We start from the raw sequence: 168,079 nt of genomic DNA on the forward strand, positions 1-168,079 counted from the left end.
CGCGACAACTAGTTTGACAAACACCGAAACTCTAACGTGTTAAGTACCTTTCCAAAGCCCATCAATAATACTCTGCGACTGTCTGCAATTGCCGTAAACTTGTCGTTGCCTACATGATTGCTTTAACACTCAATTATATGATGCTCTTTTGCTTAGTATGATTGTTTTTTACTTGAGTGATACTTTTTCTACATCTAAAAATATCCACCGTAGTCTAATTCCGATGCACTAGTGCATAAATTGCGCATTAGCAGCATGTTTGCAACGACAATGTGCTTAGGTTGTTATAGTTGAGTGCAAAAAATATACTCGCAGCAAATGCAGTTGGTCGTAGTTTACGCGTTCACCTAGTACGTCAAATACGGGCTTTAGGCGCTCATGTCCGTGCTCCCTAAAGGCATCTAAGGCGAGTTGCAACTGAGCATTATCCAAATTAATTTCAGTTAATAGTCGCTCGCTATTGCTGAACGCTTTGCCATGCTGCACATATTTATATAAATGCCCATAGACAGTATTGAGTTTAACTTTGTGCTGTGTGGCAAGCTCTGCGACGGATTGACCGGCTTCAAATGCATTCACAATATCTTGCGTTTTTGCACTCAAATCCTTGTTTGAAGTCGCTGCATTTTTTATTAGCGTAGCTGCGTTTTCATTGCCCTGCTCTGTAAGACCTTTTGACTCGCAATACTGTTCGATGATCCCTAAGAAAATATCCGCGTATTTTTGTGCCTTACTTTGTCCTACACCATGGATTTTTAAAAAGCTCTCAACAGAATGTGGAAAATAAAACGCCATTTCTTGTAGTGAGCGATCTGAAAATATCGCATAGGGCGGCACCTTTGCATTATCGGCTAGACGCTTTCGTTCGGATCGCAGTAGTTCAAGTAGGCCTATTTCCCCGAGTAAGGTGGCTGAGTTTGCTCGCGGCGCTGACTCTGCTTTAGCCTCCTGTAGTCTTCCTAAAAAGGGCTTATGACCTCTGAGTATGTCTTGTGTGCTAGGAGTAAATTTAAGGCTGCCGAACTGCTCGTCTTGCCTTAAAAAACCTTTTTGAATGAGCTGCCGCGAGAGCGCCATCCATTGCTTTTTTGTATATTCTTTACCAATCCCATAGGTCGATAGTAAGTTATGCTGATTTTGCAGGATTTTTTCAGCGCTTGAGCCGCGTAAAACGTCCACAATATGACCCGCACCAAAGATTTGCCCAGTGCGATAGGTGCAGGACAAAAACTTTTGTGCTGGCACACTTAAGTCAGTTTGTTGCTGTGCTTCACTTAAACAGTTGTCACATTTGTGGCACTTGCCCTGCACATCTTGCTCGCCAAAGTATTGAAGTAGGCCAATACGTCTGCAGTCTTCTGTTTCAGCTAGCGCGAGCATCTGATTTAGGTGCATCGTCGCAAGCCGCTTTTCTTGTTCGTTGTGCATTTGATCAATAAAGAAACGGTTTTTACCAATATCACCATAGCCAAATAGCAATAGACAGTTTGCGTCTATGCCATCGCGGCCGGCGCGTCCAATTTGCTGATAGTAGCTTTCAATATTTTTAGGCAAATCGTAATGCAGCACATAGCGTACGTCGGGTTTATTGATCCCCATACCAAAGGCAATGGTAGCAACGATAATATTGACATCATCGCGCACAAATTTGTCTTGGTATTCGCTGCGTTTTTGATGGTTGAGACCGGCATGATAAGCCAGTGCAGAGTAACCATCTGCGGTAAGCTTCTGAGTCAGCTCATTTACCCCCGCGCGTGACTGACAGTAAATTATCCCCGATTGATTAGGATGCTTGTCGATAAACGCTGTGGTTTGACGATATGGGGAATCTTTTTCGCTTACCTCAATATACAAATTCGGACGGTCAAAACTTGAAATGAACTCGCTGTCATCCGCAATATTGAGTTGGCGCTTAATGTCCTCTCTCACCCGCGGCGTTGCGGTTGCGGTTAACGCCAAACATACAGCGTCGTCTAAGCGTTCGATTAAAACATTGAGCTGGCGATACTCTGGACGAAACTCATGCCCCCACTCTGAAATGCAATGGGCTTCATCAATGGCAATACAGGCCACCTTGCACTGGTCAAGCATATTTAGAATAGAAACTTGCAAGGCTGTTTCGGGAGCTAAAAAAAGCAGCTTTATCTTGCCGCTGGTAATGCGCGCAATATTCTCTTGGTACTCGTTTGGACTTAATGTACTGTTTAAAAAACAAGATGGTACGTTGAGTTCGTCAAGTTGCCTGACTTGGTCTTGCATTAATGAAATCAGGGGTGAAATAACCACGCTTAGGCCGTCAAATAATACTGCTGGAATTTGATAGCATAAGGACTTCCCGCCACCGGTGGGCATTATTGCTAGGGTATTTTCTGCCTTCAGAACATTGTTAATAATGGCAGATTGTGAGGCCCGAAATGAATCAAAACCAAATACGCGTTTGAGTACTTGATTGGCGCTTTGTTGTTTTTGTGCATTACTTTGTTTATGAAATGCTGTTTGCTCTGATGTCTGCACTGCTAGTGGCTCATCTCTATTATTTAGTCAATGGTAGTGTGTGGCAACAGTGATGTGGCTAACTTGTTATACCATACAATAATTACAGAGATAACTTATCGTTTTAAGCGCAGATTACAAGTGTTGGGCCTTAAAACCATGCGAAGGGATAGGCTTGTAAGCGGTTGGGGTTGATAAACATAGGGTTTAGCGGCACTAACTAACTACGCGATTGCGCCCGCTTTGTTTTGCAGAATATAATTTCTCATCCGAGAGCTTCATCCATTCTTTCCAGCCGTAGCCGTGCCCAAGCTCGGTGACGCCGACACTAATTGTGATTGGACGGTCTTCAATCAGTGGCAAATCTTCAACGACTGCGCGGATAGCTTCGGCAGTTCTTTCTCCCTCATAAGCTTCGGTGTTGGTCATGAGTATTAAAAACTCCTCTCCGCCTATGCGAAACAAGGTGTCTTTACTGCTAATATTGTCATGTAAGAACTTAGCCAGCTCAATTAAAACCATGTCGCCGACATCGTGACCGTAAGTATCATTAATCGATTTAAAATGATCGATGTCGATGACGCACAAAGTAGATTTTATGCCATGTAATTTAAAGTTTGCCATAGCATCTTTTAAGCTTTGTGAAAGCTGCACGCGATTATAGGCACCGGTAAGTGAGTCGGTAATAGACTGTTTTTTGAGCTGGGCTTGTGCTTTTGTGGTTTCTCTCGTCGAAATATAAATAAAGAAGCATACCGCAGTAAGAGTGGCCGAAAATCGTAGGAAAACATCTGGTTCTAACGAAAACCAAGCGGCTGAAATTACCGCCAGCAAAAATGCGACGTTTGCGTATTTGGCCGGCTGCAATGGAAGAATGAAATAAATTGAGAAAGCGCTTAGATAGGCCCAAAAAGAGCCTATTACTCCAAGTGTTAAGAGAGCATTGACGGATGCTAAACTGATGCTTGGAATGACGCCGAAAAGATTGAGAGCTAAAGAATATTTACCTCTCCACCCTAACCATGCGTTATATATAAACAAAGACGCGACGGACAGAGTTAAAACACCGCCAATCAAGCGTCCTTGAATGAAGTTGTTTATCCCAAATGGGATCAAAACGGTAAACGAAACAATAGACACGCCAAAAACAGACTTTATAAGAAAGTCTGATTGACTCGCACGCTGTACAGAATGTTTAGGCCAAAAGGGTGATTTGATAGCTCAGCCTCGCGTTTTTTGTCATACACCGTCGCTCATTTGCATCTTAGTGTTGAAACTATACTTATAGCTAATTATCGCCGAGTAAGTCTATTACATTAGCTTATTTTCTTATTAAAGCGCACTTATCAGTGAAGCAAATCGTCCGTCCAAAATTTACATGGATCTAGGAATGTCATATAAACCGTGTTTGCTTGAGTCTGCGCTGATAGAATATCCCTTAGCTAATTTGATGAGATAACGATGAACGATTTCAAGCAAGGTAATCTATCTGAGGATATAAGCGCGAACGCGACTGACGGCAGCGAAGGGCGGTATCGAATGTCATACCGTGATGTGGCTATGCATAAAGTAATGCTGCAGGATATCATTCGCACGGAAGCTTATGAGACGTCCATCGCTAATGTGGTTAAACCCGAGCAAACGGTGTTAGATTTTGGCTGCGGTACGGGTGTGCTCTCGATGTTTGCAGCGCGCGCTAAGGCCCGAAAGGTGATTGCTGTTGACCGTTCGCCTTTCATCAAAACAGCGCAACAAATTGCCTTGGCAAATGGTTTTGAGAATATTGATTTTTACCATGACGACCATGAATCGCTTCAGCTCGATGAGAAGGTTGACATTATCGTCTCGGAATGGATGGGACATTGTTTATTTTACGAGGCGATGCTCGAGCCGCTGTTGACTTTAAGAGACCGCTATTTGAAAGACGGTGGGTTTATGGTCCCCGCACAAGTATCGCTTCACGTAGGCCTAGTAAACGATGAAGACATACTAGAAGATTTATGCTTTTTACAAGAGCGGCCTTATGGACTTAATTTTTCTCCCATCGCAAAGGTACCTTTTCAGCAATCCGACTTAGTTGCATTAGAGCCAGATAGTATGCTTAGCAGCATCGCAGATTTTCCAGCGCTAGATATGCTGACGATTGCTAAAGCCAAAGAGCCAAGAGTGTTTACCACAACGCTAACCCCGAGTGAGAAAACGGACATATTTGCATTATGTGGGTGGTTTAGCGCTGAGCTTAGCCAAGGCGTAAGTTTTGGTACCGGACCTCACGATATTCCTACGCACTGGGATCAAATATTGTTTCCCTTGCCAGAGCCTTTTAGCGTCGATCCAAGTCGTGAATTGATCATCACTATTTCTCCGCAAACTGAGCAAGTCGGAAAAGAGCAGTTTTGGTGTTGGTCTATTTCAGACGGCATAAAAACCATAAGTGTGAATGAGCAGCAGCTCCAACAGCAATCGCTCACAGCGGTGCCAATAGGAAAGCTTTAAGTTTGGCTTGCTGCTAGCAGTGACTGTAGTTGCTGTGTGACACTCTCCACATCTATATCTGTTGAGGCTGCACAGGCAAGTTGCTGGGCTCGTTGGGCACGTTTTAAGGGTTTGCCACTCAATTCTGACACCACGGGTAACAGCGATTTCATTTCAACAAAGTCGCCACTGCAGTGCAGCACGACATCGGCTCCGGCGTCAAACGCTGCATGGCTGCGCTCTGCGATTGAGCCGGTCAACGCGTGCATATTAATATCATCTGTCATCAATAGACCGTCAAAGCCAATTTGTTTGCGAATGATCTCATTGATCACCTTTGGGCTAATGCTGCCAGGAAGTTCAGGATCAATATCTTGGTACACAATATGTGCACTCATAGCCATACTCAAGTGATTAAATTGCACAAAAGGTACAAAATCGACCTTCTTCAATATTGCTAAATCAGCCTCAACCTGCGGTAGTTGAAAGTGTGAGTCGGTGCGTCCACGGCCGTGTCCCGGAATATGCTTCATGACTGGCTCTACGGCTGCGTATTGCAATCCTTTGATTACCTCTGCACCGAGTGCGATAACTTGTTCTAATGAGTCCCCAAAGGCGCGCTCGTGAATGATGCCAGCCGCATCAACTTGAGGTATATCTAACATGGGAGCACAATTGACGTTTATACCAGCGCTTTTTAACTCATGCCCAATCAATACATTATTTAAATAGCAGGCCTGTAAAGCATCTTGTTTATTATGTTGGTAAAGCTTAGAAAATACCTGCGGGCTGGGTGGAACTCGCCAATGTGTTTGCGGCAATCGCGATACTCTGCCGCCTTCTTGATCTAGCAATACCATTAGTTCGTTTTGGCCGAAGGCGCCGCGAAAGTCGTCAAGCAATGCAGTAAGTTGGTCAGGTGATTGAATATTGCGCGCAAACAAAATCACTGCCCAAGGCTTTAGTTCAGAAAATAAAGCGATTTCGTCTGCGCTTAGACGCAGGCCGCTGCAGGATACGATAATGTTATTGGCGTGTGGCAATGTAGTCTCTCTTTAATGGGCGTAAACTTGATAGCTTAGTTTGGCAAACTGATTTTACCCATAGACACATTAGGCGCGTCTTTTGAGTTTTTAAAGGTATCGGATGTTCCGCAAATACATTCGTTGGCTAAAAGCGCAAAAAGAGCCGCTTCTTTTGCATCCGCACTTACTCCTAACTCCTGCATTGGTGCAAGCGTTGCTTGTGGCAGATGCGCTTGAATTCTGGATAACAAAAATGGATTATTTGCCCCACCACCACTAGCATATAAAGCCAATGCTTGGTGCAAAGGTGCAAGCTTTTTAATGACATCGCATAAAGTGATCGCTGAAAATTCAACCAATGTTGCAAGTAAATCAGGAAGGGGCAGGGCTTGCGTTTCGGTCATGCGCATTTGCGCTGATAACCATTCGATACTAAATGATTCTTGACCGGTAGTTTTGGGTGCGGGTAAATTTAAAAACGGATGATGCATTAGCGCGGTAAGCAAGCTCTCATGAACTTTTCCGCTTGCCGCAATATCTCCATTTGCATCATAATGCTGGCCGCTCAAATGATGCTGAACCATTGCATCTAAGTATGTATTGGCGGTGCCGGTGTCGGTGCTAATAATATCGCTAAAGCTTGCGTTTGGCGGAATCATGCTGACATTGGCGATACCGCCCAAATTAATGAGCACTCGATACTCATCTGGATCAGTAAACAACAGGTAGTCACCATATTTTACCATTGGTGCGCCTTCACCTCCGGCCGCCACATGTTTTTGTCGAAAGTCACTTAGGGTAATAATGCCTGTTAGCTGCGCAATATGATCGCCATCACCTATTTGTAAGGTAGCATTTGGTAGATGGCCTTTTTGTAGGTCGTCGAGCATATGTGAGGGGCGGTGATAAATAGTTTGGCCATGGCTAGCAACAATGTCGATATCTGAGGAGCTCAGATCCCAATTAGCTAAGACTTGGTTAATCATAGCGGCATGCTTGCGAGCAACCCAAGCGTTAGCAGAGCACACATCTTTTAGTTTGGCATTGGCATTCGCAAACAGTGGCTTTACGATAGACTGATAGTCTGATTCAAAGGGAAGCGTAACAAAATTTTCTATGCGCAGTTTAGTGTGTTTACCATGACCTTCAAGGCGACACAAAGCAATGTCTAAACCGTCTAATGAGGTACCGCTCATTACGCCAAGGATGGTTCTTTTGGGTTTATGCGCAATTTGGCTAAGCTGCAGTATATGTGAAAGCAAACGAACGAACCTTAACTGAACAATCTTATTTTAAGAGAATATCATACCTGAGCTTATTCACACTAGCTGTGAAAACACTCAGAATGGTTTGAATATAGGGGCTTTATATTTATACCCTAGTATCAATGCAGATGTGTCGCAAATGTCGTGTGCAAATCTGCAGTCTGCTACTATCCCTAGGGAGTATCAGCCAAGTAGTCGATATATATGAAATCATTTTCCAGTGGCGAAATCGCCAGTATTTGTGATGTAACACCTCGTACTGTTATCCGATGGATTGGTGCCGGTAGACTGAACGCATTTAAGCTACCCGGGCGCGGAAATAATCGGGTAAACGAAACCGATTTATTCGCATTTTTAACACAAAACAATATGCCTATCCCAGCAGATTTAGCACCAGTTGTTGAGAAAGCCTGTGTCATTGTGACAGAAGATGAATATTTGTCTAAGCACGTAAAGCGCATCGTAAGAGATGCTAACTTTGTGGTGTCGGCGTTTGAGAATGGCATAGAAGCAGGTTTTGAAATCGCCTTAAAAAAACCACTGTTAGTCGTTTTAGATGCAGACCTTGAATGCGCAAACCCATGTCATCTGCGCGACCACATTAAACGCTCAATGGATTATGCGCCTGAATTTATTATTTTTGCCTCAGATACCCAAGCCGCGAGGGTGGCAATGACCGATGCAAGCATGTCGGTCTTAGCAAAGCCTTTTTCACTAAATGAATTTGCACAGACTCTAGAGCACAAGATGCATTATCTTTCTTAAATAGAAGCTAAGCATAAAAAACATCTATTCTTAATGCTTAATCTAACAGAGACTTATATAGCTCGTTGGCTTTTTCATAGGCCTGCTGTTGTTCTAAAATGGCTGCAAGTAAAAGCAAATCTTGTTGATTACGCTCAAGCTCAATGGCTTTATTGATTGCTCGTTGTGCAAGGCTGTTGTCTTTACTGTTATACGCAAGGTGCGCTAATACCGAATACAAAACCGCGTTCTCTGGCTGCTGTTTAATCTTATGTTCAATAAAGCGGATGGCTTTAACGGGAGATGCGTGATCAAGCTGTTTGAAAAGTCCCCAGTACGCATCGTGCTCTTGCTTCTTAGCAAACTCCACTAAGATTTCTTCGGCGTCACTGGCTAAGCCTTGGTCGAGTAATAGTTGGACGTAGCACACTTGGTTAGCCACATCTTTGCGCGCTGAGCGAGAAAGATTCTGCCACTTTTCTTTTAAGGCGTTTGCACCATGCTTACTAACAATAGCTGCAAACTCACCATGGGTCGCTCGCTGCGCCCAACTTAAGTAGTCTTTTGCAATTACTCGTTTGTGTTCAGAGATGAGATTTTTTACTTCTGGCCAGCGGTTTAATTTTGCCAAGGCTTGAAGTTTTAGCTGAATCGCGATGGGGTGTTTTTTTTCTTTTTCGGGCAGCTCTGTCAATACCTCAAGTGCTTTACTTGCTTGATTGTCCATCAGTGCTAACTGAGCTTGTTTCAATATCGCACAACCAGTGGCGTCGGCATCTAGTTGGGCCTGAGCAAGCAGTCCATCTACATTTTTGCCTTGATGAATACGCGCATCGATATCTGCAGCAAGCATATAGTTGGTTCCTGAAAACTCGCCGCCAAAACTCTTTTGTAAAAGCGGCTGTGCAGCGGTAAAGTCACCAATTAAGTAGGCGTGCAGGCCGCGATGAAAAGCCCGATTTTGTTGACGCCGAGAATAAGAGCCAAACCAATTTCTAGAGCCGCTCATCATGCGGACCAGGCGCTTGACTAGCCAAACCAATATCAAAAATCCCATAAGTGAAAAAAAGATAATAATGGCTGCGCTGATAATTGAAAGCTCAATAACCGTCTCGGGTAAGGCGATAATCACCATACCTTCTTGGCCAATAAGCGTATGCCCAAATAACAGTGCAAAAAACAGAATTACCAGTAGTACAATCAGTTTTATCATAAGCTATCGTCCCGATTGTTGAACTGGCGCTCTACACGGCGTTCTAGCGCATCTTTAAGTGCCTCAATGGATGTTAAACGTTCTGGATAATCGCGTTCAAAATTGGTGGTTTGTAACTGCTGCAATGCATTCATAAACTGCGAAACGTTGTTATCTTCAATTTGATAATGTTCGATGATTAAGGCCATTGCCTGCTGCAAAGATGCGCTATACAGGGTGTATTGTTCGTTCAAGGCCGCAGTTTGAGCTTGTGTTAGTGCATGCTTGACTTGTTGCTCAATCAACCACTGCTGGCGTTCGGCTAAATAGGGTTCAAGGGGCTTATCAATGCGTTTAATACTGATAAAGTCACCAACAATGGAGCGCCAAGTACGCTTGAGGTTTTCTTGCCAATCCGACATTTCATTGGTTAACGGGCCAGCGCTGTCAATGTTTGTCTCAGGCAGCTTGAGGTTCTCTAGCGGCAAATTTGCTACCTGCGGCAACATACCCGATATCGCTAGGGCGATGGAGGTTGTTGATACTGGATTAACTTGTTGTAAGGTCTGGATATCGCGGGCAATGAGTGCTCTTATGGGCAGTAGCGATGGGTCGCCTAAGTCTTGTAAACGGGCGTCAGCTTCGTTCAATAAGGTTATAGAGGTGCGAATGTCTTGCTCCAAATAAAGCTTACGGCCTGCCATATTGACGAGGTAGCTCGCTTCAGCCAGCAGCCAGTCAGAAGGACGCCGGCCCGATATTTCGGCAATTTGTCGCTCAAGTGCTTTGTCGCTCTGACTATTTTCGAGCACTTGTGAAAGCAAGTTATCCATCGATTGTGATAGAGATTGATTTTTGGTGTTCAGTTCATTTGCAAGCGCCTCGACAGAGCGCTCTGTTTTCATCAATGATGATGTTAGATCGGACAAATCATTGCTACGCGCGGCTAAAAACGCTTGTTGGTCAAGCTCTATTTGCTGCTGAGTTTGGTGCTCTTGCATGTAGTACCAATATCCTGCACCACAAATTGTAATGACTAACAAAAAATTCAATATAGTAAAAAACCACAAGCCTTTTGAGGAGGGCTTTTTTTGTTCAGGCTCTTTGCTTTTTGAACTTGGCGTGGAATCGATGACTACGCCATCTTCAATATCCTCAGTTTTAGTGGATTTCGATACAGATTTTGATTCGTTAGCGTTTGTCATCCAAGACTCCCGATAGATATAATTGATTGGCGCATGAGACAAGGGACGCGGTTGATGCGCCGTCTGATAACACTAATTGTTGCGCGCCTTTTGCATGAACATAGTCATATATTCTTTGGCTTGCGACCATAAATATAATGGATTTTAGCCAGTCTAATGAAAAGTGCTCAAAAATTTGTTCAGCAATGTCGACACTTGTCACAATCATACACTTAATTGACTGACCATCAAATTCATTCATGCTCGTTGTTGAAAATGTTGCAGTGCGTTTGTAGGTTTCGTAGATATCTGTTTTTACGTTATTTTGCGCTAGATATGCCGCGATTGTATTGCGACCGTCTTGCCCCTTAATCAGCGCCACTGATTTTTGTGATAGTTTGGCAAAGGTTTGCGATGCAATTATGCCTTCGGAGTTTTGTGGCTCTGCAATCTCAATCTGGTTTGATAGCCCATCTGCACTGAGACAATCCCGCACAATATCTGCACTGCTCTGTCCTACGCAAATAAATTGCGTACGCTGATGAATCATGGCGTTTAAATTACGCTGTAAAAATGGTTCGGTGTAAGAACTCGTCACTACTACTACATCATATGATATTAATGGTACCGCAAGGCTTGGCTCGAGAGCTTGAACATCGATAGCCGGAAGCGCTTTGGCGGCAAAGCCCTGCGCAATAAGCGCGCGTGTTGTTTGTTCCGCCTTTGGCTGCGGCCGCGTTACCAAAAACATATAAACCTTAGTCGTGCAGTGCCGACAAAATCTCTGCGGCCCCTTTTGCGATTAATTGCTCTGCAACGACAATACCGATTTCCTCTGGGTTGCCAATGTCACCAGTGTGCTCAGCATATAAAATAGTGCTGCCGTCGGGCTTAGCCACAAGGCCTCTGAGCACAATGCTTTCTCCATTTAATTCGGCAAAACTGCCAATGGGAACCTGACAGCCGCCTTCAAGACGAGCATTCATTGCACGTTCTGCACGAACCCTCCAAGCGGTTTCTTGATCATTTAGAGCCTCTAGTAGCGCAATAAGTTCGGCGTCGTCGTTGCGACATTCTATACCAACTGCACCTTGACCTACTGCCGGAAGTGAAATTTCGGCAGAGATTTCTTCAGCAATTCGTTCTTGCATGCCTAAGCGAATAAGGCCTGCTGCCGCTAAAATAATCGCGTCGTATTGACCGGCATCTAGCTTGCCTAAACGGGTATTCACATTCCCGCGCAGATCTTTTATAACCAAATCAGGTCTGCGCGCTCGTATTTGTGATTGTCTGCGCAGACTTGAGGTTCCAACAATGGCACCGATAGGCAAATCGTCTAGCTTGGCATAGTGATTGGAGACAAAAGCATCATATGGGTTTTCGCGAGGGCAGATGGCGTGTAAGCCAAACTCTTCAGGAAAATGCACGGGTACATCTTTCATCGAATGCACGGCAAGGTCGGCCTCGTTATTTTGCATAGCCACTTCTAATTCTTTGATAAATAGACCTTTGCCGCCAATTTTGGCCAGTGGCGTATCTAAAATTCGGTCGCCTTGGGTCGACATGGGCACTAATACTACGGTGAGGTTTGGATGGTAGTATTCGAGCCTATCTTTAACGTAGTTTGCTTGCCACATAGCAAGGGAACTTTTGCGCGTGGCAATTTTTATCACGCGTGCACAATCGGCCATTATTTATCCATTCTTGTTGTTGGAGTTAACGATTAAATTATAAGCAAACGTGGAAAATCGATTAACTGAGATTCGCCGCTGCATTAATTCGCTGCACAGCATTCTTTTACAGTTGCTGTTGCAAAAACTTAGAGATATCTTTAATTTCTGGTAAGCATACGTTGTGCTGCATAATGTATTCTTTCCAATGCACATCATAGCCATTTTCTTTGAGCGTTTGATAGGCGCTGCGGCCTAAAAACAGCGGCACTACTTCGTCTTGTTGTCCATGACAAAATAAAATCGGCACACTGGCATTCGCTTCATGTTTCTCGGCGGCTAACGACTGCGGCTGACACATATAGGTTGATAGTGCCACAATGCCGGCCAAGCGTTGATTAAAACGAGTACCTAAGTGCAGCGCAATTACACCGCCTTGCGAAAAGCCCACTAAAAAGATTTTGTTTGCCGGAATGCCGCTGGCTATCTCCTCTTCAATCAAGGCTTGCACTAAATCTGAGGATTGGTGAACGCCCTCTACATCTGCGCGACTTTCCATATCCATTGATTTGATGTCATACCACGCGCGCATTTCCATACCGTTGTTGATGGTTACCGGGCGAATAGGTGCATGCGGGAAAATAAACTTTACGCCTGCGCTGTCAGGGAGTTGCAATTCTGGTGCAATGGGAGCAAAGCCATTGCCTGAATCGCCTAGGCCGTGCAGCCAAATGACGGTGGCTTTGTGTTCTCCGGTAGCCTCTTGGATCACGCCTTGTAATCTTGAATCGGTCATAATACTCTCTTATCCTGCGAAAAATTTAGTGTGATAGGCGAACTTTCCTGATGAGACATCGGCCCATCAATCCCCTAATCGTTGCGTTTAAATGCGTCATGCATGGCTCACATCATCAATCCTATATGTTACCATAGCCTTTGTTTTCAAGACTAACGGATAGCGTGAATAAATGCGTATGGGTAAACCTTTAGGAAACCTTTTTATAGTGGCTGCACCATCTGGTGCAGGGAAGTCGAGTTTGATTTCGGCCTTATTAAGCCACAGTGCAGAGCAAAAATTAAATAATCCTGCGCAGCTTTCAGTGTCGCACACCACCCGTGCGCCAAGAGAAGGCGAGGTAGACGGTGAGCACTATCACTTTGTTGATGTATCTGAATTTGAAGCTTTGATAAAACAAGATGCTTTTTACGAATACGCCAAGGTTTTTGATAATTACTACGGTACTTCTAAGGCAGCAATCAGCGACAAGCTAGATCAAGGCATTGATGTGTTTCTCGACATTGATTGGCAAGGTGCGCGGCAGATTAAGGCATTGAATCCAGAGGTTATCAGCATTTTTGTATTACCTCCCTCTATTGAAGCATTAAGAATGCGTCTTGATGGCAGGGGTAAGGATGCGCCTGCAGTGATTGCAAAACGTATGCAAGAAGCGGTATCTGAAATGTCTCACTATGATGAGTTTGACTATCTAGTCGTGAATGACGACTTTAATAAGGCTGTCGCCGATTTTGTCAGTATTGTAAATTCGCAGGCTTTGTCTTTACCTAAGCAAAATTTACGTCACAGTGACTTACTCGCCTCATTGACAAAAAAATAAAATGCGCTAAACGCTATGTTGTCGTTTATGCTTGGGTTTACTTGTGTTACCGCGGCATTGATTTATATCGTCGTTTTGCTAAACAATGCCATTTATGACCAAGCTCTACAGGACACAACCTACCTAATTTTGTATTCGGCTTGTACTTCGATTTATTTCTACTAGGCTATAGCACAATAATACAGTATACTTCGCGACCAAATTTTTTTAATCGCATTAATTTCCGGAGCAACCATGGCACGTGTAACAGTAGAAGACGCAGTAGACAAAATCGGCAATCGATTTGATTTAGTGTTAGTGGCCGCTCGTCGTGCTCGTCAAATTGCAACTGAAGGCAAAGAACCTTTTGTAGAAATGGGTAACGACAAGCCAACAGTTGTTGCTTTGCGTGAAATCGAGCAGGGTTTTGTGACTGCTGAGACAGTTCAAGCTACCGACATGCAAGACCAGCGTGAGCAAGAAGCCGCTGAATTTGCCTCTGTAGCGAGTATTTTAGCAAACAGCTAAGATGCTGCATTAAAAGGTTTAAGTCACTTTTAAAGAAATCTTTACTGCAAATTAGAAAAAAAATTAAAACGCCGATGAAAATCGGCGTTTTTGCGTTTGCATGTTGGCAAAATAACCGTATTCTTGATGCCCTTGTCCAAATTTATAAAAAGTTGAAGCGTGTATCTGTTTGAAGGGTTAAAAGCGAAAATCAGTACCTACTTGCCGCCGGAGCACGTCGACCTTGTGCAAGCCGCGTATGTACTGGCGCGCGATGCTCACGAGGGACAAACTCGTTCGAGTGGCGACCCCTATATCACGCATCCAGTTGCAGTTAGCGGCATTTTAGCCGACATGCGCCTGGACTACGAGTCGCTGATGGCTGCACTTTTACACGATGTAATAGAAGACACTGAATACTCGAAAGAAGACCTTGCACTGGCCTTTGGCGATACCGTTGCGGAGCTGGTAGAGGGGGTTAGTAAGCTCGATAAATTGAAGTTTGGCACCAAACAAGAGGCCCAAGCAGAGAATTTCCGTAAAATGCTTATGGCAATGGTGCAAGACATTCGCGTGATCCTGATTAAACTTGCAGATCGCACGCACAATATGCGCACTTTGGGCTCCTTACGTCCAGACAAGCGACGACGCATAGCAAAAGAAACCCTAGAAATTTACTCTCCGCTTGCTCATCGATTAGGTATCCACGATATAAAAAATGAGCTTGAAAACCTTGGGTTTCAAGCAATGTATCCGATGCGGCACCGTGCCCTTAAATCGGCAGTGACTCAGGCTCGCGGCAATCGAAAAGAAGTCATTGAGAAAACGCGACTAGAACTAGAAAACAAGCTCGTTGAATTCGATATCAAAGGCCGCGTGGTGGGTCGCGAAAAGCATCTTTATTCAATTTATTTGAAGATGAAAAATAAAGAACTCTCCTTTACCGAAGTCATGGATATTTATGGCTTTAGAGTTATCGTAGATAAAATTGATAATTGTTATCGAGTTTTGGGCGCGATCCACGGATTGTACAAACCGATTGAGAACCGCTTTAAAGATTATATTGCTATTCCTCGAACCAATGGCTATCAGTCTTTGCATACATCTTTAAAGGGCCCGCATGGTATCCCCGTTGAAGTGCAGATTCGAACCGAAGAGATGGACCACATGGCAGATAAAGGCGTCGCTGCGCATTGGTTATACAAAGAGACAGAAGATCGTGGCACCACCGCGCAGCTTAGAGCCAATCAATGGATGCAATCATTAGTAGAGCTGCAACAGAGTTCGTCAACCTCCGTCGAATTTATTGAAAGCGTTAAGTCTGACCTTTTTCCAGATGAAATATACGTATTTACACCTAAGGGCAAGATCATTGAGCTGCCAATGGGGGCAACCGCCGTTGATTTTGCTTATGCAGTCCATTCAGACGTCGGCAATACTTGTGTTGGCGCGAGGGTAGAGCATCGAAACTTTTCGCTGAACAAACCATTGGAAAATGGCCAAAGTGTTGAAATTATTACGTCGCCACGGGCAAAGCCCAATGCAAATTGGTTAAATTTTGTGGTCAGTGCCCGTGCTCGCTCTAATATTAGGCACTATTTAAAGCGTCAGCACGCACATGACGCTACCAATATGGGCAACAGATTGTTACGCCATGCTCTCGGTACTATTAAGCTGGATGAAATCCCGCAAGAAGATATCGATAGAGTAGTAGCAGAAACGAAATATCAGAATTTCGAAGATTTATTGTCAAATATCGGCATGGGCAATGAAATTAGTGCCATGATCGCTCGCAGATTGGTGGGAGAAAATACCGAGATCCCTGAGAAGAAAAGTAAAGTGGCGATAAAAGGCACGGAAGGTTTGATGGTTCACTTCTCGCGCTGTTGTCACCCTATTCCAGATGATGAAATTGTTGCCATACTGAGCCCTGGCCGAGGGGTGGTTATCCACCAAACCGGCTGTACGAATATTCGTAAACTCAGTCGCGAAGAGCCAAATCGGGTGTTACCGATGCTCTGGGATGATGATCCGCAGGGTGATTTCAAAGCATCATTGCGCGTTGAGCTTATTAATAAGCAAGGTACGCTCGCGGCCCTGACAGCGGCGATCGCCAGTTGCGATTCAAGCGTGATCAACTTGCAAACCGAGAATCGAGAGGACAATCATTATGTGATTGATATTGAGCTAACCACTCAAAACCGCTTGCACCTTGCTAATATAATGCGCAAAATCCGCGCCTTACCTGAATTACAAAACATATCCAGACACAGCCAATATAAGCAGAAATAGTGTGTCTGAAATAAGGAATTACTATGTCTAAGTCAGTTATTCAAACTAACGACGCTCCCGCCGCAATTGGCACCTATAGCCAGGCTGTTAAAGCCGGTCGGACGGTTTATTTATCTGGGCAAATCCCCCTAGTGCCAAGCACTATGGAGGTAGTATCTGAAGATTTTGAAGCGCAAGCTGTACAAGTGTTTGAAAACATCCAAGCGGTGGTCAAGGCCGCCGGTGGTAGCATGTCGAATTTGGTAAAGATAAACATTTTCTTAACTGACTTAGGTCAGTTTGCGAAGGTAAATGAAGTGATGGCGCGTTATTTTAAGCAGCCATATCCAGCGCGTGCAGCCGTGCAGGTAAGCGCTCTTCCCAAAGCCGTACAAATTGAAATTGATGGCGTCATGGTATTGCCAGAGTAAGTACTTACTTTCATTAAGAGTAAATATTTTATGCAGCAATGTATGACGGTAGAGCGATATAACACAATCCGTGAAGTGCTCGCAAAACGCCAGAGCGATTTAACTGTTCTTCTGGAGGAAGTACATAAGCCGCATAATGTCAGCGCGGTTTATCGCAGTGCTGATGCCGTTGGTGTGCATAAGATTCACGCTGTTTGGGCGCAAAACGCATCGCTGCGTAAAGGCACCGCGATGGGTAGCCAAATTTGGGTGCAGACGCACACTCACAATACCCTCAACAATGCTATTGAGCACCTTCACCAGCAAAATATGCAGGTATTGGTGACGCATTTAGATGAGCGAGCCGTAGATTTTCGCGATATCGATTATACAAAGCCAACCGCTATTATACTCGGGCAAGAAAAAACTGGCGCGACCGATGAAGCTGTCGCGCTAGCAGATCATTCGGTGATGGTACCGATGGTGGGGATGGTGCAGTCATTAAATGTTTCGGTTGCTGCGGCTTTGATCTTATACGAAGCGCAGAGACAAAGGCAGGCCGCTGGCATGTATGAAACATCTCAAATCTCGGAAGATGACGCCCAGCGTGTGCTATTTTCAGGGGGGTTTCCGGTGTTATACAGAGAATGTCTTCGTCGCAAACTAAGTTTTCCCCGTGTAGATGAAAATGGGTGTATAGATGCTCCAGATCAATGGTGGCAGGCCCTGCAGTTTTCTAAATCTTAAACATCACCGCCAAGCCTACTTATTTTTGTTTTATTTGAAAGTATTTAGTCCTCTTATAGGTCTAGTATGTCAAGACAGACTTTTCATAATAGGAATCAAATGAAAACCAAACTCGTAGGTATTTTTGCGGTGCTACTAACCCTCGTTTCACTGCACAGCGTCGCGCTTGATCGAAGCGTTATCGCTGAAAAAGCAGAAGACGTTACTCCTTTGTTAAATGGCAGTACCGTTCCAAATGTTATGGTTAAAACCGCCGATGGCTCACCGGTAAGTTTGCCTGCATTACTAATGCAAAAACCCAGCGTGATTGTATTTTACCGAGGTGGATGGTGCCCATACTGCTCGCGTCAGCTCGCTGAATTAAAAGACATCGAGCAAGAGTTAGTGGCAGAGGGTTATCAGATAATTGCAATTTCGCCTGAAACACCAGAAAAGCTACAGTCGCAAAAACTTCAGACAGAGTTTGCAGCACAGTTAATTTCAGATGCCGATTTACACGCGATTCGTAATTTTGGAATAGGTTTTTACGTGCCCAACGATACCCGTAATTTGTACAAAGAGCGCATGCAGATAGAACTGATTGCCGACAATACAGATCGCGCGGTACTGCCTGCACCAGCAATATTCATTACCGACACCAGCGGTACTGTCTTGTTCAGCTATGTAAATCCAGATTTCAAAACTCGCCCTTCGGCTGCGTTGGTATTAAGTGCGGCTAGATTGGTTAAATAGTAAGGCTCGTATAAAAGCGCGCTGTCTTAACTACTGAGACAGCGCCGCAACAATGATTGTTTTTTTATCCTTTAGCCATGCACCGCAGCAAAGCCAGGATCACCGTTAAAGTTATATAAGTTTTCAGTTTTTACAACATCAAAGCCGGCATCATGAAGTCGGGTTTGCAAGGCTAATACCTCATCAAAACCAAGGTGTAGCTCGGGTGACATGAAACGGCAGCGCCAGTGATCAACACAGTAAGTTTCGGGGAAGCCTTTTGGCCAGACTTTTACGCCGCGATTGGTTATTAATTGCAAGTTTAAGGCGTCGCTACCAAAAGTTTTGAGCTTTTCACCTAAGTCCATTGGTTCGCCATCTTGCCATTGCAAAAACACATCGATACCCACCAGCTCTTTTACACACGGCGCTTTATGTCCCACTTTGGGTAAAACGAGTGGTTTGCTGTTAGCGTATGAGGGTGCTTTTAGCTGTTTAGGTGATTGACCCAAGTGTTCAATAACTGCTTTTGCAAATTCCGTTGTGCCTAATAACGCCTGGCTTTGATCTTCTTTGTATACGTCAGCCGTGTGTAGGCCTTTTTCTAGCGTAACAAGCCATGCATGATGAATTTTTTCCGCCACTTCGCTTTGGCCTATGTGCACAAGCATTTGAATCGCGCCGTGTAGCAATGCAGACGGGTTGGCGACGTTCTGGCCGGCTAAGTCAGGCGCCGAACCATGAATGGCCTCAAACATCGCGCAATGGTCGCCAATATTTGCAGAGCCGGCCATGCCCACTGAGCCTGCAATTTGTGCCGCGACATCTGAAATAATGTCACCATAAAGGTTTGGCATAACAATTACGTCGAAGTCTTCGGGAGTATCGGCAACCCTGGCAGCACCAATATCCACAATCATGCTGTCGTGTTTGATGTCAGGGTATTCTTTTGCGATATCTCTGAATACTTGATGGAACAGCCCATCGGTAAGCTTCATGATGTTATCTTTGATAAAGCAGGTGACGCGCTTACGCTGCTGCTGCCTAGCATATTCAAAGGCGTAACGAACAATGCGCTCGCAGCCTGGGCGAGTGATAAGTTTAAGGCATTGATAGACTTCTTCGGTTTGCCTGTGCTCAATACCAGCATATAGGTCTTCTTCGTTTTCGCGAACAATTACCAAGTCCATAATGGGGTGCTTGGTTTTTACGAAGGGTGCATACGAAATACATGGGCGGATGTTTGCATACAAGCCTAGGGCTTTGCGCATGCTTACATTTAGACTTTTGTAACCGCCGCCTTGCGGAGTGGTAATGGGTGCTTTTAAAAATACCTGGGTGCGACGCAGTGATTCCCATGCGCTGTCTTCAATGCCATTGGTTTGACCGCTTAAATACACTTTTTCACCAATATCGATAGTTTCGGGGGCGATTTGCGCGCCAGCGGCTTCTAATATTTCTAAAGTAGCCTGCATAATTGATGGGCCGATGCCGTCACCATAAGCGATCGTAATGGGTGTTTTTACTGCTGTCATAATTACTCCGAAGTTTTATTTTTGTTATGTTATTCATACTGTTCGTTCAAGCTAAGGCGTGCCCAGATAATAAATCTTAGCGCCGCGTTAGCTTATTGTGGAGCACGATTGTAATGGTTTATATGATTTGTAATAATAGATTTATTAATGACTAAACATAGATATATATAGATACATGACATGGGCACGCCGATTTCACACACGACAAACCACCTTCCGCCAGTTAGAAATATTTATGATGGTGGCAGAATATCTTAGTGTAACCCTTGCCGCTAAGGCCCTGCACCTAGCCCAACCTACGGTGTCTACCCAGATTGCAAAGCTCGCCAATGCTCTTGGTGTCAGTCTGTTTGAGCAGGTAGGCAAGCAGATGTATTTAACCGATACTGGAAAAGACGTGCTAAAAGCGGTTCGCGAACTCTTTGAGGTTATGGATAATCTAGAGATGCAGTTAGCGCAGCGCCAAGGCTTATCGGTGGGGCAGTTGCGAATCAGCGTAGTGACCACCGCTAAATACCTTATTCCGTCTTTGTTAGGTGAGTTTTGCCAGCGTTACCCTGACATTGAGCCAGAATTTCAAATTGGTAATCGGGCAGAAATTATTCAGCGCCTTAAGCAAAATCTTGACGATTTATATGTATTTAGCAATCCGCCTAAGGAGCTAGATATCGAGGCTGAGTTTCTGACGGAGAACCCCCTAGTGGTAATTGCAAAGCAAGATCATCCCTTACGAAATGAAAAAATAATTACATGGGATATGCTAGAAAGTGAGCGCTTACTAATGCGAGAAAATGGCTCGGGCACACGCTACGCCATAGAGCGCTTTTTCAATCAAAACGGACTGCGCATGCAGCAGCCCGCCACCATTGCTAGTAACGAAGCAATTAAAGAGTCGGTGATGGCGGGTTTAGGAATTGCGATTGTCAGTCGTCATGCACTTAACCACATGGCGCCCGGAAACCTTATTTCTTTGCCGGTGGAAGGCTTTCCCATTCCTAATTCTTGGTATTGGGTGCTGCCAAAGGGAAAGCAGGTATCGACAGCAGCATCGGCATTTAAGGCACACGTGGCCAACAAATTAGCAGGCTTGTGAGCTCTAGGGTTTATTTGGACACTTATTCGCTTACTAGCACGACAGGTGTTCCCACATAGGTAATATAGAGATAGGTAATGCCTTCGAAGGCTTGGGTAGTCGTAGATATCTGCACACCTGTTATTGCATTGGCCTCAGCAGGCGCACTCGCAGCAAAATTATCAATGATGTCTTGGTATTCGGTACGCTTTTTTTCAAACAAGCCCACCACGATGCCGCGATCTGAGATCTCAATCGTTCCGGTAAATTGAATCATGCTAAAAACCTCAGCAATCACCATTCCCTCTGGTAAGGTGTTGTTGGTCAATATTAGTTTACTCATTTGTCTCTTCCTATTATTTTGATTTTGCGTGCAATCGGCACAAAGCTCGCACAAAAAATTCGTCTCTGCTTAGGTTATCGGACGCGCGGCCAGAAGCTTTTGTGATATTCAGTGCTTTTGAACAGGTGTACCTCAGGCAAATGTTTGCTAGTCTATTGCGCATCTATCCCTAATCAGCCTTGTATTGGATGCAGTCACTTACCGACACGCCGGTTACCACCCTAAAGGGCGTGGGGGCCAAAGTTGCTGAAAAGCTAGAAAAACTCGGATTAAAAACCCTGCAAGATGTGATTTTTCATTTGCCCCTACGCTATGAAGATCGGACTCGGCTTTATTCGATTGGCGAGCTGCATGGATACTTGCATGTGTCGGTGCAGGGGCAGGTCATGAGTGCCGATATTAAATACGGCCGCAAGCGTATGTTGATAGTCAAATTAAGTGATGGTAGCGGTACTATTAGTCTGCGATTTTTTCATTTTTCAGCCGCTCAGTTAAAGGGCTTTACTGAGGGCACTACCATTCGCGCGTTTGGTGAAGTTCGGGCAGGTACTGCAGGGTTGGAAATGGCTCATCCAGAATATAAAGTCATTGCAGATGGCAGCACATCGGGCATGGAAGATACCCTCACGCCGGTGTATCCGACAACAGAAGGGGTGCATCAGCTTACTTTGCGCAAACTTACTCAACAGGCACTTGAACAGTTGGCTAAAGGAGCTTTGCCTGATTATTTGCCAAACAACTTATATCCGAACCAACTCAGTTTAAAAGAGGCGCTATTTCTTGTGCACCGCCCGCCAGCTGATGTCGCCATAGATGAGCTCTCAGAAGGTCAGCATCCAGCGCAAAAGCGTTTGGTGGTTGAGGAGCTGCTGGCGCATCATTTGAGCATGCTAAAAGTGCGCAGTCAGGCCAAGGAAGACCCAGGGTTTTCGGTGCTGGCAGATGCCACCTTAAAACAGCGATTTTTGAGTACTTTGCCATTTTCACCCACCTCGGCACAATCTCGAGTGGTCAGTGAGATTGAAGAAAATTTGCAGTCTGGCTTACCAATGATGCGATTGGTGCAGGGCGATGTGGGTTCAGGTAAGACTCTAGTAGCCGCGCTGTCTGCACTTTCAGTGATTGCTGCAGGTTATCAAGTTGCCTTAATGGCTCCAACCGAGTTGCTAGCAGAGCAGCATGCTAAAAACTTTAAAGATTGGTTTACACCTTTAGGCATTAAAGTCGGCTGGTTGGCTGGAAAGCTAAAAGGCAAAGTGCGCAATGAAACATTAGAGTCGCTGCAAAACGGTGATATACAAATGCTGGTGGGTACGCACGCGATATTTCAAGACGCTGTCAACTATAAAAACCTTGCGCTGGTGATTGTTGATGAGCAGCACCGATTTGGGGTACATCAGCGTCTATCCCTGCGTAAAAAGGGCGAAATTCAGGGAAAATATCCACATCAGTTGATCATGACCGCGACGCCGATCCCAAGAACATTAGCCATGACCGCCTATGCTGATTTAGACACCAGTATCATCGACGAACTGCCGCCGGGCAGAACACCAGTGAAAACCGCCGTGCTGCCAGATACCCGCAGAGGCGAAATTGTCGACAGAGTGCGCCAATCAGCCCTTGAAGATAAGCGACAAATTTACTGGGTATGCACCCTCATTGAAGAATCTGAAATGTTGCAGTGTCAAGCGGCAGAAGATACCGCTGTGAGTCTAGCCACGGCATTACCCGAATTGAAAGTAGGACTTGTACACGGCCGTTTAAAAGCGCAAGAAAAGCAAGAGATCATGGATGCCTTTAAATCAGGTGCACTGGACTTATTAGTGGCAACCACGGTAATTGAAGTGGGAGTGGACGTGCCGAACGCCAGTCTAATGATTATTGAAAACCCAGAGCGTCTAGGATTAGCGCAGCTGCATCAATTGCGCGGACGAGTGGGCAGGGGGTCGATAGAGAGTCATTGTGTGCTGATGTATTCAAGCCCATTGTCAAAAACTGCCACCAAACGCTTGAGCGTGTTAAGAGAATCTAATGACGGTTTTTACATTGCTGAAAAAGATTTAGAAATTCGCGGCCCCGGCGAGCTTTTAGGGACCAAACAAACCGGTATCGCCGATTTAAAAATTGCAGATTTGGTGCGCGATGCGTATTTAGTATCAGACATAAAAACCATGGCAGAATATGTATGGCGCGAGCATCAGCAAAACGCTTTGCATTTGATTGGTCGATGGCTGCCTTATCGAGACGACTACAGCAATGCGTGAAGCCATTCGAATCAGGTACCGTTGAGTCGATAAGCTTTGTTCTTGCCCTAAACATTGTAGTGCCCAGTAAAGTAAGCAATAAAGTAACGAGTAAAGTAACCAGTGCAGTGAAAAACTGCTACGCTATACCCAACTGTTTTTACCCAAAGCGTATTTATGAAAGTCATTGTATTTAGCAGCCAAGATTACGATAAATCATTTTTACATGCCCATTGTCCACCAGATCTGCAGCTTGAATTTCATGAGGTAAAACTCAGTGAGCAAACTGCGGTGCTCGCTGACGGGGCTGACGTCATTTCAGTGTTTGTTAACGACCAAGTAAACAAAGCGGTTATCGACCAGTTGCTGACCATGAAAGTGTCACATATAGCGCTGCGCTGCGCGGGTTACAACAATGTTGATTTAGCGTATGCAAAATCTAAAGGCTTAGCGGTATCACGAGTACCGGCGTATGCGCCCCAAGCAGTTGCAGAACATACTGTGGCGCTAATGATGTCACTCAACCGTAAACTTCACAAAGCCTACAATCGCGTAAAAGAAGGTAATTTTGACTTAAATGGTTTGCTTGGTTTTAACATGTATCAAAAAACCGTAGGGGTAGTGGGTACCGGTAAAATAGGGCGAGCGGTCATTGACATTCTACTCGGCTTTGGCTGCAAAGTACTGTGTTACGATGTTTATCCTGCAAGCGACTTAGATCATCCAAACTGCCGTTATACCGACATGCAAAGTCTTGTTAGCGAATCTGATATTATTACTCTTCATTGCCCGTTAACGCCTGATACTCAGCATTTGATTGACGCAGAACGCATCGACAATATGAAAGATGGTGTGATGCTAATTAATACTTCTAGAGGTAAATTGATTGATACCAAAGCGGTGATAAACGGCATTAAGCGCAAAAAAATTGGCTATTTAGGGCTCGATGTATACGAAATGGAAGAAGATTTGTTTTTTAAAAACCGCTCATCAGAAATTATCGAAGACGACGTGTTTCAGCGTTTGCTGACCTTTCCGAATGTATTGATCACCGGGCACCAAGGATTTTTTACTGTAGAAGCGCTTACTGAAATTGCCCAAACTACCCTGAATAACATTGCGCTAGCGGCCAAGGGCGAGCATGATGATGTCACGTTTTTATAGGCATCTTAGCTGTATATGAGCCGTCCAATGACAACTGTCAAATCAACTTCTTCAGCACACACGCCTAGCGCGTTAAAAACGGTTATTTTAATTGAAGATACCGGCAGTGTGAGTGCCCACGAACGAGCGGCTGCGCTTGCGAAAAAAACCGGTTTTGAAGTGCATAAAATTAATCCGCAAAAAGCGGATAAACGTTTTGATAAAGCACAATGGCAATTAGTGTTTACCGAGGCTGGCTTAGCACTTCGCTTAAGCAGTGAGCCGAGTTGGTCAGATATTCGCGTGGATTTTGCATCTGCGGGGCTGCAGTATCGCAAGCAGCATGGTGGCGGGCGCAACGAAGCCATTGCAAAAGCCATCGGTATTAAAGGAAAACAGCAGCTCAGTGTTTTAGACTGCACCGCTGGCATGGGCACCGACAGTTTTGTGATGGCAAGCGTGGGTGCGCAAGTCACTATGCTCGAACGAAGCCCCGTTATCGCGGCATTATTGGAAGATGCGCTGCTAAGGCTTGAGGATGCGGGCGAAGCACTGCATAAAAGCTTGTCGTTTGTTCAGGCAGACGCAAGTGAATATTTGCAGCAGATATCTGTAAAAGAAGCGCCGAATCAGCTTGATGTTATTTATCTTGACCCCATGTTCCCTCATAAGAAGAAATCGGCTTTAGTAAAAAAGGAGATGCAGGCATTTCAAATGCTATTAGGGCCAGACCAAGACAGTGAGCAATTACTTACTGCCGCGATAAGCGCAAAACCTAAACGAATAGTAGTGAAGCGGCCTGCCAGCGCAGCAGAATTGGCAAATGCACAAACTATATTGCCGACCATGGCAATACGATCGAAAAAGCATAGGTTTGACGTATACATACTTAAATCTATATAAGCGCTCGGTAACGATATCGAGTCTGTTATTAACAAAGAAACACCTACAAAAAGGAATATTTATGATTGAAGTCGGCGCAAAATTACCTGATGCAACATTTAGCCAGCTTGAAAACGGCGAAATGAAAAACCCTAATACTGCCGCGTTGTTTGCGGGCAAAAAAGTTGTGATGTTTGCAGTACCCGGCGCATTCACGCCAACCTGTTCGCAAGCCCACTTACCTGGCTACGTTGCCTTAGCTGACAAAATTAAAGCAAAAGGCGTAGACGACATTATTTGTTTGTCGGTGAACGACGCTTTTGTAATGGATGCATGGGGTAAAGCCTCTAATGCAGAGCACATCAAAATGTTGGCAGATGGTAACGGCAGCTTCTCACAACTTGTGGGTCTTGACATGGATACCGACGCTTTTGGCGGCGTTCGCGCAATGCGCTACAGCATGATTGTTGACGATGGCGTGGTCACGGCATTACACGTAGAAAAGCCAGGTGCGTTTGAGGTAAGTGACGCCGAAACGGTATTAAAGGCATTATAGGTTAAGCTTTGTGTATTGAATCACAAGCTTTAGGGTGCGTGCTTTATAGTAGATTGGGCAAGCAAGCTTAAATACACAATAACTTTCATTGCAATGAAAGCCGCTAGTGTGTTGAGACTCAATAAGCTCAACATGTTAGCGGCTTTTTTAATAACAGGAGAACCTGATATGCCTGAAGGCCCAGAAATACGATTGGCAGCCGACAAAATCGCTAAGGTCATTGAAGGCAAAAAAATAGAGGCCATTGAAGTGGGCCTGCCGCATCTGTACCAGCCCGCAAAGATTCTCGCGGGCCAGCGCGTCGAAAAAGTCGAAACACGCGGCAAAGCAATGCTTATTCACTTTGACAACCAGCTGTCGGTTTACTCCCACAATCAGCTATATGGCGTCTGGAAAACCGCAAAACGCGGTAGCCTTCCTAAAACAAAGCGTTCTTTAAGACTCGCGCTTCATACAAAAGATCAGAGTGCTTTGCTTTATAGTGCGTCAGATATAGGGGTGTATGAGCGCGGCGAATTGAACGAGCATCCTTTTCTAAGAAAATTGGGGCCAGACATTTTACAGGCGGATTTAACGTGGCAAACCCTCAGGAAGCAATTGCTAGCTAAACGTTTTTGCAATCGGGGCTTAAGTGCACTTTACCTTGACCAGCAATTTATCGCGGGTATCGGTAACTATCTGCGCACCGAAATATTGTTTGCCGCCGGCATACACCCTGACTACAAACCCAAGCAACTTAGCCCCGAGCAGTTAAAAGCGCTTGCTAAACAAACTCTTGTTATTGGCCGGCGAGCATACGCCACAAGGGGCCATACTGTCCCAGAAAGCTTAGGCAAAAAGCTCTCAAAAACCAAAGGCAGTTACGAAAGCGTGCGCTTTATGGCCTTCAATCGAGAGCAACTGCCATGCAGAGTCTGCGTCACACCCATCATAAAAGCTCAGCGCAATGGACGCAGGATTTATTGGTGTGAACGGTGCCAGCCAATTATCTGAGTCAGCTATTCGCGATAAGCGCCTTCGCGCTTACGTAGCGAATGACAATACAAGTTTGGTTTAAAACTTAGTACTCACCCACACCCATAATTTCTCAGTGTCAGTATTAAATCCGTCTGACGAATAGTCAGCGTACTTAACCGCCACTTCATAATTTTCTGCAAATTTGGTGACGTACTGCAAGTTAATTTCAGTACCATAATCGTCTAGTACGTCGTTGCCATCGTCGGCTTGAAAATCATGATAAACTGCAAGCCACTTGCCGCCGAAAGCACTTCCTGTAAGCGTAACGCTAGTGTCTATTAGACCTAAAATAGGTGTACTCAAAAATTGGTCTGACCAGCCATTGAATTTATGCAGGGTCGCTAATGGCGTCGAAAACCCGTAGTTTCCATCGTCTGAACCTAATACTTCATAACCGACTTTTGCGGTAACCCCTGAGAACGTTGCGCCGAATTCTGTAAAGAGATAGTCCGCATCAAAATCTACTAAATCTGTTTTGGAAGATTGCTTTGCATACTCAATACCATAAATCAGCTTGATACCATCAAAGTCTTGAGATCCGTTAAAGCTAAGACCATAGGTATCAAGCGCATTGCTTGTCTCAATATCCGTTTCTAGCAGGTACGCGTAGCCTACTAGTTTGCCGAGTTCAGTTTGATACGAAGCATTAAGTAAGTGGTCTTTAGCGTCAATATCTGCATCTTCACCAAATATGCGATTGCGTTGGTCAAGGTAGCTGTACTGTACTTTTACATCTTTGTTTGGGGCGTATATAAAGGAGGCTGCGTCAAAGGTTTGTCTGTCTTGGCGCCAGCCTACGTGACCCACAAAACGATGAGTATCAAACGCAATCACTTGACGACCTATTTTCGCAGTAAACCCATCTTTTTTATACTGAACGAAGCCTTGATCGAGTTCAGTAAATTCTGGATCAGCGATCACCGAATATATGCCGGGATTAAACCCACTTGGCCCTACTGTATAATCACCTACGCCTAACGCAATCCGGTTGTCTTCCATTTCTACGGTAAATGACCATCCATCTAAATCGCCGGAGGTATACCCTAAACGTGTGCGGAAAGTCAGTGCGTTGGCATCTTCCAGAATATTATCTTGCGATACGCCCTCATAGCGAAGCCTGAAATCTGCAAAAACGCTGCCTGAACTTAGAGCATCATATACCGCATTGTTTTGCGCTTGTGCTGTAAAAGAGGTAGTGCATGTACTAGCAATAGCAAAAGCTAGACAGCTTACGGCTAAAAAATGGTGTGGTTTACGTTGCTTGTAAAAGGTCATGATTGTCTTCCTAAATATTGAATTTCTTGATTTTTGAATAATCGCGTCCGTATCTGCATATCAGTAGATACAGACATTCCTTAAAAAATATACGGGCTAAGCGTTATCTACCTGTGAGGCTAGAATTGGCCAAAGTAGTATTAACCGTTAGGCAGCATTCGACTTTGAAGACGACCCACTTTGCATCGGTGATGAATGTTTAGCGCTTTTTACGGGTTCAATTTTTTTTTGCTTTTCATACAAAAAGCGCAATACATCATGTCGATATCGGTTGTAAATCGGATTATCGGCAAGCGCAATTCGGTTTCTAGGCCGAGGTAAATCGATGTCCAATACCTCTCCGATAGTCGCTTGCGGGCCGTTTGTCATCATCACTATTCGGTCAGAAAGTAACACCGCTTCGTCGACGTCGTGGGTGATCATGATCACCGTGTTACCCAATGACGCATGGATCTCCATCACAGAGTCTTGCAGGTGCGCTCGGGTCAACGCATCAAGTGCGCCAAATGGTTCGTCCATCAGCAGCACTTTAGGCTCCATTGAAAGAGCTCTGGCAATGCCAACCCGTTGCTTCATTCCCCCTGAAATTTCAGACGGTAATTTGTCGGATGCATGCGTCATATGCACCAAATTCAGATTGTGTTGAACCCACTCTTTGATTGCTTGTTTACTGCGCCCTTTTCGAGTTTGCTTGACCGCAAGCTCCACATTTTTATATACCGATAACCACGGTAATAAAGAATGATTTTGGAATACGACTGCTCGCTCCGGACCCGGCTCATTCACTTCTTGGTTTTCTAGCAAAACGCCGCCTGTCGTGGCTTGATATAGTCCAGCAACGATATTCAGTACGGTTGATTTACCGCAGCCTGAATGCCCTATAAGAGATACAAATTCGCCTTTAGCAATGACCAAATTAACATCTTTTAGCGCCGTAAACGGGCCTTTCGGAGTGGGGAAATCAATGCCTATATGTGACAACTCTAGGTGTTTCTTCATGGTCTTTATCCTAATTTTCTGCACTTAACGTACATCTATCGTTTTATCCCAACTTACTGACTTTTGTATAATTAGCATCAATCGGTCTAAACCAAATCCGATAACGCCAATGGTTAGCACCGCTACCATAATGCGTGCTAATGACTCTGAACTACCGTTTTGAAACTCATCCCAGACAAACTTTCCAAGACCAGGGTTTTGCGCCAACATCTCAGCGGCAATAAGCACCATCCAGCCAATCCCTAAGCTAAGTCGAAGCCCTGTAAAAATCATTGGAATGCTCGACGGTAGAACGATTTTACTGATATGTTTGAAGGTGCTTAAGCGCAGCACTTTACTTACATTCAACAAATCGCTATCAATACTAGAGACGCCTACCGCAGTATTGATTAGCGTGGGCCACAAACAGCAAAGTGATACAGTGAGTGCTGATATTAAGAATGACTTCGCAAAGATTGGGTCGTCGCTCACATATACCGCACTCACGACCATGGTAACTAAAGGTAACCAAGCGAGCGGTGAAACCGGCTTAAACAATTGCACTAAAGGGTTAATTGCCGAATATGCAGAGCGACTGAGTCCGCACAATATGCCCAGTGGCACCGCGATCACCGCGGCAATCAAAAAGCCAATAGTCACCGTGTACAAGCTTGTCCATATCTGATCCACAAAAGTAGGGGCGCCTGTGTAATCACGAATTTTACCGACAAAATTTGGATCCGATGCTGAGCGAGCAGCATTTCTAAGTTCCTGCCTTTCGTAAAAAGCCTGAGCTTTGTCTTGCTGTGCGTGATGCTCTTGATATAACACGATACTCTGCTCCCATACCTGAGCAGGACCAGGAAACTTGCCTAAGGATGTATCAATGCGACTTGCCAGCGCCGACCAGAGTAACAAAAACAACGCCATTCCTAACAAAGGCAAAATAATATTGGCTGTATGTTGTGCCCGTGCGCCTTTGATAGCCTTAGTGAACAGTGCCAACACAACATTTTGTTTTGCAGTCTTGCCATGGATTGTTGAGCGTATCGACTGTGTCATGATTCATTCCTAGTATTTGTAGTACTACTAATTGAGCAGCACACATCAATGCGCTACGTTATGAGTTAGAGTATTTGCTCAGCTTTCAAACCAATCGCGAAGGATTTCAAATATGCATTGGGCTGTGTGCCGTCATACGTAATATTGTCGATAAACTCGGTCTGCGGCGGCTTAAAGCCGGTTTCAGTGGTAAAATCAGGAAACTGTGAAGACTGGGCTTTACCTTCATCAATGAGGGCCCGTGCTGCTTGAGCATAGATGTCTGGGCGATATACTTTTTTAGCGGTTTGAATGAACCAATCGTCGGTTTTAGGCTCAGCGATTTGTCCCCACCTGCGCATTTGCGTGAGGTACCAAATGGCATCACTGTAAAAAGGATAAGTGGCGTTGTAACGAAAGAACACGTTAAAATCGGGGACGCTCCTGACATCACCTTTTTCGTATTCAAAGGTGCCGGTCATAGAATTCGCAATAACCTCAACGTCGGCCCCCACATAATTGCTTTGCGCGAGTATTTTTACTGCCTCTGAGCGATTCGCGTTATTGTTTTCGTCAAGCCATATGGCCGCACGGATCATCGCTTTGACAACACGGATGTGGGTATTTGGGTTTTCATCGGCCCAAGCCTTGCTTACCCCAAAGACCTTTTCTGGGTTGTTTTTCCATATTTCATAGTCAGTAATAATCGGCACGCCAATGCCTTTAAATACCGCCTGTTGATTCCATGGCTCACCTACGCAATAGCCATAAATAGTGCCGGCTTCCATCGTCGCTGGCATTTGCGGTGGCGGAGTTACTGAGAGCTGCGCTTGAGCGTCAATTTGGCCTGATGTATCTCCTTTATGAGGCGCATAATAGCCAGGGTGAATGCCCCCTGCTGCAAGCCAGTAGCGCAGTTCATAATTGTGAGTTGATACTGGAAATACCATACCCATTTTGAAGGGTTTACCTTCTGCAATGTATTTGTCGACAACGGGTTTTAGATAGTCAGCTTTGATGGGCAATACCGCGCGACCGTTTTCTCTGGGTACAAAAGGCTGCATCTCCTCCCATATTTGATTAGACACGGTAATCGCATTGCCGTTTAAGTCCATACTGAAGGCGGTAATGATGTGAGCCTGAGTACCAAATCCAATGGTGGCTCCCAAGGGTTGACCTGCCAGCATGTGCGCGCCATCTAACTGGCCATCGATGACTCTATCGAGCAATACTTTCCAATTCGCTTGTGCTTCAAGGGTGACGTACAAACCTTCGTCTTCAAAATAACCTCTTTCATAGGCGATTGCCAAAGGCGCCATATCAGTGAGTTTAATAAAGCCAAATTTGAGCTCTTCCTTTTCTGCATAACCGACCTCTGCCTGAGCTGACATGCCGACAAGCATTGCGCAGCAAGCCGCGGTGCCTAATGATGCTTTTATTATCGAATGTAACACTGTTTGAATAGCGCGTGCGTTCATGTATTGCCCCTTTTTTTCCAAAAAAAAACCCACGCCAATACGATAATCAATCGTTTTGTGCGTGGGCTACTTTGCCAGTTTCATGCTTCAGTGCATGATAGATGTTTTAATTTTTAATATGTAACAAGACCTAAGCGGCGTTGATGCTGTTATGTTCAAGCATCTACCCAAGGTAGTACAGCGCTTAAACTCACTTTTCTAATTCAACAATGCATCTTCAGTGCCAATATTTATTTTCTATCAATATCAATATCTTAACTTTATTTTAACGTATTCTTTGTGGCGTCAATGTGTTCAAAAAGTGCAAAAACCAGAAACGATGCACCTTCAATGTGCGATTAATCAGAAACGTCAATAAGAGTATCGGGCTTTTTTTACCTTATTTGCTTGTTCGTAACTGAGTTCGCATGTCAACCGCGGCTGCAAAAATGTCATCTCTAAATGCAAGTTTTGCGACTTCCTCTATGTTTGCCCCGTTAAGGCTATCTTCGCTTTCATATGCTTGCATTTTCTCGAGGAGCCACAGTGCTTGTGAGCGTGTTGGCGTGTTGACCTGATAGTCATTTAGCGTGTTCACCGAAAACACGGATGAAAAACGGTTGTAATGCGGAATATGACGCGGCTTCTCGTCCGCTTTGGTTAAGCAACTGCCGATTAAAGAAGGTCCAATCACGTCAAGTGACTCATTAAGTACGTCTTCTCTTGCAAGATAACGTGCCGCTTCAAATCGATTGGGTATTTCTCGTAACCATTCACAGGCATCTAAGATTGCCGCGCATAAAGCATGTACCGCAACCTCGTTTTTATGATGAAAGTTTCTGGTAACGCCAAGTACTTTTTCAAGTTTGTCCTCCCAAATATCGAAAGACGTTACCACGGTTTGACCTTGCTCTGCCCTAACTGACTTTGCGTTATAGGGGCCGCCGACACAGAAACCGTCAATCGTGCCTGCCTCTAAACTCTCAGCCATCATCACTGGCGGAATAATGACCAAACGAATATCAGCTACTTCAATTCCTCCTTGCCTTAGCCAATCAAGGAGCTGGTAACGATGGCAACTATAATGGAACACACAGGCTAAGGTTATGGGAGGCTTGCCCAAGCGCTTTCGCTCATCAATTACTGCTTGCAGTGGCGCGGCACTTAACGGGAAGTGCAATGCTATTTGCCCCGACGCTTGTGTAATTTCAGACACGAGGGCATTTGATAAGGTCAGCGCATTGCCATTTTGACTTAAAATCATCGGTGTCAACAAGGGTTGCTGAGAGCCCGTCAAACCTAGTCGATTTGCCAGTGGCATAGGTGCTAAAAGTTGCGCGGCATCGAGCATACCGGCGTCGAGTCTATCTCGTAAGGTTGACCATGATGGTTGTGGCAATAGCTGCACGTCCAAACCATAACGTTCGAACATGCCCAATCGTTTCGCCATGAGTAATGGCGCTGAATCTGTTAATTGTACATAGCCTAACGTAAGGGGGCGAGATAGCGTAGATGAAGTCATATTAATGCCTAGGGTAGGTTTTTTAAAACGGTGAGTAAGGTGCGTGCAATTTGTTCTAGCTTCTGGCCTGAGTCCATGGCCATCTTTCGCATTGAAGTAAAGGCATCGTGTTCGCTTAAGCCTTGCTTTTGCATAAGCAAACGCTTGGCTTGATCTATTGTTTTGCGGGCCTCTAGCTCGAGCTGAGTGCTCTGCAATGCTGTTTTTACGGCTTGAAACTCTTCAAACCTAGCAACGGCGGCATCTAAAATAGAGCGCACCCTAACGGGATCAATATCACCGGTCACATAAGCACTAACTCCTGACTTTACCGAACGAATAATGGTGTCAGAATCTTGGGTTTCAGCAAACATAACGATGGGTTTAGGGTTGACACTAGAGAGCAAGTGTAAGCTATCGAGCACATCCCGATCGGGCGACTCAATGTCCATGACGATCATGTCTGGTTTGAGTTCATCTACTTGCTTAAGTAGTGATATACCAGAACTGACTAAATGAGCAATACGATAACGCGAGTCATCTAGTGCGGCTGAAATCGCTTCAGCGCGCTGCACGTTGTCATCAATTAATAAAATGTTGAGTAACACTAGAGTTGAAGACGAGGATTTATGTGGCATGGTACTCGAATCCTTCTTTGAAAAGATGCAGATACTTGTTCACTGACATCCACTGAGTGCAGTGAAACTTTATATTGCATCGCCGCCCGTGTTTAAACCGCAACATATCTGCCCTTTACAATCCCCTTGTCTAGGCGCATAACGATGCAAAGAATCAGCCAACTCACGTTTTGTTAAGATCTTGAGTGTTGTTAAGTAAACAGGCGTTGCTTGTTACGTGCATTCCACATAGCACTGGCAGCCTCACGGGAATGTGAAAATGAGTCTTTGTTGATTAACATGAGCATACTTGCAAGGGTACCCGTCACGGCTTCTTCACCATAAGTGTGCGAGATTGTTCCATTAAAGAGCCTTGGCAGGTCGTGAATATCCAAACTGGTATCTTTTATCGCCCACCGCATATTTGCGGGTGAGTTAACAATGCTAGTGCTTGCCGAGCGACTCAGATGAAAGTCGGTTGCGGTGGTTGGATTATACTCCGGCTCGCCGCCATCGCCTCTAAAACATAGCGTGTTGGCATCGGCTAACTGCTTAGTAACCATCATATGTTTGTAATCGACATGCCTATGGTGCACGCCTTGTAATGAGTAGGGTGCCGAACATGGATTGAGCAAGCGAGCCAGTGTATTGGCGCAACTGCGTAAGCCAAATACATCTCTAAGCTGGATGACGCGATATAGCTTTGGATGTAAATGTTTTAAATCAACATAACAAAAGTGCGTTTGGGTCAGTTGCGCTCTGGCTTGTATGGGGTTGTCACATAGCATTATGTTGAGTTGCTTTAGCACTTGCTTTGCATATAAGCGTTGCGAATGTGGCTCCGCAGTGCCATGCAGTAAAATATTCACGCCTTGTTGTGCCAAGGTTGCCAGAGCCAATAAAAACCAAGGAAGCTGACGCCGTTTGCCGGCATACGCTCCCACATCTAAATCGACAGAGAGGCCGTTAAATGGAGTGTGTAAAGTCTCACGGCAGGCTAGCGTAAATCCTGAGATTTCATCAATGCTTTCTTCTCGTACTCGCAAGAGCATTAAAAATGCTCCTTCTTGCTCTGGGAGTATCCTCTGTTCAAGCAATAGTAACATAGCGTGATAAGCTTCTTGCTGAGTTAAGTAACGTCCGCTTCGCTGGCCGCGGCCCACAATTTGAATATAGCGGGCAAATTCTTCGATGTCAGCTCGCTGTTTTTGAGTTTGCTGATCAGCATTCATAGGCGGACTTAAATCCTCGGTTTCAAACGCTAGCTTGTTCATATGCACACTCCGTTAATGCAGCAATACTCGCTCGTTTGCTTACCACATGACCGACAATAATTACGCTTGGTCCTTGCAGTTTTGCATCTAATGCTTGTTTGACTATGTTGGTCAAGGTTCCGCAAATTACGATCTGCTGTGCGGTAGTGGCATTGTCAACTAAGGCAATTGGCATGTGTTTGGATACACCGTGGGCGATCAATTGCTCACAAATCAGTTCAAGTCTGCCTAGCCCCATATAAAACACCAAGGTTTGATAGGTCACAGACATCGCCAGTTGTTGCCAGTGAGGCTGTTGCTTGGCTTGCTTCATCGTAGCGGTGACGAATCTTACTGATTGTGCGCAGTCTCTGTGCGTTAGTGGGATACCGCTGTATGCTGAGGCACCACTAGCGGCGGTAATGCCAGGAATAATGCTAAATGGAATATTGTTCAGCTCTAAGGCCTCGGTTTCTTCTGCTGTACGAGCAAAAATTGCGGGATCTCCGCCTTTTAAGCGCACCACGTATTTTCCTGCAAGCGCATATGCCACCATGCGCTCGCAAATATGCGCTTGCGCAACCGAATGATGGCCCGCTCGCTTACCTACAAATTCCACTGTTGCAGTATGGCCAATAAGTGCCAACACCTCTTTACTTACCAGCCAATCAAACAATACAACGTCAGCCTTAGCTAGGGTTTTGACGGCTTTTACTGTGAGTAAGTCTGGGTCGCCAGGGCCCGCACCAAGCAATACAACATGGCCTTTTGAACTAGAACGCTCTGAGGGAAATGCGTTTTTTGTTGTACCTGCAAATACATTAGGCGCGAGACCGGGTTTACCGGCATCACTGAGTAAGCGCCTGAAGGTATTTAAGACTGCACTTATGAAGCTGTGTAATGTCTGGTGTTTGTTTGCTAATAATAGGCCCATTGCTTAAATCTCCACGCGTATATCAATTTTGTTGAGGTTGTTGTCAAGCGCCTTATGCTGCGCAATTAGTTGGCTTAGTTCTGATTTGCAAGACCCACAGTTAGTGCCACATTTTAAACCCTCGCCAAGCCTAAAGACCGTTGTTGCACCTTGCTGTATTGCTTCGACAATGGTGTTTTCATGCACTTTAAAACAGCTACATACTTGCTTGCCCTGCGTAAAACGTGGTTCTGCTCGATGCTGTAACAACCGATTGCGCTGCTCTGGGTTTAGGCTAGCTTGATTAAATAGGTCGTTCAGCCAATCTGAATTTGGGGTCGCTAGCTGATGACTTGCGTGGCAAAAAAACTGCAATTTCCCTTCGTCTAAGGCCATACACTGTCGACTGTCAGACGCTGCTTGCTCGTATGCCAATAGCTCAAAATGGCTAGATAAATGCTGTGTAATATGGGCCGTCCAATGTTCCAATGTGGTAATGTGTTTAGTGAGCGATGGGGGTAAGTTCATCGCCGATGGCATCGTGTTTGTTGCAGTGTCTGTCTGGCTATCAGCACTCAACTGAGGATTTGCGGTGACTTGACTTGATGAGAAGATCGCAAGCCGATACATAAAAGCGTTTTCAAGCGCTGTAATCACGTAATAGTCGCCCAACTTTGCCAACGCACGGTGCTCCATTGCTTGGCGGGTATATAGCACCATCTGCATTAAAGGCTTAAGGGGTGATAATGCCACCGCAGCGTGTTTCAATTCAGGCTGCCCCGAGATAGGGTCAGCAGCAGAACTAAACAATGCCGCGATATTGACATGGGACGTATAGGTTTTGCTCCAATGAATAGGGCAAAACACTTCACCGCTTCGTTGCTTACTATCTATTTTGATAGGCAACACAATAGGCATGTGTCGCTCAGTGGTATTTTGCGCACTACTTAGGGAAACCAAATCGTTGTCAGCTAAAGCATATTTTTTGGCCTCAGCGGGGTGAACATATAAATAAGGCTGCTGAGTATGCTGATGCAGTTTTGCAGCTTTGCCAGTGCGGGTCATGGTGTGCCAATGATCGCGCATGCGTCCGGTGTTCAGAATCAGTGGGTATTGTGCTGTGGTAACTTGCTTTGGCGCCATCGGCGCTGTAACAATGAATTGTGCTTTACCCGACGGCGTAAAAAAACGCCCATCGGTAAACATTCTTGGTGTGCCCTTTGGCGCAGACTTGTTTATTGGCCATTGCACGGGTGCTAGCTTATCAAACTGGGTTTTGTTCATCTGCGCTAAGGCACTTAAATCTAAGTCCCGCCGCCCATCATTTTCAAACCCGGTAAGTGCAGCGTGCTCACAAAATATCTCGCCTGCATGTTGATAGCTGAAAGCCTCGCGATAGCCTAAACGTTTTGCGACTTCGCAAATCGCTTGCCAGTCGGGTAAGGATTCTCCCACGCTAGCAACCAGCGCGCGTTGCCGCGAAATACAACGCTCTGAATTCGTAACCGTGCCGTCTTTTTCTGACCAAGCACTCGCGGGAAGAACAATATTGGCAAAGCCAAGCGTATCGTTTTTATCAACCACGTCACTGACCACCACCGTTTCACATCGAATCAACGCCGCCTCTATGAGATTACGATTGGGCATACTCACCACTGGGTTGGTCCCTATAATCCATATAAACTTGATCTTACCTTGTGCCATAGCGTCAAACATATCGACCGCTTTTAGGCCTGTTTGGGTTGCTAAGTTGGGTGCTTTCCAGAAGCGACTCACAATGCTCCGATGCTCTGTATTATGAATATCCATATGAGCAGCAAGCATATTAGCAAGTCCCCCTACCTCTCGACCGCCCATAGCATTAGGCTGGCCGGTAATCGAAAACGGTCCACTACCCACTTTGCCTATTTTGCCGCTTGCTAGGTGACAGTTGATGATGCTATTGGCTTTATCTACGCCGCTAGTAGATTGATTAATGCCCATCGAATAAAAAGAAATAGTAGAGGGTGAATCAACAAACCACGAGTAGAAGGTTGTGAGTGCTTGTATGGCGATATCGCAGTGTTTGGCAACGGTTGCTAGATCAGCGTTTTGTGCCTCGAGTAAGGCCTGCTCAAAACCCTCGGTATACTGCTTGATGTAGTCTTGATTGAGCGCTTGATTGGCATGGATAAAATTCAGTAGTCCGTTGAATAGCCAAGTGTCACTGCCCGGGCGAATGGCCAAGTGTAAGTCACACTCAGTGGCTGTTGCGGTGCTGCGTGGGTCAATTAAGACCATTTTCATATTCGAATTTTGTTGTTTTGCCAATTGCATACGCTGATACAATACAGGGTGCGTCCATGCTGCATTTGACCCAATCAGTACGATCATATCGGTGTTAGATAAATCGTCATAACAACAAGGCACAGCGTCTGCACCAAAAGCACGCTTGTATGCTGCTACCGCAGACGACATGCACAAGCGCGAATTGGTATCAACGTTTGCACTACCAATAAAGCCTTTCATCAATTTGTTTGCAACGTAGTAATCTTCGGTGAGCAACTGCCCTGATAAATAAAACGCCACTGCGTCGGGGCCATGCTCATCAACTACGTGGCTAATCTTTTTGGCAACCGTGTCTAATGCGTCTGTCCATGATGCCCTGTTGCCCTCAATACTGGGATACAATAACCTTCCTTCTGGACTATTGGTCTCTAACAAATGAGAGCCCTTAACACACAACTTGCCATAGTTTGCTGGATGAGAAACTTGACCCGATAGTCCAATCAAGTGCTCGTTTATTAATGGCGAATCGTTGTCTTGTGCTTGACGACGAACTGTTTGCTTGCATACATCTACCCCGCAACCTACACCACAATAAGGACAGGTGGTATGTATTTGTGTATCAACAATTTGCATAATGGCGGGCTTGTCAACTGACATCAGCGAAGACTAAGAAGTGGTTTGTTCGTTAGCTGAAACCGATGTGACTGACATAGGCATAGGTAACATCGATATTTGTACGTTGGTGTTTACTAAGCGCACCGCAAAGATCCGTAAACTGTGTTCAGGAGCTTCGATGCACTGACCGGTGATTAATGAAAAGTGTTGTTTATATAAGGGTGAAGCAACCACAGGTTCGTCTCCAATAGAACCGATTATGCCTCTGCAGATGACATTGGCTTTACCGATGGGGTCAAAGTTACTGATCCCATACAGCGAGCAGGCCTGTTGTTCTTTGCTTGCTACCCAAAATATCGCGATTTGCAGCCCTTCAACTAGCGCACACACCCCAGAGTTGGGTATCAGATCTGACAAGGTACACACGTTCTGCCATTCAAATGTGTCTTCATTTCGCAAAGTGTTTTGCGTTAACGCGGGTGCTTGCATATTCATCTCCTATAGTGCCTCAACAATATCAATTCGTTCAGCTTTTTCTTGTTCGGTCGCTGGGCGCATTTGTCCGCGTTCCTCTACAAAGAGTTGCCGACTGTCGCCTGCATCGCTATTAACAAATTGCCGGAATCGTTTGCGCGAGTCCGGTGACTCAATTGCGGTTTTCCATTCACATTGATAGGTATTAATTACGGTTTGAATATGCGACTCCAATGCATCATTGATGCCTAAAGCGTCATTGATAATCACATCTTGGAGATACTCCAAACCGCCTTCAAGATTATCTAACCATACTGATGTGCGCTGGAGCCTATCTGCGGTTTTTACATAAAAAGCTAAAAAACGGTCTACGTAGGCAATCAGAGTGGGGTAGTCCAAGTCCGTTGCAAATAAGTCAGCATGTCGCGGCTTCATGCCACCATTGCCGCACACATAAAGATTCCATCCTTTTTCAGTGGCGATAATGCCCACATCTTTGCTTTGTGCTTCTGCGCATTCACGCGTGCAGCCTGATACGCCCATTTTTAACTTATGCGGTGAGCGTAAGCCTTTATAGCGATTCTCAATATCAATCGCTGCAGTTACAGAGTCTTGTACGCCGTAGCGGCACCAGGTGCTCCCTACGCAAGATTTAACCGTTCTTAATCCCTTGGCATAGGCATGTCCGGTTTCAAACCCTGCGTCAATTAATAGCCCCCAAATGTCAGGGAGGTCTTGAACGGTGGCACCAAACAAATCAATGCGTTGTCCGCCGGTGACTTTTGTATATAAGTTGTAGCGTTTGGCAACAGTGCCCAATACAATTAATTGCTCTGGTGTAATTTCACCAGCAGGCACACGCGGTACCACCGAATAGGTACCATCTTTTTGCATATTGGCCAAAAAGGTATCGTTGGTATCTTGCAGGCCAACATGCTGCTCCTTCAGGACAAAGTCATTGTACAGGGAGGCAAAAATTGAGGCGGCCGCAGGCTTGCATATGTCGCAACCTAAGCCTTTGCCATGAGTGTGCAATAAAGTTTCGAAATCTTCGATACGCTCAACTTGGGCAAGGTGAAACAACTGCTGCCTTGAATAGGCAAAGTGCTCACAAATATCTGACTTTACTTCCACGCCGCGCTTGCTCAGTTCCGCGTCTACCACATTCTTTAACAGCGCAGCACATCCGCCGCAACCGGTGCTTGCCTTGGTACATGTTTTGATATCGCCTAAACTATTGCTGCCGCTGTCTATCGCTTCAATAATGTCGCCCTTGCTGACATTGTGGCAAGAGCATATGGTAGCCGCAGTTGGCAAAGCATCGGCCCCTAGCTGCTTAGCCTCACCCGTGCTGGGTAAAATCAGGCTTTCTGGATATTCGGGCAAGTCGATGCCATTAAGGGCATACTGCAATAGCGTATCGTAATCTGAAGTATCGCCTACTAACACCGCACCAATGAGTTTGTTTTGACTCGGCTCAATCACTATTTTTTTGTATATGCCTTTAGGCTGATTTTCGTAGGTATATACCTGTGCGCCAGATGTTGCTGCATGCGCATCGCCTATAGACCCTACTTCGAGGCCCATTAACTTGAGTTTGGTGCTCATATCGGCACCCGTAAAACGCTCATTTGCACCAACAATATGTGACACGGTTGCTCTCGCCATTGCATAACCAGGCGCGACCAAGCCGAATATGCGGTTTTGCCACAGTGCACACTCACCAATGGCATAAATATTAGGATCTGATGTTAGGCAATGATCATCAATTACAATACCGCCTCGCTCACCAATTTGAAGATCAAACTCTCTTGCTAATGCGTCACTTGGGCGAATACCCGCAGAAAATAAAATCATATCGGTTTCAAGGTGCGAGCCATCGGCAAATACCATGCGATAGCGGCATTGTTGGCCTTGCTCAATTACTTGAGTAGCTTTTTGGCAATGTACCTGTACGCCCAATTTTGTGATTTTATCTTGTAAAATCGCGCCGCCAGCCGGGTCTAATTGAACCGCCATCAGCTGCGGCGCAAATTCTACGACATGGGTGTCTAAGCCTGCTTCTTTAAGAGCATTGGCTGCCTCTAAACCTAACAGACCGCCTCCAACCACTGTACCGATTTTGCTCACAGCGGCTGACGCTTTGATTGCGTGTAAATCTTCGATGGTGCGATACACCAAACAGTGTGCTTGGTGATTGCCTGGAATGGGTGGCACAAACGGAAAAGAGCCAGTGGCTAATATTAGTTTTTGATAGGCATACTGACGACCATCTTTGATAGTCACGGTTTGCTCGGCTTTGTTTATTTCAGTTACCCATGCATTCACCTCAACTTGAATGTTAAGGCTTTTGTAATGAGTCTCGCTAGTCAGCGCCAAGTCCTCAGCGGTCTTACCTTGAAAAAACTCCGACAGATGCACTCGGTCGTAGGCCAGTGATGACTCACCACACAGCACAAGGATGCTTAGCGCGCTGTTTTGATTACGCAATTGTTCAACAAAATGGTGTCCTACCATCCCATTACCAATCACTATAATGTCGTTTTGAATAATACCAGTGCTCATATTTGCCTCTTGAATCAGCTGTTTGCGTACTTTTTAGGCATAAAAAAACCCACATGTACCGAAGTGCATGTGGGCATCTTTGCCAGAGGTCTCAGAATTCGGCCGTGAATCCGTAACCTATATGTCATTGCGTATGACTTACTGACCTTCCCCTTGTTGAATTTCTGGGGCTGCTCAGTTTGCCTACAATTGCTGTTTGTAAATTTCGTGATATGAATACTACCATCCAATTTTGATGCCACTCTTACATAATCATTAAAAACAAGGATTTATCTTTCAGCCAAGTAAAATTTCTTCGCATTTTGCACCATCAGTGAGCATGTCTGCGCTGTCGATGGGCAATAAACACCGATAAACTTTTGGATTTTTACTAGGCAAATTTGCATTCGGTGCTTACCATAAATCGAAATTAGCTTATGAATAAGGCGGGCAATTGAGTGAGCGACTTTAATGCGTTAATATTAGCGGGTGGAAAATCATTAAGGATGGGCACCGAAAAACATGCGCTCATCTACAAAGGCGCAACTCTGCTTGAGCATACCCAGAAACTCATCGCGTCATTGTCCCCAAAAAACGTGTACATAAGCGGCAAAGACATTGATGGCGCTATCCCCGATGTATTCAAAAACAAAGGCCCCATCGCGGGGATACACGCGGTATCAAAACGCACACCCGATTCGCTATTAGTAGTACCAATAGATATGCCGCTCATTCAGCCACAAGATTTAATGAGATTGGTGCAAGCAGGATTCAGCCATGCGCGAAGTTGTGTTTTTGAGGGCACCCCCATACCGTGTTTTCTGCACACCGATAGTGATTTTGTGGCGATTGCAGAAAACATGGCAATGGCAAATCTTCGGGCAAGAGACCGGTCTTTATTCTCGCTAATGAGAAGGCTCGATGCCCTTCAACTACCAATAAGTGATGCAAATTTGGCTAATGTGAATACGCCTGAAGAATTTGATAATTTACCGAAAGAGTGATTTGCAGTACTTAAGGACTACTGCAAAAAAATTGAAGCGGTTTGTTGTTTAGAAGGCCATGTGGATTTTTTTATGTGAACATGAGCAGTTTTTATATCGATGCCAAACAGTAGTGGTATGGCTAAGTGAGTATTTCTACGCATTCACTTTTTTTTAGCATGGCAAGCTCTAGGCCTAAAATTTCTCGATAAACACAACATCTTGAACGCATTTGGATGGGTTTAAGCTTAGGGATGCATCTCTATGCGCGTTTTTTATCGACTTAAAGCTGACAGTTTCTACTGCTCATAATGAGCATCACTAATTTTTATAAAAGATAGTACTCAGTAAAGCATTTATACAACTGAGTGCCGCTGAGCACTGAGGCTGATGGAAAATGCAGCATAGCCACCATATCGCAAGGTGCGTAAATGTTTTTTACTGCGCCATCGTTATCAAGCTCATCAATGTCTAGTACGCGCGCCATAAGCTCGCCTTTTTTAGCTTGCTGACCTGGTTTTATACAGTATTCCACCATGCCGCCAAAGTCGGTGTATAAGGTGCGATAGTCTTTTAGCGCGACACCAATGCGCTCCATTTTCGCAGGCTTAAATTGACTATCGTCGAGCACACCATTGCAGGCTAAATACCCGAGAATGCTGTCGGCGTCTTTTTTGCCTTCTGCAAAATCGATGACCTCTTGGCTGCCCATTTCTAGGGTAAATGCCTCAGCCTCAAAATCGTAGTCTTTCGAAAACTTGGCTTTTAAAGCATCTTGCAAGGTCCACCACGGGCAAAAAGAGGCCTCATCTAAGGCCCCTGCAAATTTGTTGGGAATAAAAATACAGTGTGGAATGGAAAACTCATAAGCGGCCTTTTTTGCGTATTCTGGAATATAGGCGTGGCGAGTGGATACAGGGCCATTGTGCAGGTCGAGCACCATGTCAGCATCAATCGCAATTTGCTGCAGGGTGAGGTTAAGCTGTTGGGCAAGGCCTAAGCCCCATGGTTGCTTAAGCTTGTCATTGATGGCCTGCTTCCATTTTTGACGAAAACGCTGCTTGATATGGGAGGTACTTTCGTCGCTCGTAACGGTGTCGGCAAATGCCAGCACCGCTTCTTCGTCATAATAATACCCACGGTTCCAGTTTGTGCCGTTAACTGGGTCAAAACGACCAAGGGTGTATTCGCCGGCCTTGATATTGGTGCCCACAGGATTACAGTTGGGCACTAAAATAACCTTGCCGTGGATGCTGTGAGTTTTAAGTGCCTGCATAAGATGATAAATAACTACGTTACCTTGTATTTAATATGTAAAATTTAAATGAGATATTTATTGAATGCGATTAAATAGGTGGTTGCAGAGGTGAAAAGTATCTATATTAATTATAAAACTCTTACTCTTAAAGATACTTAAAATCTATAATATTAATTTGGGCCTTAGGACTATTTGCTGAATATTAAAACTAATCAGGATACTTAAAAACAGCCTTATCTATATAAATGCAAAGCCTATCCGAAGGGCTTTTGTCTAATAGATTCATCTTAAGAAATTAGATATGACCCAGTCGAAGCTACGGTTATTTAAGACTCTATTGCTAAGTCAGTTACAAAGTTAAATGGAGATACTGCACAAAGAATGTTGTTTTGCTTTGCGTTTATAACGATGTGTACGATTAAAAAGATTGAATAATTTTTGAACTTTCTTATACTAATGTGTAAAAAGCCAATATAAATTAGATAGTTAGTCTGGAACTCGGTAGCTATCAAGGAATTTAAAATAGAGATAAGGGAGCACAAATGTACTCAGTTGCCTTGGTTCAAAACCAGTCCGAAATGGCGCACTATGGCTACGCTGACGCGAGGCCGATGTTGAAGGATTTGGCGTACATTGTTGAATTGTATACCGCAGACAATATAGAAAATTTGCAGCTCGCATTCTCGCGGAATTCATTTGATGCAGTAATATTTGCCTCAAACGCCTTAAATGACAAAACCATACTTAATGAAGTTTCATCAGAGTCATTTAAGTATTCTTTTAATGCCTGGCTTTCCTCTGGCAGAGGTAAGGGCTGTTTAGTACTATTGCAGTTGAAGTTAGCCTCATCTGAAAATGCTAATTTATCTTTTTTACCTAATCAACTAAGTCAAGTGAACGCAAAAGTGAGGCCCGTAAATGAGGGGGCTGCCGAAGGTGAGTTTAATTTTATTGGAGATACAGAATCAAGCTTCATGGGTTACCCTCACTTTGTCTCTTCAGAGTCTCTTCAGCAGACATCTCTAAATTTTAAGAGTCTTCCAGGATTATATTGGCATTATTGGTCAGATGTAAATCCATCAGATTGGGAAGAGTTCATCACTGATGAAACATTTGGAGAGGAGAATCGCTCATTATTGCTTTCCTCTAGAAATTTACCAGCCGGAAGAGTAGTGCTTAGTGCTTTGCCGATTGATTGGCAAAAACAACGAAATCTATTTGAGAATATAATCACTTATGTTGTTGAAGGCGAGCACAAAACCGCATTTTTGATTGATCAAAATAATCATAATATTGCACTAGGTTATTTAATAGGGACATTGAAGTCTCAACGCTTTCCATATAGATGCTATTACGTAAACCAAGACCTGAGCGAGCTTTCTAGAAATTTGGAAAATGGTGTTCACGAAAGCTTGGTATTAGCTCCACACGTTAGCTTGGCACATCTAACAAGTGCTCTTTGTGAATTGGCAAAGTCATTAGTTCGAGATGGCGGGCTAAAATTGATAGTTATAGATGAGGATGATGATTTCAATAGAAGGTTTTCAATAGCGGGAAGAGAGAGAACAGCAAAGAGTTTACTGAGTGATGTAGAAGTATTGATTCAGTCAGAGATAAAGCATGGCTACATAGATGGAAGTTTTTGGAGTACAGCTGAAACGCTGCAAGTGTTGGAAGGTATTGAAGAATCTGCCTCATACTCGCTCTATGTAGATGAAATACTTAAACAAGCTGATTTACACGATAAAAATGGCTCTTATGATGAGGTGTTTGGGGCATCTTGCGCATTCACATGGCTAAGGGCTAATTACCTAGGACTGAATGATTCGAAAACAGAGGAGTCTATTAGTTGGATTAGAGAAAAAATAAGTGATTATGAAATAAGAGAGCAGGCTCAAGCTTACTTAATATTTTCGAAACTTGGAATATTAGAAACTGATGAAATGTCTAAATTGGAAATAGTTTTATCCAATCTTAACTCGGATTCCCTCAGTGAAATAGATTGTATTGTTTTTTTAAATTGCTGTTTTGTTACTTCCAGTTTTCAATCGGTTCAGACTTTGATAGGGCGATTGGAAGAAAAGCAATCAAGTAATACTGGTGCTTGGCTCGACTTAGCGACGACCTCTGACGCAGTTTCTGCCTTGGTAGGACTATCTTCTCAATTAAGAAAAAAAGAACCTAATCTTTACGCAAAGTTAAAAAGTCGTGTGGAGCAGATGATTTTTAACGGAATTATCTATATTCAAGACGCATTGGAGAGAGCTCCAAATTTATCTTCATCTTCCGACTATCCATGGGACGGGAAAGCTAGTACAGCAATAAAGTGTATTAACGCTTGGTTGCTTACAGAAGAGCTAATTGACTTTCCAGTTCAAGAGTTAGTTGATAGTCTCAGAAAAATTGAGAACAGGGCTGTGAAGATCTCTTCAAATAGAAGAGCTTTAAATGTACTCAAAGAACTAAAAGAAGAAAATGGCGCACTCAAAAAGCTGGAGATTTTGAAAGAAGTTGAAGCAAGTGAGTTAAGGAAAAAAGCATCTAAAAGCGGTTTTCTCTTAATGATTCTAGGTTTCTTGTTTTACTTTTTCTGTACCACTATATACGGAATTGTTAGCAGTCAAGGAAGTGATGCTCTGCTAAGTGTTATCGAAAAAGGGTTCGTAGATATTTGGGGAACCCATCTCACAGCTATTGCCGTTATTGCCGCTTTATTGGTGGTTCCTTGGAAGAACATAATAGGGAAAACCTATGAAAGCTGACTTAGAGCTTCACTCTACATCATATGTCGATCCATCTGTCAGAATTATAGGCTCGGGCTTTTTCAAATTGGGGAGATATTCCGTGATAGAACCCAATGTTTTTATTGATTTGGGGCAGAATGGAAGTATAACCATCGGTGACAGGGCAAAGGTAAAATATGGTGCAGTACTAAGAGCTTATGACGGAACTATTGAGATAAAGAACAGAGTCTCAATAGGCGAGTATTCATTGTGTGCTGGCCACGGAGGCTTGATTATTAAAGACAACGTAATTATTGCGGGACACTGTTACATTACTGCTTCTGGGCATATCTATGACTCGGAAATAGCTACGAGATTTCAAGGCGAAACATGTAAGGGTATAGAAATAGGAGAAAATTGTTGGGTCGGTGCTAATGCAACGATTTTAGATGGTGTAAAGCTTGGTAAAGGTTGCATTATCGGTGCTGGAGCAGTAGTGAACAAAGCTATCAGTGAACACACTATTAATGTGGGAATTCCGAGTAGGACTGTTAAATTTATAGGGGAAATAGAATGAAAGCGCTTGTTAACTGTGACGTGTTTACTGGTAGTGAGTTTCTAACAAATAACGCAGTGTTAATTTCTGATGGAAAGATAACTGGGCTTCCTGAGTTGGACAAGGTTCCTGACAATGCTGAGATTATTGATCTAGGTGGCAATACCATTGCTCCGGGTTTTATAGATGTTCAGGTAAATGGCGGGGGAGGATTGTTATTCAATGACTCTCCAACTGTTGAAACAATTCAAACTATAGTGCAAGCACATAGGAATTTTGGCACTACTAATTTACTACCTACGTTTATAACAGGTTCTTATGAAGGAATGTGTAATGCCCAGCGCTCTGTCAATGAGTGTATTGAAAATGGGCTCCACGAAATTTTGGGTATTCACTTTGAAGGCCCTTGTTTAGCCGAGGGCAAAGCGGGGGTTCACGACAAAAATTTTATAAGAAAAAGTCATGCTAGGGAGTTAGATCTTCTAGTCAGCAAGTCTAGTGGTAAGAAGCTATTTACTTTATCCCCTGATCAAATAAGTGGAGAAGAGGTCAGATATTTAGCGAGCAAAGGAGTGAAACTTTCATTGGGGCATACCAATGCGGGTTTTAGTGATTGTGAAGAGGCTGTAGAAAACGGTGTTACTGGTGTTACTCACCTCTACAATGCTATGTCACAATTACTGTCACGAGAGCCAGGAGTTGTCGGTGCTGCATTTGTAATAGAAAAGCTTAAAAGTGGAATAATCGTAGACGGATTTCATTGCGATTTTAATGCAGTGAAAATTGCGTGGAATGCTGTTAAAAAAGGGAATCTGTTCTTGGTAACTGATGCAATGCCTCCTGTAGGTGCTATGGATAGCTCGTTTATCCTCGGGCCTTATGAAATCTCCGTTCAGAATGGAAAATGCGTTACGTCAGATGGGGTGCTCGGTGGATCTGCTTTAGATATGGCAAGTGCTGTTAGAAATTGTATTCAAAAAGTTGGCATACCAAAATCAGAAGCGCTGAAGATGGCTTCGCTTTATCCTGCAACTTTCTTAGGTTTAGAGCAAGAATATGGTTCGATTCAAGTTGGTCGACAAGCAAATTTAGTTGTGATCAATAACCAAATAATTGTGAAAGGAACATTTGTCGCTGGAGACTATAGACAATCCACCAATTAATTTTTCATAATATTTTTAAGCTTGAATAAAGCGTTTTATGATTTGGTTTAATAGATTCCAACTTAAAATGATAACTATTATTATTCCATACGTTGTTGATTTTAAGCTTACCTCAAGTTTTCAAATACGACATTATCATGGACGCAAAGAGATGTAGGAAAAGAGTATCGCTCTGCGACAATCTGCGCCATTGCTGGAGTATAAGAAATATTAAAGCCATCGACTATACTTCATAACATTTTAATTTTGGCAAAATTTCCTCGTAATCGTTAGTTATCCGACTAACAAATAGGGATTAGTCATCCCTCATTGAATAATAAATGCTGTCCAAAGGGTTAATGCATTCGGGCTCAACCACAAATGTGAAGTAGATAGTTTTTTAAAAGTTCACAATTCAAAATAATTAGTAAAACACTTATAAAGTTGAGTACCACCAAAAACACTGGCTGAAGGAAAGTGAAGAATCGGTATCAAATCACAGGGTGCAACAACATCAAATGTAGCCTGTTCATTATCAAGCTCATCTATATTAAGAACTCTAGCTAAAACTTCGCCTTTTTCGATAATGGTGCCTGGTTTTGCAACATACTCGACCATGCCACCAAACTGGCTATACAGTACTTTGTAGTCTTTTAAATAAACGACACGCCTAACTATTTCCTTTGGTGAATACTGTGCTGCCACAAAACATTTTTTATAGGAAAGGTACGTTAAAATACTAACAGAATCTGCTACTCCCGCTTCAAATTCAATGACTTCTTGCGAACCCATTTCAACAGTAAATGCTTCTATGCCGAAGTCCCACTCTTTTTCTGGATACTTTTTTTCTAGTACTTCTTTTAATGACCACCACGGGCAAAACGTGGCTTCATCTAATGCACCAGAAAATACATTTGGAATTAAAATGACATTCGGGATGTTGAAGTGTTTAGCTGATTCTTTTGCGTATTCTGGTACATAGATATGTCGGGTTGATACAGGACCATTGTGCAGATCAAGAACAAAATCAGCTTCAAGGGCCATTTTTTGGAGCTTCAAGTTCAAGCACTCGGCAAGCCCTAAACCCCATGGGTTATTAAGTTTAGTCTCAATGGAGGCCTTCAACCTCCTGCGATATTCAGCTTTGATTTTAGTTATATCACTATCAGGGTTAATACTACTTGCATACTCTGCAATTAAATCTTTATCGTAGTGGTATCCACGATTCCAGTTTTGTCCATTAACAGGGTCGAACCGACCAAGTGTATATTCACCCGACTTAAGATTGCTACCGACAGGGTTACAGTTTGGCACAAGTGTAATTTCCCCTCGAAGTTCTGCCCCTTGCAAGTGCTTTAATAAATGGAATAGCACAATATTTCCCTGAACTTCAGCGCCGTGTATAGTGCTCTGGACATATACTTTAGGTCCAGGCAAGTTACTTTTGAACTTATATATGGGGACGTTTAAATCTCGCCCAGATGCATTTTGAGCCACCACTAAATACTTTTTCGAAAACTCAACATTAACTTTAGGCATATTTATAATTCTCACTTTCTAAATTTAGTTCACCGGCTAATGTTAAGCCATCGATTCTACCAGTAGTGTTAGCAGTTTGCGCACAAACCAAGTATTTCGTGCATAAAGGAGGCTTTGTGCGTTTTTTGAGAGGTTAGTCATTGTAACTGGGCAGAAAAATTAATTTACTTGAGTAGAGAGTTAGGCGCAATGTCTAAACGAAACTTCCGCTTTCAATTAACTAACTCACTCAATCCAAGCGCTAATGCTTCTTGATGAAATCGGCCAAAAATGTTGACTTCCTTTTCGTAAGAGCTTGGCAGAAAGTGACAGTCTACTTTTTTATTGTAGGTATCCAAGTTCAAAACTTCAGCAACCTTGGCAAAATCGTCTAAATCAATTTTTAGTTGCCGCTGAGTCAATTTGGCATCATGAGAAGGGTCTTTAGTTGCTTTTTTGTTAAAAGAAAGGTTATCCGTAGGGACTTTTTTAACCCCAACTTCACTAGTAGTTTTAATTTTTTCAAATTTAACGACATCAGATTCAAAAGGTATATCTTGGTTAACTCTGTAAGCATACTCTAGAAGCTTAGGTTCAGCAGGCATATACATAATAGCTTCTTGATTATGTGCATTTGTAACCCTTAGTATTCTTCCCAGAATTTGTCTAAAGTGCATTTCAGTTTTGATATTTGTTAGGTGACAACAAACCTGTAAGCGAGGAATGTTAGTACCTTCACTAATCATGCCTACAGAAATTATCCATTTGGTTTTTGCTTGTCGAAATTGCTGAATGATATTTGTTGGCTCATTTTCCCGATAAGTAACGACATCGCTTTGCTCATGAAACTGGTCTTTCATTAGAATCGAGATGCGCTTGGCATGCTCCACTGATGATGCGACAATTAAACCTGCAGCATTTGGATTTACTTTTCTTATATTGGATAGTTTTTTTCGTGCCGATGAAATCATATATTTCATAACTTCTTCGTTCTCTATAATTTCCTTATAAGAAACTGCTGACTCGGCTAATAAAGTTTTAAAACTATTGAATATCTGGGTATCATCATTGCCAATAACCGAAATATTGTCATTATCAACAGCAACTATCTGAGGAATGCGACAAACAGCATCCTTAATCGCCTCAGCAAGCCCGTAGACGTAATCACAGGCTATTCTATTGTTTTGTCCTACATAGTTAGACAGAACGATGGGAGCGGTATCTGAACGCCAAGGAGTACCGGTAAGCGCTAATGTAAACTTAGCTTCATTTTGAATGTTCAGTATTATTTGTTCTCCCCATGCATTTGCGTTGTCGATATTTGAGCCTGCACAATGATGAATCTCATCAAATATTACGAAAACCTGATATTTTTGAAATAACTGCCAAAAGTTGGCATCAAGGTGTGACAGCGCTTGATAAGTCAGTGATCTACCTTTAGCGCCTATTAACCCATCGAATCGTTCGTTTATTTTTAATTGCAGACTTTCTGTAAAATCTTGGGATACTATTGATGAGGGCGAAAAACAAACAATGATATCAATAAGATTATTTTTCAGTAAACGACTCGCCAGTTCCGATGCCATAAAGGTCTTTCCGGCCCCAGGTGTCGCCAAAGCTAAAAAATGATTTTGGCCTTTTACGTACTTCGCTAAGGCGGTATTTACACAGTTACTTTGCCATTGTCGTAATTTCATGTTTGTTCTATCACGTTATGCTTGTTTATTAGTCCTTCGATGGCCCTTATTTTTCCTAAAATCTTTGTGTTGTTGTCTCTTGCAGTATTGTATTGAGGTTGTAATTCATCAACTAGCTCAGGATGTTCTGAATAAAGCTCTTTGTAGGCCTCAGCTTCGCCCATGTTAAGTAATAGGTCAGTTCTGTAATGATTTAATTTACTGAAAAGGATAGCCTGTTTGTCATCTTGGTTACTGACTGTGGGAACTGATGAACCTATAAATGTCGTCTCAATAACATCAGCGTCGAACTTTTTTGTTTTAGTAAATCTAGTCATTTTTTTTGTTTTGGATATTACTTTTGTAAGCCACCCTTTGTTAACCAATTTCAAGAGTTCGGCATACATTTTTCGTCTAATTTGCGCTAGATCCTTACCTGATTCAACTTTTAGAGCAACATAACTATTTCTAACATCGTTTGTTGTGAAATTGTCAAAGTCAGCTGCCGATATAATTTGTGCTACTACAGGGTCTAATTTCAAAACAAATCCTAGTCATCATTAAATTAATTTATGGGTATTATAGGGCGTGGTGCCTTGGTGCTCAATATGAAAATCTAATCACTTTACTAAAGAGGCATATTTGGTGAGTGAATTAGTTACTGAGTTTGGTCAAATGTTACGGGCAAAACGGAAAGCTGCTGGCTATTCTCAAGAAAGCTTTGCTGCATATGTCGGTATTGAAAGGGGGAATTACGGGAAAATGGAGAGGGGGTGTGTAAATATTAAATTGGGGACGTTGTACAGGCTAGCCAATGCGTTAGATTGTGATTTTGACGATATTATGCCCTCTAGATTTAAGTATCGAATATTAATAGATTAGACACTATCGAAAAAGAAAGTTACGTTACTAAACGCAGGCTTACAACAAAAATCTCATACTAATATTGTTAATCGAGAAACTATGGACTGCTATTTTGAGCCAGAATATACACAAGCAATCGTGATTTTAATTTATAACTGAATATTTAACACTTTATCACTCTTAAAGGGCTATCATTGACCGGTAGCAATAAAAGCGAAAGCTATTTATGGATTTCATCACCCTAGGTAGCATAAACACTTTGCCCTTTACCAGGGTACTTTTCATATATGTGCATATAGACTTCACTACAAGTCTTAGGCCATAAGTCGTCGTTATATGATTCAGGCAAGCTATCTAATACTTCTTCAATCATATTTTTCACTCTGGCCTTAGTTCGCTGTTTTTTACGCCAGTCGATAACTAAAATATCCTGCATTTTCACAGTTAACTCTTTGGCTATCTCTTTAACCTGTGATCGTTCTTTATCGGTTAACGGTGCGTCTTGAATCATCAAATCATATACCGCCAACTCTTCTTCTGTTAAGCCCTCCCGAACGGTGCGTTTTTCTTCATGCTCTAAGTCATTAATAAACTCTTTCAAACGATTAAAGAACTCTTCAGCGGTATAAGCCCCTAGGTTATATTCCTCAACTAAATCTAAAAACTTTTGTTGTAAATCTTGGCGGGCTTTATTTTTTAATACCATTGGCTGTAGCTTACGCTCAATAAGATTTTTTAGACGCTCTGCATCAGATTGTTTAGGTTTTTCAATCTTAGCAACCATGGTAGCTAGCGCATCAAAATCAATTTCCGCAATATTAATAGGTTCAGGTAAATTACTCTTAATTTCAATTGTTGAAATCGACTCATCAAGCAGTTCATTAACTTGATTACGCACAACATCGAGTACATCCTCATCATCAATTGATAAACCAGATTTCAAACGCATTTGAGAATAAATAATATTAATAGCGATTCGATAAGGTACATATTGATTTGCACTATCATCAGGCATTATCGCTTTAAATATACGGTTTATTTGACGAAGAAATGCGGTAAATTCATCTTTGTTTTTAGGGTCTAGAAGAATTTCACTAGCGTTATCTAATAAAGACAGCTTGGTAAAGCCATCAGCCGGCGCTGAAACTATGCCGGCTAAATTTATATCCTTAGCATTTAAAAACACTAGTAACTCACCAATGGCAGTGCCAAGTGCTGTTACCAGTTCTGATTTATCTTTAGCAGGACTGTCTACGTGGTAACCAGCGGAACCTGCAGCGACACCGCCACCGTACATACCTAATGCTTGCTGGAGAGAGCTAAAAATATTGATGTAGTCAACAATTTGTCCAGCAGACTTGCCTTCATACACACGGTTCGCGCGAGCAATGGTTTGCATTAACGTATGACTTTTTAACGGTTTGTCTAAATAAAGTGTAGAAACCGCTGGTGCATCAAAGCCGGTTAACCACATGGCACAAACGAACACTATTCTTAAGTTATCTTGTGGGTCTTTAAACTTTTCATCCATTTTTTCTTTTAAGAAACGTTCACGATGTGGTTTGTAACTCAGACCTTTCTTAGCGAGGCGTTCATCATCATTTTGTCCACCAGATACAACAACAGCCATATCAATTGATGTCATATGATCTATTTGAAAGTTTAGCTTATTTAAACGACTCCCGTTGGCTACCTTAGCTTGCGCTTTTAAGCTGGTTAACTTGGTTTTCCAAGCAGCCTGAACTTTGTCATACATTTTTATCGTGGTTGCTTTATCAATAGAAACAACCATGGCTTTGCCTAGCATGCCATTAGAAAAAGGTGCACGATTAATATAGTGTTCAACTAAGTCTTTAGCGACAGTTTCCAAGCGGTCATCACGAGTAATGATGTGATACGCTTTGGAGAATTCCGTTTCTAAACGGGCTTCCTGCTCCTCTGTTAAATCTGCCTCATCTAATATCTCAGCTATCTCATCACCAATATCTTCATTCGCTAGTGAGACTTCTGGCACTCGGTTTTCATAATACAGAGGTAAAGTTGCACCATCGTCAACCGCATCCGAAAAATTATAAATACTGATGTAATCACCAAACACTTCTTGTGTTTTAGCCTCTCCTGCAAGCAACGGAGTGCCCGTAAAAGCCATAAACGAGGCGTTGGGCATAGCGTTACGCATATTCATCGCTAAAGAGTCGTATTGGCTTCTGTGGGCTTCGTCAGTGATAACAATAATGTCGTCACGTTCAGACAAAATAGGATAATTTCCCTTTTCGTCTCCTTTAAACTTTTGAATTAAGGTAAATACAAAGCGGTGGTCTTCTCCAAGCAATAATTTTAATTGCGCGCCCGAGTCTGCTTGACAGTTTTCGGTAACAATTCCCGCCGCATTAAAGGTTTTATAAATTTGATCATCAAGGTCGGTTCTGTCAGTAACTAGAACAAACGTCCAGTTACCAGTATATTTTCGGAAGGCTTTTTTACAGAAAAACACCATTGAAAAACTTTTACCGCTGCCTTGTGTGTGCCAGAACACCCCCAACTGACCAGCATTAGCTGAACTGGCACGTTGTTTAACATTAGTTAGGCCTGACAAGGCTTGGTTAACACCAAGATATTGATGATACTTAGCAATGATTTTTATAGTTTGTTTAGTTTTTACAAACAATACGTAGTTTTCAATAATATCGAGTAGCCGGTTTTGCTCACATACCCCGCGAATAACAACTTCTAAACTAACCCTTCGCTCTTCAGATTCACTTTCAATTTTCTTCCATTCAGCAAAATGTTCCCATTGGCTTGATATAGAACCAACCTTAGACTGCACGCCGTTTGATAAAAGAATTAATTGATTAAAAGTGAATAACTGGGGAATAGTTTTACGGTAATCGGCAAGGTTTTCTTTGTAAGCGGTCAATAAGTTCTTGTGGCTCGCTTTTAGCTCCACAAAAACAAGAGGAAGGCCATTAACAAAGCCAAGTAAATCAGGTCGGCGTGTTTCAATTTCACCTGTGATGCTCATTTGGCTACAAAGTAAAAAGTCATTGTTACCGGAGTTTGACCAATCTATATACTGAACAACGCAGTCTTCTTCATCTTCAGCATTCGTTTTATAAACGTATCCATTGGTTAATAACTCATAAACTTCTTCATTAGCTGCTATTGCCGTCATAGCGCTTCTATCGCGAGCTATTTCGTCAATGGCTTCTTGAATTATCAATGGGCTAATATTAGGATTTAGCTTTAGTAGTGCAACATTTAATCGAGCAAATAAAACAACGTCATTGCGAGTTTCTCTTCCGAAAAACATTGGGTTATTGACCAAAGACTCATCATTCTCTAAGTCAAAAACAGAGCCAAAAACCTCATCCCAGCAAGTCACTGTTTCCCAGTGTAAATCTGAGAATAACTGGATCGCAGGTCGTTCTACTAAAGCATCTTCCGTGTAGGACATAAAACTACTCCGCTACTGAATATTTTGCTTACGCCAATTATCAATGGCTGTGGTTAATCTATTGGCGGGTGCCGCTTCTTGCCACTCATCCCAAAAATCGACAGTACCACTATTTGGCTTGTTTATTGGTTCATCTATTCTAATTCGACTTGGTAACAAACAAGCATCCCCAACAACCAATGCTTCACCTGTATCTAATGTAGGAAGTATATCGCTAAAGCCACCTAAACTATCCGGTAATAATTTTCTTACAACAGACTGATCATCAGAATTAGTCAATCGCATTGATATAAAATTACTGCACTGACTAAGCATTGTTTTATTCACTTCTGAAGGACGTTGGCTAATAACAACAAGGCTAACACCATACTTTCGTCCTTCTTTAGCAATACGTTCAAAAATAGCTAAAGAAATATCATCAGAAGCTCCTGTTGCACTTCGTTGAGGCATATACAAATGAGCTTCATCACACATCAATGCTACAGGATGTCTTAAATCAGATGGTGTCCACTGTTGTAAAGAAAAAGCAATTCTAGCAACCAAAGATACAATCAGAGGTAATATATCTGATGGTACTTCAGAGAAGTTTATTATTTTAATTCCCCCTGTGCCATTCTCTGCTGTACTGCCCATTAGCGCAGTTGTTAAATTTTCAAGCCAATTGAATTGTAATGTATCAGCGCCCCCTTGGAAGAGGAAACCAAGTCTTCTGTCAGACAGTTTGTTTTCTAGTCGGGCGATCATACGACTTAATTTGCCGTTGAACTCACCTGCTTTTGTTGTGTTTGGTTTAGCACCTGGTACTTGCTCTGTATTGATAGAAATGAGTTCTTCAATTAATAGCTGTATATCAAACGGTACGGGGCTATCTATCGTAAAATTATCAAGCACAGCTGTATGGCCGCCATCAGTAAGATATTTTTGCTTTGCTGCATTCACTTCTCTTGACATAATCATTGCTTGGTTAGGAGCATTTTGATCGCTTCGATCTACAAACATAGAAACCAGCGCTTCATATGATAACAACCAATATGGTAAGTAAATCACACCATCATTTAATGTGCGACCAGCTTCAATATCAGCAGGCCCTGCTACTTTAAAATGTTTAATTCCAGCTTGATTTAGTGGTTCATACTCACCATGCAAATCAAAAACTAGCGCATTAGCTGTCTCTAGATTTGCCATCTGTTCAATAATTTTTGCTGTTGTCCAAGATTTACCTGAACCTGTGCTACCGCCAATAAAAGCATGTCGCTGGAAAAACTTATTTCCATTTAAGTATGCTGTGGCTTGATTATCTAAGGTATATTGCCCAAGGGTTAAAGATGCAGCTTCATTGCCAACCCTAGATAGAATGCGCATGAAACCTGTTAAATTATCACCTTCTAAGGCAAAACAGTTTGCATCGATTTCAGGTACACTTTCTAAAGTTCTTCTAAATACATTTGACTCAGCACCATCACGGTTTAAGAATGTGCCAATTAATGCGACCTTGCATAAATTTAATTCATTTGGCTCTTCAGGATCATTACCATCTAATATTTCACCAGTTTTTTTCCTAGTAACCTGGCTTATTAACCCAATTAAATGTTGTCCTTGTTTACTACTCTGTAAAACGGCTAAACGATTTACTTGTAATCGTTTTAATAGCTCAGCGTTATCAACTTCTACAATTACTGTTGTTGTATCAACCGATATCACTTTACCTAAAGCGTCATGGTCGGAATAATTAAATAGTGGCATACTTCCTCCTTAAAGAATTAAATTTAAATAACCATGTAATGTCCAATGGTCTTCGTCTACTGTGATGGGCGTATCAAGCAATGATGAATATATGATTGACTCATCGTCAAGGGAGCCTCGCTCTATTGCTATATAGTTTTCAATGCCACTTTCAAATAAAAATTTCTTAGTTGCATCACTTAACTGATATGTTATTACTGTAATGCTGGCTTTTTCCCTCAAACATTTTTGAATGAGTTTTTCTTGTATGTGTTGATCGTTAAACCCAAATCCAATTGCCAAATAACTATTAGCACTTTCCATTGCATGATCAGCCTTAGCAATAATGGTTCGAAATGGCTCTAAGTGAGTAATACGATATTTTTCTGTTCCTGGTGTAACTATTTGAGGAGTAAAATCATTAGGTATTTCCGTAACGTTACCGAACCCTACAACTTCGCTAGTATTAGACTTAAACCAATCAAGCGACCCATGCACTTTCCAAATATTAACTACTCTCTCACACTGTAAGTATTCAGCCTCTTTTAGTAAGCGTCTAAAACCATGAGAAAAACCTGTATAATGGTGAAATCCTTCTTGTTCACATGAATACTCACCCAATCGATCATAGTTTGTCGTTATAATTTCAATAGATGTAGCGGTACTTTTAAAGTAGTCGGACAACAAGCGGCCTAAAGGGAAAAAATCACGTACATGCAAAGAATTATCAAAAACAGATAAATCTTCAGGCGTTATCAATGACCATGTATTTTTAACAACTTCTCCCGTCAACCTTTCTGACAAGTTGACTTGATGCAGTGCAGATTCTAAATCGACATTAGCATCAAGCAGAGCGACAAACTTATCCCATTCAATACATTCTTCCGGCTCTAAGGTGGAGTTATCCACGCTACTTTTAAGATGATCTGCTAATGCACCCATACCTGACATTCCAAAGGCTGCTGACGCTCCGCTGCCCAAGATAATTGCGGGAGATTGGGCATAATAACTTTGCGCCTGTTTGAAATAATCGAAAGTTGGCATAAATATCCTTATAACTCTATTTGTCCAGAAATTAATTTAGGTAACAGCATGTCGCGTTGTTGCTTAAGGTTTTCGTTTCTTTTTGAAAGATTGAAAATACTTTTAAACATCGGTTTAACCAATTCGGTAAATTCTTTCATTAACTCTTTAGGCGGTACTGGCAAATAGCATGAAGCAAAGCAGTCGTTATGGACACGTTGACGGCCTGTTGCACCAGTCATGCTTTGAATGGCGTGTTCACGGAAATTATTGCTTCGAGATAGAAGATAAATAAATTCTGAACTTAAATATTCGCTTTCGCGCAATACAATAAACTCAGTAGAGCCAAAACCTACGGGTTGCTCTGGTGTTAAAAACTGAACATAGCCCGTTTTACCGTTTTGTAGGCAAGGGGTTATCCTCGCAAACAAAGTATCTCTATTAATAAATTTTGCACCGCTGTTGCCTGTTTTTTCGATAATATCACCAATAACCATCGAACCTTCAGATAATCCACTCATACCAACAAACGGTTTTTCGCCATCTTTCACTAACTTAGTTTTAGGGTTAATAGTGATTGCTTCAGCAGCACTTTTAACTTCCCAACCCTCAGGGATTTGACCTAGTGGCGAATCGATGAGTTTTGGTTTGCCGTCTGCTTCAAGGTTATCTTCATGGTTTGGGTAGCGAAAATTAACAAACCATTCGCGATAAAGTGATTGCGCCATGTCTTCTAAAATAGCGATACGGCGATTGTTGTTTTCGATTAGGTTGTCGTAATTAGCTCTAGCTTTACTTATAAACTTCCTTGACGACTTGTCCGGGTACGGAATATCAAGATTGCCGATATCGACAGCACTAACATTAGGTTGACCTGCACCAGCTCCAAGAGAATAAAGCTGTTGTTCAAATTCATCTAATGCTAAAACGCTAAATAGATATTCGGCAACAGAGTCATCTTCAACCTTAGAGCGCACAATTCCAACACGTTGATTGACAATGTATTGCCCTTTTTGATTAATCATTTTACCAATTCGCCCTAAGCTACCTTGACCAGTCATAGCAACTAAAATATCTTCTTTTTGTAATAGATATTTTTTTAGCCTTTCAGTAACCAAATTATTAGGTAAAAATTGATCGCATTGTTTAGATACTATTTTATCATTTACGTTTTTAATTTTGACTACAGGGAGGCCTTCTTCGCCTAAGTCTTTACTCTTGAATGCATAGCCTGAAAACACTTCCGCGAGTTCATGTAACTTTTTGGATGCAAAAGTCATTACAATGTTCCTAAAACTTTTACTACATTTTCAGAAATAGAAGCTTCTAATCCATGTGCCTCGGCATTCAATACTTCTAACTCTTCCTGTAATACCGTTAACTTAATAGCAAAGTCTTCATCACTTTCTTGCTCGCCATCAGCAACACCCACATAACGGCCAGGGTTCAGGCTATAACCTTGTTCAATGATTTCTTCTTTAGATGCTACTTTACAAAGGCCTGCAATATCTTGATAAGTAAGTTCTCCATTTTCATTAGCAAAGAAGCTTTCTAGTCCAAATTTACTATCGTTACCTGCGTCAGGGTGAGTTTCAAGATAAGTATTATCAATATCTTTGCCACGGTATAAACGCACGATATTGGCGATAAAGTTAAGCTGCTCACTGGTGTAATCACGCACAGCACGAGTCACTTGACGGAATATATGGCGAGCATCAATAAACAATACTTTGTCTTTGTTATGCACTGGTTTGTTTTTATCTAAAAACCATAAGGCACACGGTAAGGTTACGGTGTAGAAGAAGTTGCTTGAAACGGCAATCATGACATCAACGCCATCTTCTTCAATCAGCTTTTGACGGATCTCTTGCTCTGAGCCTCGCGCATCACTAGCCGAGTTTGCCATGACAAAACCTGCACGACCTTTTTGGTTAAGTGCTGAGTAAAACATTTGAATCCACAGGTAGTTGCCATTGTCGTTGCGTGGCATCCCATAAGGGAAACGGTGTTTATCACCATCTAAACGGTCTTTTTGAATTTCATTCACGTTAAATGGAGGGTTTGCCATCACAAAGTCAAATTGACCGTATTGTTTACCGTCAATGACTTCACCTTTCGCTAGCTCGAACGGGTCTTCGTAATAAGAGTTACCTTCTCGGATATCACCTTGTAAACCATGAACAGCAAGGTTCAGCTTAGATAAACGAACGGTATCGCCTGTTTTTTCTTGCCCGAACACAGACAACTCATCAGAGGCATCTTTATTATGTTTTGCAACAAAATCGGCAGAGCTGATAAACATGCCACCACTACCACAAGCGGGATCAAAGACCTTACCGTGGTAAGGTTCAATTACTTCAGTAATTAACTTTACTAATGCTGAGGGCGTGAAGAACTCACCACCACCTTGACCTTCAGTTTTAGCAAATTCATTAAGAAAGTATTCGTAAATACGGCCAAATATATCTGAACCAAGGCTAAAGTCGATATCGTTAAAGTTTTTCAGCAAACTTTTGAGTATGTCGTTTTCAAAGCGAGTAAAGGTTTTAGGTAGTGCATCTTTAATGGCTTCGTTGTCTGCTTCTAGCGCTTTCATAGCGTTATTAACATTAACGCCTATATTTGAACCTTCAGGTAATGCTAATAAATTAGAGTAAAGCGCATCATCCGGCACATACATCGCACCCTCTGCTTGGATCTTCGACTTGATGTCTCCACCGCTACGGCGACGAGAGCTAGTTTGTTCTTCAATTTTATTTTTTGCTAACGTAAAACGGTATTCCGCATACTTGAGGAAAATTAACCCCAGTATTGGTCGGGAGTATTCTTGCGCAGTTAAGCCAGTGTTGGCACGTAATGAATCTGCTGCTGACCATAATCGTTTTTCTAATTCTTCTATCTTTTTAAAATCTGCCATTTTTATAATCCTTCTATAATTCCCTTTATCTAAGGGTAATGTATCAAATACGAGTTTAAATATAAGCCTATCTTATTGATATTTAGCGAGTAACAATGCCAACTTTTGTTGAGATTGTTCAAAATCAGCTTGATGGCTTTTTAATGTTTTTAGTTCTTGGACGATATCTAACTCTCTAACTTCAAATGTTCTCGCTATATATCTTGAAATACTTAGTTCATTATTTTGCTGTCTAATTTCAGGCATAAATACAGTTTTATAACGCTCGTCATCAGCAAGCTTTCCTGCCGCTAAATCAGCGATTAAAGCGGCATTTTCTTCTGAAATAGTTATACGATTTTTGTTGCTTGAACCTATTTCACTGGCGTCAACGAATACCACTGGTGAACCTGCTGGTTTATTTTTATTTAGCACCAAAATAACAGGAGGAATGCCTGTGCTATCTAGAACATTTGCGGGCAAACCAATGACAGTCTCTAGTAACTCGTTTTCTAGTAAATATTCCCTTACTTTTGCATCGTAACCACCCCGAAACAAAAAGCCTTGAGGTAGTAAAATGTAACCTTTACCCGTTTCATTTAATTTACTTAAGGCTTGTTGTATCCATAAACTGTCACCTGCGGATGCTGATACAGCATTACCTGTAGGCACTTGGATAAAAGGAGACTCCGCAAGTCTACGACGTTCATCAGCGCCAAATTTTAAAGAGAATGGCGGCTCCATAACTACAAGATCAAACTGTTGCTTATATCCAAAGGCCGACTCTAAAAGCGAGTCACCAGCAACTAGCTTAAAATCTTTACCTTCTAAGGTTAATAAACGATATGCAGTAACATAAGTGCTATGACTTTTTTCCTCTAGAAAAAGCGCCTCGGCATTTAAACTAGATGCTAACCTTGCTAAGCCACAAGCGCCGTCATACAAAGTTTTCTTACTACAGGCACCGACGAGAGCAGTGAAAACTCTTTCCATGTTCAAGTTGGCTGAATCTGCAGAGTGCCTGCCAAGTGTCTGAGAACTCAACTCTCTTAGAGCGCTAGCAAGAACATTAAAGTTTGTAATAGTCGCAATATAATTAACAACATGGTTAATTATCTTTCCGTCAATTCTATAATGCTCTGGTGCTGTGCATACTTCCGTTGGGTGCATCTCTTCTAGCACCTTTCCTGCTTCTATAAGCATGTCTAGCTGCTTAGCATGACCGCTATTTACAATGATTTGGAATGAATCAGGATTTTCTTTTGCAATAAAAGCCACATAAGAAATCAACTCTAATGTATGTGGTATTTCCATTGAGCCGCGACTACTGTCCATTAGATTCCATAACTGTTTTGTTAAACTTTCCATTACGCGGCCCCTTTCATAAGGTGACTGATACAAGCAGTGACAACTTTCTTTTGTTGTTCCGCTAGCTTAATTGTTGCTTGATAAGCTTGGTTACTTGCATTAAAGAGCTCAGCAATTTCATGCTGCTTACTTGGTTCTGGCAGTTCAATCTTCATCTTTTTGATGTTTGATAAGTTTATATTCTTAATTGTTGCGCCTGTACTAGTAGCATCTAACATGCTCTGACCAGTCACTGAGTTAAAGTAGGCTACAAGTACCTCGCCAAGTAATTCATTGTTGTTTGGTCTTAGTAAGATAAAGTTAGCAGATGCAATTACATTAAGTTTGGCAATATTTGCGGTTACGTAACCCGCTCTAATTGAATTGCCTTTTGCAAGAAGCACTACATCACCTTCTTGTAATAGAAAGCGCTGGATATTCTTACCGTCTTTTATTGTTACTTGGCTAAGATGTTGCTCAATAATTTCGCCGTTTAGGTTTACAGAGCTACCTGTTAGCAAATTTAACGCTTCTTGAGCACGGCTTTCGTTCTTTTCAAATAGTGCGTTAGTAGCACCGGTGGTTAATTCATTACATAACGCCTCGATAGTTTTCATATTAATCCCCTTTCGTTTTCAACCTACGAATTAAGTTGTTGGGGTGATATTAGTCAAAACAGAAGATTAGCGCAAGTAGTTTTTTGAATTATCTTAAATCGTACTTATAATACGAATGAAAAATGTTGTTTTGAAAATACAACAAAAATCATTGAACTATTGTATTTTTGTAGGGGATCTTCACTTATATAGATAGACATTTTTTATTTAGAAAGCGAAGCAAGGTGAAACATGTTATGAATAAAAATATCCTGATGAATTTAAGTAAATATCGCCCGTTTAGTATAAAGGCCAGACGTAAAGCTTTGCTCACGGACATCAAGAACCCTAGACTCAAATAGAAACAATGTTGAAGAAAAGGCTTACCAATTTTATGTCGTTAAGCTCTCATCTTATAATCGAGTCGCGAATCAGCTTCGTTCATTGCCCGCTTAAGTATAGAGATACCATTATTCAGTATAGGATTATCATCAAGCATTTCCTGATGTTTTCTTGAAGTTGAAAGAGCTGAATTCAATAGCATATCTAATTGCGACTCCTGAATAATGCGCTCAATAGTTTTAATATATAGCTTAGTTGTACTCAAACGAACATGTCCAAGATGCTGCTGCAATATGATATGCGCATCGGCAATCAGAAGCTGATTTGTGTGATTAAGTCCAGTCATCAGACCGTTATTCTTGATGTAACGATAAAGCATCTGCGTTACTCCAGTATGCCTCAAAGTATGAGGATGTGCCTGAAGGTTAAGCCTTTCTGCACATTCTTGCATGACTTTTTGGTAGGCCCTTACAGACACTGGTGTTCCGTTTTCCAGTAGCCAAGTTGGCTTTTCACTTATGCTTCGAGCAGAATTAATAGCGTGTTTAGTCTTGCAGTAATCATCACGGTACTTTTTCCATCGTTCATAGTATGCACCCCCTTCAGTAGGATTTTCATACACATTATAAAATACGTCCATCATAGTGACAGGGACAAGTAAGCTTAGCGTTTTGCCACCTTTAGCCAAATATTTTAATTTTTGGCTGGTAAGTTTATCTCGCTTCATTTCTAGGTAACTAGACCAGTTTGGATTTCGTTTATTAGGGCCAAGCGGGAAACAGTTTACTAATGCAGTTACACGGAGGCACGTAACTAGTTGTGTATATGCCATGACTGCATACACTTTATCGACCTTGAACATTTCCGCATACAGCAACCAAAACTGATCCATACTTAAAATACTGTCTTTATAATCGTCCTGACGTGTTTTCCAAGTATGATTTATAGCCGTTTCCTGTTCACCTACTTGGTCGCTGCAGTAGTTTGTATGAGATAAGAAATTATCATTCTGGTCCTGCTCCATCTTTACTTTATTTGTCTCTGGCATAAACATTTCATGCTCTACACCTTGCAATGTTAGGAATCGATAAAACTCTCGCCATGCTTTGACATACTGTTCGATACTCTCGCCTTTCCAGTCGCCCTGAAAATACATTGCATGAATTAGCGGCTTCATGTTGCCTTCATACGTTGCTGCAAGATAGTGAACTCCAGTTCTGCCGTCTGTTTGAGATTGTTCTGCGAGTCGGTTAATCAAGTAGCACACGCGTTGTATCGCATCAATTACCGTTTTAGTGGCGCATCTGCGGGTGCGGCTTTGATCAATTAACTTTGGATACTGATGCTTGCAGATGGCATATCTGAGTATTAGCGGATCTGGTTGATGGCTTTCTAAGTCTAAAACAAGCGGGTATTCAAGTTCTTTATCATTTAGAATGTAGACACTCATGCAAATAACTCAGTGCAGAATGAAGTTGAGATTATCTTGGGTGTCTCGTCAGTCATGCTCAGACCTCACAACAATCATCTCGTCAATATCTTCTTGCATGAGATTTGGAAACTCTATTTCATCAGCTTTTTTGAGAATTACATGATCATCCAATTGTTTCATCGATTCTCTGCGGTTATTACGGCTTTGCAGAATTGATGTTGGCGTCAGGAACACAACGGCACAAACACGAATCTGTTTTGAATTTCTGTATTTATTAATCTGTGACACCCATTCTAAACGGCTAAACTGCGTTAGGTTGGTTGCATCAATTACTACAGAGTGCAGATCTGGATAAAGATTCGAACGTTCTTTTGCCCAAGTTGACTTGCCTGAACAAGGGGGACCTACAAGCAAGTAAATTCGAGTAGGAAGCGAGCGACTTAATGCCTGTTTTAAATCATCTTTAGCTCTTTCCCATGCTTTCCGACGAACATTTTCATCTTCGAAAAGGTACTTGCCATTTCTCCATAGATAAGCATCTGGAGAGATAACACGGGTATCACCAAAAACAGTCCTTTCCGGCCTAGCCTCCATTGATGCTGTATGCACGACATCAATCATATGCTCGCTTTGCAAACGTGACCTCTTTCTCAATGCGGCGTTGTCGTTCTGTAATCCTGCTACCAATCTCTGCTGACTAATATAATCTTTCGCTATAGCGTTACGTTGTTCTTCAGCATCTTGCAAGTTGCCTCGAAGCTTATTGACGACTGTATCACCGCAAAAAACGTCAAAGTTATCTTGGAAGTCTTGAATTTCCTGACGTATTTTATGATATTTCGCCAGTGCAACTTTATCCTTAAGTTTATCTTTAACATAAAAGTAGGTGCGATTTACTCTTGCTCCTTCAAGAACCTTCGTTGCGCTTGCGTTAGTTTTTATACCAGAGGCAATAGCTTGCGCTTTTAATTTGCGGAATATTGTCTCAAGGTCAGCAACCCTTTGATCGTGTGTGCGGCTATCACGTTTCGATTTAGGCTTTTCGGTTAGGTTGGCGTTTATATTATCAGACATCGAAATATCCCTCAGACTTTATGTCACCGTACAAAGTACGTAGTGCCGGGCCATATTTTTTTCTGAAAGAAATTGCATCTGCGAGCATATTGTTCGCCATAATAATAGGGTAGTAAGTATCTACAAAGTGTTGTGCATCTTCATCCATATCTCGTGTTTCATCAGTGCATTGTCGTAATACATTCGTATACCAGTCAAACTGCTCTAATAATGGTATTGAATGCGTTTTGGTAGCGAGAGCGTCTGGACAGTCAAGACCGATACACTGAGATGGATTTGGTAATTGAGGAAGGGCGCTAAACATAGCGCGGCTCACACCAGCTCTGTCTCTTTCTGCTTTATTAATGTTTGTAGCGCAAGGACTATCAGCGCTATGATTAGTAGCTCTCATACATATTACGCCTACAGGCGTAAGTAAAGTCTGGGTTTGTTCATTGTTTATATCATTCAATATTATTTCAACTAACACATCAATTAACTTTCTATGAACTTGCATTTCATTCAAGCTTTTATTCTCTAGTCGTATCTTTGTTTCTAATTTTTTGGCCCCCGCAAGTAACTCATCTCCTTTGGTGCCAGCAACTTCTTTATTTGCTATAGACCTAGCGATTTGATGTGCAGTGTTAGAGTGCATTCTTTCGAGTTGCTGCGCCCTTTGTTTCTTGACCAAGACGTTGTGGTGGATATATTGATCTGGCATTAAGTTGTTAGAATGCCCAAAGAGCTTTTTCAATATCAGCACGGCTAGCACCGAATGACGTCCTATATACCCTGCCAACGTAGCGCGGATGCAATGGGCAGTGCCTTCATCCCCATCGCCAAAGTCAAGATTTACGTTGAAATGACTGGCAAAAGCTTTAAGTCTTGTATTTAAGGTATTTCCGCCCATGTGCGGATTTTTAATACCGTCATATGTATCGTTGAATAAAAATACTTTGATTTGAATTAGCACGTTTGCCTCTAATGGACGCAGCCAATTAAGTAATTTAATAGCTTTAACAGCTGGTTCACCGACTGGAATTAATATAGTGTTTTTAGTTTTTTTTAATTCGGCCCTAACGTACCAAATTTTGAATTTAGCAGAATATTGAAGACAAGTAGTCGAATCAAGTAATCTAATATCGACATTTCTTAGCCCTGTACTCATTGCCAAGATCCATATTGCGGCAGTTTGAGTCAGTTGAAAAAAATCAGAAAACCATTGCTTCAGGATTGTGTTGTGCATTAGCTTAGCAACGGGCCTGTTTACTCGATTTTTAGCTGAGATTGGATGTAGTTCATCGATATAGTTTTTGTGTTCTATCATCAGCTTATTGAATTCGTTATCGTAATTTATAAGTTTTACACATTGGCAATGAGTAGAAGTTTTTCTGACTTCTTTTACTGCATTCAAAATACTTACTATTGGTGCCTTTAAATCGCTAGGTGTGAGTTCTATTAGATCTTGTGTGGCGTTATTTGAATTTATTGGAGTGGTTACGGTAATACCATCTAAAAACTTCATAGCTGGCTCAATTATTCCCGCTACAGTCTCATCTGAAAACGGTGAAAAAGGCTTTTTTTCTTGTACAAGGTTGTGACGTTCTTTTTGTTGTGTAAGCCACTTTGAATAGACTATGCCTTCTAGAGTCCACGGTGTAATAAAACCGCTAGCAAAAAAATGAAACCCTTCTTCAACTCGCATCTGCGTTTTTTCGAAATAGTTAAGTATTCTTGGAGTAGCTTCACCAGATCTGCTGTTATCTATCGCAATTTTATCCAATACAAGAGTAATGTCATTCGCTTCTAATGATACTAATCCCAACCACGGTGAGTTTTTTGTCGCTTTTAGAATTGGAGCTCCATATGCCTCTAGAACAGGAACAAATTGTGACATGAAGCTGGTCATCCCACCCACAACAGATTTGTAAGCCATTTGTTCGACTTCAATCAAGTAAACCATTAGTGCCTTTAAATAAACTTGCATAGGAAGGTAGTATTTAGGGTTTAAATGTTTCCCCCAGTGAATTCCAGTGTTGTCTTCATCGTCTAAAGTCCACTCTTGGTCAATAAATTTGTTATTTCGAGTAAAGTTGATTGGTTGCCCTTCGTATTTAAGAATAATTGAATCTAGCACTTCCCATTGTTTCTTGCCCTGTTCAAAACGATTTGTATTATGCTTTTCAACCTCAAATGGTTTTTCGTGAAAGTCAATCATATCGTTCTTCCTTATAAAATTGCGGGCAATAATGGTTTGTTATTAAGCATTGCGTTATTGGCAATTTGGTAACTTTGTTCGATAATCATTTGGCCATCTGGGTGCATACGTTCAAATTTTACCAAACAATCGAGTGCAATAGCTTTTCTGTCTGCTAACAATGCATCAACAGGCGAGGCAGTTTGTTCATACTGCAATATTCTGTAGCAAATCCTTGGGATATGTTCAGCGTAAACCTCGCTTCTTTCGCAACCTAAGCATAAGTCATATTGCTTGCACCTATTCGCAATAGGTACGTCATGACTAGGTTTTGTTGGATCTTCACAGTCACAGAGGTACACAGGAATCCTAGTTGACGAATCCTTACTGGTCTTGTTACTACATACTTTACCTTTAAAAGTAATCGCATCTTCCAGCATTTGATTTGTAAGAGCAACGACAGCACTGCTGTAAATTAAATGCCCAACACCCGTTTTCATCAAGTAAGAAAAAATGGTTGTATCAAAGTTTTCATGGCTAAGTGATTCTCTTAATCGTCTTTCCAATTCCTGCCCACTACCTACTTCTTCAACTATTTTAGCAAGACTAGCTCCTGCAAATGATTTTCGAATTTTTGTCGTAGCGATGCTACTTAATTCTTCACCACTATCCGTTACTATTTTATAAACACTAAAGAAATCTCTATTTGCATTTCCGAAATGCATGCCAGAGTAAAATAAATCATTACCTTGTTCGGCAAAAATATCCTCGTACATTTTTAGTATTTGATAAAGATACGAATCGACCGGAACTCTTATGTCTACTTCCTTTGCTGGCGCAACACCAGTTTTCTTTTTGATCCCCGTTAAGCGAAGCACTTGCCGCTTAGAAATGGTCTTTGCATCAATGCCCAAATTTACATCATATCTTTTTGTCCAATGCACTTTCCCGTAGAAGCGTTTCAATGACAGCGCAACTTCTAGGTTGATACCTGTTTGGATAAGAATTATTAATATAATTGCAAATTCGTTGATAGGGGCTTTCATCAAAAGCAATTTTTTGTAGTCTCTAAATCCTTTTCTCTCTGCCGGCGCTACAGATAGATTGGTTGGTTCATATAATTGTGCTATGTGAGAAAGGTAATCACTAAATAAGCCCTTCCCAAACTCTCCCCTATGTTGTCTCAGACTATTAATTTGATTAGTTATACTTGTCCTCCCTTTGGCTCCATCTCTGACTATAATGAGCATATTTAGGTGGAGAAGCTCTATCGCTCGCTTTCGGTCGCTGTCATATAACCGGCGTATTCTCGAGCCTGCACGTCTTCCCTCTAGGAATTTCTCTTGGTAAGGGTATGCCGTTGGATATGTATCGTTTAGATAACAACCTATCTTTGCTAATGACTCAGCGTTTGCTTCAAATAACTCTTGTCGCCGATTTTTCATTAACTCTATACGATGCATTGCATAGCCAACTATTTGAAAATGCTCTCGTTCTGAATATTCGGCTAATGAAAATGCCGAGTCCTCATCGAGCAAGTTACTGGTCGGCTTAATAGTGCTTTCCAATATCCTCTTTTTTTTCAATGAATAGTGAAGTTGTTTCCACTCAATGCGTGGATGCAAGGAAAATATTGGCTTGAAATAACTAGCTCTTCGTTTTATTTCTTTTTCAAAACCCAGAAAAATTTTAGTGTTAAATTCCGATATATCAGTTATCGGTGATTTTTCATTAAGGTAATCCATAAATGCGCATACTTGAATCATCGCATTGCAAATTGCGCTATATGAGGGAAGCTCCTGCTGAAGCCAAAGTGCAAAAGTTCTAGCCACTTCTTTTGAAAGACGTTGAGGTATGTTTAACCTCTCAGAAACGATCCAACTTGATGATTTCATACCCTTGCAAATACGCATGTTTTTTTTACGAGAGTTCACCATATGGTCGCCATTTACTTCGAACCATACTTTGAATGCTCTAGTATCATGCGGAGTTTGGATAATAACGAACGGCTCGTATGCTGGAAATTCACTGTGAACTGTGGGCACAGATTTTGAATCTATCGCTTCTGTCACTTTCAATTGCTTATCTTTTTTCTTTGCCATGTATCTTGTTTTCTAATATTCGTACTTACTATAGATATTTAGTAGGAGACAAAGGAAAAGTCAAATAGTATCCTCATTATTATTTTTACGTATTTTGCACCTCTGCCCCATGAATGGAGCTTTGGATGTATACGGTTGGGCCCGGTAGGCCATCGTCTATATGATAAATAGGCACATTCAAACTGCGGCCAGAAGCATTTTGTGCAACTGCGCGATGAGATTTTGTCAGATTTTTGCTTGAGGGAAGCGACATTTTATAGCCTTTTTGCAGCCAGATTAATACGCATAAAGAAGCGTGTGATGATGACCAAAACTATAACATGCAAAATCAATTGAGTGGCACGCAATTAATGACAACTGCGCCTAAAAAACAGCAGATATGACGGCCGCCCATAAGGTCAATGAACGGCCAGACGAACTAAACACATCGCTACACTAAGGTAAAAAGCGCCGCGTCAGTGCTAGCGAAAGAAGTGCAATGCTAAACAAGCCCATTCCCAGCGGCGCATCGACGTCTATGCTTTGAGGGTTATATTCAACGGCATTACTTTGGCTGAAGCCAGAAAAGAATTCGAAGCTGCTGCCTGCCTCCATGATAAGATCTAATCGATAGCTAAATAGCTCGCTCAGACTCGCTGTTGTCGTGCCGCCGTTAGCTTGAGCCATGGTTGAGCCAGTAAACAAAAAACCATCGAAATTGGGTTCATTAAAAGTAAGCGATTCAAACACCGATGCGCCAGAGCCATTCTCAATGATATTTGGGGTGTAGGGGCTGTTTAGAGAGAAGTTTGCTGCTACGCCTTGCGTCTTCTCAAAAAGCGTAAACACGCTCATGCCAGCACTAGCGAATCCATTGTCGCCCTCAAACTCACTTAAAAAGTCAAAGCTCACATCACCTGTAATTGAAAATACTTGGCGGTTATTACTAATATTTTCGACCAAATAACCTCTGTTCGAATTGTAAAAAGAATTGGCTTGTGCCGCGATATCTTGAGTGGCCAAACGTATTTCAGCGCCGCCGCTATTTTCAACGCTTCGTTCAACAATTGAGGTTAACGTTGGATCGCCCTCGGGATCGTCTCTTGAAGTCACCGAAACATCATAATCGCTTTGTGCTCCTTCTGTGCCCGCGTTGTATGTGCTGCGCCTATCTCTTATCGCTCTGAACGGCAATGCAGGGCTTGTAAATGGATTGCCAACTTGAACAAAGGGGTTGTCTTCTTCAAGCGCTGCTGGGTCGTCAATGCTGCTAAGTGCGCCTCCGCTAATAGAAAGCGTTTGCGGAGAGTTACTTATGTTCACCCCTTGCGGAACCGACCCATTATTTATCTCATATGCGTGACGAAACTCCAGTTCACTGTTGGCGGTAATAATCGCCGCCTGAGCATAAGGTAAGACTAAATAGCTGAATAACGCTATGACTAGTGGAAGTTTAATATTTGAATTAATTGGCATGATCATTCCTTAGATGCTGTTTGCTTGTTTTTGTGTCAATTCATTACACTAAGAATATTTTGACTCAAGTGCAGTTGAGTTAACTTCATAAAGCGAATATTTTTGTGTCAGTCTGAAGTGTCAATAAAACACTGTTTGAGATTGCTTTGCATGGGTATACACACCTAGTTTTCGATTGATAGCTACCTACTTTTCAATCGCTGCGCTGCAGGTTTTAGCGTAGCAACCAGGGTTCGTTCTGGACTCTTAAAATGGCTTCAATTCTACTTTCCACACTCAACTTTGATAAAATTGATGAAACATGGTTTTCAATGGTGCGCTGTGAGCGCGATACCGTTTTAGCAATGTCTTGATTGGACGCCCCAGTAGCAAGCAGCTTAAAAATCTGTTGCTCCTTAGCAGTCAATCCTAAAGGATGTTGACGACTTTTACTGTATGGCCCTCGCTGGCGCTTCGGTAGTTGGTCGATGAAGCCAGCTTGTTGCGCTTGCTTTCTAATGTATCGCAATACTGCTTTTGCCTGCATGGACTGAAGCAGTGAATATGCATTCACAAATGATGCTACTGTATTTTGAGTATGCCCGTGCAGCAAAGCCATAGCGGCATTGAACGGCATACCCAAGTCAGACCATGCGTTAAAGGCAAGCTCATTGTCTTTTTTTAATTCGAGAACCCAAGGTAGCGGGATATCCGAGCGCGATGTTTCTGTTGCAATCTGTGATAAGCCAAATCGTGATTGCCACACTAATAATTCGCCGAACTGCCAAGGGTTTAGAATACTGCTTTGAAGCTTCACTAATGGTGCAATGTGTTCAGTGGCCAGCGCCGAGTTGTGCGTTAAGTAGGCATATTCAATATATGCCAGTCTCAGCGGGATAATGTACTGCCACTCGCCAATTGCAGTCGCTTGAGAAAGGGCTTTTTGCAATATACTTTCGGCATCAGCCAAGCCCATTCTGATATGGGTTCTGGCTAAGACGATGAGTGCCGGTAATTTCATCAATACGGTTTGATTGGTCAGTTTTTGCACGCCTTGAGCAATCGTTTGTGCATCTACTAATCTGCCTTGTTCTAGTCTAAGCTGCGCTTGAATACCAACTAAATAATATGTCCAAGAGTCAAGATCGTGAGAGGTATCATATTGAATGCCCTTGGTAGTGAGTTCTTCGGCCAGACTCAGGCGTTTGAAGCGTACGCAATAATCAGAATAGTTGGTATACACTCTGGCGGTCTCTTCATGCATTCCGTGCTGCTCTGAAAGCAGTAAGCTGTTTTTGAGCATTAATTCGCCTTCAGCATTCCCCGACATTAACAATGCGCTACCAATATTGGTAAGCGCATGGACTTTTACCAATGGATTCGGGAAGGTTTGTTCTAATGCTAAGGCTTTTTCTCCCCAAAATACGGCATCGCTTGTTCGTTCGTTTAACATATCAAGCTGAGAGCGCATGGAGTAGGCCATTGCAAGTTCCGTCGATGCGGGAAGTTGTTCAAAGGTGCTAATAGCCTCATTAGCATAATGTTCGGCTCGCTCGGCTTGTCCTTGATACCAGTATAGTCTGGACAAACTTCGAAGATTCTCGCCAATTTTGTCGAGGCGATTGAGTGCGCGCCATAAGGTAATTGCACAGCGCCGAGCTTCGATCACCGGTGTATTCATATGCGTGGTTAAACTGACTTCATAGGCCCAGTTTTCGTAAAGGCTTGCTGCTAATTGAGTGTCTGCATATTCGACATATTTTAAGGCCTTTTCGTAATATGAAGCAGCCTCTTTGTGCGCACCTAGATTAGCGGCTTTTTCTGCCGATAATGGAGCATATTTGAGTATTTTGCTTGCATTGTGCCCTCCTTCTGCATGATGGCTTAGCCATGCTAAATTTGCGGTCAATTTCAAACGTTCTAAGCTATTTAAAATTTTCAGATGCAGGCGCTTTTGCTCAGTAATAGAGAGGCAAGCAAGTGTGGCTAACCTTGCTAATTCGTGCCTAAATCTAAACTCACCCTGAGTGTCAAATTGCAATAGTTTGCGAGCAATGCACGCCATGGCTAAAGTTTCACCATTTTTCGGAAATAAATGTTCAATTAGACGCACAGGAATACTGTAAGGTATTAAGCTTAAGGTCAGCATTAAGTCTTGTTCAGGTTGCTTTAGATGACTTAATCTCGCCCCAATCGCGTCGCGAATGGAGGATGGGATGGTGTTAGAGTCAAAGGTGTTATTGGCTAGAATTTCCGACAGAAAAAACGGGTTTCCCGCAGTTATTTTGAGTAAATCTGATGGCCTATATAGATCGCTAGTGGATGAATGAACTTTATCAGCGACATTTCTTGGCCAAGGCTGTTTACGCTCATGCGCACTGAGTATTTCAATTGCATTAAGGCTCAGTGGTTGGAGTTGTATTCGTTTGGTATGTGCAGATGGACAGAGGCTTAATACTGTGCTGAGAGGATGTGATAACAACACTTCATCGTCTCGATATGTTAAGCACAATAAACATTTTACAAAAGAAATTCGTCGCACCAAAAATTTTAGCAAATCGAGAGTCGCGTTGTCAGCCCAGTGCACATCCTCAATGATCAATATGATTGGCTCGTTTAGCTGCTCAAGGCTGCTGAACAAAGTGGACGCGATTTTATGAGATATCTTTGATGGATTTTGGTTTTTTGCCAACAGATTGACTAGTGGATTAGATAGCGAAGATGCAATATCTTGAAACGGAGCGTAGGGTTGTGGTGTAAACAAGGGATCGCACCCACTCCATAGCATGGTATTGTTTATTTGAGGGTGCTGTCTCATGTGCTCTAGCAGTGAGGTTTTTCCGATGCCGGCCTCACCACTTACAAGCAATACCTTTCCAGAGTTTGCAGTATTACTAACTAATTCTAAAAAGTCTTGGACGGCATTTTCGCGTTCTAGCAGCATGGCGGCATCGTCCTCCTGAGAGCGGGCTTTTTAAGTTGCCATGCCTTACCATACCCGAGCTTTAACATAAACGTTAACTACTTAGCGTAAAAAATTAAAAATTAAGTATGATTCGTTTAAAACTGAGTAGTGTTTACATGAGCATTTCGTATCCACTTATGTATCTCCGATTGACCGAGATTTGAAAGAGACAGTAGCGGATCATTCACTTCGTATTTAGGTAATAATACCAGCAGAGCCTAATATCAAAATATAGGTCTCTTCTCATAGTTGTGCGACAATTAGCGCTAAAGCGCAATACAGAGGGCAATGGTGCATGGATGGACTAATAACAATTGGGGTTTTGTTTGTTTTAGCGTTGCTAGCAGGCACCGTATTGAGCTTTGTTAACTTAGGCCAAATTAGTGATTTAAAACGTCAGCTAGCAGCCCTAAAAGCCCTGTTGATAAAACAGAGCCAACAAATAGAAAGCTTGCAAATTCAGGCCAATCAAGACGACAGTGCCAAACAAGTTAAACCAGTACCACAGTCGGCTGAACTGAGCGCTAGGACTCAAGCGCTCGGACCAAATACTGCTGCAGTAGCGCCAGCATTAAGCACCACAATGCCGCCCTTATCTGCGAAAACCGATAATGATCTTTCAAAAGTTGCAGCACCTGCTCAAGTCTCAAATGTTCAGGGAAACACCCAAACTCCGCTAAAAGTCTCGCGCGCCTTTAACCTTGAAAAGTTCTTGATGGGTAACGGTTTGCTGTGGCTAGGCGCCGTGATACTTGCTATTGGCGGCGTTTTCTTAGCTAAATACAGCATCGAATCGGGCTTATTTCCGCCGCAGCTCCGCATTTTGCTAGGAGCAGCCTTTGGTATCGCGCTAGTGGCTATCGCAGAGTATCTATATCGCAACCCAAAACGCTATCAGATTAACAGCCCGGTTATCAGTGCGGCGCTCGCTAGTGGTGGGGTGATTACTTGTTTTGCAATGGTCTTAGTGGCATTTGATTTTTACGCTTATTTGTCACCCACTTTAGCCTTTGGCCTGCTAGCAGCAATTGCATTGGCCTCTGCGTGGCTGTCTTTGCGGCTTGGGCCAATTTTGGCGGGCATCGGTGTAATTGGCGCCTATGCGGTGCCGGCGCTGGTATCTACTGGTTCAAATAATGTATTAATGCTGCTGATGTACGTAAGTGCGGTATCATTTTCTGCGGTTTGGATCCATCAAATTGTACAAAAGAATTGGATATGGTGGTTGGGTCTTGTAGGTCATTTTGGGTGGTTTTTAGGTGCCATTATTTTATCGACCGATGTTGTTGAGTACGAATTACTTAGTACCAGTTTGAAGTATGAAAATATTGCGGTGCTTACGGTATTTGCTTTGTTATCCAGCTATCTGTTTGTGCTCTTGCCCGTACTCGGATGGGATCTTAAAAATCGAGTGACCGAGGCACTTTCTTTCAAGCAAATGTTAGTGCCGCGAAAAGAGCATTTAGGCATCATTCTGCCGATTGCTGGCATGGTGCTATATGCGCTGCTTTGGCCCTTTAATGTTCAGTTTATTTACGTGCTGATAGCATTCAGTGTATTACTAATGTTGGCTCCGCTTCGCCACAGTGCATTTGACACTTGGCCCTTTTTGGCCATTATATTTACAATATTCGTTTATCTGTTAATGCCTGAAGCTTATGACTACAGTGATAATGTCTTTGTATTCACTGGTGGCTACTTGCTGGCACAGATCAGTGCGTTGATAGCCTTGGTTTATGCGTTTTGTATGCTCAAAGTCTTTCCTCAGCGGCCGTCGTTTGCTCTACTGTTGGTGGCGGCACCGCTGTCTTTGTTGAGCCTGAGTTATGCGCTGTCTGACGAGCTTGCCAGTGGTTTACTCTATCCGCTTTATGCGATTGAATTGGGCGCTGTCGCTTTAGTCTTTGCGATACTCGCACTAAAAGAAACCCGTGCGCTGCAAAAAGTCAGCTTTTTATTGCTCGCGAATGGCGCGTTGGCGCTGATATTTACCATGTTAATGTCGGCTAGCACTCTTACTCTGGCGCTTGCGGTGCAAATTACATTAATGGCGGTTTTCAGTAAAAAGTATGCACTTACTATTCCTGCGTGGCTCTACAAAATTGCCATGATAGCAGTGATGCTGCGTTTGACTGCCGCGCCATGGCTGCCGGAATATGCTAACGAAACGCTGTTAGGCGTGCACTGGACGCTGCTGATTTTCCCACTAGTGTTTGCGGTGCTATGGTTTGCCCGTAAGCAGCTACTTGATCATCCAATAAGGCCATGGTTTAGCGGCGCGCTCTTGCATTTAATTGCATTATTCGTGACCACCGAAACCAGCTATTTTCTTACCGGTGAATATCCTGATTTTGGCTTTTTGAGCTTTCAGCAGTCGGTACTTTTGGCCATGAACTGGTTAGCTTTAGGGATGTTATATTTATGGCGAAGCCAGTTTGCTTCAACGCCGGGCTTATATAAAGTCTACGCGGCTGGATTGCTGATTGCAGTGGGATACTTACACCTCGATAGCTCTGTTGTTAATAACCCATTCTTTAGTTTGCAGAGCACTGGCTCACATCCGATTATAAATTACCTCATTGCGCTATGGCTTATTCCAGCAATTATCTTGCTAGGGGGCATCAAGTGGAACCTGATAGGCAAGCAGTTTACCAAACCAGTGCAGATTATTAGCGGCATCATGCTGTTTCTATATGTTAATGGCGTCATCCGTTTAACATTTAATGGCCTTGTATCACTCAATGATGCACCCATTTTGCAAGCTGAACTGTATACTTATTCAATTGTGTGGCTAGTGATTGCAGTGGGCCTGATTATATTTGCGAAAAACGGTCAGCATAGCAATGTCAATCGATTGGGCTTTGGTATTTTAGCCCTTGTGGTGTTAAAGGCATTTTTAATTGATATGGCAAATCTTGAAGGTTTATACCGAGCACTGTCATTTATTGGTTTAGGCTTATCGCTAGTGGGAATTGGTTGGCTATTTCAGCGTTTTAGACCGTCGTTACAACAACAGGAAGAGTAAGTGAGTTTGCAGCGAGATGTAATAGTTATTGGCGCAGGTGCGGCCGGTTTGTTTTGCGCAACCGAAGCCGGTAAGCGCGGCCGTAAGGTCGAAGTGCTGGATCATGCTAAACGCTTGGGCGGCAAAATACTGATGTCAGGAGGCGGGCGCTGTAACTTTACCAATATGTATAGCTCGCCCGAAAACTTTTTATCGCAAAATCCGCATTTTTGTAAGTCGGCCTTGAGCCGTTACACGCAGTGGGACTTTATCGCTCTAGTTGAGCAATACAAAATTGCGTACCATGAAAAAACCCTTGGCCAACTGTTTTGCGACAATACCGCTAAAGACATTGTCGATATGCTAATGCAAGAATGCAAAAAGGCTGGGGTCACCGTGACCAATCGCTGCGAAGTGGGCGAAGTGACTTATCAAGACGGTCAATATCATGTGCAAACCGCTAAGGGCGAATATGTTGCTCCTTCTCTAGTAATCGCTACAGGTGGTTTAAGCATGCCAAAACTGGGCGCGACGCCTTTTGGCTATCGAGTGGCTGAGCAGTTTGGGATCCCGATTGTGCCCACCCGTGCGGCATTGGTGCCTTTTACTCTGCATGAGCATGACAAGACAGTATTAGGTGAACTAAGCGGTGTGTCGCTAGATGCCAGCGCTGGCTGCAACAATACCCACTTTAATGAAAGTATGTTATTTACTCACCGCGGCCTAAGCGGCCCTGCCGTGCTGCAAATATCGAGCTATTGGGAGCCCGGACAGGAAGTCGCATTTGATTTATATCCAAACGGAAACCTGCATGAAGTATTAGCTAAAGAGCAGCAGCGATCACCCGATGTGCAGCTTTCGACTGCATTAGCAAAAATCTATCCTAAGCGCTTTGTGCAAACTACCCTCGATTACTTAAACATTCAGAATAAGCCGCTGAGGCAATATCAAGGCAAGCAGCTAGAACAAGCTGCCCATGCTTTTGGCCAATGGCAGATTAAGCCAAACGGCACAGAAGGGTACCGCACAGCCGAAGTCACGCTTGGCGGCGTAGACACTGACTACATATCGTCAAAAACCATGGAAACCAAAGAGCAACAGGGTCTTTATTTTATTGGTGAAGTGCTAGATGTTACCGGTTGGCTAGGAGGCTATAATTTTCAATGGGCTTGGTCGAGTGGGTGGGTTGCTGGGCAGGTGGTTTAGCTTGTCCTTTAAAACTGAAACTAAAGAATTTCAAGTATCGCTGAGTAAACAATTAGGGCGGGAATGATGTCTTATAAAAGACAATTAATTGAGCATTTAGTACGCGCACTTGAAACAAATTACCAAACGGCCTTAAGCGCAGCCAAACAGGCCCATTCGACGGCTACCGACCGAGCCAATATCGCAGAAAACAAATACGATACACTTGGGTTAGAAGCAGCCTATTTGGCCGAAGGACACGCAAACCGTGCGCTAGAATGTAAAGCTGATTTACAGACTGCTAAAAACTTACATGCTATTGACTACTCGCCCGATGACACGATTCGCCTGGGTGCGCTTGTTCGTTTAATTGACCAAGACGAAAAGTTCTTGTCACTATTCTTAGCGCCTGTATCCGGTGGAGTAACATTCGTTTTTGACGAACAAACGATTGTGGTTATTACTCAGTCGTCTCCACTAGGAAAGAAGTTGATAGGAAAGTATGTTGAAGATGAGTTTGAGATTGGCAATGGTGCTCATAAAAAAAATTATTGTATTATAGGTGTCGCTTGACATATATCAGCGGTTTTTGAATGGCAACACGGCAACAACACTTTCCAGCCGGATAAAAAAGCGCGTTAAGCATCCATTTTGCAACAGAGGCTTAACGTCTTGAACAACGAGGGTTTTCAGACCCTTTGGCTGAAACTTAAGTGCGACTTTTGAATCGACGGAACGCTAAGCCAAATGCACTTAAGGTCATAAATGCAGCCATTGATGGTGCAGACACATCCACTTGAGCAGCAGAAAAGCTGATGCGATAAATCTCCGTATCGGCATTCACAGTAGAGCTATCAAAAACATATCCTGCCGGTGTGCTAAAGCCGTCATAAGCTAATAGCTCAGATAAATCAAAATCCACTAATCCATTTTCAGCAATTCTACCGCCATTATTCCCACCTACGACGAATGCGCCGTTTGCAGGATCTGCGACTTCTGAATTGGCATCCCATATTGACGCGCCGGTTTGCACTATCATATCGAGTATGAGGTTACCGTTGTCATCAAATAACTTTATTGGATTATCGTTACCTAAAAATAGGTCATTACTAGGCACCACCATATTCGCGAAGGTAAAGAACTGATTAACCGAAGTATCTACACGAAATGTGTTTGATGCCGTCGCGCTAAAAGGGTTACTTACGCCAGCATTAGCCGCCGGTAATGCTGGACCGCCAGCGGCAACCGTTCCAAGTACTGCGTTAGGATCGGCTGCAGCAAATGCGGGGAACCAGTCACTACCCGAACCACCTTCAGCAACCGAAATAATTGCAGCAGTGGCCGGGGTGTTGATATTAAATGCGTCGAAGGTACCGCTATGAAAGCCTAAACGTAAAGGCGCGAAAGCAACGCTGTTTTGTGGTGCGAGATTTTCGATAGTGACCGTTATGTCTACCAGCCCAGCTTGAGCGCTACTCGAAAAAGCTGCGCCAAATGCAAAGGCAATAGGTAAAACCTTGCGTGTTATTTTATTGTTCAACATGTTATCTCCATAATTTTAATCTGTATTGTAAAAAACTTTAATGGGAAGTCCTTTGTCAAAGCTTGTAAGCATTAGATTTTCCCAATTCCATAGTTAACTGCGAAATGTTCACAAATGTGTCACGAAGTGAAAAAGTTTTTATAACGCAGTATTTAAATAAGAAATAAAGCGGAACATCCAAATAAGCGCCGCGCTCTTTAAAGTGCCGTTTGCACGACATCATTCATGTCCTTGTCTAACAATTGACTCCTACATGCTTTACTTTATTACCAAATATTCAATTTTTGGTAATAACATTAATTAACATTTGGTTGACATTAACTTTGAAAGTTGGTTACATTGTGCGCATAGGTTTACCTCTAATGTCGTAGCATTTTGCCGTCTACGACTTGTGTCGTAAGACCTTGTTGACTACTGAGCATATTGAGTGCTCGGGCTCTCGGCTCTTATCAATAGGTGTAAGGGTTAACTCAGCACCTTTGTGCATATGAAACAAATAAAAGCAGTGGAGCGTAGCGTTTAAAACTACTGCTGCTGCAAAGGAATCAGAGAAGATGAAGTATCCGCATATCCATGCCCATATGTTTTCATGTTGCGTTCAGACGAAAATACAAGCGCTCGTTGTATTGTCGGCTGTTGCTTTTATGGTATTAAGCGTACCAATCAATGCACAAGAAAATGCATCAAATATGGTAATTCCAGAATCCCATAGCAGCTTGGCCGATGGCGTATTGCTAGGTGATTTTTCTGCACTAGATCCAAGTAAAAAGCCTGGCGAAAATTTTGATTTACTCGATTGGTCATTGACCCTGCCTACTGATATTAACAAAGACAAAAAAGCCGACACTGTTTACGAATCTGCACTAGATGAAGGCTTTGAATTAAAGCCATTCTTTTATACAGCAGATGATGGAGGCTTAGTATTTGCCTGTCCTAATGTGGGTGCTAAAACCTCAAAAAACACCAAATATGCTCGTACCGAACTACGTGAAATGTTACGTCGAGGGAATACTCGAATAAACGTTCGCGGCATAACTGAAAACAATTGGGTTTTCGGCGGCGCGCATGGTTCGGCTAAACGTAAGGCCGGTGGCATTGAGGGCAGTTTGGAAGGGACTTTAAAGGTCAACCGAGTGTCTACTACGGGCGACGAAAAAATGGTAGGGCGCGTTATCATAGGGCAGATTCATGCGACTGACGACGAGCCTATTCGCTTGTATTATAGAAAGTTACCAAACAATTCAAGAGGTGCGGTGTACTTTGCTCATGAAATAAATGGTGGTGATGATGTTTGGATAAATCTCATAGGTACTCGCTCTCATACCTTGTCAGATCCTGAAGATGGCATCGCCTTGGACGAGAAATTCTCTTACAAAATAACAGTAGAGAACGAAGTTTTGTTTGTCACTATTATCCGCGAAGGCAAGCCAAATATTACACAATACTATGACATGAAAGACAGTGGGTATAGTAGTGGTAATCAATTCATGTTTTTCAAGGCCGGTGTGTATAACCAAAACAATGGCGGCGCTGAAGGCGATTATGTTCAAGCCACCTTTTATCATATACATAACTCGCATCGCGGTTATAAATATTAGCTCATCAACCCCCATTTTTTTTACCTTCAGAACCCAAGATAAACATTGGTCAACCAATTGGTAATATTGATTTAATCAATTGGTTGATATTTTGGTCTTGATTAAGTATATTGCCAATAACAAAATCGCAACATATTCATTACAAGCGATTCGCAACCACACAGTCGTACATAAATAACCACGGAGAACTCGATATGTTGTCGATATCAGAGAAATATAAAAGCTCAAGCATTCAGGAAGGGCAATTTACCCTCTCACCTGTTGCCAAATGGGTAAAAGCAGCAGTTATTGCAAGTGTAGCCGGCTCATTTGCACTTTCTGCAACCGCGCAGGAAGCACAAACTGAAGCTGCAAATGAAGCGCAACAAAATGTTGAAGTCGTTGAGGTTTCGGGCACACGCAAAACAATTCAAGACCAAATCGCGATAAAACGAGAGGCTACTACCATTGTTGACGGTTTATCTGCGGAAGATATTGGAGACTTGCCAGCACTGTCAATTGGTGAGGCCTTAGAATCGATTACTGGTGCTGCATCTCACCGCGAAAATGGTGGTGCGACTGAGATTACTATTCGTGGTTTAGGCCCTTTCTTAAGTGCGACTCACATAAACGGCCGCGAAGCGACAAACGGCAGTGGTGACCGCTCTGTCAACTTCTCGCAGTTTCCGTCTGAATTAATGAGAAAAGTAGCGATTTACAAAACTCAAGATGCCTCAATGATTGAAGGCGGCGTAGCAGGTGTAATTACTCTCGAAACCCTCAAACCACTAGATTTCGGTGAACAAAGATTTCAAGCCGAAGTTAAACTTAATTACAACCCTGACCAAGCAAATGTTGAAAACACGTTGCAGAGTGACTTGGGTTATAGAGGAACCTTAAGCTATGTTGACCAATTCGAATTTGATGGCGGGCAGGCACTAGGGATATCAGTGGGTTGGCAACGTCAGGAAATTAGTCAGCCAGAAGCTGAATATCGTGGATCAAGCCCAACGGGCGCATCATTATGGGCTTGCCTAAATGATCCCACGAATACCAATGAAGGTTTCTTCCGTAGTTCAGCCGGCGACTGTGAAGATCAAGTAAATGGAAGTAACAACCAGGGGTACCAGACGACAATTGACCCAGCAACGGGTAGAGCAGCAGATGCGGGAACTCCATTCGCTTGGGCGGGCTCGAGCCGCAGCTTCCGTCAAAATGAAACCTCTGACGAAAGGGATTCTTTATTTTTAGGCCTGCAATTTCGTCCATCTGATGCTTGGGACATCAACCTCGACGCACAAGTATCAGATCGTATCCAAGGCGAAGCTCGGCATGACCTCTATTTCTTACAAAAACGTGTAACACCGGGTATAACCGGACAAAGTTTAGTTACTAATGATGTTGGTGGTGTTTTACAGTGGGCCGGTGAAGAGCGTTTTGAGTCTGCCGGTGAGCAGTTTTCTCGCGAAGAAAACTATCGTGGTGGTGGTTTAAATATAGAACACTATTTCAATGACAACTTAACCATCAGTGCTGATATTTCATACTCGCAAACAAAACGTGAAGAACTGCAAATATCTAACCGAGGCAGAACTCCAGGACGTCCCTTCTTCTCATGGACTCTTGGTGCCTACATTCCTCACTTAACTGTCACCGACTTTGACGTGACTGATATTTCTAACTTTACGGATAGCTTGCGTACTCGTATCGATCGAGAAAACGTTCGAGAGAATGAAATAGTTTCAGGGCGTCTAGATTTCGATTATGCGTTAAACGGTGACATGTTTACCAGCATTCAAGGCGGTGTTAGAACTTCTGAACTCACGTATGTTCAGTTTGGCGGCAGTATCGGTAATGGTTCAAGGAACGAGTTTCTCTTGAACGAAGGTGTCACATCGGCAATCGATGTTCTTCAAGGGTGTCAAATCGATTTCCCTGAATCTGATTTTTTATCTACAGTTTCTGACGGCGATATCATCACTAATGTTGACGGCGCTGGCAATGTAATAGCAAGCGGAACGGGCTCTTCATGGGCAACTTTTGATAACGTTTGTTTTTCTCAAGCATTAGTAAACTCTCAGGGCGGTGAGTTCGGATATCCAGAAGTTGAGTACGAAAATGCCGGTACTGTTGATGTCACCGAAGAAACCACTTCTGCTTATTTAATGGCTAACTACGATTCTGAAATGTTTGGTAAATTTATTCGCGGTAACTTTGGTGTTCGTGTTGTAAACACAGATGTCACTTCAGTTAGCTTTCGACAAGGATTCGACGTTCTTACCGATGAGCTTGGCGTGCTGAGCCTCATAACAAATGGCAGTATTGAGCGTGTTGTTGGTGGTGGTGATTACACCGAAGTATTACCAAGTTTCAACTTAGTGGTTGATTACTCAGAAGATATCCTAATTAGAGCCGGTATTTATCGCGGCATGTCTCGAGCAGACCCCTCAGACCTAGGCTTTAGCCGCACATTCCAAACTGATGATGAAGTTGATCCTGTTTCAATTAGTGACTTGGTTGTGGGCGTTAATGGTTCAGGGAACCCAAATACTCAGCCATTAATGTCTTGGAACTACGATCTGGCCTTTGAATGGTACCCGAACGAAGATTCAATTATTGCACTGGGCTTTTACTACAAACAATTTAACGGAGGTTTCCAGCAACAAACTGTACTCGAAACCTTCACAATTGAAGGTGTAGATGTTGCATTACCTATTACCAACTCGGTAACAACTGATGAAAAAAGTGACCTCATGGGCCTTGAAGCTTCATTTGCGTACCGTTGGGATAACGGTCTTGGCGTGAAGTTTGGTTACAACTACGCAGATACTAATTTTGAGTTTGAAGACAGCCTTTACGGCGATACTTTTGTTACTGATCTTGATGGCGTAACCACACAACTAACAGAGGGGATTATTGCTCCAGGTGCAGTCCCCGGCTTCTCTGAGCATGTATTTAGTGGCCAGCTTTATTATCAAGTTGGCGACTTTGATACGGCGCTTATTTATAAATATCGCAGTGAATACTTTCAGCCATTCGTGAGCAATGGCACCAGATTGCGCTTTGTCGATGAAGTGGGTGTTTGGGAAGCGCGTGCTTCTTACAGAATCAATAAAAACATTCGTGTGAAGGTTGAAGCAATAAACTTGTTTAGTGCCCCTCGTTCTGATGATTACTTCGTGCAGGGTAACCTAGGTCAGGTGAATGATTATGGTCCTCGTTTGTTCGCGGGTATTAGCTTCAAGTATTAAGCGAGCTTAACGCGGGCTTAGAACGAGTAAAGCAAATAACATTTTAAAAGTGAAACTTTCAGGAGTAGAAAGCATGTTTAATAAATCACTTATCCTCATTGTTGTCGCTGCGGCCCTAGCTGGGTGTGGCGGAGATGACAATGCTGAAATAGAAAATAACAGCCGTGGCAGCATCGCAATTAGCGGAAGCGATTTTGTTGCTGGTGGCCAACTCTCTGCATCGGTTACTGATGCAGACGGTATCCTAGACAACACTCTTACCTACGCTTGGTCAACAGGCGCTACAGGCAATAGCTATACTATCACCGAGGCGGATGAAGGCTCAGTGATTTCAGTGTCTGCAGTCTATACAGACCAAGCTGGCTTTACAGAAGGAGTGGGTGCCTCTACTCCTATTATTCGTCCCACCTTAGACGTGGCCGCTATTGTAGTAAAAGGGCCCGTTAACGCAGCAAGCTGTGAAATTTTTGAAGTGGACGAGAGCGGTGCTGCGGTAACACCTGCACAGGGCACCGCGACGTCTGGCGATACAGGCGGCGTAACATTTACCGACGTCAACTTTGAAGGTACTGGTTTAGTAGCGTGTACGGGTGGCTCTTACACTGACGAATCAACAGGCGCAACTTTAGAGGCGCCTGTGCTAAGAGCCGTGGTAAATGTGGTTGAGGGGAGCAACGAAACACCGGCACCCTTATATGTGGTTTCTCCTCTCACAGAGATGGCCGTGCAAGCTGCGCGTGATAATTTAAATAATTTTGCAGAACAAGCAGAGGCAATCAATGCTCGATTTGGCATTCGCTTTGATACAACAGAAGTAGCGCCTACCGCTGTTGGTGTGGTTGCCCTTGGGGCAGATGGTGCGAAAGATGCCGATAGGTACGGATCAGTCTTAGCGCTTCTATCGCAATTGGATGCAGATGATGCAGGCAAAGATATGGCTGCAATTATTCAAGATGTGGCTACTGACTTAGCTGATGGTTCTTTTTCAGATGCCGCTTTAGATGCATTTGAAATGGCTCAAATCAATCTTCAAACTATTTCTGAAGTGGCTGGAGATGTTGACCAGGCTTTACTCGATGTTATCGGCTCAGCTGTAGGTTATAACAACGACCCAGTTGCTGCTATTTTTGAAGGCGTGCTAAGTGGGACCGTTCAAAACACAACGATGGAGCCATTAACAGGCACGGTAATCGTCAATGATCCAAACTTTGAAGAAGATGCAGTCGTTGCGCAGAGCAATGTAGTGCTTGATTTTGGTACCTTTAGTATTGTTGCTGATGGAAATTGGTCTTACACCGTAGACACCGAAAATGAGACGGTTGCCAATTTGGAAGTAGGTAACTCGGTAAACGACGTTGTTACCATTGCATCAATTGACGGCACAACCGCCGACATTGAAATACGGGTTGCCGCACTTACTCAAGTGGTCAAAATTTCGGATATCGGTAATGACACCGGTGAAATTAGATTCTCTGTGAATAATTTGCGTCAAGGAAAGCTTAGCGCTTCATTTTCTAAAGAGGCTGCGCTAGGCAGTGATGGCAACAACAAAGACGCCTACATAGCCTTATATGGAACATCAGGAAGCTCTAGTGAATCACTTATCGATTTGCGTATTCAAGGCAGTCAAACGGATAGTGCTGGAAACACTATTGAGCCGCGTTTCTTGGTGCGAAATACCGACAATGATGCCTATCCTGGCGATATTATTACCGCACCATTTGTTGAAGAACAATTCTATGACGTAGAAATCGCCTGGGACTTAGATGCTACAGAGCAGCTAACAGTTACTATTGACGGCGAAGTGATTGGCGGAGGTTCTTTTTCTACTGCCGCTGTGGTCGACTCTGATTTTACAGATTTAAATCAGTGGTTTGCTGATGGTGTCAGAACCATCCAATTTAGATTCGGTGACAACGATAGAACGATTCCTTTTGGCTCTTACTTTGTTGATAACATTGCCGTCTATTCAGATACTGCTGGAACAACTAGCGTTTTTAATGATGATTTTGAAGCCTACGCTGAAGGTGAAACATTGGATGGTGTTGGTAGCCTGTATAGTTTAGCTATTTACTCTGAGGTGGTTGTATTCGATGTGGGCGATGGCTCTGTTGAACCTACACCAGCCGTGTTTTTCGATTTGACAGCAGCGCTAGCGAGCGACGCAACGGAAGCGTTAACTGGTGCTGTGAGCGTAATTGACCCAGATGAGGGCGAGGCCTTTATCTTTGCAGCAACAGTGAATAGCACATTTGGCTCTTTCTCTATTGCAGAAGATGGCGCTTGGACTTATACCCTTGATACAAACAATCCAACTATTGCTGCACTCATAAGCGGTGAGCGTGAAACCGATACTATTACTATTGAGTCGTTTGACGGCACAACTGCAGAGCTTGTGATTACTATTACAGGCGTAGGTGGTGATACCGGCGGTGCGAATAAAGTAGCGGTTATTATCGATACCGATCCGGGTGACACAGGTGAATTACGCTATGCACTTGGCGATGACGGCCCTCTTGCTCAAGGTAGAATTGAGGTTGCTGTTAAGCGTCTTGATGATGACCTTGGTGACGGTGATGCGTTTATAACGCTATTTAACTCTGCAACCAATAACGACGGTGCTATCTTAGATCTTCGCATCAGAGATGATAGCTTTGGTGTTCGCAGTCCAAGCGACATCGATACTTCAGCGGCCAGTGTTGTACTAGACCAATTCATGAATGTTGTGATCACTTGGGATTATCCAAATGGCGATACTACGGTGAATCCACTAGTCACCGTTGAAGTTGATGGGGTAAGGTTTACTGCAAGTGGATTTACGCCTGACAACAATTCAGTAGGTGGCGTGACTCATGTGTCAGTAAGGTTTGGCGATAACAGCGGTTCTAGAGCTGAAACCGGCGTGGTATCGGTAGATAATTTTGCCATCTATTCTGATACAGCGGGAATGACGGAAGTATTTTCAGACAACTTTGAGTCTTACGCTGAGGGTGATTCGCTTGATACAGACAATGCAGTTTCGCCCTATAACTCATCAACATCTGAGGCTACGGTTGGTGTTGAATAACTCAAGCTATTGCTATTAGCACTCAGCTTTCGTGTCTCCAAGGTCATTGCGAACGATGCATGGCGCTTGGAGACAAGTCTTGGAATAGTTCCCAAATTCAACACGGCCTTCCCACATATGGGGTAGGTCGAGTTATTAAATACTAGTTAGGAAATTAAAAATGACAAAACCTATTATCGGTTTCATTGGGCTTGGCCTAATGGGTTCAAACATGGTTGAAAACCTGCAAAATCGAGGATTCACTCTTATTGTGATGGATCTAAATAAAGACGCCGTGGCTGCTGCAGTAGCAAAGGGGGCAACTGAGGCTAAATCGGCTGCCGACCTTGCGGCAGCGAGCGATATCATTATGCTGTCGCTGACGACTTCGGCCGTGGTCGAGAGTGTGGTGTACGCAACAGACGGTATCTTAGCTGGAATTAAAGAAGGTGCCGTATTGATTGATTTTGGAACATCAATTCCGGCTTCTACTCGCAAAATAGGCGCGGATTTGGCCAAAAAAGGCGCAGGAATGATTGATGCTCCGCTTGGACGCACGCCAGCGCACGCTAAAGATGGCTTACTTAATATCATGGCATCGGGTGATCCTGACACTTTTGCAAAGGTAAAACCGATACTAGATTTACAAGGTGAAAATGTCTTTAATCTGGGTGCACTCGGCGCAGGGCATACAACCAAGCTGATAAATAACTTTATGGGTATGACAACTGTTTCTGCCATGTCGCAGGCTTTTGCCGTTGCCGATCTGGCTGGTGTCGACCGCCAACAGCTCTTCGATATTATGTCGACCGGACCATCCTCCTCGCCATTTATGAAGTTTTGTAAAAACTATGCGGTTGATGGTGTCAGTGATTTGGGCTTTTCAATTAACAACGCAAATAAAGATTTAGGTTATTTCTTAGAAATGGTAAATGATTTAGGAACGCGTGCGCAAATTGCCGAGGGTACCGCCGCAAATCTTCAAGCCGCAGTTGAGGCTGGTTTAGGAAATGGAAATGTACCTGAAATTTATGATTACTTTGTAAAGCTAAGTAAGTAGAGCTAAAAGTAAAACTAAGTACCTAAGACAAGATTCAAAATACAATCTATAGCATCACACCAAAGCCTCTTTGACAGAGGCTTTGACTTTTAAACCCAGCGTCGCCTTATTTTAATAGCTCATGATCATCAGGCAACTGCTTACTTATCCACATCACCAAGCGGTGTTTCAAGCTCGCTAAGTCTTCTTTGTTTTCAGGCAATGGTGTGATTAATTTATCGTGCACTAACAGTCGGTAAAGACTTTCCACTTTTTGCTTTGCCGAATCGGTCGGCGAAAACGCTTTATAACCCCGACCTTGGGCATAGCGTTCAGCCACTTCGATAGCTTTTTTAAGTAATGCACCTTCATTTTTTATTTTTTTCATAAGCTAAGCAATCCTTAAGTTAAACAAAAGCATAAGCTATGCGCCCTATGTATTCAATGACTGGTTTAAGATGAATATGCACAATGAGTGAGCTCAGTTGAATACCCCCATTATGTGTATTACTCTTACGGCTCAATTTTGAATGTTGAATCTCTCAGAGGCTAGCTTTTGACGGAATCCGGCAGCGCAACCCCCACATAATCAGGTACAAGGTAAAATATGAATAAAACCACACTACGAATAGGCTCGATAGCCCTGTTGGGTTTACTTAGCGCTTGCTCTGAAAAACCAACGCAAATATTTGACAGCGTTGACGAAACTACTGCGTATTCGGTCGAAATTAAGCGCAGTAGCTTTGGTATCCCGCACATTACCGCCAATGATTATGGGAGCTTAGGCTACGGTGACGGCTATGCATCGGCGCAGGACCATATATGTAATATTGCGCATTCTATATTGCAGTCTCAAGGTAACTACTCCAAGTATTATGGGGCAGGCGAAGATAACCAGTACCTTATTCAAGATGTAGCAGTGAGATCACTTGATATCACCTCAAACGCCACAGAGTACCTTGCGGCTCAACCGCCTGAGCTCATCGAAATGTATACTGGCTATGCGGCAGGCTATAATCGCTATCTTGCTGAAACCGGCCCAGATGGCATAAGGTCATGGTGCAGTGGGGCAGAATGGCTAGTGCCGATTACCCCAGAACAGGTATTAACGCGTGCACTTACCATTGCTCATAGTACTTCGCAAATGGGCGCTTTGATTGCATCTGCAGCGCCACCCAAAATCTTAGCGACGCCAAATCAAAGCAAGGCCTCTCAACTAACACCTACTCTAGATTTGTATGCTAGGGCACTTGACGGTTTGCAAATGAAAGGTAAAGGCTCCAATGCTTGGGCGATTGGTAAAGATCGCAGTGAAAATGGCAAAGGCATGTTGCTTGGCAATCCTCATTATCCATGGCTTGGTACCAACCGGTTTTGGGAAAAACATCTGGTCATTCCTGAACAGCTCAACGTGTATGGGGTTAGCCTTATTGGGATGCCGGGAGTAGTTATTGGTTTCAATGAACACCTTGCTTGGACGCACACCGTATCGGCCAGTAAGCGGGTGGTTTTTTATAAACTTGACTTGGTAGATGGCGATCCAACGAGTTATTTGTATGATGGCGAAGTCAAGCAAATGACGTCGCAAACACTCTCTATTCCAGTGCTTGCTGACAATGGCACAATAGCTAATAGTGAACACACGGTATGGTTTAGCCACTATGGACCAATGGTAAGCATGCCGGGTTTAGCATGGAGCGCAGACACTGCCTTTACCGTTAAAGATGCGAATGCTGAAAATCTCGGCCTTGTTGCACAATGGCAAGATATGTCGGCGGCCCAAAGTATGGACGAGTTTATTGCAGCTCATGATAAATGGAATGCGATACCCTGGGTAAATACCATTGCGACTAACCCTGACGGTCAAGCCGTATATTTAGATGGTTCAAATGCTGGTATGCTCAGCGACGAAGCCATTGATCTTTGGCAACAAGCCACCAAAGATGACCCCCTTACTCGACAGCTGTTTCATGGGCGACGTATGGTTTTGCTCGACGGCAGCGACAGCCGTTTTGAGTGGCAGACACATCCTGATTCTCGTTTACCCGGCGTTGTGCCATTTTCGCAAAAACCTCAGTTGATCCGCAGCGACTATGTTTTTAATGCAAATGATAGTTACTGGCTGTCAAATGTTGAAGCCCCTATGGTTGGACATTCTCCACTGTTTGGCCGGGTAGAGAGCGCTCGTAGTCCCAGAACGCGCATGAATGCTTTGATACTCAGTGATACTGGCCCTGATGGCGCCTATGGTGAGGACGGCAAATTTTCAATTCATGAAATGCAATCGGCGGTACTTGCAAATCAGAGTTTAACGGCCTTATTGCTTAAAGACGAACTGGTCGCTGCCTGCCAGGCCGCTCCTTTAGTGATGATTGACGAACAAGAGATTGATCTCAGCAAAGCCTGCGACACCCTTGCAAACTATAATGGCCATTTGGATCTCGAATCAAGGGGTGCAGTGCTGTTCAGAGAGTGGATTTCAAGCTATGACTTTCGAGGGGCGCTGTTAGATAAAGGCGCGTTATTTGACATACGCTTTGAGGCTGCGGACCCCGTGAATACGCCACGTGGCCTCGCTGATAAAACTGACGCGCTCGAAAAGCTTGGTCGCGCAGTATTATTGCTTGATGGTGCGGGTTTAGCGGTCGATGTTAAATTAGCAGATGCTCAGCATGCTTACCGTCAAGGCGAGAAGTTTGCTATACATGGCGGCAATGGCTACGAAGGCGTTGCGAACTTAATCGACTCTCGCTCCTCAGATGTACCGGTTCCACAAACCACAGGAGCACGCATTGAAGGCAGCAGATACCTAACAGACAAAGGCTACTTGGTAACCGGAGGTAGCAGTTTTATCTATACGCTCAGCTATACCGAAGATGGCCCAGTGGCTGAAGCTATTATGAGTTATAGCCAGTCGGGAGACGCGACCTCAGCTCACTTCAGTGATCAAACTAAAATGTTTGCTAATAAAGAATGGCGGCCTATTTTGTTTAAAGCAGAAGATATTGAACCTAATGTGATTTCAAGTATACAACTAACACAAGGGCGCTAATATTTAGGAATTGATTACTCATTAAACAAAAAATGGGAAGTTGAATCATTCAACTTCCCATTTTTTATATGGTAACGCTTACTTATGCATGACCTTCAAGATTATGATAGCCATGGCAAGCAGTCTGAAGTTGTGCCAAGAGACGTTCATGTTTACTATTGTTTGAATCACCTATTTTGCGAACCACAAACTATTATGCATTCAATAAAAATGGCATTTGCCGCTGTACTCTTTTTGCTTTGTACTTTTAACGCTCAGGCCCAGCAAGCAATATCTTTTGACCCGCTAACGGCAGAAACTGAAACTTACCTCAAAGCGCTAGCGGGTGAGGGTGGTATCGGCGTACGCAAAGCCGGCACAGAATCGGAAGTGCAGGCAGCCAATTTTATTCAATCTACACTGGAGAGCTTCGGATATAGCGTCGAAAGACAAGCCTTTGCTTATGTAAACCGAGACACAAAAGTGAATGAAAGCTCGCAAAATATCATTGCGCACAAAGCCGGTAAAACAGATAAGTACATTATATTGGGCGCGCATTACGATTCGACGAGCGAAGAACTAGGCAGCCTAGGTGCGATAGACAACGCAGCGAGTATCGCGGTGTTGCTCAGCGTAGCCAAGATAGTGTCAGAGCTTGATACTCAAGAATACGGCGTGAAGTTTATCGCGTTTGGTGCCGAAGAAGTTGGGCTAGTGGGTGCATTTGAATACGTTGACAACATGAGCGATGTACAAAAACAAAATGCCCGTGGCATGATTAATCTTGATGGCATAGTAGGCAGTGATAACTTATATATTCATAGCGCGCACAGCACCCCCTATGCATGCAAAGGCAATGCTGAAAATTATCGCTTTGATGGCAGCTTGCGTGATCGATTAATGGCGGTAGCCACAAAGGTGACTCCGGCAAATACCTTTAAAATTCACCCGGGTTTTGAAGGTTACCCAAGTGGTGAAACTGGTGGTTGGTCTGATCATGCACCGTTTGCCTGCGCCGGTATTGCTATTGGTAATTTTGAGTCCACCAATTTTAGTATCAATGGAGAGTCGGGTCGCGATGGTTACAGTCAGTCGACGCATCCCTCATTATGGACCTGTTTTGATGAGGCTAATATGGGGCCTTGTGATCGCGAAACTGAAAAAAAGTGGGGAAAGATTTGGCATACGGGTAACGATCGCCTCGATGTCATCGAGTCACTCTTTCCTGGCCGTGTTCGTCAGCAGTTAAGTCATAATCTAGGCGTGCTGCGTGCTTTTTTTGTTCACTTAGATAGCAATCTGCATGATTCACAAAAGTAGACCGCAGAAAAACCCACTATAAAAAGTCATATAAATAGGATAAATTAATAACAGTACCGATAATTTTAGGAATTGTTATGGTCCAATTATTTGCAAAAGCAAATGTGTTTGTATGCCTAGCGCTGATACTTTTGGGCTGTTCTGATCAAGGTGAATTACACGTGAAACATCAACAAAGCGGCCAACAGCTAGCACTAAAAGAGTGGCAAGACCCAGAAGTATTTGCTGTAAATAAACTGCCCATGCGCGCCTCGTTTTTTGCCTTTGATGAAGACCCTGGAAAGTTTGTCAGTGAGCCGTGGGATTCCGATAACTACCTATTGCTCAACGGGCAGTGGAAATTCAACTACAGCTTGGCTCCTCAAAACCGTCCTGCCGATTTTTTCAAAACAGATTTTGACGTAAGCGCTTGGGATGATATCCCCGTGCCATCTAACTGGCAGCTGCAGGGTTATGGTGTGCCCAACTACATCAACATGCGCATAGATTTTACCGACAAGCCGGTTGCTGGCGAATTACCTGAAGACTCTAATCCGGTAGGCTCCTACAAACGAGACTTTGAGTTGTCTGAAGATTGGCAAGGTCAGCGTGTTTATCTCCACTTAGGCGCGGTTAAATCGGCCTATTATGTGTGGATAAACGGTCACTATGTGGGGTTTGCACAGGACTCTAAAAGCCCTTCGGAGTTTGATGTCACCGAATTTGCACAAACTGGGACCAATCAAATCGCTATTGAAGTATATCGCTGGTCGGACGGCACGTTTTTAGAGCTGCAGGATATGTGGCGTTTAAGCGGCATCACCCGTGACGTATATCTCTACACAACGGGGCAAACCCGTATTCAAGATTTTCATGCCAGCACTAAATTAGATGATAGCTATCAACATGGTGAATTTGCGCTAAGGGTCAATATTGAAAGCTTCCAAAGACAAGATGATTGGCAGCTAAGTTATGAGCTTTCAGACGACCAACAAACCATTGTACTGAGCGGTCGGCAAAGCATAGATGATACAAAAGCTAATCAAGCGCTTAGCTTTGCTGGTGTCGTTGAGAATGTAGATGCTTGGAATGCAGAAGCTCCAGTACTGTATCATTTAAAAATCGCCCTAGAAGACAGCCAAGGTGACATCCAGCACGTGTTGCGCCAGCGAGTAGGTTTTAGAAGCAGTGAGCTGAAAAATGGTAATGTGTTGATCAACGGTCAGCCGGTTTTGTTTAAAGGCGTTAATCGTCACGAACACGACCCTGTTACGGGGCAAACGCTCTCTCGCGAATCTATGCGCAAAGATATGGCGCTGCTTAAACAATATAATATAAATGCGGTGCGTACAGCACATTATCCTAACGACCCATACTGGTATGAGCTTGCCGATGAATATGGGATGTATGTGGTAGATGAGGCGAATATTGAGTCTCACGGCATGGGTGCAGCTAATCAGGGGCACTCCTACGACCCTGATAAGCACATGGTCAACATGCCACATTGGCGTGCTGCATATTTAAATCGCGTCGAGAATATGTACGAACGGGATAAAAACCATGCTTCGGTGGTGATTTGGTCTATTGGTAACGAAAGCGGCGATGGTCCAAACATTGAAGCGCTTTACGACTGGCTGAAAACACGCACGTCTTTTCCGGTGATGTCTGAGCAGGCGCAGTTGCGTCGTCATACCGACATGTATAGCCAGATGTATGCCAGCATCGATACGCTTATTCACTATGCCGAGCTTGGGGAAACTCGCCCGCTCATTTTGTGCGAATATGAGCACGCCATGGGCAACTCCATGGGTAACCTTGCCGATTACTGGCAAGTCATAGAGCAGTATCCTATTTTGCAAGGCGGCTTTATATGGGACTGGGTGGATCAAACCTTTTTACGGCATACCGACGATGGGGAAGCCTTTTGGGCCTACGGCGGTGACTTAGAAGAGCCGGGTATGTATCACGACGGTAATTTTAGTGCCAACGGCATGTTAGCCGGTGATCGCACACCTAATCCTCATGCTTTTGAGGTGCGCCAGGTGTATCAGTACATTGAGGCCCACGCCCTTGATATGAGCAAAGGGCAAATAGCGGTTAAAAATAAACGCTTTTTTACCGATTTAAGGGATGTTGAACTACACTGGCAGCTGAGTGCTAATGGCGAGCAGGTGCAGTCGGGTAAAATCGAACAGCTCTCCATAGCGCCTCAATCTCAGCAAACTATTGACCTAAATTATGCGCTGAGTCCAGCCGCCGGTACAGAGTACTTTATTAACATTGAATTTGTGCTCAAGCAGGCAAAGCCTGGCTTGCCAAAAGGGCACGTAGTGGCTCGTCAGCAACTTCCTGTAATGAGTCTTCAGCAAGCATTGCCTATCCAAATGCACGATGACCATATTAATTCAGGGCCTGCCAATTCCGTTGTTGAGGTAAATGACTCTGCAGAGGCTTTGATATTGACTGCTGCCGGCGCCCGCTATTCATTTAGTCGGCAAAACGGCTGGTTGGAGCAGGTTAATGTGGCCGATCACGATTTACTTATGGCGCCCCTACAACCCGCTTTTTGGCGCGCACCGACCGACAACGATTTTGGTGAAAATTTTTCTGAAAAAGCCAAGGCATGGAAATACGCAGGAGAGCACAGTCAACTGAGTAAATTTGCATACCAAAAACGAGAGAATGGCGGCGTATCGATTACCACTGAACACTATTTAGAAAAAGTAGAAAGCCGATATTTGGTCACCTATGAGCTCATGCCAAATGGCGCGTTAAACATGGATATATGGTTTTATGCCGGGCCACACAAATTTCAAAGTGAACTGCCGCGTTTAGGTTCATTGCTGCAAATGCCTAGCGAGTTTGATCAGGTTTCATGGTACGGAAGAGGCCCACACGAAAGTTACTGGGATCGCAAAACATCGGCATTTGTGGGGCAGTATTCAGCCACTGTAGACGAGCTATACTTTGGCTATGTGCGCCCTCAAGAAAACGGTTTTCGAACCGATGTGCGCCATGCCTCATTTACTAATCAAGATGGTATAGGCTTTGACGTAATCGGGGGGCCGTTGTTTGAGTTTGGTGCGCAGCGTTTTGATGTGCATGACTATGATCAGTTCGAAAAAGCCGGTATGCATCCACATGACTTAATCGAAAAAGACCGGGTGTATATCAACATTGATTACAAACAGCGCGGCATCGGCGGAACCGATTCTTGGGGAACGCCGCCGCTCCCGAAGTATCGATTGCCTTGGCGCGACTATCGCTATCAAGTCACACTAATACCGCTAGCTGGAAAATGATAACTTAGGCTCCACTGTGAGCCTTAGTCATAAACTAAACGTGACTAGACCGGTAAAAATTTAGGCTAAACCGCGAGAGCTAATGATTAATAACGCAGAAATCACCTTAAAAACCAAAGTGTCGTATGGCATGGGCGCATTGGGCAAAGATTTAGCCTGTTCTATCGTGTACGTGTATTTGATGTTTTACTACACCGATGTGGCCGGTTTATCGGCTGCATTTGTGGGGACATTGTTTTTGGTTGCGCGCATCGCCGATGCGGTGACCGACCCGATGATGGGCATGGTGGTAGATAATACACGTTCACGATTTGGCAAGTTTCGCCCGTGGATTGTGATTGGCACTGTAGTTAACTCATTATTCTTAATTGCGGTATTCTCTACTCATATGTTAAGCGGCACCGCGCTATATGTTTATGCTGCGGTGACTTATATCTTGTGGGGTGTCACCTACACCGTCATGGACATTCCGTTTTGGTCGATTATCCCGGCACTTTCCAAAGAAAGGCCTGAGCGCGAACGTCTTGTGGTGTGGCCGCGAATATTTGCAAGTTTTGCATGGATGGTCATGGGGGCTTATGGTTTATGGGCAATCGGAATTTTGGGCGACGGCGATCAGCAAAAGGGCTTCTTTTATTTTGCTATTGCTATCGTAGCCTGTTTTAGCATTGGCAGCTTAATTACGGTGCTAAACGTTAAAGAGAAAGTGACCACCGCAGTGGACCAAAATAAATTGTCGTTTGCCGATATCAAAACCATTGTCGCATCTAACGATCAGCTAAAAGCCTTTATCGGGGTCATGCTTACCTTTAATATCTCCCACCAATTGGTGGGCGGTTTTGCGATTTATTATTTCTCATATGCAATTGGAGACCCCAGTCTGTTTCCAATGTTTATGCTGGTGTCTGGTTTAGCTGAAATGGTGGGCGTGTTTGTATTCCCCTATTTGTGCAGACATTTGCCTCGCTCGAGCATGTGGTTAATTGCCTGCGCCTTTCCGGTTTTATGCTGTTTTGTATTATTTGTGACCGGTATTATTTCACCGCAAAGTGCTTTGCTAGTAGGCGTATCAGGGGTATTGCTTAAATTTGGTGTTGGTATCGCTAATGGGCTGTCTATTGTCATGCTTGCCGATATCGTCGATTACGGTGAGGTTAAAACCGGCTTTAGAAGCGAAAGCATCATTTTTTCGGTGATCGCGATGTTAGTTAAATTTGCAGGTGCATTTTCAGGTTTTATTATCGGTATGGGCTTAACGCTATCGGGATATGTGCCAAACGAAGTGCAGTCAGCATCAACGGTGTTTGGGCTGAAAATAGTCATGCTGCTCATTCCGGTTTTATTTGTGCTGGCCAGCGTACTTATTTATTTGAAGTTTTATAAGCTTAACGGCGATTACTATCACACGGTCTTAGGTCCAAATGCGCAAAAAACTCCAAATATTGCGTAAACGATAGGCCTTGTTTAAGATATCCCCCGACATTTTTCATTGTAAGCATAAAGTTACAGAGGATTTTTATGCGTAATCTAGCTTTAATCTTATTTATGACCTTATTACTCTCAGGTTGTTTGAGCACTTATGTGCCCCCAATGCCGCCGCTTAAAACGGTGCCCAATCCAAAGTTAGGTTTGTATGTGAATGTGTCAAATACGCCAAAACATACTCATGTCGGCACTACGATATTTAATAATGACGTAAAAATGTATGACTATGACTGGCAAATGCAAAGTCGTATTGTAGAGCTCGTAAGCAATAAGATTGAATCTACAACTCAATATGAAGTTGTCGATTTATCATTTTTAAGTCCTGATGAAATCAGCAAGCTCGATTTTGCGACGGTCAATGATAAACAGTGGAAATTAATTGAACAAAATGAAGATTTGCGACAAAAACTATTAGAACGTGGCATTACTGCAATTATGTCGATTGAAGAGACGCCGACGCTTGCACAACTAGCTTGTTCTCAATATGGCTGTACCGAGTTTTATTCGCAAGGCCATGGATTATTTACCCGCAGCTTTTTTGGTCTCGACACCTATATTGCTTCTGCAAGCTACATAATGACAGCCGAGTTACTTGACCCAGGCGTGGACTTGTTTATGTTTGAAACGCTAAGTGAATTCAGAGGTTTTCAGAAACGTCATATCATTCTTGATGATTTTGAGGATCCGAACGATTTTGAAAATATCACAGAAGAAGAGTTTCTGCCTGTTCGAGCGGCCATAGATGACTATCTTATCGAGCTGACCACTACGATTAGTCAATTTTTAAACGGGGAGCTACCAAAGCCCTGATTGAATAAGCAAGCGGCTTTTGAGCTATACGAGCGCTTGTTAAGTAACAATGACAGCTCGGTAAGAACTTTGCGTGAATAAAAAAAGTGGGAATTATGACAACTGACACAATCGACAATGAAGAAATTCAAATGTTTCGCGACATGGTGCTGCGGTTTTTAAAGCAAGAAATTATTCCGCATTACGATACTTGGGAGGCCAACCATCACATGCCTAGAGAGGTGTGGAATACCCTTGGCAGTGCGGGCATTTTATTAGTCGACATGCCTGAAAAATATGGCGCTGCGGGCGCAAGTTTCGATGTCTGTCAGATGATTCAAGAAGAAATGTGCCGTCTTGGTCTGCACGGATTAGCTACGGGCTACAACATTCACGCGAATATTATCGCGCCTTACATCCTTAACATTGCCACAGAAGCACAAAAAGACCGCTGGCTGCCGCCAATGACGTCGGGGGAGGTGTTAACCGCCTTAGCCATGACCGAGCCCGGTGCAGGCAGCGATGTAGCAAACATGCGAAGCAATGCTGTCAAAACCGACGACGGTTATATTTTGAATGGATCTAAAACATTCATAACCAACGGCAATATGGCCGACATGATCATCGTATGCGCCAAAACCGATCCGCAGGCGGGTGCGAAGGGTATCTCCCTGTTTTTAGTGGATACCTCATTACCGGGTTTTTCGACAGGCAAACCTATTCACAAAATTGGCCAGCATAGCAGCGACACCGGAGAGTTATTTTTTGAAAATATGTTGTTACCCCATGATGCCTTATTGGGCCAAGAGGGTATGGGCTTTGTGTATCTTATGCAGGAGCTACCAAGAGAACGATTAGGTTGTGCAGTGCAGGCTATTGGTCATGCACAAGGCGCGTTGGATTTAACCGTCGATTACGTTACCCAGCGCAAGGCTTTTGGTCAGTCGGTGAGTCAGTTTCAAAACACTCGCTTTAAATTAGCGCAGTGCCAAACCGAGCTTGAGCTGTGTCGGGCGATGCTTGAAAAGCACATGGGTAAATACAAGCAAGACAAAATGACCGTCACCGATGCAGCCATGTTAAAACTCGCCGCTACCGAAATGCAGTTAACGATGGTCAATGAATGCTTACAGCTGTTTGGTGGATACGGTTATACCGATGAGTATCCGATTTCACGCTTTTACCGAGATGCGCGCGTACAAACCATCTATGCAGGTAGCTCTGAAATCATGAAAGAGGTGATTGCCCGAGGCATTTTAGGGCGTTAATAATCGCATCATGGTTGATTTCAGTTTTATTCTGGCGGCGGTGCTGACGCTCCCCTGAAAAAGCTCAGATTTCTCATCAGTGACGGTATAAGGCCAAGTGAAGCAGTCACCGCAGCAATAATCGACTGGAGAGATTGGCCGGTGCTAACGACTATCATCACAGCGAGCACCATAATGGCCACTAACACAGGGATACGAATATACTGCCACGAGCTGACATTCACCTCGGCTAGCCATTGTGAGAATCTATCTTCACTTTCTGCGGTTAACACAAAGCGTCTAAAGCTTTCGTTAACGATAAACCATCCGCAGTCTCTATAAATATAGCCTCGTCGCAATAACTGCTCAAGGGTTACCACGCTGCTTGGGTTTAGGGTGGCACCCATGGCCAGTTGAAACAATAAAATGCGTTCGTCGAGGGTGCACTGCGCCCATTTTTGTCGGTATATTGCTCCTGCATGTGAGCTGAAAAAATCAATGATTTGATCGTGTTTCCAATGCGCTTCGATATGTGAGAGCTGCTCTGAGTACATGCTTTTGAACAGATTCTCGACTTTGTGTAGTTGAAACCACCCTTTGCTCTCAAACTGCAGAACGTCTAGCGCATTAGCATTAACCGCTAACCTAGATTTGATGGGGGGCGTCCAATCGTAAAGCTTGGTGTATTCGGCGATCAGTGTCGACCAAGTTAAGACTTCGTTTACATCAGCATATTCAGTTTCGGGTACGTCAGGATAGGCCTTTTGATTACATAAGCGAAACAGCGGTGACACTTCGCATAAAAACACCACGCTTAGGTAGGGTAATCGATGAATCTCTTGGAGCAGAGATTGCGCTAATATTCGCTCAGATGATTTAAATGCAAGTCGCTCTAAACCTTTGAGTACCAATACCAAAGGCTGCATGACTAGCGGTTGGCCATTTTTGTTATTGCCGTTTGCTTGAAATGCCTTGAGTCGATTCAGTAACAAAAATTTGCCGTTATGTTGTATGAGCGCCTGGCTGACATCGATGGCTTGATTTTTAAACACAGTTAAGCCGCTGGCTTGCTCTATCTGTGCAACGGCCAGCGCTTCGTTAGTACGCAGCAGTAAAACTTTAAAAGGTGCGCCCTGTGCTGATAACTCCCTGATTCTCGCCTGCCACTCGCGATTTTCACCGCCACTTGGCAACATAAAATTATCGGGAATGTGCTCGCCCATCATCCTCTGTACAATCATTTTTTTGCAAAACTTGTATGTGATGATTAGCGTGAGGATCATTGAAAACAGCACCAACAGAGGTCGGTTTTCTACGGCTTCTTGCAAAAATTTATTGCCATCGTAGGCTAACATGCTGTTTTTAGTATTTAGCTGTGCGAACTGAAATAAGTCTTGATTTAAGCTTGCGCCAAAGGCTTGCTGACGCATCAGTGCATTGACCATTGCATCCACGCAGATTACATTTTTTGCAGTATCTTGAGGCCCACAACCGCCTTTGGCTTTTGTATCTTGCTCGACCTTCTCAATAAAACTCGCATTCACGCCGCCCTTGCTCTTTAAAACGGGCAGCAATATTGCGTCAGAATTCAAGTTAACTGAATGTTCGAGCTCGGGACGAATCAAACGAAGGTAGTCTAGGCGTTTTTGTTCATACTCAGAAATACGTTGTGCAATATGCTCTGATTCCTGATGCGCTTGAAAACTTAATAAGTAATGATTACTTGAATTTATTAGCATAGCAGCAGGCACTACAGCAAAGAACCACAGCAGAGATGCCATATAAGCAACAAAACTAAAGCTAAAGCGGGTATGTTCAGCAGCAGGTTGAAATAGAGAAATACTCAACACGTTTTGATACCAGCTATACAGTCGCGATTCTGACCATCGCTTTGCAAACAAATTAGAATGCGCAGCGATGTACACTAGCCCGCCTAAGGCCAAAATGCTCAATGCAGCAGCAGTGTAGATTAAACTAACATCATCATAATTGATACTGTATTGACTGTAAGTTAGCTTGCCAATAATTGCGCCGCCAATAAACAGTAAAACGAAAGAACTAATTGGATGCGACCAAAATATTGCTCTGCTAGGCAACACCCCTATTTTATTGCAGATTATTAATAGCAGCATGGATGCAAAAAATGCCCAGATAGCGACTCTAAGACTTAAATCGATGAGCGATGACATCAACAGTAATAAGCAGATCGTAGCCGCAAAAATAAGCACTGCAGTTGCGCCAAAATTGACCCTGTGGTATCGCTGAGTGTGGTCTTTGTCTCGCACGCTTTCAGGTTTTAACACTCTAAAGGATAAGATATTCGACCAAATCAGTTGATTACTAATGAAGCGATTCCATAACAGCAATACCAGCATAAGCTGCACGAACAGAACTACCGCGACGAGCAGCATCCATAAATTATGTTCACTTATGTCATCCACATTCACAAACACAACAACATGCCAAGGTACTTGCTCAGATAGTGGACTTGCTACAAACAGGTGTTCAGCATTCCGATAAACGGTATTAAATGAGACGCTATCAAGCATGTTGACTTGGCTGTTCTTTGCGATGAGCGAGCGGATATGCTCTTCGTTATTTGTTTCCACCAGAATATTTTCAAGTAAAGCTCTGGATTCGTCAGAATGATATAACACCTCACCATCGTCATTAAATACCGCATAGCCAAAGCCCTTTGGCATGATCCGCTCAAAAAAGGTATTCATTTTCACACTCAAACTAACCACATTGCGTTTGTCTGTGTCTAAGCTCGTGCTGGTGTAGTCGGCGTATGCAAATTGGGTGGAGAGTCGGGCATCACTTACGTTTTTAATGCGTTGGACATACAGACCATTAGCACAATTATCGCGCGCGTCGTCGCGAGCAAACCAAAGTTGGCAGGTAATTGCCATTTTAAAATATGCGCGGTGATTCAAAGAAAAGTCTGTAAAGTTATAAGAGGACTCAGAAATGCGCAGTATTGGCAGCCGCGTTGGATTAGTCGCAGGCTTACCAAAAAGGGTATCATCTGACAGAGCAATTAAGCCCTGATGATTTAATTTAAATGCACTCTCAGCAAAGATTGAACCAATCTGTTGCTCCGATAAATAATGCTTAGGCGTGTATACAAGCTCAACACCGGTTTGGTTAACCGACCAAACATCTTTGACATCTTTACCACGAAGTTCATTGGGTGGGACCGTAACAAAGGTGGTAGATAAGTCGTCTAATACACAAATAATCTCAAACTTTTGAGTCTGACTTTTATTTTTGTCGCCAGCAAACCTACAGGCACCGTCGGTCACTGATAAATTGTTTTCAATACTATTGATCAGTGGAGCATCTAATTGAGAGTCTACATTTTCTTTTAGCGCCGTCACTTTTTGAAGTTCGTCTGCAAACTCGGTGATGATGGTTTGTAACTGAAATTCTGCTTGCGCTTTTTTTGTATCAACTAAATGCGAAAAGAACAACTGATGGTTAACCGTAATGGCTAACATGCCCAGTAACAGCACGCACCCAGTAAAGAACAAGCTAATGTCGGTTTTCGTAAAGTGTGAGCGTGAACTGGTAAAGCGAGTTTTGAGGATTGGGATCAGCGCACTCAGAATGAGTAATGAAATGAATATCCAAAGTCCTATACCGGGCGAGACCGATAATTTTGCAATTTGCATCTCGGTTAGTGGCGCCATGCCTAATAAATAGTAGGTTACCGTTTCTTGGTTGCGTAACGATAGGGTGATGGGCTGAACAAAGATGCGATAGCCGATACCCGCGATTTGCTTGTCTAAGGTGCCACTAAAGGCTGGGAGGCCTTTTTCTTCAGGCTCAGCAGTTTGCTTGTTGTAAAGTTCATGGAGTAGTTTTTCAACAGAATGAAATTCAAGATCAGCTGCATAAGTCGAGTTTTCTAAGTAGACTTTTTTAGCAACTAGTTGCCCCTGACCGTCAGACAAGATAACAATTGGAAATGACAATAGCTTTTCTGGGAGAAGGTCTGCGGTATTGACTTGTATAGCATGGCGCTTTGTAGATTTGTTTGTGTCATTATCTGCGCAATTACCGTTATTGTTAGTTGGTGGGCCAATATAAACGGTTCTAAAGTCGGGAGTAGTGAATACCCCAGCATGACACGAAATCGTCCCCACTCCTTCTGCTGTTGGGCTATGCCTTAGTAGCGTTTTCTCATCCGTAGTGGTTTGCAGACGAGCGAGTGCCGGCGTGTTTCTTGCCCGGTTGACTACATCATTTAAATTATTAATCGACGAGCCTGCATCACGACGCTGCAGCAGGTCGGTAATGGTTTTACCTAAACGAGAGAACTGCTCAATCGAACTTCCTACACTATGAGCGACAGTGTTTAGCTCACGAAAGTGAAGTTGATTTTGATAGTCTTCATTTTTTTGTATTTTAAAAATGTAAACAGCGCTTGAGACAATAATGACTAAAACTAACACAATCGAAAATACGATGAGATTTGAAAAACGCTTTTTCTGAGGTGACATCCTCTGTACCTTTGTTAAGTTTCGTTTTCTATTTTTGATAGTAGCACTTGGTTAAAAATTACACAATGGACTGTGCTGTGCAGATCATAACAAGACTAAACGTATAGTAATCAATGCACTCACCGGGTTAATATGAGCCGCACAAGTACCAGTTAAAGGGCTAAGAAATGCAGCAATATCGATTCGATGAATATGAATTTAACGCCCGCTCGCGTGAGCTGCGCTATCAGGGCCAACTCTTCGCAACACGTCCTAAAACACTTAAATTACTTCATTATTTGATTGAGAACAGACAACGTTTAGTATCAAAATCTGACATTATGCAAGCGGTTTGGGGGACAGATGACGTTCGCGACTACTTACTATTTCAACTAATGAGCGAAATTCGAAAACTTCCATCTAAGACCAAATTAGTGAGAACGCAGCCCAACGAAGGCTATCAATGGGTAGCGCCCACAACTATTACTAAACGAATCAATGCAAGGCAAAAACTCGTTGCTAGTATGATGCTCGGCGCGTGTTGCCTGTTAATTTATTTAGTGGTGCCACTCACTGCAACTGACACCAATCTTGCACAACGTTTACCGGCCTTTGAAGCATTCAGCAAGGGCGTAGTCGCCTTAGAAACGGGTGAGCGCAAAAAGGCGATAGAATGGCTAGAATTTGCGTTGATAGAAAACCCTGAATCAACTGAGTTCAGGTTGTTTTTGGCCGATGCACTTTACCAAGACAAACAAACCGAAGCCTCACTTATTCAACTGCAGAAGATCCTTGGTAGTGCTGATTTAGATCCCTATAGCAAAATGACAGCAACTGACTTGCTCAGTCAAATAAGTCAACATCAGGGACGCTTAGATAGTTCTTGGTCTTACGCAATAAATACGCAAATATCGCTATACCAGTCAAGATTAAATATCAGTCTGAATGAAGCCATTGGCCAATGCTCCGCTGAAATGATTGGCGAGCGGATTCGGATGTTAGAACAAATGCTAGTGCCACAGTCTGGCATTCCTGTCGATAATACAGACTTCGCAAAGCATTCATTAGCGCCGCCAAACCTGAGAGTCGCCAGAGCTGAAATGCCCGAATTGAGCGAAGATGTTTACAAAGAGCAATGTGAGCAACTTAAGGCCAAACCCATTAGCACATCATATTGTGCGCCTTCACCAACAAGTGAGTTATATGCGAATAGGCAACGGCATACGCTTTTATTTGTAGGTTAAGTGTATGAATTAAAGTTATTTATATTTTTTTATAGATGTTTTTAGTTTATTTATAGATGCTAGCTAAGACACTCTTACTGCTTTACATGAGGTAAGAGTATATGCAACAAAAGCATTCACGATTCTCGCTGATCAAGCCAAAGCGCTTAATAACATCCATCAAAAAATATGTGGTTATGAGCATAGGCGTAGCAGGTTTGATATTTTCGCCATTAAGCCTTACACAAGAAAACACTAGAAGTATCGTCAATACTAAACTGCAAAAGGTGTTTGGTGAACAAGGGTTTGTAGTAACACAACATGATGAAAAGCTGCTCGAAATAAGCGTGGGAGGTGAGTTTTATTATGCGACACCCGACGCCCGATACATCTTTGCGGGCACGGTATTTAATACCGACAGCATGCAGAATATCTCAGTGCTGCGCAAAAACAGATACCGAAAAGAGCATTTAGATTCACAGGCGAAGGATCGGTTTATCAGTTATCCGAGCAACAACGAAAAACATGTGGTAACTATCTTTACCGATATCGGCTGTCCATATTGTCGAAAGATGCACGAGTACATGGATGAATTTAATGCGCTCGGGATTACCATAAATTATGTCATGGTGCCTGGAGGAGGCAAAGGCTCAGCCAACTATCAAAAAACGATGTTAGCTATGTGTTCAAAGGACCCTGCCGAAGCCATTAACCAAGCTATGGCAAATAAAGCACTGTCAGAACAAAGCTGCACAGAAGAAGGTTTATTTGTTAAGCAAGAAGCGCTGATCGATGCACTCAAAATTACGAATACACCGAGTATTGTGTTACCTAATGGCGAGCTTAGGTTGGGTCTAACAAGCCCTGCTCAATTGATGTCTTTTATTGAGCAGCAATAAAGTTTACAAAGGCAAAAGCTTTTTAGCTTTTTGCCTTTGATGACGGTTGGTATATGTACTCAGCTTTTGCAAAGACTGAGTTTAAATACCACCGTAGTTTGTGGAAACGTAATCGGCAGCTGCACACCCATTTGCATCAGCAGTTCTGCGCTATAGATTTTATTCTCGATGACTTGTAAAACCGAAGGTGTGTATTCGTATAGCTTGCCCGGCCATACGATATTTAGTTGATATGAAGCCTCAGGGTCTAGACCAACAAAGCGATATTTTCTGGGCTGTGTGCGCTTGGTTTCATTAATGCTGTTGTAAGCAAATAGCGCTTCGCGTTTGTCTTTTGCAACTATGCCAAAATCGATGCTGTCGCCGTTGCTATCTATTCTAAACAAATCACCGTTATGAATAAGGTGTCGATTCGCTTTGTGTAGCTCAAAGCCTCTTTTAAGCAGTGCAACTTCTTCTTGGGTCAGTTCTCTAGGGTCCATTTCCATGCCCATGTGACCAAACATAGCGACACCGATGCGGGTAGAAATCGGAATATGACGGCCCGTGATATGGCAGTCTCTTGGACCAACATGAGAGCCCATGATCCCAGAGGGAATAAAAAACGAGCAGCCGCGCTGAATACTGAGACGGTCCAGAGCGTCATTCGAATCAGAGGTCCAAAAGCGGTCGGTGTGGGCAAGCACGCCATAATCGATGCGTGCGCCACCAGATGAGCAGCTTTCAATTTCTACTTTAGGATGGGCGGCTTTGACCCTATCAATGAGGCCATACACTGCTTTTGTTTGCGCGTGCACGGCGCTTATACCATATTGATTGCCGGCATGATTGATATCTCTATTCATGTCCCACTTGATGTATGAGATATGTGGGTACTCACTTAATATGTCATTCATTTGTTTGAACAAATAGTCGCATACCTCGCTGCGAGTTAAATCCAGCACGTATTGATGGCGAAAGGCAATTTGTTGATTACCTTGTGTCTGCAATACCCAGTCAGGGTGGGCGCGAAACAAATCGCTGTCTGGGTTGACCATTTCAGGCTCAAACCATATGCCAAAGGACATGCCCTTTTCGACAACGTGGTCAATAATCGGCGATAGGCCGTTAGGGTAGATCTTAGTGTCGACAATCCAGTCACCTAAACCCGCCTTGTCGTGACGTCGGCCTTTAAACCAGCCATCGTCTAGCACAAAACGCTCGGCACCTGTTTCGGCTGCGATATCGGCTAGTGATTTTAAGGTGTTTACATCGTGATTAAAGTAAATCCCTTCCCACGTATTGTAGTGAATCGGGCGAGGCTTCTGATGAAACTGAGGGTTCAAAAGGGTTTGACGAACAAAATTATGAAACTGCTGAGACAACTTTGTCAGGCCTGAGTTACTGAAACTCACAAAAAGAGAAGGGCTGCAATATTCTTCGCCCTGTGCCAATACAATTTCGTTATTGCCAAGCAGTTCACCCATTTGCACGTAAGTGCGTTGCTCAGGTAAAAGCTCTACACGTGTGCGATGATTTCCGCTCCAGCCTAAATGAAAACCATAGCACTGACCTTGTCGCTCGGTAGTGTGAGTGTCGTGCATCACAAGGCCAGGAAAGTTGTCGTGGGAGGTCTTTCCTCTGCGATTTTCTCGTGAATATGCACCTAAAAATATATCGATGGTGCGGGTCTGAAACTCTTGCGACCATCGGCCTTCAAAGGCCATCAATTTCGTCATATGATCGGGCAGTGCAAAGGTAGGCGCAGCCAAATCATCTACCGACACGTCTTGGTCAGAATGATTAATTACTTTTGTTGTGCACTCCAACACGTTTGAACTGTGGTCAAATCTTAGGTGATGCTGTAGTTCAATGTGGCGAATATCATCTCTGGAGACAAACGTCGCTTCAGATTCTGAAACATGTTCAACACTAACTAAGCGAGTGCCAACTGACCAAGCAATGCCACCGTCATCTAAGCTAATGCCGGGATGCCCAGTAAAACCATCACCTAAACAGGGAGTAAAACCAAGAGGCACTTCTTCTACTAATGCGCACTTTGCCTCTTGGCGGGTGCTGAGTTCACTCAACATGTTCTCAGTACTGCGCTCTGACAGTTTTACGCCAAAGTAATGAACTCCCGGCACACCGCGCCGACAGTCGATGAATAGGCTTGAATCTTGGCTTTGTAAATGAACATATTTAGGCAGTGTGGGCATGTTGAGTCTCAACCAAACGAATTAAAATGGGACGCTGAAAATAGCAGTTGTGTTTAGCTTGAAGTAAGCGCTTATATAACGTAATAATACACCAACTTTTAAACTATCATATAAATATGTAAAAAGAATAGCTCTATCATTTAGCGTTTATAAAATGCGTTTAGCTATTGTTGAGGGAGTCGAGTATGTTAGGTGTCTGCTATTACCCAGAGCATTGGCCAGAGTCAATGTGGCAACAAGACGCACAAGAAATGAAAGCGCTAGGTTTAACGTATGTAAGGTTGGCAGAGTTTGCATGGTCGAAAATTGAGCCACAGCCACTGCAGTATAATTTTACTTGGTTAGACAAGGCTATCGACACCCTTGCGCAAGAGGGTCTAAAGATAGTGCTTTGCACACCAACCGCTACACCACCAAAATGGTTGATTGATAAGTTTCCTGATATTTTGCCGGTGGATATTCATACTGGTCAGGTGCGCGGATTTGGCTCACGCAGACATTACGATTTTTCGAGCGAAAACTACCATCGAGAGTCGATGCGTATTAGTGAAGTAATGGCCAAACGCTATGCAAAGCACCCTGCAGTCGTGGGCTGGCAAACCGACAACGAAATTGCCTGTCATGACACTGCTCACTCTGGCTCAGAAAATGCTAAAAAGGCTTTTCAGACATGGTTAAAGAATAAATATGCGAATATTGATGCACTCAATAGCGCTTGGGGCACCATATTTTGGTCGATGGAATACCAAAGCTTTGAACAAATTGAGCTGCCCATATTAGCGGTAACTGAAACTCACCCATCGCACCAACTGGCATATCGCCGCTTTAGCTCTGATCAAGTACTGAAATATCACGATGATATGGTGGCAGTGCTTCGCAAGTTTTGCCCCAATCATTTTGTGACCCACAATTTTATTCCGATGGTGGACACACAAACCGACAACTTTGCCTTAGCTAATAAGCTCGACTTTGCGTGTTACGATAATTATCCCCTAGGGCGCACTGATTTATTCTTTGCCAATACCGATACAGAAAACTTTTCGCGCTACATGCGCACAGGGCACCCAGATTTTTCGAGCTGCTCATTTGACCATATACGTGGCATTAGCAAAGGGGATTTTTGGATCATGGAGCAGCAACCAGGGCCAGTTAACTGGGGTCATCACAACCCTCGACCGTTGCCGGGCATGGTGCGCTTTTGGTCATGGGAAGCAGTTGCGCATGGCGCCGCGACTATTTGTTATTTCAGATGGAGGCAGGCAGCGTTTGCCCAAGAGCAAATGCATGCAGGTATTAAGCGAGTAGATAACTCTAAATCCATTGCTTGGTACGAGGCTGAGCAATTTAGAGATGAATTAGCGAAAACCGGTTTTGATTTAAGCGCAAAAGTAAAAAGCCAAGTCGCCATTATTATGAGCACCGAAAACCAATGGGTTACCGAAGTAGAGCGTCAGGGCGACAGTTTCAATCAACAGCGGGTTGAATTTGAATATTACAGCGCGCTGCGTCAGTTAGGCATCGACGTTGATTTTATTTCATCAAGCAATGACTTTAGTAAATACAAACTGGTTGTTGCGCCGTGTTTGCCTATTGTAGATGAAGACTTCGTCACTCGTTGTAAGGCTTCCAACGCCCACTTTATATTTGGTCCACGCAGCGGCAGTAAAACTCATGAGCTTACCTTGGTACCCAATTTAGCACCGGGCTTATTGCAAGCGCTGATCAAAGTAAAAGTATCAAGCGTGGAAACCTTGCGAGAAGATTGCAGCGAGGCCTTAATGTTTAATAGCCAAACATATGTTAGCAACCGCTGGCGAGAAGAGCTGATTGAATGTGAAGGTGTTGACATTGTTGCTAGATATCATGATGAGCAAGCTGCAGTGGTGGCTAACAAACAGGCAACGTATATTGCGAGTTTAACCGACATTGCGTTTTTAAAAGCCCTATTTGTGCAGTATGCCGAGCAGTTGGCAATTAACACCTATGAACTGCCTGCGGATTTGCGTGTTTCCATAAGGGGCAATTTTGGAGTGATATTCAACTACGCAGACAAAGCTCAGGTTTTTTCATCGACGAACCATATCGAGTTTGTGCTCGGTGATGGCAATGTTCCGGCATATGGTGTGTCAGTATTTAAACTCGTTTAATAAAAGCGCTTGAGATAAGCGACCAGTTGATAAAAGCTAATTGGTCGTTTTTTTTGTCTATTCTGTCATTTACGGTATCAAATACATCGTTTTTTATCTTCCATACCCCTATTAAACATATTTATAATATAAATAGTTTATAGGCCTTTTCGCTTATGTTAGTGCTCTTAAGCACTTTATTGGCGTCTTATGCTTAGCCTTATAGTTTTGTTGAAGGGCTGCTAAGTTCATGAAAATTATAATATAAAAATAAATATAGAACGAAAATCAGGGTGCTTATATGCTGATAAATAGACACACGGCACTTACCTTTTTTGTAAAGAATCAGATCAATTTAAATGTTAATGCAATGTTGACAACTCATATAAATACTACTTAACATGGGGCCGTGCTAGCGATTCATGAGCGACACACACAACACACTCACAAATTTGCAGTTACAGCCGGCTCATTAAGAACCAAAAATAACAACGAGAATTTATTCACTTAACAGGACAACAGGGAGCTTCGAATGAAAAGAAGTTATCTTAGGTCAGCAATTAAAGCGGCCTTATTCATACCTACAGCAATGCTTGTGGCTTCGCCAACTATGGCGCAGGACGCAAGTGCAGATCAAAATGTCGAAGTTATTGAGGTCAGTGGACTGGTTAGCAGTTTAAAACGATCTTTTTCTGACAAAAAAGAAGCATTAGGCGTATCTGACGGCATCTCAGCAGAAGATTTGGGTAAATTCCCGGATCAAAACGTTGCAGAGTCTTTACAACGTATTACGGGCGTATCAATCGACCGTAACGGTGGTGAAGGGCAGTTAATCTCGGTTAGGGGCTTTGGCCCTCAGTTTAACCTAGTGACTGTTAATGGCAGACAGATTGCTTCTGAGCGCGCAGGACGAGAGTTTAGTTTTGATACCCTAGCGGCAGAGCTTATATCGGGTGCAAACATTTTCAAAACCTCGATGGCAGAAAATCAAAGCGGTGGTATTGGCTCGGTAGTTAATTTGACCACGGCTAAGCCTTTTGATTTAGACGGCTTTAAAGCCGTTGGCAGTGTTCAGGGCACTTACGATTCGTCGTCTGAAGAATACACACCGGAGTTTTCTGGTTTAGTTAGTAACGTATTTATGGAAGGCCGTTTAGGGGTCTTGGCATCTTTGTCTGTTCAAGAGCGTGATGCACAAATAAACCAAGCGGATACGCGTGGTTTCTATCGTGTTGATCGCATCGCGACGAACGACTTTGACGCGGCAACAGGCGCGGGTAAAGAAGAGTTCAACGTGTATGTTCCGCGTAACTTAGACTTAGTTTCTAACGTTGAAAAAAGAAAACGCACCAGCGGTACCCTTGTATTTCAATTCGCTGCAACTGACGAATTAACCCTTGAACTAGACGGTATGTACTCTAAGTTTGAAGTTGACTCGCAAGTAAGCAACTATGCCAACTGGTTTACACCGGGTAACTTCCGTGATTTCCAAGTTGACCCTGACACAGATACTGTTGTGTTTTGGTCACATAACTCAGCTGTTGACCCTAGCGGTGGCGGAGCGGGTGCAACTGACTTTGTTCAGCAAGGTTTAGACAGAAATGTCGAAATTCAAGGCCTTGGCTTTAACGCAGACTGGAATCTTAGCGAAGCGTTTAACGTCAACATTGATATTTCAACCTCTTCAGCTGAAGATTTATCAGGTGATCAGAGTCGTGTATTTACCGTAATGGGTTATCCAAACGGCTATACATATGACTTTACCGGTGGCGGTGCGTTACCTAGCTTTGCCAGTGATGGTATTTCTGGTCCGTTTACCCAAGCGGATGCCAGCAAACTGCGGTCTCACTATGTTGAGCGTGGCGGCGATGAGCGTGAAGATGAAATAACTGAAATGCGTGCTGATTTCACATACACGCCTGACAGCGATACATTCACACGCATGAAGTTTGGTGTATATTCACAGCAAAGAACCAAAGCAGCTCGTATATTCCAGTCTCCTAGTTTCCCTAACTGCTTCTACTGCGGTTATGCGAGCGACGTGCCAGATGACCTTGCTACTTTAGTTACGCCAAATAATTGGTTCCCAGGTATCCCTAGTTCGTTCTTCGGATATGATGTTGATGCATATTTGTCGTTCTTAGAAAGTGATTCAGCAATTACCGCACAAAGTGCAGTCCGAGGCGAAAATGCCGCCGACAATATTGCAGCTTTTGCAGCACTTAACGGTTATACGCCGGTTGAATTAGGCACAGGTTTTGAGATTGATGAAGATATTCTTGCAGTTTACGCTGACTTTATCTTCCAAGGTGACTTAGGCGATGTTCCATGGACTGCTAATTTAGGCTTCCGTTATAGCGAAACGCAATCTACAGCAACGGGTTTGCAAGATACCTTAGTGGATATCCGCGAAAACCCACTAGACGGTACCATTCTTGACCAAGTATATATCGAAGATGCATCTGGACAACGTCAGGTGTCGACGATTGCTATCTCGAATGACTATAGCAACCTTCTGCCCAGCCTAAATGTTAAGTTTGAGCTAGAAGAAAACATGTTATTACGTTTTGCATATTCAGAAACCTTAACGCGTCCGACTATGTCGAGCATGCGTCCGGTAACGAATATCGGCACAACTCGCCCAGGTATTTTATTGGCGGCAGGTGGTAACCCTAACCTCCAACCGTTCTTGTCTACTAACTGGGATGTGTCTTATGAGTGGTACTATGCTGATGCAAGCGCAGTGTCTATAGGTATATTCAGTAAAGAAGTTGATGGTTTTATTACCAACATTACTGCTCCAGAGACATTTAACTTACAAAGCGGCGCATTTGTGTTTGACGTAAACCGTCCTCGTAACGGTGAAACGGCCAAGGTCGACGGCCTCGAAATGGCGTGGACACATCTGCACGAAAGTGGTTTTGGTATTCAGTTAAATGCGACTATCGTAAACAGCGATGCAGAAGTTGATACTAGCAACACCGCGCAAACCTTTGCTCTTGAAGGTTTAGGTGATTCGCAGAACATCATTTTCTTCTATGAAAACTACGGATTTCAAGCTCGTGTAGCCTTCAACAACAGAGAAGCTTTCTTGCAGACCCTGAGTAATGGCGATACTGGCGAACCAGAGTTTGTAGGCACATACGGACAGTGGGATTTAAGCGCAAGCTACGAAATCAACGAAACCTTCTCAGTTTTCTTTGAAGGCATTAACGTAACTGACGAGTTTACAGAGAAATATGGCCGTATTCCTAGCCATTTCACTGAGCAAGTCAGAACCGGTGCACGTTATGCGGTGGGTGTGAGAGGTTCTTTCTAAACCCTGCATTTGATAGTTAAAAAAGGGGGCTTTGTCCCCCTTTTTTTCTCTGACTATTTTGCGTAGTCTATGAACAAATTCAACTGTGACAACTTTTACTAACGGAGTGATTTTTGTCAGTATTAACTAAACATGTGGTGATTGTTGGCGGCGGCACAGCCGGTTGGTTAACAGCATCATTACTCGCCAAACAACATGGTCAATCTGTAAAAATTACACTGATTGAATCATCGACTATTCCTACAGTAGGGGTAGGTGAAGGTACATGGCCATCCATGCGCATGACCCTTCAAAAAATAGGTATTTCTGAATCTGAGTTCATCACCAAATGCAATGCGACCTTTAAACAGGCAAGCAAATTTGTAAACTGGATAGCCAATAGCAATGATGAATATTACCATCCGTTTACCGCGCCAGTTGGAAATGGCAAAATTGATATTGCTGCCTATTGGCAAGATCCAAACTTTTCACAATCTTCTTTTTGTGATGCAGTGACGTTTCAATCGATGCTTTGTCGCGAAGGCATTGCGCCTAAGAGCATTGCAAATAAAGAATATGAAACAGTGGCTAACTACGGCTATCATCTAGACGCCGGGAAGTTTGCTGAGCTACTTAAAAACCATAGCGTTGAAAACCTTGGGGTTGAGCATCTGATTGGCAACGTTACCGCTGTTAAACAAGATCAGCACGGCAATATCAGGGCTATTGACACCGACACTGTCGGGGCAATCGAGGCAGAGTTTTTTGTAGACTGCAGCGGATTCAAATCACTTCTGTTAGGCGAAGCGTTAAAAGTCCCCTTCATTGCTAAAAATGACATATTGATGTCTGACACCGCATTGGCGATGCAAGTGCCGTATGAAAACCCGCAACAACCGATTGCTTGTCAAACCATTTCAACGGCGCAAGAAGCCGGTTGGATATGGGACATTGGCTTGCAACAGCGCCGCGGAGTAGGTTATGTCTATTCGAGTCAATACGCTAGCGAAGAGCAGGCAAAGGCCACGCTGAAAAAGTATGTTGGCCCACAAGCCGATGCGCTTACTATTCGTAAAATCGAGTTTAAAACCGGCCATCGAGAAATCTTTTGGAAAAATAACTGTGTCGCGGTGGGTCTCGCTTCAGGTTTTTTAGAGCCTCTCGAGGCGTCGGCGTTAATGCTGGTCGAAACTTCAGCAAACTTTATAGCGGACCAACTGCCATTAACCTCAGACGAAATGTTACCTATGAGCCGACGTTTCAACCAAGTGTTTCAGGCAAAATGGCGGGGTATTATCGACTTTCTCAAACTGCATTACGTGCTCAGCCGCAGAGAAGAGCCATTTTGGCAGGCAAATAAAGCACCCAGCAGTATTCCTGAGTCCTTATCGGAGCTGCTTGCTTTATGGAAGCATCGCTCACCTAACGAGTATGACTTCTTACAAAACTACGAAGCCTTTAGTGCCGAAAGCTATGCATATGTATTGTATGGCGCGGGCTTCAAAACAGACTTTTCACTGGCAGCGCATTTACATAAGCAAAGCGAACGCGCGCAAAAATACTTTAAGATGAAGCAACAGCAGTCTGAGCAACTTGCTTACAGGTTGCCGCGTCATCGAGAGTTGATTGATCAAATCACTCAGCAAGGTTTTGCCAAGATTTAATAATACATACTATCGGGTAAATAATAATAATGAAAAATGCCGTTCCTCTAAATAACACTGCACACAAAAACGTAAAAATTACACCGCGTACAAGTTTTACTGATGTAGCAGATAAGAATTCGATTGCTTTGACTGTTGACGAGCTCTCTGCCGCGGCTAGTAGTTTTCCCATCGTATTCATAAAAGACGCTAGTACTGGCAGTTTCCATTGCGTAGCTTTATTTGTGTTTGAAGGCACTCAAAACCTGTATTGCTCTCAAAACAACGAGCATTGGGAAGGCGTGTATGTGCCGAGCAGTATGCGCAGAGAGCCGTTTTCTTTGGGCCCCGACCCTGATCAAGACAAAACACTCATGATCTATATTGATGAGAGTAGCGCGCAATTTAGTAAAACCGACGGTAATGCTTTATTTGCAGAGGACGGCACCGAGACAGGGTTTTTAAAGAGCATCAATGCTCAGCTATCGGAGTATTTCAATTCAGAGTTGTTATCACAAAACTTTGCTAGCACATTATTAGAAAAAGATTTACTGAAAGAAATTGAGCTGTTGATTAAGTTTGACTCTGAGCGTACAAAGCGCGTAAAAGGCCTATATACCATTGATGAAGACGCGCTTAACAAGCTTGATGAAGAGACGGTTCTGGCTTTTTTTAAGCAAAACTTTTTTGTGCCTATTTATTCAATGCTCAATTCCATTACGCAGTTCAATCGATTGTTGCGACTGCACAACAATGTTAGCTCTGAGAAGATAGTAAGCCTCAATATGCGTGCAGCCGGTGGTGAAAAATTATGAACGACCAACTGATACAAATTATGGTGTTCTTGGGCGTTACTATCGCTATCGCCTTTGCCACCTATATGCATTGCAAGGGTAAAGGACACCGAGAAACTAGCCAAAATAAAGAGTATTTTTTAGCTGGCGGTGGCTTGGCTTGGTATTTTGTTGCAGGCTCCATCACCCTGACCAACCTTAGTACCGATCAATTAGTAGGCATGAACGGCAATCAGATGGCACTTTTGGCGTTGTGGGAGTTTTCAGCGGTCGTTGGTCTTATCATTTTAGCAAAAGTCTTTTTACCGGTTTACTACAAATACAACTGCACTACCACTACTGAACTACTTGAGAAACGCTATGGTGATAAAAATATCCGTGCGGTGATCAGCGTGATGTTTTTCCTTGGTAGCGCCTTGATTTTTTGTCCGGCAGTGATTTATACCGGCTCTTTGTTCATGCAAACTATGTTTAATGTAGACATACCCTTGATGTATATCGCGGTGGCGTTTGCCGCGGTAGGTGCAATGTACGCAATTTTTGGTGGCCTGCGTGCGGTTGCTGTCTCCGATACGTATTCTGGCGTTCTGCTGCTTGGTATGGCGATAGTTGTGGTGTTATTAGCTCTAGCGGCCATTGATTATGACTTTTCAGGCATTCCCAAAGAGCGTTTGACCCTAATCGGTGGAAACGATTCGCCTATTCCTTGGCATACGCTGCTAACCGGTATGATCTTCATTCAGATGTTTTACTGGGGAACAAATCAGGTCATTACCCAACGAGCGATGGCCGCTCCTAATCTTAAAGAGGCGCAAAAAGGCGTATTTGCTGCGGCAGGAATAAGGCTGGTAATTGTGCCAGCAATTATTGTTGTCCCGGGCATTATCTCTTACAAGCTTTATGGCGACATTGGTGATGCGGCTTACGGTCAAATTGTGGGCGATTTGTTACCCTCTTGGTTGTCGGGAATTTTTGCAGCAGCAATGGCCGCTGCGGTGCTTACCACATATAACAGTAACCTTAATTCAGCCACTGCTCTGTACGTATGTGATATTCACGAAGCGTACATTAACAAAACGCCAAACGTACAAAGACTCAGCGGCTGGGTAACGGCAGCGCTAACCCTAATTTCACTCGCATTGGTGCCGGTATATGCGCAAGCCGACAGCATTATTAATTTGTTGCAGCAGCTCTATGGTTTATTAAGTATGCCGATTCTATCGATATTCATCGTCGGCTTGCTATTTAAAGATGTGCATGCGAATGCTGGGATAGCTGCAGTAATATTTGGTGTATTTCTATATGGCGCGATGTCGTTTGAGTTCTCGCCTATTCATCAGCCTTTTGGTCTGCATTACATTCACTTGATGTTTATTACGCTAGTTTCGTGCGTTTGCGTTGCGCTGCTGATCAATAAAGTAGTGTTTAAGCAGTCGGCCAGTTTGTCATGGGCAAATGATGCGGTTTTATAATGGTGTACAGATAACTTTCTGTATCAGTAGCAACAGCGCTTATTGCGATATCAATAATTATTAATGGAATATTGTCACTATGAGTGTGAGTAATTCAGCGTTTAGACGCCGCAATCCGCTGACAGGGGAGTGGGTGTTGGTTTCTCCACACCGCAATAATCGGCCATGGTCGGGGGCGGTTGAAGCGGTCTCGCAAGACGCCATCCCAAGTTTTGATGCCTCATGCCCTTTATGTCCAAACAACACTCGTGCAAACGGCGAGCAGAATCCTGATTATGATACGACGTTCGTTTTTGGTAACGATTTTGCAGCATTAACCGCAGTACAGAGCGACAACAATGTTGCCTCAGATTTATTTTTCCAACGCTCTGCTACCGGATTAGCCCGAGTGATTTGTTTTTCGCCTGAGCACAACAAATCCTTACCTCATCTTAGCAAAGAGGGCATGTTAGCGGTTGTAAATACTTGGCGCTCGGAATATTTAGAGCTCAGCAAACGTTTTCAATGTGTGCACTTATTTGAGAACAAAGGCGAGATAATGGGTTGCTCACAGCCGCATCCGCACGGTCAAGTATGGGCGCACGATCATCTTTCTACCGAAATTGAAAATGAAGATACTCGCCAACGAGAATATTTTGAAAAACACCAATCACCAATGTTGCTTGACTATGCCAATGCAGAAATAGCAGACGGAAAACGAGTTGTCGCGGTAAATGACGACTGGCTAGTAGTTGTGCCTTACTGGGCCAAGTGGCCGTTTGAAACGCTGTTGGTATGCCGAGCCCCCGTGCCTGATTTTAATCATCTATCAAATCAACAAGCTGCATCATTAGCAAACATTACACAACAATTGACCATTAAGTACGACAACGTATTTAACTGCAGTTTTCCATATTCGATGGGTTGGCACAATGCACCCGCGACAGAAAAATCATCATCTCACTGGGTGTTACATGCGCATTTCTACCCGCCTCTTTTGCGCAGCGCATCAGTGAAAAAGTTCATGGTGGGCTATGAAATGCTGGCAGAAAGCCAGCGTGATCTGACGCCTGAACTGGCCGCAGACATTTTGCGCCAATGCGATGATGTACATTACTTAACTAGGACGTAAATTATGTTTGAAAATTCGCTGGCGCAAGCATTCTCCAGCCACTTTAAGCGGCCACCACAATTCTCAGTTTCAGCGCCTGGTCGTGTTAATCTGATTGGCGAGCATACTGATTACAACGAAGGATTTGTGCTGCCATGTGCATTGCAATATAAAACTAATGTTATGGCTGCAAAACGCAGTGACAGTATTATTAATGCTTTTTCGCTGCAATATCCTGAGGCAATAGAGCATTTCGATTTATCTCAGCCTATCGAGCACGGTTTATACCCCTGGGGCGATTACTTGCGAGGCGTGGTCAATGAGCTTCTTAAGGCTGAACACGTTATTAGCGGTATGGACATTGTTATCTCAAGTAACGTGCCACAAGGCAGTGGATTATCGAGCTCAGCGGCATTTGAAGTGGCGATCGCTGGCCTATTTAACGAGGCCTTTGGTTTAGGTTTATCAGGGCCGCAAATGGCGCGCATTGGCCAACTCGCAGAAAACAACTTTATCGATTGTCAGTGCGGTATTATGGACCAACTTATCTCCGCTGAGGCCCAATTCCATTCTGCACTGTTAATTGACTGCCAAGATTTGTCTACCCGCCCGGTCGCGATCCCAGATGATTTGGCACTGCTGGTGATCAATTCTAACTACCCCAGAAAGCTTGCTGACAGTGAATACAATGAGCGTCGCTTAGCCTGTGAATTAGCTGCGTCTACCATGGGAATTAGCAGCCTCCGCTCGGCGACCATGACAACTCTTGATGCGGTAAAAACGCAGATATCCGATAAAGTTTACCGACGTGCCAAACATGTAGTCACCGAGAATGCGCGAGTATTGAAAGCGGCCGATGCCTTGCAAACTGGTGACCTAAATACGCTTTACAGCATCATGCATGAGGCACACCTATCACTCAAACATGATTTTGAAATTACCGTGCCGGCAACTGACGGCTTAGTCGATATCTGTATGCAGGCGCTCAACAACAAAGGTGCTTGTCGGCAAACCGGGGGCGGTTTTGGTGGAGCGGTGATTTGCCTGTGCGCAAAAGAAGATGTGCAAACGGTGATAGATGCCGTAGAGGCTAAATATTATCAACAATTTTCATTACATGCAGACATACTAAGATGTGAGCCGCATAGAGGTTTAACGGTAGAAGCATTGGATAAAGTAGCCTAGGATCTGGCTTGGGCTCATAGTCTATCAGCAGTGATTTATTCTGCTGAGGTTTCGACTCGGTTGCGACCATTGTGTTTACCGATGTAGAGGGCTTTGTCGGCTCTTGCAATGGCTTCTTTGAATTCTTCATTGTGTTTGACTTCAGAAACTCCCACTGTAACGGTCGGTTTGGCAGTGTTGCTAAGTTCAGCTTGCCATCCATATTGCTCAATGGCCTTGCGTATATGTTCTGCCTGGTCCTGGGTTTTTTCGAGGTCTGAGCCTGGTAAAACGATCAAGAACTCCTCGCCGCCCCATCGCGAAATGAGGTCATACTCTTTGAGTTCGTTTCGCAATATTTTTGCTACTGTAGTTAAGACTTCGTCTCCAACGTCATGACCAAAGCTGTCATTAACAGACTTGAAATGATCAATGTCAATTAGCATCACGCCAATGTTGTCTTTAGAGCGGTTATACTTTTGAATTTCGCGGTTAACCAAAAATCGCATGTATCTGCGATTTAGCAGTTCAGTTAATGAGTCGGTTGTCGCCATCACATGGAGCTTCTGCTGCGCCTTCTTTACGGTTTTAATATAGTAAAAGGCTAGTGAACAAAATAATAAAAATACCACACTCAAATTGAATAAATTGACGAATCTTAGCGCATCGGGATGAATCGGCTGGATAGGTTCGAAAACCCATCCTAAGCTGCCCAAGCTGATACAAAAACCGAAGAATGCTAGCAGAGCCATGCGCGCCGTATTCGTTGGAAGAGTTACGCACAGTGCAGGAATAAAAATGAAAAAGAAATATTGAAATCCGCTTCCCCAACCAATTAGTAAAGTCCCAAGAGTCGAGTGGATAACGACTTCAGACCAAATAAGTGTTGCTCCTAGCTTATTTTTTCTGTTTTTAATCGCATAAAAGGCAGAGACATACATCAGCACGCTAAATACATTTACCCAAGCCAGTATGGGAGAGCCTAGATAATAAAATATAATGAAAAAGCCAATGTCGATTACTCCCGCAATCTTAACGGCTAACATAAGCACGCTCCAAAATTGAGGGCGCTTTGTGCTTTCTTGGCTAGTGGGCATGTCTAAGGCTGAATGATTCATATCGTTTTCAAGCTCGGTCTTGAAGATGAATATCGGCCCAGTTGTTCAAACCTTTATGTGCAATAGATTGCTACTTTTTATATATTCTCGGATTAGTGTTTCGCCGCCGACTCAACAAGACGGCGATTTAAGCTTGAATATTGTTTAGCGAGCTTGATGATAAATACCGGTCTACATCAAGCATATTTGATCAAGCGAACAATCGATTTCAAGCGCTGTTGATCTTTAAGGTGTACGCAACACCCAGTCAGTTGAAAAGCACACACTTGTAGACTACTCTTTTTAATACATCTCCTTTGCGTTTATCAATGATGATTTTTAACAATACGCCATGCTAAAAATACCCAAGCTTTTTAGAATCACCGCAATTCTTTGCTTTATATTATTTTTTAGCAGTTGCAGCGAGAACAAAACCGAAGAAAACTTTAGGATCACCTTGCGCCTTAGCCATGTCTTCAATGTCAATGAAGAATTGGCCAAATCAATTGAACTGGTCGCCCAACGCATTCATCAAAAAACCAATGGGGCCGTCAGAGTTCTTACTTATCCAGGGGCGCAAATAGCAGCCTACAAAGACGGTGTCGAGATGGTTGTTCGCGGCGCGCATTTCATATCGGTGGAAGACCCTTCGTATATTGGCGACTACGTACCTGAATTCACCGCGCTTGTTGGTCCGATGCTTTATCATAATTTTGACGAGTACATGGCAATTATCAAAACGCCAATGGTTCAAGGGTGGGTTAGCAAGCTTGAAGACAAAGGTATTAAAGTGTTGTCGCTGCAGTATATTTTTGGCTTTCGCAATGTGATCACCGATAAAGTCATTATCACACCAGAAGACTTAGCGGGTGTGAAGCTCAGATCTCCGGGCAGTAATCTGTTTATTCAAACCATTAACGCTATGGGAGCTAACGCAACACCACTGCCATGGGGAGAAACCTTTAGCGCATTGCAACAAGGCGTGGTGGACGGGCTCGAAGGCTCCGAGTTTACGAACTTAGGAGCCAAGGTATATGAAACCGGCAAAAAAAATGTCGCGTTTACCAATCACTTTTTAGGCACGTGTGGAGTGTATATATCCACCGAAGTTTGGGCCAAAATTCCCCAGAGATACCAAATTATCATCGCCCATGAGTTTGAATATGAAGCCGAGCAAATGATCAATAAGTTAAAGCGTGAGCACGCTCAGGTGATTAAAGATCTAGAGGACAAAGGGGTTAAATTTAATGAGATTGACCGCGCTGCGTTTGAGGCCAGAACCATTCATTTGTATGACGGTAAGTTGCCGGGCGTCACAGTAGAAATGTACGAGCAGATTCAAGCTGAGCTCAAAAAAATTCGTGCGAAGGCTAAGCAATGATTGCAGGGCTTAAATACTTTTTTAGATACCTAGAAGAAATTCTATGCAGCGTGTTTTTGGTCACTATGATCGGCTTGGTTATCCTGAATGTGTTGTTACGCTATATTTTTGGCTATTCAATATTTTGGGCAGAAGAAGTTGCCACGATCTGTTTTGTTTGGTGTGTATTCGTCGGCGCGAGCGCTACTTATAAGCATAAAATGGATATGGGCATCGACTTGCTGATTACAAAGGCGCCGCCGCGTATAGAAAAAGGTATCCGTTTTATAATGGCGCTAACGCTGTTGGCCATTAACGGATACATTTTTTATATGGCCATTATATTTACCAAAATTGCCTGGGCAAAACCCACTGCGGTTTTGGGGATAAGCTCAGCGGCAGTCAATGCGGCGCTTGTCGTAGGCTTTGGTCTGATCACTTTTTATACTCTGAGGTTTTTATATCGAGATATTGTGACGTATATAAAAAGGCCGGCAACCTTATGATTTACCTGCCTATTCTCCTGGTATTTATCCTTTATTTTTTAGGTATACCGATTGCCTATGCGCTGTTCGGCTCAGCCATTTTTTACTTCACCTTTTTTGATGCAGGTATGCCGCCCGATTTAGTGCTGCAGCGGTTTATTACCGCAGCGGCTTCTTTTCCTTTGCTGGCGATCCCGTTTTTTGTAATGGCCGGTTCGGTAATGAATTATTCAGGAATAAGCCGCAAGCTAATGCAGATGGCAGAAGTCCTGACTGGGCATTTAGTGGGCGGTTTAGCGCAGGTAAATGTGGTATTGAGTACTTTTATGGGAGGGGTATCTGGTTCGGCAAACGCAGATGCCGCTATGCAAAGTAAAATTTTGGTGCCGCAAATGGAACAACGCGGTTATAGCCGAGGGTTTTCAGCCGCCATTACCGCAGCGTCATCTGCTATTTCTCCCGTGATACCTCCGGGCATCGTTATGATTATCTATGCCTTAATTGCACAGGTCTCAGTTGCCGAGCTGTTTGTGGCTGGCTATGTACCTGGCTTGATTATGGCAGGCGCCTTAATGTTCACGGTGACGATTATTGCCCGTAAACGCAAATATAAACCTTCACGAGATAAGCGCGCAAGTTTGGCCGAAATAGGCGCTCAGTTTAAAGCATCTATTTGGTCATTATTGCTGCCCTTTGGTGTGATTCTGGGTTTACGATTTGGACTATTTACCCCTACCGAAGCAGGCGCAATGGCGGTATTGGCGTCAATACTCATTGGTATATTTGTTTATAAAGAGCTAAAAGTTAGTCATATTAAAGCCATCTTGCTAGATACCATTTACGGTACTGGCACGGTTGTGTTGATTATTGTTGCGGCATCCGTGTTTGGTTACTATTTAACGTGGGAGCGGATCCCTCAAGAATTTACTGCCATGCTGCTGGAGTTCACCTCTAATAAATACATGATGTTGGCCGTCATTAATGTGTTTTTGTTGATTATTGGGATGTTTTTAGAAGGGGGGGCAGCCCTGATCATTCTTGCACCATTGCTCGTGCCGGTTGCGGTTGCTCTGGGAATCGATCCGGTGCATTTTGGTATGATCATGATTGTTAATATTATGATAGGCGGCGTTACCCCTCCATTTGGTTCCTTGATGTTTACCACTTGCTCCATAACCAAGGTGCCTGTTGCGGATTTTATGCGCGAAATCTGGCCGTTTATCATTGCACTGATTATTGCACTAGTCGTTATCAGTTATGCCCCAGCGCTCGTGCTGTTTTTGCCTAGCTTGATGTAACCAGCTAGGCATTAATTTTTATAGTTGCGTAAGGGTTGAGACAGCATCTTTGATGTTAGCTAACTTGCTGCTATCAAGTGAGCAGAGCTCAAACTGCCGCTTATCTCTAGGGGGTTTTAGCTTCCATCGTCATACCGGTTGAAAAGCGATCGTCAAAGCCTTTCCAAGGAGCAGGTTTTTCGCCGTCTACTGGTATTTGATTGGATGAGCCTCTAATGCTCAAATATTCACATGCCTTGTCATTGCTCTTAAGGTAGCAATCCATGGTCGCCAAGATAATATGTTGATTAATCAATGCCAGGGTCTCAGAGTTCCAGCTTGATTCATAGTAATGGCCTATATCTAACTCGTTGCTATAAGCGGCCTTTGGTGCAGGGTGGTGAGCAATATTGTGGCGAGCCTCATGATAGGTCAGTAGGTAGGTACTACTGAAGCTATGGTTGTCAAACATCCAGCGAATACCGTCATACCCCGAAATATCATCTAAATCGCCTGAAATATAAATCGTTGGGACGTTTACGCTGGCCAGCGACTCTGCTGAAAACAGCTTATGTTGACCGCCCCAAGGTGCAAGAATAGCGGCTGCCTTCCAGCGAGGATCGGTACCGTTTTCACGGTTTGCAGAGCAAATGTTTAGTACAGAAGCAAGCTGAGTATTGGCAGTTTCATCTTCTGAGCCCGACAAGCCCGCAACAAATGGCGCGGTAAAGTCATAGCATGCACCAATCGTATTGATTGCCCCAAAGCCACCCATCGAATGCCCGATAACGCCAGCGCTACTTGCGTCGGCAAGCTCTGCGAATTCAGAATCGCCAGTTAACCAGTCTAGGGTAAATTGTTGATCCCGTGCTCGGTTCATTAAAGTACTTAGAAACCCTGCGCCAGGATTAGTTGCAAAATCGATGTCGGCATTTGTTGAACCAGTATGATCAATACCAACGGCAATATACCCATGCGACGCTAAATGCTCGCCAATGTGAAACATGGCGGTGCGATAGCTTGTGTAACCGTGCGAAATTACTACAACAGGGAATACTGATTCTTTGTCGTTCAAAACGGCAGCGTCTCTGACTGCATCAGCTTGAATAGAAAAGGTAAAGCCAGAGCGAGTTTCGTCCGTGTAATAAGTTTTTTCGGCATCACTGCTGCTGGTCGGATACCAAACTTCTAAGGTAAGACTGCGTTCTAGCTCAGTTGGGTCAAGGGGGTTAAGGTGCTTATCGTTTACCACTGTAATGGTTTTTACACCAACGGCAAATTGACCGCGTTTGCTTAGCTCTGGAGTGACGTCATCAGGAAGCCCAGAAAATAACTGTTCGGGTGGCGTTTGAGTGAGTGCAGAAGATGTAAAAAATGACAGTGCAAAAAGTAAAATAAAGCCTCTCATGAGTATCCTATTGTTTGATTAACCTAGGTGCAGGTTAGTTAATTGACAAAGAAAACGGCCTCATTGGATTACTGCTCGGTGATCACCGCAATCATCATTTTTGTTAGCATTTGCTTAATTAAATCAAACGCTATTTCATTTTGTTTTTGCACAATTGCGTCAAACACCTGCGTGCATGTCGACACGTTTGAAAAGTTAATTCCCTGCATTCTGTTTGAGTATCGTGAAGTTACTCGTAAAGCGGTGCTCGTAAATTCAATTAATTGAATGAAAAAACGATTGTGCGTTGCTTCAAACAGCGCGGTAATAAACGCGATATCTGCATCTAAGACATCGTCTAGGCCGTTTTCAGCATCACGCATTCGGTCAAGCGCCTTGCGCAACTCTACAATATTCTCAGGTTTGGCATGTTTTGCTGCCAAGGCTGCAGCCTGTGGATCAGTTACCAACCTCATTTCAAAAAATTCGCGCAACAAATCAAGGGTCGGTTTACTGACCAATATCCATTTGAGTACATCAGGATCGAACATGTTCCAATTGCGCTCAGCTTGAATTCGTATTCCTTGTTTAGGTCTAGAGCGAATCAAGCCCTTCGCAGAGAGCATCTTTACGGCTTCTCTTGTCGAGCTTCGGCTTACACCAAAGCGTTCACATATTTCCGCTTCTGAAGGCAAAGCCTCAAAAAAATCACCGCGAATGATCGCAAGTCCAAGAGTATGGGTCAGATTTTGAGTGATATTTAGGGGTGAAGATTGCTTCATTAACAGTGACTTAAATTGCGTAATTCCAATTAATCATATAAATAGCATGAAACTGACTGTAATGTCACTAATCCCGTTTTAGTATCTTCCCTCAAATCCCTCTTATTCTGGAAAAATATCGCGAAAATGAATATCTGATAAATTTTTGAGTCGTCTCGCAGTTTGCTCCGGCGTAAAGTCACTGGCAATAAACCTTTGTGAACCAAACATACCGAGTTGATTACCGACTACTGGCGATATTACCGCATATACATTGCTCGTTTGCGCAGAGGCCCATTCAATTGATAGCTCAACAGAGGCCATCATTAAGTTGTCGTATCGGGTAGATAACATAGCCATGATGTTGGCTAGGCTGCTGACTTGGTCTGTGCTCATGTTAGCAAGATTGCAAAGTGGCTTTTTAGCCAACAGTATGGTTGAAAACGGGTCATGCTTGTTATTATTTGGCACAATTAGCTGCCAATCGTTATTCTCACAAACCTGAATGGCGTGCTGGTCACTGTAATTATTATTGTCAGTAAAATTTACCCGACCGGCAAAAAGGGTCTCAGAATGAGTTTGGTTCATCCATTCGGTGATTACGGCAATACGGGCTTTTCGAGAAAGCTCTGCAAACGTCTTTAAGCCAACATTCAACGATATCTTATTGTCTTGATAAGCCGGTGGCTCATTGTCGATGTTATGGCGTTGTGCAAAATGTAAACCTGTATTCATGCTATACCTCGCGTAATTTATTCACGATTATTCCCTAATTAGGGTATGCGATTACCCAAATGTTTTAAATGGGAAAACATTAAAATTTAAATTTTAAAACGCATATTAAAAATAAATTTAGTAAAAACATTAGTTTGCATTTAATTATCAACTCTCTTTTGTTATTTAAATATTAAGGAAAGTTGGGAATACTGACTAATATTAACAAAACCTTTACAATAGGGTATACGCTTTCCCTATTTTTGCAATTAAAAAAATGAATTACTTGCATTAAATTGTAATTATTATAATGATTAAAACTTAAACGCAGTTGGCGGTGTTCGGTAACATGCTGGTGTCTTTCACTCAGGGTTAGATTAAAAATGGCGACAATGAAACAAATAGCAGATGTGGCGGGGGTATCCCAAGCTACGGTCTCCCGGGTTATTAATGAGGGGCCTAAAGTCGGTTATGCTACTCGTCAGCGCGTTAAAGACATCATCAAAGAGCTTAACTATCGCCCCAATGCAAATGCTAGAGCCCTTGCCACCAGCCGCAGCGATACTGTGGGCGTGGTTGTAGCCGACTTATATGAGCCATTTTTTGCGGCCCTGGCGCACGGTGTTGATACCGTAGCTCGTAAGAACGGCACGCAAATATTGATTAGCGGCGGCACTATCGGAGAAGAAGCTGAGCGTAAAGCCATCGATACCCTCCTTGGGCACCGCTGCGATGCAATGGTCGTTCATAGTAAAACTTTAGAAAATGAAGAGCTCATTGGCTTAGCTAATATGGTACCGGGTTTCGTTTTATTAAATCGCTTTATTCCAGAAATAGCAGGACGCTGCGTTTGGTTAGACAACCGAGCTGGCGGTCGCCTGATGGCCGAATATATGATTCGGCAAGGGCATCGCAAGTTTGCGGTTGTTTCAAGCGGATTTCCTATCGATGACCCCATTCATCGTATTGAAGGTATACGAGATGCCTTAAGTGACGCCAATATTGAATTGCCTGATATGAATATAGAGCATGGCGCACCTAATCAAGAAGGAGGCGAGGCCGCTATCCAAAATTTGATGTCAAAAGGGGCTGACTTCACAGCCGTCTTGGCATACAACGATGCGATGGCTTCTGGCGCTATGACGATGCTCATGGATCATGATATTGAAGTGCCTAGGCAAGTCTCGGTGATTGGTTACGATGACATTATATTAGCGAAATACTGTAGGCCTAAGTTAACCACTTTGCGCTATCCTATTGAAATGATGGCCTCAAAGGCAACGGAGTTAGCATTGCAATATGCGCAAGGAGTAACACCTCCCGTCAATGAGACATTTAAATTTCAACCGACGGTAGTCAAGCGTGACTCAGTGGCGAGAATATAAATAATGAGTGTTTACTGAATAGCTTATTAATGAGCGCACAATTGAGAGAAGTTTAACGAGCTACTTTGCCTAAAGATATTAAATTGAAGTATCCATCACGTCTGATGTCGGTGATTTCAGCTCGAGCGCCTTGCAATAAAGCCCGGTTTTCGGTAACCGCTAAATACGCCGCGTCAAAAATCACATACACACCATCGTTTTTGGCTTTTTGTAAGCTAGTAAAAATACCTGCAGACTCTAGGGCCGAGTCGGTATCTATTATTACTTCTACACTGCCAAAGTTATGCTTACCCGGGCCGATATTGAGCGCTTCTACTTCAGCAATCACGTAGTATTCGTGAGAATATTCATGCGCTTCTACGACCGGCTTACCGGGGTCGAGCTGCATTGGCTTTGAAACATGTTTAATTAAGCCCGCGCACCTGATCACAGTATCATTGAAGATATCTTTTAGTTCATTGATCTGTCTGGTGGTTATTTTGGACATATACTGCGCTGCTTGTTTGTTATGGAATATATGTCGGCAGAAACCGAATAAATGTGAGCACAAGCTTGCAATTATATTGGATTAATTCGTTCACAAATGTGGCTTAGCAATGGCATTGAGAGGCAAAATTTAAGCGTGACATACGTACAGTGAATTGAACTAAAATTAGATGTTGGGGTTAATAAGCAATACCACTATGCAAATAAAGTAGATAAATAAGGACAAAGTAATGCTAAGTAAACTCAAAGAGTTTTTTACCAAAGAGCTTGAAAGCGATAGCGCAGAGTCTAAGCAGGAAAAGCTACAACAGGCTTGTGCAGCACTTTTAGTGGAGGTTATGCGCGCCGATTTCGAACAAACTGAACAAGAAAGACATAAAGTTCAGGCCCTGCTGCAAAGTACCTTTGACCTCAGCGACGAGCAGCTCAAAGAGTTGATGGAAGTGGGTGAGCAGGGTGGTGAAGACACGACCTCTATGTATCCGTTTACTTCTCTGATTAATGAGCATTATGATTATGACAAGCGCGTAAACCTAATAAAGCTTATGTGGAAGGTTGCATACGCTGATGGTAACTTAGACAAATACGAAGATAACATTATTCGTAAAGTCGCTGATTTACTCTACATTAGGCATAGCGATTTTATTAAGGCCAAGCTTGCTGAAGAGCGGCGTCATTAATACTGGTGGCGATATTGTTAGCCACATTTCACCTTTTTAAGAAAAAGGATTAACGACACATTATGAAATCTATAGTACTCATTTTACTCATAACAAGCTTTGCCAGCTTGAGTTACGCGAAGACTTTACGATTATCTGAGCCCGTTGCTAGTGATGCAACAAGCGAAACCTTTGGCCTTGTATTTGACACCTCACTGCCAAATATTGCGCTATCACAGCTAGATAGTTCGCCAAGTAAACACCTCGAGCAAATGTTCACCTTAGAGGCTCCCATTGCCAAAGTTTGCCAAAAAAAGGGCTGCTTTTTTATTATCCAATCCGAAAACCGCGTTTTCAGAGTGTCATTTCGAGACTATGGGTTTTTTATTCCTACCGATAGCAGCGGCAAAAATATTGTGTTGAATGGTGAGTTAGTGCAAAAAGAGCTTACGCCTGAACAGGCTTCGCATTTCCAAGCGGACTTACAAGTCGATACCGATAGTATTCGCGCTGGATTAGTATACGAAATAGTTGCTGACAGTATTCGTATTCCAAGTGCTTAGCGCGCAATTAAAATCTTTGAATTTTGCAGTGTTTGGTAGCAAAAACCACGCTTGACTATCTATCAATAATTCAATTTATAAGAAATAATTGTGGACGTTAATTCGTACCATCTTCAAGCCGCTTGAGTTCTTTTTCGATTTCGGCCTGTCTGGCTGTCTCAGCAGCTTCTTTCGACTTGCTAAGTGCTTCTTTGAGCTTTTCTGCTTTTAATTTTTCATTTTCGGCTGCAACTTTTTCTGCTCTTTCTTTTTGTTCGCGCACATTTTTTTCGAACACTCTATATTCGTCATTATAGTCATCGATGGTGACGTTTTCGCCGCGTAAACAATCGTCTCTAGCCATCTCGATATATTGATCACAACGCGCCATGCGCTGCTGTTGCTCGGTCATCTCTATACCTCTAGACATGCAGCCTGTGAGCAACAACACACAAACGAAAGTACACATTACTCCAGCTTTTTTTGCATCATGTTGCATAAGGTAATCCTAAGTGTGTTTTAATGAACCTACGCTTAACAGTGTAACGCAAGACGATAATGATTTTGCAAAGCTTGCTTAATTATTACTTACCTCAGCTTTGCTGGTTCATATTGTTACAAATAAAAATATCCTGAACCTACACCCTTATATATACTCTTAACAAGTAACGACGCACTTTTAGCAACATAAGGCAGAAATTGCATCATGAATTTACACGCAAAATTTTCAGTGCTAAAACTTCCTCACGCTTTGCCATTCACAGTAATTGCTTTGTTAATGAGTTATTCGACGTTTTCGCAAACTCAGTCCTCTCAAGAGTTTCCGGTTTCTGCTTATGAGTGTACGCAGGTCAGTCTTGATGAAATCGATGAGTCTCTGTTAACCAGAGAAGAGCGTATAGCAAGGTTAGATATGACTTTGAGCGATTCGATAGACAGCTATACCAGTTGTGTCAATACCGTTCAAAATGATATGTCAGGTGGTGGCGGCGGGGGTGGAAAAGGCGCAGGTACAGGAACTTCTGCTGGCGCTGGACAACAAGCGGGCCAAGCAAATCAGGCGGGTCAGGCAGACGCGCCCGAAGAAAATAATCAGGCCAGCGGTGCCCCACAAGCCGGCTCCGCGTCCTTGCCTACCGAAAATCAAAGTTCTAGTCGGGTTCAGCGGGGAATAGTTGCACCAAAAGACAATGATAGTATTATTTGCAAATTACTGTTTGATGAGATTCAAAAAGCCAGCGGAACATCTGCCGCTGGGCTTGAAAAACAGTACAGAGATTACCAATGCGGAAATTAAAAATATTTAGGAGTATCCATTAATATGCATTTGTCTAAATGGTTAAAGTTGACATGGAGTAAAAGCGCAGCGCTATTATTATTAAGTGTTGTGCTTGCTGGCTGTCAATCAAGCTCCAATAATTCAAAAGGTCCATTGCTAGTAGGCCCTAATGCACCTTCTGCGAATGAGCAAAGCGGCTCAACAAATCAAAGGTTGCAAAATGCCTCTATCTTTTTAGATGTGGCAGTGCCGACATTTGATCCTGGTTTTCCCATAGACAGCAGCACCGGTGAAATTGACTACGCCGAGTTAGATGACGAAGGCATTTGGCCACAGTTGAGACGCACTGAGGCCAAGTTGTTTGCGATTGAAACAAAAAATGCCTTGCAGCGAGAAAAAGTGTTTGGTTCTGTAGTGGTGGTTCCCGACGCCAGCACCCCTTCTGACCTATTCGTATTGGGCGGCATCACCCATTCTGACAGTGAAGTAGTGGGCGCCAGTATCACGGTAGTTGATAGCTCAGGCGAGATTTGGGGTCAAAAAGATTTTGCCCACGAAGTTTCAGCTAACTTTTTTAGAGACCAACGCAACAAAAATAAAAACCCATACGAGCCTTTATTCAACGAAATTAGCAGTTATGTTGTTGAATTATTAAAAAAATTAGATGCAGACGAAAAGCAGCAAATAAAGAATATGTCGCTGATGCGCTATGCTCGCTATTACAGCCCCGAGGCTTTTGGTCAATATATTGAATCTGATATAAAACGTAAAAACGGACAACGATACTATAAATTTGAACTAACCGGCTTACCGGATCAAAACGATCCGATGTTAAGACGTATCGAAGAGCTGCGCGCTCAAGAACTGTTATTCATAGACCGCTTGCAAGACCAATATGAGGTTTTTGACGCTGAAGTGGGCCCTTCTTATCAAACGTGGCAAGAAGAAACACTGCCTGAATTAGAGGCTGCACGAAAAGCGGCCATGAAACGCAACGCAAGCGCAGCATTAGGCGTAGGCTTGGGTGTGTTGGCGGCAATCCTGTCTAAAAATAGTGGATCGAGTGCTGGTCAAGTCGGTGCAGTGTTAGGCGGCATTGGCTCAGTCGTTGCTATCAACGAAGCTTTTAAATCCAATTCTGCCATGAAGGTACACAATGCGGTCATTGAAGAGCAAGGCCAAGCCGTAGACTTATCGGTAGGCCCAACCGAAATGGAATTTGAAGACAACACAATAGAATTGCAAGGCACGGCCACTGAGCAATATATGCAATGGAAAACACATCTGCGCAAAATATTTGAATTGGAGAGTACGCCCGATACGCAACTCTGAGTTTAGCAGGTCGTACAAAAGCAATTGATACAGGAAAACAGGCTTGTCTGAACAATTTGAAAACGCGTCACCAGACGCCTACATACAAGAGCAGCAGCGACAAAGAGCACAGACCCTAAAACGCGGAGCTTTAATCGTCGTTGCTTTGCTTGCTGCTGCGATTGTTATTGGCGGCGGTATTGCTCTGTCGACGAAGAACTCTGACATTGACCATAATGCAGACAGTGCTGCTGAGCTCGAAACCTCTTTTAGCTTAGTCGAACAAGAGGCCGCTCGAGAATCGTTCAAACAGGCCCTTGCGGACTTCGAATCTAAGATTTCCCCAAGCCTCGATGCAATAGCGCAAGGTCAATGGCAGACTCAGCAGATTGACGATTTACAAAAACGAAAAGAGCGCGCTTTAGCCCTTTTTGCAAATGCTGGTTTTATGCAGGCCTTGGGTATTTTGAACGGGGTGTCAGCGGATGCTGAGGCACTAATTTCTGATTGGCATCAGGCCTATGAGGGTAAACTCCTCGAAGCTCAGCAATTTTATACCAATGAGCAAATACAGCAGGCGCGCTTGGCACTTGCACAGGCCGATAGAATTAAAGCCAATACACCTGAAAGTCAGACTTTGCGTGCGCAGCTAAGTGCCTATGATCGCGTGCAAAACTACCTGAGCGAGCTAGCTGTCGCTCGCGTTGAAAACAATCTTGAAAAGCAAGTGGCTTTGATGCAGCAAATAATCAAAGCCGATCCTACCCGACGAGACTTACAAGGGCCCCTACAAAACGCGCTGTCCAAGCTAAATCAAAAACGTTTAGCCTTTGCTTTAGGTAAGGCACAAAGTGCATTAGAAAGCGGCGATATCAGCGAAGCAAAGACCTATATTCAACAGGCTGAAATTATTCAACCTAGTGCTAAAGGCATCACCGCATTGCGCAACGAATTGGACTCGCGTCTGGCAAATCAAAGTCTTAACGATATTAAGTCTGAATTGACGCGACTGCAGGCTGCCGACGCATGGCCACAGGTATTGAGCTTAGCCGAACGCGGCATCAGTCGTTTTTCCCGCGACGCTCAGCTTCAGCAGACCCGTTCGCAGGCTTCTGCCATACTGGATGCCCAGCGCAATATTGAGCGCTTTATCGCCCGTCCTGATCGCTTGGCAGAAAAGAATATTCGAGAGGCTGCGCAAAATGCTATTCAGGCTGCTATCTTGATGCTCTCTTCGTCAGGAACGCTGGCCCAAAGAGCGCAAACGCTGGCAGCTTATATTGACCAATATTCCACAAAAGTATCGGTTACGGTTATATCAGACGGAAAAACGGATATTTCAGTAGTGGGCACTGGCGTAGTCGGTCGTATTGATAGCAAAGTGATCGAACTAAGTCCTGGGCGCTATACCTTTGAGGGTAAGCGTGAAGGGTATCGCAGCAAACGCATTGATGTTAGCGTCGACATTGATACACCGATAACAGTATCGTTGGTGTCTGACGAAAAAATTTAGAGATAAGCATTGCCCAGTTCAACTCACGTTTGCAAAAGACTTTGTAGTAAAAGCAGTGAGCTTTTGAACGGATAAAGACAGTCGGCCAAAATGGAAGCTATACATGCAGATAGACGATAGGATTAAACAAGCTCAGCGTCGAGGAGCAGGGCTTTACTTGCTAGGCGCATTGCTGACTGCAATGGTAGTAGGTGGGGTGTTAACGTGGCTATTTTTAGTGCGAGGCTATGTGCTTAACATTGGTCCTGAAGATGCAACTCCTATTGCAACAGTGTCCTTAGTATCCGGAACTGCCTGGGTGTCTGATAACAAGGTATATACTTTGGGCGGCGCAGTATCAGTAGAAGTAGACGCAGATACCTTTGAACCCTCTTTAGTCACGATCGCGAGCGATAGTCCAAGTAACATTGAGATTATGCTACAGCCGAGTCCTGCCATTTTGCGTGCTACCCTTTCGGTAATGGGAGAGACCAGTTGGTACGTCGACAACGAGCTTGTCTATGTTGGCAATAATTTAGAATATCTCTTAGCAGAGGGCGAGTATGAGCTCACGGCAAATAACCCCTACTTTATGCCGTGGGATACCGCCATTAGTGCCCAGCGAGCTGAGATAATTGATCTAGACATTGCTCTGACTGCCGTGCAGGGAACTGCGGTGATTAATACACAGCCGGCTGGTGCGCAAGTGATCATCAACAATGAAGTGCTAGGTAACTCTCCTTTAAGTATTGATTTAGAAGGCGGAAAGTATGCCCTATCTACTAATCTTGAGAACTATCAGGCGGTCCAAGACAATATAGAAATCACTTTTAATCAGCCAATGCCAGCGCGCAATTATCAATTGCAAGCGGTGCAGGCGATGCTTGATATTGGCGCCACCCCAAGCGATGGTGCGCTGTTAATAAATAATATTGAAAAGCCATTGGGCGCTCACTCTTTAGATGCAAAAGCGTCTCATAGCATTGTATACCGAAAAGTCGGGTATTTTCCCTATAGCACAAAGCTCACATTGGCCCCTAACGAGATCAGGACTTTAAATATTGCGCTTCAGCCTGAGCTTGGAAAACTCAGTTTATCATCGAACATACAGGCTAATGTTTCTATCGATGGGCAACCCTCTGGGCTGGTATCAAATCAATCAAGAGCGTTCAATCTTGCAGCTAAGCCTACGCAAATTATTATTTCTAAAGAGGGCTACAGGACAGTCACTCAAAGCGTTACGCCCACGAGCCAGCGTGAGTTAGTGCTGGACGTGAATTTATTGACCGAATTTGATGCACGGCGCAAAGAGGGGCGTCCGTTAATAGCCAATCAGATGGGCATCAACTTATTGAAATTCAGACCTGACGCGTACCAGATGGGATCGCCAGCAAATGAGACTGGACGCCGGCGAAATGAACATCAAGTGAATGTGGATTTTGATCGCGACATTTGGGTGTCAGAGCATGAAATTACCCAAGCGCAGTATGCTAGGTTTAGCGGTAAGTCGAGCAATAGTCAGCTGCCGCAAACGGATATTACATGGAATGAAGCCGCTCGCTTTGCAAACTGGCTGAGTGAGCAAGAGGGCTTGCCGGTATTTTATAAAGTTCGCGGCACGCAAGTGGTAGGCTATGATATAAATGCAAAAGGTTACAGGCTACCCACCGAAGCAGAATGGGAGTGGCTAGCTAAAAAAGCAAAGCGCTCTAGAACTACGGTGTATGTTTGGGGCGACCAAACGCGCATTCCCACCAATGTAGGCAACTTTGCAGACCAAAGTGCAAAAAGTAATCAGTTGATAGTGTTGGATAATTATGACGATAATCAACCGGGTGTCGCACCGGTGGGTTCGTTTAAAGCCGATCGCATTGGCCTGCACGATTTGGCTGGCAATGTTAGCGAATGGGTCAATGACTTCTACACCACCGCACTGCCAGACACTGACAATGTACAAATGAATTACATGGGCGCGACTCGCGGTACCCAATATGTTGTAAAAGGCGGAAATTATACCTCCGGTCGTCTGCGAGAGTTGCGCGGAGCATTTCGTGAGGTGGGCGAGTCGGCTAAGCCAACCATAGGTTTTAGAATTGCACGATATGACTGATAGTTTGTAGCAGACAAGATGTTCTGCGAAGGAGATGATATGAAAAAGTTCACGCGGGCTATATATCTCGCCATTGCCCTAGTAATAGCAGGCACGGCGGTAGCGATAGCACTTCAGATAAGTCTCGATTCACCTGCAACCTTGCCGAGTGATATTTAATATGAGCCATACCAACTCAGAGTCAAACACAATATGAAAAAACATGCTGCCAATTCTAATATGAATCCGTCGCCGGTGCTCTCTACCGGCATCTTTTTAGGCATAGTCGCCATAGTGCATGTGTTTTATCAAGGTTTGGTGAGGCCACTGGCTGAGGCTGCTATTGCTGCACAAGGCAGCAGCGCGACGACAAATTTGTGGGTGATTTTTAAAGATTTTGAACAGCAGGCCAGTGTCAGTATCGGCCTATTTTGTGCGTTTTTGATTATCTATAAATACCAGCGCATTGTACTAAAAGAGGAGCCTTTGTTTACCATGAACTATTTGGCTGGTTTTAGTAGCACTCCCGCTCAAGAAACTACGAACACTCTGATACCTGAAAGTCCAGAGCAAGCGAATCAGTCATCAGAGCACGCTGCGCCAGTGCCCGTTCAACAAGCAGATACCAGCAATGACAAACTTGATGTAGGAAAAGCGCTTGAGGAACTCGAAGCCAGCCTTTATGCCGAAAATTCGTCTATGGCGACGTGGATTAATTGTTTACGCCGCTTTAAAAACACACAAAATGTGCAGCATGCCAGTCAAGCAATATCTGAAAGTATTGAAACCCTCGCCGCGCAACTCGAGTCGGGCAATAGTATGATTCGTTACTTTATATGGGCCATCCCAAGCATCGGCTTTATCGGCACGGTGCGAGGCATTGGTTCAGCCTTGGCAAAAGCCGAAGAAGCGGTAGCAGGGGATATTTCAGGCATGGTTGATAAGTTAGGCGTCGCGTTTAACTCAACGCTGGTGTCGCTGTTGATTTCGATTGTGCTGATGTATTTGTTGCACGTGCTTAACAATCGTCAAGATGAAATGGTGATCAATACCCGCAAAAATTGCGAAAAACATCTTCTGACTCGCTTGCATAACTGATCAGTGATAAGACGCTAGCCTCTTGAGTATTTTCAAAAAACGCCGAGAAGAAGGATTTAACCTAGCCTTTTTAGATGTGATGGCCTGCGGCTTGGGCGCGGTGATTCTAATTTTAATTTTGGTAAAATTCAGTGCAAACACTGATATTCCGGTTGAAGAGCTTAATCGTCTTAAACAGGAGCTAGCCGCTACGACAGATGTTGCCAGTGAGCTACAAAAAAGCCTGAGCACTAAGCAGCTCGAGTTAGCGGCACAAAGCGCCACCCTTGAAGAAATACAACAGCGCTTACAGAGTCTAAAAATAAACCAAGATGCGGTCACTCAAGCCCTGAAAGATGAACTTGCAGTGATTGCCGACCTAGAGACTGCGATTGCCGCTGCTGGGCCTTTAGTAGCCGATGACCCGATAGAGATCAGCGGCGCAGGAGAAGAGACCTACCTAGTCGGTTTAAAAGTGCAGGGGCGGCACATCGGTATTCTGCTAGATATGAGCGCATCGATGACCGACGATACGCTTATTGGAGTGATTAAAAACAAAGTAGGCTCTGATGCACAAAAACAAGCAGCATCTAAATGGCAGCGCAGCCTGAGGATTTTAAACTGGCTGTTAGCTCGCTTACCCAACAATGCACAAGTCAGTGTAGTGGCATTTAACGATACCAGTGTAGTGCTGGGTAAATCGATTAACAGTCAAACCAGTGCAGATGATTTGAATCAAATCGCTAGGCAGGCCGCCGGTTTAGTGCCTAACGAGGGCACCAATTTACAGCAGGGTCTGCAGACTATCGCAAGCACCATGAACAATATGACCGATCTGTACTTAATAACAGATGGTTTACCTACCTATGTGAACCCTAATTCAGGGTTTAATGAAAACCGCAGTTGCCGTCCGGTTCAAGGTAAACAAGCGACGATCACCGGAGAGTGCCGTGCAAATGTGTTTGCCCACACCATGCGCGCTAACCCCATTTCGGGAGTTACCACTAATATTATTTTGTTACCCCTTGAGGGTGACCCTATGGCTCCGGGATTTTATTGGAGCTGGGCAGATCGCACCAGAGGCACGTTTATCGCCCCAGCAGGAACCTGGCCATGAAGAGCAGACGTGCGCCAATCGAAGTATTTAGCCTGTCTTTTTTAGATGTGATTTCTTGTGCCTTTGGCGCGGTTGTTATGCTGATTTTACTGGCCAGAAACGGCGACGATGGACAGTTCAATGATGTTAATCAGGTATCTACGCTATTGCAGTCTCTTAATCGAGCTGAGGCCAACGTCAGCTCACTTCAAAGCGCAATTGCAACGCAAGATGCGAAGCTTCAACAGGCCCAAAGCAGTACGGCGAGTAATCAACGCCAAGCGGATAATTTAGCAAGCGCGATTGCCAGAGCCGAACAAGATGTGCAGGCCCTTACCGATAAATCTAGTGGTTTGGAACAAATTAAAGAACGTCGTCAAAGAGCAGCAATTAGCACCAATACAACTGAACAGCGCGATGAAGAAGTAGGCGGTATTCCGGTCGATGCCGACTATGTCATTTTTATTGTAGACACCTCTGGCTCAATGAAAGCAATGTGGGAAAAAGTGTTGATCACCATGGATGAAGTTTTAAACAATCATCCAGCGGTGAGCGGCTTTCAGATAATGTCTGACAATGGCGAGTTTTTATTGAGCACAAGCAGCGGTCGATGGCGGGCCGATAGTCCGTCTCAGCGGCGCACTATGCTTGCGGCGATGCGCACTTGGGGAGGCTCTTCAAATAGCTCTCCGGTAGAGGGTATTGAATCAGCCTTGCGCATATATGGTCCGAAAACGTCATCGTTGGCCCTATACGTGCTCGGAGATGACTACAGCGGTGGCTCATACGATGACACCCTAGCCAGCATCAATCGACTCAACACTAACCGTGTAAGCGGCGAAAAAATTGCAAGAATTCATGCCATCGGCTTTTCCCGCTCTAACGGTCAGCTTACCGCCGATATAGTAAAGTTTTCCACGCTGATGCGTGAGGTTACGCGACAAAATAATGGAACCTTTATCGCCAACTAAATGGCTAACTAAAAGCGCAGGTAGCAGCCGCCCTCTATATAATTAAGCTTAGGTAGCGCTGGCTGCTGACTATTCTTAACCAAGAAATCGATGATGCTTAGGTATGTTTGCTACTTAATTGACAAAGATCAAACGAAGACAATGTAATGATAATAATTCGCATTTGTGTATTGTTGCTATTGTGCTATGGTTTGACCTATATTAGAGATGAAGTTAGCACCAATACTGACTTCGATTAATAGGTTTTTAAAGCAATATGACAATATGGGATTTACCTAAAAAGTCGCAGGGCCACATTGTGGGTTTAACCAGCACAATGAGCGCCAGTCTGAGTCAACGCCTCCAAGAAATGGGCTTTGTCGAAGGACAAATCGTAAAATGTATGAAGCGCACTCCATTTAAAGGTCCTTTAGTGATTCAGGTGCAAGACTGCGTATATTCACTCGACAAAGCCTTAGCTGAACAAATACATATCTCGGCACATTAAGGCGCCTTAATGTGTAGCTTTAGTCAATTACCTCCCTATTTTAAGCAGTATTCGCTATCCCTATTTTTTCTGAGAGCTGTTGTATATGCAAAAAATTGTACTGGTAGGCAAACCTAACTCGGGTAAGAGTCTATTGTTTAACCAGCTTACTGGTCTGCGTCAGCGTGTGGCTAACTTTCCTGGGGTAACGGTTGAGTTAAAGTCTGGTAAATTTGCAGACTTTGAGCTGGTGGATTTTCCAGGTACTTACTCTTTGCAGTCGATATCGCAAGATGAATCCATTGCGATAGAGCAGCTTCAGCAGGCGGTAGAGTCTGAGCAAACCTCTCTTATTGTGTGTAATCTTGATGCCACCAAACTCGAGCGCAGCTTAGTTTTTGCGCTACAGGTTCAAGCACTTGCCAAATCTCATAATAAAGGCTGCGTATTTGCTCTAAATATGATGGACGAGGTCGCCCGCTTTGGCTTTGATTACGATGTTGAGGGGCTATCTGAAAAGCTGGGTTCCCCAGTATTCGCAATATCCGCTAAGACCCTCATTGGTATACATGAATTCACTGAAGCGCTTAAACAATATGCGGCAAGTCCTGCAACTGCCTTGGTCAAAGTGAATGATATTCACCAACTGCCGGCAGTTAAAGCGGCTAAGCAATTGGCTGTTCAATATGGAATTGGCCAAGATATTGTGTTGCGCGACCAAAACAAACTAGACAGTTTTTTATTAAATAGTGTGTTTGGTGCTATCGCCTTTGCCATGATCATGTTTTTCTTATTTCAAAGTATTTTTACTTGGGCTGCCCCATTGATGGATGCGGTGGAGTGGGGCATAGCTGAATTGGCTGGCTTAAGCACCGCCCTGCTGCCGACGGGTGTGTTCAATGATTTTATCAATGATGCCATCTTTGGTGGGGTGGGCGCTTTTTTGGTGTTCGTACCACAAATTATGGTGTTAACCCTCATTATTGGTTTACTTGAAGACAGCGGATATTTAGCCAGGGCCGCTTTGATATGTCATAAACCCTTAAGCTTATTTGGTCTGTCAGGCCGCAGCTTTATTCCTTATTTATCGGGGCATGCCTGCGCAATTCCCGCCATCATGGCTGCCCGTACTATCGAATCGCCGCGCAAACGTTTGATTACGATGATGACTGTTCCGTTGATGTCCTGTTCAGCTAGGCTGCCTGTGTATGCCCTACTCATTGCGGTATTTGTGCCGAATGTCAGCTATTTAGGCGGTTGGGTAAACTTACAAGGAGCGATTTTCTTTTTGCTATATTTTGGCGGTATTGTGACTGCCTTAATCGTCAGTAAAGTACTTAATTATTACCTTGCCACTGAAGACGCAAAATCAGATCTACCGTTCATACTCGAATTACCAACTTATCGGCTACCTCACTGGCGGCCGCTGTTATATAAAACCATCAATAGCGGACTGTATTTTATTAAACGCGCGGCCCCCATTATCTTTAGCGTATCGGTGGTTATTTGGGTATTAGGCTATTTTCCTGCGAATGGCGATTTACGACATTCTTACTTAGCCATGATAGGGCGATTTATCGAGCCGGTTTTTGAGCCCTTGGGTGTTGACTGGCGATACGGCGTGGCTATTTTAGTTTCATTTTTAGCGCGTGAAGTGTTTGTGGGCGTGCTTGGCACAATGTTTAATATCGAAAATGCCGATGAAAACATGTCGGGTTTAGCACAGCAAATCCAAGCGGACGGGTTTACCTTAGCGTCGGGTATTGCACTTCTAGCATTTTACGTCATTGCTTTGCAGTGTGTTGCGACCGTCGCTACCCTAAAAGGTGAAACCAACAAAAACCGATACTCTTGGGGCGTGTTTGTCGCCTATGGCTTACTTGCCTATGTTGTTAGCGCCATACTTTATGCGCTCTTAAGTTACTTATAAACATAAGTTTTCAGCAAAGTGTTTATGAGCTGGTTTAACGAAAAGATTAACAGACCGTAGTATTCATTGCTGCAAGCAATTATCGTTATTTACCTAATGGACAAAATTCTTTACCCTATGCTTCGCCGTTATTAACATGAGTAACATAAATGCCTCGTTGTGCCTTTTTAAGCACAGATAATCTTGAAGATTTTTTTGTGTATGACGACCTAGTAAAACCCTTTCTCCATCATTTAGGATGGACTGTGGAAGATGTTTCTTGGAAGAATAAAGACATCGATTATGAGCAATTTGAAGTGGTTGTTGTGCGCAGTACATGGGATTATCAAGACGATGCTGAGGCATTCCTGCAGTGCCTTAAAAAGATTGATGAATCTAGCGCTACCCTAGAAAATGCCTTTGAACTAATGCGCTGGAATATTTCAAAGTCTTACTTAAAAGATTTACAAGCCAATGGTGTGCCTATATTACCCACTTTGTGGCATGAACGTTTCAATACCCAAGCAATCGAACAGGCTTTTTCTCACTTTGACAGCGATAAGTTAATCATCAAGCCTTTGGTCAGTGCCAATGCTGATCATACCTATTTATTTACAAAAGAAGATGTGGCTTCTCTTCAAGATACCTTTACTGAGGTTTTTTCAGAGCGGGCATTTATGCTTCAAGCTTTTGAAGATTCGATACAGGACAAAGGTGAGTACTCACTATTTTATTTTGGCGGTAGTTTTAGTCATGGTATCTGCAAGATACCCGCAAAAGGTGATTTTAGAGTACAAGAAGAGCATGGCGGAGGTTTGGTGTCGGTAGAGCCGAGTGCAGCGATGTTGAGCTTAGCGCAGCAAACCATTGATGCCCTGCCTGCGCCGGCCTTATACGCTCGAGTAGATATGCTGGATACTGCGAAGGGTCTGGCTATCATTGAAGTTGAACTGATTGAGCCTTCACTTTACTTTAATATGGACGACGATTCAGCCAGTCGTTTTGCCGACGTTATTCATCAAAAATACGCGTAATGTGAGCAAGCTTCATGTCAATTGAAAGCGTCAAAGTACCGTAAGATTCAAAGACTAGCGAATGTATGAAAACATGGCGCTTATTTTAGTTTTTCGGGGTCGAAAGTATGGCCAAGCTTAGCGGTTTTGGTCATTAGGTAGTGTTTGTTGTCTTTGGTGACACCGTGATCAATGGGCTTGCGTGACACGACTTTTATACCCATACCTTCAAGCGCGGCGACTTTCTTTGGATTGTTAGTCATCAATTCAACTTGGCTTACGCCCAGCGTATCGAGCATAACTTTGCACACGCCATAATCACGTAAGTCAGCATCAAAGCCAAGGTGTTGATTGGCTTCTACCGTATCAAAGCCTTTATCTTGTAGGTTGTAGGCTTTGATTTTGTTCAGCAAACCAATTCCTCTGCCTTCTTGCCTCAGGTATAAAAGTACACCGCATCCTGTTTTGACAATATTTTCTAAGGCCCGCTCAAGTTGAAAACCACAGTCACAGCGTGTGCTAAACAATGCGTCACCAGTCAGGCATTCGCTGTGTATGCGAATAGGTACCACCGAATCACTTTTCCAAGAGCCATACGATAAGGCCACATGCTCGTGCCCAGAGGCCGTGTCGACAAACCCATGGATCGTAAAATCACCAAAACGAGTGGGTAATTTTGCTTGGCTGACAAATTCATATGGGTCTTTCGCTGATTTCATAGTGTATTCGGTTCTTCCAGTGTACTGCCTTCAATGGGGCTTAAAAATAATTTTGCAAGCGACTATCTCGCTCTACTCTTCAGGCGGTGTGTCGACAAAGGGCAGGTATTGTGCCAGAGGTTTAGGCTTAGCGATACAAAAGCCTTGTGCATAGTCTACTCCGAGTTTGCCAATTTGGACCATGATGTCTTTGCTTTCGACAAATTCAGCAACGGTTTTAATTTTCATCGCTTCAGCAACATCTCGAATGGAAGTCACCATCGCAAGGTCAATTTTATCGTTCAAAATATCGCGAATGAAGTTGCCGTCAATCTTCAAATAATCAACCGGCAGGTTCTTGAGATAGCTATAGCTTGAAAAACCTGTGCCAAAGTCATCTAAGGCAAAAGTACAACCAAGCTTTTTAAACTCATGCATGAACTCGACAGCATCCTTCATGCGAATAATCGCCATTGTCTCGGTGATCTCAAAACAGATTTTATCGTGCGGGATATGGTATTTTTCAAAGGCATTAAGCAGGAAAAACCTAAAATCGTCGTCAGACAAAGAAAAGCCCGAAAGGTTAATATTGGCTTTCCCTAAGCTATTGATATATTGGGGATGAGAACTCAGCCATTTGAAGTAGTTTTCAATCACGAATTTGTCAATATTATGACTAATATGCGCTTTTTCAGCACTTGCCATAAAAAATTCTGGTGCTATCAGATCTTTGTCCTGAGTCCGTAATCTGACCAATATTTCGTAATAGTCGAGTTCGTCAGCTTGTGCGAGGGGTCGATAGTGCTGATAAAACAGTTCAAAGCTCTCTTCTTTGAGCGCAGTTTTTACTTCACTTACCCAATATAAATCTCGCTGATAGCTTGAATGCATACTCATGTCAGATGAGTAAATGTGGACTTTTTCTCTGCCACCTTCTTTGGCGATTAAGCATGCGGTATCTGCATATGATAGCAATTCCTCTCCGCTTGGGATCTCGCTTTCATAAGCAGCGATGCCGATACTGACGCTTTGACTAAATAGGTGTCGATCCCACTTAAACTCAAAATTACCCACTTTTTCCAACAGGCGATTTGCAAGCTCGCGCAGTTCATTGCTATGTTCAAAGTTAACTATTAGGCCAAACTGATCAGCACTTAAGCGAGCAAAAGGATAGCGATCACTCACTACATCAAACAGTTCATGGGAGAGTTCTTTAATGAATACATCACCTGCCGAATGTCCACAGGTATCGTTGATCAATTTAAATTGATCGACATCTAGGAATACTAAGGCAAATTTTTCACTGGAGTCTTCAAAGCCTTGAATGCGCTCATTCATTATTTGCAGAAAATATCGACGATTATATAGCCCGGTTAGTTGGTCGTGTGTATTTAAATACTGCAGATTAATTTGATGCAGGCGGCGCTCGGTTATGTCGAATAGTGAGCCAAACTGCAACATATTGTCCTGTACTTTTTTTAGCTGAGCTGAAATGCTGAACCAAAATTCGGTGCCGTCGCTGCGTTTACCCTTTACCTCTTTGCCCAGCACAGTTTGCTGGATACTAAGCTCACCAAGCAGCAGATCTGCATCTTTGGCTTTGGCAAAAAAACTGGAGAGATGGGGGTGGGTACTTAAAAAGCTTTGACTGTCGCTGTACCCAAATAGTGAGCAAATTGCTGGATTGACGTGAATAAGCTTTCCACTCGGCTCTGCGGTATATAGTCCCTCAGCGGCGTGTTGAAACAGGTCATTATATTGTTGCAACTCGCTTATCTGCTCTAACTGATTGAGACTTTTGACTGCCTGAATAGACTGCTCTCGACTAATAATGGCAACACCAATTAACATCACGCCTAAACAGCAAAAAATGAAAGGATAGGGCGCAGAAAACGATAAATGACTGGTATTGTTGAGCAGGGTTAAAACCTCAATAGCGCCTACCAAGCCTAAAGCAATCCAGCCTAAAAAGTAGATAATGGCGCTGCGCAAATCGATCGCTTTATGATAAATCAAAGTCGCTAGCAGTTTGCTCACGAAAAACACGCCTGAAAACACTACGAGCAAAATTAATTGATAAAAGTCACTGAATATAAAGATGCCTACGAGTGGAAAAAGCAGCAGCACATAGTGTGCTCGTAACCATATTTCGGACACGGGTTGAAAGACAATACGAGTAATTTTGATTGCCGCAAATAGCGTAATGGTCAGGCTCAGAGCCGTGAGTTCAGCTGCAAAGGATGGGATCCTAAACAGCATCGGCAGGATCCCTTCGGTTGATAGCATAGTGGTCATTGCCGCGGTTGCAAATACACAAAACCAAAAGCGAGAGGGCGCGTTACGTAAAATATACGTCAGTAAAAAGTAAGTGGCTAGCAGTGATAGGCCGCCACTCATTGCACCAAGTAAGATTAAGCGAATACTTGCTTGCGAGGTATAGGCTTCAGCCTGCCATAGTTCAATGGGGATAACTGAAAAACCGTCGTCTTGAATTTGTAAGTACACAGTGAGTGTAGTGGCGCTGCGAGAATTAAATGACATTTTAAAACCGCTGCGACTTAAGCTAGCAGTGGTTGGTGTATCTCCCTGCATTCTAGATGACTGAATAATACGAAATTGCTCATCCAGTAAATAGGCCTCAGCTCGATCAATAAAGGTATTACCCGCAACTAATGTAAGTGACTTATTGCTATCTGAGGGGTTATTGATATTAAATCGTAGCCAGAGCGCCAAGCCTTCAGGGATATTGACAATTTTTTTATGCGTTTGCCATGCTTGTTCTTGCATCACATCAGAGAGTAATAAGTTCTCGTCGGTAATAAAAGACTCGGCTTGTTGGGTGAGGTTGGTCGAGGTGTCAAAGTCAGCGCTGATGGTATTTTTAACCGTCTCTACCTGTGCTTGCAGCAGCGCTGATGCGCTTAGAGTGCAAAGTAGGCAAAGTGCTGTAAACCACTTAGTTAAAAAGCGACGCGTCATCAATATCTGATCAACCTAAAAGCAGAATGCGTTAGTGTCCTGATAGTAACAGAAAATCATAGACTTACACACGACAAAGTCTATATTTTCTGGAGCAACAATAGCGTGTTGTAAATCACGGCGCCGCGGCATAGCGTTTCCTGTACCTACGGGCAAACATAATAATGTATTTACCGCTCGACCCTGTTTGCAAGGCTCTCGATCCGCGCTAGTATAGACGATGGTGTATACACGCAATTTTATTAAACTGGACTTCCCCGAACATGAATTCACATCGAAAAGCTTTATGCGCTAATGGCTCATTACTAAAAAGCTCGTTAGCATCCTTAGTAGTAATTGTCAGCATTGCTTTGTCGGGCTGCGGCCAACCCGCAGCTTTGGGCGATCCGGCCTTAGGTCAAGACAAGTCGACGATGTGTGCTCAGTGCCATGGTAAAAACGGTATTTCGATTGTGCCGATTTATCCCAACTTAGCGGGGCAAAAAGAACAATATTTGGTGCTTTCAATAAAGGCCTATCGGTCTGGAGAGCGCGTTAATATGGCAATGACGCCTCATGCCCGAAAGCTTTCAGATGAAGATATTGCAGATTTAGCGGCTTATTATGCCAGCATGGATCCAGCAGGCGGTGGTATTCTTCAAAACTGATTGTTCGAGTTAATTAATTTTTTAAAAAACAAACTAAAAGCCCTGGCTCAGAGTAACGATGTAACCCCTTCTAACTTTTAATCAGGACGCAAGCTATGTTTACCCTTCACCATTTAATTGAATCGCGCTCGCAGCGCATTGTTTGGCTGCTTGAGATGATTGGCACAGAATACGAGATAAAAGCTTATCCGCGCGACCCTCAAACTAACTTAGCGCCTGAAAATTACAAAAAGCTACACCCACTAGGCTCTGCCCCGCTGCTTTCTCACAAGGACATTACCTTGGCCGAATCTGGCGCAATTTGCGAATACATCGTGCAACAAACCAATACAAGTGAGCTTTTATGTGCAGATGATCCAGAGGCGCATATTCAAGTTCAGTTTTGGTCTCATTTTAGCGAGGGTAGTTTTTTACCGCCATTAGTAAGCTCGTTAGTGTTGAACAAAGCCCGTGAGAAAGCCAAGCCATTTTTTGTAAAGTTCATTGCGAATAAGCTCATCGATGCGATTATGGATGCATATTTCAATAAAGTGATTGCGCGTAACATGGCATATGTTGAAGCGCATTTAGCGGGTAAAGAATATTTTGTAGGCAACAGCCCCACAGTTGCCGATGTGCAAATGAGCTTTGGCCTAGACAGCATGCATAAAAAAGGGCGTTTAAGTGCGTTTCCTAACACTTCAGCTTATGTTGCAAGAATCAATGCCTTACCGTCGTATCAAACCGCGATGAAAAAAATGGCTGAAGCAGAAGCTCAGGTAAAGTAATTCCTAAAGCTGGCTTTTAGTGGGTGCAGATTGACTAAGCACCCAATACTAAAAGCAAATTTTCTATATCAGCTAATCTTCGATGTACGGTATTTTTTGAATCTATTTTAATAATGCACTGTCAGAAATTTTAACACTTACTCGCACTCTATGAGCGATAGACAGCTGCATCTTCATGATAATGTTGAATTTTATTAAAATGGCTTAATTCTTGCTTCGTGCCCTCAAACATCTGACGAAGTCCCGTCAAATTGAGATTAGGAAAATCAAATGAAATTCAGTACTGCATGTAAATCACTCGCCCTTGGTTCATTGATGTTAGCTTCAGCAAACAGCATGGCCGCCGTTATCGCTTCAACCGATTTTGACGGTCGTACCGTAAGTGGTTCAACCGCATCAGACTTAACGTGGGTTACCCAAGGCGTTGCAAATCCTGGTGATGTATCTGCCGACTTTGCACTTTTTGATACCGCTGGAACAGCCAACCGGTTTGGTGTTGATCGCAATCTTCACAATGAGAGCTCGTGGTCGGCTAACGTTGCTTTAAACGTGTTAGCAGGAAATTCTATTGCGCTATCAAACGTTAGCTTCGACGCTTTCATTATAAACAATGCTGGTGCCCTGCAGACTGTTCAGCGTAATCTTAGTTACACCGCTGCGTTGCTAGATTCTGCAATGAACGTGTTTTCTCAAATCAGTGTCAATGATATTTATGGTAACTCAGGCTCGGTGACTAACGGCCAAAACATCATGTTTGATTTTAGTGGCAACACGCTGTCTGCTGGCAATACCTACACCTTACGGATCACTGCTTCGGGTACAGGCCCAGGTAACAATGCGGCGCTTGATAATTTAGTAATTAATGGAGAGGTTACTGCTCAGGCGGTCTCTGAGCCATCATTAATGGCAATATTTGGTTTAGGCTTTTTAATGGTAATGGCGCGTCGATTTAGAAAGTAAGTTTTTAAAGTAAAAAGGCTTCTCCAAGCTTTATTTCAATGCCTCGCTTTGCGGGGCATTTTTTTGTTTAAAATCCATCGATGCGCTAGGATTCTGTGTTTTCAGAGCCCAGTTCGGTGTGCAATCATTGCTACTTTGCAGCTAAATAGTCTTTTATAAGCCCGATAAAGGCCTCACCATATTTTTCTAATTTTTTAACCCCAACGCCGGTGACGTCTAGCAGTTCACTTGGCGACGTAGGTTGGGTGCGGGTCATATCTGCTAAAGTGGCATCACTAAAGATAACAAATGCGGGCTTGTCGAGATCGTCGGCAATAAGCTTTCGCAGCGCTTTGAGTTTTTCGAACAGTTTATTGTCTAGGTTAGTGGGCACATACTTATCTTTTTTACCCTGACTCACCGCAAATTTGGGTACTGCGAGCTCAACCTGCTTTTCACCTTTGAGCACCGCTCTTGCGGTGGGGGTCAAGCACAACACGCCAGAGCGGGTCATGTCGATAAATAGCAGGCCAACGTGAATAAGTTGCTGGATAATATTGTGCCAGTAGCTGTCACTTTGCTCTTTACCTATACCATAGGTAGAGAGCTGTTCATGATGGTTATCAAGAATACGCCGGTGCTGAAGTCCTCTTAGTACATCAATAACATGTTGCACACCAGTATCGAGCTTAAGGCGATAAACGCACGATAACACTTTTTGTGCATCAACCGTTCCGTCAAACATTTTAGGCGGATCTAAACAGATATCGCAGTTACCACAGGGCGTATCACGATAGTCAGCAAAATAGTTCAGCAAGACTTGGCGACGGCAGGTTTGTGCTTCAGCAAAAGACTGCATCGCTTCAAACTTATGCATTTCAATCGCAAAACGCTCGCTGGTGCTGCCATCGGCAATCCACTTTTTAATGCGAGCGCCGTCGCGCTCATCATAAAGCAGCAGAGCTTCAGCAGGCATTCCATCTCGTCCAGCTCGCCCGGTTTCTTGGTAAAAAGCCTCAACGCTGCGCGGCACATCGTGATGCACCACAAAGCGCACATTCGATTTATTGATGCCCATACCAAAAGCTACGGTGGCCACAACGACCTGCAAATTGTCTTTCAGAAATTGGGTTTGCACAAGCTCACGCATGGCATTGTCTCTACCCGCATGATAAGCATCGCAACGAATACCTGCTTGTTTAAGCTTGGCGGTGAGATCATCAACCTTAGCGCGGCTATTACAGTACACAATGCCGCTGTTTCCCGATTGCTGACGCACAAAATTAACCACTTGGTCAAAGCCTTTGTATTTGCGCAGCAGGTTGTAGCGAATATTTGGGCGATCGAAGCCGCCTTTATGGACGAAGGCATCGGGAATATTGAGCTGATGCAGTATATCTTGCTGAGTGGCGATATCGGCGGTGGCGGTCAGTGCGATCATGGGTACACGCGGGAGAGCGTGTTTTAGCCTGCCTAGGTTGCGATAGTCCTGCCTAAAATCATGTCCCCAATGACTTACGCAGTGCGCCTCATCAACCGCAATTAGGCTGATATTGCACTGCGAAATAAGATTTAAAAAATACGGCTGCAGCATTCGCTCAGGCGCTACATATAACAAATCTATTTGGCTATTTTGCACCGATTGAATGACTTGCTGCGCTTCATTAAACTCTAAGCTTGAGTTTAAGTACGCAGCCTCAACGCCTAATTCACGTAATTGCTGCACTTGATCCTGCATTAAGGAAATCAGCGGCGATATCACTAAAGTAACGCCCTCAAGCACCATGGCCGGCACTTGATAGCATAGCGACTTTCCGCCACCAGTGGGCAGCAAAATGAGGCTGTCGTTCCCGCCGAGTAATTGTTCAATAACCTCTAACTGACCGTCACGAAATACATCGTAACCAAAGGTGTCTTTCAATACCTTGTGGCAGCTTTGCAGGTGGTCGTTTTTAACTATGGTTTGAATGGCTTTCACGCTGTGATTAAAGGCTATCAGTTACGAGTGTCTAATGGCTGTAAGTGTACCGACATTACAAGACAAAATCATGATGGACTTGGGATCAGATTCGCAATTATCTGATGTCGCTCGGTTTTTGCTTGGCATACCTATATGCTATTGCCAAATTACTTGCATATAATATGAGCTATATTGTATGCAATTTTTATAGTTGCACGATAGGATGCTTTGCTAGACAATCCGCGCTCTTTCCAATCATTCATATTATCATACAAGGCATCGGCGTTGAGTTCATCAGACCAAACTAAAGCAGGCGTTTTATTTGCCATCTGTGCATATACCATGTGGGGCATTGCCCCCATCTATTTTAAGGCTTTGATGCATATTCCGGCCGAAGAAATTTTAATGCACCGAGTGGTATGGTCGTTGGCGGTGCTCGTTGTATTAATTGTGGGCTTGCGGCAAGTGCGCAAAGTCACAACGGCTATTCGCTCAAAACGGGTGATAATTACGCTCTTATTTGCCGGTATTTTACTGGCAGGAAACTGGCTGCTGTTTATTTGGGCGGTAAACAATAATTTTTTACTAGAAGCCAGTTTGGGGTATTTCATTAACCCGCTTATAAACGTCTTTTTAGGCAGAATCTTTTTAGGTGAAATGCTCAGACCGGTGCAAAAGTTGGCAGTGCTCTTAGCAATGATTGGTGTTGGTTTACTGGTTTTTTCTTACGGGGAGCTACCTTGGATTGCACTCACGCTTGCGACTAGCTTCAGTGTTTATGGTTTGTTACGTAAGCAGGTACAAGTCGATTCTATGCCGGGCCTATTTATCGAAACCAGCATGATGCTGCCTGCAGCCGCCATCTATTGGTTATTCTTTGCCAGTGTCACCGCAGATTTAACGGCAAATCCAGCGTCTTTGAATACTTTGCTTTTACTTGCTGGAGTGGTTACCACCGCACCGCTACTGTGTTTTACCGCCGCCGCTCGCCGGATAAAATACTCGACCTTGGGGATGATCCAGTACATTGGCCCCAGTATTATGTTCACCTTAGCTATTGTGATTTACCATGAGCCTCTGAGTCAGGCACGACTGCTCACCTTTGCAATCGTGTGGACGGCTTTGGCTATTTTTACTTACGATTCGCTCAATTACTATCGCAAAAACCGGCGAGTGCAAAAGCCAATTTAGCGGCTAATGCGATTAACACTACTGTGTTAAGGGCGCGTTTGCTAGGGCCTCTTTTTCCTCATCTTTAGAATGATCAGAGGCCAAGGTTAAGTAAACGTTAGGCAGTACGACTAAGGTAAAAAAGGTTCCTACCAACATACCCGCCACCAAAATAATGCCGATACTGTTACGTGCTTCAGCGCCAGGGCCGGTAACCAATACTAGCGGAAAGTGCCCTAATACAGTTGCAGCGGTTGTCATTAAAACCGGTCTGAGGCGAGTTTTTGCAGCTTCTTGTATGGCTTCGAGCTTACTTAGACCTTGGCGCTGCATGTGGTTGGCAAATTCCACAATTAAAATCCCGTTTTTCGCAACAAGGCCCACTAGCGTAATAAAGCCCACCTGAGAATAGATATTGATAGTGGTGAAGTCTAAAAATGAAAACATAATTGCGCCAGACAGAGCTAGTGGTACAGAGCCCAGAAGCACCACAAAGGGATCGCGCAAGCTATTAAACTGAATGGCTAACACCAAATATACAAAGATTAGCGCCACTAACAATACTCCTTCAAGGGAGTTACCTTCGGCTCTTATCTGGCGTGACTCACCCGAATAATCTATCGTGTAACCTTCAGGTAATAAATCGGCGGCGATATTTTCAACAATCGACAAGCCTTGTTCTTTAGTGGTGCCAGGCGCAACTCCAGCTAAAATTCTAAAGGCATTTTTTTGCTGAAATTTTGCTAATACTCTTGGTGCAGTTTCGGTTTGCAATGTTGCGATTGAGCGAACAGGAATAGATGCACCGCTAGGCGTGCGAATTTGTAAATTGAGCACTGCGTCTGGATTAAAGCGATCACTTTCTTTTAGCATGGGGATCACGCGATACGCACGCCCGTCTTGGTTGTAGCGATTTACGAAATTGCCTGACAGCAAGGTAGATAGCTGCTGATTCACCGAGGCTAAATCCATGCCCAAATCGGCAATACGCTCGCGGTCTAAAATAAAGCGTGCTTGGGGTAGGTCAATTTTTAAGTCGGTATTCACAAATAAAAAGCGACCGCTAGCCGCTGCTTGAGCAACCATCTTGTCGGCATATTCTTTCATTTGGGCATAGCTGTCGGTGCTTTGTACGACTAGTTCTACCGAGAAGTTACCCGCGGTAGGGAGTGCTGAGTCGGGCACCGGAAAGGCCTTTACACCGGGGACTTGGCTTAATTTGCCAAAGGCTTCGAAGAACATATCCTGTACGCCTTGTTCACGCTCACTTTGTGGCACAAAGTTCATGCCTCCAAAGCCACCGGTAGGCGTCATGATCTGCCACATCTCTTGTGAGCCATTGAGGGTCTTCATGGTATTGACGACATCGTCCATGTGCTTGATGGTGTAGTCGGTAGAGGCGTCAGGCGCAGACTCAATAATCACTGAAATGCTCGACTGATCTTCAGTAGGTGCTAATTCTTTCAAAGAAAACAGGTAAAAAGGCACGCTTAAAAAAGACAGCACAATCGCCGATACCAATATTTGCTGACGGTACATAATAGTTCGCAGCAGCAGCCGGCCATACTGCTCTTGCAGTATTTCAAACACTCGATTGACCTTCAGGGTTGTCTTGCCTTCTTTTCCGCCCTCAGGGCACGCATAGGCGCTCATGATAGGCGACAGGGTAAGCGCCACAATACCCGATATGATGACAGCTATAGCAAGCGTGAATGCAAACTCTTTAAACAGCGCGCCGGTGAGTCCGGATAGTAAACCAATCGGCGCATAAACCGCAGCAAGCGTGACGGTCATACTGATAATAGGCGATAGGAGTTGCCTAGAGCTTGCCAGTGCCGCCTGCATGCGGCCCATACCAGAGCGCATATATCGCGCCACGTTTTCGACCACCACAATGGCATCGTCGACCACGAGCCCTACCGACAGCACAATAGCCAATATCGTTAATAAGTTGAGAGTAAACCCTGCCAAAGAAATCGCAGCAATGGCTCCTAAAATAGAAATGGGGATGGTGACTAAGGGCACCAATGCTGTTCTTAATGAGCCCATCATCGCCAGCACCACAATGCCAACTAAAATTACCGTCTCAATTAAGGTAATGAAGATTTCTTTAAGTGCATCGCGCATATAAAGTGTGCCGTCAAAGCCATCGCTAATGCTTAAACCTTTAGGTAAGGTTTTGTTGATTTCGTCGATCATCACGTACAGCTTGTCGCCAATCTCAATTTCATTAGTGCCGGGCAAGGGCCATACAGAGACATACAGCACGGTGTCTTCGTTTAGACGAGCAGTCACAACGCCTTCTTCTTCGTTAATCTCAACATCGGCAATGTCTTGTATGCGAATTTGCACGCCGTCTACTTCACGCACCACCAAGCGTTTGAATTCGTCAACGCTGCTCAGATTAGTGTCGGTTAGCAACGAGATACGCTGCTCGTTATTTTCGCTGCTGCCAAATGTGCCGATAAGGTTATTTGCGCGCAGGGCCGCTGAAACGTCATTTGCCGCCACATCAAAAGCCGCCATTTTTTGCGGATCTAACCAAATGCGCATGGCTGGGTTGCGACCACCCTCGATGCCAATGCGTTGCACGCCCGGAATAGACGATAAGGTCGGCGAAACATTGCGAGATAAGTAGTCGGTCACTTCCATGCGCGACATGTCCGATAGCGTTTCATCGTAGTTTACCGTTAGGTAAAATAGAGCAAAGGGCCTGTCTGCTCGGGTGACTTCGATGGCTGGGTCTTCCGCGCCCTCGGGCAGCTCAAATCGGATTTGGTCGATACGGGACGACAACTCTGCTAGCGCCGAGGAGCTATTCTCATTGAGCTTCAACCATAAAGTTACCCTGCTTAGGCCAGGCGTGGTATTGGAATCTACATAATCGACGCCAGGTACAGAAGAAGCCGCCCGCTCGATGGGTTCGGTAATAAAACCCTGAATGGTCTCCGCGGAGGCACCGATGTAGGGGGTAGTGATGGTGATAGAAGCACTGCTGATTTGCGGAAACTGCAATACCGGAATGCTGAAAAACGCTCGGATGCCGATGAGCATGATGGCAAGGGACAACACAATAGCAATGATTGGTCGCTTTGAAAAAATATCCATGACCGATGGCGTGTTAATTAAGCTTGATGAGGCTTCACTTTTTGACAGGCTTTTTGTAGAGGGAGCCCCGGCGTCACTATTAGTATTGGGTGCGCTCATATTATTGTTCCTGCGCTGCGTACACAAGCAAACCTTCAGATAGCTTAGCAGAGCCAATAGTCGCGATAACATCTGTAGATGTTACGCCGCTGGTGAGCAGTGCCATTTTATCTTCTCTTGCGGCAAAACTAACAGGCTGGCGTGTCGCGCGGTAATCCCCTTTATCGTCTTTTACTAACTTAAACACAAAGCTGCCGAAGCTATCAAAACGCAGTGCTTCATTAGGCACGGCATATACGGTTTGAGCTTGCTCAATAGGGAATAACACACTTACTACGCTGCCGGGTTTAAACCTTTGTTCAGTGTTATCTAACTCTGCGCGCACCATTACGCTGCGAGAGGCGCTGGCAATTTGCTGGTTTACTGCGCTTATCTTAGCCGGTATCAAGCCATTTTTAAGTTCGGGAGAGCTGATCTTGACTTCGCTACCGATGGTGATGTCGGCTTGCCATTGCGGGATCGAAAAATCGACCCACACTTTCGATAAATCCCCCACTATTGTTGTAATTACTGAGTTTGCGGCAATGTAAGTACCTACTTCCCAATCATGTATGCTGGCAATTCCAGTAAAAGGAGCGCGTATGGTTTTGCGATCAATATTCGCCTGTAAGGCTCTTGCTCTTGCTTGATTGATCATTAACTGCGAGTTCGCGCGGTCAAGCTGCTCACGCGAGGATGCTCTGACTTCAAGAAGGTCGCTGGCACGTTTTACGTCGAGTTTTGCGAGGGCGATTTCAGCGTTGATTGCTTCAAGTTGCGCAAGCTCCGGTGCGATATCTAGCTGCACAAGCAAGTCGCCTTGGCTAACTTTGCCCCCTGAGGCAAATGCGACTTTGGTGATGATACCTTCAAACTCATTGCGTAGCTCTACCGAGCGCTGTGCTTTAACTTCGCCTATCACCCGTAGGCTGGGTCGCCATACAGAGGGCGTGACGCTGATTGTTTGAACGGTTTCGCTTGGCTCAGGAAAAGACGCGCCAAAAGCAATACCAGCCATCACTTGGTTGTATTTAATAAACCCCAATATGCCGATAATGCACAACAACGACACGATTGTTATCATCCAGCGTTTGAACTGAACCATTTAAATTCCTTTCTTGTGAGATACTGATTAGGACGTCAATTGCGATAACGCAGTAGACTCAGTAGATAAGCTAAATACTGCCAACGCTATGCTTTCGATTATAAAAAATGCCTTTATTACGCAAGTTTCATACTAGCCCACTTTTTGCAGCTTTGCGTACGCTAGCACTAACCACTTACTGCCAAATTCATCAAAGTTCACCTGCACGCGGGCATGATCGCCAGAGCCTTCATAATTGAGCACGGTACCCTCGCCAAATTTCTTATGTAAAACACGTTGCCCTAGAGTAAAACCGCTGTCGACAAAAGCTTCGTGGGAGGTCGCGGCGCTAAAGCGATTGTGCACAGGCTGACTCACCTGCGAGCGCAAACGGATTTCTTCTATGTATTCGCTGGGGATTTCGCGAATAAAGCGAGATGCGGTGTGGTATTTGTCCTGTCCGTAAACCCGACGAGTTTCGGCATAGGTAATGACCAACTGCTGCATGGCGCGGGTCATGCCCACGTATGCTAAACGCCGCTCTTCCTCGAGTCTACCGGGCTCATCGTTGCTCATGTTGCTTGGGAACATGCCCTCTTCGACACCGGCTAACACCACTAAAGGAAACTCCAAGCCTTTAGCAGAATGAATGGTCATCATTTGTACCGCATCTTGATTAGCATCGGCTTGTGCTTCGCCAGCTTCAAGTGAGGCATGGGCTAAAAAGGCTGCCATAGGCGTCATTTCTTCCGCATCTTCTGGCGGCTCAAACTGTTTACATGCGGTCACTAACTCTTGCAAGTTTTCAACCCTAGCTTGGGCCTTTTCGCCTTTTTCGGCTTGATACATCGCATACAAACCAGAGCCTTTGATAATCGCATCGGCTTTTTTCTCAAGCTCTAAGGGCGCGACTTGTTCAGCAAGGCCTTTAATCATGTCGATAAAGCTCTGCAGGGAATTGGCGGCTCTTCCTGATAAAAGCTTGGCCGACAGCATGGCCTGACTTGCATCCCACATAGCAAGATTATGCTCTCTGGCGTAGCTGCGAATATTGCTCAAGGACTTTTCTCCCATGCCGCGAGTGGGTGTGTTTACGACCCGCTCAAAGGCGGCATCGTCAATAGCGTTGTTCACCAAGCGCATGTAGGCAAGAGAATCTTTAATTTCTTGGCGTTCGAAAAATCGTAAACCACCATAAATACGATAAGCTAAGCCTTCATGTAGCAAGGCCTCTTCAAGCACCCGCGATTGGGCGTTATTGCGATACAAGATCGCGCAGTCTTTTAGGGCCGCACCATCGTCAAAAAATTGTTTGATACGCGAAACGATAAAGCGGGCTTCATCCATTTCGTTAAAACCTGAATACAGGGCAATTTTTTTACCTTCTGAACCTTCGGTCCATAGGTCTTTGCCTAAGCGCCCCTGATTGTTAGCAATCACCGCGTTTGCCGCTTTAAGAATGTTGCTGGTAGAGCGGTAGTTTTGCTCTAAGCGGATAGTAATACTGGATGGAAAGTCTTTCAGAAAATGTGAGATATTTTCTACATTGGCGCCGCGCCAGCCGTATATCGACTGATCATCATCGCCTACAATCATCATGCTGTTTTCAGGGCCTTTCAAGAGTTTTAGCCAAGCGTATTGAATATTGTTGGTGTCTTGAAACTCGTCGACCAATACCGCTCTAAAACGATTTTGATAGTGGCGTCGTAAAGGCTCATTGTCGCGTAAAATCTCATAGGCTAATAATAAAAGCTCGGCAAAATCCACCAAACCTGAACGCTTGCAGGTTTGCTCATAGGCGACGCAGATATCCTTCATCTTTTGCTGAGTCGGGTCGTTATGAGTTTCAACGTGCGCAGCGCGCAGCCCTTCGTCTTTGTTGCCGTTAATAAACCACTGGATTTGCTTTGCTGGCCAATGTTTTTCGTCTAAATTCATGGCTTTTAGCAAGCGCTTTATTAGGCGATATTGATCGTCTGAATCTAAAATACTAAAATTTTGCGGCAGTCTTGCTTCTTCGTAATGCAGGCGAAGCAGGCGATGAGCCAAACCGTGGAAGGTACCTATCCACATGGCGTTCATCGGCGCTTTGACTAAATGCTCCACACGTCCACGCATTTCTCGGGCAGCTTTATTGGTAAAGGTTACGGCCAAAATACTAAACGGCGTAATGGCTTCGACTTCCATCATCCATACTATGCGGTGGACTAATACGCGGGTTTTCCCGCTGCCTGCGCCAGCAAGCACCAGCATGTTAGCATTAGGGGCAGCTACCGCTTCGCGTTGCTTATCGTTTAGCTCGTCCAGTAGTCGAGATACATCCATTAAGTAAACCTTTGGGTAATATTTTGAGTAAAAATCTGCAAATACGCGCCGCTTTGCTAAGGCGCTAGCTTGTTAAATTATGTATTATCCGCATAGTGTAACAAACTGAACGAAGTTTTTATCATAAGGCTGGTTATTTATACAGTTTTTATTTACGTTCACATTGGCGCATAGCCATCAATCTGCATAATTAATAAATGTTATAGGTCAGCAATGGATTTATTCTATCAACGCACAGAAACTAACGAAAAGGTCGTAGTGATATTCCGCCCATATTCGATGTATGTGCTGTTAGTGGTGCTCCTGGCACTTATGGCGATTACTTTTGTACCTGCGCTTGTTGCTTATGAAGCCCTCGGCAATGTACTTATCCCGATTGCTGCGGTGGTTGTGATAGCGCGCATAGTATTCATGTATAAAGTCAATCAAGAAGTGCAAAACGCTATTCGTAGCGACAGTGTGACTATTTCAGGCAGTAAGTTGAGCGCTAAAAATCCGCTTACCTTTGTGATCACAAAAACCGCAGGACAATAACTTGCCATATACCATTATCGACAGCGAAGCCTTTTGGTTAGCTCTGAAACATGAAGCAAAGTTAGTCGCTGAAAAAGAGCCGATGCTATCTAGCTATTTGCATGCTTGTGTATTAAATCACCATAATTTTGAAACCTCATTGAGTTTTATTTTATCGAACAAAGTGAGCGATGACGTGATGCCAGCCATTGCTGTTCGTGAAATGTTTGATGAGGCCTACATGCTCAACCCCAGTATCGTAGATGCTGCAGTCGCTGATGCCCAGGCTATCGTTCAGCGCGACCCAGCGGTGTCTTCTTACTTACCGGTTTTGATTCATTTCAAAGGCTTTCAAGCGCTACAAGTACATCGTCTGGCACACCATATGTGGCAAAACGGCCGCAGAGAACTCGCGCTGTTTATGCAAAGTCGTAATTCCGAAGTGTTTTCGGTGGATATTCACCCAGCTGCAACAATCGGCAAAGGCGTTATGTTTGACCATGCTACGGGTATTGTTATTGGTGAAACCGCGGTGGTCGAGGACAATGTTTCGATACTGCAAGAAGTAACGCTTGGCGGAACCGGTAGCGAGTCGGGAGACCGCCACCCCAAAATTCGCGAGGGTGTGATGATTGGCTCGGGGGCTAAAATCCTTGGCAATATTGAAGTGGGTAGAGGTTCGAAAGTAGGTGCGGGGAGCGTGGTGCTGAGCAATGTGCCGCCGTGCATGACGGTTGTGGGTGTGCCGGCAAAAGTGGTGGGTAAGCCTAACTGCGATATGCCCTGCGATTCTATGCAGCAGAATGTGCTAGCAGACTCCGATAAAGAGGGATAAATTTTGTCATTAGAAACGCAACAAAAATTGCAGCAGCTCATGCAAATGCCAGCAGATAAGCGCTACTCCTATTTACTCGAGCAGGCCAAAGCAAATCAACAGCTATGGATATTAACTGACGAACATGGCAGCGTGATGCTCAATACCGAAGATGAAGATTGCGTGCCCGTATGGCCTGAGCAAGGGCTGGCTGAATACTGGGCAACCGGGGAATGGGCAGATTGCAAAGCGCAGGCAATTTCGTTGAGCGATTGGTTAGCGCGCTGGACCCCAGGGTTGCAAAGTGACGATTTGTTTATCGTTGCCAGCCCTAACCCCGATGAAGCTGGATTGGTATTAGACCCCGACATGTTTGATGAAGACTTACGTCGCTAAGCCCAAGTAACTTGCAGGCGTTCTTTATACCAGACAGTGTTGTTAAACAATGGGAAAGATAAGCAGAGAGCGAGAGCAAAAAAGCTGTGACGCTTGCTCAACAGCGAGCTCTATTTTATATCGGGTACGTTTAGCGCAGCAAGAACCATGGTTGTTTTACTGTAGTGACTGTCAATCAAAGGCGAAATCACGTGCTGCTTATCAATATGGCGGCACATGGAAACAAATTAAACGAAACTAGTTGTCACTCTTGGTCGCCTTCTATTATTCTCAGCTTGTATTATCCTAAGAGTCAGATGGCTTTACTCGCCTCTCGAATGTGTTTATGATTTTATTCACTGCCACTCTTTGGAATCTCTTATTCCGCATGACCGCCCTATGACCCTAAAATACGTTCAATTAGCCCCGCATCATTTTGATGCCATTATTGCCTTAGGCAATGAAGTGCATGGCGACAATTATCTCGATATGACTCAAATGGAAGATCTCTATCAGCGCAGTTGGTCAAACAATGTAAATGCCAGTTGGGTTGCGGTGCTAACTGAGCCTGAAGCACTATCAAATAAAGAGATTGAGCAAGATTCTGAGGTAGCACCAGCAAAACGCTCGGCAAGCAAGCAAACGCCCGATGGTTATTTAGTGGGTTTTAGACTCACGATTGCAAGCCAAAATTGGTCTCACGATCAGTGGTGTACGCCAGAGCAGTGGGGTCACCCACAAGATCAAGTGTGTTACTTTAAGTGCAACACGGTAGACAGCGCGATGCGCGGCAAAGGTGTGGGCTCAAGTTTGTTGCAAAAATCTATTGAGAGCGCCAAACAGCAAAATGCCTTGGCGGGTGTCGCGCATATTTGGATGCAAAGCCCACAGAACTCAGCGTTTGAATATTTTACCGCGAGCGGCGGCGAATTAGTCAAAAAACACCCGAATAAATGGCAAATCCATACTATCGAAGATGGCTATGAATGCCCCGTGTGTGAAAATATTTGTTATTGCGTGGCTGCCGAAATGATCATCCACTTTGAGTCAACTCAGGCCTAATGTACGACCCTATAAAAGACCCTATTCCTCCTGCAGATCAAACGCTTCCAAATAGCTATTGGGCGTCTGATGCATCAAATAAACGTAGCCCGTTGAATTACCGCCAATTGCAAGGGCACGAGCAAAGCGACGTAGTGATCATTGGAGCCGGTTATACGGGATTGTCGTGCGCCTTGGAACTGAGTCAAAAATACAATGTATCGTGCACAGTAGTAGAAGCGAATCAACCCGGCTGGGGCTGTAGCGGTCGCAATGGCGGTTTTGTGTTACCGGGTACTGGCAGGCTTAGCGTGCAGCAAATGACAAAACGCTGGAACAAAAAAACTAGCCAAAATATCTACGCTGAATATCTTAGATCGATAGCAACGGTGAAAGGCTTTATTGCCGATGGCATTGAATGTGATGACACAGCCGGTGGCTATTTAAAGCTAGCACACAAACCCAGTTTAGTCTCATCACTGCATGATCAGGCTAGGGCCTTATCGGATGACTATGGCGATTCAATAATAGCGCTTACAAAAGCAGACATTGCGGCTGAATACCTGTCGGGTACGCCAGCTTATGGCGGAATTTATTACCCAAATGCGATTGGGATTAACCCATGGTTATTTTGTCAGGGATTGGCAAAACGCGTTGAGCAAGCGGGTGCTAGCATCTTCGGCGCAAGCCCTGTAATAAGTTGCGAGCGTAAACAGAGCAAACATATTGTGCGCACCGAATTGGGCAGCATTGAAGCGAAGACCTTGATTGTCGCGACCAATGCTTATGGTCAGCGACGTCTGCACCCGGTCCTCACAGACCGGACTTTTCCGGTGGTCTCGAGCATTATCGTGACTGAGCCACTCAATCAAGAGCAGCTGATGCGCATCTCTATGAAAGCTGGGTTGATGGTAATGGATACTCGCGCTCTGAAATATTACTATCGTGTACTACCCGATAATCGCCTGCTGTTCGGCGGACGCGGCGCAGTATATGGTAAAGATGCCGACAATAAAAAATATTTAAACGCCCTCAAACAAGGGCTTTTTGCCACCTTCCCGCAGCTAAGCGATATTGATATTAGTCACTTTTGGAGTGGTTGGGTGAGCGTATCGCTGGATGACTCTCCGCGTATCTTCCATGATAAGTCAGAAAATATGCTCTATAGCGCAGGGTACTGTGGAGCAGGTCTTGCATTTTCGATTCAGGCCGGCAAACGCCTCGCGCAGCTGTTGGTTGAGCCCAATACGCTGCCAGATTTACCCTATTGGAAAACACCCTTGCAAAGGTTTCCTCTAGCAGCGCTGAGACGACCTGCGCTGCGCGCTTTTTATGCTTGGGAAGGTATAAAAAATACAATAACAAAGCAAAATCGTTGAGTTGGCGACACGTTTCCATAAATAATTGTTACTCGAAGTTTACAGTATAAATAGTTTGTCATTAACAGTGTGCTCTATCTATTGAATATTTACGATTTTCTATATAAAGTTCTGACACTTACAAGCTCATTTTGATCATTTTTTTGTTTGAATAAGGACATCTAAACATGCGTAGTAGAAGACACATCTTAAAATTCTTCGTTGCTTTATTCGCTTCTTCTTTACTTCTTAGTGCCTGTGGTGGTGGCGGAAGCGGCAGCTCTGGTATTGATTTACCCCCACCCCCACCTCCACCCCCACCCCCAGTGCAGAATCTACTAATTGATTATGCCCCAAATGCTAGCATAGGGACGCTATCCTCAATTGATAGCATGTTGCAAATTGGTTATGTCAGTCAAAACACTATTTTTTACACTTCAAGCTATCGGTTTGGAACAGAATCTTCGTGCAGCAATGGTGGATTATTTACTCATACACTGACAGACAATGACGATAACCAACGCTTGTCGACTGGCGATACTTTAATCACGACTTACCGAGAGTGCTATATAGACGCTCTTCAGGAAATTACTGATGGATCGATTGTTTACACAGTGAATAGCTTAGATTCGAGCAACGGATATGAAATTATTTTAGATGCGAGTGAATTATCCATAGGTAATGATATTGGATTATCAGGTGATATTCATGTTCACTATGATGTAAATCAGACTGGGACGGAGCTAACACTGGCTTCGAATAATCCATTGCGCGTTACTGCAAATAGTCAATTGCTCCTCACCTTAAATGATTTCGAGATATCAAAAACAGAGCAATTTACCGACGCAAAGTATACCCTAAGTGCGAGCGGCAGCATTAGAGACGAGGCTTTTGATGGGACCTATAGTTTTCAGCAAATTACCCCGTTTTCTGGATTCTTTAATGAATACCCTAATGATGGTGAGCTCATAATTTCTGCATCTGAAACTGATCGTTTTACCATTAAGGCAAACTTTGTGGAAGATTCCTCACTATTTGATATTGAATCTAACTCAACGGTTATTTCACGTCCTTGGTTGGATGCAATCGAAGGTGCCATGATGGCCTTTAACGGACAGATTCCCCAGTTTATCTACGATTTCAGATCAGATAATTTTGCGTTCGTTGGCAACATCAGCGCGTCTAGTATTGATAGTTTTGGTCTGAGCGACAGTATCAGTTGGATGTTTTCTAGGCCGGTTAGTATGGCCGAGCTTAACTTTGGCCGTCTAGAATTTGAACCTAATAGTTTTCCGCGTACGGGTATTCCAGCACTTATTTCTATTGATGGCGCTCTCGTTACTATAACTCCTCAGGATTCGCTACAAGCTGGGATAACTTATAATCTCCCAAACTTGACGATAACAAGCACTAATCAAAGTACTTATTCTTATTTTGGAGCGCAAATACAAACAAGTACCGACATTATTCCGATTATTCAAGCGCAGTCTCTTTTGTACCGGGCAGGTGACACACCATGGTTAGATGCTACCAGCTCCACCAGCAATATTGCAGGAGAGCTAAGCTTTGAGTGGAGCGAATTAAGCAACACGGGAATTAGTTTTAATTCACCTGATCAGGGGCGAACAGAATTCACACTTGGGGGTGACACAACCGATAACCTTGTTGTACAAGTCACAATTTCAAATCAAGAAGGCTACAAAGTTACAAAGACACAAGAAATACGATATTTATCTACGGATGCTACATTTTTAAGTTTCGATAGCCCGCAAGGAGATTTTATTGGACAAGGTCAGCAGCAGTTGTATACGGCCCTGGATGGTGAGTTCCTGATTCAAGCGTTTGACGACGTTCAAAACTATATTGGAGCGAGCTTTAATGGTAATGATAACTGGAATTTAGACTTAGCTGCGCCACGAGATGATGTTATTGGCGTCGGAGTATATAACGATGCGACCCGATATCCGTTTCAATCCCCGACTTTACCGGGGTTAAGTTTTTTTGGTTCTGGTCGTGGATGCAACCAAAGCAGTGGTATGTTTGAAATATTAGAATTGGAAAGGGATATGGGAGGAACAATAACTCGTTTCGCTGTTAACTTTACTCAAAACTGTGAATTTACTATGCCTGCTTTAATTGGTCAGTTTCGTCTAAATAGTGCTCTTCCATTAAATCCAAAATGAAAGGTTTAGCCGACCTACCTTAATATTAAATCTAGTTGTCGCACGACATAATTTTGATAATGGGGCCCGATTTAAGGCCCCTTTAATTTAAATCTGAATTGGTTTTATCTGTTATGTTCTAGAATACTATTTAAGCTTTTCTATATGGAGTGTTCAGCTTTGAACTATCTTAATCTTAGTGAAAACGATTCAAGTTATATTAATAGTTATTTTAAAAATGCTGTAGTAACCATCACTATGAACAAGCCCAAGAAGTTAAACGGCTGGACATCACCAATGATGGAGGCTTTTGCGAATGCTTTTGACAAGGCGCGTGAAGATGCGTCAAGCAAAGTGGTGATTTTTACCGGCGTGGGTGAATATTATTCTGCTGGGGTTAACCTTGGCGGTACCTTAAAGCTGATGGCACCTAAAAAACTGCATAAACTGATTGTTGAGCACAATGAAATTTTGTTTGAGCGATTTTTAAGCTTCCCTAAACCCATACTGATTGCCACGAATGGACCAGCCATAGGCGCAAGTGTTACGTCAGCCACCCTATGTGACGCCATTATTGCTTCAGATACCTCGACATACTCTACGCCTTTTGCCGCTTTAGGCATTACGCCAGAGGGCTGCTCGAGCATTCAATTTGCGAGGCTAATGGGCGAAGAAAATGCACAACGTATGCTGGGCCCAGAAGGTTGGAGACCAACAGCAGAAGAAGCGCTGGCAGCAGGACTCGTTCAATGGGTAGTACCTAAAGATAAACTGCAACAAGAAGCACAAAAAATTGCCGAACAATGGGTCGCAGATGAGCGAGCAAGAACATACATGGGCAACAGTCAATTGCCTGAACTCCAAGCCGCCAATGCAAGAGAGTCTATTGAGCTCGCAGATTGCTTTTTAGGGGCAAAATTCCTTAAGGGGCAACACAAATTTTTGTGGAGTAAAAATAAGCGTATGCCAGCTCTAGTCTTCTTATCGCTTTGGGCACTGAGACCGCTTTGGAGACATTTTTTGTAAAAGGGGGTCAGTGTAACTTAATCCAAGTTTACTAAATATTACCGACCAAGTGCTGCACATCAAGGTGCAAAATCACAAGGGAAAGCTATAAAAATTGCCAATCTAGTGCCTCTATACAGGAATCTCCAACAATGACTCGCTTACTTGACGCCGTTTTTTGTTATTTTTATGTAGTTTGTAAAGAAAAAGTTTGGTTTGCCACCGACTCATTTGGCTTGTATGCATGGGCATTTACTGCTGGCACAACTGCCGTGGTGTTGTATTTAAATGTTCTCTTTTTCTATAGTGCTTTGGGTTATGATATTCATTACTTAGCAGTTTTTGATAAGACGCTTTCTGAGTATGAACTAGTAGCTGCTCTTTATGGCCTGATGTTTACTCTCATGGTTATGTTTGGTTTCTATTTGTTGCGAGGTAGGAAGTTTGTAACACTGATTGGAGAGCTCAAGAAAAACGAATATCAACTTTCTTCGCTGTCAAAATGGGTGGGAAGGGTTTATGTATTTGCCTTTGCGCTACCACTTTGTGCATCAGTTATTACACTTATTTATAAATCAGTAACCATCGGGTTTTAGGTTCAAGGAAAAGGGAAAAGGGGGTCAGTGTCTGACGTATCCCCACGAAATTTCGAGTTGCAAAATAGTTCCATAATAGATTGAACATTCATGGCATCTGGTGATCAGATCAATCG

General features: G+C 43.7%; 123 protein-coding genes and 2 pseudogenes. 69 read left to right on the forward strand and 56 right to left on the reverse strand.

Annotation, left to right across the window (positions count from 1 at the left end; all coding sequences use genetic code 11):
* Positions 1–276 precede the first annotated feature (276 nt).
* Both recQ (AB9H30_RS11200) and AB9H30_RS11205 read right to left on the reverse strand, forming a co-directional pair.
* Positions 277–2,514, reverse strand: a complete 2,238-nt coding sequence (recQ, locus tag AB9H30_RS11200) for a DNA helicase RecQ (protein WP_371194758.1) — start codon at positions 2,512–2,514, stop codon at positions 277–279.
* Positions 2,515–2,709: 195 nt separating this feature from the next.
* On the reverse strand, positions 2,710–3,633 hold the full coding sequence (locus AB9H30_RS11205) for a GGDEF domain-containing protein (protein ID WP_371194759.1): 924 nt from the start codon (positions 3,631–3,633) through the stop codon (positions 2,710–2,712).
* A gap of 321 nt (positions 3,634–3,954) precedes the next feature.
* Here AB9H30_RS11205 and AB9H30_RS11210 point away from each other — a divergent pair, with 321 nt between their 5' ends.
* Entirely contained in the window at positions 3,955–4,989 is a 1,035-nt protein-coding gene (locus tag AB9H30_RS11210; protein ID WP_371194760.1) for a methyltransferase domain-containing protein, read from the forward strand.
* On the opposite strand, the gene nagZ is transcribed toward AB9H30_RS11210, so the two are convergent.
* Both nagZ and AB9H30_RS11220 read right to left on the reverse strand, forming a co-directional pair.
* Positions 4,986–6,011, reverse strand: coding sequence for a beta-N-acetylhexosaminidase (gene nagZ / locus AB9H30_RS11215; protein ID WP_371194761.1), 1,026 nt, complete (start codon positions 6,009–6,011; stop codon positions 4,986–4,988). The genes AB9H30_RS11210 and nagZ overlap by 4 nt on opposite strands.
* 35 nt (positions 6,012–6,046) lie before the next feature.
* The gene (locus tag AB9H30_RS11220) at positions 6,047–7,255 is read right to left on the reverse strand and encodes an anhydro-N-acetylmuramic acid kinase (RefSeq protein ID WP_371194762.1); all 1,209 of its coding nucleotides are present in this window, start codon (positions 7,253–7,255) and stop codon (positions 6,047–6,049) included.
* Between the two features lie 207 nt (positions 7,256–7,462).
* On the opposite strand from AB9H30_RS11220, the gene AB9H30_RS11225 reads away from it, so the two are divergent.
* Positions 7,463–8,023, forward strand: a complete 561-nt coding sequence (locus AB9H30_RS11225; RefSeq protein WP_371194763.1) for a helix-turn-helix domain-containing protein — start codon at positions 7,463–7,465, stop codon at positions 8,021–8,023.
* Between the two features lie 37 nt (positions 8,024–8,060).
* Here AB9H30_RS11225 and AB9H30_RS11230 read toward each other — a convergent pair whose 3' ends face one another.
* The 5 genes from AB9H30_RS11230 to AB9H30_RS11250 all read right to left on the reverse strand — a co-directional run bounded on the left by AB9H30_RS11230 (position 8,061) and on the right by AB9H30_RS11250 (position 12,844).
* Positions 8,061–9,215 carry a heme biosynthesis HemY N-terminal domain-containing protein gene (locus AB9H30_RS11230; protein ID WP_371194764.1) on the reverse strand — a complete coding sequence of 385 codons (1,155 nt, stop codon included), beginning with the start codon at positions 9,213–9,215 and terminating at the stop codon, positions 8,061–8,063.
* Entirely contained in the window at positions 9,212–10,399 is a 1,188-nt protein-coding gene (locus AB9H30_RS11235) for a uroporphyrinogen-III C-methyltransferase (RefSeq protein WP_371194765.1), read from the reverse strand. The genes AB9H30_RS11230 and AB9H30_RS11235 overlap by 4 nt, the downstream gene beginning before the upstream one ends.
* Positions 10,386–11,129 carry a uroporphyrinogen-III synthase gene (locus tag AB9H30_RS11240; protein WP_371194766.1) on the reverse strand — a complete coding sequence of 248 codons (744 nt, stop codon included), beginning with the start codon at positions 11,127–11,129 and terminating at the stop codon, positions 10,386–10,388. The genes AB9H30_RS11235 and AB9H30_RS11240 overlap by 14 nt, the downstream gene beginning before the upstream one ends.
* Positions 11,130–11,136: 7 nt before the next feature.
* Complete coding sequence (hemC, locus tag AB9H30_RS11245; RefSeq protein WP_371194767.1) at positions 11,137–12,069, reverse strand: hydroxymethylbilane synthase; 933 nt, start codon at positions 12,067–12,069, stop codon at positions 11,137–11,139.
* A 106-nt stretch (positions 12,070–12,175) separates the two neighbouring features.
* Positions 12,176–12,844 (reverse strand): alpha/beta hydrolase, encoded by a 669-nt coding sequence (locus tag AB9H30_RS11250; RefSeq protein ID WP_371194768.1) that lies wholly within the window; start codon positions 12,842–12,844, stop codon positions 12,176–12,178.
* A 178-nt stretch (positions 12,845–13,022) separates the two neighbouring features.
* Between AB9H30_RS11250 and gmk the strand changes: the two genes are divergently transcribed.
* From gmk to AB9H30_RS11280, 6 genes are all read left to right on the forward strand, one after another.
* Positions 13,023–13,664 carry a guanylate kinase gene (gmk, locus tag AB9H30_RS11255; RefSeq protein ID WP_371194875.1) on the forward strand — a complete coding sequence of 214 codons (642 nt, stop codon included), beginning with the start codon at positions 13,023–13,025 and terminating at the stop codon, positions 13,662–13,664.
* Positions 13,665–13,898: 234 nt separating this feature from the next.
* Entirely contained in the window at positions 13,899–14,171 is a 273-nt protein-coding gene (gene rpoZ / locus AB9H30_RS11260; protein WP_371194769.1) for a DNA-directed RNA polymerase subunit omega, read from the forward strand.
* 159 nt (positions 14,172–14,330) lie between these two features.
* A complete protein-coding gene (gene spoT / locus AB9H30_RS11265; protein WP_371194770.1) occupies positions 14,331–16,442 on the forward strand; it encodes a bifunctional GTP diphosphokinase/guanosine-3',5'-bis pyrophosphate 3'-pyrophosphohydrolase in 2,112 nt (703 codons plus the stop codon).
* Positions 16,443–16,465: 23 nt separating this feature from the next.
* Positions 16,466–16,852: a RidA family protein gene (locus AB9H30_RS11270; RefSeq protein ID WP_371194771.1), complete on the forward strand. Its 387-nt coding sequence runs from the start codon at positions 16,466–16,468 to the stop codon at positions 16,850–16,852.
* Positions 16,853–16,894: 42 nt separating this feature from the next.
* On the forward strand, positions 16,895–17,578 hold the full coding sequence (trmH, locus tag AB9H30_RS11275; protein ID WP_371194876.1) for a tRNA (guanosine(18)-2'-O)-methyltransferase TrmH: 684 nt from the start codon (positions 16,895–16,897) through the stop codon (positions 17,576–17,578).
* Positions 17,579–17,677: 99 nt separating this feature from the next.
* On the forward strand, positions 17,678–18,310 hold the full coding sequence (locus AB9H30_RS11280) for a peroxiredoxin-like family protein (RefSeq protein WP_371194772.1): 633 nt from the start codon (positions 17,678–17,680) through the stop codon (positions 18,308–18,310).
* A gap of 71 nt (positions 18,311–18,381) precedes the next feature.
* Here AB9H30_RS11280 and AB9H30_RS11285 read toward each other — a convergent pair whose 3' ends face one another.
* A complete protein-coding gene (locus AB9H30_RS11285; protein ID WP_371194773.1) occupies positions 18,382–19,824 on the reverse strand; it encodes an NADP-dependent isocitrate dehydrogenase in 1,443 nt (480 codons plus the stop codon).
* A 175-nt stretch (positions 19,825–19,999) separates the two neighbouring features.
* Here AB9H30_RS11285 and AB9H30_RS11290 point away from each other — a divergent pair, with 175 nt between their 5' ends.
* The gene (locus tag AB9H30_RS11290; protein WP_371194774.1) at positions 20,000–20,917 is read left to right on the forward strand and encodes a LysR family transcriptional regulator; all 918 of its coding nucleotides are present in this window, start codon (positions 20,000–20,002) and stop codon (positions 20,915–20,917) included.
* A gap of 22 nt (positions 20,918–20,939) precedes the next feature.
* Here AB9H30_RS11290 and AB9H30_RS11295 read toward each other — a convergent pair whose 3' ends face one another.
* Positions 20,940–21,239 (reverse strand): hypothetical protein, encoded by a 300-nt coding sequence (locus AB9H30_RS11295; RefSeq protein ID WP_371194775.1) that lies wholly within the window; start codon positions 21,237–21,239, stop codon positions 20,940–20,942.
* Between the two features lie 188 nt (positions 21,240–21,427).
* Here AB9H30_RS11295 and recG point away from each other — a divergent pair, with 188 nt between their 5' ends.
* The 5 genes from recG (at position 21,428) to nei (ending at position 27,056) form a co-directional block, all read left to right on the forward strand.
* Positions 21,428–23,503: an ATP-dependent DNA helicase RecG gene (gene recG / locus AB9H30_RS11300; RefSeq protein ID WP_371194776.1), complete on the forward strand. Its 2,076-nt coding sequence runs from the start codon at positions 21,428–21,430 to the stop codon at positions 23,501–23,503.
* A 156-nt stretch (positions 23,504–23,659) separates the two neighbouring features.
* A complete protein-coding gene (locus AB9H30_RS11305) occupies positions 23,660–24,646 on the forward strand; it encodes a 2-hydroxyacid dehydrogenase (protein WP_371194777.1) in 987 nt (328 codons plus the stop codon).
* Between the two features lie 27 nt (positions 24,647–24,673).
* A complete protein-coding gene (locus tag AB9H30_RS11310; protein WP_371194778.1) occupies positions 24,674–25,528 on the forward strand; it encodes a class I SAM-dependent methyltransferase in 855 nt (284 codons plus the stop codon).
* 61 nt (positions 25,529–25,589) lie between these two features.
* Complete coding sequence (locus AB9H30_RS11315; protein WP_371194779.1) at positions 25,590–26,063, forward strand: peroxiredoxin; 474 nt, start codon at positions 25,590–25,592, stop codon at positions 26,061–26,063.
* 168 nt (positions 26,064–26,231) lie between these two features.
* Entirely contained in the window at positions 26,232–27,056 is an 825-nt protein-coding gene (nei, locus tag AB9H30_RS11320; RefSeq protein WP_371194780.1) for an endonuclease VIII, read from the forward strand.
* Between the two features lie 60 nt (positions 27,057–27,116).
* Here the strand turns inward: nei and AB9H30_RS11325 are convergent, their stop codons facing one another.
* The 11 genes from AB9H30_RS11325 to nirB all read right to left on the reverse strand — a co-directional run bounded on the left by AB9H30_RS11325 (position 27,117) and on the right by nirB (position 42,037).
* Positions 27,117–28,355, reverse strand: a complete 1,239-nt coding sequence (locus AB9H30_RS11325) for an alginate export family protein (protein WP_371194781.1) — start codon at positions 28,353–28,355, stop codon at positions 27,117–27,119.
* Between the two features lie 147 nt (positions 28,356–28,502).
* Entirely contained in the window at positions 28,503–29,354 is an 852-nt protein-coding gene (locus AB9H30_RS11330) for an ABC transporter ATP-binding protein (protein ID WP_371194782.1), read from the reverse strand.
* Positions 29,355–29,378: 24 nt separating this feature from the next.
* Positions 29,379–30,395: an ABC transporter permease gene (locus tag AB9H30_RS11335; RefSeq protein WP_371194783.1), complete on the reverse strand. Its 1,017-nt coding sequence runs from the start codon at positions 30,393–30,395 to the stop codon at positions 29,379–29,381.
* Between the two features lie 65 nt (positions 30,396–30,460).
* Positions 30,461–31,777, reverse strand: coding sequence for a CmpA/NrtA family ABC transporter substrate-binding protein (locus AB9H30_RS11340; protein WP_371194877.1), 1,317 nt, complete (start codon positions 31,775–31,777; stop codon positions 30,461–30,463).
* A 454-nt stretch (positions 31,778–32,231) separates the two neighbouring features.
* Positions 32,232–33,353: a CmpA/NrtA family ABC transporter substrate-binding protein gene (locus tag AB9H30_RS11345; protein WP_371194784.1), complete on the reverse strand. Its 1,122-nt coding sequence runs from the start codon at positions 33,351–33,353 to the stop codon at positions 32,232–32,234.
* Between the two features lie 8 nt (positions 33,354–33,361).
* Positions 33,362–33,970 (reverse strand): ANTAR domain-containing response regulator, encoded by a 609-nt coding sequence (locus AB9H30_RS11350; RefSeq protein WP_371194785.1) that lies wholly within the window; start codon positions 33,968–33,970, stop codon positions 33,362–33,364.
* Between the two features lie 191 nt (positions 33,971–34,161).
* Positions 34,162–35,223, reverse strand: coding sequence for a glycosyl transferase family protein (locus tag AB9H30_RS11355; protein WP_371194786.1), 1,062 nt, complete (start codon positions 35,221–35,223; stop codon positions 34,162–34,164).
* Positions 35,204–36,136 (reverse strand): uroporphyrinogen-III C-methyltransferase, encoded by a 933-nt coding sequence (cobA, locus tag AB9H30_RS11360; RefSeq protein WP_371194787.1) that lies wholly within the window; start codon positions 36,134–36,136, stop codon positions 35,204–35,206. The genes AB9H30_RS11355 and cobA overlap by 20 nt, the downstream gene beginning before the upstream one ends.
* Before the next feature lie 3 nt (positions 36,137–36,139).
* Positions 36,140–39,040: a molybdopterin-dependent oxidoreductase gene (locus tag AB9H30_RS11365; protein ID WP_371194788.1), complete on the reverse strand. Its 2,901-nt coding sequence runs from the start codon at positions 39,038–39,040 to the stop codon at positions 36,140–36,142.
* 9 nt (positions 39,041–39,049) lie between these two features.
* Positions 39,050–39,487: a nitrite reductase small subunit NirD gene (gene nirD, locus AB9H30_RS11370; protein ID WP_371194789.1), complete on the reverse strand. Its 438-nt coding sequence runs from the start codon at positions 39,485–39,487 to the stop codon at positions 39,050–39,052.
* A gap of 9 nt (positions 39,488–39,496) precedes the next feature.
* Complete coding sequence (gene nirB / locus AB9H30_RS11375; RefSeq protein ID WP_371194790.1) at positions 39,497–42,037, reverse strand: nitrite reductase large subunit NirB; 2,541 nt, start codon at positions 42,035–42,037, stop codon at positions 39,497–39,499.
* Between the two features lie 437 nt (positions 42,038–42,474).
* On the opposite strand from nirB, the gene AB9H30_RS11380 reads away from it, so the two are divergent.
* A complete protein-coding gene (locus tag AB9H30_RS11380; protein WP_371194791.1) occupies positions 42,475–43,020 on the forward strand; it encodes a molybdenum cofactor guanylyltransferase in 546 nt (181 codons plus the stop codon).
* Positions 43,021–43,327: 307 nt separating this feature from the next.
* On the opposite strand, the pseudogene AB9H30_RS11385 reads toward AB9H30_RS11380, so the two are convergent.
* A pseudogene (locus tag AB9H30_RS11385) lies at positions 43,328–44,305 on the reverse strand (succinylglutamate desuccinylase/aspartoacylase family protein); the annotation flags it as partial.
* 494 nt (positions 44,306–44,799) lie between these two features.
* On the opposite strand from AB9H30_RS11385, the gene AB9H30_RS11390 reads away from it, so the two are divergent.
* Genes AB9H30_RS11390 through nagA form a run of 3 tightly spaced genes read left to right on the forward strand, consistent with a single transcriptional unit; the run spans position 44,800 to position 48,699 of the window.
* Entirely contained in the window at positions 44,800–47,019 is a 2,220-nt protein-coding gene (locus tag AB9H30_RS11390) for a hypothetical protein (RefSeq protein ID WP_371194792.1), read from the forward strand.
* Complete coding sequence (locus AB9H30_RS11395; protein WP_371194793.1) at positions 47,009–47,557, forward strand: acyltransferase; 549 nt, start codon at positions 47,009–47,011, stop codon at positions 47,555–47,557. Before AB9H30_RS11390 ends, AB9H30_RS11395 begins: the two co-directional genes overlap by 11 nt.
* Entirely contained in the window at positions 47,554–48,699 is a 1,146-nt protein-coding gene (nagA, locus tag AB9H30_RS11400) for an N-acetylglucosamine-6-phosphate deacetylase (protein WP_371194794.1), read from the forward strand. Before AB9H30_RS11395 ends, nagA begins: the two co-directional genes overlap by 4 nt.
* Positions 48,700–49,086: 387 nt before the next feature.
* On the opposite strand, the gene AB9H30_RS11405 is transcribed toward nagA, so the two are convergent.
* From AB9H30_RS11405 to AB9H30_RS11415, 3 genes are all read right to left on the reverse strand, one after another.
* Complete coding sequence (locus tag AB9H30_RS11405; protein ID WP_371194795.1) at positions 49,087–50,217, reverse strand: succinylglutamate desuccinylase/aspartoacylase family protein; 1,131 nt, start codon at positions 50,215–50,217, stop codon at positions 49,087–49,089.
* Positions 50,218–50,429: 212 nt separating this feature from the next.
* Positions 50,430–51,893, reverse strand: coding sequence for a DEAD/DEAH box helicase (locus tag AB9H30_RS11410; RefSeq protein ID WP_371194796.1), 1,464 nt, complete (start codon positions 51,891–51,893; stop codon positions 50,430–50,432).
* Complete coding sequence (locus AB9H30_RS11415; RefSeq protein WP_371194797.1) at positions 51,890–52,414, reverse strand: hypothetical protein; 525 nt, start codon at positions 52,412–52,414, stop codon at positions 51,890–51,892. Before AB9H30_RS11415 ends, AB9H30_RS11410 begins: the two co-directional genes overlap by 4 nt.
* Before the next feature lie 103 nt (positions 52,415–52,517).
* Here AB9H30_RS11415 and AB9H30_RS11420 point away from each other — a divergent pair, with 103 nt between their 5' ends.
* A complete protein-coding gene (locus AB9H30_RS11420) occupies positions 52,518–52,754 on the forward strand; it encodes a helix-turn-helix domain-containing protein (RefSeq protein ID WP_371194798.1) in 237 nt (78 codons plus the stop codon).
* 223 nt (positions 52,755–52,977) lie between these two features.
* Here the strand turns inward: AB9H30_RS11420 and AB9H30_RS11425 are convergent, their stop codons facing one another.
* The 14 genes and pseudogenes from AB9H30_RS11425 to AB9H30_RS11490 form a co-directional block, all read right to left on the reverse strand.
* Positions 52,978–56,190, reverse strand: a complete 3,213-nt coding sequence (locus tag AB9H30_RS11425) for a type I restriction endonuclease subunit R (RefSeq protein ID WP_371194799.1) — start codon at positions 56,188–56,190, stop codon at positions 52,978–52,980.
* Positions 56,191–56,202: 12 nt separating this feature from the next.
* Complete coding sequence (locus AB9H30_RS11430) at positions 56,203–57,933, reverse strand: ATP-binding protein (protein WP_371194800.1); 1,731 nt, start codon at positions 57,931–57,933, stop codon at positions 56,203–56,205.
* A gap of 9 nt (positions 57,934–57,942) precedes the next feature.
* Complete coding sequence (locus AB9H30_RS11435) at positions 57,943–58,956, reverse strand: SIR2 family protein (RefSeq protein WP_371194801.1); 1,014 nt, start codon at positions 58,954–58,956, stop codon at positions 57,943–57,945.
* Between the two features lie 8 nt (positions 58,957–58,964).
* The gene (locus AB9H30_RS11440) at positions 58,965–60,215 is read right to left on the reverse strand and encodes a restriction endonuclease subunit S (protein WP_371194802.1); all 1,251 of its coding nucleotides are present in this window, start codon (positions 60,213–60,215) and stop codon (positions 58,965–58,967) included.
* Positions 60,215–61,852 (reverse strand): N-6 DNA methylase, encoded by a 1,638-nt coding sequence (locus AB9H30_RS11445; RefSeq protein ID WP_371194803.1) that lies wholly within the window; start codon positions 61,850–61,852, stop codon positions 60,215–60,217. Before AB9H30_RS11445 ends, AB9H30_RS11440 begins: the two co-directional genes overlap by 1 nt.
* A 72-nt stretch (positions 61,853–61,924) precedes the next feature.
* Entirely contained in the window at positions 61,925–63,199 is a 1,275-nt protein-coding gene (locus AB9H30_RS11450; RefSeq protein ID WP_371194804.1) for an N-6 DNA methylase, read from the reverse strand.
* Positions 63,199–63,795 (reverse strand): restriction endonuclease subunit S, encoded by a 597-nt coding sequence (locus AB9H30_RS11455; RefSeq protein ID WP_371194805.1) that lies wholly within the window; start codon positions 63,793–63,795, stop codon positions 63,199–63,201. Before AB9H30_RS11455 ends, AB9H30_RS11450 begins: the two co-directional genes overlap by 1 nt.
* 379 nt (positions 63,796–64,174) lie before the next feature.
* Entirely contained in the window at positions 64,175–65,566 is a 1,392-nt protein-coding gene (locus AB9H30_RS11460; RefSeq protein WP_371194806.1) for a hypothetical protein, read from the reverse strand.
* Positions 65,567–65,614: 48 nt separating this feature from the next.
* Positions 65,615–66,622, reverse strand: coding sequence for a hypothetical protein (locus AB9H30_RS11465; RefSeq protein ID WP_371194807.1), 1,008 nt, complete (start codon positions 66,620–66,622; stop codon positions 65,615–65,617).
* Entirely contained in the window at positions 66,615–68,819 is a 2,205-nt protein-coding gene (locus AB9H30_RS11470; protein WP_371194808.1) for a hypothetical protein, read from the reverse strand. Before AB9H30_RS11470 ends, AB9H30_RS11465 begins: the two co-directional genes overlap by 8 nt.
* A gap of 11 nt (positions 68,820–68,830) precedes the next feature.
* Positions 68,831–70,900, reverse strand: coding sequence for a hypothetical protein (locus tag AB9H30_RS11475; protein ID WP_371194809.1), 2,070 nt, complete (start codon positions 70,898–70,900; stop codon positions 68,831–68,833).
* A 94-nt stretch (positions 70,901–70,994) separates the two neighbouring features.
* A pseudogene (locus tag AB9H30_RS11480) lies at positions 70,995–71,153 on the reverse strand (peptidase M14); the annotation flags it as partial.
* A gap of 182 nt (positions 71,154–71,335) precedes the next feature.
* Entirely contained in the window at positions 71,336–72,355 is a 1,020-nt protein-coding gene (locus tag AB9H30_RS11485; protein WP_371194810.1) for a hypothetical protein, read from the reverse strand.
* Between the two features lie 214 nt (positions 72,356–72,569).
* Positions 72,570–75,278 carry an AAA family ATPase gene (locus AB9H30_RS11490; protein WP_371194811.1) on the reverse strand — a complete coding sequence of 903 codons (2,709 nt, stop codon included), beginning with the start codon at positions 75,276–75,278 and terminating at the stop codon, positions 72,570–72,572.
* A 316-nt stretch (positions 75,279–75,594) separates the two neighbouring features.
* On the opposite strand from AB9H30_RS11490, the gene AB9H30_RS11495 reads away from it, so the two are divergent.
* From AB9H30_RS11495 to AB9H30_RS11505, 3 genes are all read left to right on the forward strand, one after another.
* Positions 75,595–78,324 carry a DUF2339 domain-containing protein gene (locus AB9H30_RS11495; protein WP_371194812.1) on the forward strand — a complete coding sequence of 910 codons (2,730 nt, stop codon included), beginning with the start codon at positions 75,595–75,597 and terminating at the stop codon, positions 78,322–78,324.
* A gap of 6 nt (positions 78,325–78,330) precedes the next feature.
* The gene (locus AB9H30_RS11500) at positions 78,331–79,509 is read left to right on the forward strand and encodes an NAD(P)/FAD-dependent oxidoreductase (protein WP_371194878.1); all 1,179 of its coding nucleotides are present in this window, start codon (positions 78,331–78,333) and stop codon (positions 79,507–79,509) included.
* A gap of 63 nt (positions 79,510–79,572) precedes the next feature.
* Positions 79,573–80,061, forward strand: coding sequence for a transcription elongation factor (locus tag AB9H30_RS11505; protein ID WP_371194813.1), 489 nt, complete (start codon positions 79,573–79,575; stop codon positions 80,059–80,061).
* A 136-nt stretch (positions 80,062–80,197) separates the two neighbouring features.
* Here AB9H30_RS11505 and AB9H30_RS11510 read toward each other — a convergent pair whose 3' ends face one another.
* A complete protein-coding gene (locus AB9H30_RS11510) occupies positions 80,198–81,031 on the reverse strand; it encodes a spondin domain-containing protein (protein ID WP_371194814.1) in 834 nt (277 codons plus the stop codon).
* A gap of 644 nt (positions 81,032–81,675) precedes the next feature.
* Between AB9H30_RS11510 and AB9H30_RS11515 the strand changes: the two genes are divergently transcribed.
* The 4 genes from AB9H30_RS11515 to AB9H30_RS11530 all read left to right on the forward strand — a co-directional run bounded on the left by AB9H30_RS11515 (position 81,676) and on the right by AB9H30_RS11530 (position 89,965).
* The gene (locus AB9H30_RS11515; RefSeq protein WP_371194879.1) at positions 81,676–82,629 is read left to right on the forward strand and encodes a polysaccharide lyase family 7 protein; all 954 of its coding nucleotides are present in this window, start codon (positions 81,676–81,678) and stop codon (positions 82,627–82,629) included.
* 194 nt (positions 82,630–82,823) lie between these two features.
* Positions 82,824–85,859 (forward strand): TonB-dependent receptor, encoded by a 3,036-nt coding sequence (locus AB9H30_RS11520; protein ID WP_371194815.1) that lies wholly within the window; start codon positions 82,824–82,826, stop codon positions 85,857–85,859.
* Positions 85,860–85,932: 73 nt separating this feature from the next.
* Positions 85,933–88,926: a VCBS domain-containing protein gene (locus AB9H30_RS11525; protein ID WP_371194816.1), complete on the forward strand. Its 2,994-nt coding sequence runs from the start codon at positions 85,933–85,935 to the stop codon at positions 88,924–88,926.
* A gap of 160 nt (positions 88,927–89,086) precedes the next feature.
* Positions 89,087–89,965, forward strand: coding sequence for an NAD(P)-dependent oxidoreductase (locus tag AB9H30_RS11530; RefSeq protein WP_371194817.1), 879 nt, complete (start codon positions 89,087–89,089; stop codon positions 89,963–89,965).
* A 106-nt stretch (positions 89,966–90,071) separates the two neighbouring features.
* Here the strand turns inward: AB9H30_RS11530 and AB9H30_RS11535 are convergent, their stop codons facing one another.
* Positions 90,072–90,332 (reverse strand): DUF5062 family protein, encoded by a 261-nt coding sequence (locus tag AB9H30_RS11535; protein WP_371194818.1) that lies wholly within the window; start codon positions 90,330–90,332, stop codon positions 90,072–90,074.
* 219 nt (positions 90,333–90,551) lie between these two features.
* On the opposite strand from AB9H30_RS11535, the gene AB9H30_RS11540 reads away from it, so the two are divergent.
* The 6 genes from AB9H30_RS11540 to AB9H30_RS11565 all read left to right on the forward strand — a co-directional run bounded on the left by AB9H30_RS11540 (position 90,552) and on the right by AB9H30_RS11565 (position 101,118).
* A complete protein-coding gene (locus AB9H30_RS11540) occupies positions 90,552–92,996 on the forward strand; it encodes a penicillin acylase family protein (protein WP_371194819.1) in 2,445 nt (814 codons plus the stop codon).
* Between the two features lie 84 nt (positions 92,997–93,080).
* On the forward strand, positions 93,081–94,295 hold the full coding sequence (locus tag AB9H30_RS11545; protein WP_371194820.1) for a M28 family metallopeptidase: 1,215 nt from the start codon (positions 93,081–93,083) through the stop codon (positions 94,293–94,295).
* A 77-nt stretch (positions 94,296–94,372) separates the two neighbouring features.
* Positions 94,373–97,576 (forward strand): glycoside hydrolase family 2 TIM barrel-domain containing protein, encoded by a 3,204-nt coding sequence (locus AB9H30_RS11550; RefSeq protein WP_371194821.1) that lies wholly within the window; start codon positions 94,373–94,375, stop codon positions 97,574–97,576.
* A gap of 82 nt (positions 97,577–97,658) precedes the next feature.
* A complete protein-coding gene (gene melB / locus AB9H30_RS11555; RefSeq protein WP_371194822.1) occupies positions 97,659–99,026 on the forward strand; it encodes a melibiose:sodium transporter MelB in 1,368 nt (455 codons plus the stop codon).
* A 68-nt stretch (positions 99,027–99,094) separates the two neighbouring features.
* Positions 99,095–99,871, forward strand: coding sequence for a hypothetical protein (locus AB9H30_RS11560; RefSeq protein ID WP_371194823.1), 777 nt, complete (start codon positions 99,095–99,097; stop codon positions 99,869–99,871).
* A 95-nt stretch (positions 99,872–99,966) separates the two neighbouring features.
* A complete protein-coding gene (locus AB9H30_RS11565) occupies positions 99,967–101,118 on the forward strand; it encodes an acyl-CoA dehydrogenase family protein (protein WP_371194824.1) in 1,152 nt (383 codons plus the stop codon).
* A gap of 26 nt (positions 101,119–101,144) precedes the next feature.
* On the opposite strand, the gene AB9H30_RS11570 is transcribed toward AB9H30_RS11565, so the two are convergent.
* Positions 101,145–105,602 carry a hypothetical protein gene (locus AB9H30_RS11570; protein WP_371194825.1) on the reverse strand — a complete coding sequence of 1,486 codons (4,458 nt, stop codon included), beginning with the start codon at positions 105,600–105,602 and terminating at the stop codon, positions 101,145–101,147.
* Positions 105,603–105,769: 167 nt separating this feature from the next.
* Between AB9H30_RS11570 and AB9H30_RS11575 the strand changes: the two genes are divergently transcribed.
* Entirely contained in the window at positions 105,770–106,825 is a 1,056-nt protein-coding gene (locus tag AB9H30_RS11575) for a winged helix-turn-helix domain-containing protein (RefSeq protein WP_371194826.1), read from the forward strand.
* A gap of 101 nt (positions 106,826–106,926) precedes the next feature.
* Entirely contained in the window at positions 106,927–107,703 is a 777-nt protein-coding gene (locus AB9H30_RS11580; RefSeq protein ID WP_371194827.1) for a DsbC family protein, read from the forward strand.
* Between the two features lie 59 nt (positions 107,704–107,762).
* Here the strand turns inward: AB9H30_RS11580 and AB9H30_RS11585 are convergent, their stop codons facing one another.
* The gene (locus AB9H30_RS11585; protein ID WP_371194828.1) at positions 107,763–109,901 is read right to left on the reverse strand and encodes an alpha-galactosidase; all 2,139 of its coding nucleotides are present in this window, start codon (positions 109,899–109,901) and stop codon (positions 107,763–107,765) included.
* A gap of 185 nt (positions 109,902–110,086) precedes the next feature.
* On the opposite strand from AB9H30_RS11585, the gene AB9H30_RS11590 reads away from it, so the two are divergent.
* From AB9H30_RS11590 to galK, 7 genes are all read left to right on the forward strand, one after another.
* Positions 110,087–112,048 carry a beta-galactosidase gene (locus AB9H30_RS11590; protein WP_371194829.1) on the forward strand — a complete coding sequence of 654 codons (1,962 nt, stop codon included), beginning with the start codon at positions 110,087–110,089 and terminating at the stop codon, positions 112,046–112,048.
* Between the two features lie 511 nt (positions 112,049–112,559).
* Positions 112,560–115,346, forward strand: a complete 2,787-nt coding sequence (locus AB9H30_RS11595; protein WP_371194830.1) for a TonB-dependent receptor — start codon at positions 112,560–112,562, stop codon at positions 115,344–115,346.
* A 113-nt stretch (positions 115,347–115,459) separates the two neighbouring features.
* Positions 115,460–116,989, forward strand: coding sequence for a tryptophan halogenase family protein (locus AB9H30_RS11600; protein WP_371194831.1), 1,530 nt, complete (start codon positions 115,460–115,462; stop codon positions 116,987–116,989).
* A 29-nt stretch (positions 116,990–117,018) separates the two neighbouring features.
* Positions 117,019–117,783: a SapC family protein gene (locus AB9H30_RS11605; RefSeq protein ID WP_371194832.1), complete on the forward strand. Its 765-nt coding sequence runs from the start codon at positions 117,019–117,021 to the stop codon at positions 117,781–117,783.
* Complete coding sequence (locus tag AB9H30_RS11610; RefSeq protein ID WP_371194833.1) at positions 117,780–119,234, forward strand: SLC5 family protein; 1,455 nt, start codon at positions 117,780–117,782, stop codon at positions 119,232–119,234. Before AB9H30_RS11605 ends, AB9H30_RS11610 begins: the two co-directional genes overlap by 4 nt.
* Before the next feature lie 79 nt (positions 119,235–119,313).
* The gene (locus AB9H30_RS11615) at positions 119,314–120,345 is read left to right on the forward strand and encodes a UDP-glucose--hexose-1-phosphate uridylyltransferase (protein ID WP_371194834.1); all 1,032 of its coding nucleotides are present in this window, start codon (positions 119,314–119,316) and stop codon (positions 120,343–120,345) included.
* Between the two features lie 3 nt (positions 120,346–120,348).
* On the forward strand, positions 120,349–121,509 hold the full coding sequence (galK, locus tag AB9H30_RS11620; RefSeq protein WP_371194835.1) for a galactokinase: 1,161 nt from the start codon (positions 120,349–120,351) through the stop codon (positions 121,507–121,509).
* A gap of 35 nt (positions 121,510–121,544) precedes the next feature.
* Here the strand turns inward: galK and AB9H30_RS11625 are convergent, their stop codons facing one another.
* On the reverse strand, positions 121,545–122,606 hold the full coding sequence (locus tag AB9H30_RS11625) for a GGDEF domain-containing protein (protein WP_371194836.1): 1,062 nt from the start codon (positions 122,604–122,606) through the stop codon (positions 121,545–121,547).
* Between the two features lie 331 nt (positions 122,607–122,937).
* Between AB9H30_RS11625 and AB9H30_RS11630 the strand changes: the two genes are divergently transcribed.
* The 3 genes from AB9H30_RS11630 to AB9H30_RS11640 are packed head-to-tail and all read left to right on the forward strand — an operon-like array spanning position 122,938 to position 125,728.
* Positions 122,938–123,966: a C4-dicarboxylate TRAP transporter substrate-binding protein gene (locus AB9H30_RS11630; RefSeq protein ID WP_371194837.1), complete on the forward strand. Its 1,029-nt coding sequence runs from the start codon at positions 122,938–122,940 to the stop codon at positions 123,964–123,966.
* Positions 123,963–124,451, forward strand: coding sequence for a TRAP transporter small permease (locus tag AB9H30_RS11635; RefSeq protein ID WP_371194838.1), 489 nt, complete (start codon positions 123,963–123,965; stop codon positions 124,449–124,451). Before AB9H30_RS11630 ends, AB9H30_RS11635 begins: the two co-directional genes overlap by 4 nt.
* The gene (locus AB9H30_RS11640) at positions 124,448–125,728 is read left to right on the forward strand and encodes a TRAP transporter large permease (RefSeq protein ID WP_371194839.1); all 1,281 of its coding nucleotides are present in this window, start codon (positions 124,448–124,450) and stop codon (positions 125,726–125,728) included. The genes AB9H30_RS11635 and AB9H30_RS11640 overlap by 4 nt, the downstream gene beginning before the upstream one ends.
* Before the next feature lie 106 nt (positions 125,729–125,834).
* Here the strand turns inward: AB9H30_RS11640 and AB9H30_RS11645 are convergent, their stop codons facing one another.
* The 3 genes from AB9H30_RS11645 to AB9H30_RS11655 form a co-directional block, all read right to left on the reverse strand.
* The gene (locus AB9H30_RS11645) at positions 125,835–127,115 is read right to left on the reverse strand and encodes an alpha/beta hydrolase family protein (RefSeq protein ID WP_371194840.1); all 1,281 of its coding nucleotides are present in this window, start codon (positions 127,113–127,115) and stop codon (positions 125,835–125,837) included.
* A gap of 68 nt (positions 127,116–127,183) precedes the next feature.
* A complete protein-coding gene (locus AB9H30_RS11650) occupies positions 127,184–127,876 on the reverse strand; it encodes a FadR/GntR family transcriptional regulator (RefSeq protein ID WP_371194841.1) in 693 nt (230 codons plus the stop codon).
* Between the two features lie 102 nt (positions 127,877–127,978).
* Positions 127,979–128,590, reverse strand: a complete 612-nt coding sequence (locus AB9H30_RS11655) for a hypothetical protein (RefSeq protein WP_371194842.1) — start codon at positions 128,588–128,590, stop codon at positions 127,979–127,981.
* A 362-nt stretch (positions 128,591–128,952) separates the two neighbouring features.
* Between AB9H30_RS11655 and AB9H30_RS11660 the strand changes: the two genes are divergently transcribed.
* A complete protein-coding gene (locus AB9H30_RS11660; RefSeq protein WP_371194843.1) occupies positions 128,953–129,954 on the forward strand; it encodes a substrate-binding domain-containing protein in 1,002 nt (333 codons plus the stop codon).
* A 52-nt stretch (positions 129,955–130,006) separates the two neighbouring features.
* Here the strand turns inward: AB9H30_RS11660 and AB9H30_RS11665 are convergent, their stop codons facing one another.
* Positions 130,007–130,441, reverse strand: a complete 435-nt coding sequence (locus AB9H30_RS11665) for a hypothetical protein (RefSeq protein WP_371194844.1) — start codon at positions 130,439–130,441, stop codon at positions 130,007–130,009.
* Positions 130,442–130,670: 229 nt separating this feature from the next.
* On the opposite strand from AB9H30_RS11665, the gene AB9H30_RS11670 reads away from it, so the two are divergent.
* Positions 130,671–131,120 carry a TerB family tellurite resistance protein gene (locus tag AB9H30_RS11670; protein WP_371194845.1) on the forward strand — a complete coding sequence of 150 codons (450 nt, stop codon included), beginning with the start codon at positions 130,671–130,673 and terminating at the stop codon, positions 131,118–131,120.
* A gap of 62 nt (positions 131,121–131,182) precedes the next feature.
* Positions 131,183–131,662 (forward strand): DUF4920 domain-containing protein, encoded by a 480-nt coding sequence (locus AB9H30_RS11675; protein ID WP_371194846.1) that lies wholly within the window; start codon positions 131,183–131,185, stop codon positions 131,660–131,662.
* A gap of 97 nt (positions 131,663–131,759) precedes the next feature.
* On the opposite strand, the gene AB9H30_RS11680 is transcribed toward AB9H30_RS11675, so the two are convergent.
* Entirely contained in the window at positions 131,760–132,140 is a 381-nt protein-coding gene (locus AB9H30_RS11680; RefSeq protein ID WP_371194847.1) for a hypothetical protein, read from the reverse strand.
* Between the two features lie 207 nt (positions 132,141–132,347).
* On the opposite strand from AB9H30_RS11680, the gene AB9H30_RS11685 reads away from it, so the two are divergent.
* The 10 genes from AB9H30_RS11685 to AB9H30_RS11730 all read left to right on the forward strand — a co-directional run bounded on the left by AB9H30_RS11685 (position 132,348) and on the right by AB9H30_RS11730 (position 144,365).
* Complete coding sequence (locus AB9H30_RS11685; RefSeq protein WP_371194848.1) at positions 132,348–132,938, forward strand: hypothetical protein; 591 nt, start codon at positions 132,348–132,350, stop codon at positions 132,936–132,938.
* Between the two features lie 24 nt (positions 132,939–132,962).
* Positions 132,963–134,252, forward strand: coding sequence for a hypothetical protein (locus AB9H30_RS11690; RefSeq protein WP_371194849.1), 1,290 nt, complete (start codon positions 132,963–132,965; stop codon positions 134,250–134,252).
* A 43-nt stretch (positions 134,253–134,295) separates the two neighbouring features.
* Positions 134,296–135,744 (forward strand): hypothetical protein, encoded by a 1,449-nt coding sequence (locus tag AB9H30_RS11695; protein WP_371194850.1) that lies wholly within the window; start codon positions 134,296–134,298, stop codon positions 135,742–135,744.
* 103 nt (positions 135,745–135,847) lie between these two features.
* On the forward strand, positions 135,848–137,833 hold the full coding sequence (locus AB9H30_RS11700) for an SUMF1/EgtB/PvdO family nonheme iron enzyme (protein ID WP_371194851.1): 1,986 nt from the start codon (positions 135,848–135,850) through the stop codon (positions 137,831–137,833).
* A gap of 192 nt (positions 137,834–138,025) precedes the next feature.
* Positions 138,026–138,910 (forward strand): MotA/TolQ/ExbB proton channel family protein, encoded by an 885-nt coding sequence (locus AB9H30_RS11705; protein ID WP_371194852.1) that lies wholly within the window; start codon positions 138,026–138,028, stop codon positions 138,908–138,910.
* A 22-nt stretch (positions 138,911–138,932) separates the two neighbouring features.
* On the forward strand, positions 138,933–140,006 hold the full coding sequence (locus tag AB9H30_RS11710; RefSeq protein WP_371194853.1) for a VWA domain-containing protein: 1,074 nt from the start codon (positions 138,933–138,935) through the stop codon (positions 140,004–140,006).
* Positions 140,003–140,956, forward strand: a complete 954-nt coding sequence (locus AB9H30_RS11715; protein WP_371194854.1) for a hypothetical protein — start codon at positions 140,003–140,005, stop codon at positions 140,954–140,956. The genes AB9H30_RS11710 and AB9H30_RS11715 overlap by 4 nt, the downstream gene beginning before the upstream one ends.
* A 256-nt stretch (positions 140,957–141,212) precedes the next feature.
* Positions 141,213–141,443 carry a ferrous iron transport protein A gene (locus tag AB9H30_RS11720; protein ID WP_371194855.1) on the forward strand — a complete coding sequence of 77 codons (231 nt, stop codon included), beginning with the start codon at positions 141,213–141,215 and terminating at the stop codon, positions 141,441–141,443.
* 85 nt (positions 141,444–141,528) lie between these two features.
* Complete coding sequence (locus AB9H30_RS11725; protein ID WP_371194856.1) at positions 141,529–143,352, forward strand: ferrous iron transporter B; 1,824 nt, start codon at positions 141,529–141,531, stop codon at positions 143,350–143,352.
* A 149-nt stretch (positions 143,353–143,501) separates the two neighbouring features.
* On the forward strand, positions 143,502–144,365 hold the full coding sequence (locus tag AB9H30_RS11730; RefSeq protein ID WP_371194857.1) for a RimK family alpha-L-glutamate ligase: 864 nt from the start codon (positions 143,502–143,504) through the stop codon (positions 144,363–144,365).
* Positions 144,366–144,445: 80 nt separating this feature from the next.
* Here the strand turns inward: AB9H30_RS11730 and ribA are convergent, their stop codons facing one another.
* Together ribA and AB9H30_RS11740 are read right to left on the reverse strand one after the other, a co-directional pair.
* Positions 144,446–145,063 (reverse strand): GTP cyclohydrolase II, encoded by a 618-nt coding sequence (gene ribA, locus AB9H30_RS11735; protein ID WP_371194858.1) that lies wholly within the window; start codon positions 145,061–145,063, stop codon positions 144,446–144,448.
* Between the two features lie 72 nt (positions 145,064–145,135).
* Entirely contained in the window at positions 145,136–148,021 is a 2,886-nt protein-coding gene (locus tag AB9H30_RS11740) for an EAL domain-containing protein (protein WP_371194859.1), read from the reverse strand.
* Positions 148,022–148,284: 263 nt separating this feature from the next.
* Here AB9H30_RS11740 and AB9H30_RS11745 point away from each other — a divergent pair, with 263 nt between their 5' ends.
* The 3 genes from AB9H30_RS11745 to AB9H30_RS11755 all read left to right on the forward strand — a co-directional run bounded on the left by AB9H30_RS11745 (position 148,285) and on the right by AB9H30_RS11755 (position 150,395).
* Positions 148,285–148,668 carry a cytochrome c gene (locus AB9H30_RS11745; RefSeq protein ID WP_371194860.1) on the forward strand — a complete coding sequence of 128 codons (384 nt, stop codon included), beginning with the start codon at positions 148,285–148,287 and terminating at the stop codon, positions 148,666–148,668.
* Between the two features lie 95 nt (positions 148,669–148,763).
* Positions 148,764–149,435: a glutathione S-transferase family protein gene (locus AB9H30_RS11750; protein ID WP_371194861.1), complete on the forward strand. Its 672-nt coding sequence runs from the start codon at positions 148,764–148,766 to the stop codon at positions 149,433–149,435.
* A gap of 270 nt (positions 149,436–149,705) precedes the next feature.
* On the forward strand, positions 149,706–150,395 hold the full coding sequence (locus tag AB9H30_RS11755) for a hypothetical protein (protein WP_371194862.1): 690 nt from the start codon (positions 149,706–149,708) through the stop codon (positions 150,393–150,395).
* 130 nt (positions 150,396–150,525) lie between these two features.
* Here AB9H30_RS11755 and recQ (AB9H30_RS11760) read toward each other — a convergent pair whose 3' ends face one another.
* Positions 150,526–152,352 (reverse strand): DNA helicase RecQ, encoded by a 1,827-nt coding sequence (gene recQ / locus AB9H30_RS11760; protein ID WP_371194863.1) that lies wholly within the window; start codon positions 152,350–152,352, stop codon positions 150,526–150,528.
* A gap of 267 nt (positions 152,353–152,619) precedes the next feature.
* Between recQ (AB9H30_RS11760) and rarD the strand changes: the two genes are divergently transcribed.
* Entirely contained in the window at positions 152,620–153,525 is a 906-nt protein-coding gene (rarD, locus tag AB9H30_RS11765) for an EamA family transporter RarD (protein WP_371194864.1), read from the forward strand.
* An 18-nt stretch (positions 153,526–153,543) separates the two neighbouring features.
* On the opposite strand, the gene AB9H30_RS11770 is transcribed toward rarD, so the two are convergent.
* The 3 genes from AB9H30_RS11770 to uvrD form a co-directional block, all read right to left on the reverse strand.
* Positions 153,544–156,612 (reverse strand): efflux RND transporter permease subunit, encoded by a 3,069-nt coding sequence (locus AB9H30_RS11770; RefSeq protein WP_371194880.1) that lies wholly within the window; start codon positions 156,610–156,612, stop codon positions 153,544–153,546.
* Positions 156,613–156,712: 100 nt separating this feature from the next.
* Positions 156,713–157,795: an efflux RND transporter periplasmic adaptor subunit gene (locus AB9H30_RS11775; protein ID WP_371194865.1), complete on the reverse strand. Its 1,083-nt coding sequence runs from the start codon at positions 157,793–157,795 to the stop codon at positions 156,713–156,715.
* Between the two features lie 132 nt (positions 157,796–157,927).
* Positions 157,928–160,099 (reverse strand): DNA helicase II, encoded by a 2,172-nt coding sequence (gene uvrD, locus AB9H30_RS11780; RefSeq protein ID WP_371194866.1) that lies wholly within the window; start codon positions 160,097–160,099, stop codon positions 157,928–157,930.
* A 213-nt stretch (positions 160,100–160,312) separates the two neighbouring features.
* On the opposite strand from uvrD, the gene AB9H30_RS11785 reads away from it, so the two are divergent.
* The 8 genes from AB9H30_RS11785 (at position 160,313) to AB9H30_RS11820 (ending at position 167,963) form a co-directional block, all read left to right on the forward strand.
* Positions 160,313–160,633 (forward strand): hypothetical protein, encoded by a 321-nt coding sequence (locus tag AB9H30_RS11785; protein WP_371194867.1) that lies wholly within the window; start codon positions 160,313–160,315, stop codon positions 160,631–160,633.
* 1 nt (position 160,634) lies between these two features.
* Complete coding sequence (gene cysE / locus AB9H30_RS11790) at positions 160,635–161,447, forward strand: serine O-acetyltransferase (RefSeq protein ID WP_371194868.1); 813 nt, start codon at positions 160,635–160,637, stop codon at positions 161,445–161,447.
* A gap of 3 nt (positions 161,448–161,450) precedes the next feature.
* Positions 161,451–161,822 (forward strand): DUF2750 domain-containing protein, encoded by a 372-nt coding sequence (locus tag AB9H30_RS11795; protein ID WP_371194869.1) that lies wholly within the window; start codon positions 161,451–161,453, stop codon positions 161,820–161,822.
* Positions 161,823–162,200: 378 nt separating this feature from the next.
* Positions 162,201–162,863 (forward strand): GNAT family N-acetyltransferase, encoded by a 663-nt coding sequence (locus tag AB9H30_RS11800; RefSeq protein ID WP_371194870.1) that lies wholly within the window; start codon positions 162,201–162,203, stop codon positions 162,861–162,863.
* The gene (locus AB9H30_RS11805) at positions 162,863–164,221 is read left to right on the forward strand and encodes an NAD(P)/FAD-dependent oxidoreductase (protein ID WP_371194871.1); all 1,359 of its coding nucleotides are present in this window, start codon (positions 162,863–162,865) and stop codon (positions 164,219–164,221) included. Before AB9H30_RS11800 ends, AB9H30_RS11805 begins: the two co-directional genes overlap by 1 nt.
* 167 nt (positions 164,222–164,388) lie before the next feature.
* Entirely contained in the window at positions 164,389–166,383 is a 1,995-nt protein-coding gene (locus AB9H30_RS11810) for a hypothetical protein (RefSeq protein ID WP_371194872.1), read from the forward strand.
* Positions 166,384–166,527: 144 nt separating this feature from the next.
* A complete protein-coding gene (locus tag AB9H30_RS11815) occupies positions 166,528–167,388 on the forward strand; it encodes an enoyl-CoA hydratase/isomerase family protein (RefSeq protein ID WP_371194873.1) in 861 nt (286 codons plus the stop codon).
* A 131-nt stretch (positions 167,389–167,519) separates the two neighbouring features.
* Positions 167,520–167,963 carry a hypothetical protein gene (locus tag AB9H30_RS11820; protein ID WP_371194874.1) on the forward strand — a complete coding sequence of 148 codons (444 nt, stop codon included), beginning with the start codon at positions 167,520–167,522 and terminating at the stop codon, positions 167,961–167,963.
* Positions 167,964–168,079: the final 116 nt, after the last annotated feature.

The sequence above is a fragment of the Glaciecola sp. SC05 genome (genome assembly GCF_041380235.1).
Classification (GTDB): Bacteria; Pseudomonadota; Gammaproteobacteria; order Enterobacterales; family Alteromonadaceae; genus Glaciecola.

Bases quoted from the DNA above. Each gene is read 5' to 3' on its own strand.
- AB9H30_RS11210 (WP_371194760.1), top strand. From the start codon at position 3,955: ATGAACGATTTCAAGCAAGGTAATCTATCTGAGGATATAAGCGCGAAC.
- AB9H30_RS11225 (WP_371194763.1), top strand. From the start codon at position 7,463: ATGAAATCATTTTCCAGTGGCGAAATCGCCAGTATTTGTGATGTAACA.
- AB9H30_RS11230 (WP_371194764.1), bottom strand. From the start codon at position 9,215: ATGATAAAACTGATTGTACTACTGGTAATTCTGTTTTTTGCACTGTTA.
- AB9H30_RS11235 (WP_371194765.1), bottom strand. From the start codon at position 10,399: ATGACAAACGCTAACGAATCAAAATCTGTATCGAAATCCACTAAAACT.
- AB9H30_RS11240 (WP_371194766.1), bottom strand. From the start codon at position 11,129: ATGTTTTTGGTAACGCGGCCGCAGCCAAAGGCGGAACAAACAACACGC.
- hemC (WP_371194767.1), bottom strand. From the start codon at position 12,069: ATGGCCGATTGTGCACGCGTGATAAAAATTGCCACGCGCAAAAGTTCC.
- AB9H30_RS11250 (WP_371194768.1), bottom strand. From the start codon at position 12,844: ATGACCGATTCAAGATTACAAGGCGTGATCCAAGAGGCTACCGGAGAA.
- gmk (WP_371194875.1), top strand. From the start codon at position 13,023: ATGGGTAAACCTTTAGGAAACCTTTTTATAGTGGCTGCACCATCTGGT.
- rpoZ (WP_371194769.1), top strand. From the start codon at position 13,899: ATGGCACGTGTAACAGTAGAAGACGCAGTAGACAAAATCGGCAATCGA.
- AB9H30_RS11270 (WP_371194771.1), top strand. From the start codon at position 16,466: ATGTCTAAGTCAGTTATTCAAACTAACGACGCTCCCGCCGCAATTGGC.
- trmH (WP_371194876.1), top strand. From the start codon at position 16,895: ATGACGGTAGAGCGATATAACACAATCCGTGAAGTGCTCGCAAAACGC.
- AB9H30_RS11280 (WP_371194772.1), top strand. From the start codon at position 17,678: ATGAAAACCAAACTCGTAGGTATTTTTGCGGTGCTACTAACCCTCGTT.
- AB9H30_RS11285 (WP_371194773.1), bottom strand. From the start codon at position 19,824: ATGACAGCAGTAAAAACACCCATTACGATCGCTTATGGTGACGGCATC.
- AB9H30_RS11290 (WP_371194774.1), top strand. From the start codon at position 20,000: ATGACATGGGCACGCCGATTTCACACACGACAAACCACCTTCCGCCAG.
- AB9H30_RS11295 (WP_371194775.1), bottom strand. From the start codon at position 21,239: ATGAGTAAACTAATATTGACCAACAACACCTTACCAGAGGGAATGGTG.
- recG (WP_371194776.1), top strand. From the start codon at position 21,428: ATGCAGTCACTTACCGACACGCCGGTTACCACCCTAAAGGGCGTGGGG.
- AB9H30_RS11305 (WP_371194777.1), top strand. From the start codon at position 23,660: ATGAAAGTCATTGTATTTAGCAGCCAAGATTACGATAAATCATTTTTA.
- AB9H30_RS11310 (WP_371194778.1), top strand. From the start codon at position 24,674: ATGACAACTGTCAAATCAACTTCTTCAGCACACACGCCTAGCGCGTTA.
- AB9H30_RS11315 (WP_371194779.1), top strand. From the start codon at position 25,590: ATGATTGAAGTCGGCGCAAAATTACCTGATGCAACATTTAGCCAGCTT.
- nei (WP_371194780.1), top strand. From the start codon at position 26,232: ATGCCTGAAGGCCCAGAAATACGATTGGCAGCCGACAAAATCGCTAAG.
- AB9H30_RS11325 (WP_371194781.1), bottom strand. From the start codon at position 28,355: ATGACCTTTTACAAGCAACGTAAACCACACCATTTTTTAGCCGTAAGC.
- AB9H30_RS11330 (WP_371194782.1), bottom strand. From the start codon at position 29,354: ATGAAGAAACACCTAGAGTTGTCACATATAGGCATTGATTTCCCCACT.
- AB9H30_RS11335 (WP_371194783.1), bottom strand. From the start codon at position 30,395: ATGACACAGTCGATACGCTCAACAATCCATGGCAAGACTGCAAAACAA.
- AB9H30_RS11340 (WP_371194877.1), bottom strand. From the start codon at position 31,777: ATGCTTGTCGGCATGTCAGCTCAGGCAGAGGTCGGTTATGCAGAAAAG.
- AB9H30_RS11345 (WP_371194784.1), bottom strand. From the start codon at position 33,353: ATGACTTCATCTACGCTATCTCGCCCCCTTACGTTAGGCTATGTACAA.
- AB9H30_RS11350 (WP_371194785.1), bottom strand. From the start codon at position 33,970: ATGCCACATAAATCCTCGTCTTCAACTCTAGTGTTACTCAACATTTTA.
- AB9H30_RS11355 (WP_371194786.1), bottom strand. From the start codon at position 35,223: ATGAACAAGCTAGCGTTTGAAACCGAGGATTTAAGTCCGCCTATGAAT.
- cobA (WP_371194787.1), bottom strand. From the start codon at position 36,136: ATGGGCCTATTATTAGCAAACAAACACCAGACATTACACAGCTTCATA.
- AB9H30_RS11365 (WP_371194788.1), bottom strand. From the start codon at position 39,040: ATGTCAGTTGACAAGCCCGCCATTATGCAAATTGTTGATACACAAATA.
- nirD (WP_371194789.1), bottom strand. From the start codon at position 39,487: ATGCAAGCACCCGCGTTAACGCAAAACACTTTGCGAAATGAAGACACA.
- nirB (WP_371194790.1), bottom strand. From the start codon at position 42,037: ATGAGCACTGGTATTATTCAAAACGACATTATAGTGATTGGTAATGGG.
- AB9H30_RS11390 (WP_371194792.1), top strand. From the start codon at position 44,800: ATGTACTCAGTTGCCTTGGTTCAAAACCAGTCCGAAATGGCGCACTAT.
- AB9H30_RS11395 (WP_371194793.1), top strand. From the start codon at position 47,009: ATGAAAGCTGACTTAGAGCTTCACTCTACATCATATGTCGATCCATCT.
- nagA (WP_371194794.1), top strand. From the start codon at position 47,554: ATGAAAGCGCTTGTTAACTGTGACGTGTTTACTGGTAGTGAGTTTCTA.
- AB9H30_RS11405 (WP_371194795.1), bottom strand. From the start codon at position 50,217: ATGCCTAAAGTTAATGTTGAGTTTTCGAAAAAGTATTTAGTGGTGGCT.
- AB9H30_RS11410 (WP_371194796.1), bottom strand. From the start codon at position 51,893: ATGAAATTACGACAATGGCAAAGTAACTGTGTAAATACCGCCTTAGCG.
- AB9H30_RS11425 (WP_371194799.1), bottom strand. From the start codon at position 56,190: ATGTCCTACACGGAAGATGCTTTAGTAGAACGACCTGCGATCCAGTTA.
- AB9H30_RS11430 (WP_371194800.1), bottom strand. From the start codon at position 57,933: ATGCCACTATTTAATTATTCCGACCATGACGCTTTAGGTAAAGTGATA.
- AB9H30_RS11435 (WP_371194801.1), bottom strand. From the start codon at position 58,956: ATGCCAACTTTCGATTATTTCAAACAGGCGCAAAGTTATTATGCCCAA.
- AB9H30_RS11440 (WP_371194802.1), bottom strand. From the start codon at position 60,215: ATGACTTTTGCATCCAAAAAGTTACATGAACTCGCGGAAGTGTTTTCA.
- AB9H30_RS11445 (WP_371194803.1), bottom strand. From the start codon at position 61,852: ATGGCAGATTTTAAAAAGATAGAAGAATTAGAAAAACGATTATGGTCA.
- AB9H30_RS11450 (WP_371194804.1), bottom strand. From the start codon at position 63,199: ATGGAAAGTTTAACAAAACAGTTATGGAATCTAATGGACAGTAGTCGC.
- AB9H30_RS11455 (WP_371194805.1), bottom strand. From the start codon at position 63,795: ATGAAAACTATCGAGGCGTTATGTAATGAATTAACCACCGGTGCTACT.
- AB9H30_RS11460 (WP_371194806.1), bottom strand. From the start codon at position 65,566: ATGAGTGTCTACATTCTAAATGATAAAGAACTTGAATACCCGCTTGTT.
- AB9H30_RS11465 (WP_371194807.1), bottom strand. From the start codon at position 66,622: ATGTCTGATAATATAAACGCCAACCTAACCGAAAAGCCTAAATCGAAA.
- AB9H30_RS11470 (WP_371194808.1), bottom strand. From the start codon at position 68,819: ATGATTGACTTTCACGAAAAACCATTTGAGGTTGAAAAGCATAATACA.
- AB9H30_RS11475 (WP_371194809.1), bottom strand. From the start codon at position 70,900: ATGGCAAAGAAAAAAGATAAGCAATTGAAAGTGACAGAAGCGATAGAT.
- AB9H30_RS11485 (WP_371194810.1), bottom strand. From the start codon at position 72,355: ATGCCAATTAATTCAAATATTAAACTTCCACTAGTCATAGCGTTATTC.
- AB9H30_RS11490 (WP_371194811.1), bottom strand. From the start codon at position 75,278: ATGCTGCTAGAACGCGAAAATGCCGTCCAAGACTTTTTAGAATTAGTT.
- AB9H30_RS11495 (WP_371194812.1), top strand. From the start codon at position 75,595: ATGGATGGACTAATAACAATTGGGGTTTTGTTTGTTTTAGCGTTGCTA.
- AB9H30_RS11505 (WP_371194813.1), top strand. From the start codon at position 79,573: ATGATGTCTTATAAAAGACAATTAATTGAGCATTTAGTACGCGCACTT.
- AB9H30_RS11510 (WP_371194814.1), bottom strand. From the start codon at position 81,031: ATGTTGAACAATAAAATAACACGCAAGGTTTTACCTATTGCCTTTGCA.
- AB9H30_RS11515 (WP_371194879.1), top strand. From the start codon at position 81,676: ATGGTATTAAGCGTACCAATCAATGCACAAGAAAATGCATCAAATATG.
- AB9H30_RS11520 (WP_371194815.1), top strand. From the start codon at position 82,824: ATGTTGTCGATATCAGAGAAATATAAAAGCTCAAGCATTCAGGAAGGG.
- AB9H30_RS11525 (WP_371194816.1), top strand. From the start codon at position 85,933: ATGTTTAATAAATCACTTATCCTCATTGTTGTCGCTGCGGCCCTAGCT.
- AB9H30_RS11530 (WP_371194817.1), top strand. From the start codon at position 89,087: ATGACAAAACCTATTATCGGTTTCATTGGGCTTGGCCTAATGGGTTCA.
- AB9H30_RS11535 (WP_371194818.1), bottom strand. From the start codon at position 90,332: ATGAAAAAAATAAAAAATGAAGGTGCATTACTTAAAAAAGCTATCGAA.
- AB9H30_RS11540 (WP_371194819.1), top strand. From the start codon at position 90,552: ATGAATAAAACCACACTACGAATAGGCTCGATAGCCCTGTTGGGTTTA.
- AB9H30_RS11545 (WP_371194820.1), top strand. From the start codon at position 93,081: ATGCATGACCTTCAAGATTATGATAGCCATGGCAAGCAGTCTGAAGTT.
- AB9H30_RS11550 (WP_371194821.1), top strand. From the start codon at position 94,373: ATGGTCCAATTATTTGCAAAAGCAAATGTGTTTGTATGCCTAGCGCTG.
- melB (WP_371194822.1), top strand. From the start codon at position 97,659: ATGATTAATAACGCAGAAATCACCTTAAAAACCAAAGTGTCGTATGGC.
- AB9H30_RS11560 (WP_371194823.1), top strand. From the start codon at position 99,095: ATGCGTAATCTAGCTTTAATCTTATTTATGACCTTATTACTCTCAGGT.
- AB9H30_RS11565 (WP_371194824.1), top strand. From the start codon at position 99,967: ATGACAACTGACACAATCGACAATGAAGAAATTCAAATGTTTCGCGAC.
- AB9H30_RS11570 (WP_371194825.1), bottom strand. From the start codon at position 105,602: ATGTCACCTCAGAAAAAGCGTTTTTCAAATCTCATCGTATTTTCGATT.
- AB9H30_RS11575 (WP_371194826.1), top strand. From the start codon at position 105,770: ATGCAGCAATATCGATTCGATGAATATGAATTTAACGCCCGCTCGCGT.
- AB9H30_RS11580 (WP_371194827.1), top strand. From the start codon at position 106,927: ATGCAACAAAAGCATTCACGATTCTCGCTGATCAAGCCAAAGCGCTTA.
- AB9H30_RS11585 (WP_371194828.1), bottom strand. From the start codon at position 109,901: ATGCCCACACTGCCTAAATATGTTCATTTACAAAGCCAAGATTCAAGC.
- AB9H30_RS11590 (WP_371194829.1), top strand. From the start codon at position 110,087: ATGTTAGGTGTCTGCTATTACCCAGAGCATTGGCCAGAGTCAATGTGG.
- AB9H30_RS11595 (WP_371194830.1), top strand. From the start codon at position 112,560: ATGAAAAGAAGTTATCTTAGGTCAGCAATTAAAGCGGCCTTATTCATA.
- AB9H30_RS11605 (WP_371194832.1), top strand. From the start codon at position 117,019: ATGAAAAATGCCGTTCCTCTAAATAACACTGCACACAAAAACGTAAAA.
- AB9H30_RS11610 (WP_371194833.1), top strand. From the start codon at position 117,780: ATGAACGACCAACTGATACAAATTATGGTGTTCTTGGGCGTTACTATC.
- AB9H30_RS11615 (WP_371194834.1), top strand. From the start codon at position 119,314: ATGAGTGTGAGTAATTCAGCGTTTAGACGCCGCAATCCGCTGACAGGG.
- galK (WP_371194835.1), top strand. From the start codon at position 120,349: ATGTTTGAAAATTCGCTGGCGCAAGCATTCTCCAGCCACTTTAAGCGG.
- AB9H30_RS11625 (WP_371194836.1), bottom strand. From the start codon at position 122,606: ATGAATCATTCAGCCTTAGACATGCCCACTAGCCAAGAAAGCACAAAG.
- AB9H30_RS11630 (WP_371194837.1), top strand. From the start codon at position 122,938: ATGCTAAAAATACCCAAGCTTTTTAGAATCACCGCAATTCTTTGCTTT.
- AB9H30_RS11635 (WP_371194838.1), top strand. From the start codon at position 123,963: ATGATTGCAGGGCTTAAATACTTTTTTAGATACCTAGAAGAAATTCTA.
- AB9H30_RS11640 (WP_371194839.1), top strand. From the start codon at position 124,448: ATGATTTACCTGCCTATTCTCCTGGTATTTATCCTTTATTTTTTAGGT.
- AB9H30_RS11645 (WP_371194840.1), bottom strand. From the start codon at position 127,115: ATGAGAGGCTTTATTTTACTTTTTGCACTGTCATTTTTTACATCTTCT.
- AB9H30_RS11650 (WP_371194841.1), bottom strand. From the start codon at position 127,876: ATGAAGCAATCTTCACCCCTAAATATCACTCAAAATCTGACCCATACT.
- AB9H30_RS11655 (WP_371194842.1), bottom strand. From the start codon at position 128,590: ATGAATACAGGTTTACATTTTGCACAACGCCATAACATCGACAATGAG.
- AB9H30_RS11660 (WP_371194843.1), top strand. From the start codon at position 128,953: ATGGCGACAATGAAACAAATAGCAGATGTGGCGGGGGTATCCCAAGCT.
- AB9H30_RS11665 (WP_371194844.1), bottom strand. From the start codon at position 130,441: ATGTCCAAAATAACCACCAGACAGATCAATGAACTAAAAGATATCTTC.
- AB9H30_RS11670 (WP_371194845.1), top strand. From the start codon at position 130,671: ATGCTAAGTAAACTCAAAGAGTTTTTTACCAAAGAGCTTGAAAGCGAT.
- AB9H30_RS11675 (WP_371194846.1), top strand. From the start codon at position 131,183: ATGAAATCTATAGTACTCATTTTACTCATAACAAGCTTTGCCAGCTTG.
- AB9H30_RS11680 (WP_371194847.1), bottom strand. From the start codon at position 132,140: ATGCAACATGATGCAAAAAAAGCTGGAGTAATGTGTACTTTCGTTTGT.
- AB9H30_RS11685 (WP_371194848.1), top strand. From the start codon at position 132,348: ATGAATTTACACGCAAAATTTTCAGTGCTAAAACTTCCTCACGCTTTG.
- AB9H30_RS11690 (WP_371194849.1), top strand. From the start codon at position 132,963: ATGCATTTGTCTAAATGGTTAAAGTTGACATGGAGTAAAAGCGCAGCG.
- AB9H30_RS11700 (WP_371194851.1), top strand. From the start codon at position 135,848: ATGCAGATAGACGATAGGATTAAACAAGCTCAGCGTCGAGGAGCAGGG.
- AB9H30_RS11705 (WP_371194852.1), top strand. From the start codon at position 138,026: ATGAAAAAACATGCTGCCAATTCTAATATGAATCCGTCGCCGGTGCTC.
- AB9H30_RS11715 (WP_371194854.1), top strand. From the start codon at position 140,003: ATGAAGAGCAGACGTGCGCCAATCGAAGTATTTAGCCTGTCTTTTTTA.
- AB9H30_RS11720 (WP_371194855.1), top strand. From the start codon at position 141,213: ATGACAATATGGGATTTACCTAAAAAGTCGCAGGGCCACATTGTGGGT.
- AB9H30_RS11725 (WP_371194856.1), top strand. From the start codon at position 141,529: ATGCAAAAAATTGTACTGGTAGGCAAACCTAACTCGGGTAAGAGTCTA.
- AB9H30_RS11730 (WP_371194857.1), top strand. From the start codon at position 143,502: ATGCCTCGTTGTGCCTTTTTAAGCACAGATAATCTTGAAGATTTTTTT.
- ribA (WP_371194858.1), bottom strand. From the start codon at position 145,063: ATGAAATCAGCGAAAGACCCATATGAATTTGTCAGCCAAGCAAAATTA.
- AB9H30_RS11740 (WP_371194859.1), bottom strand. From the start codon at position 148,021: ATGACGCGTCGCTTTTTAACTAAGTGGTTTACAGCACTTTGCCTACTT.
- AB9H30_RS11745 (WP_371194860.1), top strand. From the start codon at position 148,285: ATGAATTCACATCGAAAAGCTTTATGCGCTAATGGCTCATTACTAAAA.
- AB9H30_RS11750 (WP_371194861.1), top strand. From the start codon at position 148,764: ATGTTTACCCTTCACCATTTAATTGAATCGCGCTCGCAGCGCATTGTT.
- AB9H30_RS11755 (WP_371194862.1), top strand. From the start codon at position 149,706: ATGAAATTCAGTACTGCATGTAAATCACTCGCCCTTGGTTCATTGATG.
- AB9H30_RS11770 (WP_371194880.1), bottom strand. From the start codon at position 156,612: ATGGATATTTTTTCAAAGCGACCAATCATTGCTATTGTGTTGTCCCTT.
- AB9H30_RS11775 (WP_371194865.1), bottom strand. From the start codon at position 157,795: ATGGTTCAGTTCAAACGCTGGATGATAACAATCGTGTCGTTGTTGTGC.
- uvrD (WP_371194866.1), bottom strand. From the start codon at position 160,099: ATGGATGTATCTCGACTACTGGACGAGCTAAACGATAAGCAACGCGAA.
- AB9H30_RS11785 (WP_371194867.1), top strand. From the start codon at position 160,313: ATGGATTTATTCTATCAACGCACAGAAACTAACGAAAAGGTCGTAGTG.
- AB9H30_RS11800 (WP_371194870.1), top strand. From the start codon at position 162,201: ATGACCCTAAAATACGTTCAATTAGCCCCGCATCATTTTGATGCCATT.
- AB9H30_RS11805 (WP_371194871.1), top strand. From the start codon at position 162,863: ATGTACGACCCTATAAAAGACCCTATTCCTCCTGCAGATCAAACGCTT.
- AB9H30_RS11810 (WP_371194872.1), top strand. From the start codon at position 164,389: ATGCGTAGTAGAAGACACATCTTAAAATTCTTCGTTGCTTTATTCGCT.
- AB9H30_RS11815 (WP_371194873.1), top strand. From the start codon at position 166,528: ATGGAGTGTTCAGCTTTGAACTATCTTAATCTTAGTGAAAACGATTCA.
- AB9H30_RS11820 (WP_371194874.1), top strand. From the start codon at position 167,520: ATGACTCGCTTACTTGACGCCGTTTTTTGTTATTTTTATGTAGTTTGT.